The following is a 230686-nucleotide window of genomic DNA, read 5'->3' as shown; positions in this document are numbered from 1 at the left end:
GCGGACGCTGCCCGGTGCGGCCGGGTGCTGCTGACGGGGACGCGGCCCGGCGCCCAGCGGGCCGGCGCTCAGCGGGTCACCGGTTCGCCGCGGCCGACGCCTGGGCCTGGCCGCGGCGGCTGATCTGCTGGAACGCGAAGTCGGCGAGGCCGTCGCCGGTCGTGAAGACCTGCGCGTCCTTCTTCGTCACGTCCTTGCCGTTCGTGAAGCCGGTGATCGTGAAGTAGGCGTAGCGGCCGTAGGAGTTGGTCGTCGAGCGGCAGATGGCGCCGGCGCAGAAGGGCTTGACGCCGGAGCCGTCGAGGGCCTTGACGATGCTGCGCTTGTCGGCCTGGCTCTTGGCCTTGAGGGCCTGCGCCTCGGTGTCGAAGACGGCCACGCCGACGGTGGCGGCGATGCCGTCCTTCACGTAGGTGACGCGCATCATCCGGGTGCAGCCGTTGTCGGTGAGGACCTTGGGCAGGGTGCCCTGGACGGCGCCGGCGCAGGTGGTGGTGTCGGCCTTGCCGGCCTTCTTGTAGACCGTCGAGCCCATCGTCAGCTGGGTGCCGGGGAAGAGGATGTCCGGGCCGTTGGGCGCGGTGTCCTTGGCCTTGCTGGAGACGAACTCCTTCGGGTCCAGCGGCGGCGGCGCGCTGGTCGGGGCGAAGGAGGGGTTGCCGGAGGCGCTCGGCAGGCCGCCGCTCGCGGGGAGCGAGGAGGTCGGTCTGCTCGGTTTGTCGTCGTCGTTCGCCGACACCACTGCCATGGCGACGGCGGTGCCTATCGCGAGGGTCGCGACGGCACCCCCGCCTATGAGGAGCACGCGTCGGCGCCTGCTGCGGCTCTCGGACGCCTCGGCGAGCGCGGCCCAGTCCGGAGTCGGATCCGAGGCGCCGGCAGTCCACGGCTGTTCGGAGTTCGGTTTCCAGGGATCCCACTGGGACTGAGGTCCCCCCTGCCCATAGCTCATGGGGCGCATCTTAGACGGGGACGGGCGGTGCTCGGCCTCCGTGCAGGTCCGCGCAGGGCCCGCGAGGCGGGGCGGACTCGTTTTGACCTGGCTCGGGCGGCCCGGGTATCCTGCATCTTCGTTGTGTATTGGCTTGCTCATTCTCACGGGACGGGCCCTTACACCGGTCCACCGGGCCGATGACCAGCGACCAGCACGCGGTTTGCGTCACCGCTGTGCGGTCAGGGCTGTCGTGATCGTCTTCGGTGACCTGTCAGGACCACTCACTCGAAGCGAAGGCTACGAACCGTGCGTACGTACAGCCCCAAGCCCGGCGATGTGACGCGCCAGTGGCACGTCATCGACGCTCAGGACGTTGTCCTGGGCCGTCTCGCCACCACTGCCGCCTCTCTCCTGCGCGGCAAGCACAAGCCGATCTACGCCCCTCACGTCGACACCGGTGACTTCGTCATCATCATCAACGCCGACAAGGTGCACCTGTCCGGCAACAAGCGGACCCAGAAGATGGCGTACCGCCACTCCGGCTACCCGGGTGGTCTGCGCTCCGTGCGCTACGACGACCTGCTGGCCAACAACCCCGAGAAGGCCGTCGAGAAGGCCGTCAAGGGCATGCTCCCCAAGAACACGCTGGGCCGCCAGATGCTCTCGAAGCTGAAGGTCTACAAGGGTGACCAGCACCCGCACGGCGCGCAGCAGCCGCAGCCGTTCGAGATCACCCAGGTCGCGCAGTAAGTCCGGCCACACCACCCCAAGCACAGAGAATCTGAGGAGAACCGTGGCCGAGACCACTGCCGAGCAGCCGCTCGAAGAGCTTGACATCGACAGCTACACCACCGAGTCCGACGTCCCCGTCGAGGGCGAGTACACCTCGGAGTCGCTGGCCTCCCGCTTCGGTGAGCCGCAGCCGGCCGCCGGCCTGGGCCGTCGCAAGAACGCCATCGCCCGCGTCCGGATCGTCCCGGGCACCGGCAAGTGGAAGATCAACGGTCGCACCCTCGAGGACTACTTCCCGAACAAGGTGCACCAGCAGGAAGTCAACGAGCCGTTCAAGGTCCTGGAGCTCGAGGGCCGCTACGACGTCGTCGCCCGCATCTCCGGTGGCGGTGTCTCCGGCCAGGCCGGTGCGCTGCGTCTCGGTGTCGCCCGCGCGCTGAACGAGGCCGACGTCGACAACAACCGCGGCCCGCTGAAGAAGGCCGGCTTCCTCACGCGTGACGACCGTGCGGTCGAGCGCAAGAAGGCCGGTCTGAAGAAGGCCCGCAAGGCCCCGCAGTACAGCAAGCGCTAAATCTCAGCTGCCTGCACGTACGTCGAACGCCCCGGCGGCACGCCATTGTGCCGTCGGGGCGTTCGTCTTATCGCAGACCTGGGCGTATAACGGCACAAGATGCTCAAAGGGTTGTGTGATCGGATGCTAAGGGCATGAAATGCCTGGGTGCGGGGCCGGCGCCGATCGTCCGGGGCACCCGTGACGATTACGCAACTGATGTTTCCTCAGGAGGACACGTGGGACGACTCTTCGGCACGGACGGCGTGCGCGGTGTGGCCAACGCGGATCTCACGGCCGAGATGGCGCTCGGCCTGTCCGTGGCCGCCGCGCACGTACTGGCCGAGGCGGGCACGTTCGCGGGCCACAGGCCGACGGCCGTGGTGGGACGCGACCCCCGCGCGTCCGGGGAGTTTCTGGAGGCCGCGGTGGTGGCCGGCCTGGCGAGCGCCGGGGTGGACGTGCTCCGGGTGGGCGTGCTGCCCACGCCCGCGGTGGCGTACCTGACCGGCGTGCTCGGCGCCGACCTCGGCGTGATGCTGTCCGCCAGCCACAACGCCATGCCGGACAACGGCGTCAAGTTCTTCGCCCGCGGCGGGCACAAGCTCGCCGACGAGCTGGAGGACAAGATCGAGAGCGTCTACGAGGAGCACCGCACCGGCGCTCCCTGGGATCGTCCGACCGGTTCCGGCGTCGGCCGCGTGCGCTCCTACGACGAGGGGTTCGACCGGTACGTCGCCCACCTCGTCGCCGTTCTCCCGAACCGGCTCGACGGGCTGAAGATCGTCCTCGACGAGGCGCACGGCGCGGCCGCCCGGGTCTCGCCGGAGGCGTTCACGCGGTCCGGCGCGGAGATCGTCACGATCGGCGCCTCGCCGGACGGGCTCAACATCAACGACGGCTACGGCTCCACCCACCTGGACAAGCTGAAGGCGGTGGTCGTCGAGCAGGGCGCGGACTTCGGCATCGCGCACGACGGCGACGCCGACCGCTGCCTGGCCGTGGACCACACCGGCGAGGAGATCGACGGCGACCAGATCCTGGCCGTGCTCGCCCTCGCCATGCGGGAGCGGGGCGTGCTCCGCTCGGACACCGTCGTCGCCACCGTGATGTCCAACCTGGGCTTCAAGCTGGCCATGGAGCGCGAGGGCATCCGGCTCGTCCAGGCCGCCGTGGGCGACCGGTACGTGCTGGAGGAGATGAAGCAGCACGGGTACGCGCTCGGCGGCGAGCAGTCCGGGCATGTGATCATCCTGGACCACGCGACGACCGGTGACGGCACGCTGACCGGGCTGATGCTGGCCGCCCGGGTCGCGCAGACCGGGCGGTCGCTGCGGGAGCTGGCCTCCGTGATGGAGCGGCTGCCGCAGGTGCTGGTGAACGTGCCCGACGTCGACAAGTCGCGGGTGTCCTCCTCGGCGGAGCTGGCCACGGCCGTGGACGAGGCGGAGCGGGAGCTCGGGACCACCGGGCGGGTGCTGCTGCGGCCCTCCGGGACCGAGCCGCTGGTCCGGGTGATGGTCGAGGCCGCCGACATCGAGCAGGCCCGAGCCGTCGCCGGCCGCCTGGCCGACGCGGTGAAGTCCGCGCTCGGATAGTCAGCGGCGTTTGGCCCAGGCCCACTTCTGGATCAGCAGGGTGAGCGTTCCGGCGAGGATGATGCCCAGCAGGTTCAGCAGGAGCTGCTGGGTGGATCCCCAGGTCTGCCTGGTGTCGCCGTAGCTGAGGGCTACGGCGGCATTGGCCGCCGCGGGGACCGTCGTCACCGAGATGGCGACGCCGACCAGCGCGCCCGACTTCGCGGAGGTGAGGGAGAGCGTGCCGGCGGCTCCCGCCAGAACCGCCACGACGAAGGAGAACCAGTCGGGCGCGTAGATGAAGCCGGTGTTGGGCCGGTCGGCCTCCAGCTGCGCCTTGGTGAACAGGCCCACGGCGTCCATGAACAGGCTGAATCCGGCGGTCACCGCCATCGCCGCCGCGAAGCCGACCAGCAGGGCGATCAGGGAGCGCACGGCCAGCCGCGGAGTGCGCTGCACGATCGCCGTGGAGACCCCGGCCAGCGGGCCGAACTCGGGGCCCACCGCCATCGCGCCCACGATCAGGACCGCGTTGTCCAGCACCACACCGCAGGCCGCGATCATCGTCGCCAGGACGATGAAGGCCAGGTAGGTGGCGGAGAGCGTCGACTCCTCGTGGGTCGCGTCGGTCAGATGCTCCCAGAGCACCGCGTCGGCGGGCTCGCCCGGCGCCTCGGCCTCCGCCTTGTCGGCGCGCAGGGAGAGGGAGAGGTCGATGTTCTCGACGGCGATCGAGCCGCTCTTCTGCAGGCCCAACTCCTGCAGCGAGCTGAGCAGTTCGTCGCCCGCCTCGCGGGCCACGTCGCACAGGACGACGTCGCCCTCAGGGTTGCGGGCGGCCCCGGGCAGCACCACCAGGTGGGCGGTGCCGACGGTGTTCTCGATCAGGCGGACCACGTCGTCGGTCTGCCCGGCCGGCGAGATCAGGCGCAGATGCAGCATGACGTCTTTCTAGCGCATCACAGTTTGCGCAGGCTCAGCCGCTGCACCTTGTGGTCCGGGCCCTTGCGCACGACCAGCGTGGCGCGGCCGCGGGTGGGGGCGATGTTCTCCGTCAGGTTGGGCTTGTTGACGGTGCGCCACATCGTGCGGGCGTAGTCGAGGGCCTCCTCCTCGGACACCTGGGTGTACTTGCGGAAGTACGAGGACGGGTCCTGGAAGGCGGTGGCGCGCAGCTTGCGGAAGCGGTTGAGGTACCAGCGCTCGATGTCCTCGACGCGGGCGTCGACGTAGACGCTGAAGTCGAAGTAGTCGGCGAGGCCGACGCGGGTGCGGCCGTCCTTGCCGGGCAGCGCGGGCTGCAGGACGTTCAGTCCCTCGACGATCAGGATGTCCGGGCGGCGGACGGTGAGCCGCCGGTCGGGGACGATGTCGTAGATGAGGTGGGAGTACACGGGGGCCGTGACCTCGTCCTTGCCGGCCTTGATGTCGGCGACGAAGCGGGTGAGGGCGCGGCGGTCGTAGGACTCGGGGAAACCTTTCCGCGACATCAGGCCGCGGGACTGCAGTTCCCTGGTGGGGAGCAGGAAGCCGTCGGTGGTGACCAGTTCGACGCGGGGGTGCTCGGGCCAGCGGGACAGCAGGGCCTGCAGGAGCCGGGCAACGGTCGACTTGCCGACGGCGACCGAGCCGGCGACGCCTATGACGAAGGGGGTGCCGGCCTGGGAGCCCTGCTCGCCCAGGAAGGTGTTGAGCGCGCCGCGCAGACCGTCGGTGGCGCCCACGTAGAGGTTGAGGAGACGGGAGAGCGGGAGGTAGATGTCACGGACCTCGTCGAGGTCGATGACGTCGCCGAGGCCGCGCAGTCTCTCGACCTCGTCGGCGGTGAGCGGCAGCGGCGTCTTGTCGCGCAGCGCGCTCCACTCACAGCGGGTGAGGTCGACGTAGGGAGTCGCCTCCGGCCTGTGCCGGTGGGCGCTCCGGGGCATCGGGGAGACCGGAGAGATCACGCTCCATTGTTAACGGAGTTTGAACCCGATGGCGGGTGGGGTCCGTCACGCAGGCCCGGCCGGGCCGGTGAGGCTCCGCCGGGCGTGGCGGAGGGCGGCGCCGGCACCCGCGTCCCGGTGACGGGGACGCCGGCGTACGTCACGGTGCTGTCGCCTCGGCCGGCTCAGCGGTTCACTCGTTGAACCATTCGGAGAACACGCAGCCCCCGCCGCCGGCCAGGGCCAGACGGCTGAAGGTGGACTTGAACATGGTTCCTCTCTCCCGGGGCACGCCGAGGCGCCCCCTGTGTGCGGAAGGACATGACGTCCTGCTGGAGGAAGTGCTCTGAGGTGAACGCCGGATCGCTCCGGCGCGGGAAAGCCCGCCCGAAGAACTCAGGCGGTGCCGGGGAACGAGCGTCTGGGCCGCGTCGGTCGTCCGGCGGCCCGCACGGAGGCAGGCGTGAGACGGGCGGCTCGCAGGTGCTGCGACATGGATGGTCCTCCCCGTAGCGACGTGGGTCCCCCGGTCGCCGACCGGTGTGCACGAGGCGGATGTGGTCAAGATCCGCTGAGTGCCGGGCCGGTCTATGAACGGGTGTTCGGTGCGACAAGGGAGCGCCCGAGTGATGGCTGGGAACGATCTGTGAGTGCGTCAGGTGTGGGAAACGGGGCGGGGATTTCCGAAATCGGGCACGGTCAGCCTCTTTTCGGGCGGGGTTTCGCCGTACGCTGCGGCTCATGTGCGGAATCGTGGGATACGTGGGATCGCAGTCGGCCCTGGAGGTCGTGACGGCCGGGCTGAAGCGGCTGGAGTACCGGGGATACGACTCGGCGGGCGTCGCCGTGCTGGCGGACGGGGGGATCGCCGCCGCCAAGAAGGCGGGCAAGCTGGTCAATCTGGAGAAGGAGCTCGACGAGCGGCCGCTGCCGACCGGGACGACGGGGATCGGCCACACCCGGTGGGCCACGCACGGCGGGCCGACGGACGCTAACGCGCATCCGCACCTGGACAACGCCGGGCGGGTCGCCGTCGTGCACAACGGGATCATCGAGAACTTCGCCGCGCTGCGGACCGAGCTGGCCGAGCGGGGGCACGACCTGGTCTCCGAGACCGACACCGAGGTCGTGGCCCATCTGCTCGCCGAGGAGTTCTCCTCCTGCGCGGACCTCGCCGAGGCGATGCGGCTGGTGTGCCGGCGGCTGGAGGGGGCGTTCACGCTGGTCGCGGTGCACGCCGACGAACCGGACCTGGTCGTGGGCGCGCGGCGCAACTCACCGCTGGTGGTGGGCGTCGGGGAAGGCGAGGCCTTCCTCGCCTCGGACGTCGCCGCGTTCATCGCCCACACGCGCTCGGCGATCGAACTGGGCCAGGACCAGGTGGTGGAGCTGCGCCGGGACGCGGTGACGGTGACCGGCTTCGACGGCCGTCCGGCGGAGGTCAGGTCGTACCACGTCGACTGGGACGCGTCCGCCGCGGAGAAGGGCGGCTACGACTACTTCATGCTCAAGGAGATCGCCGAGCAGCCCAAGGCGGTCGCCGACACGCTGCTGGGGCGCGTCGACGCGTCCGGTTCGCTGACGCTCGACGAGGTGCGGATCCCCGCGGGGGTGCTGCGCGAGGTCGACAAGGTCGTCGTGGTCGCCTGCGGTACGGCCTTCCACGCCGGGCTGATCGCCAAGTACGCCATCGAGCACTGGACGCGGATCCCGTGCGAGGTGGAGCTGGCGAGCGAGTTCCGCTACCGCGACCCGATCCTGGACCGGCAGACGCTGGTGATCGCGATCTCGCAGTCCGGCGAGACCATGGACACGCTGATGGCGCTGCGGCACGCCCGTGAGCAGGGGGCCAGGGTGCTGGCCGTCTGCAACACCAACGGCTCGACGATCCCCCGCGAGTCGGACGCCGTGCTGTACACGCACGCAGGGCCCGAGGTGGCGGTCGCCTCGACGAAGGCGTTCCTGACGCAGCTGGTGGCCTGCTATCTGGTGGCTCTCTATCTCGGCCAGGTGCGGGGCACCCAGTGGGCCGACGAGATCCGGGCCGTGGTGCGCGACCTCGCGCGGATCTCCGGTGAGGTCGAGCGGGTGCTGGAGACCATGGAGCCGGTGCGGGAGCTGGCGCGGTCGCTCGCCGGCAAGGACACCGTGCTGTTCCTGGGGCGGCACGTCGGCTATCCGGTGGCCCTGGAGGGCGCGCTGAAGCTGAAGGAACTGGCCTACATGCACGCCGAGGGCTTCGCGGCCGGTGAGCTCAAGCACGGGCCGATCGCGCTGATCGAGGAGGACATGCCGGTCGTCGTGGTCGTGCCGTCGCCCCGGGGGCGGTCCGTGCTGCACGACAAGATCGTGTCCAACATCCAGGAGATCCGGGCACGGGGTGCGCGGACGATCGTGATCGCGGAGGAGGGGGACGAGGCGGTCGTGCCGTACGCCGACCACCTCGTGCGCATCCCCGCCACGCCGACGCTGCTGCAGCCGCTGGTGGCGACGGTGCCGCTGCAGGTGTTCGCCTGCGAACTGGCGACGGCCCGAGGCAACGAGGTGGACCAGCCCCGCAACCTGGCGAAGTCGGTGACGGTGGAGTAGGGCCGGGCGCCTGACGAAGTGGGGGTTCGGGGGCGTGCGCGGAGATCGCCGGAGGCGATCAGGGGCGCGGGGAACTGCGCGATCAGCCCAGATGGGCCCGCAGCCGCCGGATCACCCGCGCCCCCACCTCATTGGGCGCCCCCGGTCAGGACCTCCGCTGGTTTCGGGCCTTCCTCAGCTGCCAGGTGGTCAGAAGCAGCGGGACCGCCATGATCCAGACCATGGCGACGACGTCCCACTCCGGGGTCGCGTCGGCTCCCTCGACCACGGTGATCAGGGCGCACAGTAGCGACCAGATCCCGGCCAGCGATCCCACCGTCCACAGCGCGGCCGTCCACGGCCACGTCGCGCGCCCGCCGGCGCCGCCCCGCGCGCCACCCGCGCCGCCGGACCGCGCCGAGGGCTGGGGGATGCGGTCGGGAGTCCGCGGCGGCATGTGCACGACCGCCTGCGGCGGCACCCCCGCGTCCACCGTCGCGATGCGCTCCGGGGTGATCCCCCGGAAGAGGGTCGGCTCGACGGAGACCGAGAACCCGTCGTGCCCGGTGAGGGCGCGGGCGCCGTCGGGGCGGGTGGTCATCGCCGCGCAGGCGTCGTAGCGGACGGTCACCGGGCCGCGCGGGGTCGTGAGGCTGACGCCCTCGGTGCCGATGATCAGGGTGACCTGGTCGTCCTCCAGGGACTGGTGCCGGGTGCCGGTGACGGTGGTCGTGGAGTACTGGGGCGCGGGGCTGAAGCCGGCCCAGTCGACGCCGCGCCCGGGCGTCTGGAGCAACCCGTTGCCCCAGGCCTGGCGGGCGACGTCGTGCAGGTCGGCGAGGGTGACCGCGTGCAGCTCGGCCTTGTGCTGCTCGGGGGAGAGGATGCGGTGCCCGAGCAGCAGGCTCAGCGCGTACGACGGCAGCGAGACGGCGCCGAAGTCCGGGACGTCGTACAGCTTGAGGGTCTTGGCGCGCGCCGAGTCCAGCTCGGACTGCTCGATCCGGCCGGCCCGCAGCCGCGCGAGGGTGTCGATGAAACCGCCGATCACCGCGTCCTGCTTCTGCGGGAGGGCGTCGGCGTACGCCGTGAGGGTGGCGAAGTCGGCGTCGCGCGGGGAGTAGTCGGCTTCGGCGGAGTACGAGTAGCCGCCCTCCTGGCGCAGATCCTGGAAGAGGGCCCGGCCGAGGACGTCGGCGAAGACGGAGGCCGCCGTGGAGCGGGGCAGCACCGCGGAGAACGCGACGTGGCCGTCGTCCCCGCGGATGAACGCCGGGGTGACGGGCAGCGCGCTGGTGGGCGCCGGCGCGGGGAGGCGGACTCCGGCGGGCAGGGTGAGGTCCAGGCCGTCGGGCACGCGGTCGCTGGTGATCCACAGCACCGCGTTGTCCCGGGTGAAGCGGGTGTGCGCCCAGTGCCGCACCTGCTCGGGGGTCAGGCTCCAGGTGCCGAGCTCGTTGTAGCTGGACAGGCCGTAGCTCTGGGCGCCGTAACGCCACAGCGGGAGCTGGGAGCCGCCGCCGCGGCCCGCGGCCTCGGTGCGCAGGATCTCCTTCTCGGTCTCCAGCCGCTCCATCGGCAGCTCGCGCAGTCCCGCGCACACGCTGTTGAGGTAGGAGACGACCTCCGCCTCGCTGCCGGTGACGTGGAAGAGGGTGTACGCGTTCGCCGTCGCCCCGTTGTAGTGCAGGTCGGACAGGCCGAGCCGGTACAGGGCGAGGTGCTCGACGAGGTGGGTGATGCCGGCGGTGGCCAGGGTCTCGTCGGCGCGGCCCACACGGAAGAAGAGCCCGGCGGTGATCTCGTTGCCGCCGGGGGCCGGGGCGTAGAGGGTGGGGATGCCCTGGACGGAGGTGTGGGAGATCAGCCCGTCGAGGGCGGCCAGGCCGTCGGCGGCCTCGTGCAGGTCGGTGGTCACCGGTATCCGCCTCCTCGGGACTCCAGCGCGGACTTGCGGCACTTGCGGAAGGACGCCTTCGGGTCGTTCATGTAGTCCCACGGGTGCTTCGAGGCGCGGTTGCCGAGGAAGGCGAAGTGCGGGGCCGCGTCCTCGAAGTGGCCGCCGAGGGAGAAGGCGAACGCGAACGTGCTGTGCGCGCCGATGGAGTTCCAGTCGGCCCGGTGGTCGGGGTGCAGCACGGAGGCGTGGGCGGCGAAGCGCAGGTCGTCGTGGACCGGGACGCCCCGCAGGTACGCCGCGCCCTCCGAGCCGCCGAGCTCCAGCCAGTGCTCGATGTGGGCGTCGGCGACGAGGGCGGCGTTGGGGTGGCCGTCGGGTGCGGCCTTGGCGCACTCCTGGGCGAAGCCGTGCGCTGCCTCCCAGGAGCCGCCCCACTTGGGGCAGAGCTGCTGGAGCAGGCTCGTCTGGGCGTGGTAGTCGTGCGGGTGGTGCGCGGACAGCCGGTCGTAGCGCCGGCGGACCTCGGACTGCCCCAGTTCCAGGCCGCGCGCGGTGGTCAGGCGGGCGTTCCAGGCGGGGGAGTACGACGGCTGCTCCGCGCACACCTCGATCAGCAGCTGCTCGGCCCGGCGCAGCCAGGAGTGGAACTGGTCGAACTGGTCCCGCGAGACGTGCTCGGCGCGGGCGGCGCTGCGGATGTCCCAGCCGATGTACACATAGCGCTGGGCGAGCAGGGTGCGGGGCAGCGGGTCCCCGGGCTGCTCCCGGACAGCCCGCTCGAGCATGTTCTCGACGCCGGGGACGTCCGCGACCAGGCTGACGGCCGAGTTGACCCTGCTGATGGAGTCCAGGCGCGTGATGTAGGCGCGCACGGACGGCCAGTCGCCGGACTGCGCGGCGGTGCGCAGCGGGATCAGCTCGGGCAGGTTGTCGTACGGGTCGAAGGTCGGCCCGGACGGGTCCGCGGGTGCGCCGTGGGGGGTGCTGCTCATTCCTCCACCGTGTGGTTCGTGTGACTGATGTGATCAGTGCGAGAAGACGCGCAGGCTAGCAGCAGGGGGTGACAGCCGCGCGGCCGACCGGTGGTGGAGGGGCTCCGCCGTAGGGTGCTCGGCATGAGCATCATCGGGGTCGGCATCGACGTTGCCGAGATCGAGCGGTTCGCGGCGTCGCTGGAGCGGACGCCCGCGCTGGCCCAACGGCTTTTCGTGGAAAGCGAGTTGTTGTTGCCGAGCGGGGAGCGGCGGGGGATCGCCTCGCTGGCGGCGCGGTTCGCGGCGAAGGAGGCCCTCGCCAAGGCGCTGGGGGCGCCGGCGGGGCTGCTGTGGACCGACGCGGAGGTGTACGTCGAGGACAGCGGGCAGCCCCGGCTGCGGGTGCGGGGCAGCGTCGCCGCGCGGGCGGCGGAACTGGGCGTGCGGGGCTGGCATGTGTCGTTGAGTCATGACGCGGGCGTGGCTTCGGCGGTGGTGATCGCCGAGGGGTGAGGCGGTGCGCGCGCCTGCCACCGGTGGGCCGGTGGGTGGCTGAGGCCGCGTCGGGTGCCGCGGTGTGAGACTGGGGTGCATGCGTACTGCCTACTGTGTGGACACCGTCAGGGCCGCCGAGCGGGAGGCGATGGCACGGCTTCCGGAGGGCGCGCTGATGCAGCGGGCCGCCGCCGGTCTCGCCGCCGCCTGCGCCGACGTACTGGGGCGGGTGTACGGGAGCCGGGTCGTGCTGCTGGTCGGCAGCGGGGACAACGGAGGTGACGCCCTGTACGCCGGGGCCCGGCTGGCCCGGCGCGGGGCGGGGGTGACCGCCGTGCTGCTCGCGCCGGAGCGCACGCACCCCGGCGGGCTCGGCGCCCTGCGGCGCGCCGGGGGCCGCACGCTCACCTCGGGGGACGAGGCGGACGAGGCGGTCCGGCGGGCCGACCTCGTGCTCGACGGCATCGTCGGCATCGGTGGACGCGGCGGGCTGCGCGGCGACGCCGTGGACCTGGCCGCGCTCGCCGCGCGCTCCCGGGCCGTCGTCGTCGCCGTCGACCTGCCGAGCGGGGTCGACGCCGACACGGGCGAGGTGCGGGGCGCGGCGGTGCGGGCCGACCTCACGGTGACCTTCGGGACGCACAAGCCCGGGCTGCTGATCGATCCGGCGCGGGAGCACGCCGGGTCGGTGCGGCTGGTCGACATCGGCCTGGAGCTGCCCGACCGGCCCGAACTGGTGGCGTTGCAGCACGCCGACGTGGCCCGGCTGCTGCCGGCTCCGGCAGCCGAGAGCGACAAGTACCGGCGGGGCGTGGTCGGGATCGCGGCCGGGTCCGCGCGCTATCCCGGGGCCGCCGTGCTGGCGGTCGCCGGCGCGCTGCGGGGCGGCGCGGGAGCCGTCCGATACGTCGGTCCCGCGGGCGACGCCGTGCTCGCGCGGTTCCCGGAGACGCTCGTCTCCGACCAGGGGCCGCGCCGGGCCGGGCGGGTACAGGCGTGGGTCGTCGGCCCGGGCGCCGGGGACGACGCCGGCGTGGTGGCGGAGGTGCTGGCCGCCGAGGTGCCGGTGCTGGTGGACGCGGACGGGCTGCGGCTGGCCGACGCCGAGGCGGTGCGGGGCCGTGCCGCGCCCACGCTGATGACCCCGCACGCGGGCGAGGCGGCGGCTTTGCTCGGGGTGTCGCGCGAGGAGGTCGAGTCGGGGCGCCTCGCGGCGGCGCGGGAGCTGGCCGCGCGGTACGGGGCGACGGTGCTGCTGAAGGGTTCGACCACGCTGGTCGCGGCGGCGGACGGGGGAGCGGTCCGGGTGAACGCCACGGGCACCGGCTGGCTGGCCACGGCCGGGAGCGGTGACGTGCTGTCCGGGCTGGCGGGGTCGCTGCTGGCGGCGGGCCTGAGCACGGTGGACGCGGCCGGCGCGGGCGCGTACCTGCACGGCCTCGCGGGCCGGTTCGCGGCGGAGGGGGCGCCGGTGTCCGCGGGAGACGTGGCCGACGCGGTACGGCAGGCCTGGCGGGACGTGATGCGCGGCTGAGGCTCCTGAACGAGATCCCGGCCGGGGCCGTCAGGCCCGGTGGGCGGGTGTCGCGGGGCGGGGCGGGCGGCCTGGCGGGAAGAGACGTCCGGAAAGACCCGGGCCGCCGCCCCCTCCGGGCCGTTGACCGTGTCCGCTCCGGGGGCGTCCGGGGGCTCTGAGACACTGGGCGCGATGAGTGAGACTGCACTGCCGACCGCCAACCCGCAGCGCGCCCGCGCCGAGATCGATCTGGGCGCCGTGCGGGCCAACGTGCGGACCCTGCGCGCCAAGGCGCCCGGTGCGGCGTTCATGGCCGTCGTGAAGGCCGACGGGTACGGCCACGGCGCGGCCCCCTGCGCCCGCGCGGCCGTCGAGGCGGGCGCCACCTGGATAGGCACCGCCACGCCGGAGGAGGCGCTCGCGCTGCGCGCGGAGGGCGGGCTGCCGGACGACGTCCGGATCATGTGCTGGCTGTGGACGCCGGGCGGCCCCTGGCGGGCGGCCGTCGAGGCCGGCCTCGACGTCTCCGTGAGCGCGCTGTGGGCGCTGCGGGAGGCGGAGGAGGGCGCCCGCCTCGCCGGACGGACCGCGCGGGTGCAGCTCAAGGCCGACACCGGCCTCGGACGCAACGGCTGCCAGCCCGCCGACTGGCCCGGCCTGGTCGAGGAGGCGCTGCGCGCCGAGGCGGAGGGCCTGATCCGGGTCACCGGCCTGTGGTCGCACCTCGCCTGCGCCGACGAGCCAGGGCACCCCTCCATCGCCGCCCAACTCACGGTGTTCCGCGAGATGGTGACGTACGCCGAGACGCGCGGCCTGCGGCCCGAGGTGCGGCACATCGCCAACTCCCCGGCGACGCTCACCCTTCCGGAGAGCCACTACGACCTCGTCCGCCCCGGCATCGCGATGTACGGCGTCTCGCCCAGCCCCGAGCTGGGCTCCTCCGCCGACCTCGGGCTGCGCCCGGCGATGACGCTCATGGCGTCGCTGGCCCTGGTCAAGCACGTGCCGGGCGGGCACGGCGTGAGCTACGGCCACCACTACACGACCCCCGGCGAGACCACCCTCGGCCTGGTCCCCCTCGGCTACGCCGACGGCGTCCCGCGGCACGCCTCCGGTTCCGGCCCGGTGCTGATCGACGGCAAGTGGCGTACGGCGGCGGGGCGCATCGCGATGGACCAGTTCGTCGTGGACCTCGGGGGCGACGAGCCGGAGGCGGGCGCCGAGGCGGTCCTGTTCGGGCCCGGCGACCGCGGCGAGCCGACGGCGGAGGACTGGGCGCAGGCCGCCGGCACCATCGGATACGAGATCGTCACGCGCATCGGAGCGCGCGTTCCGCGCGTCTATGTGGGCGAGGGCCCCGGACCTGCGGGCGTACACGGGGACGGGTGAGCGCCGGTCGCGGCACTGCCCGCCGTGCCGCCGGGTATGAGGATCATCCGACCGGCGCTCGCACGACGGCCGCCCGCCGCACCACGGGCGTCAGCGGCACGGCACTGCACGACCGGTCATGTGGCACCACCCGGGATGAGGCGAAGAGGAGCGGTACGTGAGCGAGAGCAGTGCGGAGGCAGTGGCGGACGCCGCCTCGGCGGCCGTCGCCGCCGTCTCCGCCACGGGGGTGGGAGGCTGGCGCCGGGCGACCGGCGTCGCCGGCGCGGCGATAGGCGTGATCGCCGCCGGCGCGGCGGCCGGGGTCGCGCTGGAGCGGATGACCGTGGGGCGCGGGATGCGCGCCAAGGCCCGGCTGGCCCTCGACGCGGCAGGTCCCTACGGCGCGCTGCGCGGCACGCCGGGCAAGGCGTTCTCCGACGACGGCACCGAGCTGTACTACGAGGTCGACGACGTGGAGCCGGAGGGCGGCACGGCGCCCCGCCGCCGGCGGCTCTTCGGCCGCAAGGCGCCGCTGCCCGTCACCGTCGTCTTCAGCCACGGCTACTGCCTGACCCAGGACTCCTGGCACTTCCAGCGGGCGGCCCTGCGGGGCGTCATACGGACCGTGCACTGGGACCAGCGCAGCCACGGCCGGTCCGCGCGCGGCGCAGGCCAGGTCCGGGGGGAGGCGCCCGTCAGCATCGACCAGTTGGGGCGCGATCTGAAGGCCGTCATCGACGCGGCCGCGCCCGAGGGGCCGATAGTCCTGGTCGGGCACTCGATGGGCGGCATGACCGTCATGGCGCTCGCCGCGCAGTACCCCGAGCTGATCCGGGAGCGGGTCGTCGCCACCGCCTTCGTCGGCACGTCGTCGGGGCGGCTCGGCGAGGTCAACTTCGGGCTGCCGGTCGCCGGCGTCAACGCGGTGCGGCGGGTGCTGCCCGGTGTGCTGAAGGCGCTGGGACAGCAGGCGGCGCTGGTGGAGAAGGGGCGGCGGGCCACCGCCGATCTGTTCGCCGGGGTCATCAAGCGGTACTCCTTCGCCTCCCGGGACGTCGACCCGGCGATCGCCCGGTTCGCGGAGCGGATGATCGAGGGCACGCCGATCGACGTGGTCGCCGAGTTCTACCCGGCCTTCACCGATCACGACAAGACCGAGGCGCTGGCCTGCTTCACCGGTATGCCCGTGCTGGTGCTGGCCGGCATCGGGGACCTGGTCACGCCCAGCGAGCACAGCGAGGCGATCGCCGACCTGCTGCCCGACGCCGAGCTGGTCCTCGTGCCGGACGCCGGGCACCTGGTGATGCTGGAGCACCCGGAGGTGGTCACCGACCGCCTCGCCGACCTGCTGACCCGCGCGGGCGCCGTGCCGGCAGGGGCTACGGTGGGGGGCTATGGAAGCACCAGCAGCACCGTACGACCCGGCTGATCCGGTTTCTCTGGAGATCATCGTCAACTCCCCCGATCTGATGCGGGAGTTGGGCCGCCGCCTGGCCAAGCTGCTGCGCGCCGGCGATCTCGTGATGCTCAGCGGGGAGCTCGGCGCGGGCAAGACCACGCTGACCCGCGGGCTAGGCGAGGGGCTCGGCGTCCGGGGCGCGGTCACCTCGCCGACGTTCGTGATCGCCCGGGTCCACCCGTCCCTCGGGGACGGTCCGCCGCTCGTCCACGTCGACGCGTACCGCCTGGGCGGCGGGCTGGACGAGATGGAGGACCTGGACCTCGACGTGTCGCTGCCCGAGTCCGTCGTCGTCGTGGAGTGGGGCGAGGGCAAGGTCGAGGAACTGACCGAGGAGCGGCTGCAGGTGCGCATCCACCGGGCCGTCGGCGACACGACGGACGAGGTGCGCCACGTCACCGTCACGGGCCTCGGCGAACGATGGGCGTCGGCCGACCTCAGCGCCCTGGCGGCCTAGGAAGCGCCTGTAGGGCCGCCGGTCAGGCGGCCTCGCGGTGTTCGGCCCGCCGCTGCCTCGGGGCCGCCTCGGGCTCCGGGGCGCGCGGCGGGAGGGACACCGCCTCGGCGGCGGCGCAGGACGCGAGCAGCTCGCGCATGGACACCCCGGCGAGCGTGAACGGTCGCGGAGGCTGGGCCTGGGACTCGGTGGCGGGCACGGACGCCTCCTGCGGGCCGGGAGCGGACCTGGTTAGGTTCACCTAACCAAGGGCTGGCCACCATGTCACCACGTCCGGGACGCCGAACGCAACATCTTGCCGACGTCTTGTCGGAACCTTCATACGATCAGCCCGGGGGCTCTGCGGGCCCCGGCTAACGGACCACGACGATCCGCTGGCCGATCGTCGCGAACCGCCACATCGCCTCGCCGTCCGCCGGTGCCTCGCGGATCCCGCCCGTCCGGGTCTCCGGGTCGGGCACCGGCATCGAGCCGTCCGTCGTCGCGCTGAAGCCGACGACCACATCGCCGACGTCGGTGAAGCGCACGACGTGCTCGACCGGCACGCCGTCGGTCCCCGTGGCCGTGCTGGAGCGGGAGGTGACGGCGTACGAGCCGGGCACCGGGTCGACGGTGCCCGGGCTGACCGCGAACGTCCGCTCGACCCGGCCGTCGGGGCCCACCAGCCACACCCGGTCGTCGTCCAGCGCGTACACGACCCGCTCGCCCACGCCGGAGGAGGCCGGCAGCGCGAGGGAACGCGTTCGCCCGGGGGCCGCCTCCGCCGCCGCGGCCTGCGCACGCGGCTCGGCCGGCCCGGCCGGCGCGGTCGCCGACGCCCGCAGGGCGAGGAACCCGACGGTCGTCAGCGCCGCCGCGGTCAGCCCGGCCACGATCGTCGCGCTGCTCCCGGCCACCGGCATCCACCTCTTCGTCGCTTCGGTCGCATTGGACGCATTGGTTGCATTGGTCGTATTCACCCCGGAATGTGCCCGGCCGTGACGTTAGCAGCCATCGCGGTCGCGGCCCGTGTGCCCGTGCGCGGCACGCGCGCTCGCCGGGGAGCCGTAGGCTGTTTGTGTGCTCTTGCTCGCTCTGGATACCGCCACCCCCGCCGTCACCGTCGCGCTGCACGACGGCGCGGACGTCGTCGCCTCCTCCAGTCAGGTGGACGCGCGCCGGCACGGTGAGCTGCTGCTGCCGGCCGTCGACCGTCTGCTCACCGAGGCGGGGCTCCGGCTCGACGCCGTCACCGGGATCGTCGTAGGCGTCGGACCCGGCCCCTACACCGGGCTGCGCGTCGGTCTGATGACCGCCGACACCTTCGGTCTCGCGCTCGGCGTCCCCGTGCACGGGCTGTGCACGCTCGACGGCCTCGCCTACGCCGCCGACCTGTCCGTCCCCTTCGTCGTGGCGACCGACGCCCGGCGCAAGGAGGTCTACTGGGCCCGCTACACCGACTCCCGCACCCGCGTCGGCGACCCGGCCGTGGACCGGCCCGCCGACATCGCCGACCAGGTGGCCGGGCTGCCCGCCGTCGGCGCGGGCGCGCTGCTCTACCCCGACACCTTCCCCGACGTCCACGCGCCGGAGCACGTCACGGCCGCGGCGCTCGCGAGCCTGGCCGCCGAGCGGCTCGCCGCCGGCGAGGAACTCCCCGAGCCCCGCCCGCTGTACCTGCGCCGGCCCGACGCCCAGGTGCCCAAGAACTACAAGGTGGTCACCCCGAAGTGACCGAGCCCGCCGCCTCCGAGACCGCCCTGCCCGCGCTGCGTGAGATGCGCTGGTGGGACATCGAACCCGTGCTGGAACTGGAGAAGGACCTCTTCCCCGAGGACGCCTGGTCGCGGGGCATGTTCTGGTCCGACCTGGCCCACGCCCGCGGCCCCGGCGCGACCCGGCGCTACGTCGTGGCCACCGAAGGCGACCGCATCGTCGGGTACGCCGGTCTGGCCGTCGCCGGCACCGCGTCCGAGGGCGGGGGCGAGGACGGCTCCGCCACGGGCGCCGACATCCAGACCATCGCCGTCGCCCGCGAGCGCTGGGGCACCGGGCTCGGCGCCCGCCTGCTCACCGAACTGCTGCGCGCGGCGACCGAGTTCGACTGCACCGAGGTCATGCTGGAGTGCCGGGTCGACAACGTCCGCGCGCAGAAGCTGTACGAGCGTTTCGGCTTCGAGGCCATCGGCTTCCGGCGCGGCTACTACCAGCCGGGCAACGTGGACGCCCTGGTGATGCGCCTGACCGACCCCTCCACCTCCCTGAACGGCGTACAAGGAACCGAGATCAATGGCTGACGAACCGCTCGTCCTGGGCATCGAGACCTCCTGCGACGAGACCGGCGTCGGCGTCGTGCGCGGCACCACGCTGCTGGCGGACGCCATCGCCTCCAGCGTCGACGAGCACGCCCGCTTCGGCGGGGTGGTCCCCGAGGTCGCCTCCCGGGCCCATCTGGAGGCGATGATCCCCACCGTCGACCGCGCGCTGAAGGAGGCGGGCGTCTCGGCGAAGGACCTGGACGGCATCGCCGTCACCGCCGGCCCCGGCCTCGCGGGCGCGCTGCTGGTCGGCGTCTCGGCGGCGAAGGCGTACGCCTACGCGCTCGGCAAGCCGCTGTACGGCGTGAACCACCTCGCCTCGCACATCTGCGTGGACCAGCTGGAGCACGGCCCGCTGCCCGAGCCGACGATGGCGCTGCTGGTGTCCGGCGGCCACTCCTCGCTGCTCCTGTCCTCCGACATCACCTCGGACGTCCGTCCGATGGGCGCGACGATCGACGACGCGGCCGGCGAGGCCTTCGACAAGATCGCCCGGGTGCTGGACCTCGGCTTCCCCGGTGGCCCGGTCATCGACCGCTACGCACGCGAGGGCGACCCGCGGGCGATCGCCTTCCCGCGCGGCCTGACCGGCCCCCGCGACCCCGCCTACGACTTCTCCTTCTCCGGTCTGAAGACCGCGGTGGCCCGCTGGATCGAGGCCAAGCGGGCGGCCGGCGAGGAGGTTCCGGTGCGTGACGTGGCGGCCTCCTTCCAGGAGGCGGTCGTCGACGTCCTCACCCGCAAGGCCGTGCGGGCCTGCAAGGACGAGGGCGTCGACCACCTGATGATCGGCGGCGGCGTCGCGGCCAACTCCCGGCTGCGCGCCCTCGCCCAGGAGCGCTGCGAGGCCGCCGGCATCCGGCTGCGGGTCCCGCGTCCCAAGCTGTGCACGGACAACGGGGCGATGGTGGCCGCGCTCGGCGCGGAGATGGTCGCCCGGGGGCGGGCCGCGTCCGGCTGGGACCTGTCCGCGGACTCCTCCCTCCCGGTGACCGACCCGCACGTTCCGGGCCACACGCACGACGACGGCCACGGGCACAGCCACGGCCACGATCATGTGCACGAGGTCAGCAAGGAGAACCTGTACTCATGAGGGCTGTGGCATGACGGTCGCGCTGATGTGGGAGGCCCGGGCGGCGGCGGGACGCGGCGAGGAACTGCTGGCCTGGGCCCGCGCCCAGCGGCTCGACGGCGTCCCCCTGCGCCGCGAGACCTTCCGCGCCCCCCAGGACCGGGTCCTCGTCATCACCTGGTGGGACGCCGGCTTTGACGCCGAACTTCCCGAACTCCCCGAGCCGGAAGACGGGTTGACCACCCGGTCGGTGCACCGCTGGCGCTTCGAGTCGGTGACCGACCAGGCGTGAGCCCGTGCGGGGCGCATCGCCCGTGCGGCGTCCCTCAGCCCGCCGACACCTCCGTCTCGCAGCGCAGCCGGCGGTCCGTCCCCACCTCGCGCACCGGGCCCGTCAGCCGCAGCGACGCCGTGTGGCGGTGGTCGGCGCTGGAGGAGGACAGCCGGAGTTCCAGCGCGCCGGGCTCCACCACGCGCCGGCCCTCGCGGTCGGTGAACGCCGACAGGTCGGTGTGGAAGCGGAAGGTGACCCGGCCGGCCTCACCCGGGCCCAGTTCCAGGCGCTGGTAGCCGACCAGGCGCACGTCGGGACGGGTCACGCTCGCCACCGGGTCGTGCAGATACAGCTGGACGACCTCCGCGCCGGCGCGGTCGCCGGTGTTGCGGACGGTGACGGAGAGGTCGTAGGAGCCGTCGGTGGAGATCTCGGCGTCGGTGCCGCCCGCGACGTCCTCCCAGGCGAACGTCGTGTACGAGCGGCCGTGCCCGAAGGCGTACAGCGGGGTCGGGTCCAGGTTGCTGACCTCACCGGCCAGGCCCAGCGGCGGCTGGAGGTACGTCCACGGCTGGCCGCCGGGGACGCGCGGCACGCTCACCGGGAGACGGCCCGAGGGGTTCACCCGGCCCGACAGGGCTCCCGCGACCGCCGGGCCGCCCTCCTCGCCGGGGAAGAAGGCCTGGACCACCGCTCCCAGCCGGCCGTGCCAGCGTCCGAGCGCGTAGGGGCGGCCGGTCAGCAGGACCAGCACCACCGGAACGCCCGTCGCCGTCAGCGCGTCGAGCAACTCGCCCTGCACGCCCGGCAGTCGAAGGTCCGTCACATCGCAGCCCTCGCCCGAGGTGCCCCGCCCGAACAGGCCCGCCCGGTCGCCGAGGACCGCCACGCAGACGTCGGCCTCCGCCGCCCGGGCCACCGCCTCGTCGAACCCGGACCGGTCCGGCTCCGACACCGGGCACCCCTCCGCGAACGTGACCTTGGCGTCGGGCAGTTCGGCGCGCAGCGACTCCAGCAGCGTCGGGATCCCGATGCCGGTCTCCACGCCGGGGTGGTGGGTGAGGACATGGGAGGGGAAGGAGTAGCAGCCGAGCATGGCGAGCGGGTCCGCCGCTCTCGGGCCCACCACCGCGATCCGGGTGCCGGGGGCCAGGGGGAGCAGCCCGTCGGGGTTGTCGAGCAGCACCACGGACTCCTCGGCCAGCCGGCGGGCGAGCGCGCGGTTGGCCCCCGAGTCGAGCCGGATACGGGGCCGGTCGGCCCCGGCCGCTTCCCCGGCCGTCTCCTCGACCGTTTCCCCGGCCGTCCCCTGCTCCGCCGCCCCCTCCGGCCGCCAGTCCTCGTCGAGAAGCCCGAGTTCGCACTTCTGCGCCAGCACCCGGCGGGCCGCCCGGTCGACCAGGTCCTCCGGGACCAGCCCCTCCCGCACCGCCGCCACCAGCGCGTCGCCGTAGTACTTCACCGTGGGCAGCTCGACGTCGACCCCGGCCTCCAGCGCCAGCCGGGCCGCCTCCGCCGGCGTGCCCGCCACCCGGTGCAGGGTCTGGAGGAAGCCGATGCCGAAGTAGTCGGCGACCACCGTCCCGGTGAAGCCCCACTCCTCGCGCAGCAGCCCGGTCAGCAGCTCCGGGTCTGCGGAGGCGGGGACGCCGTCCCGTTCCGTGTACGCGGCCATCACCGAACGCGCCCCGCCCTCGCGCAGCGCCATCTCGAACGGCGGCAGCGTCACGTCGGCGAACTCGCGCGCGCCCGCCCGCACGGGGGCGAGGTTGCGCGCGCCCGCCGAGGAGGCGTACCCGGCGAAGTGCTTGAGCGTGGCGACGATCCCCGCCGACTCGAGGCCCCGAACGTACGCCGTGCCGACCGTGCCGACCAGGTACGGGTCCTCGCCGATCGTCTCCTCGACCCGCCCCCACCGCGGGTCGCGGACGACGTCGAGCACGGGCGCCAGCCCCTGGTGCACGCCGACCGAGCGCATGTCCCGCCCGATGCGCCGGGCCATCTCCTCCACCAGCGGCGGGTCGAAGGAGGCCCCCCAGGCCAGCGGGACCGGGTAGGCCGTGGCCCGCCAGGCGGTGAACCCGGCGAGGCACTCCTCGTGCGCCACCGCCGGGATGCCGAAGCGGCTCGCCCCGGCGATCTGCCGCTGCGCTCCGGCCAGGGCGCGGGCGCCGACCGCCGGGTCCACGGGGGCGGTGCCGAAGGAGCGGGTCAGCTGGCCGAGCCCCCGGGTGATCAGCTCGGCCCAGTCCCGCTCGGCGGCCTCGGCGGTCATCTCGTGCTGGTGCGGGGCGACTCCCTCGCCGTCCGTCGCGGCGCCGACCCACACCCCGTACAGCTGGGCGGTCTTCTCCTCCAGGGTCATCCGGGCGAGGAGGTCGTCGACTCGGGCGGCGGCGGGCAGAGCGCTGTCACGCCAGGGGGCGGTGGTCATGAAACTCCTGTCCCGGAGGTGTCCCGGAGGAAACCGGTCCCGAAGGATTCGAATGTTTCGTAACACACTTCGAATGTTCCGGGAACCTATGGTGCCGCACGAGGTTCGTCAAGAGGGGGTGCGGGGATACGATCGCCGCCATGACTTCCCCGGATCCCGCTGGAACGCGGACAGGAGCGCGGGCGACGCAGACCGCCACGCTCGCGGAGATCGCCCGCGAGGCCGGCGTCTCCGCCCCGACTGTTTCGAAGGTCCTCAACGGCCGCGCCGACGTCGCCCCGGCGACCCGCACCCGTGTCGAGGAGTTGCTGCGCGCCCACGGCTACCGGCGCCGGCGTGCGGAGGCGACCCGCTCGCCCCTGATCGACCTGGTCTTCCACGAGCTGGAGAGCGCCTGGGCGATGGAGGTCATCCGGGGTGTCGAGAACGTCGCGCGGGACGCCGGGCTGAGCGTGGTGCTGAGCGAGAGCGCCGGGCGGCTCACCCCCGGGCGGACCTGGGCCGACCAGGTCGCCGCCCGCCGTCCGCACGGCGTGATCCTCGTTCTGTCCGGGCTCGACGAATCCCAGCGCGCGCTGCTGACCAGCCGTTCCATCCCGTTCGTGGTGATGGACCCGGCGGGCGACCCGGGCGCGGACGTGCCGTCGATCGGCGCCACCAACTGGCAGGGCGGGCTGGCCGCGACCCGGCATCTGGTGGAGCTGGGGCACCGGCGGATCGGCGCGATCAGCGGGCCGCCGCAGATGATGTGCAGCCGGGCCCGCATCGACGGCTACCGGGCCGCCCTGGAGACGGCCGGCCTGCCGGTCGACCCGGCGCTGATCAGGACCGGCGACTTCCACCACGAGGCGGGCTACCGGATCGGCCGTGAGCTTCTCGAACGCCCCGACCGGCCCACCGCCGTCTTCGCCGGCAACGACCTCCAGGCGCTCGGCGTGTACGAGGCGGCGCGCGAGCTGGGGCTGAGGATCCCGGAGGACCTGAGCGTCGTCGGCTTCGACGACCTGCCGGTGGCACCCTTGGTGGGGCCGCCGCTGACGACCGTACGGCAGCCGCTGATGGAGATGGCGGAGGCGGCGGCCCGGCTGGTGCTGGAGCTGGGACGGTCCTCGGCGCAAGAAGGGCCGGCGGCGACGCGGGTGGAGCTGGCGACGAGTCTGGTCGTGCGCACGAGCACGGCGGCGCCGGGCGGATCGACGGGACCGAAGCAAATCGGCTGACCGGTCGAAACTTTCGCCGCGCCTGCCTTCCCGTGGAACGGGTCCAGAACCTGGTCGGGGCGGACGTCCTAACAACCCCTTAATAATTCGGACTTACGTTCATCGCGTGACGGAAATCGACGCGAGCGAGCACGGATCGGGCCGGCGCAGACGGCCGGGAACGCTGAAGACCGTCGGCCTCATCCTCGCCGCCGCGCTGGTCCTGGGCGCGGCCGCGGCGGGCTGGGCGGCCTACCGGCACCTCGACGGCAACATCACGAGCGTCGACATCGACACCGCGCTCGGCGACGACCGCCCGGCGCGGACGGTGAACGCCCCCGTGCCGTACGGCGCCGCGTCCCCCGCCCCGTTACCGGCGGGGTCCCTCAACATCCTCGTCCTGGGCTCAGACTCGCGCGGCGGCACGGAGAACCGGGAACTCGGCGGCGGCGACAGCACCGGCGCCCGCTCCGACACCGCGATGGTCGTGCACGTCGACGCGGGCCGCCGCAGCGCCACGATCGTCAGCATCCCGCGCGACACCCTGGTGACCCGGCCGTCCTGCCCGCTGCCCTCCGGCGGCTCCACGTCGAAGGCGCACGGCGTCATGTTCAACACCGCGTACTCCGTGGGTGGTCCGGTGTGCGCGGTGAAGACCGTCGAGTCGATCACCGGTGTGCGCATGGACCACTACGTCGAGGTCGACTTCTCGGGCTTCGCGAAGCTGGTGAACGCGCTCGGCGGGGTCACGGTGACCACGACCGAGGACATCGACGACGAGGACAGCCACCTCACCCTCGCGGCGGGCGTCCACCACCTCGACGGCGTCCAGGCCCTCGCCCTGGCCCGCACCCGGCACGGCATAGGCGACGGCAGCGACCTCGGCCGCATCGGCCTCCAGCAGACGCTGGTGAAGGCCCTCCTCGAGCAGATCGCCTCCACCGACCTGTTCACCAGCCCCACCCGCCTGTACGAGGTTGCCGACGCGGCCACCCGGAGCCTCACCACCGACACCCGCCTGGACTCCCTCTCCGAGCTGACGGAACTCGCCCGGAGCCTGAAGGGCCTGTCCGCCGCGCAGGTCACGACCGTGATGATGCCGGTGCGCCCGGCCCCCTCGGATCCCAACCGGGTGGTCGCCCGCAACCCCGAGGCGGGCGACCTCTGGAAGTCCCTGCGCCGCCCCTGAAGCGCCTGCCCCGCCCCGTGCCCAACGGGGCTACGCGCGGGGGCCGTCGGCCGTGGGGGCTTCGGCCGGCCGGCCGACGAGCATCGTCGGGGCTCCCGCCACGCGGGTCAGGAACACCGTCGCCGCGTTCGGTCCCTGGGGCCTGACCTTCTTGCGGAGTTCCTCCGGCTCCACGGCCGACCCGCGCTTCTTCACCGTCAGGATCCCCACCTCCCGCTCCCGCAGCAGCGCCTTCAGCTTCTTGACGTTGAAGGGCAGCCGGTCGGTGATCTCGTACGCGGTGGCGTACGGCGTCGGGCGCAGGGTGTCCGCGGTGACGTAGGCGATGGTCTCGTCGACCAGGCCGCCGTCGAGGTCCCGGGCGACGTCAGCGACCAGGTGCGCGCGGATGACGGCCCCGTCGGGCTCGTAGAGGTAGCGGCCGACGGGGCGCACGGGCGGGTTCGGCAGACCGGCGCCGCGCAGGGTGCGCGGGCCGGGCAGCAGCGTGGCGCGGACGGCGCCCGGGTCCGTCCCGAACCACAGCACCGCCTCCTTCACGTCTCCGCCGTCCGAGATCCACTCGGCCTCGGCCTCGGCGGGCACGGCCTCGTGGGGGATGCCCGGGGCCACCTTCAGCGCGGCGTGCGGCGCCTTGAGCGCCGCCGCCACGGCCCAGGACAGGGGCGGCGAGTACGCCTCCGGGTCGAAGATCCGCCCCCGGCCGCCCCGCCGGGCGGGGTCGACGAACACGGCGTCGTACCCGGCCGTGTCCACCTCCGTCACGTCCGCCTCCCGTACGTCGATCAGGCCGGCGAGGCCGAGCGCGTCCGCGTTCGCCCGGGCCGCCGCCGCCGTCACCGGGTCCCGGTCCACGGCCAGCACCCTGATCCCCGCGCGCGCCAGCGCGATCGCGTCGCCGCCGATCCCGCTGCACAGGTCGGCGACGCGGGACACGCCCAGCTCCCTCAGCCGCGCCGCCCGGTACGCCGCCACGCTCGCCCGCGTCGACTGCTCGACCCCGTTGGGCGTGAAGAACATCCGCGCCGCGTCCTCGGCCCCGAACTTCACCGCCGCCCGCTGCCGCAGCCGTTCCTGCCCCAGGGCGGCGGAGACGAGCGCGGCGGGATGCGTGCGCCGAAGCCGGGTGGCGACGGCGAGTTCGTCGGCGGGGGCGGTACCGCGCACGGCGTCGAGCAGGGCGCGGCCTTCGGGGGTGAGGAGGGGGGCGAGGTCGTTCACCGGGTCATTGTGGGCCAGTCGGTGGACCGTGCGCCTCCGGCCGCGGTGTCGGACGGGGGTTTCGGGACCGGACTGCGAGGATCCGGCGCCATGGGATCAGTCGTACGAAATGATAAATGCCGGACGAGGTGGACGGCGTACCAGAGCGGTCTCACGGCCCTCGCCCTGGCCGCGATCGTCTCGGGCTGCGCGGAGAGCGGCGGCGGCGCGGTCGGTCCCGCCCCCGGTCAGCAGCCCGACGAGAGCCCGAAGGCCGGCCCCCTCCACTCGTACGCGGCCAGACTGCGCGCCGACCACGCGGCGCGGGTCGCGGCGGCCGAGCGCTGGGACCTGGACAAGGTGCCGCTCACACCCCCCGCGCCGCCCGCGAGGAAGCCGAGGATCGGCACCCGCGAGGGCTTCGAGGTGGACGACCACGAGGAGCTCGGCCTCCCGCCGGTCTTCACCACCGTCCCCACCGACGACAAGGTCGTCTTCCTCACCGTCGACGACGGAGCGGAGAAGGACCCGGCGTTCCTGCGCATGATGACCGAGCTGCGGATCCCGTACACCGCGTTCCTCAGCGACTACCTCGTCAAGGACGACTACGGCTACTTCAAGAAGATGCAGGACGACGGGGTGACCCTCAACAACCACACCCTCCACCACCCCTACCTGCCGGGCCTGTCCTACCAGCGCCAGAAGCGCGAGATCTGCGGCATGCAGGACGTCGTCGAGAAGCAGTACGGCCGCCGCCCGGCCCTCTTCCGCCCGCCCTACGGCAACTACAACAAGGCCACCCTGCGAGCCGCGAAGTCCTGCGGCGTCACCCATGTGCCCCTGTGGAACGAGGAGGTGTTCGTCGACCACTGGGAGTACCGCGAGTGGGACCGAGAGCTCCACCCGGGCGACATCGTCCTGAGTCACTTCCGCGGGCCGGACGACTGGAAGGGCACAATGCCCGACATGATCCGCACCTTCCTGAACAAGGCGACCGGAGAGGGATACGCGGTGGCCCGCCTGGAGGACTACCTGTGAGACACCGGGGGCGGCCCTCGGCCCCAGCGCCGGCACGCGCGGCGGCCCTCATCGCGGCGGCGGTCCTCAGCGCCTGCGCCCTCACGGCCTGCGCCCCCGCGGGCGAACCGGTGGCGGGCCCGGCGGCGACCCGAGCGCGCTCCGCGCACGCCCCCGCGACGGACGAGCCGCCGTACCGCCGCTGGGGCCTCCCGTCCCCCCTGGCCCCCGCACCGGCCCCCGCCCGCCCGAAGCCCCCGCCCCGGCGGGCCCTCCCCCCGGTCCTCGACCGCGTCACCACCTCCGACAGGGTCGTCTTCCTCACCTACGACGACGGCGCCGAACGCGACCCCCGGTTCGTCGACATGGTCCGCGAACTGCGCCTCCCCGTGAGCGTGTTCGTCACCGACAGCGTCGCCGGCCCGGCCTACGCCCACTTCGCCCGCCTGCGGGAGGTCGGCGCGGACCTCCAGAACCACACCCTCGACCACGCCGCCCTGCGCGGTCTGCCCTACGCCGGCCAGCGCGCAGAGATCTGCGGCCAGCAGAACAAGCTCAACGCCCGCTTCGGCGTGCGCCCCCGCCTCTTCCGCCCGCCCTACGGCGCGTACGACACCACCACCCGCCGAGCCGCCGCCGACTGCGGCATCACCGCGATCGTCCTGTGGCGCACCCCCACCGACCCCCACCGCCTGCACCCGGGCGACATCCTCGCCACGACCCCCGACCGAACCCCGGACCTGCTGCGCCAGATCCAGCAACAACACCTGACGGTGGGCAAGCTGGAGGACTACCTGTAGGTGACTAGCCCGTCTGGGGGTGCCCCCTCTGGGGGAGTTCGAGGACGAGGCCCGTCCAGGGCCGAAGCGGGGGCTTGGGGGCGGCAGCCCCCAGCCGACGCCCACCCCGGCACCGGGCACCAAACACACTCGCCCGAGCGGAATTTTCGGCCGACGCGCCGCAGGCATTGGCACTCCGCTTGACCGAGTGCTAACCCCGGTCATAGTCTCGGCTCTGGCACTCCCCACTGGAGAGTGCCAACAACGCGACGGGCAGGTCCGGCACCCGCGACGACGGATCCACCTGGTCGCCACCTCAGACAGTTAACCCCGTGAGATCTCCGAAGGGGGAGGTCGGATCGTGACGACCACCAGCTCCAAGGTTGCCATCAAGCCGCTCGAGGACCGCATCGTGGTCCAGCCGCTCGACGCCGAGCAGACCACGGCCTCGGGCCTGGTCATCCCGGACACCGCGAAGGAGAAGCCCCAGGAGGGCGCCGTCCTCGCCGTGGGCCCGGGCCGCTTCGAGAACGGCGAGCGCCTGCCGCTCGACGTCAAGGTCGGCGACGTCGTCCTGTACAGCAAGTACGGCGGCACCGAGGTGAAGTACAACGGCGAGGAGTACCTCGTCCTCTCGGCTCGCGACGTTCTCGCGATCATCGAGAAGTAGTTCACCCCGGATCGTTCCGGAAGCACATTGATGCTTGACGCTGCGCCCCTGGCCCCCGCGACCACATAAAAAGCCGGGCGCCCGGGGCGCAGTGCGTTTTTTCAAAAGCTTCATCCACAGATCTCCGAGAGGGCTCCCGCTGTCATGGCGAAGATCCTGAAGTTCGACGAGGACGCCCGTCGCGCCCTCGAGCGCGGCGTCAACAAGCTGGCCGACACGGTCAAGGTGACGATCGGCCCCAAGGGCCGCAACGTCGTCATCGACAAGAAGTTCGGCGCCCCCACCATCACCAACGACGGTGTCACGATCGCCCGCGAGGTGGAGATCGACGACCCGTACGAGAACCTCGGCGCGCAGCTGGTGAAGGAGGTGGCGACCAAGACCAACGACATCGCTGGTGACGGCACGACCACCGCCACCGTGCTCGCCCAGGCGCTGGTGCGCGAGGGCCTGAAGAACGTGGCCGCCGGCGCGTCCCCCGCCCTCCTCAAGAAGGGCATCGACGCCGCCGTCAAGGCCGTCTCCGAGGACCTGCTCGCGTCGGCCCGCCCGATCGACGAGAAGTCCGACATCGCCGCCGTGGCCGCGCTGTCCGCCCAGGACCAGCAGGTCGGCGAGCTCATCGCCGAGGCCATGGACAAGGTCGGCAAGGACGGTGTCATCACCGTCGAGGAGTCCAACACCTTCGGTCTGGAGCTGGACTTCACCGAGGGCATGGCCTTCGACAAGGGCTACCTGTCGCCGTACTTCGTGACGGACCAGGAGCGCATGGAGGCCGTCCTGGAGGACCCCTACATCCTCATCAACCAGGGCAAGATCTCCTCGATCGCCGACCTGCTGCCGCTGCTGGAGAAGGTCATCCAGGCCAACGCCTCCAAGCCGCTGCTGATCATCGCCGAGGACCTCGAGGGCGAGGCGCTCTCCACCCTCGTCGTCAACAAGATCCGCGGCACCTTCAACGCGGTCGCGGTCAAGGCCCCCGGCTTCGGCGACCGCCGCAAGGCGATGCTGCAGGACATGGCCACCCTCACCGGCGCCACCGTCATCTCCGAGGAGGTCGGCCTCAAGCTCGACCAGGTCGGCATCGACGTCCTCGGCTCCGCCCGCCGCGTCACCGTCACCAAGGACGACACCACGATCGTCGACGGCGCCGGCAACTCCGCCGACGTGCAGGGCCGCGTCGCGCAGATCAAGGCCGAGATCGAGAACACGGACTCCGACTGGGACCGCGAGAAGCTCCAGGAGCGCCTCGCGAAGCTGGCCGGCGGCGTGTGCGTGATCAAGGTCGGCGCCGCCACCGAGGTGGAGCTGAAGGAGAAGAAGCACCGCCTGGAGGACGCCATCTCCGCGACCCGCGCCGCGGTCGAGGAGGGCATCGTCTCCGGTGGCGGTTCCGCGCTCGTCCACGCCGTCAAGGTCCTCGAGGGCAACCTCGACAAGACCGGCGACGAGGCGACCGGCGTCGCCGTGGTCCGCAAGGCCGCCGTCGAGCCGCTGCGCTGGATCGCCGAGAACGCCGGCCTGGAGGGCTACGTCATCACCTCCAAGGTCGCCGAGCTCGACAAGGGCCAGGGCTTCAACGCCGCGACCGGCGAGTACGGCGACCTGGTCAAGGCCGGCGTCATCGACCCGGTCAAGGTCACCCGCTCCGCCCTGGAGAACGCCGCTTCCATCGCCTCCCTCCTCCTGACGACCGAGACCCTGGTCGTCGAGAAGAAGGAAGAGGAAGAGCCCGCCGCAGCCGGCCACGGCCACGGCCACGCCCACTGAGGCACCCCGCCACTGACGGGCACTGACCGACATCGGCAGTGAGGCCCGGCGCCCCTGAACGGTGAGACCGCTGCATCGACCAGCAGCCTCCCCGGACGGAGCGCCGGGCCTTCGTGCTGCCGAGGCGCAGGTGCCGGCTTTATGAGCCTCGCAGCCCTTGGAGGAGTAGTTCGATCAGCCTGCGGGGGTCGTAGCGGGGGTCGCTGTCGTGCCCGATGCAGAGGTTGCCGATGCCGCGCATCAGTTCGTAGGGCTGTGTGCCGGGCCTGATCTCGCCGGCGTCGACGGCGGCGTCGAGCAGCTGGGCGCAGACGGGCATCAGCCGGTCGAGGAAGAGGGTGTGCAGCGTGGCGAAGCGGTCGCTGTCGGACTGAAGCGCGTCGGCGAGTCCGTGCTTGGTGACCAGGAAGTCGGCGAAGAGGTCGACCCACCGGCGCAGCGCGTCGAACGGGGAGGCGGCGTCGGCCAGCAGCTTCGGGCCGGCTTCGGCGCACGCCTCGATCTGATGCTGATAGACGGCGGTGACCAGGTCCGCCCGGGTGGGGAAGTGGCGGTAGACCGTCCCCAGCCCGACACCCGCCCGGGCCGCGATCTGACGGATCGGCGCGTCGATCCCCGAGGTCACGAACACCTCCGCCGCGGCGTCGAGCAGCGTCTGCTGGTTGCGTACCGCGTCTGCTCGCTTGCTGCGGGCGGACGCTCCTTCGGCCGGGCCTGCTGCGGGCACCACGCTCTCCTTCCGGCGGCCGTTGACGAAACGGATCAGTGTTCCGTATCTTAAATGGAACAACGATCCGCTTTCAGGTTAGCTGACTGCGGGCACTCCGCCATACCCGCCGCCGCCGTACGCGGCCAGGCGACGGATGTCATCGAAGGGCATGCTCCTCATGAGTGCACCTGCTTACCCGGCCCGCACCCTCCACTCGCCCACCCCCGTCCTTTCCGTCAGCCCGGTCGTGCTGCCGGCCCCCGGCCGCGCCGTGGACCTCCAGGTGCGCGTCTCCGCGCCGGTGACCGGGAGCGAGCTGCCGGTCGTTCTCCTCTCGCACGGCCTCGGCTTCTCCCACCACCTCTCCTCGCTGAAGGGCTACGCCCCGCTCGCCGACTTCTGGGCCCGACGGGGCTTCGTCGTGATCCAGCCCACCCACCTGGACTCCAGGACGCTGAACCCCGACCCCGCCACCCCCGGGGCCGCCGCGCACTGGCGTACCCGGGCCGAGGACATGACGCGCGTCATCGACCGGCTCGACGCGATCGAGGAAGCCGTTCCGCAGCTCGCCGGACGTGTCGACCGGAGCCGGATCGCCGTCGCCGGGCACTCCATGGGCGGGCACACCGCGAGCCTGCTGCTCGGCGCCCGCCTCACCGATCCCCACGACGGAACCGAAGTGGACCTGGCCGACCCGCGGATCAAGGCGGGCGTGCTGCTCGCCGCGCCCGGCCGGGGCGGCGACGCCCTCACCGAGTTCACCGCCGAGAACTACTCCTTCCTCCTGACCACCGACTTCTCCACGATGACCACCCCCGCACTCGTGGTCGCCGGCGACAAGGACGACTCCGCCTTCCTGACGGTCAGCGGCCCGGACTGGCACACCGATCCCTACACCCTCGCCCCCGGCCCCAAGTCCCTGCTCACCCTGTTCGGCGCGGAGCACGGGCTCGGCGGGGTCTCCGGATACGACGTCGCTGAGACCACCGACGAGAACCCCGAGCGGGTCGCCGCCCTCGCCCACCTCGCCTGGGCCTACCTGCGCAGCGCGTTCCACCCCGAGGACCCCGCCTGGCGGACGGCGTGCGACGCGCTGGCGGCCGACTCCGACCCCGCCGGACGCGTCGAATCCAAGTAGGCCAGGAAGCCTGAGCTCACGCATGTGTCGCAGCAGTGGGGGTGTTTGTCCGGTCGGCGGGAAAACGAGTCTCCAACTCAAGAGGAGGCTGGTGTGTTGCGTGAGCGGGTGGAATTGGCGGACGTGCTGACGGCGGCGGAGGAAGCCGCGCCGGTCGGCTCGCTGGATGTCGTGGCGCACAACCTGCGCCTGCGTTTCGGAGCGCGGTACGTGTCGTTCCTGTTCGTCGACGTCGTCGGCCGTCGTCTGCTGCGCGTCAGCGACAACACCGCCACGCCGCAGCGGCACCGCGCCGAACACATCCCCCTGGCCGGCAGCAGCGTCTACGACGAGGTCCTGCGCACCCAGAAGCCGGTGCGGACGCCGCACGACGGACACGAGCAAGGACAGCGGGTGCTGGCCCCCGTCACCAACCGCGGCGACACCATCGGCGTCCTCGAACTCTTCCTCGACGACGCCACCGAGGACGTGCTCGCACAGGTGGCGGAGGCCGCGCACGCGCTGGCGTACATCATCGTCACCGACCGCCGCTTCACCGACCTCTACCACTGGGGCAACCGCACCACGACGGTCAGTCTGGCCGCGGAGATCCAGCGCCAGTTGCTGCCCTCGGCCGCCTCCTGCGAGGCCGCCGAGTTCGACCTCGCCGGCGCCCTGGTCCCGGCCTCCGACATCGCCGGCGACACCTACGACTACTCCCTCGACCACGACACCCTGCACCTGTCCGTCACCGACGCCATGGGCCACGACGTCGACGCCTCGCTCATGGCCACCCTCCTGGTCAACGCCTCCCGCGGCGCCCGCCGCGCCGGAAAGGACCTCGCCGAACAGGCCCGCCAGACCCACCAGGCACTCATCGACCACGGCCGGAAGACCTTCGCCACGGGACAGCTCGTGCGCATCGCCCTGGACGGCAGCGGTGCCCAGCTCGTCAACGCCGGCCACCCCTGGCCGCTGCGACTGCGCGACGGCACCGTCCAGGAGCTGCGCCTGGCCGTGAACCTGCCCTTCGGCGTCGCCTGGCAGGGCGCCTACCGGGTGCAGGACCTCGACCTGCGCCCCGGCGACCGCCTCATCCTGTACACCGACGGCATGCAGGAACGCGAGGCGGAGACCGTCGACCTGCCCGCCCTGATCCGCGACACCGCCGCCGAGCACCCCCGCGAGGTCGTGCGCACGCTGGTCGGCGCGGTGGCCGACGCCTACGGCGGTCGCCAGCCGAGAGACGACGCCACCGTCCTGTGCCTGGACTGGCACGGCCCTCAGCCTCGCACAGAGGAAGCCTCGCCCCGGTACGGCCGGACTGACCAAGAACTCAAGAGACGCCTCGGGTGATGATCGCAGCGCTCCCGGCCCGGCGAGCGCTGCCCACCACGTCGGCGAGGTGGCCACCGGTGGCACAGGTGGACAGAGGGCTCCGGCGGTCGGGCATCCGCCCAGCGCCGCCCGCGTCCACATCCCGCGGGACCTGCCCGACGACACCACCCCCGTCCACCTGTGCCGCCGGTGGCCACCTCCTCCGCGACGTCACTGGGGTACCGACCTCTCGCGGCGAAGCCCAACAGCCTTCAGTTCCGCGAACTCGCGGAGGCGAGGGTCAGCGGGTGGGTGGGGCGAACTCGGGCTGGTCGAGCAGGCGCAGCCAGCTTCCGTCAGGCTGGCGCCGGACGACCTGCGCCCGGGCGCCGGCCCCGTCCATCGGAGGAGTCGAGGTGAGGGCGATGTCGCCACTGATCAGCGTGGGCAGCGGTTGTTCCTGCTCGAAACGGGGACGGTTGGCCAGCACCTTCTCCCACAGCGCACGAATCGCCTCCCGGCCCACCGTCTGGTCGCCGGGCGGGTAGGCCATCACCGCACCCTCTTCGTAAAGTGCGGCGACTCCGGCCGCGTCACCGGCGTTGGATCGTTCCACGAACAAGCGGGTGATGTCCTCGGGTCGCATGGCCTTCTCGTGCTCCGGCATGAATTCCTCCTGACGTCGGGCTTCGACGCTTCCAAGCGTGGCTGTCGACTGGCCAGAACTCCAACAGATGAATCTTCTGGAAACTAGAATCTGCAGTCATGGAGCTGAGGCAGCTGGAATACTTCGTCGCGGTCGCCGAGGAGCAGAACTTCACCCGGGCAGCCGAGCGGGTGCACATCAGCCAGTCCGGCGTCAGCGCCCAGATCCGCCAGCTGGAACGGGAACTCGGAGCTGAGCTGTTCGACCGGTCGGCCCGCACCGTCACCCTCACCGTCGCGGGAAAGGCCGCACTCGAACACGCCCGCGCCGCACTCGCCGCCGCTGGGGCAGTCGGCCAGGCGGTGGGCGAGGTGACCGACCTGATCCGGGGGCACCTCACCGTCGGGATGGTCATCGGCTGCAGCCTGACCCCGCTGTTCGACGCCCTCGCCGCGTTCCACCAGGCACATCCCGGTGTGGAGATCTCGCTGCTGGAGGACAGCTCCGACCGGCTCATCGAGGGGGTGCGCACCGGCACCGTCGACCTGGCACTCATCGGGGCGGCAACCGCCACCCCCGACGGGCTGGACGCGCTGACCATCATCAGCGAGCGGCTCGTCGCGGCAGTCCCGGCCGGGCACCCCTTGGCGAAACAGCGGCGGGTCACCCTGCGCGACCTGGTCGCCCACCCGATCGTGTGCATGCCGCCCGGCACCGGCCTGCGCACGGTATTCGACCAGGCCTGCGCCGCACAGAGCCTCCAACCCGCGATCTCTCTGCAGGCCAGCGCCGCGGACGCCATTGCCGGCCTTGCCGCCCGCGGGCTCGCCGTCGCCGTCCTGACCGACTCCATGGCCGCGAGTCACCGCGACCGGCTCACCGCCCGCACCATCGATGATGTCGAGACACCCGCATTGCTCGCCCTGATCTGGAAGAACACGCACAGCCCGGGGATGCGTGAACTGCTCGTGCACAGCCGGCAAGCATTCACCAAGCCCGACCCCGCGACTTCACCGCGAACCCACGGGCCTACCCCTGACATCAGGGCGACAGAACCTTGAGCTCCCACCCAGGTGTTCAAATCGCCATCTACTGGGCGGAGTTCGTGTGATGTATAAATACGAACATGACGGCTTACAAGAAGGTGTTCCTTCTCGTCCTGTCGGCACTCTTCCTCGCGGCCCTCGTGGCTCTCACGGCCCTCGCCATCGGCGGAAACCTGAGCGAGGCCGATCAGATAGCCAGCATCGTGGGCGCGCTGGTCTCCCTCGCCGCCCTCGCGGTGTCGGTACGGCAGTTCATGCCGTCGGCGCCCACGAACGTCAGGGCCGTCAACGGCACGGCGGTCGGAGGGGACGCGACCCGCGTCTCCGGCGTGGAGAACGAGGTCAGAGGCAGGCGCGGCCGTGCGCCCGCCGGCGGATCGATCTCCGCGCGCGACGGCATGGCGGTCGGCGGGAACATGATCGAGATCCAGGGTGACAAGAACGTGGTGACATGAGCCGCGGCGGTTCCAGGGGGGAGAACCGTGGCAGGCGGGTCGACGCGAGAAACGGGCACGCGGCGGGAGGCGACTTCGTCTACGTCAGGGGCAGCCACATCCAGGTCAACCAGAAGCCCCGCGTGCGTCGCCTTCGCCTGGCGCTCATCGTCACCGGTGGGACGCTCTCCGTCGTGGCCGGGGCTCTCACACTGCTCTGGGTGCTCTCGCCGACGGCGGGCAGCGACGCGGATCGCGGCGGCGCGGCCCCGACCGTCCCGTCGACCACCCGTCCCGAACCGAGCCGGACCCCGCGCGCCGCCGTCCCCCCGGCTCTGACGGACCCGGAGCCCGACAAGCCGTCGCCGAGCCCCACCGTCTCGTCACGCACAGCCGCCCCGACTGCCGTGTCGCACAAGGACGAAGCGGCCCCGCTGCCCGAAGCGACCCCGCCTCCCGACTGCCGAACCGCCGGCACGAGCGGTGTGGAACTGACTCCGTCGAACCTGGAGGTGAGAAACCAGGGGTACCTGTCGGCACGCGTGAACTGTGAGACGAAAGCCGGGGAAAAGCTGTACTACATGGTGCGCGTGGACAACATCATGGACGCCGGGAAGCCGCCGAAGACCGGTTATTACCTGAAGGAGGAGATCTCCGCGCGGCACGCGTCCCAACAGATAACGGTGGATCTGCAAAGGGCGAACGCGAAGCCGGGCTCCGTCCGCCACGGGTTCGTCCAGCTTCTCCGTGACGACCAACTCGCCGCCCTCAAGAGGGAGGAGACGGCGGACGGCAACGACGGAACCATCTCGGCACTGCCGGAGGGCAGCGTGACTGTTTCCGGCGAGGCGCGCGTCGTCCGGAGCGGCTGACTCGGACCGCGCGTGCGCGGGGCCCCGTCCCGCCCGGCCCGGGCGGAACAGGGCCCCCGCGAGCGCGGCCTACCGGCCCAGCGCCCCCAGCTGTTCCAGCAGCCCCGCCCGGTCGTACTGCCACCAGGCCTCGCAGATCATGCCGTCGCGGAAGCGGTGCCAGGTCATGCCGGTCATGGTGACGTCCTGGCCGGTCGCCGGGATGCCGACGAAGTCGCCGTGGTGGCGGCCCGTGAAGGTCCAGCGGGTGCACACCCGGTCCTCCTCGGACAGCTGGTCGTCGACCCGCATCGAGAAGTTGAAGGCCCGCCGCCAGCCCGCGACCTCCTCACGGGCGGCCCGCAAGCCCGTGTCCCGCGCGTTGGCCGGGTCGTGGTCGACGTAGTCGTCCGAGACGCGCTCGAACAGCCGGTCGATGTCGCCCCGTCCGAGTCCCTCGAAGAACTCGCGGGCCACCACGCGGTTGAGCTGCTCGTCGCGCACCACGTCCAGGTCGGTGAAGGTCGGCGTCTCCTCGCACAGGGCGACCATGTCCTGGAAGATCCGCCCGGTCTCCGGCAGGTTCGAGTTCCGCATCGCCTCCTCGTACGACGGGAACTCCACGATCTCGATGAAGTGCGAATCGTCGGAGCGGTCCTTGCCGACCAGCGCGTGCGTGGCGGTCCGCTTCCCCTTGGTCTGTTCGACCCATGTGTCCAGCAGCCGGTTCATCTCGTCGAACCGGCTGGTCCTGCAGTCGATGAGCTGTACGAACGTCATGGCGCAGCCTCCGGCCCCCCTGGGTCCGGTTCCGTCACGCCCATTTTCCCACCGGAGCGCCGACGCCACCCACCGCTCACCGCCCCCTACTGCGGCCCGTACTTGCGTCCCGTCCGCGAGCTGACCCCGCCCAGCAGGCCCCTCGGCGTCACCTTCACCAGGCCCATCAGCGCCTTGTAGCGGGCGTCGGGGATCGACACGGACTTCCCGCGCGCCAGGTCGTGCAGCGCCGCCGCGACCAGCTTGTCCGCGTCGAGCCACATCCAGCCCGGGATGTTGTCCGTGCCCATCCCGGCCCGCTCGTGGAACTCGGTGCGCACGAAGCCCGGGCACAGCGCCATCAGCCGCACCCCAGTGCCCGCCAGGTCCTTCGCGGCCCCCTGCGTGAACTGCACGACCCACGCCTTCGACGCCCCGTACGTCCCGCGCGGCAGGAACGCCGCCACCGAGGCCACGTTGACGACACCGCCGCGCCCCCGCTCCCGCATCGCCGCCGTGGCCGCCGAGGTCAGCCGCAGCACCGCCTCGCAGTGCACCTTGAGCATCTTCAGCTCGTCGGCCATCGGCACGTCGAGGTAACGCCCCTTGTTCCCGAAGCCCGCGTTGTTGACCAGCAGGTCGACGGGGTTCTTGCGGTCGCCGAGCCGGGCGGCCACCGCCTCGATGCCCGCGTCCTCGGCGAGGTCGGCGGTCAGCACCTCCGCCTCGATGCCGTGCCGGTCGTGCAACTCGGTGGCCTGCTCGCGCAGACGCTTGGTGTCCCGGGCGACGAGGACGAGGTCGTGCCCGTCCGCCGCCAGCCGCCGCGCGAACGCGGCACCGATGCCCGCGGTCGAACCTGTGATCAGAGCCGTAGTCATGCCGCAAGATTAGTGACCGGAAACGCGCGCGACCGTTCCCCTCACCCACTCGGAACCGACAGTCGCCGTCAAAGCCCCGGCGCATGATCGACCGATGATCCCAAGGGCCGCTTATGCTCGAAGGGTGATCGAGGCCCGTCATCTCCGTGTGCTGCGCGCCGTCGCCGCCACCGGCTCATTCTCGGCGGCCGGGCGCGAGCTCGGCTGCACCCAGCCGGCCGTCAGCCAGCAGATGAAGGCGCTGGAGGCGTCCGTCGGCACGCCTCTGCTCGTGCGCAGCGGACGCGAGATGCGGCTGACCCAGGCGGGCGAGGCCCTCGTACGGCACGCGGCCGGGATCCTCTCCGGGCTGACCGCCGCCGAGGAGGAGGTCGCCGCGATCGCCGGACTGCGCGCCGGGCGGGTGCGGCTCGTCTCCTTCCCCAGCGGCAGCTCCGCCCTCGTGCCCACCGCCCTCGCCGCGCTGCGCGCCGCCCACCCCGGCACCCGCGTCTCCCTGGAGGAGGCGGAACCGCCCGCCTCGGTGGACAAGCTGCGCGCCGGCGACTGCGACATCGCGCTCGCCTTCCGCTACGAGAGCGCGCCGGGCTGCGCGCAGGAGTGGGCCGACCTCGTCGTACGTCCCCTGCTGACCGACCGGCTCGTCGCCCTCGTCCCGGAGCGGCATCCCCTCGCACGCGCGGAGTCCGTCGCCATAGGCGAACTGGCCCGGGAGTCCTGGATCGCGGGCTGCCCGCGCTGTCGCGGCCAGCTGGTGGAGGTGTGCGCGGAGGCGGGTTTCACGCCCCGGATCGACTTCGCCACCGACGACTACCCGGCGGTCGCCGGTCTGGTGGGCGCGGGGCTCGGCGTCGCCGTCCTGCCCCAGCTCGCGATCGAGTCCGTACGGCCCCGTGGGGCGCGGGCGGTGACGCTGGAGCCGGCGGTGCGGCGGGAGATCGTCGCGCTGACCCTGCCCGACCTGGCGCCGGTGCCGGCGGTGGCGGCGACCCTGGACCAGCTGGAGCGGGCGGCGGCGCGCTGAGAGGGGCGCGCACGGGAACGGGGGGCGCGCTGAGAAGGGCGCGCACAAGAACCGGGGGCGCGCCGAGAGGGCGCGCACATGACACAAGGGCACACGTGTGCGTGCCCCATCCCTTTGCAGACCTTTGTGCAGAACCTCTGTGCCGACCTCTGTGCAGAAACGTTCCTTCAGTTGTCCTGATCCGCGTTCCTTCAGTCGTCCGGCGGTGTCTCCCCACCGGTCGACGCTGAAACCAGGCGGTGGCGCGCCCGGCCCATGAGCTCCTCGCGTTCGTCCTCGGTCAACCCGCCCCACACGCCGTACGGCTCTCGCACCGCCAGCGCGTGCGCCGCGCACTGCGCGCGGACCGGGCACCTCATGCAGACCTCCTTGGCCGAGTTCTCGCGAGCGCTCCGCGCCGCCCCGCGCTCACCCTCCGGATGGAAGAAGAGCGAACTGTCCACCCCGCGGCAGGCGGCCAGGAGCTGCCAGTCCCACAGGTCCGCGTTCGGTCCGGGAAGGCGGGAGAAATCTGCCATTGCGTGACCCCTTGTAGCCGTTTCGAGCGGATACGGTGCCAACGACCGTACAACTACGATCTAAGGAGATGAAAATATGACTCATTGCGAATCTAGCCTCAGACACCAGTAAATGGGAAGAAATGGGGCTAATCGGGGCATCGCTCGTGATGAAAGACCGAGGGCCCGCGCGGCTGCCTCCCGCGTGTCCGTCCCCTCACGTAGAGTGCCGAAGACTGCACGCAGCCCCGTAACTCTTTCGAGTGACCATCGTTGAGAGTGCGGAGGCGGTTGAAAACACAAACGCTCGGGCAGGCGTCCGAGACGGTCGACCGCACAGGTGACGATTCGTACCAGCCTGGAGGCACAAGGTGACGCGCATCAGCTGCGGAGGGCGGCCATGACTTCCGTCCTCGTCTGCGACGACTCCCCGCTTGCCCGAGAGGCGCTCCGCCGCGCGGTCGCGACCGTGCCCGGCGTCGAGCGCGTGACGACGGCGGCCAACGGCGAGGAAGTGCTCCGCCGCTGGGGCGCCGACCGCTCGGACCTGATTCTGATGGACGTGCGCATGCCCGGGCTGGGCGGCGTCGAGACCGTCCGGCGGCTGCTGTCGGCCGACCCCGGCGCGCGCATCATCATGCTGACCGTCGCGGAGGACCTCGACGGAGTCGCCCTCGCGGTGGCCGCCGGCGCCCGCGGCTACCTGCACAAGGACGCCTCGCGCGCCGAACTGCGGGCGACCGTGACCCAGGCCCTCGCCGACCCGACCTGGCGGCTCGCCCCGCGCCGGCTGCGCTCGGCCGAGATGGGCGCGGCTCCCACGCTCACCGCCCGCGAGATCCAGGTGCTGGAGGGCATGAGCCACGGCCGCTCCAACGCGGAGATCGGCCGGGAGCTGTTCCTCTCCGAGGACACCGTCAAGACCCACGCCCGCCGGCTGTTCAAGAAGCTCGGCGCCTCGGACCGCGCGCACGCCGTGGCGCTCGGATTCCGCTGGGGACTGGTCCGCTGAGGACCGGTCCGCCGAGTCGAACATTCGAGCCGAACACCGGGGCGAACATGCGTTCCGGTGGGGGAGGGCTTCGGCCCTCTCGGCACCCCGTTCCGACCACTCTCCGTGACGGGTGGGCAGCGAGACGCGAGTGACGGGAGTCGCCGCGTGCGCCGTGCGTGTGGAAAACGTCACGGGTGAGGCGAGCGCCACGGCGCGGGCGACAGCGGCCCGGGGACACCCTCGTACGACCTCGGCGCACGACTCGTCGTATGAGTGGAATCCGTCGCGTGCGCGTACTTCGTCACAGACGCGGTCTGCCGGACGGGGACGGAGTGAGCCGACGTCGGCGGAGGGGAGCGGGGTATGCGGGACGGGCCCTGCTCGCGCGGGTTCGCGAGCGCGCGGAGAGTACCCCTACGCCGGGCGCAGCCCGGTGGCGGTGCCGGGTCCCGCCGGACCGCCCGCTGCTCGTTTCCCGGCGGATGCCGCATCCTTGAGGTGTGGAGTTCCTCGGGGACGAGTCGGTCGAGCGGAAGGGGAGGGCGCAGGGGATGAGTTCCGGCGCACCTGCTCATAACGCTTCGGTGCACAACGACGGGCACGGCGCGGCGGCCGGCCCGGCCGCAGGGCACCATGGACCGATGCGCGATGACGAGGCGGTCCGTGCCCACGCCCAGGGGGCGATCGGCGGCCTCGTGCACCGCGCCGTCGACGGCGACGAACAGGCCACCCACGACCTGCTCGCCCACGTCCACCCCCTCGCCCTGCGCTACTGCCGCACCCGGCTGTCCCGGCTCCCCGGGGACGCGCGGCACTTCGTGGAGGACCTCGCGCAGGAGGTCTGCGTCGCCGTCCTGCTCGCCCTGCCGCGCTACAAGGACACCGGCCGTCCCTTCGAGGCCTTCGTCTTCGCCATCGCCGCCCACAAGGTCGCCGACCTCCAGCGCGCGGCGATGCGCCACCCCGGCTCGACGGCGGTCCCGTCGGACGAGATGCCGGAACGCCCCGACGACTCCCTGGGGCCCGAGGAGCGGGCCCTGCTGAGCAGTGACGCCGAATGGGCGAAGAAACTGCTGGCCAACCTGCCCGAGAACCAGCGGGAGCTGCTCCTGCTGCGCATCGCGGTGGGCCTCACGGCGGAGGAGACCGGTCAGATGTTGGGAATGTCACCCGGCGCGGTCCGCGTCGCCCAGCACCGGGCGCTCAGCAGGCTGCGCGCCCTCGCCGAGCAGTAGTCCGGACCAGCGGCCCCTTGCGGCGGCCCCCGTTGAACGGGTCCGGGGCCGGTGCCGTACGAACATACGAAGCCGGGAGTCCTTCCGAACCGTGGAATGAGTGAAGCGCGCTTCCCGTTAGCATGGACATCCGCACCGATCAAGGCCATTTGGGGAAGGTGTCATGACTGCCAACGTCGACGGAGTGCCCGACAAATTCGCGACCCTCGGGCTGACCTACGACGACGTGCTGCTGCTGCCGGGAGCGTCCGAGGTGCTCCCCAACGCGGTCGACACCTCGTCCCGCATCTCCCGCAACGTCCGGGTGAACATCCCGCTGCTCTCCGCGGCGATGGACAAGGTCACCGAGTCCCGCATGGCGATCGCCATGGCCCGTCAGGGCGGCGTCGGCGTGCTGCACCGCAACCTGTCCGTGGAGGACCAGGTCAACCAGGTCGACCTGGTCAAGCGGTCCGAGTCCGGCATGGTCACCGACCCGATCACGGTGCACCCCGAGGCCACGCTCGCCGAGGCCGACGCGCTGTGCGCCAAGTTCCGCATCAGCGGCGTCCCGGTCACCGACCCGGCCGGCAAGCTGCTCGGCATCGTCACCAACCGCGACATGGCCTTCGAGTCGGACCGCACGCGCCAGGTGCGCGAGGTCATGACGCCGATGCCGCTGGTCACCGGCAAGGTCGGCATCTCCGGCGGCGACGCCATGGAGCTGCTGCGCCGCCACAAGATCGAGAAGCTTCCGCTGGTCGACGACGCGGGCGTCCTCAAGGGCCTGATCACGGTCAAGGACTTCGTCAAGGCCGAGCAGTACCCCAACGCCGCCAAGGACGCCGAGGGCCGGCTGCTCGTCGGCGCGGCCGTCGGCGCGAGCCCCGAGGCGCTGGAGCGCGCCCAGGCGCTGGCCGAGGCCGGTGTGGACTTCCTGGTCGTCGACACCTCGCACGGCCACAACAGCAACGCCCTCAGCTGGATGTCCAAGATCAAGTCGAGCGTCGGCGTCGACGTGATCGGCGGCAACGTCGCCACCCGTGACGGCGCGCAGGCCCTCATCGACGCCGGTGTCGACGGCATCAAGGTCGGCGTCGGCCCCGGCTCGATCTGCACCACGCGTGTCGTCGCCGGCATCGGCGTCCCGCAGGTCACGGCCATCTACGAGGCCTCCCTCGCGGCCCGCCCGGCCGGCATCCCGCTGATCGGCGACGGCGGCCTGCAGTACTCCGGTGACATCGGCAAGGCGCTCGCCGCCGGCGCCGACACGGTGATGCTGGGCAGCCTCCTCGCCGGCTGTGAGGAGTCGCCGGGTGAGCTGCAGTTCATCAACGGCAAGCAGTTCAAGTCGTACCGCGGCATGGGCTCGCTCGGCGCGATGCAGTCCCGCGGCCAGGCCAGGTCCTACTCCAAGGACCGCTACTTCCAGGCCGAGGTCGGCTCCGACGACAAGCTCGTGCCCGAGGGCATCGAGGGCCAGGTGCCCTACCGCGGCCCGCTCGGCAACGTGCTGCACCAGCTCGTCGGCGGTCTCCGCCAGACGATGGGGTACGTGGGCGCGGCCACCATCGGGGAGATGGAGAGCAAGGGCCGCTTCGTCCGGATCACCTCGGCGGGCCTGAAGGAGAGCCACCCGCACGACATCCAGATGACGGTCGAGGCGCCGAACTACAGCACCAAGTAGACGCAGGGCTTCCGCCAGGGCGGCCCCGGATCCCCCGGGGCCGCCCTCGCTCGTTCCGGGGCCGCCCTCGGTGTGCCCGCCGGGTCCGTCGGCGATACTGGAAGACGCTGAAACGCATCAGGGAAAGGCCACAGACGTGACTGAGATCGAGATCGGGCGCGGCAAGCGCGGCCGCCGGGCGTACGCCTTCGACGACATCGCCGTCGTCCCCAGCCGCCGTACGCGGGACCCGAAGGAGGTCTCGATCGCCTGGCAGATCGACGCCTACCGCTTCGAGCTGCCGTTCCTGGCCGCCCCCATGGACTCGGTCGTCTCCCCGGCCACCGCGATCCGCATCGGTGAGCTCGGCGGGCTCGGCGTGCTCAACCTCGAAGGCCTGTGGACGCGGCACGAGGACCCGCAGCCGCTGCTGGACGAGATCGTCGGGCTGCCCGTCGAGGCGGCCACCCGGCGTCTGCAGGAGATCTACGCGGCCCCCATCAAGGAGGAGCTGATCGGGCAGCGCATCAAGGAGGTGCGCGACTCGGGCGTGGTCACCGCCGCGGCGCTCTCCCCGCAGCGCACCGCCCAGTTCTCCAAGGCCGTCGTGGACGCGGGCGTGGACATCTTCGTCATCCGCGGTACGACGGTCTCGGCGGAGCACGTCTCCGGCTCGCACGAGCCGCTGAACCTGAAGCAGTTCATCTACGAGCTCGACGTCCCGGTGATCGTCGGCGGCTGCGCCACCTACACCGCGGCCCTGCACCTGATGCGCACCGGGGCGGCCGGCGTGCTGGTCGGCTTCGGCGGCGGCGCGGCGCACACCACGCGCAACGTGCTCGGCATCCAGGTCCCGATGGCCACGGCGGTGGCCGATGTCGCCGCGGCGCGCCGCGACTACATGGACGAGTCCGGCGGCCGGTACGTGCACGTGATCGCCGACGGCGGCGTCGGCTGGTCCGGCGACCTGCCCAAGGCGATCGCCTGCGGCGCGGACTCGGTGATGATGGGCTCCCCGCTGGCCCGCGCGACCGACGCGCCGGGCCGGGGCCACCACTGGGGCATGGAGGCCGTCAACGAGGAGCTGCCGCGCGGCAAGAAGGTCGACCTCGGCACGGTCGGCACCCTCGAGGAGGTCCTCACCGGCCCGTCGCACACCCCGGACGGCTCGATGAACTTCTTCGGCGCCCTCCGCCGCGCCATGGCCACCACCGGCTACAGCGAACTGAAGGAGTTCCAGCGCGTGGAGGTCACGGTCGCGGACTCGGTCCACCGCCGCTGACCCGGAATCCCCGAAGGGGCCGGCAGCTCACCCGGGTGAGCTGCCGGCCCCTTTCGCATGCCCGCTCGCGGGGACGGAGTGCGGGGCGAACCGGGGGCGCGCCGGGCGCCCCCCTTCACAACCGGTGCGCCGCCCCCGTCGGGGTGGCTCCTCTGGTGTCCAGGAGCAGCTGCGCCTTCACCGAGAGGCCCTGGAGGTCGTACACGCGGTGCTGCTGGAGCAGGATCGTGAGGTCGGCGTCGGCGGCCGCTTCGTAGAGGGACTCGGCGCGGGGGACCGGGCGGTCGAGGACGCTCCAGGACGGGACGTGCGGGTCGTGGTAGCTGACCGCGGCGCCGAGCTCCGTCAGGCGGATCGCGATCTCGCGCGCGGGGGTGTTCTGCCGGTCGGCGAGGTCGGGCTTGTAGGTGACGCCGAGGAGCAGGACGCGCGCGCCGCGGGCGGACTTGCCGTGCTCGTTGAGGAGGGCGGCGGCGCGCTGGACGACGTAGCGGGGCATGCGGCTGTTGACCTGCTCGGCCAGCTCCACCATCCGCAGGGGGCTGCCGAGGTGTCCGGTGCGGTTCAGCGGCACGGAGTGGCCGCCGACGCCGGGGCCGGGGCGGAAGGCGTGGAAGCCGAAGGGCTTGGTCTCGGCGCAGCGGACGACGTCCCAGAGGTCGACGCCGAGGTCGTGGCAGAGGACGGCCATCTCGTTGACGAGGGCCATGTTGACGTGCCGGAAGTTGGTCTCCAGCAGATGCACGGTCTCCGCCTCGCGCAGCCCACGCGCGCGTACCACCTTGTCGGTGAGGCGGCCGTAGAACGCGGCGGCCGACTCGGTGCAGGCCGGGGTGAGGCCGCCGATGACCTTGGGGGTGTTGACGGGGGTGAAGTCCCGGCGGCCGGGGTCGACGCGGCTCGGGGAGTACGCGAGGTGGAAGTCGCGGCCCGCGCGCAGACCGGACGTCTCCTCCAGCAGCGGCCGCAGGAACTCCTCCGTCGTCCCCGGGTAGACGGGTGACTCCAGGATCACGGTGGTGTGCGGGCGCAGATGCCCGGCGAGGGTGCGGGCGGCCGCCTCGACCTGGCTCAGGTCGAGCCCGCCGTCCGCGTCGCGCGGGGTGGGGGCGCAGATGACGGCGGTGCGCACCCGGCCGAGCAGCGCGGGGTCGGTCGCGGGCCGGAAGCCCCCCGAGAGCATCCGGCGCAGTTCGGCGGGGCTGAGGGAGCCCGCCTCGGGACCGGTGCGGTAGCCGAGCGTGGGGATGCCGGCGGCCACGGCGGCCTGGGCCAGGGGCAGGCCGAGCGGTCCGAGTCCGATCACGGCGAGATCTGCGGGCATGGCGTGAGCCGTCCTTCCCAATAACCGAAGCGGGACAGGTGCGCAAGCCCTGTGGACAGGACGAGCGAACTCAATGTCACACTAGGAGTAAATATGACCGATATGCGGGATTGGTCGGCTGTGTTCGGTGGTGTTTCCCGAGTTTTCGGGCACTCGGCGACGGTCACGTGAGGGTTGTCCACAGACTGGGGGTGCGTGGTGGCCGAAGTCGGACGATCCAGCCAGAATCTGGGCATGGGGACAAGCGACGCGGCCTCGCCCTGACGGCGCGGCCCACGCGAGGCGACAGCGGGAGGCAGCGGTGAGGACAGCGACACTGGGACCGGCGCAGCGAGCGCGGTCACTGGCGGCCATGGCCGAGGGCGAGCTGGACGTGCTGGTCGTGGGAGGCGGAGTGGTCGGCGCGGGCACCGCGCTCGACGCCGTCACCCGCGGACTGTCGACCGGCCTGGTCGAGGCGCGGGACTGGGCGTCGGGCACCTCCAGCCGGTCCAGCAAGCTGATCCACGGCGGCCTGCGCTACCTGGAGATGCTCGACTTCGCCCTCGTCCGCGAGGCGCTCAAGGAGCGGGGCCTGCTGCTGGAGCGGCTCGCGCCCCACCTGGTCAAGCCCGTGCCGTTCCTCTACCCGCTCCAGCACAAGGGCTGGGAGCGGCTCTACGCCGGTTCGGGCGTGGCCCTCTACGACGCCATGTCCATGGCCCGCGGCCACGGCCGGGGCCTGCCCATGCACCGGCACCTGAGCCGCCGTCACGCCCTGCGCGTCGCCCCCGCCCTGAAGAAGGACGCCCTGGTCGGCGCGCTCCAGTACTACGACGCCCAGATGGACGACGCCCGCTTCGTGGCCACCCTGGTGCGCACCGCGGCGGCGTACGGCGCGCAGACGGCCAACCGGGCTCGGGTGACCGGCTTCCTGCGCGAGGGCGAACGGGTCGTCGGCGCGCGCGTGCAGGACGTCGAGGGCGGCGGCGAGTACGAGGTGCGCGCCCGGCAGGTCGTCAACGCCACCGGCGTGTGGACCGACGACACCCAGGCGATGGTGGGCGAGCGCGGACAGTTCCACGTCCGCGCCTCCAAGGGCATCCACCTCGTCGTCCCCCGGGACCGCATCCACTCCACCACCGGGCTGATCCTGCGCACCGAGAAGTCGGTGCTGTTCGTCATCCCCTGGGGCCGGCACTGGATCGTCGGCACCACCGACACCGGCTGGGACCTCGACAAGGCCCACCCGGCCGCCTCCAGCGCCGACATCGACTACCTGCTGGAACACGTCAACGCCGTCCTCTCGGTCCCCCTCACCCGCGACGACGTCGAGGGCGTCTACGCCGGTCTGCGCCCCCTCCTCGCGGGCGAGTCCGACGCCACCAGCAAGCTGTCGCGCGAGCACACCGTCGCCCACCCCGTGCCCGGCCTGGTCGTGGTGGCCGGCGGCAAGTACACGACGTACCGGGTGATGGCCAAGGACGCCGTCGACGCCGCCGTGCACGGGCTGGACCTGCGGGTCGCCGACTGCGTCACCGAGGAGGTGCCCCTGCTCGGCGCGGAGGGCTACCAGGCGCTGTGGAACGCGCGGGCGCGCACGGCCGCCCGGACCGGGCTGCACGTGGTGCGGGTCGAACACCTCCTCAACCGGTACGGCTCGATGGCCGGGGAACTCCTCGACCTCATCGCGGACGACCCGTCGCTGGGCGAACCGCTCCAGTTCGCGGACGACTACCTGCGCGCCGAGATCGTCTACGCCGCCTCCCACGAGGGCGCGCGGCACCTCGACGACGTGCTGACCCGGCGCACCCGCATCTCCATAGAGACCTTCGACCGGGGCACGCGCAGCGCGCGGGAGGCGGCCGAACTGATGGCGCCCGTCCTCGGCTGGGACAAGGACCAGATCGATCGCGAGGTCCAGCACTACGAGAAGCGGGTGGAGGCCGAGCGGGAGTCCCAGCGCCAGCCCGACGACCTGACGGCGGACGCGGCACGGCTCGGGGCGCCGGACATCGTCCCGCTCTGACCGCCGCTTGTCGCGCAGTTCCCCGCGCCCCTGAGGTACGTGCGGTGCACCTGCCTCAAGGGGCGCGGGGAACTGCGCGATCGGCCACAACCGGCCGGCACCCGGCGACAACGCGCGCCCCCTGCGGAGTGCTGCCGCCGTCCGGAACTCGGCTGCGGGCGGGGCCGGTTCGGGGAGGCGCGGATCCGCACCGCGCCTTCTGGCCGGAACACGCCGGCGCTCATGAGCCGTCAGGGGCCCCCTGGGCGTCGGGCACTTGTCGGGTAGGGGACAATGGAGGCTCTGTCAGGGCGGGTTGCATGAGGGGACGCATGTCGGAGGCGGAGCGGGCGGGGACATCCCGTCAGGACAAGAGTGCACGTCTCCTCGCCGGGCGCTACCGGCTGGGAGACGTACTCGGCCGCGGCGGCATGGGGACGGTGTGGCGCGCGGAGGACGAGACCCTCGGGCGCACGGTCGCCGTCAAGGAGCTGCGGTTCCCGTCGAACATCGACGAGGAGGAGAAGCGCCGGCTCATCACGCGGACGCTGCGCGAGGCCAAGGCCATCGCGCGTATCCGCAACAACAGCGCGGTGACCGTCTTCGACGTCGTCGACGAGGACGACCGGCCGTGGATCGTGATGGAGCTCGTCGAGGGCAAGTCGCTCGCCGAGGTCATCCGTGAGGACGGCGTGCTGCGGCCGAAGCGCGCCGCGGAGGTCGGGCTCGCGATCCTCGACGTGCTGCGCTCGGCGCACCGCGAGGGCATCCTGCACCGCGACGTGAAGCCGTCGAACGTGCTGATCGCGGAGGACGGCCGGGTCGTCCTCACCGACTTCGGCATCGCGCAGGTCGAGGGCGACCCGTCCATCACCTCCACCGGCATGCTCGTCGGCGCGCCCTCCTACATCTCCCCCGAGCGCGCCCGCGGCCACAAGCCCGGACCGGCCGCCGACCTGTGGTCGCTCGGCGGTCTGCTGTACGCGTCGGTCGAGGGCAGCCCCCCGTACGACAAGGGCTCCGCGATCGCGACGCTCACCGCGGTGATGACCGAGCAGCTGGAGGAGCCGAAGAACGCGGGCCCGCTGAAGGACGTCATCTACGGTCTGCTCACCAAGGACCCCGAGCGCCGGCTCGACGACGCCGGGGCGCGGGCGATGCTCAACGCGGTGATCCACGGGCCCGACCCGGACGACGCCGAACCGGCCGACGCGACCAAGCTCGTGCCGCTGCCGATCCAGCCGGACGGCCCGGACGGCAGGGGCGGTTCGGGCGGCTCCGGGGGCGCGGAGGCGGCCGAGAAGCTGCGCGGGGCGTTCCGCTCCGTGCGCAAGGCCGCCGTCGCGGCCGGGGCGGCCACCTCGGCGGCCGCGGCGCGCGCCAAGTCGGCCAACGGGTCGGGCGGTTCGGCGGGCTCGTCGGGCGCGACCGGTTCAGCCGGTTCGTCCGGTGCGGCCGGCTCGGGAGCCGGACGGGCCGGTGACTCCGTCAAGGGCGGTGAAGGGGCCGGTTCCGGTTCCCGTTTCGACTCCGGTTCCGGTTCGGGTTCCGGTTCTCGTTCGGGGTCGGGCTCGGGGTCCCGAGCCGGGGCCGCCAAGTCCGCGCCCCCCGCCGCGGCCGCCTCGTCGCCGGCTGCCGCGCCCAGGTCCGAGGCCGGTGCGCGGACCGGCGCGGCCACGGCCACGGCGGCGTCCGGATCCGCGTCCGCCCCGGTGTCCGGATCCTCCGGGACGGCCGCCGGCGGTACGGGCAACGGTGGCACGGGCGGCCGCAGTTCCGGGTGGCCCGTGATGACTCCGCCGGACCTTCCGCCGCGGCCCGTGCCCCGGGCGCCGATCACCGACGTGGTGCCCAAGCGGACGCTGGTCATCATCGCCGTGGTGGTCGTCCTCGCGGTGCTCGGCACCGTGCTGGCCGTCGTCCTCAGCGGGGACGGCAAGAAGACGAACGGCGCGAAGCCCGGCGGCTCCCCGGCCGGCGTGAGCACCGGCTCGGCGCCGGGCAAGAGCCCGAGCCCCGACACCAAGGGCGACGAGGCGGACGGCACCCGCACCGACGGCGCGACCGGCCAGTCCGCGTCCACCGGCACGGGGTCCGCGGCCGCCCCGAGCGGCACCGCCGGGACCGGCGCCTCCGCCGGCGGCGCGGGCCGGGCGGTGACGACCCACAAGGGCTCCCAGGGTTACTCCATAGGCCTGCCCGCCGGGTGGAAGTACCAGGAGGCGAGCGACGCCGGCGACCGGTTCACCGGGCCCGACGGACAGAAGCTGCTCGTCGCCTGGACGTCCACGCCCAAGGACGACCCGGTCGCGGACTGGAAGAACCAGGAGCGCTCCATGAGGCGCTCGCAGTACCAGAAGATCCGCATAGAGAAGGTGGCCTACCGCGGCTGGAACGCGGCCGACTGGGAGTGGACCTACACGGCGGACGGCACCGGCTACCGCACGATCGACCGCGGGTTCGTCGTCAGCCCGAGCCAGGGATACGCGCTGATGTACACGGCGAAGTCGGCCACCTGGGACGGCGAGCTGCGCCGGAGCACCTGGACGACGCTGACGGAGACCTTCCAGCCGAAGAAGTAGGACGCGGGTCCGCCGTGTGCGGTGCGTGAGATCTGGGCATCCCTCCTTGCGAGTTGCCTCCGGCACGTATCGTGAGTGGCCGCGGACCGTACGCATCCGGCTGTTCGGCCGGATCCGGCCGGAACGGACCGCGGGACGAACGGAATTGATCGACCGGGCGGCCGGGGGAGGCATCGTGGACGACTATGCGGGACGGGTGCTCGCCGACCGCTACCGCCTGCCGCTGCCGCCCTCCGACGAGTACGAACTCGCCGAGACCCGCGCCTTCGACACCTACAGCGGACAGGAAGTCCTGGTCAGGCAGGTGCCGTTGCCCGAGGTCGTCGAGGCGGAGGTGCTCGACGCGGAAGGGCTGCCCGACGGGTTCACGGCGCGTACGCCCGGCGCGCGGCGGCCCGCGGGACGCGCGGGGGCCGGCACGCGCCGGCCCGCCGATCCGGTCGTACGGCGCGCGGTGGACGCGGCGCAGGCCGCGGCCGGCATCCCCGACCATCCCCGGCTCGACCAGGTCTTCGACGTGTTCGCCGAGGGCGGCTCGCTGTGGGTGGTGAGCGAGCTGGTGGCGGCGCGACCGCTCGCGGCGCTGCTCGCCGAGAGGCCGCTGACGCCGTACCGGGCCGCCGAGGTCGCCTCCGACGTGCTGATGGCGCTGCGAGTGCTGCACGCGCACGGCTGGGTGCACCGCAACATCACCGCACGCACCGTCCTCGTCTGCGACGACGGCCGGGTCATGCTGACCGGCCTGGCGGTCGGCGCGGCGGAGGAGGCGCTGTGCGGGTACGACCCGGTGCCGCAGGAGGAGACCGAGGACATCGGCACGGACTTTGACGCTCTGTCGGGTGCGGGGCCGGGCCAGGGGCCGGGTGCCGGACCGGTCGGCCTCGGAGGACCGCCCGGCTTCGGAGGTCCGCGCGGCTTCGGAGGTCCGCCTGGTTTCGGCGGTCCGGCCGGCCCGGCGGGCGGCACGGCAGGGCACGCGCGGCCGCTTCCGGGCGGGCATCGGGCGGGGCAGCTCGCGGGCGGAGCCGACGGGGGCGACCCCGAGGCCGCGCGCCGGGCGGCGATCGAGGCGCGGGCGGCCGGAGGGCTGCCGCCGGCCGGCCCGGAGCGCGCCGACGCCGACGGGGCGTCCGGCGGACCGGCCCCCGGAGCACTGGAGACCGGCGGGGACATCCGTGCCGCGCGCGCCGGGGCGATCGCCGCCTACCGGGCGGGCGCGCGGGCGGCGGCCCGGGTCCAGGAGGCCCAGCAGAGCGGGCGGGCGGCGCTGCCGGGAGCGCGCACGTCGTCCGAGGGCGACGCCCGGGCCACCGGTGCGCCGTACGCCCTGGGAACCGGCCGGGAGCAGCCGCCCGGGAGCCCGGGCGGCGGTGCGCGGCCGGGGCAGATCGCCGACCCCTACGGGACGCGCGGGGCGCACGCTCCGGGCGCGGCTGCGATCGGGCCGGTGCCCGTACCGCCGCAGGGCGTCGCGGCCGGCGGCGAGACCCTGGCCGGCGCGCGATGGGACGAGCCGGCGGCCGGGGCCGGGGTGCGCCGGGGGCCCGCCACCGCGCTGGCCGCCGAACGGGCACGGCAGGCGCGGATGGCCGTCGTCGGCCCCGTCACCGAACGCTGGGCGCCGGAACAGGCCGGGCCCGTGCACGAGAACTGGCAGCTGGCAGCGCCCATCGGACCCGCGACCGACCTGTGGGCGCTCGGCGCGCTCCTGTTCAGGTCCGTCCAGGGACACGCCCCGTACCCGGAGGACTCGACGGCGGAACTGGTGCAGCTGGTCTGCGCCGAACCGCCCGCCTTCGCCGAGGAGTGCGGCCCGCTCCGCCCGGTCGTGGAGTCGCTGCTGCGTCAGGACCCCACCGAGCGGCCCGAGGTCGAGGAACTGAGCGGCTGGCTGCGGTCGCTGGTGCGCTCGGCCCCCGAGCCCGAGGCGGGCACGTACGTCGTCGCCGCGCCGCCCACCGATCCGCGCCGGCTGCCGATCGTCCGCCGCCGGGGCGAGCTGGTGCGCAGGCGGCGCGCCGGTCTGCCCGCGACCAGCGGACGGCACAAGCGGGCCCGCGAGGAGACCGGCCGCTCGCCCCGCAGCCTGGGCCGCACACTGCTGGTGCTGATACTGCTGGCGATGGCCGCGGCGATCGCGTACGCCGTGCTGTTCATGCCGAAGGCCGGCGAGGAGGACTCGGGCGGCACGCCCGGAGCCGACCGCACCGGGGCCGCCGGCCAGGCCGAACAGGCGCCCGACGCGAGCAGCGCGCCCCGGCCCGACCAGAACTCGCCGTCGGCCGACGAGAGCGCCTCCGCCCCGGCCTCCGGTGGCTCGGGCGAATCCGGAGGGACGGCGACGCAGTCCGGCTCGGCCGGGTCCGCGGCGGGCGCCGCGCCGGGTTTCACCGTGCGCAAGGACGCGGAGGGGTTCCAGGTCGCCGTCGCCAACGGCTGGGACCGCGCGCCCAGGAACGGGCGCGGTCAAGTGGTGTACTCCCATGGCAGTTTCGAGCTGATCCTCGTCCCCGGCCGGGACACCGCCGCCCGGTTCGGCGGCGACCCGATGGTCTACCAGCGGGAGAAGGAGAGCGAACTCCAGCCGTACCGCGACTCCAGCTGGGCCACCGCGTCGGGACTGCGGACCATCCAGGTGGGCGGACGGACCATGGCCGAGGGCCAGTTCACATGGACGGGCGCCGGCGGGCGCGAGCTGTTCGTTCGCAACCTCGCACTGCTCCTCGACGGGCGCTACCACGTCGTCCAGGTGCGCGGCCCGGCGGCCGAGCGCGACGAGGTGACACGGCTGTTCGAGCAGGCGTCGGCGACGTACCGGTACACCGGCTGAGCCGGACGGGACTTCGCGACAGGCCCGAAGCCCGATCGGTTCCCGTTCCGGCCAGGAAGCGACAACCGTCACAGTGCGGTTTCCTTGCCACCCCGCTTGTTCCCCGAAAGGGTGACGGTCTTTACGCTGACCCTGTCAAGAACATTGCGGGGCAACGTGAATCAGATGCAGGGCTCGCTCATCGCGGGCCGCTACCGGCTCGCCGACGCGATCGGCAGCGGCGGCATGGGCCGTGTGTGGCGTGCGCACGACGAGCTGCTGCACAGGGCCGTCGCCATCAAGGAACTGACCGCCGCGCTGTACGTCTCCGAGAGCGACCAGGCCGTCCTGCTGGCACGCACCCGGGCGGAGGCCCGCGCCGCCGCGCGGATCAACCACTCGGCCGTCGTCACCGTGCACGACGTGCTCGAACACGACGGCCGTCCCTGGATCGTGATGGAGCTGGTCGAGGGCCGCTCGCTGGCCGACGCGGTCAAGGAGGACGGGCGCGTCGAGCCCACCGAGGCCGCGCGGATCGGCCTGTGGGTGCTGCGCGCGCTGCGTGCCGCGCACACCGCCGGCGTCCTGCACCGTGACGTCAAGCCCGGCAACGTGCTTCTCGCCCACGACCGGCGGGTCCTGCTCACCGACTTCGGCATCGCCCAGATCGAGGGCGACACGACCATCACCCGCACGGGAGAGGTCGTCGGATCCGTCGACTACCTCGCCCCCGAGCGGGTCCGCGGCCAGGACCCCGGCCCGTCCTCCGACCTGTGGGCGCTCGCCGCGACCCTCTACACGGCGGTCGAGGGCCGTTCGCCGTTCCGCCGCACCTCGCCGCTGACCACCCTCCAGGCGGTCGTCGAGGAGGAGGCCGAGGAGCCGCGCCACGCCGGCCCGCTCGAACCCGTGATCACCGCCCTGCTGCGCAAGGACCCGGCCGACCGGCCCACCATGGCCGAGGCCGAACAACTGCTCGCCGAAGCGGCGGAGGGCCGCCGTCCGAGCGGCGCCCAGGCGTTCGTACCGACGCGGTTCACCGGCGACGGCACGGGCGGCTACCGGACGGGCGGCACGGGCGCGGATGCGGGCACGGGCGGTCATCAGTGGCCCGGGACGGCAGGCTCGTACGGCACTGCGGCGTCGGAAGCGGTGACCGCGGCTCCGGGCTCCGCCGAGGCGGCAGGCCGGCACCGGCACGACACGCAGCCCCACGCCCAGCCCGGTCACCAGCCGTACGGGACGGTCCCGACCGCTGTCGGCCGGCCCCCTGCCGGCCAGACTCCCGTCGGCCCGGCGGCCCCGGCCGGTCCGGGCCCGGTGCCGCCGGTGGCGGTCCACTCCTCGCAGGCCCCCGCCGAGCCGACGCGCTCCTCGCGCCGCCGGAAACTGCGCAACCTCACGCTCGTGGTCGTCGTCGCCGCGCTGGTCGGCGGCGGTACGGCGCTGACGTTGCAGAAGTGGGACGAGGGCCGGCGCTCGACCGCCGGCACCGCCACGCCCGGCACCTCGCCGACGCCCACCGACAAGCGCGCCGAGCAGGGCGCGGTGCCCGACTCCTGGGAGAAGGTCACCGACCCCCTCGGCTTCGGGCTCTCCCTGCCCCCGGGCTGGAAGCGCCAGGTGTTCCAGGACGCAGGCGACCTCAAGCAGATCGACTACACGCCCGACGGGGGCGAGCACTTCGTCCGCATCGCCATCGACGCCTCCCCGGACTTCGCCGACCCCCTCGCTCACCAGCTCGACCTGGAACAGCAGTTGCAGCGGCTGGTCGACTACAAGCGGGTCACGCTGGAGCGGAACCTCTACCGCGACCGCGACGGCGCCGAGTGGGAGTACTCCTGGACCGCGCAGGCCAAGGACACGCCGTTCCCCGGCCCGCGGCGCGCGATCGAGGAGACGTACATCGCCCGCGACGGCACCGAATACGTGATCTACATGTCTTCGCCGGCCGAGGACTGGGACACCGCCGCCCAGCAGTTCAAGTCCGTGCTGCGGAGCTGGCGCGAACCGTCGGGCGCTTCCTGAGCCGGAGCGTGCGCCGCCCTCCGCTCCGCGCCCTCCGGCCGTGTGTGTGACTTGGCCGGTCGCCGCCCCGGAGGCGTGCCGTCCGGTGCGGCATGATGGGGCGCATGGGGACCGAGGGGGACGACGGCCGGGTGATCGCCGGCCGCTACCGGCTGGAGACGAGGCTCGGGCGCGGTGGCATGGGCGTCGTCTGGCGGGCCACCGACCGGCTGCTGGGGCGGCGCGTCGCCGTCAAGGAACTGGTCCAGGACGACGCGCTCTCCGCGGCGGAGGCCCGTGGCCGGCGCGACCGGACGCTGCGTGAGGCCCGCGCGGTCGCCCAGCTGAGCCACCCGCACATCATCGTGGTGCACGACGTCGTCGAGGAGGACGAACGTCCCTACATCGTGATGGAGTTGGTCGACGGCGGCTCGCTCGCCGACCGGATCGCCGAAGGCGGCCCCGTGGAGCCGCGCGAGGCGGCCCGGATCGGCGCCGACCTGCTCGGCGCCCTGAGCGCCGCGCACGCCGCCGGAGTGCTGCACCGGGACATCAAGCCCGCCAACGTCCTGATCGAGGCCGGCACCGGCCGCGCCGTCCTCACCGACTTCGGGATCGCCCAGGTCGCGGGGGCCACCACGCTCACCGAGACCGGGTCGTTCGTCGGCTCGCCCGAGTACACCGCGCCCGAGCGGATGTCCGGCGAGCGGACCGGCCCGGCGTCCGACCTGTGGTCCCTGGGCGCGCTGCTGTGCACCGCGCTCAGCGGTGAATCGCCGTTCCGCCGCGACTCGTTGGGCGGCATCCTGCACGCCGTCGTCTTCGCCGAGATCCGTACGCCCCCACAGGCCGCGCCGCTGCTGCCCGTCGTGCGGGGGCTGCTGGAGCGCGACCCCGACCGGCGGATGGGCGCGGCGGAGGCGGAGCGCCTGCTGCGCGCCTTCCTGGACACCGGGCGCACGCCGGAGACGGCCCGGGACACCGGACGTACGCTGTCGGGGTGGCGCAACACCGGGCGCACGGCGTCGGCGCGGTCGGCGGTCGGGTACACGCCCACGCAGGCCGACGTGCCGCTGGGGCAGCCCCCGCTCTCCGAGGAGGCGGGCTCCGGCCGGGAGCGCTCCCCGAGGGGCGTGCTGGTGGCGGCGCTGCTGGTCGCCGCGATGGCGGGGGCCGGGGTGTCCGCGGCGGCGCTGCTGGTGGACCAGGGCGGCAACGACGGCGGCCCGGCGGCGAGTTCCGCGCCGGGAGTGCCCACGAGCGCCTCGCCGACGGGGGCGTCACAGGCGGGATCGCCGCCCGCAGCGTCGTCGCCTTCGGGAACATCCTCAACGGGATCGTCGTCCACGGGGTCGTCGTCCACGGGATCGTCCAAGGGGGCGGAGGCCACCGGTGCGGGCCCTTCGCGGACGAGCGGGACGTCCGGCAGGGAGCGGCCCTCCGCGCCCTCCGGGTACCGCGTCGCCGACGACCCGGCGGGGTTCGCGCTCGCCGTGCCGGACGGGTTCACCCGCGTCCCGCAGGGCGAGCGCGTCTTCTACATGTCGCAGGGCGACAGGTTCCGCCTGGGCATCAAGATCTCCGCACCCCAACAGGGCGGCCCGCTCGGCGTGATGCGGCGCTCGGCCGCCAAGGGGGGCCGGGACTACCCCGGTTACCGCGACGGCCGTGTCACCGAGACCACACGCGACGGACGTCCCGCCGCGCTATGGGAGTTCAGCTGGGACGGCTTCAGCGCGGCGGAGGGACGCCGGCACACCTACGACCTGTGCTGGGAGGAGGACGGCCGGATGTACGACGTGTGGGTGTCGGCGCCGGTCGGCGAAGTCCGGCAGGCGCGGGAGTACTTCGACGTGGCGGTCGACACGCTGGTCCCCGCCTGACGCGCAGGAGTCCGTCCCGCCGCCCTGCGACGCCCGCCACACGTCGTGCCGGTCTACGCCGGGCCCTCCGTGGTAGTCATGGGACATGACTGACGACGGGGAGCCCGAAGACGACAAGGGCCGGATAGTCGGCGGGCGTTACCGGTTGCTGGAACGCATCGGTTCCGGCGTCACGGGCACCGTCTGGCGGGCGCACGACGAGGTCGGCGAACGCGAAGTCGCCGTCAAGCGGCCCCACTCGCCCGACGATCCCGATGACGAGGAGCAGCGCAGAGCCGCTCACCGTCTGTACCGGGAGGCGCGCGCCGCCGCCCGCGTCGACCACCCCTCCGCGGTCGCCATCCACGACGTGGTGATGGAGGAGGACCAGGGCCGACAGGACGCGTTGCCCTGGATCGTCATGGAGTCGGTCCGCGGCGAGTCCCTGGACGAGGTCCTGCGGCGCGGCCCGCTGCCGCCGTCCGAGGCCGCCCGCATCGGCCACGCCGTCCTGGGGGCCCTGCGCGCCGCGCACGCCGTGGGCATCGTCCACCGGGACGTGAAACCCACGAACGTCCTGCTCGCCCCGCCCGACCGGGTCGTCCTCACGGACTTCGGCATCGCCGACACCCAGGGCGAGGACGCGCCCGTGCAGGGTGAGGGCCAACTCCTCCTGGATCACGGCGAGTTCGTGGCGCCTGAGCGTACCTGCGGGCTGGGGGCCGCCGGGCCCGCCGCCGATCTGTGGTCGCTCGGCGTCCTGCTGTACGCCGCCGTGGAAGGGCGTGCCCCCGGTCACGCCGGCTCCGCGGACGGGCGACCCGAACCGAAGGAGGCCGGCCCGCTGCGCCCGCTCCTCGTACGGCTGCTGGAGCGGGACCCCGAGCGCAGGCCGTCCGCGACGGAGGTCGCCGCGGTGCTGGAGGCGGTGGCGGAGGGGCGGACGCCGCCCGCGGTCCAGGAGCCTGAGGAATCGTTCCGTGAAGCCGAGCGGGTGTGAGCCCCCTCAGCCGCACGCCCCGAACGGTCTTGGGCGTCCTCGCCGACACCACCCGCGGTCCGGCCGGCCGCGCGGCCCGCGTCCTCGAACTGTTCGTCCGCACCGACGACGTCGGTGAGCACTGACGCACCCCGCCTGATCAGCGGCTTCGCTGCCAGTGACCACTGGCGTCGTGTGCGCACCCGGTGAACGACTATTACCGACGGGTACCAAAAGGCCTTCGCGCGTCATACTCTGCGCCTCATGACGGACTCGCAGGCCACGGACAGCACCGGCACCAAGACCCCGGCCGGTACCAATCCCCTCGCCCCCGCCCCCACCGGCGTCCGCACCGCCGCGGACGTGGTCACCCCCCAGCTCGTCGCCCACCTCACCAAGGGCGTCGTGGGCTCCGGGCGCACGGCCAACCACACGCCCTTCACCGGCGAGAAGCTCGCCGACCTGCCCGAGTCCACCCCTCAGGACGTGGAGAAGGCGTACGAGGCGGCCCGCGCCGCCCAGCGGGTCTGGGAGCGGGTCCCGGTGCGCGAGCGTGCCGCGGTCCTGCTCCGCTTCCACGACCTGATCCTGGAGCGCCAGGGCGAGGTCCTCGACCTGATCCAGCTGGAGACCGGCAAGGCGCGGCTGCACGCCCACGAGGAGGTGCAGGCGGTCGCCGTCGCCGCCCGGCACTACGGCCGCAAGGCCCCCGCCTACCTCAGGCCCAAGGGTCACGCCGGCGCCATCCCGACCCTGACGAAGGTCACCGAGCTGCGCCACGCGCGCGGGGTCGTCGGGCAGATCGCCCCCTGGAACTACCCGCTGGAGCTGTCCGTCGGCGACGCGCTCCCGGCGTTCGCCGCGGGCAACGCCGTCGTCATGAAGCCGGACACCGAGACCTGCCTGACCGCTCTGTGGGCCCGGGACCTGCTCGTCGAGGCGGGCCTGCCCGAGGGCGTCTTCCAGGTCGTCCTCGGCGAGGGCCCGGTCGTGGGCCCCGAGGTCGTCCGGCACGCCGACTACGTCTCCTTCACCGGCTCCACCCGCACCGGCCGCGAAGTCGCGCAAGGCGCTGCCGCCCGCCTGATCGGCGTCTCGCTGGAACTCGGCGGCAAGAACGCCATGCTGGTCCTCGAGGACGCCGACATCGAGAAGGCGGCCGCGGGCGCGGTCCGCGCGTGCTTCTCCTCCGCCGGCCAACTCTGCATATCCATCGAGCGGTTGTACGTCCACGAGTCGATCGCCGACGCCTTCCTTGAGCGCTTCGCCGCCCGCACCCGGGCCATGCGGCTCGGCAGCTCCCTCGCCTACGGCGCCGACATGGGCTCGCTCGCCGGGGAGCGCCAGTTGAAGGCGGTCGAGCAGCACGTGGAGGACGCCCTCGCCAAGGGCGCGAAGGCGATCGCGGGCGGTGTGGCGCGCCCCGACATCGGCCCGTACTTCTTCGAGCCGACCATCCTCGACGGCGTCGAGGACTCCATGAGCGTGTGCACGGAGGAGACGTTCGGGCCGGTCGTCTCCGTCTACCGCTTCAAGAGCGACGACGAGGCGGTCGAGCGCGCCAACTCCACCCCGTACGGGCTCAACGCCTCCGTGTGGACGACGAGCGCGCGCCGCGGCCGCGATGTCGCCGCCAGGCTGCGCACCGGCACGGTCAACGTCAACGAGGGCTACGCGCCCGCCTACGGCAGCGTCCAGTCCCCGATGGGCGGCATGAAGGACTCCGGCCTCGGCCGCCGCCACGGCTCCGAGGGCATCCTCAAGTACACCGAGGCGCAGACGGTGGCCCACCAGCGCCTGCTGCCGATGGCGCCCTCGCTCGGCATGGACGACGAGAAGTACGCGCAGTTCATGAGCCGCAGCCTGAAGCTGATGAAGACCCTCCGGTTCAAGTAGTCCCCGGGGGCCGCAGGGGCGCCCGGGCCCGCGAGCCGTTCGGCAGGAACACCCGTTCTCGACGAGGAGAGCACGTGCCACAGGACACCTACGACTACGACGTGGTCGTCGTCGGATCGGGCTTCGGCGGCTCGGTGACGGCCCTCCGCCTCACCGAGAAGGGCTACCGCGTGGGCGTCCTGGAGGCGGGCCGCCGCTTCACCCGCGCCACGCTGCCGAAGAACTCCTGGGACCTCAGGAACTACCTGTGGGCGCCCCGGCTCGGCCTGTACGGCATCCAGCGCATCCATCTGCTGGGCAACGTCATGGTCCTGGCCGGCGCGGGTGTGGGCGGCGGCTCCCTCAACTACGCCAACACCCTCTACGTCCCGCCGAAGCCGTTCTTCGAGGACCCGCAGTGGCGTGACATCACCGACTGGCAGGACGAGCTCCGGCCGTACTACGACCAGGCCCGCCGGATGCTCGGCGTCCGCCTCAACCCGACGACCACCCCTTCCGACGTGCACCTGAAGGCGGCCGCCGAGCGGATGGGCGTCGGGGACACCTTCCACATGGCGCCGGTGGGCGTGTTCTTCGGCGACGGTCAGGACGCCGACGGGTCGGCGCGGGCGAAGCCGGGGGAGGAGGTGCCGGACCCCTACTTCGGCGGGGCGGGTCCGGCCCGCAAGGCCTGCACGGAGTGCGGCGAGTGCATGACCGGCTGCCGGCACGGCGCGAAGAACACCCTCAACGAGAACTACCTCTACCTCGCGGAGAAGGCGGGTGCGGTCGTGCACCCGCTGACGACGGTCGTCTCGGTCACGGACGACTCGCGCGGCGGTTACGCGATCGCCACCCTGCCCACCGACGACCGCCGCAAGGGCGGGGGGCGGACGTTCACGGCCCGCAGGGTCGTCCTCGCCGCCGGCACCTACGGCACCCAGACCCTCCTGCACCGCATGAAGGAGAGCGGCCGGCTCCCCTACCTCTCCGACCGGCTCGGCGAGCTGACCCGCACCAACTCCGAGGCCCTGGTGGGCGCCCAGACCGACGACCGCCGCTACCGCAGGGCCACGGGCCACGAGAAGGTCGACTTCACCCGCGGCGTCGCCATCACCTCCTCCATCCACCCGGACGACGACACCCACATCGAGCCGGTCCGCTACGGCAAGGGCTCCAACTCGATGGGCGGCCTGTCCATCCTCCAAGTGCCCTACGCCGAGGGCTCGTCGAGGGTGGCCGGCTGGCTGGCGCACGCCGCCCGTCACCCCCTGCTCGTCCTGCGCTCCCTGTCCAACCGGCGCTGGTCGGAGCGGACCATCATCGGCCTGGTGATGCAGTCCCTGGACAACTCGCTCACGACGTACCTGAAGCAGTCCGGCCCCGGCAAGGGATTGCTGACCGCACGGCAGGGGCACGGCAGTCCCAACCCCAAGCAGATCAGGGCGGCTTCGGAGGCGGCCTCCGCGATCGCCGCCGACATCAACGGCTTCGCCGGCTCCAACGTGGGCGAACTGATGGGCACCCCGCTCACCGCGCACTTCCTCGGCGGCTGCCCCATCGGGGACTCGCGTGAGAGCGGCGTCATCGACCCCTACCACCGTCTCTACGGCCACCCCGGGATCTCCGTCGTCGACGGCGCCGCGGTCTCGGCGAACCTGGGCGTCAACCCGTCACTGACGATCACCGCCCAGGCGGAGCGCGCGATGTCCTACTGGCCCAACAAGGGCGAGGAGGACCCGCGCCCGGCGCAGGGCGCGGCGTACGAGCGTCTGAAGCCCGTCGAGCCGAGGACGCCGGCGGTCCCGGCGGACGCCTTCGGTGCGCTGCGGCTGCCGTTCCTGGGGATGCCGGCGGTGCCGCCTAAGAAGTAGCCGGGGTGCGTGGGGCGTGCGGGGCGCCCGGCGTGGGGTGCGCGGTGAGCTCGGGCGGGGTGCGTGGTGCTCCTGGAGCGGGGGTGCGCGGTGCTCTTGGCGCGGGCGCATGTGAAAGAGGGACCTGCGCCCCCCTCCGAGTGCAGGTCCCTCTTCGTCCGTGGCCGGCCTCAGCGCCGGCTCGGGGTCACGCCGTCTTGCGGCGGCGCACCGCGAACACCACGCCCACGCCCGCGAGGACGGTGACGCCGCCGGCCAGGGCGATCACCGGCAGAGCGGAGCCGGAGCCGGTCTGGGCGAGGCTGCCGCTGATCGGCTTGGCGCCGCCCTGGACCTTGGTGCCGTCGGTGCCGGTGGGCTTGTCCCCGTTGGGCTTCGCGTCGTCGACGTCGCCCGGCTTGCCGCCGGCGGCGAGGATCTCGACGTCGTAGAAGTCACCGTTGCCGTAGCACGCGGAGTCCTTGCCGGCGTAGACGGCCCCGCTCAGCGCGAACGCCGTGCCGGCCGGCGCCGACGCCTTGACCTGGATGCGCAGGTCGAGGGAGGCGGAGCTGTCCTTCTCCAGCACGTCCAGCAGGCCGGTGAAGGTGCCCGTGAGGTTGACCTGCTTGCCGTTCTCGTCCTCGTAGGAGTCCTGGTACGCGTCGGTCCACTTGCCGTCCTCCTTGACCTGGATGACGGCGAGGTTCTCGACCAGGGACGCGTCCGTGTCGTCGCCGTACTCGAGCATGACCTCCATGTACAGGTCCTTGAGGTCCTTGGCGGAGTCGTTGCTCACCGTGTACTCGAAGTCGTGCCAGCCGGAACCGGCGACGATCTTGTTCGGCAGCCCGGTGACCTCGGCCGAGAGGTCCTCGTCGAGCTCCATGTCCTCGCAGTCGATCTCCGGGTCGAAGGCGCCCTCGTCGCCGGCCGGGGTGCTCGCGGACGGTGACGGCTTGGTGCTCGACGAGTTCGACACCGAAGCGGACGGCGAGCTCGCGGTGCTCCCGCTCTGCGACGCCGAGACGGAGCCGGAAGGGCTGGGGGACGTGGACGAGGAGGCGTCGGCGCTCGACCCCTCGGAGGGGGAGGCGGAGGCGGAGCTGCTCTCGGACGAGGAGACGCTCGGGGACGGCGCGCTGTCGTCGGCGAAGGCGACGGGCCCGGACAGAAGAGCGAGCGGTGCGATGGCAGCGGTCGCCGCCATGGTGACCATGGCGCGGCGGAGCTTCATGAAGACCTCGTGTAGAGCAGGAGTGACCCGTGTGCAGTAGGTGTGACCCGTTGAAGCTGTGAACAGTTGTGCTGTTCTCACACGATCTTTATGTGGCCCGCGTCACATGACAGGTCTTCCGGGCACGGCGAAGGGCCCCGCGGGACGGATCCGCGGGGCCCTTCTTCCGTCAGCACCGGCGTCAGGGCAGCGCCGGTGCCTGGGAGCGGCGCCGGGGGGTTGCGCCGCTGGTATGGGTGTCGCCCCTGGTGCGGGGTGACGATCTGGGGGAGTTTCGGCTGTTCGGGGCCTTCTGTGCATCGTGCTGGATGAGGGCGGCACCCGCAACCGTTCGACCCGCTCCTTGTGCGTTTTCACGGTTTCCGCCGGTCGGCCCCGGGCGTCCCCGGGGCCGACCGTTCTCTTGGGTGACCGGGCTGCTGTCCCCTGCCGTCCGGTCACATCCCTGGAGCGAGGTCCCACGACGCACGACAGCGATCCGTGCGTCTCATCGCTCCAGCGAGCCACGCGTGGTTTCTTCCGGGCCCGCACCTGGCTGGAACGGACACCGGGACCAACGAACCCGCCCCCGGCCGGTCACGCGCCGTACGGGTGAGAGCGGTCCCGAACTCAGATGCGACCGCGGCACAGTTCGAGGAGCGTCATCGCGAGCGACGTGCCCGGCTTGCCGAGGGCCTCGCTGTAGTGGCCGAGGACCTCCATCTCGCGGGAGAGGTTCACGCGCCGGCCGCCGGAGGCGAGCCGGGCGTCCTGGATCACCGCGGAAACGGCCATCCGCTCCTGGATCAGACCGATGATCCGGTCGTCGAGCGCGTCGATGCGCTCACGGGCGCCGCTGATCACGTCGGCGGCCTCGGGGGTACGGGCGCCGGTCACGTCGAGGACGGTCATGGAGGGCTCCTTGGGGTGGAAGGCGGCCCGGCCCGGCAAGCCCCGGAGAACGCCAGACGCCCCGGGCCTTGTCGGCCCGGGGCGCCTGGGGAAGTCGCTCGTCAGTTGCTTCGAGCAGCACGACCATGGCAGCCGGCGGGCCGGGTGCCATAGGTAAAGACGAAGGTCGTGTGCGCGAGCATGCGGCCAGTATGCACGGCGCGGGGGCGGCGGCCAAAGGCGCTCGAATCCTGAGACGCCCGCCCGGACGACCAGCCCGTCCGGCGGCTGAGGACGAGGCCCGTCCAGCGCCGAAGCGGGGGTCCGGGGGCGGCAGCCCCCAGCGGCGGGACTGTCCCCACGCCACCTCGGTAGAATCGGCTAGCACAGAGACCAGCCCAAACCGCCGGAAGGCTCCCGTGTCATCAGCGACTCCCGCTGCCGCCGCCCCCGACACCGTCCTGGTCGTCGACTTCGGCGCGCAGTACGCCCAGCTCATCGCCCGTCGAGTCCGCGAGGCGCGGGTCTACAGCGAGATCGTGCCGAGCACCATGCCGGTGTCGGAGATGCTCGCCAAGAACCCGGCGGCGATCATCCTCTCCGGCGGCCCCTCGTCCGTGTACGAGGAGGGCGCCCCCCGCCTCGACGGCGCGCTCTTCGAGGCCGGCGTCCCCGTCTTCGGCATGTGCTACGGCTTCCAGCTGATGGCGCAGTCCCTCGGCGGCACCGTCGACAACACCGGCGCCCGCGAGTACGGCCGCACGGACCTGCACGTCTCCAAGTCGTCGTCCACCCTCTTCGAGGGCACCCCGGCCGAGCAGGCCGTGTGGATGTCGCACGGCGACGCCTGCTCCGCCGCCCCCGAGGGCTTCTCCGTCACGGCGTCCACCGACGTCGTCCCCGTAGCCGCCTTCGAGAACGACGAGAAGAAGCTCTACGGCGTCCAGTACCACCCCGAGGTCATGCATTCCACGCACGGCCAGCAGGTCCTGGAGCACTTCCTCTACCGGGGCGCGGGCCTCAAGCCGGACTGGACCACCGGCAACGTCATCGAGGAGCAGGTCGCCGCGATCCGCGAGCTGGTCGGCGACCGGCGCGCGATCTGCGGTCTGTCCGGCGGCGTCGACTCCGCCGTGGCCGCAGCCCTCGTCCAGAAGGCCATCGGCTCCCAGCTGACCTGCGTCTACGTCGACCACGGTCTGATGCGCAAGGGCGAGACCGAGCAGGTCGAGAAGGACTTCGTGGCCGCGACCGGCGTGCAGCTGAAGGTCGTGGACGCGGAGGCCCGCTTCCTCGACGCCCTCGCCGGGGTCTCCGACCCCGAGGAGAAGCGGAAGATCATCGGCCGCGAGTTCATCCGCGTCTTCGAGCAGGCGCAGGCCGAGATCATCGCGGACGAGGGCCCGGCCGTGGAGTTCCTGGTCCAGGGCACCCTGTACCCGGACGTCGTCGAGTCCGGCGGCGGCTCCGGCACCGCGAACATCAAGTCGCACCACAACGTGGGCGGTCTGCCCGAGGACCTCGAGTTCAAGCTGATCGAGCCGCTGCGCAAGCTGTTCAAGGACGAGGTCCGCATGGTCGGCCAGGAGCTCGGCCTGCCGGAGGAGATCGTCCAGCGCCAGCCGTTCCCGGGCCCCGGCCTCGGCATCCGGATCGTCGGCGAGGTCACCAAGGACCGCCTGGACCTGCTGCGCGACGCCGACGCCATCGCCCGCGAGGAGCTGACCGCCGCCGGCCTCGACCGTGAGATCTGGCAGTGCCCGGTGGTCCTCCTCGCGGACGTCCGCAGCGTCGGCGTCCAGGGCGACGGCCGCACCTACGGCCACCCGATCGTGCTGCGCCCGGTCTCCTCCGAGGACGCGATGACCGCCGACTGGTCCCGCATCCCGTACGACGTGCTGGCGAAGATCTCCACCCGGATCACCAACGAGGTGCGGGACGTCAACCGAGTCGTCGTCGACGTCACCTCGAAGCCGCCGGGCACCATCGAGTGGGAGTGACCCCTCCGCCGGTTCAGGTCCGTTTGAGAGTGCGCACCGGCTCTCCGGGCTTCCAGACCTGGACGACGAGATACGTGTCGTCCTCGACGTAGGTCCGCACGACCTCCGTCACTTCGGTGCGGAAGAGGTGGAACGGCTCCGGCGGTTCCACCTCTTCCACGTATCCGGCCTTCGCCGGCTCCTCGTCGCCGACCTCGAAGGCCCGCCCGCTGATCCGGACGTCTCCGCCGCCCATGCCGGTGCCTTCCCCGGGGTTGGCCTGGAGCGAGAACCGCGGATCACGGCGCAGATCGAGCGCCTTGAGCGAGCCGGTCATCATGCCGAGCCACAACTGTCCGCCGACGAAGCGGACTTCGAGCCCGCTGGTGCGAGGCGAACCGTCCTTGCGCAACGTCGCCAGCACATGATGGACGAAGCCCCCGAACCGCTCCTCCACCACCGCCGCCAACTCGGGCGCCTCGGCGGCGAACCCCGCCCAGCTCACCGCCTCGCCCTCAGGCGTCCCACCATTCGATGTCATACGAGGAGTCTGCCGCCGCCACCCGGCATCTCCCACCCGTTATACGGATCGTTCAGACCGCGTACCGCTCCGGGCGTACGAGCCGTTCCTGCCCTTCCGCGTCCCGCACGGTCGTGCAGCCCGCCGCCGTGAGTCGCTCGGCGAGCTTCGCGCGCCGGGCCGTGTTGAAGCGCAGCACTCCCAGCGCGCCGAGCGGGAGCAGCACGGCGATCGTGAGGCAGACGGCGTACTTGCCGGTCAGAGCCGCCATCAACGCGAAGAAGACGGCGGAGCCCCAGGCGATCGCCTTCAGCTGCGCCTGGTTGGCGGCATGGCCCAGACCCTCGTAGCGGATGAGGTCGGTGAGCAGGTCGACGTCCGCCTGGGCTTCCGGCAGCGGCGTGAGCGTTCCCGGGCGCATGCCCGGTACCGGCCGGCCGGGGCCCAGGTCGGGGAAGGCCGCCGAGTTGACCGCGGCCCGCTGCCGCGCCGCGGGGCTGGGATCGCGGACCAGATGGACGTGCACCATCCGCTGCCGGCCGACCAGTTCGACGCGCTCGTACCGAAAGCCGTAGCACTCCGCCACGTAGACCTGGGCGGCGAAGGTTTTCAACTCCGCGAAAGGGTGCATGAGCACGAAGGCGTTGCGCGTGGCGATCTGGCGCATGAGATACGTGAGGTGCCGGTCGGCGAGGGACAAGACGTGCTCCACGAATGACGGAAATCATCATCTTTACATAACGACTCTGCCCTTTTGCTCTGACCGGCGGTAACTTCCGCAACGTAAGGCAACCCAGTCTGGAGGACCGATGCACGGGCCCACGCCGCCTGCCCCGCTGCCCACCGACCGGTTGCGGTTCGCAATGCCGCCGATGCACGAATCGGTCGAGGACGAGCGCCGGCACCGCAAGGAAAGGCTGGCCGGCGCGGTGCGGATCTTCGGACGGCTCGGCTTCGAGGACGGGGTCTCCGGGCACATCACCGCACGCGACCCCGAGTACAGCGACTGCTTCTGGGTGAACCCGTTCGGCATGCCGTTCAAGCACGTCACGGTGAGCGACCTGGTGCTCGCCAACGCCGACGGTCAGGTCGTCGAAGGCGGCTACCACGTCAACCAGGCCGCCTTCACCGTGCACGCCCAGGTGCACGCCGCACGGCCCGACGTCGTCGCCGTCGCCCACTGCCACTCCGTGCACGGACGCGCTCTGGCCGCCCTCGGTGAACTGCTCGACCCGATCACCCAGGAGAGCTGCGCCTTCTACGAGGACCACGCCCTCTACGACGCCTACACCGGCGTGGCCGTCGACACCGAGGAGGGCCGGCGCATCGCGTCCGCGCTCGGCAGCCGCAAGGCGCTCGTGCTGCGCAACCACGGCCTGCTCACCGTCGGCGACTCGGTGGACGCGGCCGCCTGGTGGTTCCTGTCGATGGAACGGTCCTGCCAGGTCCAGCTCACCGCCCGCGCAGCGGGCCGCCCGGTGCTGATCGACCACCGGGCCGCCGTCGCCACCCGGGAGCAGCTCGGCGGCGACCTGGTCGCATGGATCAACTACCAGCCGCTGTGGCAGGACATCAGCCGCAGCGAACCGGACCTGCTGTCCTGACCCCCGGCCCGCACCCGGCCCCCGGCCCGCCGGGCTCACTCGCGACCCGGTCAACACGGCGAAGCACCCTTCACCCGCGCTGACCAGACCCGCCGAAACCGGACGGTGTGCCGTAGGGCACAATTCGCTCTCGTCGCAGGTGAGTTGTTCAGCAGGACCGTGGCCGAAATTCTCGAGGGCCGCCGGTCGTGAAGGTCGCGGGGAAGGCAGGCATCGGACATGGCGGTCCAGGAGGCGCGACAGAGCCCGGACACGGGCGCGCACGCCGGCGGCTGCACCTGCGGGGACTGCCCGCACGGGGCACGGGAGGGCCACCGGCGTGCGGTGGCCGCGTTCCTGTCCCGGCGCGACGAGTTCGCCGCCGGGCAGGGCCTGCCCGCCGCCGTCGCCCACTCGGTCTCCGCCTCGCGCCAGTGGGTCTCCGAGGAACTGGCCCAGTCGGCCGAGCTCGTCGCCGAACGCGGCCGCGCCGAGGGCCAGGCCTGGCTCGCCCGCCTCTGGCTGCGCACGACGTACACGGTGTGGGCGGCGGTCCTCGCGCTGCTGCTGACGCAGTCCCTCACCGCGGTCGGCGCGGGCTGGAGCGACGCCCGCACCGCCGGACTGCTCGCCGCGCTCGCCGTCGCCGGAGCGCTGACCGCGGCCTCCTGGTTCCACCGCGCGCGCGGCGGAGCACTGGCCCCCGTCATCGGCGAGGACAACCGCCTCTCCACCTCCCGCGCGGTCGCGGCCGCCTGGGTCCTCCTCGTGGCGTACGCGGTGCTCGTCCTCGCCGGACGGCTCGCCGCCGCCTCCGGCCCGCACGAGCGCGACGCGCTGATCTCCGGTCTCGCCCTCGAACGCGGCGCCGGTGTGGTGACCGTCCTCGCCGTGGTCTGCGGGATCGCCGTGCTGGTGCGTCGGGTGGTCGGCCTGCGCGTCCTCGGGCAGCGTCTGCAGAAGGTCCGCGCCCACCGGCCGCGCGCCGCCGACCTGCTGACCGACGACTCCGGCCGCGGCGCCTTCGCCGACATCCAGTACGTCGTGATCAGCGCCGTCGCCGTCGTCTTCGCCGCCGTGCGCCTCGCCCGCCGCCCCGACCAACTGCCCGACCTGCCCTGGGGACTCGCCGTGGTGGTGCTGGTGTCCGCCGCGACCTACCTCGCCGGCAAGTACGCGGAGGGCGGCCGTCCCGTCATCCTCTCCGTCGTCCGCTCCCGCGAGGCCGGCGACCTGGACGCCCCGATCCGCACCGGCGACGACATCGAGATCCGCGGCGCGGGCTTCGTCCCGCCCGGCGCGCAGACCGCCGACCGTCTCTCCCGCATGGTCGTGCGCATCGGCACGGTCCACGTCCATGTGCCCCTCGTCCCCGTCACGGGCGGCTTCAGCAACCCCGCCGACGCGCTGCTCACCGTCCCGGTCCCGGCGGACGTCGAACCGGGCCGCGTGGAGGTCCAGGTGGTCACCGCCGCCGGCGTGGAGACGAACCGCTACACGATCGACGTGACGGACTGACCGGCGCTCACCCTCACCGCGCGCGGGACGGAGCGCCCGCCGGCGTCGCAACGCGCCCAGAAACCACTGCCACATTGTGAGCGCACCTCCTATTTCGTACGTAAGGTCTTTCGAGGGGTCCACCACGTCGGGCGAGAGGCGGCTACGGGCGATGACGCACAGCATGCGGACGGACACACACCCTCCCTACCTCGACGGGGGAAGCGACTGGCGGGACACCGCCACCCGGTACGCCCTCCTCCCGCTGCGGGTCTTCCTCGGGATCACGTTCATCTACGCCGGTCTCGACAAGCTCACCGACAGCGCCTTCGTGCAGAGCAGCGGCGCCGGCTCCATCGGCGACACGATGCGCGCGGTCCGCGACTCCTCGGCCATCCCGGCCCTCGTCGACCTGGCCCTGAAGAGCCCGGCCGGCTTCGGCTACGCCATGGCCTTCGGTGAACTCGCCGTCGGCATCGGCACCCTCCTGGGCGTCCTGTCCCGACTGGCGGCCCTCGGCGGAGCCCTGATCTCCCTCAGCCTCTGGCTGACGGTGAGCTGGGCGTCGGACCCCTACTACTACGGCAACGACCTCGCCTACCTGATGGCCTGGCTGCCCCTGGTGCTCGCCGGCGCTCCCGTCCTCTCCGTGGACGCCGTCTGGCGCACGAGGAAGCGACAGCGAACGGGCGGCTACTGATCATCCCGTCTCTGTCAGAGCCTCCTGCTCAGCTCGCCGTTTCCGAACCGGCTCCGGGCGTCGCCCGGGCCGGTTCGCGCCGTCTGCGCAGGGACCGGCTCACCGCTCCCGTCGCCCCCGCGAGGACCAGACCGCCCACCACGACCGGGACGACCACGAACCACGGGGTCTCCCACCGGCCGCCCGCGTCCCCCGCGTAGAGGACGCCCACCACGGTGAAGACCACGCCGGCGACCAGCCGGCCCGGCCGGAACTCATGACGCAGCACGGGCCACCTCCGCCTGTCCCACCGCGACCTGGAGGTCGAGGTCGATCGTCCCGGCGTCCTGACCGCCCGACGCCGGCGACAGGGTCATCTGCTTGTGCCGCCCCGGTTGCACGTCCACGTCCTTCTCGTCCTCGCCCGGCAGTTGGATGTCGCCCAGGCCCACCTCGATGCTCAGCCTCACCGTCACCTCCGGCGGCACGATCACCTTCAGCCGCCCGGCCCCCAGCTCGGCTCCCGTACGAAGGGTCTGCCCCTTCGCCAGGTCCAGCCGGGACAGGTCCAGGACGGCGTCCCCGGTGTCGACGTCGTAGTCCGCCCGGACCTCCGTCACCGCGGCGGGCCGCCATGTCGTGTGCGTCCACCGGGTGCCGATGTCCTTGGGCAGGACGGCCGCCCCGGCCAGCAGGCCCGCCACGATGACCGCCAGGAACACCGACCCGGCGCCGGTGCCCCCGAGGTACGAGCTGACCGCGATGCCCACGCCAAGGATCACGAGCCCGGTGGCCAGACCCGCCTGGAGGCTGGTGCCCAGCGGGTGCTCGTCCCAGGTGAGCCGCGTGACGAGGCCGCCGGCCAGCGCGGCGAGCAGGAACAGCCAGCCGCCGATCCGGCGGGGGCCGCGGGGCCGCGGCGCCGGGGCGGGCGGGCGTATCGACGTGTAGGGGATCTTGTGCCCGGCGAGTTCGACGTCGAAGACCGAGGTGGCGTCCGGGGTGTGCGTGTCCCGCGGGCCCCACAGATAGCCTGTGCCGCCTTCGTGGGTGCCGTCCTTGACGATCGGGTCGCGCCACCAGGACGAGTAGGCGGCCGGAGCCGGCGGCGCCTTGGCCTCCGGCGGGGCGTCGGCGACGGCCTGGGCGGCGAGCGGGTCGGTATCGGAGGCGTCCCGGTGCTGCGACCAGTACGCGGCGCCGGCGAGCAGCAGGGAGAGGAGGGCGGCGAAGCTCAGCACGCCGCCGTTGTTCAGCATGGACAGGAACACCCCGCAGCCGACCAGCGCGAACAGCAGCGCCGCCAGCGCCTGTCCGTCGACCCGGCCGGTGAGGAGCTTGCGCACCTCGTTCTGGTCGTCGCCGGCGTACGGGACGAACAGCCAGGCGAAGCCGTAGAAGATGAGGCCGATGCCGCCGGTCGCGGAGAGCACGGCGAGCGTGATCCGGAAGATCACCGGGTCCATGTCGCACTGCCGCCCGAGTCCCGCGCACACACCGGCGAGCAGCTTGTGCTCGCGGTCGCGGCGGAACCGGTGCGGGAGGCGGCCGACGGGGTCCGGGTCGTCGGTCGGCCCGTGGACGCCGGAGGGCCTGCCCCGGTCGCCTGGGCCGCCTCCCGGGTCGCCGGGTCCTCCTCGGTCACCGGAGGTGCGGGGCCCGGTGCCTTCACCGGTGCCCGCACGGGCGTCCGGCTGCTCGGGCGCGGCTGCCTGCTCGTGTGCGCGCGGTTCCTCACCTGCGGCGCCGGGTGCGCCGGTGGACGGGGTGGCCGCGTCGGGCGCGGCGCCCCTGTCGGGCCCGGCGTCCGCGGCGTGCTGGTGCTCTGTCATGGCTCCATGGTGGCGGGCGAGCCGCCTCCGCGGCAGTCGGAACGACCCTGGTCGGACCCTGATATCGGCCCTGAGAACCGGCCCGGGAGGCGTTCGAGCCGCCACGGCGCCGAAGATCAGGGGCGTCTCGGGGGCGAACCCTGATGCCCCTGTCCGACCGCCGTGTGAACATCGTTGGCATGCCGGAAGCCGCAGCAGCGCCACTCGTCGAACCGCGGCCGCCGCGCAAGCTCTACCGCAGCAGCGACGGACGCTGGCTGGGTGGTGTGGCGCGGGGGCTCGCCGGGCATCTCGGGCTGCCCGTGATCTGGGTGCGGCTCGTCTTCGTGGGCCTGTTCATGGCCGACGGCCTCGGCGCCCTGCTCTACGCGGCCTTCTGGTTCTTCGTGCCCCTCGGGGTCGGCGGAGTAGGCGACCAGAGGTCCCCCTCGCTCGTCGCCACCGAGACCGCTCCCGACGGCCGCCGCAGGCTCGTCGCCCGCAAGCCGGACAGGGGCCAGATCGTCGCCCTGCTCCTCATGGTCGTCGTCGCCATGGTCTTCGTCGGCAATGTGAACCTGGGCAGCGGCGCCAAGGCGTACCTGGTGCCCGCGGTGCTCGTCGGCGCGGGCGTCGCCCTCGTCTGGCGGCAGGCGGACAACGCCCGCCGGGCCCGCTGGGTCGAGGTCGGCCGCAGACGCCGTACGCTCACGCTCCTGCGCGCGGGCGCCGGCGTCCTGCTGGTCGCGGCCGGCGTGTCCGGGGTCTTCGTGCTGCAGGGCTCCGCCGCCCACCTCGGCTCGGTCCTGCAGGCGGCCCTCGCCGTCCTCGTCGGCATCACCCTGCTCGCCGGGCCGTACCTGGTGCGGATGACGCAGGACCTGTCCGAGGAGCGGCTGATGCGCATCCGTGCCCAGGAGCGCGCGGAGGTCGCCGCCCACGTCCACGACTCGGTGCTGCACACGCTCACCCTGATCCAGCGCAACGCGGAGAACGCCGGCGAGGTGCGCCGCCTCGCCCGCGCCCAGGAACGCGACCTGCGCACCTGGCTCTACAAACCCGAGGGCACCGGCAAGGACGAGGCGGACGAGCCCGACACGGTGGCCGAAGCGGTCCGGCGCAACGCCGCTGAGGTGGAGGACAACCACGGTGTGCCCATCGAGGTCGTGATAGTGGGCGACTGCCCGCTCGACGAGGGGGTGGCCGCGCAGATGCAGGCCGCGCGCGAGGCGATGGTGAACGCCGCCAAGTACGGTGGCGAGGGCGGCGCCGTGCAGGTGTACGCGGAAGTGGAGGGAAGGACGGTCTTCGTGTCCGTCCGGGACCGCGGTCCCGGATTCGACCTCGATTCCATACCCGCCGACCGCATGGGCGTCAGAGAATCGATCATCGGCCGTATGGAGCGCAACGGCGGCACCGCGCGGCTGCGCGCGGTGCCGGGGGGCGGCACGGAGGTCGAACTGGAGATGGAGAGGGCGGAGAAGACGTCATGAGCGACCCCACCGAGGCCACCGAGGCGAACGGAACGGCGGGCGCGGCCGAGCCGGCGCAGTCCATCGGCGACGGCGACCGCGACGGCGCGGGAGGGCGCCGGGTGCGGGTGGTCCTCGTCGACGACCACCGCATGTTCCGCACCGGCGTCCAGGCCGAGATCGGCCGGACCGAGGAGACCGGCGTCGAGGTCGTCGGCGAGGCCGCTGACGTCGACCAGGCCGTCACGGTGATCACCGCGACCCGGCCGGAGGTCGTCCTCCTCGACGTGCACCTGCCGGGCGGCGGCGGGGTCGAAGTGCTGCGCCGCTGCGCCCCGTTGATGGCGGACGCCGAGCAGCCGGTGCGGTTCCTCGCCCTGTCCGTGTCGGACGCGGCGGAGGACGTGATCGGGGTGATCCGCGGCGGCGCCCGAGGCTATGTCACCAAGACGATCACCGGCGCCGACCTGATCGGCTCCGTGTTCCGGGTGCAGGAGGGCGACGCCGTCTTCTCGCCCCGCCTCGCCGGGTTCGTCCTCGACGCCTTCGCCTCCACCGACGCCCCGCCGGTCGACGAGGACCTCGACCGTCTCACGCAGCGCGAGCGGGAGGTGCTGCGCCTGATCGCCCGCGGCTACGCGTACAAGGAGATCGCCAAGCAGCTGTTCATCTCCGTGAAGACGGTCGAGTCCCATGTGTCGGCGGTCCTGAGAAAGCTCCAGCTGTCGAACCGGCACGAGCTGACGCGGTGGGCGACGGCACGGCGGCTGGTGTGAGGTCGGCGGCGGCCGCCGGAGCCAGCATCCGCAGCGCCCACCGGTAGTGCCGGACGGCTTTCACCACGCCGATCAGGCCCGCCAGCCACAGGATGGTGCCCGCGCCGACGCGCAGGGCGACGTCGGCGTGCGCCGACCGGCCGGCGCTCGCACCGGTGGCGGACGTGAAGGATGCCCACAGGCCGATCGCGCCGACGGTGAGGGAGGACAGCAGCCAGAACAGACTGAGGCCCGGGGAGCGCAGACGGGCGTCGGACAGCGGGTGGCTGTCCAGGGCGAGCCAGGCGTCGAGGAGCCGGCGCAGCTGCTGGTCGCGGCGCACGGCGAGCGCGACGGCGACGACGGAGGGGGTCAGCGCGGCGAGTCCGAGAAGGGCGAAGACCGGGCCGAGCAGGAAGCCCGTGGGGTCATGCTCCTCGAACTGCTTCAGCGGCAGGACCAGCAGCGCCCAGCCGATGATCGCCGCGAGCGCCACCAGCCACAGCAGCAGGACGCGGTGCACGCCGAGGCTGTGCCCGTGCAGCTCCGCCAGCGCCCGCTCCCGGTCGGCCAACAGCGCCGACCGGTCGGGCCAGGACCGGATGTGCGGCGGGGGAGGCGGCAGCGCGGCTGGAGACATCGGGCCTCTTTCGAGCGGGCCAGGGGCGTGAGCGGCTGGGTCGAGACGGCGGTCTGCCCGACGCCGACGTACAGGCGCGGGGCCGTTCGCTTCGCGCGCTGAACCTACCGCGTCGCATGCCCATGCCACGCAGACCCGACGGTCGGTCCGCATCGGGTCGCACCCCGGCCACCCCGCCCCGGCCGCCCAGGTGCTCTCACACCACCCGTGTCGCCCCAGCGAAAGGCATCTCGTCGAGGGGGGCCACGCGTACCGGGGCCGAGGGGTTGGGGGCGTGGATCATCTTGCCGTCGCCGACGTAGATGCCGACGTGGGTGATACCGGAGTAGAAGAACACCAGGTCACCGGGGCGCAGTTCGGAACGCGAGACACGCCGGCCGGCGTCGATCTGCGCGTACGTCGTGCGGGGCAGGGCGACGCCCGCGGAGCGGTAGGAGGCCAGGACGAGCCCCGAGCAGTCGAAGGCGTTCGGGCCGGTCGCGCCCCACACATAGGGGCTGCCGAGCTTGGAGTAGGCGTAGGAGACGGCTTCCGCAGCACGGGAGTTGGGCGCCTTGGCGGTGGCGGAGCCGGCGGCCGGGAGAGCGTCGCGGGCGCCCGTGGAGCCGCGTGAGGCACGCGGGCCCGTGCCGCCGCCTGTCCCCTCGTCGTCGAACTCGGCCCGGTCCTGCGCCGTGAGCCGGGACAGCAGGTCGCGCGCGGCGTCCAGCTTGCCGGTGATCGTCTTCTTGTGCCGCCGCAGTTCGGCCTGGCGCTTCTTGAGCGAGGTCAGCTCCACGCGCGCGGCGCCGCGCAGTTGCTCGACCTCGCGCACCTGCTCGCGGACCCGGGCGACGGCCCCGGACTGCCGGTCGCCGGCCCGCTCGGCGAAGGCGGCGCCGTCGAGGTAGGCGTCGGGGTCGTCGGAGAGGAAGAGCTGCATCGCGGGATCGAGGCCGCCGCCGCGGTACTGGGCGGCCGCCATGTTGCCGAGCGCCTCGCGCGCCGTGTTCAGCCGCAGTTCCCTGCGGGCGGCCTCGTCCTGTAAGCCCTTCAGCCGCCGCTCGGTCGCCGTCGCTTTCTCCTGCGCCCCGTTGTACTTCTCGGTGGCGGCCTCCGCCTCCTGGTACAGCTTGTCGACCTTGGCCTTCACCTGCGCCGGAGTGGCCTCGGGGGCGGCGACGCCGGCCCCTTCGAAAGCCGTCGCGCCCGCCGCGCCGGCGAGGGCGAGGGTGGCCGCCGTTCGGACCGTATGGCCGCCGAGCGAGCGCTGTCTCGGCTTGCGGTGCGCTGCCACGTGGGACTGCACGTCCTTTCGTACGACCGCCTCGTCGGTACGGCCGTCGGGTGGGGCCGGGCGGGGCCCGTGCCCGCCGTGGGGAGCGGACGGACGTACGGCCGCGGGGAGCGGCTGACGCGTCCGGCGGCGGCCCGCTCAGGGAAGCGGACGCGCCGCCGGACTTTCGGCGGTGGTGGCCGACTGCCGTCCCTGGTCCGGACGGCGGTGGGGAGCCGGTCACCTGGGGGAGGACGCTAGGCCCGGTGATGTCGGGTCGGTAACGAGATGTGCGGAAGTGACACCAGTGGACTGAAGGGTGACCGGACATGATCGCCGGGCCGCTCCGAAGCCGTCGGTTCCGCGCACTTCACTGACCGATGCGGCGCTTTCGGGGCGGATTCCGACGGCGGGCTGCTATGCGGCGCATATATGCGACACGCGCCCGAGGGGCGGGCCGGGTGTGCGCGAGGGTGGGCCGGTGTCGGGCGGCGACCGCACCGCTGACTAGCATCCGGCTCCATGGACGTACTCATCCATCTCTTCGTCGGCCTGCACATCATCGGCATCGCCGCGCTCCTCGGCGGCTTCCTCACCCAGATGAAGGCGATGGGCCGGGGCACGGCCCGATTCGTCCCCGCGATGCTGCACGGCGCGGCGACGATGCTGGTCACCGGTGTCGTCCTGGTCGGCCTCAACCAGGCGGACGACCAGGCCGTCAACAACATCAAGATCGGTGTGAAGCTCGCCCTGCTGGTCGTGATCCTCGGTCTCGTCTATGTGAAGCGGGACGAGGAGAGCGTGGAGAAGCCCTTGTTCGGGCTGGTCGGCGCGCTGACCGTGGCCAACGTCTTCATCGCGGTCCTCTGGACCTGACGCGGCGCGCAGGGCAGGGCCCGGCACACCCGACCGGTGCCCCCGTGCCCCCGTGCCCCGGCTCAGGCCGGCCTGACCACGCTGTGGATCGCGGACTCCCCGTCGTAGAACACCGACTCCTCGCGCACGTACGTCCCGGGCTTGGGCGCGTGGATCATCATGCCGTTGCCGATGTAGAGGCCCACGTGGGTGACGTCGTCGTAGAAGAAGATCAGGTCGCCGGGCCGGGCGTCGGCCACGGAGACCGTCGTGCCGGCGTTGACCTGGTCGTAGGTGGTGCGCGGGAGGGAGACCCCGGCGGCCTTCCAGGCGGCCTTGGTGAACCCGGAGCAGTCGTAGGAATCGGGCCCCGTGGCGCCCCAGACGTACGGCGTGCCGATCTGAGCGCGGGCGTAGGCGAGCGCCTTCGCCGCCTTGGTGCCGTAGGAGGCGTCGGGGGCCGGGGACGAGGATGACGAAGAGGGCGACGAGGACGCGGACGGCGCGTCCGAGCCGGAGGAGCCGGCGCTCCTCTCCTGTTCCGCCGCCCGTTCCGCCGCCCGCTCGGCCGCTTGCTGCCGCGCCAGCTCCGCCGCCTTGCGCGCGGCCTCCTGCTGCTTGCGCTTCTCGATCTCGGCGAGCCGCGCCTTCTCCTGTGCCGTGAGCCTCGACAGCAGCACGCGCGCGTCGCTGAGCTTCTTCTGGACGGTGGCTTTGGCGGTCTTCAGGTCGTTCTGCGAGGCGGTGAACGTCTGAAGGCTCTGGGACGCCTCCTGCCGCTTCTTCATCGTCGCCGACTGCTCGGTGACGTAGGCGTCGACCGACTCCTTCTGGCGGCTGGTCAGCCGGTCCATCAGCTGCGTCCGGTCGAAGTAGTCCTGCGGGGTGTCCGCGAGCAGGAAGGTCGCGGTGTCCGGCGCGGAGGCGCCGGTGCGGTACTGGGCGGCGGCGAAGGAACCCAGCTCCTCGCGCGCCTCGTTGAGCTTCTCGGTGCGCCGGGCGACGTCGTCGAGGAGGCCGTCCACGCGCGTGCGTTGCCGGGCCGTCCTCTCCTTGGCGGCGTTGTACTTCTCGGTCGCCGACTCCGCCTGCCGGTAGAGGTCGCCGACCTTCTTCTCGACCTCCTCCAGACTCGGCTTGCCGTCGGCGGAGGGCGCGGCCTGGGCCGTCTGTGAGAGCAGCGCCACGGAGGCGAGGGCGGCGGTGGCGAGGGCGGGGGTGCGGATGCCCGCTGCGCGCGTGCCTTGGGAGCGTGGCTTGCGGTGCTGCGACGCCAAGGGAGGCGACTCCTTCCGTGCTCCGCCTACCGGGTCAGCTGTCGGGTTCGGGCGGGTGCTTCGGAAGGGTTGCCCTACGGCCGCGCCCTTGCGGGGCGGGCGGCCGATTCACCCCGAGTTCTCGGTGGGTCCCCGGCTCCGGCGGCCGCGAGGGCGTGCGCCGGACTCGGCGGAGGCCGCGCGGTCCGGCGGGGTTCGCCGGTGGGGGGCGTACGGCCTGCCGGGCACGGTAGCCAACTGCTGTGGCCCCTGTGAAGGTTGATGGGTGATATGCCCCGATACATTTCCGTGACTCTCGGTCAGGTCTTTGGCGTTCCGTGATCGATGCGGAGGGATCGATGTCCTTTTTCATGTTCTGGGTCGATTGATCCCGCATGTCCATGCCCGTCAGGTGGTGATGTTCCCGGGACGGCGGCGGGTTGTCGGTGCGGCACCCTAGACTCGGAGAGCGATGAGCAGCCTCTTTGACGACAGCTTCCTGGCGGACCTCCAGGCCCCGCGCGGCCACGAGGAGGAGCCCCCGCCTCCGCCCGAGGACGATCACACTCCGGAGTCGGTTCCGGACGATCTGTTCGGTGGGAAGTTCGACGTGCCCCCGGACCGGGACGCCCACTACCGCGACGGCGCCCCCCGTCCGGTCATCGACGCCGCCGCGCTCCTGGAGGGGCTCAACGACAACCAGCGCGCCGCCGTCGTCCACGCCGGTTCGCCGCTGCTCATCGTCGCCGGCGCGGGCTCGGGCAAGACGCGTGTGCTGACCCACCGCATCGCCCACCTCCTCGCCGAGCGGGATGTCCACCCCGGGCAGATCCTTGCGATCACCTTCACCAACAAGGCCGCGGGCGAGATGAAGGAGCGCGTCGAGCAGCTCGTCGGCCCGCGCGCGAACGCGATGTGGGTGATGACGTTCCACAGCGCGTGCGTGCGCATCCTGCGCCGCGAGAGCAAGAGGCTCGGCTTCACCTCGTCGTTCTCGATCTACGACGCCGCCGACTCCAAGCGTCTGATGGCCCTGGTCTGCCGCGACCTGGACCTCGACCCCAAGCGCTACCCGCCGAAGTCCTTCAGCGCCAAGGTCAGCAACCTGAAGAACGAGCTGGTCGACGAGGAGGACTTCGCCGCCCAGGCCGCCGACGGCTTCGAGAAGACGCTCGCCCAGGCCTACGCGATGTACCAGTCGCGGCTGCGCGAGGCGAACGCCCTCGACTTCGACGACCTGATCATGACGACGGTGAATCTGCTGCGCGCGTTCCCCGACGTCGCCGAGCACTACCGCCGCCGCTTCCGGCACGTCCTGGTCGACGAGTACCAGGACACCAACCACGCCCAGTACGCCCTGGTCCGCGAGTTGGTCGGCACCTCCGAGCACCCTGTCGACGTGCCGCCGAGCACGTACGACGTGCCGCCGGCGGAGCTGTGCGTCGTGGGCGACGCCGACCAGTCGATCTACGCCTTCCGTGGCGCGACCATCCGCAACATCCTCCAGTTCGAGGAGGACTACCCGGACGCGACGACGATCCTGCTGGAGCAGAACTACCGCTCCACCCAGACGATCCTGTCCGCCGCCAACGCGGTCATCGAGCGCAACGAGTCCCGCCGCCCCAAGAACCTGTGGACCAACGCGGGCGAGGGCGCGCGCATCACCGGCTACGTCGCCGACACCGAGCACGACGAGGCGCAGTTCGTCGCCGACGAGATAGACCGCCTCACGGACGCGGGCGACGCGAAGGCCAAGGACGTCGCCGTCTTCTACCGCACCAACGCGCAGTCCCGTGTCTTCGAAGAGGTCTTCATCCGCGTCGGCCTGCCCTACAAGGTCGTCGGCGGCGTCCGCTTCTACGAGCGCAAGGAGGTCCGGGACGTCCTGGCCTACCTGCGGGTCCTCGCCAACCCGGAGGACTCGGTGCCGCTGCGCCGCATCCTCAACGTGCCCAAGCGCGGCATCGGCGAGCGCGCCGAGGCCATGGTCGACGCACTGTCCCAGCGCGAGAAGATCAGTTTCCCGCAGGCCCTGAAGCGCGTCGACGAGGCCTACGGGATGGCCGCGCGGTCGACCAACGCCGTGAAGCGGTTCAACGTGCTGATGGACGAACTGCGCACCATCGTCGAGTCGGGCGCGGGGCCGGCCACCGTGCTGGAGGCGGTCCTCGAGCGCACCGGCTACCTGGCCGAGTTGCAGGCCTCCACCGACCCGCAGGACGAGACCCGCATCGAGAACCTCCAGGAACTCGCGGCCGTGGCCCTGGAGTTCGAGCAGGAGTCGGGGGAGAGCGAGACGCCCGCCTCGCTCGCCGACTTCCTGGAGCGGGTCGCGCTCGTCGCCGACTCCGACCAGATCCCCGACGAGGACGAGGACGGCTCGGGCGTCATCACACTGATGACCCTGCACACCGCCAAGGGCCTGGAGTTCCCGGTCGTCTTCCTCACCGGCATGGAGGACGGCGTCTTCCCGCACATGCGCGCCCTCGGCCAGACCAAGGAACTGGAGGAGGAGCGCCGCCTCGCCTACGTCGGCATCACGCGCGCGCGTGAGCGGCTGTACCTCACGCGGTCCGCGATGCGCAGCGCCTGGGGGCAGCCCTCGTACAACCCGCCCTCCCGGTTCCTGGAGGAGATCCCGGCCACGCACGTCGACTGGAAGCGCACCGGCGCGACCTCGCCTCTGTCCTCCGGAGGCCCGGCGTCCTCGGTGGCGGCCTCGCTGTCGTCGTCCCGCTCCCGCTCCTCGGCGGCCGGCGCGTCCGGCTTCGCCACGCGGCGCACGGCGGAGAAGCCGGTCGTCTCCCTGGCCGTCGGCGACCGCGTCACCCACGACCAGTTCGGGCTCGGCACGGTCGTCGCCGTGAAGGGCACAGGCGCGAACGCCGAGGCCACGATCGACTTCGGCGACGTCAAGCCCAAGCGGCTGCTGCTGCGGTACGCGCCGGTGGAGAAGCTCTGACATGACGGAAAGCCCCCGCCGCGACGGAGTCCGTCACGGCGGGGGCTCACCGAAAGGTGGTGCCGACAGGCGCCTACGTCGGGTCCAGACCGTGGCTGCGCAGCCACGGAAGCGGGTCGACCGAGCTGCCTCCGCCCGGCCGCACCTCGAAGTGCAGGTGGGGTCCGGTCGAGTTGCCGGAGTTCCCGGAGTACGCGATCGGCTCGCCGGCCTTCACCTTGGTGCCGGAGGAGACGCGGTAGCTGGAGAGGTGGCAGTACCAGGTCTCCGTGCCGTCCTTCGCCGTCAGGATCAGCATGTTGCCGTAGGCGACGTTGTACTGCGTGCGCACGGTTCCGTCGGTCGCGGCCATCACGGTCGTGCCGTAGGAGACCGGGAAGTCGATGCCGGTGTGCTGGGACATCCAGTTGATGCCGGACTGGCCGTACAGGGCGCTGAGCCCGTGCGCGGCGACCGGAAGGGCGTACTTGGGGCGCAGCCGCTCCTTGCGGGCCGCCTCCGCGATCGCCTTCTTGCGGTCGGCCTCCTGCTGCGCCTTGAGGTCGATGCGCTCCTGGGTGCGGCTGACCCGGTCGCCGAAGTCGTCGGCCTCGGCGCTCAGCGTCTGGAGCTGGGCGTCCAGCTTGTTGTTGGCGGCGGACGGCTTCACCGGCTGCGCCTCGGCGGCGGACGCCGTGGTCTCCGTGTCGTCACCGCCGGTCAGCGTGCCGACGGAGGCGGCGGCGATGCCGGCGACGCCCATCACACAGGCCGAGGGCACGGCCACGGTGAGGAGCGCGGAGCGCTTCACGGGCGAGCGGCGGCGGGAGCGGTTGGCGGCGCGGGCGGCGACCCGGGAGACGGGGGCCGGAGCGGTCTCCTCCTGGTCGTCGAGGAGCGGGGCGTCGGGGACGGCGGCCAGCTCGCCGGTGGCGGCGGGGTCGCCGTCGTCGTAGGCGAGAGCGTCGTCGTACGCGCCGTTCTCGTCGTACGCGCCCTGCTCGTCGTAGTCGTGTGCGCCCGGCTCGTCGTAGGCGACGGCTTCGAAGGCGGCGGTGGCCTGCTGGTGCTCGTACTCCTCGGCACCTGTGGCGGGGACGCCGCCGTCGGCGTTCCACTGCGTGGCGTCGTAGGCGCCGGTGTCGAAGGCCTGCGTGCCCCATTCCCACTGCTGGGTCTGGTCGGCCGGGCCGCTCGCTCCGTCGGGCTGCTGCCAGGCGCTCGCGTCCCACTGGCCGCTGGTGTCGGGGGCCGGGGACTGCTGCGGGATGGCGGACAGCTGCTGGTCCGTGGACCAGGCGGAGGTGTCGTAGGCGCCCGTGTCGTAGGCGGCGTGGTGCTGGGCCGCGTACGGGTCGTAGTTCAGGGTGTGGTGGCTGCCTGTCGCCCAGTGCGTGGCGTCGTACGCGCCGGTCGCGGAGCCGTCGTCCGGCAGGACGCCGTAGAGGGGGTCGGCCGCGTAGTGGGAGGACTGGGCGTCCTGGTCGACGGTGCCGGCGTCGAAGCCCTGATACGGGGTGAAGCCGTCGTACGGAGCCTCCTGGGTGCCGTAGGACGCGTAATGCGCGGAGTCGGCGTCGGAAGCCGGAGCCGGGGTGGTCATGGTCCCCGACGGATGACGGTCGTTCACCAACTTCTCTCTCGCCTCGACAACAGGGGCTGCCAGAGCAGTGCGGCGACTGTACCCGGCGGTATGCGGGCGCGACAATCTTCCGCAGGTTTCGTGCCCGAGTGAAAGGGGCATTCGGCCCTGTTTCGGGGGAGGGCGGGCGCGGGTTTGGCCCTATGTTCGAGAACTGTTCGATGTTGTACGACCGTCAGGGCGGTCGCAGGGAGGTGCCAGGGCGGTCCCAGGGCGGTCTGATTCGGTCGTCAGGCGACCGTCAGGCCGTCCGTGTGCGGGGCTGCCGCCGCTGCGGCCGCACGGTCGAGGTCGAGGGCCTGCCGTATCCCGGTCGCCACGGCCGGATGGACGGGCAGCGCGAGATGGCCGATGCCGCTCACCTGGACGTTCTGCGCGCGCAGGTCGGGGTGGTCGAGACGGGCGCTCTCCAGCGGGACCATCAGGTGGTCCAGGTCGCTCCAGAAGCTGACGAAGTTCGTCCGGCACCCGGGGGCGGGGCGGGACAGCTCCTCCATGACCTCGGACTCGGGGCGCATCTGGCGCACTATGGGGTGCGCGTTCGCCAGCGGCGCCACCCTTGTGCCGGCGTGCGGGGTGCCGAGCGTGACCAGAGTGCGCACCCGGCTGTCGCCGCCGAGGCACTGCACGTAGTAGCGGGCGATCAGACCGCCCAGGCTGTGCCCCACGACGTCCACACGGCTGCTGCCCGTGCGCTCGCAGATCTCCTCGATGTGCCGCCCCAGCAGCTCGGCAGCCGTACGGATGTCGCAGGTCAGCGGGGAGTAGTTGAGGGACTCCACGCGATGCCTGCCGTGCTGGGCGAGGCTGCGGCGCAACAGCACGAACACCGAACGGTTGTCGATGAAGCCGTGCAGCAGGACGACAGGGGGCGCGGCCTGGGTCGGCAGCCGGGCCGGATCGCTCGCGTCGTCCGCGGTGGGCAGCGGCGGGACGACCTGTCCGCGGCGCTCCTGGACGATGCCCGAGGGGTACAGCAGGAGGTGCCCGGCGAGGATCGCGAGCTCCAAGGCCGTCGCCTTGAGAAGCGTCACGGAGAGCCCCGCCAGTCTGCTCGGCAGCAGACGCTGACACAGCGGAAACAGGGGCTCCAACGCCCGGGTGACCTGCATGGCCGACCTCCTGTCGGCACGCTGGGGACGCCTCTGTCCCCCGTGTGCCCTCGTGGAAGTCGCGGTGCGGGCCTCTCGGCCCGCCGGGCGCGCGCCGCCACGGCGCGCCTTGCGCCTCGGCGGTGCGGCGACCTCGTGTGCGGCTCCCGGTGCGCGAGTACCCCCCTGATGCGGAAGGGAACCCTGCGCGGCGAACGTCTACGTGTCCCAACGTGTGATTTCCCCCTCGCCGCATCCCAGAAACTGCCGGGTGCGGGATGCTGGAGATAACGTTCGTTCACTTCGAAATGGCTTCATGGAGGCAGTGATGGGTGTGGCAGCCGGTCCGATCCGCGTGGTGGTGGCGAAGCCGGGGCTCGACGGCCACGATCGTGGAGCCAAGGTGATCGCGCGCGCTCTGCGCGACGCCGGCATGGAGGTCATCTACACCGGCCTCCACCAGACCCCCGAGCAGATCGTCGACACCGCGATCCAGGAGGACGCCGACGCGATCGGCCTGTCGATCCTCTCCGGGGCGCACAACACGCTCTTCGCCGCGGTGATCGAGCTGCTCCGGGAGCGGGACGCGGCGGACATCCTCGTCTTCGGCGGGGGGATCATCCCGGAGGCGGACATCGCGCCGCTGAAGGAGAAGGGCGTCGCGGAGATCTTCACGCCCGGGGCGACGACGACGTCCATCGTGGAGTGGGTGCGGGAGAACGTGCGGCAGCCGGCGGGGGCGTAGGGCTGCCGTGCTGGGGCGTGGGGGCGTCTCTTGGGGCGTTCGTGTGCGGGGGCCGGAGGCGGCGCGGCTTCCCCCGGACGGGTGCGGGCGTCGTGACCAGTGCTGTCATGCCGGGCCGGGCTCCTGTGCCGTCGTCGGCTCCGCCGTCCGCAGTTCCGCCGCCATCACCGCCCGCAGCCGCAGCGTCGTGCCCAGGCGCTGGAACGCCTCCGTCCAGTAGCCGCCGGCTCCGGGCGACGCGTCCTCCGGTTCGTCCGGGGCCGTGAGCAGGCTGTCCAGGCGGGACGCCTCCGCCGGGTCGAGGCAGCGCTCCGCCAGGCCCATCACCCCGCTGAAGCTCCACGGGTAGCTGCCCGCGTCACGCGCGATGTTCAGCGCGTCGACCACCGCCCGCCCCAGGGGCGCGGCCCACGGCACCGCGCACACGCCGAGCAACTGGAACGCCTCCGACAGGCCGTGCGCCGCGATGAAGCCGGCCACCCACCCGGCCCGCTCGTCCACCGGCAGCGTCTCCAGCAGCTTGGCCCGCTCGGCCAGCGAGACCGCGCCCGGGCCGCCCGCGCCGGGCGCCGACGGGGGCCCCAGCAGCGCCCGCGACCAGGCGGCGTCCCGCTGCCGTACGGCCGCCCGGCACCACGCGGCGTGCAGCTCGCTCGTCCAGTCGTCGGCGACCGGCAGCGCCACGATCTCCTCGGGCGTACGGCCGCCCAGGCGTGCGGGCCAGGCGGCCAGCGGGGCCGCCTCCACCAGCTGGCCCAGCCACCAGGACCGTTCGCCCCGGCCCGACGGCGCCTTGGCGGCCACGCCGTCGCGTTCCATGGCCGCGTCGCACTCCTGCGGCGCCTCCACGACGAGCGTCGGTGCGTCACGGGTGCGGTCGAGGGCCACACACGCGCCGGCCCGGACCGCCATCCGTGCGGCGAGCGCCGAGCCGGGCAGGGCGGACAGCAGCTCCGCCGCCGTCGCCCGGACGTTGCGGCTGCGGTCGGCCAGGGCCTGCTCCAGGAACGGCTCATCCCGCGGGCCCAGGCCGGTGCGCAGTGAGTCGAGGAACATCAGCCGGTCCTCGGCGCGCTCCGTCGGCCAGGTGGCCGCGAGCAGGGTGCGGGCCGCGTCGGCGTCGCGGGCGCGCAGCGCCGCGAGGACGGCTACCCGCTCGGCGAACAGCCCCTCCCGCCAGAGCTCTGTCACCCGGTCCGGTTCCTCCGGCCCCGGCAGGGACGCGCCTGCGCCGGGCGTGGCGCGCAGGGCGAACCGCCAGTCCGGGTTGAGCCGGGCCAGCCACAGGGCGCGTGAGCCCGCGAACTCCAGGACCGCCGGACGCAGGTCCGTGCGGGCCCTCGCCGCGTCGAGCAGGGCGGGCAGCGTCTCGGGGGGCGGGGCGAAGCCGTGGGCGTTCGCCGCCGCGAGCCATTGGGGGAGCAGCTCCATGAGGTCGGGTGCGCTGCCTCTGCGGCCGCCTCCGCCCGCTGTGGGGCGGTCCGCCAGGAGGAGGGCGAGTCGGCGGGCGGCGGGGGTGGGCAGTCGGGGGCGGGGGTCGGTGGGGGCCGGCTCGAGGCGGGGGGCCGCCCGGCCCGGCTTGAGGCCGGCTCTCCGGCGCACGGTCTCGGCGGCTGCGGCGTCCAGCAGGGCTTTCGGGTGCGCTGTGGGGTGGGATTGGCCGGGGGTGGGCTTACGCCGGTCTGTGCCGAGGAGGGCTGCGGTGAGGAGGTCTTGCCAGGTGGGTGGGGTGTGCGGGGCGTTGGTCATGGGCGGGGTGTGCTTTCCGTCGGGGCCGGAGGTGGGGCGGGTGGCCGGTGTGGTGGTGCTGCTGGGTTGGTGGTGCTGCCGGGGTGGGGGCGGGCCGGCGTTGCCGGGTGCCGCTGCGCCCACCCGTGCCGCCCCCGCGGCACGACTGCCCGCAGCTGAGTGGGGCTGGGTTGCCGGCTGAGTGGGGTTGTCCTGGCGGGGTGGGGGTGGGCCGGTGTTGGCGGTGCCGGTGCGGCCACCGTGCCGCGCCGGCGGCACGACTGCCCGCAGTTGAGTGAGGCTGCCGACTGCCCGCAGCTTGCTGTGTTTGTCAGCACAGGGGGGTTGGGGGGTGTGGGGGTGGGGGCCAGGCCGTCAGGGGGGTGAAGCCCTGGTGGCCGCAGGTGCCGAAGATTTTCAAGGGGGTGCCGGAGGAGAGGGCGATCAGGCGCCACAGGGCGGGGCGGGCGACGGCGGCCGGGGTGAGGGGGAGGGCCGTGTCGCCCTCGGCGTCCGCCAACTGCCAGGAGTCTCCGGTGGGGGTCGGTATGACGTCGTCGAGGGTGACCGGGACGGAGTCCAGCCAGGGGTCGTCGCGGAGGGCGTCGCCGTAGCGAGCGGTCGCCTCGGACGTCGTCATGCCGGGTGGCCGTACGCCGGCCGGGGCGGGCGGGGCGAACCGCTCGCCGAGGGAGGCCCGGAGCCGTCCGGCGCCGGGGTGGCCGGGATGGAAGGCCAGTTCCGCGTCCAGGGTCGTCCCGACCGGCAGGGACAGCTCGGGGGCACGGCCGGCGGCGCCGTAGGAGACGAGGAGCGCCGTGCGGGACGAAGCGGCGCCGTGCAGCCAGATGCGGCGGGTGGTCAGCTTGGCGTCACCGGTGTCGTACTGGGCGAGGACCAGCCAGTCGTCCCGCAGCGGGGGGCTGCCCGGCGTGGAGGGCAGGCCGACGCGGGTGCGGACGGTGGCGGCCAGGGCGTCCGGCAGCTGCGCGCGCCGCAGCCAGCCCTGGTCGAGGAGGTGGAGCAGCGCGCACTCCTCCAGCAGCCGCGCAGGCCAGCCGGGCCCCGAGGAGGGGAGCGCCCCCAGCTCCCGGACCCGCGAGGCCAGCCCGGGCGCCTGGGCGTCGACCATGCGGGCCGCCGTCTCCTCCCACAGTCCGTATCCCGACTGCTCGGCCGTGGCGAGGCCTGAGCGCAGGAGGTCGGCGAGCCGCTGCTCCAGCTCCGTCACCCCCGCCGTGATCCGCTCGGCGCGCCGCTCCGGCCGCCGCCGCGCCCCCTCCGGATCGGCGGGCCCGGTCCCGGAACCAGGCGGGTCCGCCGCCCGTTTCTCCGGCGGGTGGTCGCGCCGCGCCGCAGTCCACCGCTCGGCCCAGTCCGGCGCCCGCCCCGGGGAAGCCGTCACCTCCCCGCCGGACCAGAGCAGCAGCAGCCCCAGCGCGTGCTTGCACGGGGCCTTCCGGCTCGGACAACTGCACGAATACGCCGGACTCGACGCCTCCCTGACGTCGACCACCGTCCGGTACGGCGAGCTGCCGCTCCCCTTGCACACCCCCCACACCGCCCCCTCCTCCGCACTCCCCGTCTCCGACCACGGACCTGACGTGCCGAGTTCGCTTCCCGCTGCGCGTGACGTGGCGTCAGGCGCCAGGGCCAGCACCTGTTCCGCAGTCCAGCGCACCCCCTGCTGAGTCATGCCATCGAAGGTAGATCCCGCCACTGACAATCGGCCCGGCCGCGACCTCGGCGAGCGCGTTTGCGCAGGTCACATCGCGTTGTCAGTGCCGTGGTGCACGGTGGACACCAGATCCGGACCGGTCGAACCGAAGGGGGGCCCGGACATGTTCGTGGGACTGAGTGAGCGGCACCCGGCCGACGTGCTGCGGCCGCACGCCGAGGCGGCCTTCGCCGACGAGCTCGCCGCGCTCGCGGCACAGGACGACCGCCCCCGCCCGGCCCGCTGGAAGCTGTCGCCGTGGGCGGTCGCCACCTACCTCCTCGGCGGGACGCTGCCCGACGGCACGGTGATCACACCGAAGTACGTGGGGCCGCGCCGCATCGTCGAGGTCGCCGTCTCCACGCTGGCCACCGACCGCGCCCTCCTCCTGCTCGGCGTGCCCGGCACGGCGAAGACGTGGGTGTCCGAGCACCTGGCGGCCGCGGTCAGCGGCGACTCGACGCTGCTCGTGCAGGGCACGGCGGGGACGCCTGAGGAGGCCATCCGCTACGGCTGGAACTACGCGCGGCTCCTCGCGCACGGCCCGAGCCGGGACGCTCTCGTCCCCAGCCCCGTCATGCGGGCGATGGCCGAGGGGAGGACGGCGCGCGTCGAGGAGCTGACCCGCGTCCCGGCCGACGTGCAGGACACGCTGATCACGATCCTGTCGGAGAAGACGCTGCCGATACCGGAGCTGGGACAGGAGGTGCAGGCGGTCCCCGGCTTCAACCTGATCGCCACCGCCAACGACCGCGACCGCGGGGTCAACGAGCTCTCCAGCGCCCTGCGCCGCCGCTTCAACACGGTGGTGCTGCCGCTGCCCGCGAGCGTCGAGGCCGAGGTCGACATCGTCGCGCGGCGCGTCGACCAGATCGGCCGCTCCCTCGACCTGCCGGCCGGGACCGACGGCATCGACGAGATCCGCAGGGTCGTCACCGTCTTCCGTGAACTGCGCGACGGGATCACCGCCGACGGCCGGACGAAGGTCAAGTCGCCGAGCGGCACGCTGTCGACGGCGGAGGCCATCTCCGTCGTCACCGGCGGGCTCGCCCTGGCCGCCCACTTCGGCGACGGCGTCCTGCGCCCGGCCGACGTCGCCGCGGGCGTCCTCGGGGCCGTCGTCCGCGACCCGGCCGCCGACCGGGTGGTGTGGCGGGAGTACCTGGAGGCGGTGGTCCGCGAGCGGGACGGCTGGACCGACTTCTACCGCGCCTGCCGGGAGGTGAGCGCATGAGCGCGAGCCGCCGCGCCCACGGCGTCCGAGGCCCGCACACGCCCGCGTGGGACCGACGGCGGCGTGCGTCCGAGGGCGGTGGCCCGGGATGGACGCGCAGGCGGGGGAGGCCGGGATGACGGACGTCGCGGAGCGGCCGCTGCTGCTCGGTGTGCGGCACCACGGGCCCGGTTCGGCCAGGGGGGTGCGTGCCGCCCTGGAGGCGGCCCGGCCCCGGACGGTGCTGATCGAGGGCCCGCCGGAGGCCGACGCGCTGATCGAGCTGGCCGCCCACGAGGACATGCGCCCACCGGTCGCGCTCCTCGGGCACGCCGTGGACGAACCCGGACGGTCGGCGTTCTGGCCGATGGCCGAGTTCTCCCCGGAGTGGGTCGCCCTGCGCTGGGCCCTGGAGCACGGGGTGCCGGCCCGGTTCATCGACCTGCCCGCCGCCCACTCGCTGGCCTGGGACAAGGAGGAGGAGACGGAGGACGGGGGAGCCGGGGACCTGCGCGTCGACCCTCTCGCGGCGCTCGCCGGCGCCGCCGGTCACGACGATCCCGAGCGCTGGTGGGAGGACGTCGTCGAGCACCGCTCGGCGGGGGAGGGGGACCCCTTCGCGCCCTTCGCCGCGCTGGAGGAGGCCATGACGGCGCTGCGGGACACGTACGACGGCACCGGCGTCGACGACGACAGGGACGGCCTGCGCGAGGCGTACATGCGGCTCCGGCTGCGGGCGGCGCTGCGGGAGCACGGGGCCGGCGGGGTGGCCGTGGTGTGCGGGGCCTGGCATGTGCCCGCGCTGCGGCGGCGGACCACCGCCGCGGCCGACCGGGCGCTGCTGAAGGGGCTGCCCAGGGTGAAGGCCGACCTGACCTGGGTGCCCTGGACGCACCGCAGACTGGCGCGGGCCGGCGGGTACGGCGCGGGCGTCGACTCGCCGGGCTGGTACGGGCACCTGTTCGCCGCGCCGGACCGGCCGGTGGAGCGCTGGCTCACGAAGGTCGCGGGCCTGCTGAGGGAGGAGGACCGGATCGTGTCCCCGGCGCACGTCATCGAGGCGGTCCGGCTCGCCGAGACGCTGGCCGCGCTGCGCGGCCGTCCGCTGCCCGGCCTCGGCGAGACGACGGACGCCGTGCGGGCGGTGCTGTGCGAGGGCTCCGACGTGCCGCTGGCGCTGGTGCACGACCGGCTGGTCGTCGGGGACGCCCTGGGGGAGGTGCCCGCCGGGGCGCCGGCCGTGCCGTTGCAACGCGACCTGGAGAGGACGCAGCGGCGGCTGCGGCTGAAACCGGAGGCGCGTGAGCGGGAGGCGGAGCTCGACCTGCGCAAGGAGAACGACGCCGAGCGCAGCAGACTGCTGCACCGGCTCAGGCTGCTGCACGTCCCCTGGGGCCGGCCGGCCGCCTCCCGGGGGAGCACGGGCACGTTCCGGGAGACGTGGCGGCTGCGCTGGGAGCCGGAGCTGTCGGTGCGGGTCGCCGAAGCCGGCGTGTGGGGGACGACCGTCCTCGCCGCCGCGACCGCCAAGGCGCAGGCCGACGCCGTCGCCGCGCGGAGCCTCGCCGACGTGACCGCCCTCGCCGAGCGCTGCCTCCTGGCCGGCCTGCCGGACGCGCTGCCGACCGTGATCCGGGTCCTCGCCGACCGCGCCGCACTCGACGCCGACGTCGGCCACCTCGCCCAGGCACTGCCCGCCCTGGTCCGTGCCCAGCGCTACGGCGATGTGCGCGGCACCGACACCGGTGCGCTGGCCGGCGTCGCCGCCGGGCTCGCCGAGCGGGTCTTCGTCGGCCTGCCCCCCGCGTGCGCCGCGCTGGACGCCGAGGCGGCCGAGGAGATGCGGCGCCACGTCGACGCGGTGCACGGGGCGGTCGGGCTGCTGGCGGAGACGGCCGGGCCGGGAGAGAGCCCGGACGACGCCGCCGACGCCCGTCGGGGCGGGCTGCGCCCACGGTGGCTGCGGGTGCTGCGCACACTGGCCGCGCGGGACGCCGTCGCCGGGGTCGTCCGGGGGCGGGCCGTCCGGCTGCTGCTGGACGAGGGGGAGGTGGCCGGCGGGGAGGCGGCCCGGCTGATGGGGCTCGCGCTGTCGCCGGGCACGCCGCCTGCGGACGCGGCCGCCTGGATCGAGGGCTTCGTGGGAGGCGGCGCGGGCGGCGGGCTGCTCCTCGTGCACGACGAACGGCTGCTCGCGCTGGTCGACGCGTGGCTGACGGGAGTCTCCGCCGAGACGTTCACGGATGTGCTGCCGCTGCTGCGGCGGACGTTCGCGGCGTACGGGACGGGAGTGCGCAGAACGCTCGGGGAGCTGGTGCGGCGCGGGCCCGAGCAGCGGGCGGACGTGGTGGGGGCGGCGTCGGGGACACCCGGCTTCGCCGCCGAAGCCGACAGGGAACGGGCGGACGCCGTGCTGCCGGTGGTCCGGCTGCTGCTGGGCGACGACGACCTGGTGGAGGTGGGCGTATGACGAGCGGACCGGCACGGACGCCAGAACCGGCGGAGGCCGATCGGGAGAGGGAGGCGGGGGACGCCACGGCGGAGCGGGACGGCCCGGCGGAGCGGCTGCGGCGCTGGCGGCTCGTGCTGGGCGGCGACGAGGCGGACGGCACCGGTCACGCGCTGTCCGGGCGGGACGCGGCCATGGACGGCGCGCTCGACGCGCTCTACGGGGACCAGGGAAGGAAGGTGAGGAAGGGGGAGGCACAGCGGTCGGGGCGGGACCGTTCGGCGGGGCTCGGGGCGTCGGCGCCGGCCGTGGCGCGCTGGCTCGGGGACATCCGCGCATACTTCCCCTCCTCCGTCGTCCAGGTGATGCAGCGGGACGCCGTCGACCGGCTCGGACTGTCCGCGCTGCTGCTGGAGCCGGAGATGCTGGAGGCGGTGGAGCCGGACGTGCACCTCGTCGGCACGCTGCTCTCGCTGAACAAGGCGATGCCGGAGACGACGAGGGAGACGGCGCGGGCCGTCGTCCGCAAGGTGGTCGACGAACTGGAGAAGCGGCTCGCCACCCGCACCCGGGCCACGATCACCGGCGCACTCGACCGCAGCGCGCGGGTCGCCCGGCCCCGCCACCGCGACATCGACTGGAACCGCACGATCGCCGCCAACCTCAAGCACTACCTGCCCGAGCGGCGCACGCTCGTGCCGGAGCGGCTCATCGGGTACGGGCGGGCGTCGCGGTCGGTGAAGAAGGAGGTGATCCTCTGCGTCGACCAGTCGGGGTCCATGGCGGCCTCGGTGGTGTACGCCTCGGTGTTCGGGGCGGTGCTGGCGTCGATGCGGTCGATCAGCACCCGGCTCGTCGTCTTCGACACGACGGTCGTCGACCTCACCGACCAGCTCGCCGACCCCGTCGACGTCCTGTTCGGCACCCGGCTCGGCGGGGGCACGGACATCAACCGGGCGCTCGCCCACTGCCAGACCCGGATCACCCGTCCGGCGGACACGGTGGTGGTGCTCGTCAGCGACCTGTACGAGGGCGGCATACGGGACGAGATGCTGAAGCGGGTCGCGGCGATGAAGGCGTCGGGCGTGCAGTTCGTCGCGCTGCTCGCGCTGTCGGACGAGGGGGCGCCGGCCTACGACCGGGAGCACGCGGCCGCGCTCGCGGCACTGGGCGCGCCGGCGTTCGCCTGCACGCCCGACCTGTTCCCCGAGGTGATGGCGGCGGCGATCGAGAGACGCCCACTGCCGGTGCCGGATCCGGAGGGCACGGCGGCGCCGCGCGGCTGACCTGCCCCGGAGGCCTCGCGGGGCCCTCACGGGGTCTCACCGGGGCCGCCCCGGCCCGGTGAGGCCCCTCCCTTCCGGCACGGCGTGCCAGTGAGCCCGGCATCATGTGACAGGTATCACCGCTCAGGTGTGACCCGCGATTTAGAGGCCCCCCGGAAGCAGAGATAACCTGCGAGACGGACATGCCGCGCGCTCGGACACCGTGTGCGCTTCCCTTGTGACACAGCGGACGTCGTCACGTTGCCCTTCGCGGCACGCCCACGCATCCAACGAACCGCGATCACTGATAGGGACGGAAGCGCGTGGACCTGTTCGAGTACCAGGCGAGGGACCTCTTCGCCAAGCACGATGTACCGGTGCTGGCCGGTGAAGTCATCGACACGCCTGAGGCGGCGCGCGAGATCACGGAGCGTCTGGGCGGCAAGTCCGTCGTCAAGGCGCAGGTGAAGGTCGGTGGTCGCGGCAAGGCCGGCGGCGTCAAGCTGGCTGCATCCCCGGACGAGGCCGTCGCCCGCGCGACGGACATCCTCGGCATGGACATCAAGGGCCACACGGTCCACAAGGTGATGATCGCCGAGACGGCTCCGGAGATCGTGGAGGAGTACTACGTCTCCTTCCTCCTCGACCGTGCCAACCGCACCTTCCTCTCCATCGCGTCCGTCGAGGGCGGCATGGAGATCGAGGAGGTGGCGGCCACCCGTCCGGAGGCCGTCGCCAAGACGCCGATCGACGCCAACGAGGGCGTGACCGAGGCGAAGGCCCGCGAGATCGTCGAGGCGGCGAACTTCCCGGCCGAGGTCGCCGACAAGGTCGCCGACGTCCTGGTCACCCTGTGGAAGACCTTCGTCGCCGAGGACGCGCTCCTCGTCGAGGTCAACCCGCTGGCCAAGGTCGCCTCCGGTGACGTCATCGCCCTCGACGGCAAGGTGACGCTGGACGAGAACGCCGAGTTCCGTCACCCCGACTTCGAGGAGCTCCACGACAAGGCGTCGGCGAACCCGCTCGAGGCCGCGGCCAAGGAGAAGAACCTCAACTACGTCAAGCTCGACGGCGAGGTCGGCATCATCGGCAACGGCGCGGGTCTCGTCATGAGCACCCTGGACGTCGTCGCGTACGCCGGTGAGAAGCACGGCGGCGTGAAGCCGGCCAACTTCCTCGACATCGGTGGCGGCGCCTCCGCCGCCGTCATGGCGAACGGCCTGGAGATCATCCTGGGCGACCCGGACGTGAAGTCGGTCTTCGTCAACGTCTTCGGCGGCATCACCGCCTGCGACGAGGTCGCCAACGGCATCGTCCAGGCGCTGCAGCTGCTCAAGGACAAGGGCGAGGACGTCACCAAGCCGCTCGTCGTCCGTCTCGACGGCAACAACGCCGAGCTGGGTCGCAAGATCCTCTCCGACGCCAACCACCCGCTGGTGCAGCGCGTGGACACCATGGACGGCGCGGCCGACAAGGCCGCCGAGCTCGCGGCTGCGAAGTAAGGGACGAGGACACACAGCCATGGCTATCTTCCTCAACAAGGACAGCAAGGTCATCGTCCAGGGCATGACCGGTGCCACGGGCATGAAGCACACCAAGCTCATGCTGGCCGACGGCACCAACATCGTCGGCGGCGTGAACCCGCGCAAGGCGGGCCAGTCGGTCGACATCGACGGCACCGAGATCCCGGTCTTCGGCACGGTCGCCGAGGCGATCGAGAAGACGGGCGCGAACGTGTCCGTGCTCTTCGTCCCGCCGGCCTTCGCCAAGGCCGCCGTCGTCGAGGCGATCGACGCGGAGATCCCCCTCGCGGTCGTCATCACCGAGGGCATCGCGGTGCACGACTCCGCCGCGTTCTACGCCTACGCGGTCGAGAAGGGCAACAAGACCCGCATCATCGGTCCGAACTGCCCCGGTCTGATCACCCCCGGTCAGTCGAACGCCGGCATCATCCCGGGCGACATCACCAAGCCGGGCCGTATCGGCCTGGTGTCGAAGTCCGGCACGCTGACGTACCAGATGATGTACGAGCTGCGGGACATCGGCTTCTCGTCGGCGGTCGGCATCGGTGGCGACCCGGTCATCGGCACGACCCACATCGACGCGCTCGCCGCGTTCGAGGCCGACCCCGACACCGACCTGATCGTGATGATCGGCGAGATCGGCGGCGACGCCGAGGAGCGTGCCGCGGCCTACATCGCGGAGAACGTGAAGAAGCCGGTCGTCGGCTACGTCGCGGGCTTCACCGCGCCCGAGGGCAAGACGATGGGCCACGCCGGCGCCATCGTCTCCGGCTCCTCCGGCACCGCCCAGGCGAAGAAGGAGGCCCTCGAGGCCGCCGGCGTCAAGGTGGGCAAGACGCCCACCGAGACGGCGAAGCTGGCGCGGGAGATCCTCGCCGGCTGAGTCCGGCTGAGTCCGGCTGAGTCCGGCTGAGTCCGGCTGAGTCCGGCTGATCCGGTTGCCGAGCTGAACCGCGAGAGTTCAGCGTGAGCGGGCCCGTTCCCCTGTGGGGGGCGGGCCCGTCGGCGTTTTCGGAGACGGAGACGGAGACGGAGACGGAGACGGAGACGGAGACGGCGGCGGCTCGCTCGGAGGGCGCCCGGCGCCGGGGAAGCTACCGCAGTTCCGGGGCCAGTCTCTGGGGGCCGTGGGGCAGCGCTCTGAGTCTGGCCCTCAGGGCCAGCTCCGTGGCGGACAGCGGGCCGGGCGCCGCTCTCGGGGGGACTCCGGGGACCGTCCGGCCTGGGGGAACCGGTGGCTGGTAGCGGGTCGGGGCCGTGTACAGGGCCAGGACGGTCACGCTGATCAGGGCGACCGTGAAGGTGATAGCCGCCCTCGTCCACAGCCGGGCCCGGCGTTCGCCGCCCATGCGGACGATGGCGGGTCTGGCGGCGCGCAGGCGCTCCGCGGACGCCACCTCCGCCAGCCGCCGGTGCAGCAGCCCGGGGGCCGCCAGATCGGGCAGGCGCGCGACGACTGCCTGGCGGGCGTGCAGCAGACGGCTCGCGGTGGCGGGCGTGCTGGCCTCCGTCTCCGCCGCGGTCTCCGGCAGCCCGAGGCCGAGCCCGTCGTACAGCAGCAGGGTGCGGCGGTAGGACGGCGGGAGGGACAGCAGTACGTCCATCAGCGCTCGGTCGGCGGGGATGGCGGGCGGGGGCTCGGGGTTGCGGAACCGGGGGCGGAACTGGTGCCAGGGGGACAGGGCGTACTCGTGGGTCATCGCCCGCACCCAGCCCGCGGGGTCGGGGTCGACGGCCACCTCGGGCCAGCGGTGCCAGGCGATCTGGAAAGCCTGTTCGACCGACTCGCGGGCGAGCTCGCGGCGGCCGGTGAGGAGGTAGACCTGCCGGACCAGGGAGGGGGCGCAGTGGGCGTAGAGGGCGTCGAAGGCCTGAGCGGGGGTCTCGGCGGCGGGGGAGTCCACGGCGGACGAGTCGGCGGAGGAGCCGACGGCGGGGGAGCGGGCTGCGGTGGAGTTCGCGGGCGTCCGGTCTTCCGGGCGCGGTCTCGTTGTCCGTGCGTTCGGCCGTGGTCTGCGGGCGGGCTCCGGGGTGGGAGTCGGCGCGTCGGCGAGCGTGGTGAGCAGTTTCGCGTACGCCTCTCCGTCGCGGCCTTGGGGAGTCGTGCGGCCGGCCTCCCACGCGCGCACCGTCTCCCGGCTGACGCCCAGTCGGGCGGCGAGCTGAGCCTGTGTCAGCGAGGCCTGCTCACGCAGGCGTCGGCGTTCCTTGGGCGGGGGGAGCGGGGTGCCAGGGCTCTGTGTCGTCACCGGTCGCCCCTCCGTCCAAAAAAGTACATAAACGTATATTGAGCGACACAACGGCAGTTCGCCTATTACGACGGGAAGGCGCGTGTCGTTGGGACCATGACGGGCGTGATCCGAAAGCTCCTTCGCCGACCGTTGCCGTCGCTGTCGCCGTCGCTTCTGCGCGCTTGGCTGCTCGACCGTTCGCCCGCGGGCCTGGGCGCCGGGCTGCTGGGCGGAGCTCTGGCCGCCGGGCTGGGGCTCGGCGCGCTGGCCGTGCTCGTGACGATGCTGTGGATCAGTTCGCCGTATCCCGACAGCGGGCCGGGGAGCGCGCTGCGCGTCGCTGCCTCGCTGTGGGTGCTGGCCCACGGGGCCGAGCTGGTGCGCACCGAGACGTTGTCCGGGGTGCCGGCGCCGATGGGGGTCACGCCGCTGCTGCTGCTGGCGCTGCCGGTGTGGCTGGTGCACCGGGCGGCACGGGACGCGGTGGACGGCGGCGGTGGGGGCGGAGGCGGGGCGGGGCTGACCGGGAGCGTGCCGCTGGTGAGTCCGCGGACGGCGTGGGCGGGGGTCGTCGCCGGGTATCTCGTGGTGGGCGTGTGCGCCGCGGCGTATGCGGCGGGCGGGGTGCTGCGGCCGTCGTGGGTGTGGACGGCGGTATGCCTGCCCGCGCTGGTGGCGGGGGCGGCGGGGGTGGGGGTATGGACCGGGTACGGCCGGCCGTGGGGGCCGGTGGAGCGGGTGCTGCGGGGGGTCGTGGGGGTGCGGTGGCTCTTCCGCGCGGACCAGGGCGGGGCGGCCGGGGTCGGTGGGGGGCGCGTCGCCCTGCGGGCGGCGGGGCTCGGGGCGGCCGTGCTGGTGGGGGGTGGGGCCCTGTTGGTGGTGGTGTCGTCGCTGTGGCATCTCGGGGCTGCGCGGGGGGCGTTCGTGCAGCTCACGGAGGGGTGGTCCGGGCGGTTCGCGGTGTTGTTGCTGTGCCTGGCGCTGGTGCCCAACGCGGCGGTGTGGGGGGCGGGGTATGCGCTGGGGCCCGGGTTCGTGTTGGGGGCGGGGCACGTGGTGGGGCCGCTGGGGTCGGCGCCGGCGCCCTTGCTGCCGCCGTTTCCGCTGCTGGCGGCGGTGCCCTCGGCGGGGGCGGGGAGTTGGGTGAACTGGGTTGCCGGGGTGGTGCCGGGGGTGGCTGCGGGGTTGGTGGGGTGGGTTGTGGGGCGGGCCGCTCGGGGGGAGGTCGGCGACGGTGGTGGTGGGCGTTGGGGTTTCGGGAGGACTGTGGGGGTGGTGGTGTGGTCCGGGGGCGTGTGTGGGGTGGGGTTCGCCTTGCTGGCGGGGTTGGCCGGGGGGCCGTTGGGGGTGGGGGTGTTGGCTCGGTTCGGGCCGGTTTGGTGGGAGGTGGGTGGTGCGGTGGTTCTTTGGGTTGTGGGGGTGGGGGTGCCTGTGGGGGTGTTGGTGCGGGGGGTGCGGCGGGGGGCGGAGGCTGTGGTGGAGGAGGTGGGGGAGGGCGTCGCGGATGACGAGCTCTATGACTTCGTGGAGGAGGAGGGTGGGGTGGGGTTGTGACCGTCTAAGGGGTTTCGCCCCCGCCGCCCCTTCCCGTCCCGACCCCGGGGGCTGCCGCCCCCCGGACCCCCGCTTCGGCCCTGGACGGGCCTCGTCCTCAAACTCCCCCAGAGCGGGGACCCCCAGACGGGCTGCATAGAGCCCCCAGACGGGCTGCATAGAGCCCCCGGACGGGGCTGGAGGTACCGCTACGCGTTCGCCCCCAGTACCTCTCGCAACTGTTCCGGCAGCAGCTTGCTGCATGTCTGCTTCGCCTCGTTCGTCAAGGCGTCGTTCGTGCAGGTGTAGTAGTCGCGGTAGACCAGTTGCGCGGTGAAGGTGACGGCCACCAGGGACAGGGCCAGGCCCGCTGTGACCAGGCCGCTGATCGCGGCGGTCCGCTGGGGGCGGCCGGTGGGCTCGGGGGGCTGGGGGGCCGTCGGGTCGGGGGTGCGGGGCTTGGCGCGCAGGGCGCTGATGCCCCAGTGCAGGGCGAGCGCGCCGAGCAGCAGGGCGACGTACGGCCAGCCGAAGAGGGCGAAGAAGAAGGCCCACATCCCGCACAGCAGCGCGTACCGCGCGCGGCGCTGGGTGGGGTCCGCCGGGTCCCAGCGCGGGCCGGGCTGCTGCTGGCCGCCGGGGCCGCCCTCGCCGCCGCCGGGGCGCTCGCCGAAGCCGCCGGGGGCGCGGCCGGGCTGGCGGTCGCTCCACTGGCTGCCCCAAGGGGAGCCCGACGAACCGCGCGAGCCGTCGGAGTCGTCGCCCGGGGCGGGGTGACGGGGCTGCCAGGGGCGGTCGGGGGCGCCCTCGGGCGGCGGGGCGAAGGGGTTGTCGTCCTGGGGCGCGCCGCCGTTGCCGGACGGCGCGTCGGGCGGGGTCGTGGGGCGCTCTCGCAGCAGCACGGCGCCGCGCTCCCCTCTCTGCGGTGACTGCGGGGGGAGCGTGAGGAGTCGCAGACTGCGGTCCGGCATCAAGTGAGCGTCTTCCCCTAGGTGATCACGACCGAGATCGAGGCGGTCTCGCATTCGGTCTCGGATTCGACTGTGTTTCGACTGTGTGCGGACGCGTACGGATGTCTGTGGAATCGACCGCCGCTGTCCGCGGTCACTTCGAGAACGTGCCGCACGGCGGTCGCGTTCCCGAGCCCGCTCGCCCCTGACGCTACCTGCCGGCCCCGCCCCCGTCCCGAGGGGGCCGTGCGGTGTGCCGGTATCGTTGCTGGCGGTCGGCCGCTTCGTAGACTTCCCCGTATCCCGGGGCGCGAAGCATTCGTACGACCCTACAAACGCTCTCCCGAGAAAGGGCCCCGCCGTGGCCGCCAAGCCCGTGGCCGAGCCGGCCAAGCGCCTCGTCGTGCTGGTCTCCGGATCCGGAACGAACCTCCAGGCGCTGCTCGACGAGATCGCCGCCGCCGGCGCGGAGGCCTACGGGGCCGAGATCGTGGCCGTCGGCGCCGACCGCGAGGGCGTCGAAGGGCTCGCGCGGGCCGAGCGGGCCGGGATCCCCACCTTCGTGCGGAAGGTGAAGGACTACGGCACGCGCGAGGAGTGGGACGCCGCCCTCGCCGAGGCCGTCGCCGCGCACGAGCCCGACCTCGTCGTATCGGCCGGGTTCATGAAGATCGTGGGCAAGGAGTTCCTGGCGCGGTTCGGGGGGCGGTTCGTCAACACCCACCCGGCGCTCCTGCCCAGTTTTCCCGGCGCCCACGGCGTCCGTGACGCGCTCGCGTACGGCGCCAGGGTCACCGGCTGCACCGTCCACTTCGTCGACGACGGCGTCGACACCGGTCCGATCATCGCCCAGGGCGTGGTCGAGGTCCGGGACGAGGACGACGAGAGCGCGCTGCACGAGCGCATCAAGGAAGTCGAGCGAAGGCTGCTCGTCGAGGTCGTGGGGCGGCTCGCCCGCAACGGCTATCGCATTGAGGGACGAAAGGTAGTTATCCAGTGACCGCCGACAGCACTGTCACGGCCGAGAGCGGCAAGCGGGGCATCCGTCGCGCGCTCGTCAGCGTCTACGACAAGACCGGGCTCGAAGAGCTCGCCCTCGGGCTGCACGAGGCCGGCGTCGCGCTCGTCTCCACCGGCTCCACCGCCGCCCGTATCGCCGCCGCCGGCGTCCCCGTCACCAAGGTCGAGGAGCTCACCGGCTTCCCCGAGTGCCTCGACGGCCGCGTCAAGACCCTCCACCCGAAGGTCCACGCCGGCATCCTCGCCGACCTGCGGCTCCCCGAGCACCGGGCGCAGCTGGAGGAGCTCGGCGTCGAGCCGTTCGACCTCGTCGTCGTGAACCTCTACCCGTTCCGCGAGACCGTCGCCTCCGGCGCCTCGCCCGACGAGTGCGTGGAGCAGATCGACATCGGCGGGCCGTCCATGGTGCGCGCCGCCGCGAAGAACCACCCCTCCGTGGCCGTCGTCACCAGCCCGGAGCGCTACGGCGACGTCCTCGCCGCGGTCGGCTCCGGCGGCTTCGACCTCGCCACCCGCAAGCGGCTCGCCGCCGAGGCCTTCCAGCACACCGCCGCCTACGACGTGGCGGTCGCCTCCTGGTTCGCGTCGTCGTACGCGCCCGTGGACGAGTCGCGCTTCCCCGACTTCCTCGGCGCGACCTGGGAGCGCAAGAACACCCTGCGCTACGGCGAGAACCCGCACCAGCCCGCCGCCCTCTACGTCGACACCGCATCCATCGGCGGCTCCGCCGCGGGCGGCGGCGGCCTCGCCGAGGCCGAGCAGCTGCACGGCAAGGAGATGTCGTACAACAACTACACGGACACGGACGCCGCGCGCCGTGCCGCGTACGACCACGACGAGCCCGCCGTCGCGATCATCAAGCACGCCAACCCGTGCGGCATCGCGGTCGGCGCGGACGTCGCCGAGGCGCACCGCAAGGCGCACGCGTGCGACCCGCTGTCGGCCTTCGGCGGGGTCATCGCCGTCAACCGGCCCGTCAGCAAGGAGATGGCGGAGCAGGTCGCCGAGATCTTCACCGAGGTCATCGTCGCGCCGGACTACGAGGACGGCGCGCTGGAGGCTCTCGCGAAGAAGAAGAACATCCGGGTGCTGAAGGCTCCCGGCGCGCCCTCCGCCCCCGTCGAGGTCAAGCCCGTCGACGGCGGCGCGCTGCTCCAGGTGACGGACCGGCTCCAGGCCGACGGCGACGACCCGGCCCGGTGGACGCTGGCGACCGGCGAGGCGCTCGGCGAGCGGGAGCTCCAGGAGCTCGCCTTCGCCTGGCGGGCCTGCCGGGCCGTGAAGTCCAACGCCATCCTGCTCGCCAAGGACGGCGCCTCCGTCGGCGTCGGCATGGGCCAGGTCAACCGGGTCGACTCCGCGAAGCTCGCGGTCGAGCGGGCCGGCGCGGAGCGCGCGCGGGGGGCGTACGCCGCCTCCGACGCGTTCTTCCCCTTCCCGGACGGGCTGGAGATCCTCACCGAGGCCGGGGTGAAGGCCGTGGTGCAGCCCGGCGGTTCGGTCCGCGACGAGCAGGTCGTCGAGGCCGCGCGCAAGGCCGGCGTGACGATGTACTTCACCGGGACGCGGCACTTCTTCCACTGAGACGCCGCTGACGCGATGACGCGATGAGAGGGCCCGCCGACCGGAGTGACGGTCGGCGGGCCCTCTCACAGGCGTCTCGGCAGGAGTGCCGGCAGCGACTACCGGGCGCGGACCACCAGGGTCGAGCACACCTTGTCGGCGAACGTCTGCTTCTTGGCGTCCCACAGCGGCCACAGGTAGCCGAGGTAGCAGGGCAGGCCGTCGAGGATGTGCGCCAGGCGGCGGACGAAGGCCATGCCGAAGCCGACCGTGTTGCCGTCCGCCTCGCGCAGCAGGCGCGTGCCGACGGCCTTCTTGCCGATGGTCTGGCCGGTCGTGCCCTCCTGGTGGATCTGGTAGATGCCCATGCCCAGGGCGTACAGAGCACCGACCAGGGACAGGATGCCCGCCGCCGCCGAGTCGGAGCCCATGGCGCTCCCGATGCCGATCAGCAGGTACATCGGCCCCATGATGATCAGGCCGTCGAGCAGCGTCGCCCCGAGCCGCAGGCCCCAGTGGGCGAGTTGGGGGCCGGTGCCGTAACCGTAGCCCGGCTGCTGCGGGTAGCCGTAACCCTGCTGCGGATAACCCGGCTGCTGGGGGTAGCCGTAGCCCTGCTGCGGCGGGACGCCCTGAGGGGCCTGCGGGTAGGCCGGGTAGCCGGGCTGCTGGGGGTTCTGCGGCTGCTCCCCGTAGGGGTTGCCGCCGGGCTGACCGTAGCCCTGCGGCTGGTCCCCGTAGGGATTGCTCCCGGGCTGACCGAAGCTCATGACCGTGTTCCTCCGTTGCGTTTGCGGGGACGTGGCGATGCCGCGGAGGAACGTGTGAGCTTGAGCGGTTCGTCCCCCTGCCGGACCGCGGTGATGCGCCGTTCATCGTCATGTGCCGGACGAGTGATTGTCCAGTCGGATATACGGCTGTTGTGCAAGTGCAACCTCAGTGGTCAGGACGGGGCCGAGGGGGCGGCCCGGGCGACCCTGATTGGAACCGGGGTCCGGTCATCCGGGAGGATGGGCGTATGACCGCCCAGCTTCTCGATGGCAAGGCCACCGCAGCCGAGATCAAGTCGGATCTGACCGCCCGCGTGGCGGCGCTGAAGGGCAAGGGCGTCACGCCCGGCCTCGGCACGATCCTCGTCGGGGACGACCCCGGCAGCCAGAAGTACGTCGCCGGCAAGCACCGCGACTGCGCCGAGGTCGGCATCGCCTCCATCCAGCGTGAGCTGCCCGGCACGGCCACGCAGGAGGAGATCGAGGCGGTCGTCCGCGAGCTGAACGAGGACCCCGCCTGCACCGGTTACATCGTGCAGCTTCCGCTGCCCCGGGGCATCGACGAGAACCGCATCCTCGAACTCATGGACCCGGCCAAGGACGCCGACGGCCTGCACCCGATGAACCTCGGCCGTCTCGTCCTCAACGAGCCCGCCCCGCTGCCCTGTACGCCCAACGGCATCCTCACGCTGCTGCGCCGGCACGGCGTCGAGATCAAGGGCGCCGAGGTCGTGATCGTCGGCCGCGGGGTCACCATCGGCCGCCCCATGCCGCTGCTGCTGACCCGGCGCAGCGAGAACGCCACGGTCACGCAGTGCCACACGGGCACGCGGGACCTGTCGGCGCACCTCAAGCGCGCGGACATCATCGTCGCCGCCGCCGGTTCCGCCCACCTGGTCCGGCCCGAGGACGTCAAGCCGGGCGCGGCCGTCCTCGACGTCGGCGTCTCCCGCAACGCCGAGGGGCGGATCGTGGGCGACGTCCACCCGGACGTCCGCGAGGTCGCCGGCTGGATCTCCCCCAACCCGGGCGGAGTGGGCCCGATGACCCGCGCGCAACTGCTCGTCAACGTGGTCGAGGCGGCCGAGCGCAGTGCCGGCTGACAGCACGCGGAAGCCCGAGACCCCCGACCCCGCCGAGAACGCCGAGGAGCACACGGCGGACACGGCGAACGCCCGGAGCGCCCGCAACGAGGCGTTCGAGGAACCCGTCGCCCGCGACCCGGTCAGCGCGCCCGACGCCGAGGGCGTCCCGCGCCGCAGCACGCGCCGCTTCCCGCTGTTCACCCGGGACACCGCGCGTCCCGAGGGCGGCGGCCGGGCCGCGCCCCGTGACGCCCCGGCGCCGGCGCGGCAGTGGCCGATGCTCGTGGTCCTGGGCCTGGTCGCGCTCGGCCTGCTGCTCACCGCGTTCGACGTGTTCAGGATCGGCACCATCCTGATCGGCGCGGGGCTGCTCACCGGCGCGGTGCTGCGCTGGCTGAGGCTCAACGTCGGCATGCTGGCCGTCCGTTCGCGCTTCACCGACGTCGCGACGTACGGCGTACTGGGCGTGACGATCGTCCTGCTGGCGCTGATGGCGCAGCCGCGCCCTTGGCTCCAGATCCCGTTCCTGGGTGACACCTTGCACTTCACCGTGAGCAACTAGCCCGTCCGAGCGCTACCGTGGTCGGACGGCCGACGGTCGAAACGGTCATAAGCGGATAAGGGTTCACGGCGGAGGGAGGGGGCCGATGCCTCGCTGGAGGGACCTCCCGGACGAACTCGACCCGCGGATCGAGGAGTTGGCCCGTCGGCTGCGACGGCTCGTGGACCACGCCGGCCTCGGCGTCGCCACCCTCGCCGACCGCACCGGCTACGGCGTGGCGGCGTGGGAGCGGTATCTGGACGGGCGGCTCCTCGCGCCGAAGGGCGCGGTCATCGCCCTGGCCGAGGTCACCGGCGTGGACCCGGCCGCTCTGATACCGCTGTGGGAGTCGGCCGAGCGGGCCTGGAGCCGGGCGGAACTGCGGGACGACGCCGCCTCGGAGGCCGTCCGCCTGTCCCGGGCGCGGACCCCCACGATCACCCACCACCCCGTCCCGGAACCCCCGCCCCCCGCTCCCGCCCCGCCCCCGAGGCGGCCCGGCACGGCCGTGTTCCTCGCCGGCGCGGTCGGCGTCGTGGGCGTCGCGGTGGGAGCGTTCCTCCTCACCCACGCCGACGCGGACTCCCCGGCGAAGGGCCGTACCGTCGCCGCCGCCCCTTCGCCGTCCCCCACGCCCGGCGCGCCCCTCCCGCCCGGCGTGCTGTGCTTCGGGGCCGGCTGCACGGGCAGGGATGCGGAGAAGGCGGGCTGCGGCGGAGAGTTGGCGGCCACGGCGAGGAGCGTCACCGTGGGCGCCGTGCTGCTGGAGGTCCGCTACAGCCGGACCTGCGGTGCGGCCTGGGGGAGGATCACCCCGGCGGCCGCGGGCGACGAGGTGCGGGTGACCGCCGGCGCGATCCGGTACACCGGGCGCGTCTCGGCCGCCGGCGAGACCGTCGCGTACACCCCGATGGTCGCCGTGAAGAACCCGGCCGGGATCCGTGCGTGTGCCGTACTCGCCTCGGGCCACGAGGGCTGCACGCCGCAGTAACCGCGCCCCCCGTACTCCACCCGAGTGAAGCCGGCGAAAAACCCGCCCGCCTGAGGAATATCCGGCCCGCCGCTGGGCACGCGAACCGTACCCCCACGGGAGTCCGGCCCCCCGGCACCCCCTCCGGCGGCCGCCCGTTCCCTCTCCCGAACAGGCGGCCGCCGTTTCGCACCCCCGCACCGCACCGGCCAAGCCCTTGAGCGACCTCGGGTGAATCGCGCCCCGATCTCCGAGCGAACCTGGGCGGCTCCAGGCCCGATCTTCCAAGGGCCCTGGAAGGGGCCCGGTCCGGTCTCCAAGCGGCTCCGGGCGGGTCCCGCCCAGTCCCCGAGCGGCTATGGGCAACCCCGCCCGGTCCCCCGAGCGGCCCTGGGCGGCGGCCCCCACCCGGCGGCCCCCAGCAGCGCTGGGCGGATCCCGCCCCGGTCCCCGAGCAGCCCTTGTGGACCCCTGCCCGGTCCCCACAGCCCCCGACATGGACAGGCCCTGTTCCGCGGCGCCCCCCGCCAACACCTCGCGCGGACCCCCGCGTTCGCGCCCTGTTCGGTCGCGGTCAGCGCCGTCATGGTGCCGGCGGTGCAGGCCCCCGGCCCAGTCCCCCTAGGCCCCGGCCCGTCCACCAGAGGCCCCTGGCCCGGTCCCGGCCAAGTGCCATGCGGCCCCGGGCAGATCCGCCCGCCCCGCCACCGGCCTGTGGCCTGGGCCACACCGCCCCGGGGACCTGGGATCCTGGAGGCGCGATAGCCTGACCGCTGGTCGATCTCTTGGTATCAAGAGATCGATCATCTGTACGTCCCACCCGGGGCAGGGACGCCCCACCGCCAGCTGTCATACGGAGAACGCCATGACCCGCACTCCCGTGAACGTCACCGTCACCGGCGCGGCCGGCCAGATCGGTTACGCCCTGCTCTTCCGCATCGCCTCCGGCCAGCTGCTCGGCGCGGACGTGCCGGTCAAGCTGCGCCTGCTGGAGATCACCCCGGCGCTCAAGGCCGCCGAGGGCACGGCCATGGAGCTGGACGACTGCGCGTTCCCGCTGCTCCAGGGCATCGAGATCACGGACGACCCGAACGTCGCCTTCGACGGCGCCAACGTCGCCCTCCTCGTCGGCGCCCGCCCCCGCACCAAGGGCATGGAGCGCGGCGACCTGCTCGAGGCCAACGGCGGCATCTTCAAGCCGCAGGGCAAGGCCATCAACGACCACGCCGCGGACGACGTCAAGGTCCTCGTCGTCGGCAACCCGGCGAACACCAACGCGCTGATCGCCCAGGCCGCCGCGCCGGACGTACCGGCCGAGCGCTTCACCGCGATGACCCGCCTCGACCACAACCGCGCGCTGACCCAGCTCGCGAAGAAGACGGGCTCCACGGTCGCCGACATCAAGCGCCTGACCATCTGGGGCAACCACTCCGCCACGCAGTACCCGGACATCTTCCACGCCACGGTCGCCGGCAAGAACGCCGCCGAGGTCGTGAACGACGAGAAGTGGCTGGCCGAGGACTTCATCCCGACCGTCGCCAAGCGCGGCGCCGCCATCATCGAGGCCCGTGGCGCCTCGTCGGCCGCCTCCGCCGCCAACGCCGCCATCGACCACGTGTACACGTGGGTCAACGGCACCGCGGACGGCGACTGGGCCTCCATGGGCATCCCGTCGGACGGCTCCTACGGCGTCCCGCAGGGCCTGATCTCCTCCTTCCCGGTCACCGTCAAGGACGGCAAGTACGAGATCGTCCAGGGCCTGGAGATCAACGAGTTCTCCCGCGCCCGCATCGACGCCTCCGTGAAGGAGCTGGAGGAGGAGCGCGAGGCGGTCCGCGCCCTCGGCCTCATCTGACCTTTCTGAGCCTCGACTGTCCTGACGATCCCCGGGTGGAGTCCTTCCACCCGGGGATCGTCGCGTTCATGTGTGCGGTTTGTCCCGTTTCCTGTGGATCTTCAGTGACACGGCCCACTTTCGGCCATGGATTGCGCATGCAATCGCAGGGCCGGGGCATGCGGTCACGGTCCCAGTGAGTGACACGTGTGTGACGCACGGGCAGTGAACAGGAACGGAAGGCTATCCCGATCATGGCGGACAACACAGAACTCCAGGCGCGGAAGACCATCCACGTGGGCGGGGAGTGGCGTGAAGCCGTCTCCGGCGCCACGCGCGAGATCCTCGACCCCGCGGACGCCCTGCCCTTCGCCGTGATCGCGGAGGGTGACGAGAAGGACACCGATCTCGCGGTCGCCGCCGCCCGCAAAGCCTTCGACCACGGCCCCTGGCCGCACACCCCGGCCGCCGAGCGCGCGGCCCTGCTGCGTCGCGTCGCCGACCTCCTCACCCGCGACCGCGAGCGGCTCGGCCTCATGGAGAGCCGGGACGCGGGCAAGACCGTCGAGGAAGGCCGTGTCGACATCGACTGCGTCGCCGACGCCTTCCGCTACTTCGCCGACCTCGTCGCCGCCGAGGCCCCCGGCCGGGTCGTCGACGCGGGCTCGCCCGACATTCACAGCGTCGTCGTCCACGAGCCGATAGGCGTCTGCGCGCTGATCACTCCCTGGAACTACCCCTTGCTCCAGGCCAGTTGGAAGATCGCGCCGGCTCTGGCCGCCGGCGACACCTTCGTGGTCAAGCCGAGCGAGATCACGCCGCTGACGACCGTCGCGCTCATCGAGCTGCTCGCCGAGGCCGGACTGCCCGCCGGCGTCGCCAACATCGTCACCGGCCCCGGCCACACCGTCGGCGCGCGGCTCTCCGAACACCCCGACGTCGACCTGGTCTCCTTCACCGGTGGTCTGGTCAGCGGCACCAAGGTCGCGCAGGCCGCCGCCCCCACCGTCAAGAAGGTCGCCCTCGAACTCGGCGGCAAGAACCCCAACGTCGTCTTCGCCGACGCCTGCGCCACGGAGGAGGGCTTCGACACGGCCGTCGACCAGGCCCTCAACGCGGCCTTCATCCACAGCGGCCAGGTCTGCTCGGCTGGCGCCCGGCTCATCGTCGAGGAGTCCGCCCGCGACCGCTTCGTCGACGAACTCGCCCGCCGCGCCGGGAAGATCCGCCTCGGCCGCGGCACCGAGGACGGCGTCGAATGCGGCCCCCTCGTCTCCGAGCAGCAGCGCGCCAAGGTCGAGGACTACGTCGAGTCGGCACTCAAGGAGGGCGCGGTGCTGCGCTCCGGCGGCCGGCGCCCCGACCCCTCGCCCGAGCGGCCCGAGAACGGCTACTTCTACGAGCCGACCGTCCTCGACCACTGCCACCGCGAGATGAGGGTCGTCCGCGAGGAGGTCTTCGGACCCGTCGTCACCGTGGAGACCTTCCGCACCGAGGACGAGGCCGTCGCCCTCGCCAACGACACCGAGTACGGCCTCGCGGGCGGCGTGTGGACCGCCGACCCCGGCCGCGCCCGCCGCGTCGCCGCCCGGCTGCGCCACGGCACCGTCTGGATCAACGACTTCCACCCCTACCTGCCGCAGGCGGAATGGGGCGGCTTCGGCAAGAGCGGCGTCGGCCGCGAACTCGGCCCCGCCGGACTCGCCGAGTACCGCGAGACCAAGCACGTCTACCAGAACCTCGCGCCCAAGCCCGTCCGCTGGTTCGCCGGCTGAGCCGGCGCATCCCTCCGACACGCCCGCCACGGGCGTCCTCCGGTCTTCCCTCACCCCTCCCATCCCACCCCTCCTCTCCCTCAGGACCCCGTCAGATCTCCAGTTCCTCCCCCATCGACCCCTGGAGTACCACTCTCATGTCCGATCACACCCACGCGTTCGATGAATACGACTATGTCGTCATAGGCGGCGGCACGGCCGGGTCGGTCATCGCCTCCCGTCTCACCGAGGACCCCGACGTGACCGTCGCCGTCATCGAGGGCGGCCCCAGCGACGTCGGCCGTGACGACGTGCTGACCCTGCGCCGCTGGATGGGTCTGCTCGGCGGCGAGCTGGACTACGACTACCCGACCACCGAGCAGCCGCGCGGCAACTCCCACATCCGGCACAGCCGGGCCCGCGTCCTCGGCGGTTGCTCCTCCCACAACACCCTCATCGCCTTCAAGCCGCTGCCCTCCGACTGGGACGAGTGGGAGCAGGCCGGCGCCGAGGGCTGGGGCGCGGTGCCGATGGAGGCCTACTACGCCCGCCTGAAGAACAACATCGTCCCGGTGGACGAGAAGGACCGCAACGCGATCGCCCGCGACTTCGTCGACGCGGCGCAGTCCGCGCTCGGCGTGCCCCGCGTCGAGGGCTTCAACAAGAAGCCGTTCGACGACGGTGTCGGCTTCTTCGACCTCGCCTACCACCCCGAGAACAACAAGCGCTCCAGCGCCTCGGTGGCCTACCTGCACCCGGTGATGGACGAGCGCCCCAACCTGACGATCCTGCTGGAGACCTGGGCCTACCGGCTGGACCTGGACGGCACCCGCGTGCGGGGCGTCCACGTACGCGCCAAGGACGGCGAGGAGTTCGTCGTACGGGCCCGGGGCGAGGTACTGCTGTGCGCCGGCGCCGTCGACTCCCCGCGCCTGCTCATGCACTCCGGCATCGGCCCCAAGGCCGACCTCGACGCGCTCGGCATCCCCGTCGTCCACGACCTGCCCGGCGTCGGCGAGAACCTCCTCGACCACCCCGAGTCGGTGATCGTCTGGGAGACCAATGGCCCGATCCCCGAGAACTCCGCGATGGACTCCGACGCCGGCCTGTTCGTGCGCCGCGACGCCGGACACGCGGGCCCGGACCTGATGTTCCACTTCTACCAGATCCCCTTCACCGACAACCCGGAGCGACTGGGCTACGAGCGGCCGGAGTTCGGCGTCTCCATGACCCCGAACATCCCCAAGCCCAAGAGCCGCGGCAGGCTCTACCTGACCAGCGCCGACCCGTCGGTCAAGCCGGCCCTGGACTTCCGCTACTTCACCGACGAGGACGACTACGACGCCCGCACCCTCGTCGACGGCATCCGCATCGCCCGCGAGATCGCCGCGACCGAGCCGCTGGCCCCCTGGCTCAAGCGCGAGGTGGCCCCCGGCCCCCACGTCACGAGCGACGAGGAGCTCAGCGAGTACGCCCGCAAGGTCGCCCACACCGTGTACCACCCGGCGGGCACCTGCCGCATGGGCGCCGCCGACGACGAACTCGCGGTCGTCGACCCGAAGTTGCGCGTACGCGGCCTTGAGGGGCTGCGTATCGCCGACGCGTCGGTCTTCCCGACGATGACCGCTGTGAACCCGATGATCGGAGTACTGATGGTGGGGGAGAAGGCCGCTGAACTGATCGGCGAGGACGCCGGTGGCCAGGTCGGAGCGCGTACCGCCGAGCGGATCGGCGGTGGTGCGCGATGACCGAGGTCTCCAACTCCCCGGTGTTCAGCGTCGAGGGCCTGTGGAAGGTCTTCGGCCCCAAGCCCGAACGCGTCCCGGTGGACCCCGAGCTCGCCGCCCTCCCGGCCGCCGAGCTGCGCTCCCGCACCGGCTGCACGGCCGCCGTCCGCGACGTCTCCTTCGACGTGCGCAAGGGCGAGGTCTTCGTCGTCATGGGCCTGTCCGGCTCCGGCAAGTCCACCCTGGTGCGCTGCCTGACCCGGCTGATCGAGCCGACCGCCGGCAGCATCGTCGTCGACGGCGAGGACGTCCGCGCCATGGACCGCGCCCGGCTGCGCGAACTGCGCCGCCACCGGGCCGCCATGGTCTTCCAGCACTTCGGTCTCCTCCCGCACCGCACGGTCCTCGACAACGTGGCCTACGGTCTGGAGATCCAGGGCGTCGGCAAGGCCGAGCGCCGCGACCGGGCCCGCGAGATCGTCGCCAAGGTCGGCCTGGACGGCATGGAACTGCGCCGGCCCGGCCAGCTCTCCGGCGGCCAGCAGCAGCGCGTCGGACTGGCCCGCGCGCTCGCGGTCGACCCCGAGGTCCTGCTGTTCGACGAGCCGTTCAGCGCGCTCGACCCGCTCATCCGGCGGGACATGCAGGAGGAGGTGGTCCGCCTCCACCGCGAGGAGGGCCGCACGATGGTCTTCATCACCCACGACCTCAACGAGGCGCTCAAGCTCGGCGACCGCATCGCCCTGATGCGCGACGGCCGCGTCGTCCAGCTCGGCACCCCCGAGGAGATCGTCGGCTCGCCCGCCGACGAATACGTCCGCGAGTTCGTCCGCGACGTGCCCCGCGAACAGGTCCTCACCGTCCGCTCCGCCATGCGCCGGGCCTCCGCCGACGAGGCCGGCAGCGGCCCCGCCGTCGCCCCCGACGCCACCGTGTCCGAGGCGATCGAGGCGGTCGCCCGCGCCAAGGCCCCGGCCCGGGTCGTCGACCACGGGCGCTGCGTCGGCGTGGTCGACTCCGAGGCGCTGCTCGGTGTCGTCGCCGGCACGACAGCCCCGACCGGCGCTACCGGCACCGACGGCACGGGGCGGCACGCCGCCGCGCCGGAGCCTCGTAAGGAGGCCGCCCCCGAGCCTCGTAAGGAGGCCGCCCCCGAGCCTCGTAAGGAGGCCGTGTGATGGCGACGGTCACCGCACCCGCCTTCCGCCCCGGCGTACCCGCCTTCCTCAAGCACCGGGCCGTGCACAAGCTGCTCGCCCTCGCGGTCGCCGCCGCGATCCTCGTGCCGCTCGCCGACGCCCGCTGGGCGAGCGGCAGCTGGCCGCAGGCCCTGACCGTCGACCTCACCAAACCGCTGACCGGCGTCAGCGACTGGATCATCGACAACCGGGACAGCCACCCGCTGTTCCTGTACTTCTTCGGCCACATCAGCAACGCCGTCGTGCTGTCCGTGCGCGCCGTCTACCTGGTGCTGCTGGGCGTCGGCTGGGCCGGCGTCACCGCGCTGGGCGCGCTCGTCGCCTGGCGGGTCGCCGGAGCCCGGCTGGCGCTGGGCACCGCCGCCGCGTTCCTGGCCTGCGGGGTCCTCGGCATGTGGGTCCCCACCATGCAGACGCTCGCGCTCATGGTGGTCGCCGTCCTGGCCTCCGTCGTCGTCGGCGCCCTGCTCGGCCTCGCCGCGGGGCTCTCCGACCGCATGGAACGGATCCTGCGGCCGGTCCTGGACACCATGCAGGTGCTCCCCGCCTTCGCCTACCTGCTGCCCGTGGTCCTCATCTTCGGCATCGGCGTCCCGGCGGCCGTCCTGGCCACCGTGGTCTACGCCGCCCCGCCCATGGCCCGGCTCACCGCGCTCGGCCTGCGCTGCGCCGACAAGGGCGTCCTGGAGGCGGTGGAGTCGCTCGGCGCGACCGCCCGCCAGCGGCTGCTGACCGCGCGGATCCCGCTCGCCCGCAAGGAACTCCTCCTCGGCCTCAACCAGACGATCATGATGGCGCTGTCCATGGCCGTCATCGCCTCCGTGATCGGCGGCGGCGGTCTCGGTGACCGCGTCTACCAGGCCCTCGCCTCGGTCGACGTGGGCGCGGCCCTCGCGGCCGGCATCCCGATCGTGCTGCTCGCCGTCGTCCTGGACCGGGTGACGGCTGCCGCCGGGCAGGGCACCGGCGACAACCACCGCACCCGGGGCGTCCACGCACTGCTCGCCGTCGCCGTCGCCGCGGCGGTCGCGGTCGGCGGCCGGCTGATCGGCCGCCTCGACTGGCCCGACGCCTGGACGATCTCCATCGCCGAGCCGGTCAACCGCGTCGTGGACTGGATGACGGCGCACCTCTACTCCGGCGTCCCCGTCGTCGGCGGCACCGCCGACTGGGCGGGCCACTTCACCACCTGGGTCCTCGACCCGCTCCGGGACGGCCTGCAGGCGCTGCCCTGGTGGTCGGTGCTGCTCCTGGTCGCCGCGCTGGCCTGGGTGATCGGCACCTGGCGCACCGCGCTCACCGCCGTCCTCGCCATGGCCGCGATCGGCGTGCTCGGCGTGTGGGAACCCTCCCTGGACACGCTGTCCCAGGTCCTCGCCGCGGTCGCCGTCACCCTCGTCCTCGGCTTCGGGACCGCGATCGCCGCCGCCCGCAGCGACCGCGTGGAGCGGCTGCTGCGGCCCGTCATGGACGTCTTCCAGACGATGCCGCAGTTCGTGTACCTCATCCCGGTCGTCGCACTGTTCGGCGTGGGCCGCGCCCCGGCGGTCGCCGCGGCCGTCGTCTACGCCCTGCCGGCCGTCGTCCGCATCACCACCCAGGGGCTGCGCCAGGTCGACCCGGCCGCCATGGAGTCCGCCCGCTCCCTCGGCGCCACGGGCAGCCAGCAGCTGCGGGGGGTGCAGCTGCCGCTGGCCCGCCCGGCGCTGCTGCTCGCCGTGAACCAGGGCGTCGTCCTGGTCCTCGCCGTCGTCATCATCGGCGGCCTGGTCGGCGGCGGCGCGCTCGGATACGACGTCGTCTTCGGCCTCGCCCAGGGCGACCTGGCGACCGGTCTGGTGGCCGGCGCCGCGATCGTCTGCCTCGGCCTGATGCTCGACCGGGTGACCCAGCCGGCCGACCGGCGCGCCCAGAAGGGAGCGTGACATGCGACTCCGTACGACCACCGCCGCGGTGAGCGGCGCCTGCGCGCTCGCTCTCCTGACCGGGTGCGGCGCCGCCGACATGACCAAGCAGGCCTCGCCGTTCGCCAACGCCCAGGGCTCCAAGTCCGTCACCCTGTCGGTGCAGTCCTGGGTGGGCGCGCAGGCCAACGTCGCCGTCGCCCAGTACATCCTGGAGCACGAGCTCGGCTACCGCGTCGACACCGTGCAGGTCGACGAGGTCCCCGCCTGGGACGCGCTCAGCCAGGGCCGCGTCGACGCGATCCTGGAGGACTGGGGCCACCCCGACCAGGAGAAGCGCTACGTCGACGACAAGAAGACCATCGCGCGCGGCGGCGAACTCGGCGTCACCGGCCACATCGGCTGGTTCGTGCCGACGTACTTCGCCAAGCAGCACCCCGACGTCACGAACTGGAAGAACCTCGACAAGTACGCCGAGCAGTTCCGCACGCCCGAGAGCGGCGGCAAGGGCCAGCTGATGGACGGCTCCCCGTCCTACGTCACCAACGACAAGGCGCTGGTGAAGAACCTGAACCTGGACTACCAGGTGGTCTTCGCCGGCTCCGAGGCAGCCCAGATCACCCAGATGCGGCAGTTCGCCAAGGAGAAGAAGCCCTTCCTGACCTACTGGTACGCCCCCCAGTGGCTGTTCGAGAAGGTGCCCATGACGGAGGTCAAGCTGCCCCCGTACAAGGAGGGCTGCGACGCGGTGCCCGACAAGGTGGCCTGCGGCTACCCGCACACCCCGCTGGAGAAGTACCTCAACGCGGACTTCGCGAGGAAGGGCGGCAAGGCGGCGGCCTTCCTCAAGAAGTTCAAGTGGACCACCGAGGACCAGAACGCGGTCTCCCTGATGATCGCCGACCAGAAGCTCACCCCCGAGGACGCGGCGAAGAAGTGGGTGGAGACCCACGAGTCGACCTGGCGCTCCTGGCTGAGCTGACCCGGACGGGGCCGCCCATCACGGGCGGCCCCCGGCCGGGTCCTCCTGCGCCCGGTAATGCCGAATGAAAAAAGCGGGTGTCGAAGTTCTTCTCACCGGAAGTGAGAACGTCGGTTAGAGTCGGCGCATGAGCACCAGTGACCCCATATCGCGCGTGGCCCTCAAGAAAACAACCCCCGATGTGTCCGCCGCAATGGGCGCCCTGCACGGCGCCGCCGTTTCCGCCGCCCGGGACGCGAAGGTCGAACCGGAGATCCTGGAACTGGTCAGGATCCGCGCCTCGCAGATCAACGGGTGCGCCTTCTGCCTCGACATGCACACCAAGGACGCCCGCTCCCAGGGGGAGAGCGAGCAGCGGATCTACGCCCTGAACGCCTGGCGGGAGACCCCGTTCTTCAACGGACGGGAGCGTGCCGCGCTGGCGTTGACCGAGGCGGTGACGCTTGTGCACGACGGCCATGTGCCGGACGACGTGTACGCCGAGGCCGCCGAGGTCTTCGACGAGGAACAGATCGCGGCGCTGATCTGGGCGGCCACCGTCATCAACGCCTACAACCGGATCGCCGTCGCGACCCGGATGGTTCCCGGGGGGTATCAGCCCGCCGCCAAGTAACGCAATGACGAATTCGGGCATCGGCTTTTCCGTCGATGCCCGTCGGCATTTCGTCGATTCTTTTCCCGCGATCAGTTCGGCAGCGGCTCCGTGAGGTTTTCCAGCCAGTGCCGCCATTCCTCCGCCTTTTCCGCGGGGCCCGCCCTCATGGTGTCGTCCGTCCAGCTCGTCACCGGGCGGATGCCGTGCAGCGCGTTCACGAGCCACACCTCCCGGCCCGCCAGCTCGGCCACCGTGCGCCTGCGGTGGGCGACGGGAACCGCGGAGCGGGCGGCCCGCTCCCGGATCAGGCCGGCCGTCACCCCGGGCAGCACGGGCGCCCCGTCCGGGGGCAGGCAGAGGGTGTCGCCCTCCCACCACAGCACGCTCGCGGTCGCCGACTCCAGCACCGTCCCCGACGCGTCCACCAGAAGCGCCTCCTGGGCCCCCTCGGCGACGGCCCGCGCCCGCACCCCGGCCAGGGCGTCCAGGTCCGGGCCCTTGTGCCGGGGCACGCTCCGCGGGTCGGGCTGCCCGGCCGACCAGAGCCGCACCCGCGTGCCGAGCGGCGGCGCCTTGCGCAACCGCAGCCGCAACTCCAGCGAGCCGGCGGCCAGCTCCACCCGGGGGAACCACTCACCCGTGCGCGGCAGCGCGGCCGTCATGTCGTGCCAGAACCCCACCAGCCGGCGCGGCCCCGGCCCGCCGGGCTCCCCGCACGCCCCGGACTCCGCGCACGCCCGCAGGAACCGTTCCCGGTGCCGCCCGTACCCGCGCACCCGGCCCTCGGCCAGCAGCCACGAGTCCGCGACCAGCAGAGGCTCCCCTGCTGCCCGGCCCGACGTCTCCTCGGCCGCCGCCTCCGTCCACGGCGTCAGGCTCGCGCCCGGCGTCCAGGTCAGCAGCCCCTCTCGCGCGGCCAGTCGTGCAGTCACCCTTGCCTCCCGCTCAGTACTTGCGGCCCGCCACCGCCGGCGCCCCGTGCCGGGGACCGTACGGCGCGTGCTCCAGCCACGACCCGCACGACGGCAGCACCGGCGCGAGAGCCGCCGCCGCCCGCTGACGGAGCCGTACGCTCCGCCGCGGCCGCAGATGGTCCAGGGCGATCCCCGCGGCCTCGCTGTTGAACAGGCCCGCCGCACGCCGTACGGCCGCGAACTCCTCCACGGCGTCGGCCGTGCCGGCCGCGACCGCCCCGGCCGCCGCCGCCGCGTCCGCGATCCCGCTGTTCATGCCCCGCGCGCCGAACGGCGGGAACAGGTGCGCCGCCTCCCCGGCCAGCAGCACCCGCCGGTGCGGATCGGTGAAGGAGGCCGCCACCTTGCGCAGAAAACGGTACGTCGACACCCACAGGATCCGCTCGGCGTACCCGTCGCCCACCACACCCGGCAGCCAGCGCCGTACCGCCTCCTCGCCGCCCCAGTCCTCCTCCGCGTCGTCGTCGTGGCACTGCAGGTCCACCTGGAAGCCGCCGGTGAACGGCACCCGCATCACACTGCGGCCGCCGACGCCCGGATGCTCGTAGTGGAACACCCGCTCCAGCGGCAGCTCGCCGCCCGGCACGTCCGCCACGTCCGCCACCACGTGGAAGCCCTCGCCCCGCGTCCCCTCCAGCGCGACGCCCAGCGCCTCACGGACCGCCGAGCGCGCCCCGTCCGCCGCGACCACGTACCCGGCGCTCCACTCCCGGCCGTCCTCGGCGGTCAGCGAGACACCGGCCGCGCCGGCCTCCACGCCCGCGACCCGCGCGCCCCAGACGAACTCCACGCCCTCCCGCTCGCACGCGGCGCGCAGGAAGCGCTCGGTGTCCACCTGGCGCAGGCTCGTGAACGGCGGCAGCCCCGACGGCGGCGGGAACGTGCGCGCGTACACCTCGCGGCCCCGGTACAGGGTGCGCCGGGTGTGCCAGGTCCGGCCGTACCCGGTGATCTCGGCGGCCAGCCCCGGACACATGCCGTCCAGCAGCCGCAGCGTCTCCCGGTGCACGAACAGGGCCCGGCTGCCCGGCCGTTCACGGTCCTTCGGATCGGCCTCCAGCAGCACCACGGGCAGTCCGCGCCCGCGCAGCGCGAGCGCCGCCGACAGCCCGACCGGGCCGGCGCCGACCACCACGACCGGCGTCATGCGCGCGCGCCCTCGGCCAGCATGCGGGTGATCTCCACCCGCTTCACCTTCCACGTCGCGGTCATCGGCAGCTCCTCGAACCGCCACTGCCGGGGCTCCGCCATCGCGGGCAGGTCCGCCGTCGCCTCCCGCCAGCGCTCCGCGTCCAGCGGCCGTTCGCCGCGCACGCACACCACCGGCACCGGCTCCCGGTCCACACCGGGCACGATGACCACCTCACGCAGCTCCTCCAGACGCGACATCAGGACGTCCTCGACCTCCAGGTTGCTGTGCACCGAGTCGATCCGGTCCACCTCACGGTCGATCAGGTGCAGCACCCCGAACCGGCTCCGGTAGCCCATGTCGCCCATCTGCCACCAGTCACCGTCCAGTTGGCGTTCGTAGGTCTCCCGGGCGCCCAGGTAGGTGAGGATGCGGCCCCGCGTGCGCGCCTCGATCCGGCCCGCCACACCCGGCGCGACCGGCCTGCCGTGGTCGTCGGTCACACGGACCCGGGTGAAGCCCGGGATGCCGCTGCCCACCCGGCGGCCGTCCGCGCGGGCGGCGCTGCGCCGGGTGAACCACTGGAACGCCACCGGGCCCGTCTCGCTCTGCCCGTACAGCTGGATCAGCCAGGGCGCACGCCGCTTCGACGCCCCCAGCAGCCGCCGCACCGTGCGCGGATGGATCGCGTCGAACGTCGAGCCGTACGACCGGACCCGGGACAGCGGGGCCCCGGGCGCGTCGGCCAACTCCTCCCACAGCACGAAGGTGTTGGGGTGGGTCTCGACGATCCCGGGGCGGTGCCGCGACAGCAGCGGCCCCACGCTCGCCGGCTCCGGGTCGGTGATCAGCACCAGCGGGCTGCCGAAGCGCAGCAGGACGCCGAGCAGGTGGTAGAAGCGCGAGTGCACGAACGACATGTGCAGGGCCGCGGTCTCCCCGCGGGTGGGCCAGCCCATCGCCTGCTGCGGCACCAGCCGGTTCCACATGGTGTTCGCGCAGTGCACGGCCAGCTTGGGGATGCCGGTGGTGCCCGAGCTGTGGGTGATCAGCGCGGGCTCCCGCGGGTGGAGCCGGACCGGCGGGGGCGGCTCGGCCGCCGCGTACTTCCCGAGGGGCTCGGCGTACGTCGCGGAGGGCGCCGCGGGCCGCCCCGAGGGCGCGCCGGACAGGTCCGGCCCCCCGGCGGCCGGCGCATCGTCCACGGTCAGCGTCCGCCGCACCAGGGAGGGCACGTCGACGTCGGCGAGCGGACCCGCCAGCTTCGCCCGGTCGGTGATCAGCCACGGCCGGCGCAGCCGCGCCAGCAACTTCCCCACGACCGGCCCGGACAGTCCGGGCGACAGCAGCGCGGGGACCGCGCCGATACGGGAGATCGCGCAGGTCAGCAGCACGATGTCCACGTTGTCGGTCTTGTGGACGGCCACCTGCTCCGAGGGACGCACCCCCGCCTCCCACAGCCGGGCCGACAACTCCTCGACGACATCGGCCAGCACCGCGTAGCTCAGGTCCACCCCGCGGGCGGGGTCGACGTCCAGCGGCCGGTCCAGGGTGACGAAGACGGCCCCGTGCCGGTCGGCCGCCCGACGGAACAGCGGGCCGAGATAGAACCCGCGGTCGGCGAGCAGGGACTGCTGGGACATGCGGCTGGTCCTTTCACTTCGGTCGTGCGGCTGCCAGGGGGTGCGCGTCCGGCCGCGCCGGGTCACCACGCGCCCTTGCGGACCAGGTGGCGGCGGAGCTTGCCGGTGGGGGTGCGGGGCAGCGACGGGACGAAGCTGACGCTGCGCGGCACCTTGAAAGCGGCCAGCCGCCGGCGCGCCAGCGCGATCAGGTCGTCCTCCAGACCGGCCGGCGCCGCGGTGCGCGGGACGACGAACGCCCGCAGCCGGCTGGTGCCGCCGCCGTCGCGCACGGCCACGACCGCGACCTCCCGCACCGACGGATGACCGCGCAGTACCTCCTCGACCTCCAACGGCGAGACGGTGATCCCGCCGACCATCTCCATGTCGTCGACGCGGCCCAGGTGCCGGTACGTCCCGTCCGGTTCACGGCGCGCCCGGTCACGGGTGGCCAACCAGCCGCCGACCAGGGTTCGTTCGCTCTCCTCGGGACGGTTCAGATAGCCGGACGTCACCGTCGGCCCGCGCACCCACAGCTCGCCCTCCGCGCCGTCCGGCAGCGGACGCCCGTCACGGTCGCGGACCTCCACCTCGAAGCCGGGCACGGGACGGCCCACGGTGCCGGGGCGGTTGTGGGCCACGCTGTTGGCGCAGAAGGCGTGCCCGGCCTCGGTCGAGCCGATCTGCTCCAGCACCGGCGCGCCGAGCAGAGCGGCGACCTGTCTCTCCAGTACGGCCGGCATGCCCTCCCCGGCCGACACCGCGGCCCGTACGGAGGCGAAGCAGGCCTCGTGCCCGTTGCCGAGGTCGGCGGCCAGCGCGGCGTACGCGGACGGCACGGAGTAGAGCAGCGTCACCCGGTGCCGGGCGACCAGCTCGTCCACGGCCGCCGCAGTGGGGCGCCGGTCGCTGAGCACCGCGGAGGAACCGGAGAAGAGCGGGAAGACGAAGGCGTTGCCGAAGCCGTAGGCGAAGTACAGCCGGGACACCGACAGGGTGACGTCGTCCTCGGTGATTCTCAGCAGCCGTCTGCCCACCAGCTCGTGGTAGAGGCGCGGGTCGCCGTGCCGGTGCACGACCCCCTTCGGGCTGCCCGTCGTGCCCGATGTGTACTGGACGTACAGCGCGGTGCGCTCGTCGACGGGGTGGGCGGCGGCCGGCTCGGCGAAGGGCGCGAGTGCGAGGAGCCGGTCGGCGCCGAGCTGGGCCCGGCCGGCGAACCGGCTCTCCAGGCCCGGGCCGGTGACGCACAGCACGGCGTCGGTGTCCTCGGCCATGAACGCATGCTCACGGGCCGGGAGTTCGGGGTTCACCAGGACCGCGGTGGCGCCCGCTCGGGCGGCGCCGAGGAAGGCGACGATCCAGGCGATGCCGTCGGGCAGGGCGAGCAGCACCCGGTCGCCGGGGCGTACGCCGTGCTCGGCGAGCACGGTGGCCGCGCCGGCCGCGAGTGTGTGCACCTCGCCGTGGGTCCAGGTCCGGTGCCCGTGGTGGAAGGCGGCCCGCTCGTGCCAGCCGCGCTGCCCGGCGAGCACGGCGAGGTGCGCCGCGAGGTTGCCGGGGACGTGGAGGTCGGCCGGGGACAGCGTGGACTGCGGTGACGTCATGGGGCCGGCTCCGGGGTGACGATCTGGGAGGTCTGCGCGGCCCGGGCGTCGGCGCGCACCGTGGACGGGCGCTGCTGGGGACCGCGGGAGGAGGCGGCGACCGGCTCCCGGCGCTGCCGGGCCGGCGGACGCTCGGCGGACGGCCGTACGGGAGGCAGGGCGGCCGGCAGCGCCGACGGCGGGGCCGCCGACCGGGCGGCCGCTCTCGGGGACGGCCGGCCGGCGGGCCGGGGAGCCCGGGCCAGGGCGGCGGCGTGCGCCCGCATCTGCCCGGCCGTCTTCAGCAGCATCTCGTCGTACTCCGCGACCGGATCCGAGTCGAGGACGATCGCCCCGCCGGCCCCGACGCGCATCAGCCCGTCGGCGATCACGGCCGTGCGGATGACGATGCTCAGATCGGCGTCGCCGCCGCAGCCCAGGTAGCCGAGGGCGCCGGAGTAGACCCCGCGGGCCTCGGTCTCCAGGCCGTCGATGATCTCCATCGTGCGGAGCTTGGGCGCGCCGGTCATCGAGCCGCCCGGGAAGCAGGCGCGGACGCAGTCCACCGCGTCCCTGTCCTCGCGCAGCCGGCCCTCGACGGTGGACACGAGCTGGTGCACCGTCGTGTACGTCTCGGTCTCCATGAGCCCGGTCACCCGGACCGTCCCGGTCCGGCAGAGCCGGCCGAGGTCGTTGCGCAGCAGGTCGACGATCATCAGGTTCTCGGCGCGGGTCTTGGCGTCCGCGCCGAGCCCGTCCCGGAGCCGGGCGTCCGCCACGGGGTCCTCGGCGCGCCGCGCGGTGCCCTTGATGGGCCTGGCCTCGGCCACGCCGTCCCGGGTGACGCGCAGGAACCGCTCGGGGGAGGAACCGGCCACGTCGAGGTCGCCGAACCGCAGGAAGGCCCCGTAGGGCGCCGGGTCGCTGCGGCGCAGCACGCGGTAGAAGTCGAAGGCGTCGGGCGGCGCGGGCAGCCGGGCGGCGTCCGTCAGGCACACCTCGTAGCTGGTGCCGGCCAGCAGCTCCCGGCGGCAGGCGGCGATGTCGGCGAGGTACGTCTCCCGGTCGCGGACCAGCCAGGGTTCGGCCGCGGCGGGGTCCGGCTCCGCCGCCGGCACGGGCGGCGCGGGCAGGGCGGGGCCGGGGTCCGCGAGGAGGCGGGTCAGCCGGGCCTGCGCCGAGTCCAGCCAGTCGGCGGCCTCCCGCGCGCCCTGCGCGGTGTCCTCCGCGAGGCACACGGCGTACGTGGCGCCCTCCTCGTGGTCCACGGCGATCAGCCGGTCGGCGAAGAGCCAGCAGGCGTCGGGGACGTCGGAGCTGTGCCGGTTCGGGGAGCCGCAGTCGGCCTTGGTCTCGTAGCCGAAGTAGCCGACATAACCGCCGGTGAAGCCGAACGGCAGCCCGGCGGGGTCGACCTTGCGGCTCGCCAACTGCCGCTTCAGGTAGTCGAAGACGCTCGCGCGGACCTTGCGCGGGGGCCGCCCCGGCCGTTCGATCTCACATCGCCCGGCGTCGACGTCGTAGCGCACGAACTCCGCGAGGGGGCCGCTGCCGTCCCCGAAGAACGAGAACCTCGACCGCCCCGGCTCGACGAGTGAACTGTCCAGCCAGAACGCCCGCTCGGCGCCCGCGTACATCCGCCCGAACGCCGTCTCGGCGTCGACGGCCCCCTCGACCCGCCGCCACTGCACCCGGTACCCGACCCCTTCGGCACGCCGGGGGCGGGGGATGAGGGGAACGGCCGGGGTGCCGGCGCCGGTCGCCGCGGGGGCGGCGGGATCCGCCGCCGTGGCCGTGGTGCTCTCCGCGGGGGTCTGCGTGGGCGCGGGGTTCGGCGGGTGGGCCAGGGTGGCCAGCGGGAGCACCGTCGCCGTCGAGGTCACCGGCGCCGGTCCGGGCGGGGCGGGGGTGCGCAGGACTCCCGCCGTCCGGGAGGCGCCCGCGGGGCGGGCGGTCGCGTTCAGTGGGACCGCCGTGTTCTTCGCGCGTAGCTTGCGCGCCCGCTCGGCCGTGAGATTGCGGAAGTTCACCAGCATGCGGTGGCCGTACTCGGTGAGCACCGACTCCGGGTGGAACTGCACGCCCCACAACGGCCGCGTACGGTGCCGCAGGCCCATCAGCACGCCGTCCTCCGCCCAGGCGGTGGCCTCCAGGGAGTCCGGCAACGGCTCGCGCACGGCCAGCGAGTGGTAGCGGACCGCGGTGAAGTCCTGCGGCAGGCCCTGGAACAGGTCACCGCCGTCGTGCCGCACGGTCGTCAGGAAGCCGTGCCGGGGCTCCGGCGCGGCCGCCACCTCGCCGCGCTCCCCGAGTGCGATCCCCTGGTGCCCCAGGCAGACGCCGAGCAGGGGCAGCGTGGAGCCGGCGATCACGCGGGCCGAGATGCCGAAGTCACGCGCGTTCGCCGGGTGCCCGGGTCCGGGCGACACCACCACGTTGTCGAACTCGGCGAGGTCGGGAACCGCTTCCGCCGGGGTGTCGTTCAGGACCACCACCGGCTCCTCGCCGTTGACCTCGGCGATCAGCTGGAACAGGTTGTACGTGTACGAGTCGTAATTGTCGATGAGCAGGGTCTTCACCCGCCCACCTCCCTCTGGTCGTTCCCGTCCTACGCGGTGCGTTTGTGCCGTCCGCGCAGCGCCTGAAGCGGTGGATACAGCCATTTCTTGAAGAATCGCTGGAGGCGCGGCATGAGAATCCAGGTGACGAGTGCCGTCACGCAGAGGCACAGCAACAGCGTACGAATGAGCGGATTGAGCGCGCCGAGATAGGGAAGCACGGCCACATTGAATATGAGCACCGGTGGAAAAACGGCGCTCATATTCACGAACCAGAGCTTCCATTTCGACGGCGGAGCCGGTGGGGCGGGCTGTGGGGCCTGGGAGTCGAACCAGGCCTTGCCGCCGCGAACACTCTTGCGGCCCGCCTGCCGGGAGAACCCGACGGCCTCGACGTCCCATTGCCGGCGAGCGCTCGACTCCTCCCAGACGGCAAGGTCGCGCTCGCCGGCGAAGCGGTAGACCACATGCCATTCCGCCTCTCCGTCGACAAGAACGCCACCTCCCAGAAAGCCCGGTTGCCGCGCGCTCGCGGCCAGCATGGCCCAGCCCCAGGAGTGGAAGTCCGACTCGTGGCCCGGCACCACGTGGTAGGCCACGGTGACGGTGACGGGATTACTGGTCACGCTTTCGAGTACGGCCTGAAGAACCGCCGTGTTCAAGCTTCAATGAACTTTTTTCGGCCGCCGTGAATGTCGATCTTGTAACGTTTTGGGGCGAGCTTCTTGAGTATGTCTGCCGATACTCGGGGTAACTTCCGACGGAATTACGGAAAGCGCTTGCGGGAGTGGATGGAATAGCGCATCATTCCCGCGCGCCCACGAAAAGGGCCCGGAAAAACGCCCCGGCAGGCGTCGCTCGCATGGTGGACGCGCACCCTTGCCGTCGAGGCCCGGCCGGTAGGCTGACCGACGGGCCGTGACTGGCGCGCTGGGATGGGACGGACCATCGGGGAGCGGCCCGGAGTGAGACGAGTGCCGTGCGCCTGGGCCGAGCCGTGAACCCGTGACCGCTTCTCAGCACCCACGCCACCCGGAGGCCGACGAGATGTCAGAGCAGCAGCCCCTCTCCACCCAGTCCACCGCCTTCCGCGCCGCCCTCGACGTCGTCCGTGCCGTGGAGCCGCGCGTCGCCGACGCCATCGGCCAGGAGGTCGCCGACCAGCGCGAGATGCTCAAGCTGATCGCCTCGGAGAACTACGCCTCTCCGGCCACGCTCCTCGCGATGGGCAACTGGTTCAGCGACAAGTACGCCGAGGGCACCGTGGGCCGCCGCTTCTACGCCGGCTGCCGCAACGTCGACACCGTCGAGTCCCTCGCCGCCGAGCACGCCCGCGAACTCTTCGGCGCCCGCCACGCCTACGTCCAGCCGCACTCCGGCATCGACGCCAACCTCGTCGCCTTCTGGGCCGTCCTCGCCGACCGCGTCGAGGCGCCGTTCCTCGAGAAGACCGGCGCCCGCCAGGTCAACGACCTCTCCGAGGCCGACTGGGCCGAACTGCGCCAGGCCTTCGGCAACCAGCGCATGCTCGGCATGTCGCTCGACGCCGGCGGCCACCTCACCCACGGCTTCCGCCCCAACATCTCCGGCAAGATGTTCGACCAGCGCTCCTACGGCACCGACCCGGCCACCGGCCTGATCGACTACGACGCCCTGCGCGCCTCCGCCCGCGAGTTCGAGCCGCTGATCATCGTCGCCGGCTACTCGGCCTACCCCCGCCTGGTGAACTTCCGGATCATGCGCGAGATCGCCGACGAGGTCGGCGCGACGCTGATGGTCGACATGGCCCACTTCGCGGGCCTCGTCGCCGGCAAGGTCCTCACCGGCGACTTCGACCCGGTGCCGCACGCCCAGATCGTCACCACCACCACCCACAAGTCGCTGCGCGGCCCGCGCGGCGGCATGGTCCTGTGCGACGACTCCCTCAAGGACCAGGTGGACCGCGGCTGCCCGATGGTCCTCGGCGGCCCCCTCCCGCATGTGATGGCCGCCAAGGCCGTCGCCCTCGCCGAGGCCCGGCAGCCGTCCTTCCAGGACTACGCCCAGCGCATCGTCGACAACTCCCGTGCTCTCGCCGAGGGCCTCAAGCGCCGGGGCGCGACCCTCGTCACCGGCGGCACCGACAACCACCTCAACCTGATCGACGTCGCCACCTCCTACGGCCTCACCGGCCGCCAGGCCGAGGCCGCCCTGCTGGACTCCGGCATCGTCACCAACCGCAACGCCATCCCGGCCGACCCCAACGGCGCCTGGTACACCTCCGGCATCCGCATCGGCACCCCGGCGCTCACCACCCGCGGCCTGGGCACCGCGGAGATGGACGAGGTCGCGGGCCTGATCGACCGCGTCCTCACCACGACGCAGCCCGGCACGACGAAGTCGGGCGCCCCCAGCAAGGCCTCCCACGTCCTCGACCAGAAGATCGCGGACGAGATCTCCCACCGGGCCACCGACCTCGTCGCCGGCTTCCCCCTGTACCCGGACATCGACCTCGGCTGACCGAAGCCTGAGAGCTCCGTCTCCCGTCAGAGATCGATGAGCTTCTGACGCGGCTCGTGCGGCGGCCCGGACCCCTCCGGCGCTGCCGCACGGCGGGCCAGAAGGGTGCGGCCGAAGCCCAGGGCCAGACCCAGTGCGAGCCCGGGTATCGCCCACCACCAGCCGGTGCCGAGGGCCGGGCTCCCGGTGGCGGCCGACCTCGTGACCGGCTCGCCCGCGGCGGCGGACGGCTCCGAGGAGGCCTTCGCCGCCCCGGCCGCGGGTCCCTCCGCCGCGTCGGACCGGCCGCCGGACCCCGTGCCCGCCGACCCGCCCATGAGCCCCAGCTCGGTGAACAGCGTCCGCAACCGAGCGGGATCCTTCGGCTGGTGCCATGCCCCCGCCGACGAGGCCTCCCCGGACGTCGATATCCAGATCCCCCGGTCGTCGGGCGTCAGCCAGTACACCCGGTCCACCCGCCAGGGGTGCACGTCATGCGCGAGCCACGTGATGTTGATCATGCGGCCCGTCATCTCGTCCGTCTTCGAAGGCCCCGCCCCGCCCGCCCGCGCCCCGCCCGAGTCGTGCAGCAGCGTGTCCAACCGGCTGTAGTCGTCGTCGGTGCTGTACAGCGAGGCCGTCTCCCGGCTCGTGGGCGAGGCCAGCAGCACACTCGTCGGCCCGCCCGCCACCGAGGCCGTGGCGCCGAGCACCACCGCCGCGAAGGCCATCGCCAACGCCCCCGCAAGAGCGACCAGTTCACGCAACCAGCGCATCCGACACCCCCATGTCCGAACCGGTGCGGCCCGCCCGCACTCGCTGTGTCACTTCTGGTACACCGCTCGGCCCGTCGGGGTTCCCACCTTTCCGGGCCGTTCCAGGCCGGCTCCGAGACCGAGCGTCAGGTCACCGACCGGGCGATCTCCAGAGCCCGTTCCCTGGAATCGACGCCCTCCAGACGGAACGTCAACTCGACCCCGCCGGCGCCCCGACGGGTCCACAGCAGCGTCGGTCCGGCCGTGCGCTCCGACCGGGTGAAACGCCCGCCGTCCGCGCCCACCAGCCAGAACGTCAGCACATGCGGTTTCGGGAACCACAGGGCCTGCTCCGGCACGACCTGGCCGCTCTCCGCACCCTCCCCGCCCTCGCCCAGGGGCAGGTACTCGGGCTGCTCCTCGACGGTCTTGACGAACGCGAAGTCCAGACCCGCCCGGAACTCGTCGACCCGGATCATGCGCCCGCCCTCCCGTCGGCACAGGCCGACCAGGGACCGGCCCCCCGGCAAGGGCACCACCGTCACCGCGTCCGGCTCCCCGAACGCGCGCGGCACCACGGGCCGGAATCCCGCCTCCCGCGCGGCTTCCCCGAGCGTGACGGACCCCTCGCAGCCCGGCGCCGAATCCCGCGCCGACGGCACCGCGGACGGATCCACCCGCACCTCGACCCCGCCGAAGCCGAACCAGTCCGCCACCGACGCGCGCACAGGAGGAGTGAGCACGAGGACGGCGACCAGCCCGCACAGCCCGGCAGTCACCGCCCGCCACCGCGCCCTCGCCCGGCGGCGCGCCGATCTCAGCCACTCGGCGGGCCCCCGCGGCTCGGCCACCGGAACGGGCACCTGCTCGGCGAGTATCCGCCGGAGCACCTGCTCGACCACGGTCTCGCCCCCGTCGTCCCCCGGCCGGTCCAGCGCACGCCCGAGCGCCCGCAGTTCCTCGGGCAGCCCGGCGTTCCGGTCCCGCGCCCGCAGTTCCTCCGGCAGCCCCGCGTCCCGGTCCTCACCCATCGTCGTCACCTCCTCCCCGCACCCCGCCCTCCGGCAGCAGCCGCCCCAGTTTGCGCAGGGCCCGATTCAGCCGGGACTTCACCGTCCCCCTCGGCCAGCCCAGCGCCTGGGCCGTCTCGGGCTCGTCCATCTCCAGCAGGTAGCGATACGTGACGACCAGCCGGTGCTCCTCACTGAGCCGTTCCAGCGCGGACAGCAGTGCGAGGCGTCGCTCGCCCGCCACGGCCGCGACCGCCGGATCGGCCGATTCCGGTATCAGCGGCTCCGCCCCCGCCATCGCCGCCTCCCGGCCCGCCAGCGTCAGCCGCCGACCCGCCGCCCGCACGGTGTTCCGCGTCTCGTTGGCGACGATCGACAGCAGCCACGGCCGGAAGGACTCGCCGTCCCGGAAGCGCCCCAGCGAGCAGTACGCCTTGAAGAAGGCCTGCTGCACCACGTCCTCCGCGTCCGCGCCCGCACCGAGCGCGCGGGCCGCCCTCAGCGCGATCCCCGTATGGGCGCGCACCAGGTCCGCGTACGCCTCCGGCTCCCCGGCGCGTACGCGTGCGATCACCGCGGCCTCATCGGCGATGCGGCCCCCCTCCCGCGCTTTCACACTCTTGCTACACCGCCCATCGCCGATCGGTTCCCACCCGCGGCGCAGCTGTTCTCCGGCGGATTCGGGAGCGGTCCCCGACACCTGAGACAATGGTGGACATGGCCAATGACCGACCCCGCGTGCTCTCCGGCATCCAGCCCACCGCCGGCTCGTTCCACCTCGGCAACTACCTCGGCGCCGTGCGCCAGTGGGTGGCTCTGCAGGAGTCCCACGACGCCTTCTACATGGTCGTCGACCTGCACGCGATCACGGTCCCGCAGGACCCGAAGGAACTGGTCGCCAACACGCGGCTGGCCGCCGCCCAGCTCCTCGCGGCGGGCCTCGACCCGGACCGCTGCACGCTGTTCGTGCAGAGCCACGTCCCCGAGCACGCGCAGCTCGCCTGGGTGATGAACTGCCTCACCGGCTTCGGCGAGGCCTCCCGGATGACGCAGTTCAAGGACAAGTCCGCCAAGCAGGGCGCCGACCGCGCCTCCGTCGGCCTGTTCACGTACCCGATCCTCCAGGTCGCCGACATCCTGCTCTACCAGGCCGACGAGGTCCCCGTCGGCGAGGACCAGCGCCAGCACATCGAGCTCACCCGTGACCTCGCCGACCGCTTCAACGGCCGCTTCGGGGAGACCTTCACGATCCCGAAGCCGTACATCCTGCGGGAGACGGCGAAGATCTACGACCTCCAGGAGCCGTCGATCAAGATGAGCAAGTCGGCGTCCACGCCGAAGGGCCTCATCAACCTGCTCGACGAGCCCAAGGCCACCGCGAAGAAGGTCAAGAGCGCGGTCACCGACACCGACACGGTCGTGCGCTACGACGCCGAGAACAAGCCGGGCGTCAGCAACCTGCTCAGCATCTACTCGACGCTGACCGGCGTGAGCATCCCGGAGCTGGAGCAGCGCTACGAGGGCAAGCTGTACGGCGCGCTCAAGACCGACCTCGCCGAGGTCGTCGTCGACTTCGTGACCCCGTTCAGGGAGCGCACCCAGCAGTACCTCGACGACCCCGAGACCCTCGACTCGCTCCTGGCCAAGGGCGCGGAGAAGGCACGGGCCGTCGCCGCGGAGACGCTGTCCCAGGCGTACGAGAGGGTGGGCTTCCTGCCCGCGAAGCACTGAACGCGGCCGCGCCGAGGGCGCACCACCGCACACACCGTCCGCCGGGCAGAGCGCTGCACATCACTTCGGCTGCGCCTGCCCAGCGCACAGCGGTGGCCGTACAGTCGATAGACGTACGACTGAGCACGCGTGCGACAGCACGTTTGACACGACGACAGGAGACGACGTGGGGACCGTAACGATCGGCGTGTCGATCGCGGTCCCGGAGCCTCACGGCAGCCTGCTCCAGGAGCGGCGCGCGGGCTTCGGCGACGCCGCCGCGCACGGCATCCCCACGCACGTCACCCTGCTTCCGCCGACCGAGGTCGACTCCGCGAGCCTGCCGGCCGTCGAGGCGCATCTGCTGCGGGTCGCCTCGGCGGGCCGGCCGTTCCCGATGCGCCTGTCCGGCACGGGCACCTTCCGGCCCCTGTCGCCGGTGGTGTACGTGCGGATCGCCGAGGGCCGGACCGAGTGCACCCGGCTCCAGCAGCAGGTCCGCGACCCCGCGGGCCCCATCGCACGCGAACTGCAGTTCCCGTACCACCCGCATGTCACCGTGGCGCACGGCATCGACGAGGCGGCCATGGACCGCGCCTTCGAGGAGCTCGCCGACTACGAGGCGCGGTGGTCCTGCACCGGCTTCGCGCTCTACGAACAGGGCGCCGACGCCGTCTGGCGCAAGCTGCGCGAGTACCCCTTCGGCGGCCCGACCGTGCCCCCGCAGACCCCCCACGTCGACCGCGACACCCTGCCCACCCGGTAGCTAAAGCGGCAGTCTGCGGAAGAGCCCCCGCGGCAGATGCCGCAGCGCCGACATCCGCACGCGCAGCAGGCCCGGCGCCCACACCGTCTCCGAGCGGCGGCGCAGGCCCAGCTCGATCGCCGTGGCGACCGCCTCCGCAGTGGTGGCCAGGGGCCCTTCGGGAAGGCCGGCGGTGCTCCTCGTCCGCACGAAACCCGGGCGTACGACCATGACGTGCACGCCCGTGCCGTACAGCGCGTCGCCCAGCCCCTGGGTGAAGGCGTCCAGGCCCGCCTTGCTGGAGCCGTAGATGAAGTCGGCGCGGCGGGCGCGCTCGCCGGCGACGGAGGACAGCACGACCAGCGAGCCGTGGCCCTGCGACTGCAGCGCGCACGCGGCGACCAGGCCCGCCGACACCGCGCCCGTGTAGTTGGTCTGCGCGACGCGCACGGCCGCCGCCGGATCGCGCTCGTCGTGCGCCTGGTCGCCGAGCACGCCGAAGGCGAGCAGCACCATGTCGACGTCGCCTTCCGCGAACACCTTGCCGAGGACGCTCTCGTGGGACCCCGGGTCGAGCGCGTCGAAGGCGACCGTGTGCACCAGCGCGCCCAGGGTGCGCAGCCCGGCGGCGGCCGACTCCAGGGCCGGCGAGGGACGCCCCGCCAGCCACACCGTGCGGGTGCGGCGGGCGATGAGACGGCGCGCGGTGGCCAGCGCGATCTCCGACGTCCCGCCGAGGACGAGGAGGGACCGGGGGAGGCCGGAGGCGTCCTTCACGACAGCTCCAGGAGGTCGAGGGCGGCGGACATGTCGGCGACCGTACCGCCCTCCCGCGAGGCGGTTCATGGAGAAACATCCCGTGATACCCGAAACGGGTGATTAGTGGGATGTCGTTCCGTGTGCGGCGCGTTCTGACCCCGCGGGCCACTCCAGGCGTATCGCCGCCGATCGGGGAGCATCGGCCGCATCCGCGAGGGCAGAGTCGGAGTATGGACTGGCTGAAAAAGCTCCCCGGGATCGGGCCGCTCGTCGCGCGCGCGATGCTCACGCACGCGTGGCGGTCCTACGAACGGCTCGACCGGGTGAAGTGGACCCGGCTGGCCGCCGCGATGACGTTCACCAGCTTCGTCGCGCTCTTCCCGCTGCTGACCCTGGCCGCCACCATCGCCGCCGCCACACTGGGCGCCGAGCGGCAGGGCGAGCTCCAGGACAAGCTCGCCGAGCAGGTGCCCGGCATCTCCGACCAGCTGGACATCGACGGCCTGGTGCAGAACGCCGGCACCGTCGGCCTCATCGCCGCCGCCGCGCTGCTGTTCACCGGCGTCGGCTGGGCCGGCTCGACGCGCGAATGCCTGCGCGCCGTCTGGGAGCTGCCGGACGAGGAGGAGAACCCCGTCCTGCGCAAGGCCAAGGACCTCGGCATCCTCCTCGGCCTCGGCGGCGCGGTCCTCCTCACCCTCGCCGCCTCCACCGTCGCCTCCGCGATGGTCGGCTGGATCACCCGGCAGCTCGGCATCGACGAGGGCGGCTGGGGCGGCGTGCTGCTGCACGTCGTCGCGTTCCTCGTCGCCGTCCTCGCGGACTTCCTGCTGCTCCTGTACGTCCTCACCCTGCTGCCCGGCGTCGAACCGAGCCGCCACCGCCTGTTCGTGGCCGCGCTGACCGGCGCGGTCGGCTTCGAACTGCTGAAGCTGCTGCTCAGCGGCTATATGCAGGGCGTCGCCACGAAGAGCATGTACGGCGCGTTCGGCGTGCCCATCGCCCTGCTGCTGTGGATCAACTTCACCGCGAAACTCGTCCTGTTCAGCGCCTCGTGGACGGCGACGCCCGCCAAGGAGGCGGACGCGGAGCGCCACGAGGCCGCGCACGACGATGCAGGCGCCGGCACCGGCGAGGTCAGCGGCGGCGGCGCACCAGGTCCGGCAGCGGCCACCGGCGGTTGACCAGGTACGCGGCGCCCGCGAGCAGCACCAGCACCCCGCCGGTGATCGCCATCGCGACGCCGACGCCGCCGGCGCCCTTCCCGGTCACCGCGCCGGCCACCGGCTTCGCGGACCCGTCGCCCGGGCCGCCGGCCCCTCCGGTCGCCGCGGAGTCCTCACCGGTCCCCTTCGAGGGCTGGGCGCTGGACTGCGCGGCGCCCTTCGGCGGGACCAGCTCGCCGACCGGCCGCACCTTGCCGGCCGCCTGGAAACCCCAGTCGAACAGGGCGGCGGTCTCCTTGTAGACCTCGTTGTGGGCGCTCTTCTCCGGGTTCATGACGGTGACCAGCAGCACCCGCCCGCCCCGCTCGGCGACTCCGGTGAAGGTGGCGCCCGCGTTGGTGGTGTTGCCGTTCTTGACGCCGGCGATGCCCGGGTACTGGGAGATGTCGTAGTCGCCGCGCAGCAGCCGGTTGGTGTTCTGGATCTCGAAGGTGCCGCGGGTGGTCTTGCCCTTCTTGTCCTTCTTCGTCTCGCCCGGGAACGCGGCCCGCACGGTCGAGCAGTACTCCCGGAAGTCCTTCTTCTGCAGCCCGGAGCGGGCGATCAGCGTCAGGTCGTACGCCGAGGACACCTGGCCCGAGGCGTCGTAGCCGTCGGGGGAGACCACGTGGGTGTCGAGGGCCTGGAGCTCCTCGGCGTGCTCGTTCATGGCCGCCACCGTCGGGCCGATGCCGCCGTTCATCGCGGACAGGACGCGCACGGCGTCGTTGCCGGACTTCAGGAACACGCCCAGCCAGAGGTCGTGGACCGAGTAGGTCTCGTTCTCCTTTATCCCGACCAGGCTGGAGCCGGGGCCGAGGCCTTCCAGGTCCTTGGGGGTGACCTTGTGCCGCGCGGTCCCGGGGAAGCGCGGCAGCACGGTGTCCGCGAACAGCATCTTCAGCGTGCTCGCCGGGGCCAGCCGCCAGTGCGCGTTGTGCGCGGCGAGCACCTCGCCGGACTCGGCGTCCGCGACGATCCACGACCGTGCGGTCACGTCCTTCGGCAGCACCGGGGCGCCGCCCGCCAGGTCGACCTGCGTCCCGGCCTGCCCGAGCCGTACGCCGCCCACGGTCGACATGCCCGCCGGGGGAGTGGCGGTCGCACCCTTCGACGGCGAGGCCCCCGCTGACGGGGAGACTCCCGCGGACGGCGAAGCCCCCGCGGACGGGGAGACTCCCGCGGACGGGGAGGCGGGCGCGGACGGCGACGGGATCGGCGGGGCCGCCAGGGACACGGGCGCGGTCAGCGCGAGGGACGCGAGGGTCGCTGAGGTGACCAGCAGGGATCGCCTGACGGTCTGCATCAAGGGTGCGGGCACGACGCAGAACGTACCTGCCCGACGGGGCGAAGTCCCGCCGCCCTCCCCACCCCGGGCACGGAACCGGACACCGGGCGGCGATACTGAAGGCATGAAGCTCAGCCGCCCCGTGTCCTGGTTCCTGCTCGCCTTCGGGGTGTGGAGTTGGGTCATCTGGATCACTTTCGTCAAAAACCTGATCAAGGACGGCAGCGGGCTGGCGTTCGAGGACGGCGACCCGACGGCGTACTTCTGGGTGCATCTGCTGCTGGCCGTCGTCTCCTTCGTATTGGGGACGGTCATCGGCGTCATCGGGTTGCGCGGACTGCGCGCACTGCGTCGAACGTCATAGTCACCACCGACCACAGCAGACAGCGGGGACCAAGACACCGTGGCCATCCTTTTCGTGCTGCTCGCCCTGGCCGTCCTGGCCGTCGTCGTGACGGCCAACTGGTACGTGTGGCGGCGGCTGTTCCGGGACACCACCCGTGCTCCCGGCTGGGTCCGCCGCGGCGGCGCGGCCCTCATCGCGGGCGGCTGGGCCATGGCCGTCGGCGCCCTCGTCGCCGAGCGCACCGGCGCCCCCTTCCCGCTCCAGCAGGCCCTGGCCTGGCCGGGCTTCCTGTGGCTGGCGCTGTCGGTGTATCTGCTGCTGGGGGTCCTCGCCGGCGAGGCGGTACGCCCCCTGCTGCGCCGTTACCTGGAACGACGCGACCGCACGTCCGAGCGGCCGGCCCCCGCCGCAACCCCCGCCGTCGTGACGGCGCCCGCACTCGCGCCCGCCGAGGACCCGGCTCCTTGCGCCCCGCCCGCGCCGTCCGCGTCCCCTGAGCCTCCCGCGCCCTCGAGGCGTCTGTTCGTCTCCCGGGTCGTCGGCGGGGCCGCGGCGGCAGCCGCCGTCGGGACCGTCGGCTACGGCACGTACGGCGTGCTGCGGGGGCCGAGGGTGAAGCGGGTCACCGTCCCGCTGGCCAAGCTGCCGCGCGCGGCGCACGGTTACCGGATCGCCGTCGTCAGCGACATCCACCTGGGGCCGGTCCTCGGCCGGGACTTCGCCCGGAAGGTCGTCGACACGATCAACGGCACCCAGCCGGACCTGATCGCCGTGGTCGGCGACCTGGTCGACGGCAGCGTCAAGGACCTCGGCCCGGCCGCCGCGCCGCTCGCCGGGCTGAAGGCCCGGCACGGCAGCTTCTTCGTCACCGGCAACCACGAGTACTTCTCCGGCGCCGAACAGTGGGTGGAGGAGGTGCGCCGCCTCGGCCTGCTGCCGCTGGAGAACGCGCGCACGGAACTGCCGTGGTTCGACCTGGCCGGCGTCAACGACGTGGCGGGCGAGAGCGAGGGCCACGGCCCCGACTTCGGCAAGGCCCTCGGCGACCGGGACACCGCACGCGCGTGCGTGCTCCTCGCCCACCAGCCCGTGCAGATCCACGACGCCGTCGAGCACGGCGTCGACCTCCAGCTCTCCGGCCACACCCACGGCGGCCAGCTCTGGCCCGGCAGCGTCATCGCCGCCGCCGCGAACCCCACGGTGGCGGGCCTGGAACGCTACGGCGACACCCAGCTCTACGTCTCCCGAGGCGCCGGCGCCTGGGGCCCGCCCACCCGGGTGGGCGCCCCCTCGGACATCACCCTCCTCCAACTGGCGTCCCCAGACGCCTGACCGCCCGCCGCATCGGTCTTCCGGAGGACTTGTGAAACCCGGTTGAAACAACCGGGCGGTAAGTACTTTCCCATCTCCGCCCGATCCCCTTCCCCCGGCCGAAACCCGTGTGGTTAGGTGAGCCCGCCGCCAAGGGGAGCGGCACTTTTCGTGTGCCGGGCGTACGGGCCCGGGGAGGGCAGGGCACACCCATGCGCTCGGTTCGCATGCGCATCCTGGTCACGTCGTCGGTGCTCGCGGTGGTCGCGGTGGGCGGCTGGCAGTTACTGCCCGCCCGGGGCGGCCCGGGCAAGGCGATCAGGGTCGGCACGACGGACACCGTCACCTCGCTCGACCCGGCCGGCGCCTACGACGCCGCATCCTGGGCCCTGTTCAGCAACGTCTTCCAGTCGCTGCTGACGTACGAGCCGGGCGGCACGACACCGGTCCCCGACGCGGCGAAGAGCTGCGCGTTCACCGCCGGCGGCCTCACCACCTACCGGTGCCGCCTCCGCGACGACCTCACCTTCCCCAGCGGCCGCGAGCTGACCGCCGAGGACGTGAAGTACTCCTTCGACCGGGTGAAGAAGATCGACGCCGAGGTCGGCCCCGCAAGCCTGCTGTCCACCCTGAAGTCGGTGGACGCCCAGGGCGACACCGTCACCTTCCACCTCTCCGCCCCGGACGCCACGTTCCCGTTCAAGGTGGCCACCGGCGCCGGCTCGATCGTCGACCGCGAGCGCTACCCGGCGGACGCCCTGCGCACCGGCGACCAGGTCGACGGCACCGGGCCGTACACACTCACCGGCTACACCAAGGGCAAGCGCGCCGAGCTCACCCCCAACTCCCGCTACCACGGCGCCGTCAGCACCGGACGACCCGTGCAACTGCGGTACTACGCCGACCCCGAGGCCCTCCACCAGGCGTGGAAGGCCAAGGAGGTCGACGCCGCCACCCGCCAGCTGCCGCCGAACGTCCTGGCCGCCCTGAACAGCAGCGACCCGGACCAGCGCGTCACCGAGGCCGGCAGCTCCGAGACCCGCAACCTGTACTTCAACACCCGCGCCGGCTCCCCCCTGCACCAGGCGGCCGTCCGCAAGGCGGCGGCCTGGCTGATCGACCGCGAGCAACTGGCGAACTCCGTGTACCACGGCACCGTCGACCCGCTGTTCTCACTGATCCCGACCGGCATCACCGGCCACACCACCTCCTTCTTCGACGCCTACCCGGACCAGAACCCCCAGAAGGCGCGCGAGCTGCTGGAGCAGGCCGGTGTCAGCGTCCCCGTCGCCTTCACCTACGGCTACGGACTCGGCAGCGGCGCGGCCGAGCAGGAGGCCGGGGAGATCAAACGGCAGCTGGAGGCCTCCGGCCTGTTCAAGGTGACCGTCAAGGGTTACGAGTGGACCGACTTCCAGAAGCGGTGGGCGACCGGCAAGCTCGACGCGTACGCCGTCGGCTGGGTCGCCGACTATCCCGACCCGGACACCTTCGCCGCCCCGCTCGTCGGCACCGGCTCCACCATGAACACGGGCTACAGCAGCAAGCCGGTCGACGGCTTCATCAAGGACAGCCGCCGCTACGCCGACCGGAGCCGTGTCTTCGACGACTTCCGGGAACTGCAGAAGTTCATCGCCGAGGACGTGCCGGTCGTCCCGCTGTGGCAGCGCAAGGCGTACGTCCTGACCAGCGCGGACGTCGGCGGCGGCCAGTATCTGGCGGACGGCGACGGCGTGTTCCGGCTGTGGAAGCTGAACTGGATCTGACTCCGGCAGCCGTGCGTCCGCATGCGTCCGCCGCACACCGGGCAGTCACCCGACGCGGGTCATGGTGGCGGAGGTGTGTGAGGAGCAGACGTGCTGAGACGCAACTCCTTCCGGCTGCCCCGGCACCCGGCGTCCGTCGGCCTCGCCCGGCGCCGGGTGCGGGACCATCTGGCCCAGTGGGGCCACGGCCCGGACGACCCTGCCCTCGGTGACGCCCTGCTGCTCGTGTCCGAGCTGGCGACCAACGTCGTACGCCACGGGCTGCTGCGGGAGCGGGAGTTCGAGGTCGCCGTGACGGCCCTCGCGGACGGCTCCTGCCTCATCGAGGTCTCGGACGAGGGCCGTCACGAGCCGCGCCCCCGCACGGTCTCCGAGTGGGACGAGCACGGCCGCGGGCTGCACCTGGTGGAGCACGTCGCGGCGGCCTGGGGGGTGTGGAGCCGGGGCCGGCACGGCAAGACGGTGTGGGCGCTGGTGCTCACCGCAGGCGAGGCCTGACGGAGAGCCCGCGGCGACGCCGGCGGACCCGGGCCGCCTACGACTCGCCCCGCTTCTTCGCCGGGTCCGGCAGGGCCCTCGTCATCCCCGGCAGGAAGTCTGTGAACAGCTCGTGCACCTCGTGGACGAGCGGCCGCAGCACCCGGAACCGGGACAGCGTCACCCCGCGGGCGGTGAGGCGCGCGCCCCGCTCCGCGAGCCGGTAGCTGCGCTCACGCCCCTCGGTGCGGTCGAAGATCCAGTACAGGACGAGCCCCATCTGGGAGAGCCACATCAACTCGGGCAGCACCTCCCGCAGTTCCTCAGGCACCTTCGCCTTGGACCCGGCGAGCACCTGCCGGTGGACGGAGATCGCCTCCAGGCGCGCGTGCTCGGACTCCGGGGAGAAGGGGCTGAGCGGGCTGTCCGGGTCGGCGGCGTTCTTGAAGAACTGCACGGCGAACTCGTGGTACGGCGTGGCCACGTCCAGCCAGACCCGCAGCACGCCCGCGAGCCGCGCCTCCAGGCTCGTCTCCCGGGCCAGCACGTCCTGGATCGCCACCCGGTGCTCGGCGGCGAGCCGGTCGTAGAAGCCCTGGATCAGGTGCTCCTTGCCCGCGAAGTAGTAGTAGGCGTTCCCCACGGAGACACCGGCCTCCTGGGCGATGGCCCGCATCGTCGTCTTGTCGTAGCCGCGCTCCTGGAACAGCCGCATCGCGGTCTCCAGGATCAGCGCGCGGGTCTGCTCGGACTTGGACCGTGCGGCGCCCTCGGCCCCCTCCGCCCCCTCGGCGGGCTCGGAGGGCTCGGCGGGCTCGGACGGGGCGGCGCCCTCAGCGGGGCCTTCGTTCTTCGCGGACACGGAAGGAAAGCCTAGTCAGTGGCGCACGCGCCGTCGGCACAGGAGGGCGGGGTGTAGGACCAGCCGTCGCGCGGGTCGAAGGACCAGCCGTCGGCCGAGTAGTACACGCCGCCGCCCCAGCCGGTGTCCGTCCGCCGCGCCCCGCGCCACTTGGCGGCGGCCAGGACCGCGCCCTTGGCGAGCTTCGCCCCGGCGGGGGTGCTCAGCCGGTGGGCGAGCGGACGGTGCTCGCGCAGCGCCCACAGGGTGACGATCCAGGCGGCGGAACCCCGGTAGACCTGGCCGCCGTCGCCCACGACGGTGATCTCCTCCAGGGTGGCCCGGTGGTCGAGCCAGGGGAAGCGGGCGCCGGCCTCGGGGGAGGCGGCCGGGACCAGGTCCAGCGGGACCAGTTGCGGCTGCCGGGCCAGCCAGTCGCGCACGAAGGAGCACAGGGCGCAGTGGGCGTCGTAGAGCACGGTGAGCCGGCGGACCGGGACGCGGGCGGCGTCCCGGTCGTCGGCGGCGCGGTGGGCCGTCACAGCGCTCACGCCCCGGCCGAGGGGGCCCAGCCCTGCGGGGCGACCGGCGGGACCTGCTCGCGCTCCATGACCCCGCGCCGCCGGATCCGGTTGAGCACGTACACGTTGCCCAGGTGCATCACGCCGAGTACCAGCAGCACCACGCCGAGCTTGGTCGACAGGGCCTCGAAGATGCCGCGGGTGTCCTCGATGGTCTCGTCCCCGCTCAGGTAGAGGGCGACGAAGCCGAGGTTGACGAGGTAGAAGCCGACCACCAGGAGGTGGTTGACGGCGTCGGCGAGCTTCTCGTTCCCGTGCAGCACGTCGGCGAGGAAGATCCGTCCGTTGCGGCTGAGGGTCCGGGCCACCCAGATGGTCAGACCGATGCTGACCACCAGGTAGATGACGTACGCGATGACTGTGCGATCCATGTTCCCCACCTTTTCTGAACGCGTTCAAAACGCTGTCGCAAGGTGACTGTAGACCTCTTTCTGAACACGTTCAACCGCAGGGGCGAGTGGCGCCGGACGCACCGCCCCGCGAGCAGTCGGACGCGCTGCCCCAGAGCTCAAGCCCGGCCCAGCTCGGGGCGCTTGGAGTAGTCCGTGAAGCCCAGGACGTTGCCCCACGGGTCGGCGATCTCCACGGTCCAGCCGGTGGCCGCGGAGGCCGGCCCCTCCAGCGGGGTGATGCCGGCGGACGCCAGCCGCAGGGCCGCCGCGCGGGCGTCCGGCACCTCCAGCCACAGGCGCGGGCAGGCCCACGGCGGCGGGCGGTGCCCCAGGGCGTCCTCCTGGCGCAGCAGGACGCCGGGCGTCTCGCCGCCGACCCTCAGCAGGGCGATGCCGGCCTCGTCGAACCGGTATGCCACCGCGAACCCGGCCCGCCCGTAGAAGTCCACGGCCTCACCGAGATCCCCTACGGGCAGCAGCACGTTGTCGAACCCGAGCAGCTCGTACGACTCATCATCTGACATACCGTCACCATAGGGTCGCAGCGGTAACGAACCGGTCATTGCCCGAGGGCGCTCCGGGCCCGGCTTCTCACCGTCGCCCTTTCTGCTGCAAGATGACCTGCACTCACCTGTTGCGCCGTACATCCGATCATCTGGTCCTGGGAGACATCACCTTGTCCGAACAGCCGCAGTACCCCCAGCAGCCGCCCCAGCAGCCCGGGTACGGCTATCCGCAGGGCGGCGGCCCCTACGGGTACCCGCAGCAGGGCCAGCAGCCGCCCGGCTACCCCCCGCCCGGCGGATACCCCGGCGCGGGCGGCTACCCGCCCCCCGGCGGCGGCTACCCCGGCGACCCCAACGCCCCCTACGGCTACGACCCCTACGGGCGGCCCTACTCCGACAAGTCGAAGATCGTCGCCGGCATCCTCCAGCTGTTCCTGGGCAGCTTCGGCGTCGGCCGGTTCTACATCGGCCACGTCGGCCTCGGCCTCGCCCAGCTCTTCACCTGCGGCGGGCTCGGCATCTGGGCGCTGGTCGACGGCATCATCCTGCTGACCAGCAACGACAAGACAGACTCCGACGGCCGGATCCTGCGTGGCTGACCCAGTGCCGCCGCGACAGACGACGTCCGCCCCGTCGCGAACGTCGCCTGCCGCGGCACCGGCGGGCCGGGAGCGCGGCTCCCTCCTGCGGCACCCGGCGGCGGCGCCCCTCGCGGTGCTCGCCGCCGGGGCGGCCGGTTCCGCCTATCTGTACGTCACCGACCCGCACGAAGGCGGGCACCTGCTGCCCCGGTGTCCGTTCCGGTTCGTCACCGGGCTGCTCTGCCCGGCCTGCGGCGGCACCCGCATGGTCTACGACCTGATGCACGGCGACCTCGCCCGGGCCTGGCTCGACAACCGGGCCCTGCTGCTCGCCTCGCCGCTCGCCCTCGCGCTGCTGGTGCGGTGGATGTGGGAAGGCCTGCACGGCCGGCGCCGGCAGCTCCGGCTCGGCCGCCCCGCCCAGGCCGTCGTGCTCGGCCTGGCCGTGACCTGGACCGTCGTACGCAACGCTTTCTGACCGGTTCTGCTCGCGCGTGGCCGATTTTGATCACGGAACAGGAACGATCAGTCCCCACCACTCCCGTCGGCCTCATAGGCCTCTCTAGGCTCAGGTTTCACCGGGGGGCGTTCTCGCATGTCATGCGCGGCCGACGCGACCGCACGTCGCGTCGCATTCCTCCTGGCGTCCCCGTTCACAGTGAATCCAGGAGCAGCTTCTCCATGACCGTCCCCACCCCTGACGCCCCCTACGGTGTCGACCCGCTGGGCCGTCCGTACTCCGACAAGTCGAAGATCGTCGCGGGCATCCTCCAGATCTTCCTGGGCGGTTTCGGCATCGGCCGCTTCTACGTCGGCTCCGTCGGCGTGGGCGTCGCCCAGCTCCTCACCTGCGGTGGCCTCGGCCTCTGGTCGCTGATCGACGGCATCCTGTTCCTCACCAGCAACGACCGCACCGACAAGCAGGGCCGCGTCCTGCGCGGCTGAGCACCCGCCGCCGTACACGCCGACGGCCCCGCTCCGTTCCGGGAGCGGGGCCGTCGGCGTTGCCAGGGGCGAGGAGGCCTCAGAAGCGGCGCGTGATCAGCGCCCGCTTCACCTCCTGGATCGCCTTGGTGACCTCGATGCCACGCGGGCAGGCGTCCGTGCAGTTGAAGGTCGTGCGGCAACGCCACACGCCGTCACGGTCGTTGAGGATCTCCAGGCGCTGCTCGCCGGCCTCGTCACGCGAGTCGAAGATGAACCGGTGCGCGTTGACGATGGCCGCCGGGCCGAAGTACTGCCCGTCGTTCCAGAACACCGGGCACGACGACGTGCAGGCCGCGCAGAGGATGCACTTCGTCGTGTCGTCGAAGCGCTCGCGGTCCTCCGCCGTCTGCAGGCGTTCGCGCGTCGGCTCGTTGGTGTCCTTCGTGATGAGGAAGGGCATCACGTCGCGGTACGCCTGGAAGAACGGCTCCATGTCGACCACGAGGTCCTTCAGGACCGTCAGGCCCTTGATGGGCTCGACCGTGATCGGCTTCTCCGGGTTGATGTCCTTGATCAGCGTCTTGCACGCCAGACGGTTCTTGCCGTTGATCCGCATCGCGTCCGAGCCGCAGATGCCGTGGGCGCAGGAGCGGCGGAAGGTCAGCGTGCCGTCGACGTCCCACTTGATCTTGTGCAGACCGTCGAGGACGCGCTCCTTGGGGTCGATCTCCAGCTGGAAGTCTTCCCAGGTCGCCTCCGCCGAGACCTCCGGGTTGAACCGGCGGATCCGGAAGGTGACGGTGATGTACGGGGAGGCCGCGGACGCCGAATCGGGGGTCTCGGCCTTGTCCAGAACGGGAGTTGCCATCAGTACTTACGCTCCATCGGCTGGTAGCGGGTCTGGACGACCGGCTTGTAGTCGAGGCGGACGGTCTCGGTGCCGTCGTCGCCGACCTCGCGGTACGCCATGGTGTGACGCATGAAGTTGACGTCGTCGCGGTTGGGGTAGTCCTCGCGGTAGTGACCGCCGCGGGACTCCTTGCGGGCCAGCGCCGACACCGCCATGACCTCGGCCAGGTCCAGCAGGTTGCCCAGCTCGACGGCCTCCAGCAGGTCCGTGTTGAACCGCTTGCCCTTGTCCTGGATCGCCACGTTCCGGTAGCGCTCGCGCAGCTCGCCGATCTTCTCGACGGCCGTCTTGATCGTCTGCTCGGTGCGGAACACCATGACGTTGGCGTCCATGGTCTCCTGGAGCTCGCGGCGCAGCTCCGCCACCCGCTCGGTGCCGGTCGAGTTGCGCAGCCGCTCGATCTGCTCGACGACCAGGGACTCCGGGTTCTCCGGCAGCTCGACGAACTCCGCCTTCTGGGAGTACTCCGCGGCGGCGATGCCGGCGCGGCGCCCGAAGACGTTGATGTCCAGCAGCGAGTTGGTGCCCAGACGGTTGGCGCCGTGCACGGACACGCAGGCGACCTCGCCGGCGGCGTACAGGCCGGGCACGACGGTGGTGTTGTCCGCCAGCACCTCGCCCTCGACGTTCGTCGGGATGCCGCCCATCGCGTAGTGCGCGGTCGGCTGGATCGGGATCGGGTCGGTGTACGGCTCGATGCCCAGGTAGGTCCGCGCGAACTCGGTGATGTCGGGCAGCTTGGCGTCCAGCTGCTCCGGCGGGAGGTGGGTGAGGTCCAGGTAGACGTGGTCGCCCTCGGGACCGCAGCCGCGGCCCTCACGGATCTCGGTGTAGATCGAGCGGGAGACGACGTCACGGGACGCGAGGTCCTTCATGACCGGCGCGTACTTCTCCATGAAGCGCTCGCCGTCCTTGTTGCGCAGGATGCCGCCCTCACCGCGGGCGCCCTCCGTCAGCAGGATGCCCATGCGCCAGATGCCGGTCGGGTGGAACTGGAAGAACTCCATGTCCTCCAGCGGCAGCCCGCGCCGGTACACGGCCGCCTGACCGTCACCGGTCAGGGTGTGCGCGTTCGACGTCACCTTGAAGAACTTGCCGGTGCCGCCGGAGGCGTAGATCACGGCCTTCGCCTGGAAGACGTGGATCTCGCCGGTCGCCAGCTCGTACGCCACGACGCCGGCCGACTTCTTGACGCCGTCGACCTCGGTGATCAGCTGGTCCAGGACGTAGAACTCGTTGAAGAACTCCACGCCCTCCTTGACGCAGTTCTGGTACAGCGTCTGGAGGATCATGTGACCGGTGCGGTCGGCCGCGTAGCAGGAGCGGCGGACCGGGGCCTCGCCGTGGTTGCGGCTGTGGCCGCCGAAGCGGCGCTGGTCGATGGTGCCGTTCGGGGTCCGGTTGAACGGCAGGCCCATCTTCTCCAGGTCGAGGACGGAGTCGATGGCCTCCTTCGCCAGGATCTCGGCGGCGTCCTGGTCGACCAGGTAGTCACCGCCCTTGACCGTGTCGAAGGTGTGCCACTCCCAGTTGTCCTCCTCCACGTTGGCCAGCGCGGCGGCCATGCCGCCCTGCGCGGCGCCCGTGTGGGAGCGGGTGGGGTAGAGCTTCGTCAGGACCGCGGTGCGGCTGCGCTTCGTCGACTCGATGGCCGCGCGCATGCCCGCGCCGCCGGCGCCGACGATGACGGTGTCGTACTTGTGGATCTTCATGATTCTCGCAGCCCCGTGCCTAGCGGATGTTCGGGTCGAAGGTGAAGATCACCAGCGTGCCCAGCAGGATGGTGAACACCGTGGCGGTGTAGAGCAGGCCCTTGAGCCACAGCCGGGTGTTCGCGCGCTCCGCGTAGTCGTTGATGACCGTGCGCAGACCGTTCGCCCCGTGCAGCATGGCCAGCCACAGCATCAGCAGGTCCCAGACCTGCCAGAACGGGGACGCCCAGCGGCCGGCCACGAAGGCGAAGCCGATCTTCGAGACGCCGCCGTCCAGCACCAGCTGGATGAGCAGGTGGCCGATGACCAGCACGACGAGCACCACGCCGGACAGGCGCATGAACAGCCACGCGGCCATCTCGAAGTTGCCCCGGGTCGACTTCGGGGACTTCTTGGTGCGCTTGCGCGGGGCCTCGATCAGCGGGGCCGGGTTGTCGACGCTGTAGCCGGAACCGCCCTCGACGGGGCCGATGCCGGAAGCGGTGGTTTCAGTGGTCGCCATCTGTCTCAGCTCCCGAGGACTTCACGAGCGGCGTGGCCGAGGACGGGGTAGATCGCCCCGAGCATCAGCACGACCCAGATGCCCACGACGGTCCAGAGCATCTGCTTCTGGTAGCGCGGGCCCTTCGACCAGAAGTCGACGGCGATGACACGCAGGCCGTTCAGCGCGTGGAAGAGGATGGCGGCGACGAGGCCGTACTCCAGCACGGCCACGATCGGCGTCTTGTACGTGGCTACGACCTTGTCGTAGTCCTCGGGGGAGACACGCACGAGTGCGGTGTCCAGCACGTGTACGAACAGGAAGAAGAAGATGAGGACGCCGGTGACTCGGTGAGCCACCCAGGACCACATTCCTTCCCGGCCGCGGTACAGCGTTCCAGCCGGCACGGAAGTCCCTCCGGGAGCGGGGTATCGGGGCCTGCCGGCTTGTGCTGTCGGTCGGGCCCGGCCGGGTACGGTCCACCGGCCCCCAGCATCGTAGCGACGTGTGCCTGCGGCGCTGAGCGGGGGTCTCGCGGTGTGATCAAAGTGGCACGCGTTCGGGTGAACCCTCGGCGGTGGCGGGGGTGGTTTGTTCGGTTATCCGCCGACTTCGGATGCGCCGTGGCTGCTGGTCGCGCGCACGCGGCGGTAGCCGCACATCGATTACAGCCCCGCGCCCCTCAAGTGGGTCATCAACCGCCTTCTTGCCAGGCGGCGGAGTTCTTCGGCCGCCACCTCCCGCTCCGTCTCCGGATCGTTCGTCAATCGTGACCGGAATGCTTCGAGGGTGCGGTCCAGGGATTCCTCGGGAGGCGTGTCGCCGAGGTACAGGACGAAGGCGTGGCCGAAGCGGGACTCGTAGGCGGCGTGGGCCGCGCTGAGGGCGGTGTGGGCGGCTCCGTAGGCGTCGGCCGGGAGGGCGGGGAGGGACTCCGCGGCCAGGGCTTCCGCCAGGTCGGCCGGGGTCAGGTCGTACGCCGCCTCGTCGGACGCGGCCAGCAGGGCGTCCGACGTGGGGTAGGGGCGGTGGTCCGCGACGTTGCGGGCCCAGCGCGGGCTGTGCAGGCAGGTCAGGAGGGCGCGGCGGGCCTCGTCGTCCGGTGCGCCGTTGAACCTGTCCAGGGCGGGCGAGGGCATACGGGTCTGCTCGGGGAGCGCCGGTATGGCGACGCCGCCCGGGAGGCGGGAGATACGGTGCGCAGACAGCGTGGGTCCTCGCGTCACGTGTGAGATGTCAGGGGATCTTGTGAATGGTGTGACCACGTTATCGAGAGTGGTCATGACCTGTCCGAGAGATGCCCGAATTTCACCCGCACGGGAGAGTTTCGGAATCGGGAGTAGACCCCTTCGGCGCGCTTGACTCGCCCTCGGGTCGTAGGTTGGCGGAGTGAGCAGGCACAGGCACCGGCGCAGGGCGCCGGAGAAGAACCCGCAGAAAGTGACGAGGCGGGCCCTGCTGGCGGGCGGTCTCGTCGTCGTCCTGGGAGCCGGGGTGGGCGTGTGGGCCTCCGGCGACGGGGACGACGGAGCACCGGCCGGAGCGGCGGCGCGGCAGACCGGCGCCGGCAGCCCGGCCCCGGGCGGCGGCAAGGCGGCCGGCGGCAGGTCCGCGGACGGCCCCGCAGCGGCCGCGAGCCCCTCGCCCAGTCGCTCGTACCCGCTCTCGCAGCCGCCGCGGACGATACCCGCGGTCCGCTCGCACACCGCCGAGCGCGGCCCCGGCTGGCGTCCGGCCGCCGGACACCGGGTGGTGGTGGGCGACGCGGGCCTCGCCGACGAGGGGAAGCTGATAGCCGGCGAGCTGAAGATGACGTACGCGGGCGTACGGGGCGACAGCCGGGCGGGGGACCTGCGGCTGACGCGGAACAAGGGCGCGGGCGCGAACCCGGAGTCGTACACCATGACCGTGCGGGGCGGGCAGGTGACCGTCAGCGGGCCGTCCGACGCCGGGGTGTTCTACGGCACGCGCACGCTGAAGCAGGAGGTGCTCGGCGGCGGCACGGCCCCCGAGGGCGTCGTCCGCGACGAGCCGGCCAAGCCGCGGCGCGGGTTCATGCTCGACATCGCCCGCAAGAACTTCACGCCGGACTGGATCGAGGACCGCGTACGCGAGCTGGGCGACCTGAAGTACAACGAGATCGGGCTGCACTTCTCCGACGACCAGGCCTTCCGGATCCAGTCCGACACCCACCCCGAGATCGTCTCGGCCAAGCACCTCACCAAGGCGCAGGTCAAGCGGATCGTCGACCTCGCGGCGAGCCGCCACATCACCGTCGTGCCCGAGATCGACTCGCCCGGCCATCTGGGCGCGGTCCTCGCCGCCCACCCCGAGCTGCAACTGCGCAACGTGCGGGGCACGGCCACCCGCGGGGCGATCGACATCTCCAAGCCCGCCTCCGCCGCCCTCCTGGACGACCTGCTGAACGAGTTCGCCGGGCTGTTCCCGGGAGCGCAGTGGCACCTCGGCGGCGACGAGTACCAGGCGCTGACCGTCTCCGACCCCGAGGCGTCCTACCCGCAGCTCGCGGCCGCCGCCCGCAAGGCCTACGGCCCCGGCGCGGGGGTCGCCGACCTCGCCACCGGCTGGCTGAACGCCCGCGCCGACACCGTCCGCGCCCACGACCGGACCATGCGGGTGTGGAACGACGGCTTCTTCCGGCAGACGACGGTGAAGGCCGCCGGCGACCTGGAGGCCGCCTACTGGACCGGCAAGGAGATCGGCGCCCGGCAGCCCCTCGCCTACCTGAGCACCGGCCGCAAGGTGATCAACTACAACGACGAGTACCTGTACTACGTCCTCGGCGAGCCCCAGACCTTCGTCTACCCGACGGGGCAGCGGATCTACGAGCAGTGGACCCCGCGGGTGCTGCGCGGCAGCACTGCGGTGCCCGCGAAGTACGACGGCCAGATACTCGGCGGGACCTTCGCCGTCTGGTGCGACCTCGCGAACTCCCAGACGCAGGACCAGGTCGCGGCCGGCATCCGGATGCCGCTGCGGGCGACCGTCCAGAAGCTGTGGGACCCGGGCGCGCCGAAGCAGTCCTGGACCCAGTTCAAGGCCCTGGCCGACCGGCTGGGCTGACGGGGCCTCAGCGGATCGGCGCGGGGTGATCGTGGCTGAATCCTTGCGTTGATCCGTTTTGCCGTGCACCCTTTGACACTCCCTGACTGTCGCACGCAGTGAGGGGAACTGCGGGCTCCGTAAGGATGAGCCCGGGGGAGGGAGGCGTGCATGAGCGTGGTGGACCTCATCGCCACGGCGGACGATCGCGGCCTGGCGGCGAGCGGACTGGCTTGTTTGGATCGGTGCGTGCCGCTGCTGGGCGGCGACGACGAGATCCTGCGCCCGCTGTGGGCGAACCTCACCGACGACTCCGACCCGGCGGGCTGGGGCGCGCTGGTCGAGCAGGTGCGGGCGAAACTGGACTCCGGCTCCGACGCGGACGCCGGCGACGAGTCCGTGCGGCTGGCGCGGCGCATGCTCGACACGGCTCCCGCCGGGCGCTCCGCCGCCGAGCTGCGGGAGTGGGCCGAGGCCTGCTCGGTCGCCTCCCTCGGCATCCACCGGCTCCTCGACCCGGCCGACGACCCGGCCCCGCTCGACGCGCGCCGCGCCGGCGACACCGAGGGCATGCCCCCGCTCGCCGCCGCCGAGCTGCGCCGCCAGCTCACCGTCCTGGAGGTCCTCGCCGCCCACGGCGCGGGCGGCCTGCGGCAGGCCCTGGGCCTCACCACGGAGGGCCGCCGCGTCCTGCGCGCCGCGGTCTCCCGCCGGGCCCGCGCCGCGGGCTGAGGTCTCCCGAGGCAGGGCGCGGCCTATGGGGGTCGTGTGGGCGTGCTGCGGGGGAGGCGGGGTGGTCCTGCACCGGTCCGGGAAAACACCCGGGTCCGGGCGCTCGACCCGGTGACGAACGCGGTCCCTTCCGCACATGATCGCTGGTATGACCAGCGCGACGACAGCCTTCCCGCAGACCCCGCAAGCCCCCGAGGGACGCCCCCACGCCGCCGCGAAACCCGCGCGGTGGGCGTCCGACGCCGTGGCCACCCTGCGCGAGGGCGCGCGGCTGCGGCTCGACTACTCGGCGCGGAGCCTGTGGCGTGTCGACCGGCTCATCGAGGACCTGCGGCGCGAGGGCACGCCGTACGCCGCCGTGGACGGCGTGCTGCGCGGGCTCGGCTCGTACGCGGGCGAGGTGCTCGCCCGTGAGACGGGCGGGGAGTGGTGGGCGACGGGCGGCGACCACTGGGTCCGCACGCCCGACGGCCGCCTCTGGGACCCGATCGACGAGGCCCACCGCTGCTTCGCAGGACACGGCTCGCTGCGCCTGCTGTGCCGGGACGCGACCACCGGCGGCCCCGCCTCGACGAGGTGACGTCACCTGGGGGCTGCCCTGGGATCACCCGCCCCTGTGCCCGCCGTGGACGCCGGTCCGCGCCACTCAGCCCGCGGACCGGGCGCAGGTGACGTCGGTGGACGGCAGGCGGCCGGTGGCCAGGTAGGTGTTGACCGTCGTGTCGACGCAGCCGCTGCCGAACACGCCGTACACGGCGTGCTGGTCCGCGTCGCGGAGGGTCACCAGGCGCGAGGAGGGCCACATGCGGCGCACGGCCTGCGCGTTCCGGTGGACGGTGCGCGGGTCGCCCGTGGCGCTGACCAGCAGGGCCGGCAGGTCGCCGCGGATCGCGGTCGGGCGCTCGCGCGGTCGGTCCCAGAAGGCGCACGGCCCGATGGACTGGGTGACGGGGCCGAACAACGGGTCCTGGGCGCGGGCCCGTTCGACGTCACGCCAGTACAGCTCCGGTGAACGCGGCGCCGGCACGTCCCCGCACAGGACGGCCGTCTGGACGCTGCCGTACGCGGACGCCGATCCGTCCAGCAGGAAGGAGAGCGTCGCGGCGAATCCCGGTGAGGGGGTGACCGGACGGCCTTCGGCGGCGCGCCGCATGTCCCGTACGGCCCCGGCGAGATCGGCGTAGGCGTCGTCGTTGTCCTGGGAGAGGCCGCTGAAGACGACGACGGGCAGCACGTGCTCGTCCACCCGGTGGTGGCCGATCACCAGCGGGGCCCGCCCGGCCGCCTCCCGCACGCCGTCCACGACCGCCAGCACCTCGTCCCGGGTGCGGCCAAGACCGTACGCCGAGTCACGGGCGGCCGCCCAAGCGGCCCAGCCCTCCAGGGCGCGCCTGTTGGCCGACTCCGTGCCGCGCAGCAACCGCGGGCTGTAGCGGTCGGGGTCGACGACGCCGTCCAGGACGACCCGGTCGGTGCGGCCGGGGAACATCGTCGCGTACACCTGACCGAGGTAGGTGCCGTACGAGTAGCCGAGGTAGGAGATGCGGCGTTCGCCGAGCGCGGCGCGGACGACGTCCAGGTCGCGGGCGGTGTTCCGGGTGGTGGCGTACGGCAGGACGTCGCCCTGGGACGCCCGGCAGCGATCGGCGAGGTCCTTGGCCAGCGCCACCGTGCGGTCGAACCCGGCACGGTCCTTCCCCGCGCCGCGGATGAAGGAGCCGGTGGGCCACCGGCAGTCCAGCGGCGTGCTGCGCCCGACGAAACGGGGGTCGACGCCCACCACGTCGTAGCGCTCACCGACCTGCTTCATCGAGGCGCGCACCCACGGCGGGTCCCCGATCGTCTGACCGCCCGGGCCCCCGCCGTTGAGCAGCAGCGCGCCCACCCGCCGGTCCGTGTCGGTGGCCCGGATGCGCGAGACGGCGACGGTGATCGTACGGCCGTTCGGCTCGTCGTAGTTCAACGGGACCGTGACGTCGGCGCACCGGGCGCCGGCCTTCGCCAACTCCCTGCCGGTCTCGTCTTCGGGCCCGAGGACACAGCTCCTCCAGTCGAGGTGCTGGCGGTGGTAGCGGGCGAGGGGGTCGCCGGTCGCGCGGGCGGGTTCCGCCGCGGCGGGCGAGGCGACGGCGGGCGACGCGGCGACGGGCGAGGCGACGACCGTGAGGGTCCCGGCCAGCAGGAGCGCGGCCCCCGCCGCGGCGCGCGACACGAGCCGGCGCGGGCCGCTGCTCGTGAGCCCGCGTCCGCGGCCGGTGGTCGACGAGAGGCCGGTGGTGGATGCGGCCGCTCCCGGTCGGCCGCCGGGCAGGGGAGAGGGGGAGCCGGTCATGCGTAGGTCCTTTCGGAAGGGGTGCCCTCGCAGAGGGACTGGTCGACGAGGTCGAGGAAGTCGGACTCGGCGCGGAGCGAGGCGGGCACCTCGTTGAGGGCGACGGCGACGCTGCGGCCGCCCGGACCGACGGCGACCAGTGCCCGGTGACCGCCGGGCACCGTCCCCGCGTGCCCCCACCACGTCCCGCCGCAGGACAGCGGCGTCGAGATCAGGCCCAGCCCGTAGCGGGCACCCGGCCAGAGCCGGTCGGCGTCGACCTCCACCGTCCGCCGCATCTCCGCGAGTTGGGCCGCGGGCAGCAGGCGGCCGTCGAACAGGGCGGTGGCGAACCGTGTCAGGTCGCCCGGTGACGAGACGAGGGCGCCGCCGACTCCGCCGAACGTCATGTTCCAGGCGGTGCCGTCGACGCGCCGGCCGTCGCCGTCGGTGAAGTAGCTGCGGGAGTGCGGTCCTCGCAGGTGGACGTCGTCACCGGGCCAACCGGTGTCGCGGAGCCCGAGCGGCTCGATGACCCGGCGAGTGATCTCCGACTCGGCGGAACGGCCGGTGACCTCGCGGACGATCATGCCGAGGACCAGGTAGTTGGTGGTGGCGTAGTGCCACGTGCCCTGGGGGCGGGGCAGTTCGAGCGCACGGGCGACGAGGTCGCGCGGCTCGAAGTGCCGGTACCGCCGCTGTTCGGGACGCTCCCACTCGGGGGCGTCGAGGAAGTCGGGCAACCCGCTGGTGTGCCTGAGGAGTTGCCGCACGGTGATCGGCCGGCCGTCGGGTCCGCCGCCCGGGAGCAGGCCGGGCAGATAGCGGTCGACGGGGGCGTCCAGGGCGAGGCGGCGTTCGGCGACGAGTTGCAGGACGACGGTAGCGGTGAACGTCTTGGTCACACTGCCGGCCCGCAGCCGGTCGGTGGCGTTCATCGGGCGTCCGGTGCGCACATCGGCGGTTCCGGCGGCCTCGCTCCAACGCCCGCAGGATCCAGGGGCGTCGGGGTCGGTCACCAGGACCGCTGCCCCGGTGATGCCGTCGTGGTCGGTGAGGGCACGCAGTGCCTGCCGGGTCCCGTCGTGCGTGCCGCAGTTCCGGGCGGCGCGTGAGTCCGGCGCCTGCGCGGTCGCCGCCGGGCCGGTGGCCAGGACGACGGCGGCCACGAGGGCCGCGAGACCGGCGCGCCGGCCGGTCTCCGTGATCGGTAAGAAGGTCGGCATGCCACCTCACGGTAGGCATGGGCCGCCCCGTGATCACTCCGGCAGGCAGGTGCTTGCGCGGTGCAGCCGGCCCGAGCGGCGAGCCGGGAGCCGGCCCCCTGGACGGGGTGGGCCGACCGCTGCTATGGGCGGGGGGGGGGTCCGGCGGTCGTACGTGTCGTCCGCTGGAGCGTCGAGGAGTGCTTCCAGGCCGCCCGAGGCCAGGCCGGGCTCGACGAGGCTACTTTCGGGACACGCCCTGGCCCTGTGGCGGCGCCGTCGAGCCGCGGGGGGTGAGCGAAGGGGTGGCGACCTGGTGGGATCGGGCTTCCTCGTCGTCGATGACCGCGAACAGGGTCCGGGCGACGTCCGCGCCGAACCCGTGCACGTCGTGGCTCATCGCGGACAGCGGCGGGTGGGTCAGCCGGCACAGCTGGGAGTCGTCCCAGGCGAGCAGGGAGAGGTCACGCGGCACCGACAGGCCCAGTTCGGCGGCGACGGCCGTCCCGGCGACGGCCATGATGTCGTTGTCGTAGAGGACGGCCGTGGGCCGCTCGGCCATGAGCAGCAGGGAACGGGTGGCGCGGGCCCCCTCCTCGCCCTCGTAACCGGTGGCGATCTGAAGGTCGTCGGCCAGGCCCAGTTCGCGCGTGGCCTCGGTGAACGCCTTCGCGCGGATGGCGCTGTGCCCGAGTCCGGCGGGCCCGCCGACGCGGGCGATACGGCGATGGCCGAGCGCCGCGAGATAGCGCACGGCCTCCGTGGCGGCGGTGGCGTCGTCCGTCCACACCGAGGTGAAGCCGCCCGTCAGCGACGGGTGGCCGACCGCCACCGCGGGGAGCCCGATGGCCCGCAGCGCGGGCACGCGGGGATCGTTCTCCCGGAAGTCGACCAGGATCGACCCGCCGACCTGCCGGCCCTGCCACCACCGCTGCTGGAGCGCGATCTCCTCTTCCACGTCCCGCACCAGGTGCAGCAGGAGCGAGCAGGACCGCTCGGCCAGCACGCTCTCCACCCCGGAGATGAACTCCATGTAGAACGGCTCCAGACCGAGCAGCCGGGCCGGCCGGCAGATGGCGAGGCCGATGGTGTCGACCCTGGCCCCGGACGACAGGCCGCGGGCCCGGACGTTGGGGGCCCAGCCCAGGTCCCGGGCCGCCTGGAAGATGCGGTCACGGGTGGCGTCGGACACGCCGGGCCTGTCGTTGAAGGCGAGCGACACCGCTCCCTTCGACACGCCGGCCCGGGCCGCCACGTCCTTGATGGTGACGCGCCGGGGAGGTGCTGCGCTCACGTCGGTTCCACGCAGAAGACGGCCGCCCGGGCCGCCGAGGCGTCGGGCTCGGGCCAGCCGCCCACCCGGATCCTGGTCCGCTCGCCGGGAAGCAGGGTGACGAGACCTGTGTCGGCCGTCGCGTCGGGGGCGAGGCGGTCGGGTTGCAGGAGGAGGTCCCGTACGAGGGTGTGCGCTGTGACCACGACGTCGACTGTATCCGCAGCACCGGCGACCGGTTCCACGCGCACGTCGAACCGGGGGCGCGGGTAGGGGAACGCGCGGTCCGGCACGGGGAAGTGCACGGCGCGCAGCCCGTCCACGTCCGCGACCAGGAACTCTCCCTCCCCGGTGACGCCGAGCGCGTCCACGGGCAGCGGTGTCCGGACGGCGTCGCGCGCGGCCACCTCCACGGTGACCGGCACCCGGGCCGACACGCTCCCGCCGGCGGTGATCCGGCGGACGGTGACCTCCGCCCGCCAGGGCGCGGCCGACTGGTTGACCAGCCCGAGCACGACCCCCTCCGGGGCGGGCTGGAGGGTGAGCAGCCGGTCGGCGTACAGGCGCCGCAGCTCGTGGTGGAGTGGCTTGAGCCGGCCGTCCCCGTCGACGGCTGACCAGGAACTGACCGGCCAGCAGTCGTTGAGCTGCCACACGATCGTGCCCGCGCAGCGGGGCCAGTGGGAGCGCCAGTGCTCGACGCCCGCGGCGACCGCCCGTGCCTGGACCACCTGGGTCAGGTAGTGCCAGCGGTCGAAGTCGCCCTCGGGGAGCGTGAAGTGGCGTGCCACCCCGCGGTTCAGCTTGCCGTTGCCGTCCTCGGCCTTCTGGTGGTGCAGCATGCCGGGCGAGTCGGGCGCCAGGTCCTCGCCCGGCAGGGCGCGGCGCAGGGTGGCCAGGGCGGGCGGCGCCTGCCAGCCGAACTCGGCGACGAACCGGGGCACGCTGTCGCGGTACTCGGCGAAGTCGCGGCGGTTCCACACCTCCCAGGAGTGGTGGGTGCCGTGCGCCGGGTCGTTGGGGTGGTGGTCCCAGGAGCCGGACCAGGGGCTGCCCGCCGTGTACGGCCGGGTCGGGTCCAGCTCGGCCACGACCCGCGGCAGCAGGCCCAGGTAGTACCCCTCGCCCCAGGAGTCCCCGGCGAGTCGGGGCTCCCACCCCCAGTCCCGGAAGCCCCACAGGTTCTCGTTGTTGCCGTTCCACACCACCAGCGAGGGGTGCGGCATGAGACGGACGACGTTCTCCCGCGCCTCGGCCTCCACCTCGCCGCGCAGCGGCTGCTCCTCGGGGTAGGCGGAGCAGGCGAACAGGAAGTCCTGCCACACCAGCAGGCCGAGTTCGTCGCAGGCGTCGTAGAAGGCCTCGTCCTCGTAGATGCCGCCGCCCCAGACGCGGACGAGGTCGGCGTTCGCGTCAGCGGCCTGGGTGAGGCGGTGGCGGTAGCGCTCGGGGGTGACGCGGGAGGGCAGGACGTCGTCGGGGATCCAGTTCACGCCGCGGGTGAAGAGGCGCACGCCGTTGACGACGAGGGTGAAGCCGGTGCCGTGCTCGTCGGCGGTGCGGTCGAGTTCGATGGTGCGGAAGCCGATCCGGCGCCGCCAGGTGTCCAGCGTGCCGTCGCCGTCGGCGAGGGTGACCGCCAGGTCGTGGAGCGGCTGTTCGCCCAGCCCGCGCGGCCACCACAGTTCCGGCTCGGGAACGTCCAGGACGAGGGTCGCCTCCGTGCCCTCGACGGCGGCTTCGGTGCCGACGCCGGCCACCGAGGCCCGCGCGGTCAGTGGGCGCCCGGCGATGGTGGCGGTGCGCTCCACGGTGAGGTGGACCTCCACCCGTCCGCTTGTCCCGGCGACCGTGACCGCGGGCCGGACCTGGGAGATCCGGGCGGCCGACCAGTGCTCCAGGCGGACCGGCCGCCACATTCCGGCGGTGACGACGGTGGGGCCCCAGTCCCAGCCGAAGGCGCAGGCCATCTTGCGGATGTACTGGGACGGTTCGGGATAGACGTTGGGCCGGTCGCCGACCGCCTTGCGCACCGCCTCCGCCTCCTCGCGGGCCGGGGCGAAGAGCACCCGGAGCTCGCCGCCGCGGCCGGTGACGTCGAACCGGTAGGAGCGGTGCATGTTGCGGGTCCGGCCGAGCACCTCGCCGTCCAGGGTGATCTCGGCCGCGGTGTCGAGGCCGTCGAAGACCAGGTCCGTCCGCTCGTGGGCGCTCTCGGCGGTGAGCCGGGCGGTGTACGTCCAGGCGCGGTCGCCGACCCAGGCCACCTCGTGCTCGTCGGCGCCGATGAAGGGGTCCGGGATGAGCCCCGCGTCCAGGAGATCGGCGTGCACGCAGCCCGGCACCCGGGCGGGCAGCACCTCGTCCCCGTGGCACAGCCCCCACCCGTCGCTGAGCAGGATGACGTCCTTCATGTGCGGCTCCCCTCACGGAGGTCGGTCTTGCTCGCGGCGCAGGCCAACCTAACCGTCCGGGCAAGCGATGTCCATAAACCGGTATAGCTCCGCCCTGTGTGCGGCTTATGGCGAGTTTTACCTTGATATGGCCACGGTGTGATCGTCGACCGCCAGGGGTCGGGGTAACGATTTTGTCTCTTGAGCTTTACCGGTTCAATTCAGCGGTGCCATAGTGCCGACAGCCCGAAGGAGGGTCAGAGCCGCGCACTGGAGGGAGCTGGGCGTATGGGGAGGAAAGCGTTGACCGCCGCCGCGCTGATCGCCGTCACGGCGGTCACCGCGACGGGATGCACGGGAGCGGCGGCACCGAAGGGCGAGTCGGCCGCCGCGGCGTCGGACCCGGGCAGCGTGTCCGGCACCATCACCGTCCTGACGCACCGTACGGACCTGGTGCAGAACGGGACCCTGAAGAAGTACGCCGCCGAGTTCAACAAGGTCTATCCCGAGGTGACGGTGAAGTTCGACGCCCTCACCGACTACGAGGGCGAAGTCAAGATCCGCATGAACACCGCCGACTACGGTGACGTGCTGATGATCCCCAACGCGATAGCGAAGAAGGACTACCCCTCGTTCTTCGCCTCCCTCGGCAGCGCCGCCGAGCTGAGCAGGAAGTACCGCTTCACCGACAAGGCGAACGTCGGCGGCAAGGTCTACGGCCTCGCCACCGTGGGCAACGCCGACGGCTTCGTCTACAACAAGGCCGTCTGGAAGAAGGCCGGCATCACCTCCTGGCCCACCAGCCCGGAGCAGTTCCTGGCCGGCCTCAGGGCCGTCAAGGCCAGGACCGGCGCGGTGCCGTACTACACGAACTTCAAGGACCAGTGGCCGGTGACCGCCGGCACCGCGAGCATCGGCTCGGTCACCTGCGACGCGCAGGCCAACGACAAGCTGGCGACCTCCACCGCCCCCTGGGCCGCGGGCAGCGACCTCAACGTCATCGACACCCTGCTCTACGACGTCGTCCACGAGAAGCTCATCGAGAAGGACCCCACCACCACCAACTGGGAGAACTCCAAGGGCATGATCGCCCGCGGTGAGATCGCCACCATGCAGCTGGGCTCCTGGGCCATCAGCCAGATGCAGAACGCGGCGAGGACGGCGGGGACGAACCCCGACGACATCGGCTTCATGCCGTTCCCCGCGCAGACGAACGGCAAGTTCTGCAGCATGCTCTCCTCCGACTACCAGGACGCGGTGAGCATCCACTCCAAGAACAAGCCCGCCGCCCGGGCGTGGGTCGACTGGTTCACCGACAAGTCCGGCTTCGCGCAGAACGAGGGCTCGATCCCGACGCTCAAGTCCGGCGCCCTGCCCGCCACCCTGAAGCCGTTCCAGGACAACGGTGTCAGCATGCTGGAGCGCTCCGAGGCCAGGAGCAGCCAGGTCAGCGCCATCGACAACGCGGCCGAGATCGGTCTGGCCAAGCCCGACTACCGGCAGAAGCTCGTCGACATGGCGCGAGGCGTCCAGGGCGGAAGCCTGCAGGACTACTTCGCCGGCCTCGACAAGAAGTGGAGCCGGGCAGCGAAGTCCGCGGGCAGCTGACGGGGAGCGACACCCGGGTCCGGGGCCGTGCGCCTTCCGGCCGGCCCCGGCCGCCGACCGCGTCAAGTGGACGACCGAAAGGCCGACATGACCCACACCGTTCACACGTCCACCGCGCGCGTGGACAAGGAGGGCGCCGGCGCCCCTGCGGCGGCGAGCGGTTCCCCCTCCGGCCGGGGAGTGCTGCGCGGGGCGACCCCGTGGCTGTTCCTGCTGGCGCCGCTGGCCCTGCTGATCACGTTCACCTACGTGCCCGTGGCGAACATGGTCTACTACAGCTTCACCGACTGGGACGGCGTCAGCCCCGAGATCCACCTCACCGGGACCGACAACTACGTCGAACTGTTCACCCGGCCCGAGCTGTTCCGGGTGTTCCTCGTCAGCCTGTACTACCTGGCCGCGTCCGCCGTGCAGATCGTCGTCGCCCTGTACTTCGCGACCGTCCTCAGCTTCGACGTGCGCCTGCGCAACCTCTTCAAGGGCATCCTGTTCTTCCCGTACCTCATCAACGGCGTCGCCATCGGGTTCGTCTTCCTGTACTTCTTCCAGGACGGCGGCACCCTCGACTCGGTGCTGTCCTGGTTCGGCGTGGGCGCCGACCGCGCCTGGCTCGGCACACCGACGTCCGCGAACGTCTCCCTGGCGGGCGTGTCCGTCTGGCGTTTCACCGGCCTGAACTTCGTGCTCTTCCTGGGGGCGATCCAGTCCGTCCCGGGTGAGCTGTACGAGGCGGCTCAGCTCGACGGCGCCACCCGGTGGCACCAGTTCAGGTACCTGATCCTGCCGAGCATCCGGCCCGTGGTCAGCCTGAGCGTGATCCTCGCCGTGTCCGGCTCGCTGTCGGTGTTCGAGATCCCCTACATCATGACCGGCGGCGCCACCGGCACCATGACCTTCGTCATGCAGACGGTGAAGCTCGCGTTCCAGTTCAACAAGACGGGCCTGGCCTCCGCCGCCGCCGTCGTCCTGCTCCTGATCGTCCTGCTGATCACCTGGATCCAGCGCCGCCTCGTGCCCGACGAGAGGGTCGACCTCGTATGACCACCGACGCCGTGGGCGGCCGCCGTCCCCGGGGCATCGCCTCGGTCCTCATCCATCTGTCCCTGGTCCTGGCCTCACTGGTGGTCCTGGTCCCCCTGGCCGTCGTCTTCCTCACCTCGCTGAAGACGGAGAAGGAGGCGACGGACGGCGGCGGCGCCTTCCAGCCGCCAGGAGACTGGCTGAACTTCTCCAACTACGCCACGGCCTTCCGGGACGGCCAGATGCTGTCGGCGTTCGGGAACACCGCCTTCATCCTGCTGTTCTCCATCACCGGCACCGTGATCATCGGCTCGATGACCGCGTACGCCGTCGACCGCTTCCGCTTCCGGGGCAGGAAGCCGGTCATGGGGCTGTTCCTGGTCGCCACCCTGGTACCGGGCGTGACCACGCAGGTGGCCACCTTCCAGGTGGTCAACAGCTTCGGTCTCTTCGACACCCGGTGGGCGCCGATCCTGCTGTACATGGGCACCGACATCGTGTCCATCTACATCTTCCTGCAGTTCATCCGCTCCATCCCCGTCTCCCTCGACGAGGCCGCCCGGCTCGACGGCGCCAATGCGCTCACCGTCTACTGGCGGATCATCTTCCCGCTGCTCAAGCCGGCGATCGCCACCGTCGTCATCATCAAGGGCATCACGGTCTACAACGACTTCTACATCCCGTTCCTCTACATGCCCTCCGAGGACCTCGGCACGATGTCCACCGCCCTGTTCCGCTTCAAGGGCCCCTTCGGCGCCCACTGGGAGGCCATCTCGGCCGGCGCGATCCTCGTCATCGTGCCGACGCTCGTCGTCTTCCTCTTCCTCCAGCGCTACATCTACAACGGGTTCGCACGCGGCGCCGGCAAGTGAGGCCGGGCACCGGCCACTTGCCCGCGTGACCCGCTCGGCCGGTCCACGGCTCGAAGCGAGCCGCCCCTCCCGCACGCCGCCCTTCCCGCACGAGGAATCGCCACGTCAAAGGAGACGTACATGACCGACTCGCCGCTGAACCGCCGCACGTTCCTCGTCATCGGCACCGCGGTCGCCATGACGGCCGGCAGCCTGTCGTCGGCGGCCGCCGCCCCCTCGGCGGCGCCCGCCGGCACCGCGACGCCGGTCCGGATCGTCGACGACAAGGCGACCCCCGCCACCCGGTCGCTCTTCGCGTATCTGAAGAGGCAGCAGGGCAGGGGCATCCTGTTCGGTCACCAGCACGACCTCACCTACGGCTTCACCTTCACCGCCCCCGACGGCAAGGCGTCCGACACCCTGGCGGCGGTGGGCGACCACCCCGCGGTCTTCGGCTGGGACACCCTCATCCTCGACGGCCGCGAACGCCCCGGCAGCGAGGACGCGACCGAGGCCGAGAACATCGCCGCGCTCAGCCGGTGCATCCGGCAGGGCGACGCACGGGGCGGGATCAACACCCTCAGCGCCCACATGCCGAACTTCGTCACCGGCGGGGACTTCTACGACACCTCGGGCCGGGTGGTCGCCCAGATCCTCCCCGGCGGTGCGAAGCACGCCGAGTTCAACGCCTTCCTCGACCGCGTCGCGGCGGCGGTCAAGGGCGCGCGGCGGCCGGACGGCACCCTGATCCCGGTGATCTTCCGCCCCTTCCACGAGAACAACGGCGGCTGGTTCTGGTGGGGCGCGGGCCACACCTCGTCCGCCGAGTTCATCGAGGTGTACCGCTACACCGTCGAGTACCTGCGCGACACCCGGTGCGTCCGCAACCTGCTCTACGCCTACTCGCCCAACTCCGGCTTCGGAGGCGACCCGGCGGGCTACCTCAAGACCTACCCGGGCGACGAGTTCGTCGACGTCCTCGGCTACGACGCCTACGACGAATCAGCGGGCTCGACGGCCTGGCTCGACGGTCTGGTGAGGGACCTGGCGACGGTGGTCCGGCTGGCGAACGAACGCGGCAAGGTGCCCGCCTACTCCGAGTTCGGGGAGAGCGGCGCCGAGAACCGCGACCCGCACTGGTTCACCCGGCTCCTGGCGGCCGTCAAGGCGGACCCGCAGGCCCGGCAGGCGACCTTCATGCTCACCTGGGCCAACTTCGGCGGCGCCAACCGCGCTTACGTCCCCTACCCGGGCCGGCCCCTGCTGCCCGATTTCCTCAAGTACCACCAGGACCCGTACACGGTGTTCGCCGCCGACCTGGGCGCTGTGTTCTCCCTGCGGACCACGGCCACCAGGAACGCGCCGGTCCTGCACCTCGTGACCCCCACGGACCGGCAGCGCGTGACGGCCCCCCGGACGACCGTCCGGGTGCGGGTCACCTCCGGGAAGGCGAGCAGGGTCACCTACTCCGTGAACGACGGGCCCGCCCGGCCGCTGCGCCTCGACGCCGACGGCTTCTGGTCGGGCGTCTGGCCGATCTCCCCGGCGTGGCTGGACAACCGCTCGGTGACCGTGAAGGTGAGCGCGCGGGTGGGAGGCAGGACGTTCACCGACTCGTCCCTCGTCTTCCTCGGCGAGGCCGTGCCCCTGCCGGCCGGATGGGTCGACGACTTCGAGGGGTACGCCGGTGACGACGTCAGCCTGAGCGAGGCGTACAGCCATGTCAACGCCAACACCACCACCCTGACGGCCGACCACAAGTCCTCGGGCTCCCACGGGCTGGCCTACGCCTACGACTTCACCGGCGCCGAGTACACCGGCATCGGCAAGCCGGTCGACGCCGACTGGTCGGCCTTCACCACCATGGCCCTCTGGCTGCAGGGCGACGGTTCCGGGAACGGGGCCGCGCTCCAGATCGTCGCCGGCGGCGCCTACTTCGAGTACAGGGTCTCGCTGAGCGACACGAGCGGGAAGCAGGTCAGGGTGCCGTTCAGCGCGTTCGAGCCCGCCCCCTGGGACACCGAACACGCCGGCGCCGTGCTCGACGCGGACCGTCTCGCAAAGGTGACCGCGTTCAACCTGTACCTCGGCCACGGAGAGGACGCGGCGACCAAAGGAGTCGTCTACGTGGACGACATCAGAGCCGAATGAGCTCAAGAGGCGACGACGGCCGGAGCCGCCACCCCCCACAGGAGAGGCCCCGACCGTCGCGCGGCACGGGCCGCGCGGCGGCCCGTACTCTCCTCAGCGCCGGGAGTGCGTTTTTTGTCACACCGGAGGCGAGCCCCCGCGTCACGACTCGGTTGCATTTTGTACGGACATGGACGACGGGCGGTTTCAGGTCGTAACGTGCCTTTCGCGCCGGACGGCGGAGCGGCCGGAACACCGCGATCACCCGTGGACCAGTCGCGGACCATCCGTGGATCGGTGAGACCGCCATCATCAATCGAGGAACCACGACGTGGGGGACGACGCGGAGCTGACCGCCGCGGTGCTCGCGGCACAGCGCGGGGACGAGACCGGGTTCCGTGCTGTGTACCGCGCGGTGCACCCTCGGCTCCTCGGCTATGTCCGCACACTCGTCGGCGACCTCGAAGCGGAGGACGTCACCTCCGAGGCCTGGCTCCAGATCGCCCGCGACCTCGAACGCTTCAGCGGGGACGCCGACCGGTTCCGCGGCTGGGCCGCCCGGATAGCCCGCAACCGCGCCCTCGACCACATCCGCATGCGCGGCCGGCGTCCCGCCGTCGGCGGCGACGAGGCGGAGCTGACCGGCCGGCCCGCCGAGTCCGACACCGCCGGCGAGGCCATCGAGGCCCTCGCGACCGGCCGCACGCTCGACCTCATCGCCCGGCTGCCGCAGGACCAGGCCGAGGCCGTCGTCCTGCGGGTCGTCGTGGGCCTCGACGCCAAGACCGCCGCCGAGACCCTCGGCAAACGGCCCGGCGCGGTACGCACCGCCGCCCACCGGGGGCTGAAGAAGCTCGCCGAGCTGCTCGGCGACGACCCCGAGACGGCCGGCGTCCTCGACGCGCTGCCGCCCCAGCGCGCGACGCGCTCCCGCGCCGTGACGACGTCCGCCGGTGTGACGCATGCGTACGCACGGACGCAGAAGGACATGTGATGGCCGACGAGCGCTGTGCCCACCCGGAGGACGACGAGCCCTCCGGCGACCCCGCCGCACGCCGGCGGCCCGGCCGGTGGCTGGACGGCCGTACGGCGGAGCGGCTGCTGGACGGGGACGCGCCGGACAACGCTGTCGCCCCCGCCCACCGTGACGAGGCCGAACGCCTCGCCCGCACCCTGAACGCCCTGGCCGCCCTCGCCGACCCGCCGGTCCCGCCGGACGAGGAACTCCCCGGCGAGGCGTCGGCCCTGGCGGCCTTCCGCAAGATCCACGCGGACCGCACGACACCCACCACCGCCTACGTCGACTCCCGCGACCCCGCCGCCGACCCGGCGGTGCTCGCGTTCCGCGCGGCCCGGGCCGACGCCTCCGTGGCGCAGGGCGCGCCCGCGCCTGACGACGGGGCGGACGCCCAGGTGGTGCGGATCGGCGCGGGGCGGCCCGAGCGGACGCCGTCGCGCCGGGGCCGGTCCGTTCGCCTGGGCGCGGCGGCCGCCCTGGCCGTCGGCATGGCAGGCGGGGTGGCCGCCGCGACCGGTGTCGGCGGGTTCCCCGCCCCCTTCGACGCCGCCGAGCCCGCCCCCGTCACCTCCGTCTCCGCCGCCGCCACCCCCGGACCTCCCAGCGCGCAGGACTCCCCGTCGCCTCCGCCGTCCTCCTCACCCGCGCCGGGCGCGGGCCACGGCGGCCAGGCCGGCCCGGGCGCCCCGGGCGGCACGGCGAGCGGCGGCCCGGCCTCCCCGAGCGCCGGCGACAAGGGCAAGGGAAAGGGCAAGGGCGACGGCGGCGGCCCCGGCGTCGGGAACCGCCGCGCCTGGCCGAGCGGCGTGCCCGCGGCCTGCCGGGACCTGCGGGACGGCAAGACCCTGAACCAGCAGCGCCGCCGCTCCCTGGAGAGCGCCGCGGGCGGCGTCTGGCGCGTGCCGGTGTACTGCGCGCACGTCCTCGCCACCCCGGACGGCCCGTCCGGCACGGGAACCGGCACCGGCGCCACGGGGAAGCCCGGCGGCCAGGGCTGGCCGGGCGGCCACGGTCAGAACGGCTGGGGCGGGCAGTACGGCGGCCCCGGCGGCGGCGAGGGCACAGGCCGGGGCGGCGGCAAGCCCGGCCTGGGGGACGGCCACGGCCACGGCCCTGATCACGGCCACGACCGGGGCAGGGGCCAGAAGGGCGACAAGGGCGCGGACGGCGGCCACGGCGACGAGGACGGCGACGGCGGCGCGAGCGGTGCCGACGACTAGGCCCCTGTGACCTGGGGTTTCTCCCGTCGTCGAAATTTTTCCGGCTCAGGTGTGACGTTTTTGCCGGGCCCGGCGCAGTGAGAAGTGAGCCGACTGGTCATCGGCCCTCGCATGGAGCCGGGGTTCCCCCCGTACCTACGGCTTCGTGCACCCGGCGCGGGCGGGGCACGTTCCCCCGGTCCCGCCCGCGCCCCCATACGTCCCCCGTTCGTCCCCCGGGCGTCTCACCGTCGCCTCACCAGGAGACGACGACCTTGTCGCCGTTCCTCACCTGCGCGAACAGCTTCGCGATCGCCCCCTCGTCCCGGACGTTCACACAGCCGTGCGACGCGCCCGCGTACCCCCGCATCGCGAAGTCGGACGAGTAGTGCACCGCCTGGCCGCCGCTGAAGAACATCGCGTACGGCATCGGCGAGTCGTAGAGCGTGGACACATGGTGGCGGGACTTCCAGTAGACCTGGAACACACCTTCACGGGTGGGCGTGTACTGCGAGCCGAACCGCACCGACATCGTCGACACGGTCCGCCCGTCGATCATCCAGCGCAGCGTCCGGCTGGTCTTGTCCACGCAGATCACCCGCCCGGTCAGGCACCGGGGGTCGGGCGCGGCGGCGGGCTGGCCGCCCAGCAGATACAGCTCCCAGCGGCCCGGCTCGTGGGTCATGGCCAGCAGCCGCTGCCAGGTCACGGTGTCCGTCTGCCCCGTGCGCGGCAGCCCGCGCTTGCCCTGGAACCCCTTCACGGCCTCCGTGGTCGCGCCGTCGTACGTCCCCGTCGGCCCGTCGTGCAGCCAGTCGACCTGCCGCAGCCGCGCCTGGAGTTCGCGCACGTCCCGCCCGTAGGCCCCGCGCGACCACAGGACGGCGGGGGGCGTGGCCGCCGCCGAGGCCGAGGGCGTGGGGCTCTGCGTGGGCGACGACGTCCCGGGGTCCTCGTCGGCCGGGGAAGCCGTCGGACCGGGAGTGCCCGAGACGTCGCCCGCCCCCGGGCTGACGCGCACGTGGACCGGCGCCCGACCCTTGGGGTCGGCGGGGGCGGGCTGCACCGTGCAGCCGCACACCGTCACCAGAGCCGCCGCACCCACCGCGGCGGCGACCGCTCTCACCTTGCCGCGCCTGCCGGTGAAGCCCCGGAGGCCGGTGAAGCCCCGGAGGCCGGTGAAGCCCTTGGAGCCCGCGGCGTCCGTCATTGCCGTCATGCCCGTACTACGCACTCGCGACCCCCGTCGTCTCACCGTCGTACGTCCTCGGTCCCTGAATGGTCCACGGAGTTGTTCCCCGCGGATGACGACGCGCGAACGGCCCGGCATTGTTGGGACCGAAGGCGTGACAGTGCGGCGGAAGGTGTCACCCCATGGCACGCGAGTCGGAATCAGGGCTTCCCATCGAGCCGGTGTACGGGCCGGACAGCCTCACGAGCGGCTGGGACCCGGCGGAGAGACTGGGCGAGCCGGGCTCGTACCCCTACACGCGGGGCGTGTACCCGACGATGTACACCGGGCGGCCCTGGACGATGCGCCAGTACGCCGGCTTCGGCACGGCCGCCGAGTCCAACGCCCGCTACAAGCAGCTCATCGCGCACGGCACGACCGGCCTGTCCGTCGCCTTCGACCTGCCCACCCAGATGGGCCACGACTCCGACGCCCCGCTCGCGCACGGCGAGGTCGGCAAGGTCGGCGTCGCCGTCGACTCCCTCGACGACATGCGGGTGCTGTTCGACGGGATCCCGCTGGACCGGGTCTCCACGTCGATGACGATCAACGCCCCGGCCGCCCTGCTGCTCCTGCTCTACCAACTGGTCGCCGAGGAACAGGGCGTGGGCGGCGACCGGCTCACCGGCACGATCCAGAACGACGTGCTCAAGGAGTACATCGCGCGCGGGACGTACATCTTCCCGCCGGGGCCCTCGCTGCGCCTGGTCGCCGACACGTTCAGGTACTGCCGGGCCGAGATCCCCCGGTGGAACACCATCTCCATCTCCGGCTACCACATGGCCGAGGCGGGAGCCTCGCCCGCGCAGGAGATCGCCTTCACCCTCGCCGACGGCGTCGAGTACGTCCGCACGGCGGTCGCGGCCGGCATGGACGTCGACGACTTCGCGCCCAGGCTCTCCTTCTTCTTCGTGGCCCGTACGACGCTGCTGGAGGAGGTCGCCAAGTTCCGTGCCGCGCGCCGCATGTGGGCGCGGCTGATGCGGGACGAGTTCGGCGCGCGCGACCCCAGGTCGCTGATGCTGCGTTTCCACACGCAGACGGCCGGCGTGCAGCTGACGGCCCAGCAGCCCGAGGTGAACCTCGTCCGGGTGGCCGTCCAGGCGCTCGGGGCGGTCCTCGGCGGCACCCAGTCCCTGCACACCAACTCCTTCGACGAGGCGATCGCGCTGCCCACCGACAAGAGCGCGCGCCTGGCCCTGCGTACGCAGCAGGTGCTCGCGTACGAGACGGACGTGACCGCGACGGTCGACCCCTTCGCCGGGTCGTACGCGGTGGAGCGGATGACCGACGACGTGGAGGCGGCGGCGCTGGAGCTGATGCGGAAGGTCGAGGACCTGGGCGGGGCGGTCGCGGCCATCGAGCGCGGCTTCCAGAAGCGGGAGATCGAACGCAACGCCTACCGCATCGCCCAGGAGACCGACTCGGGGGAGCGGGTCGTCGTCGGCGTCAACCGCTTCCGCCTCGACGAGGAGGAGCCGTACGAGCCGCTCCGCGTGGACCCGGCCATCGAGGCCCGGCAGAAGGAGCGGCTGGCCCGGCTGCGCGCGGAGCGCGACCGGTCCGCGGTGGACGTGGCGCTGGCGGCCCTGCGCAAGGCCGCCGAGGGTGAGGACAACGTCCTGTACCCGATGAAGGAGGCGCTCAGGGCGCGGGCGACGGTGGGCGAGGTGTGCGGCGCCCTCCGGGGGGTCTGGGGGAGCCATGTGCCGGCGGAGGCGTTCTGAACCGGGGATTCCACTGGGCGCGCACAGCCTCGACCTCACCCTCCTCGACGGCGACGGCTAGCGCTGCCCGAACCGGATGAGGTAGTCCACGACCCCGGCCGCCCGGTCCCCGGCCCAGCCGACATGGCCGTCCGGCCGGACGAGGAACAGTCCGGAGCCGTACGTCCCCCGCACGCCCTCGCCCTGGATCACCCGCACGGCGGCCGGAACCGCGTCCGGCGTCTGCGCGCCCACCGCGACCAGGGTCCAGTGCGTTCCCCGGAAGGCGTCGAAGAGACGGACGCCGCCGACCGTGCCGTCCGGCGCGCGGTCCCCGGCCCGTACCGCTCCCGGCGTCTCGCGCGTCTCCTCCGTCAGACTCGACTCCCGGTAGCCAATGCCCAGTTGACGGGTCGCCGCTCCTCGCCTGGCCTCCCCGCGGTGCACGCGCGTCGACAGGCAGCCGTTGCCCGGCGAACGGCGCGAGGGCTTCGACGTCGACGAACGCGCCCGGCTGATGGCCGGTTTCCCGCTGTCGGCCGCGGCCGGCGCGGAGATCTTCGACCACTACGACCGGGGATTCGCGGAAGGACTCGAACTCCTCCTGGCGGGCATCGAGGCGCGGTACGCGCGCCCGCACGACGCGGACGACTGAACCCGAGGGGCCCCGCGCGGCCGGTTCACCGGCTCTTCATCCGAGCTTCCCCTCGCCCAGGCGCGCAGTTACCCGCCGCTCAAGCCTGCCCTTCCTACGATCGTGCGACCTCCCGCTCAGAATTCAGGTGCGCACACGTGGCCAACAGAATCACCCTGTCCGTCGTCGTCCCCTGCTACAACATCGAGCCGTACGTCGCCGAGACCGTGACCAGCCTGGTCAACAACGCCCGGGACGACTTCGAGTTCCTCTTCGTCGAGGACCGCTCCACCAAGGACAGGACCTACGAGGCCCTCCTCCACCTGACCGGGAAGCTCCCCCGCAGCAGGGTGATCCGGCACGAGCGCAACGGAGGACTGGCGACCGCGCGCAACACCGGCATCGACGCCGCCGAAGGCCGCTACCTCACCTTCCTCGACGGCGACGACTGGCTGGCCCCGGGCCACCTCGCCCGGGTCGTCGACGTCGCCGAACGGTTCGACGTCGACTTCGTCCGCACCGACCACGTGCAGGTCACCGGCGTCGAACGGGCCGTCCACCGCGCGCCCGAGGGCCGCCGCCACACCCCGCTCGACCCACGCGACTCCATCCTCCCCGTCGACGACACCACCATGGTCGACTACCCCTACGCCTGGGCCGGCGTCTACCACCGCCGCCTCCTCGACAGGGGCCTGCTCCGCTTCCACGACGGGCTGCGCACCGCCGAGGACCGGCCGTGGATCTGGGACCTGCACCGCAGGGCGGACTCCTACGTCGTCGCCAGCCTGCACGGCGTCTTCTACCGCCGGGGGCTCACCGGTTCGCTCACCCAGATCGGCGATGTGCGCCAGCTGGACTTCTTCCGCGCCTTCGACCTCGTCCTCGCCGAACTCGCCGACGACCCCGAGGCCGGCCGGCTGCGCCGCAAGGCGCTGCGCGACTACTGCGTCGTCATCGCCCACCAGCTCCTCGACCGGCGACGCTTCGAACGCGGCGTGGCCGCGCGGCTGAGGCAGCTGGCCGCCGAGGCGCTCGGCGCGATGAGCGAGGAGGAACTGGGGGAGGCCGTGGTGGGGATGGGCGAGGAACGCGTCCGGGTGCTGCGCCGGGTGCGCGGCGGCATGAAGGGAGTGGCCGCGTGATCCAGATCTTCTGCTCCGCCACCCAGTACGCGGCCGCGACGGTCACCGCCGCGATCCGCGCCGGCCTGTTCGGCCCGCGCGAGGGCGTGCGCCGCGTCCTCGTCGTCAGCGACACCTCCGCCGTGCCGGAGGTCGGCACCCCGCTGGACCGGATGCCCGGCTTCGACGCGCTGCGCGGCGAGTTCGACGAGGTGCGCTCCTGGAACGCGTTCATCTCCCCGCACCACCCGGCCGGCTGGTCGCCGCGCGCCCAGGACGCCCGGCTCTGGGAGAAGGCCGTACGCCTCGCCTGGGACCTCGGCGACGAACCCGTCGAGATCGCCTGCGAGTCCCTCCAGGCCAACCCCTCCCGCGCGATCGTCGACATCTTCGCGGACAGCGCCCTCCACGTGTACGCGGACGGCCTGATGAGCTACGGCCCCACCCGCAACCGCATCCCGCACGGCGTGAGCAGCCGCATCGCGCGCGTGCTCCACCTCGACCTCGTCCCCGGGCTGCGGCCGATGCTGCTGTCCGAGTACGGCGTCCCCTCCGTGGCCGTGCCGGACGCGGCGATCGTCGACGTCCTCGCCCGGCTCGGGGAGTCGAACGCCCGCCTCCTCGCCGAGCGGCTCCCCGCAGGCCGCCCGCCCACCGCCGTGCTCCTCGGCCAGTACCTCTCCGCGATCGACCTGATCAGCCAGGACGAGGAGGAGGAGCTGCACGTCCGCATGCTGCGGGCCGCCGCCCGCGCGGGCCACGAGGACGTGCTGTTCAAGCCGCACCCGAGCGCGCCCGCCGGCTACGGCGATGCCCTTCGGACGGCCGCCGCGGAACTCGGCGTACGGCTCACCGTCCTGACCGAACCCGTCCTCGCCGAGACCGTCTTCGCGTACCTGAAGCCGAAGCTCGTCATCGGCTGCTTCTCCACGGCGCTGACGACCGCCGCCGCGTTCTACGGCATCCCCGTCGCCCGCGTCGGCACCGAACTGCTCCTGGAGCGCATCACGCCGTACGAGAACAGCAACCGGATCCCGCTCACGATCATCGACGCGGCCCTGCCCGACGCGGAACGCGCCCCGCTGGGCGAGCCGGTCGAACTGGCGAGCCTCGCCGACGAGTTGACGCCCCTGGTGCGGGCGGTGGCCTACTGCATGCAGTCCCGCAGGCATCACGCCCTGCGGCCCGAGGTGGTCGCCTGGCTCGCCGTCCATCTCGCCGACCGCGAGCGGTACTTCAAGCGGCGGCGGTTGACCAACCTGCGGTTGCCCGGTGGGGCGCCGGTGCTGGGCGCCGCGCTGCGGCGGCATCCCGCCGTGCGGCGGGCGGTACGCAGGCTGCGGGCCACAGCGGCGCAATAGGCGGTGCCGCGTGATGTCGTTCCGCGGCTGCGGCTGCGGCTGCGTTGTGGCTGGTCGCGCAGTTCCCCGCGCCCCTGGCAGGGGCGAGGGGAACTGCGCGCCTCCGCCCCTGCCGCCCTAGCCCCGGCGGACCTTCAGTGACTTCTTCAGGCGGGGGCCGAACGGTTTCTCCACGAAGCGGTGCAGCAGCCAGGCGATGGCCAGCATCGACAGGACCGTCGCGGCGAGCGTGGCGTACGGGTCCAGGTGCAGGCCGCGGTACAGCACGCGGATGAAGAACCAGCCCAGGTGCTCGTGGACCAGGTAGAACGGGTACGTCAGCGCGCCCGCCACGGTCAGCCAGCGCCAGTTCGCCCGGCTGGTCCAGCCCACCGCCACCGCGGCGACGGCGGCGAAGGCGAGGAAGGCGATCGCCTGGACGACGTAGGGGTTGCGGTGGAAGTCGCCGTGCATGCCCGGGTGCCACAGGGCGGTCACCGAGTAGCGCTGGCCGAGCAGGAAGCTCACGCCGACGATCCCCCACAGCAGCAGGTCGCCGCCGAAACGGTGGATCAGGTACAGGGCGAGACCGCCGATGAAGTAGGGCGCGTGGTCGCGCATCACCAGCTCGTCGGTCAGCGGATGGTCGGCGACCCGGGCGAACACGCCGGCCAGCGTCCACAGGACGCAGAACACCACCACCCGCCGGTAGGTGACGCCCCGCCAGACCACGCACAGCGCGAACAGGGCGTAGAAGCGGACCTCCACCCAGAGCGTCCAGTCCACGCCCAGCACCCGGTGGGCGCCCATCGGCTGCTGCAGCATGGTGAGGTTGACGAGGAGCTCGTCCGAGCGCAGCGGCGCGGACACCACCGGAAGGATCAGTCCCGCGGCGGTCACCAGCACGATCGCCGCCCAGTACGCGGGGTACAGCCGGGCGACCCGGGAGCGGAAGAAGTCGCCCGGGGTCCGGCCCCAGCTGCTCATGCAGATCACGAAGCCGCTGATCACGAAGAAGAACTGCACGCCCAGGCTGCCGTACGTGGCGAACTGCGACAGCGCCGGGAACTTCACGCCGGGGGACTGGCGCCAGGACTGCGCGACCTCGCCGTTCTTGCCGGCGTAGTGGTAGAAGCACACCATCAGGGCCGCCAGCAGGCGCAGGCCGTCCAGGGCGCGCAGCCGGCCTTCCGCCCTGGGCCGCACGGTCGAGCGGTCGGGGAGGGAGAGGGTCAGCCGGGGAGCCGGTCTCGTCGCCGGCCCCGGGGCCTGGTCGGTCGCGCTCATCCTGGAGGCCTTCCTTGGAGGGGCAGTCGGGTTCGTATGCGGGTGCGGGAGACGGGTCGGCCGCGCAGCGCCCTGGCCCGGCGCGCCAGCCTGCGCACGGTCGGGTTGCGGGGGAGGAACGCCAGTCCCGTCGGGAGGCCCCCGGGCAGGGCCAGTGACGCCAGCCGGCGGCGGGTGAAGTAGCGCGAGGTGTGCCGGCCGGGGTGCGCGGACAGGTACCGCTCCGCCTCGCCCCGCAGCTCCGGACGGATCCGGGGCCGCATGGCGAAGCCCACCGCCCGCAGGAGCGCGGCCAGTTCCCGCACCCGCTCCCGCGACGGCGGTGTCCACCCGGTCACCTCCGCGGGGTTCTCCAGCTCCGGCAGCAGCGCGTCGACGACGGTGAGCGGCACCCGCTCGGCGTTCCCGTACGGCGTGAGCCCGGCCAGCGTGTCACCCGTCCCGGCCCGCGCGACCGGCAGGCCGTACAGCACGGCGGCGGTCAGCAGCGCGGGGGAGGAGCAGCCGACGACCAGGGCGGGCCGCAGCCGCTGGATGGCGACCTCCGCGAGCACGGGCCGTTCCAGGACGGTGAGTTCGGCGCCCAGCCGGCTCGCCTCGTCCTCCAGGGACCCGAACCGGTGTGCGGACGCGGCCGGGTGCGGTGCGAAGACGAGCGTCCGGTGCCCGAGCGCCACCGCGCCGCGCACCATGCGCAGATGCGGCTCGTGTTCCGCGTCGGAGCCGCACTGCCCGAGCAGCAGCACGGGCCGCTCGGACGGTTCCGGCAACTCCTGCTCCACGTCGGCGAGTTCGCCGGTCACCTTGAGGAACGCCCCGGACGGCACCGGCACCGCCGGCACCCCGAACTCGGTCAGCAGCAGCGGGGTGAGTCCCGGCACCAGGTCGAGGTGCAGCAGCCGGCCGACACGGGTGCCGATCAGCGGGTCGAGCTTGTCGGGGCTGGGGCCGTAGCTCAGCAGACCGTCGGCGTAGACGTCCACGGGGGCCCCGGTGAACACCTGGCACAGCGCCGACGCCGGGTCGGTGTGGACGGACTCCACGACGAGGTGGACCTCGTCGTCGCCGAGCCCCCACAGCAGCCGCAGGTGCCGCTCCCACAGCGGGACGTCGTCCGGGCGCGGCGTCCAGCCGGCCGGGTGGAAGGGGGAGACGGTCTCGTTCCAGGAGCGCACCTCGTCGAAGCGTTCCCGGACGCGGGCGAAACCCGGCGCGGCGGCGACGGACGGGGCGGTCTCGGGGTTGGCCGCGGTGTCGGCGATCAGCAGCAGCCGGCGGTCGGACGGCTCGAACAGGCCGGCGTCGAGAGCGGCGGCCAGCATCGCCGCGCCGCGCGTGGTGGAGACGCAGAAGATCCGGGCGGTGCGCGGCATCAGAGGGCCACCGCCCCCGCAGTCACCGGCCGGCGTCGTACTCTGCGCAGCGTGCCCGCCCGCCGGGCGTCCATCGACTCCATGACCTCCGCGAGCACGTCCTGCGGCATCCTGCGCAGCGCGGCGGCGCACAGCGAGCGCAGCCTGCGGGCCACGGCCGGCTCGAACCGCTCGATCGAGCCGAGATGGTGGGCCATCACCGCGCAGTACGTGCGCACCGCCTTCGGCAGCAGCGCCCCGGCCTCGGGGTCGCGCGCCGTCTCCTCGACGACCTGGTCGAAGGCGCGCACGAAGTCCAGTTGCCGCACATCTCCGATCTGGGTGAGCGAAGAGGCCACCCCGCGCCGGTAGAAGACGCCCAGCAGCCCCACGACCGCGAAGGTCTCCGCCTCCCGGTGCAGCTTCCAGATCCACGGCCGGTCCTCGGCGGTGCGCAGCCCGTCGGTGAAGTGCAGCAGCCCGCGGTCGACCAGCCGGCGGTGGTAGACGCCCGCCCACGCGTAGGCGTAGTCCACGGGGGTGGACCGGTCGGCGGGCAGGATCGCCGCCCGCGGGTCCAGCACCGTCGAACGGCGTCCGTGCGGGACGCGGTGGACGGCGCGGGCCCGCCCGGTGCACTGCACATGGTCGGTGCGCACGAAGTCGCAACCCAGCTCCTCGATCGCGTCGAGGAGTCGGGGGAGGTACCCGGGTGCGAGCCAGTCGTCGCCGTCCAGGAAGGTCAGATACTCGCCGCGCGCCCTGTCGATGCCGGAGTTCCTCGCGCTCGCCAGCCCCGCGTTCCGCTCGTGCGAGACCAGGACCGCGCCCGGCAGTTCGCGCATCCCGCGGGCGAGGATGTCAGGAGTCGCGTCGGTCGAGCAGTCGTCGACCAGAATGAACTCGAAGTCAGCGCGCGCATTCGCACGCAAACTCTTCAGAGTGTCGGACGCAAATTGTTGCACGTTGTAGAACGGCACGATCACCGAGAGCTTGGGCACGCCGAAACCCTAAGAGGCCTTATTGCGGCTCCTCTTGACGCCCGGAATATGACTGGTGAACTCGATGTGTCGGAACGGTGCACCGAGGATACGAAATGGCCGTCGGCCTGCCGGTTATTACTTCGGCCTTACTCCGTTAACCATTCGTTGAGTCACGGTTCGGCCCGTCCTGGATTTCGCTTCCTAGGTTCGAGCCGTGCCACTTCGTACTCCGAAGCCCCTGCGGGTCGCCGTCCTCGCCGACTCCGACACCCGCTGGAAATGGGGCGCCCTGACCGCGGGACGCGTCCTGCCCGCCGGCCCCGCCGCGCCGGTGCTGGACGGTTTCCTCCTGCGCGGCCGGGCCACCCCCACCGCCCGCCAGCTGCGCGAGGTCGGCGTCCGCGCCGACTCGCTGCGCGAGGTGACGGTCGTGGAGTTCCTGCGCGTCATGGCGCGTGAGTCGTACGACGTGCTGGTCCTCGCCCTCGTGGGGGGCGGCGTCCAGGCCCTGCTGCACGGCCTCGGGCGGGCCTGGGAAGGGCGGAGCGAGCGGCCCGTCGTCGTCACCGGCTACGTCGGCGTCGTCTACGAGAAGCTCGCCGACGGTCTGCTGCTGCGGCACGGCGCGGACCTCGTCCTCGCCAACTCCCGTCAGGACGCGGAGCGTTTCCGCGCGGTGTACGAAGGGGTGGGCGCCGACGCCTCGGCGGTGACGGAGGTGGCGCTGCCTTTCCTCGGCGGCGACCCCTACCAGGGCGAACACAGCCCCTACACCGTGGTGTTCGCGGCGCAGCCTTCCGTGCCGGACAACCGGGCGGACCGCACCTATCTGCTGGAGAGGCTGGTGAGGCACGCGCGGCTGCACCCCGACCGCGAGGTGCTGCTCAAGCTCCGCTCCCGCCCCGGCGAACACACCACCCACGTCGAGGAGTTGCCCTACCAGAAACTGGTGCGCGACCTCGACGCGCCGCCCAACCTCCGCCTGGTCTACGGCAACATGGGCGAGGTACTCGACCGCGCCGACCTCATGGTCACGGTCAGCTCCACGGCCGCCCTGGAGTCCCTGCACCGCCGCGTCCCCACCGTCGTCCTCACCGACCTCGGCGTCCGCGAGACCCTCGGCAACCACCACTTCATCGGCTCCGGCTGCCTCGCCTCCTGGGACCAGCTCGACGCCGGACACCGGCCCGAGCCCGACCCGCAGTGGGTCGCCCGGCAGGGCGTCGCCGCCGGCGCCTCCGGTGGAGCCGCGCCGGCGGGAGGCTCCTACGCCACCGCCTTCGACGCGGCGCGCGAGCGGATCGGCGCGCTGCTCGACCGGCCCGGCGGCCTGCCGCCGCTGACCCCGTACTACACACCCGCGACCGCGCCCGGCTACCTGCCCGGCATCCTCGCCCGCCACCACCTCGGCCCGGACGGCAGCCCGCTGCCCGGCGCGCCCGCCGCCGACGAGGTGCCCGGAGCCGTCCGGAGGATCGTCCGCCGGGCGGCGCGCGGCGCCTACCGGCACGGAGTGCAGCGGGTGGCGCCCGTCATCCGGCGGATGGGAGAGCTGTGACCCGTCAAGGAGAGACACCCATGACCGACCCCCGGCCCGGCGCGCACCGCGTCCTCGCCGTCATCCCCGCGCGCGGCGGCTCCAAGGGAGTGCCCGCGAAGAACCTCGCACCGGTCGGCGGAGTGCCGCTGGTGGCGCGGGCGGTCCGCGAGTGCCGCGCCACCCGCCTGGTGACGGACGTCGTCGTCTCCACCGACGACGAGGCCATCGCCGCCGCGGCCCGGCAGGCCGGCGCGCAGGTCGTGCCGCGGCCCGCCGCCATCGCCGGAGACACCGCGACCTCGGAGGCCGCCGTCCTGCACGCCATGGACGCACACGCGGCCCTGAGCGGCACATCCGCCGACGTGGTGCTCCTGGTCCAGTGCACCAGCCCGTTCCTCGTCCGGCAGGACATCGACGCGGTGGCGGCCGCGGTGGTGGAGGGCGGCGCGGACACCGCCCTGACCGTCGCGCCGTTCCACGGGTTCGTCTGGCGCGACGGAGCCGACGACCCCGCCGCGCACACCGGGACCGGCGACGCCCGGACCGCCGGCGGCCACGGCGTCAACCACGACAAGTCCTTCCGCCCCCGCCGCCAGGACCGCCCCCAGGACCTGCTGGAGACCGGCGCCGCCTACGCCATGGACGCGGCCGGCTTCCGCGAGCACCGCCACCGCTTCTTCGGGCACACCGAACTCGTACGGACCGACCCCGCCCGCGTCCTGGAGATCGACGACCCGCACGACCTCGCCCGCGCCCGGGCACTGGCACCCCTCCTCGACGCGAACGGCCCCGGCGCCCTGCCGACCGCCGGCGACGTCGACGCCGTAGTCCTCGACTTCGACGGCACCCAGACCGACGACCGGGTGCTGATCGACTCCGAAGGCCGGGAGTTCGTCTCCGTGCACCGCGGCGACGGACTCGGCATCGCCGCCCTGCGCCGCAGCGGGCTGAAGATGCTGATCCTGTCCACGGAACGCAACCCGGTCGTCGCCGCCCGCGCCCGCAAGCTGCAACTGCCGGTGCTGCACGGCGTCGACCGCAAGGACCTCGCCCTCAAGCAGTGGTGCGACGAACAGGGCGTCGCGCCGGAGCGCGTGCTCTACGTCGGCAACGACGTCAACGACCTCCCCTGCTTCGCCCTCGTCGGCTGGCCCGTGGCGGTCGCGAGCGCCCACGACGTCGTACGCGGCGCCGCGCGCGCGGTCACCGCCCTCCCCGGCGGCGACGGCGCGATCCGCGAGATCGCCGGCTGGCTCCTCGGCCCCTCCCTCGACACCGTCTACCCCCTCACCTCCCTCACCCCCCTCGACTCCCTCCCTCCCCTCACCCCCCTCTCCCGGTAAGGAACCCACAGATGAGCACCAACTCCCGCCTCCGCCGCTTCGGTTCGCGCACCGCCGGGCCCGGCCGTCCCGTCTACGTCTGCGGCGAGATCGGCATCAACCACAACGGCGAGCTGGAGAACGCCCTCAAGCTGATCGACGTGGCCGCCGAAGCCGGCTGCGACGCCGTGAAGTTCCAGAAGCGCACCCCGGAGATCTGCACCCCCCGCGACCAGTGGGACATCGAGCGCGACACGCCCTGGGGCCGCATGACCTACATCGACTACCGGCACCGCGTCGAGTTCGGCGAGGACGAGTACCGCGCCATCGACGACTACTGCAAGACCAAGGGCATCGCCTGGTTCGCCTCCCCGTGGGACACCGAGGCCGTCGCCTTCCTGGAGAAGTTCGACGTCCCCGCCCACAAGGTCGCCTCGGCCTCCCTCACCGACGACGAGCTGCTGCGCGCCCTGCGCGCCACCGGCCGCACCGTCATCCTCTCCACCGGCATGTCCACCCCGAAGCAGATCCGGCACGCGGTCGAGGTCCTCGGCAGCGAGAACATCCTGCTCTGCCACGCGACCTCGACCTACCCGGCGAAGGCCGAGGAGCTCAACCTCCGCGTCATCAACAGCCTCCAGGCCGAGTACCCGAACGTCCCGATCGGCTACTCCGGCCACGAGACCGGCCTGCAGACCACCCTGGCCGCCGTCGCCCTCGGCGCCGCGTTCGTCGAGCGCCACATCACCCTCGACCGTGCGATGTGGGGCTCCGACCAGGCCGCCTCCGTCGAACCGCAGGGCCTTCAGCGTCTCGTCCGCGACATCCGCACCATCGAGGCGTCCCTCGGCGACGGCGTCAAGAAGGTCTACGACTCCGAACTCGGCCCGATGAGGAAGCTGCGCCGCGTCACCGGCGTCGTCGCCGAGGCGGAGATCGCCGCGGCGGCGGGCGAGCCCCTCGCGGTCTGACGACACCGATGAGCCCTCGCGCCGGTACCGCCGGCACCACCCCCCACACCCTCGCCTTCGTCGAGAGCCCCGTGCAGCTGCTGAACGTCCTGGAATGGGCGCACGCCCGAGGCCTCGGCGGCGAGGAGCGCTCCGGCGCGGGGCTCACCGTCGTCGTCCTGTCCCCGGTCGACCCCATGACCCGCGGCCAGCTGCGCCGCATGGCCGAACTGGCCCGCGACGAAGGCCACACGGTCCGCTGGGAGGACGCCCGCGACGGCGCGGGCGCGCCCCTGCACACCGTCCGCGGTCTGACCCCGCTGCTGCGCGCGGCGAACCGGATCGTCGTCGGCGACCCGTTCTCCCGCTACGTCCAGCTCCTGCTGACGATCGCCCGCCCCGCCGACCTCGTCGTCGTCGACGACGGCACGGCCACCATGGAGTTCGTCGGCCAACTGGCGCGCGGTGAAAGGCTCGTGCGCTGGCACCGCACGGGCGGGCGGCCCGGCCCCCGCGATCTGCTCCTCGCACCGGTGTCGGCCGCCGCCCGCCGCCGTCTGACTCCCGGCCCGGACCGGCGGGTGGAGGTCTTCTCCTCCATGCCGGTACCGCAGGCCCCGGCCGGCGTCACGGTCATCGGCAACGCCTTCGCCTGGACCCGGGCCCGCTTCGGCCCGCCCCGCGTGACGAAGGGCGCCGATCTGGTCGGCACGTCCCTCGTCGAGACGGGCGTCGTCGACGGCGACCGCTACCTCCACGCCGTCGGCCTCCTCGCCCGGACCCACGGCGCGGCCCGCTACTTCGCGCACCGCCGGGAGAGCGCCGACAAACTCCGCCGCCTCGCCGCCGAGACCGGCCTGGAGATCGTCCGCCCCGACCTGCCCCTCGAACTGATCGCCCGCCGCGGCCCCGTCGGCCGCACCGTCCTCAGCTTCCCCTCCACCGTCGTCCACACCCTGCCCCTGGCCCTGACCGGCACCGGGGTCCGCGTGGCCGTCTGCGACATCGACCCCGACTGGCTGACCGGCCACGCCTCCCCCCGCGCCCAGGGCTTCCTCACCACGGTGACCGCCACGGCGCGCGCCGCCCACGACCTCACCGAGGTGACACCGCGAGATCCCTCAGCTGTCCCGCTTGTGGGCCAGCAGGAAGGACACCGGGCGACTGGTCTCGGCCTCGGGCTCCAGGACGGTGCTGGCCAGCAGGGAGAGTCCGGCCTGTTCGAGGTGGGCGGTGACCGCTGACGGCGAGCGCCAGTGGTACGAGAGGGCGACCTCCCGCCCGAACCGCTCGGTGAGCTGCTGCTCCTCCCCGCCGCCGGTCTGGAAGCAGAGCAGGACGTAACCGCCCGGGGCGAGGACCCGCCGGAACTCCGCGAGCACGCCCGGCAGATGGGCGTCCGGCACATGGATGAGCGAGAACAGGGCGAGCACTCCGCCCAGCGTCCCGTCGGGCAGGTCCAGGGACTCCATCGACCCCACGTGGAAACGCACCCCGGGATGGGTCCGCCGGGCCAGCGCCGTCATCCTCGGTGAGACGTCGACGCCGAACACCGGGACGCCGAGCCGGGCGAGCCGCGCCGTGACGTGCCCCGGCCCGCTGCCCACGTCCGCCACCGGCTCGGGCCCCCTGGATCTGACCAGCTCCGCGAAGGCGCACAGCAGCGCCCGGTCCAGGGGCCGGCGCTCCAGCCAGTCGGGGATCTGCCGGGCGTACTCCTCGGCGATCGCGTCGTACGAGGTCCGTGCGTCCCGCACGAAACCGGGCTCCGCGATCACCGGACAGGAGCGTGTGTTCGGTGCGCTCACGGGCCGGACTCTACCGACGCGGCCCCCGCCGGGAGGCCGAACCGGCGGATCCGCCCGCCGGCCCCGGGCGTGCGGGCCCGGATCGGCTCCCTCGGACGTTCCGGTACGTGGACAGACCCGGCGTGATCCGCTCGGGGCGTGGTATGCGTGGAACTGAGTGCAAGATGAGAGAGCAAAAATTGGGATGGATCAGGATTCATGATCCACTCGGCGGGAAGTCGGCCGAGTGTACCCATCCCGAAAGACAGCCATGCGCCGTGCGACCGGCTTTTCTGCCTCTACGGGCTGAATTTTTGTTGATCGTGGGTCAGTCGACCGCCCCGGCGTCCTACCCTTCAGAGGGTGAAGCAACTGATGTCCCGAGAGTCCGAGGCCGATCCTTCAGGGGACGCGCTGCTCCCCGGCGCCCTGCCGGAGTCCCTGCGCGCAGAGCTCGTCGCCTTCCGCCGCGACATGCACATGCACCCAGAGCTCGGCAACCAGGAGTTCCGCACGACCGCCGCGATCAAGGAGCGCCTGGAGCGGGCCGGCCTCAAGCCGCGCGTCCTCGCCGCCGGGACCGGCCTCGTGTGTGACATCGGCGACGCGAGCGACGGCACGCCGATCCTCGCCATGCGCGCCGACATCGACGCGCTGCCCATCCCGGACACCAAGAGCGAGTGCTCCTACCGCTCGAAGGTGCCCGACCGCGCCCACGCCTGCGGCCACGACGTGCACACCACCGTCGTCCTCGGCACCGGCCTCGTCCTCGCCGACCTGCACCGGCAGGGCCTGCTGCCGCGTCCGGTGCGGCTGGTGTTCCAGCCCGCCGAGGAGGTGCTGCCCGGCGGCGCCGCCGACGCCATCCAGGACGGCGTGCTGGAGGGCGTCGGCCGGATCATCGCCGTGCACTGCGACCCCCGCGTGGACGCGGGGCTGATCGGACTGCGCACCGGCCCCATCACCTCCGCCTGCGACCGCCTGGAGATCGCCCTCGAAGGCCCCGGCGGCCACACCGCCCGCCCGCACCTGACCACAGACCTCGTCACCGCCGCCGCCCGCGTGGTCACCGACGTGCCCGCGCTCGTCGGCCGCCGCGTCGACACCCGCGCCGGCCTCGCGGTGACCTGGGGCCGGATCGACTGCGGTCACGCGCCGAACGTCATCCCGCAGCACGCCGAGCTCTCCGGCACCGTGCGCTGCCTCGACATCGACGCCTGGCGGCAGGCCCCCGACCTGGTGGTCGCCGCGATCGACGAGGTCGCCAACCTGCACCGCGCCAAGTCGGAGATCAACTACGTCCGGGGCGTCCCGCCGGTCGTCAACGACGCCGACGTCACCGCCCTGCTCAACGACGCGATGATCGCCCGCCATGGCGAGGGCACCGTGGAGAGCACCGAGCAGAGCCTCGGCGGCGAGGACTTCTCCTGGTACCTGGAGCGCGTCCCCGGCGCCATGGCCCGCCTGGGAGTCCGCCACCCCGGCGAGCGCACCGTCCGAGACCTCCACCAGGGCGACTTCGACGCCGACGAGTCCGCGATCAAGGTAGGAGTGGAACTCTTCACAGCAGCAGCCCTCCTGGACGCGGAAACCCGAACAGCGTGACCTGACGCGAGCCGGCACCACGACCCGACGGACCCGACGGCCCGCACAACAGCGCCGCGCACTGCCTGCGCCTGCGCAAGACGGCCCGGGCCGGAGTGGCCAGGACGTCTTGCGCAGGCGCAGGAGGAACCCGGGCACCCCGCCCGGGAGCGCCTCGCACCGCCGTCGCGGCAGCGGCCGGCACCGCCCGCCCGGGAGCGCCCCGCACCGCCCGCGTGGCAGAAACCGCACTGCCCCCGCGCAGTGGCCCGCGACAGAAACCGCGCCCTCCCCGCGGCAGCGGCCCGCGCCCCCCGCCGCAGTGGCCGGTGTGGTGGAGTGCCCGGAATGGGGAGATCCGTCCGGTGGGGTCATGTGGGTGTAACCGGGCGGGGGCGCCTGGGGCGTGGTGGCGGCACGAATCGGTAACGGCCGGGGGGAATCCCGTTCCGCTCGCCTTCTACGCGCGTTACTGTGCGCCGAAATCGCCAGCCGGATCGGACAGTTGGGGGAGCCGCGCCGGAGGCGCCACATGGGGACACGCGGGCCGTTCGGCGGCGCCGTGGGGATGAAGGGTGCTTGCTGTGCGTTCGATCTCTCGGAAGACCAGAATCTCCCAGGCCGCGGTGGCCGTCGCGGTCGTCGCGCTCGCGGCCTCCGGCTGCGGCGAGTCCAGCACCGGCGCGAAGAGCGACGGTGACAAGCAGTCGTCCGGCAAGTACTCGGGCAAGGGCGTCGGCCTCGCGTACGACATCGGCGGCAAGGGCGACCAGTCGTTCAACGACGCCGCCTTCGCCGGCTTCCAGAAGGCCGACAAGGAGTTCGGCATCGGCGGCCGGGACGTCGAGCCCCAGGACGGCGAGTCCGAGGCGGACAAGGTCCAGCGTCTGACCCAGCTGGCCAAGGAGGGCTACAACCCGGTCATCGGCGTCGGCTACATCTACGCGCCGGCCGTCAAGGAGGTCTCCGCGAAGTTCCCGAACACCACCTTCGGGATCATCGACGACGAGACCGTGCAGGCCAAGAACGTCGCCGACCTGGTCTTCCACGAGGAGCAGGCCTCCTACCTCGCCGGCGTCGCCGCCGCCAAGGCCACCAAGAAGGCCCACATCGGCTTCATCGGCGGCGTCGACATCCCGCTGATCCACAAGTTCGAGGCCGGTTACGTCCAGGGCGCCAAGTCGGTCAACCCCAACATCAAGATCGAGTCGCAGTACCTGACGGAGACCCCCCAGGAGGGCGGCTTCTCCAGCCCCGACAAGGGCAAGGCGGGCGCGAGCGGCCAGATCGAGGCCGGCGCCGACGTCATCTACCACGCGGCCGGCCTCTCGGGCCAGGGCGTGATCTCCGAGGCCGCCGCCAAGAAGGTGTGGGCCATCGGCGTCGACTCCGACCAGTACAACCAGAGCTCGCTGGCCGCCTACAAGGACTTCATCCTCGGCTCCGCCCTGAAGAACGTCGGCGGCGCGGTCTACGACCTGGCCAAGTCGGTGTACGAGGGCAAGCCCCTGTCCGGCGTGGTCCGCGGCAGCCTCTCCAACGACGGCGTGGGCTTCGCCGACACCAACCCCAAGTACAAGGCGCTGACCGACGTGGTCGCCGCGGTCGACAAGGCCAAGAAGGACATCGTCGACGGCAAGGTCAAGGTCGCCACGAAGTAACGCTTCGGCACACCCGGGAACGGCCGCGGCCCGGCCCGCCCCCGAACCGAAGCCGAACCCGCACCGGCATCCCCGCAGACCACAGCGCTCCTCGCCTTGCGCGAGGGGCGCTGTGCTGTCAGTAGCCCTCGAACCGAATGCGGCCACAGCTCGATAACGGACCGGACAGAAGCCTTTTTCCGCCAGGTCTACGCGCGTTACGCTGCGGCGGAACCAGCGCCTGGTTTGGGCGCTTGCACAAAGGAGTCACGTTCCATGCGCCGGGTGTCCCGTATCGCGGTTGCGGGTGTTGCGACCGCTGCCCTCGCCGTCACCGTTTCCGCTTGCGGAAGCTCGTCCAAGTCGTCGTCCTCCTCTGCCGGCGAAGACAAGAACCTGGGCCTCGCGCTCGCGTACGACATCGGCGGCAAGGGCGACCAGTCCTTCAATGATGCCGCCACCGCGGGCATGGAGAAGGCCAACACGGAGTTCGGCTACAAGTCCTCCGCCGTGGAGCCGCAGGACGGCGAGTCCGAGGCCGACAAGGTGCAGCGCCTGGAGAGCCTTGCCAAGCAGGGCTACAACCCGGTGATCGGCGTCGGCTTCGCCTACGCGCCGGCCGTCAAGGAGGTCTCGGCCAAGTTCCCGAAGACCACCTTCGGCATAGTCGACGACGAGACCATCAAGGCCGCGAACGTCGCCGACCTGGTCTTCCACGAGGAGCAGGCCTCCTACCTGGCCGGCGTCGCCGCCGCCAAGGCCACCAAGACCAACGTGGTCGGCTTCATCGGCGGTGTCGACATCCCGCTGATCCACAAGTTCGGCGCCGGCTTCAAGCAGGGCGTCCAGGACACCAAGAAGGGCGTCACGGTCAAGGAGCAGTACCTGACCGAGACCCCCGCCGAGGGTGGCTTCTCCAGCCCCGACAAGGGTGAGAGCGCCGCCGAGGGCCAGATCGACGCGAAGGCCGACGTGGTCTACGCCGCCGCCGGTCTGTCCGGCCAGGGCGTCATCAAGGCCGCCGCGGCCGCCAAGGTCTGGGCGATCGGCGTCGACTCCGACCAGTACAAGCAGGACGCGCTGAAGGCGTACAAGGCCTCGATCCTGACCTCGGCCATGAAGAACGTCGAGGGCGCGGTCTACGAGCTGGCCAAGTCCGTCAAGGACGGCAAGCCGCAGACCGGCGTCATCCGCGGCAGCCTCTCCAACGGCGGCGTGAGCCTGTCGGCCTCCAACCCGGCCTTCGCGTCGAACAAGGAGATCCAGGACGCAGTCAACAAGGCCGCCGAGGCGATCAAGGCCGGCACCATCAAGGTGAAGACCTCCTGACCGCAGTGTCGAGGCCTGTCGAAGGTCTCTCATAGGCCGGTCGAGGACCTGGCCGGACGGGCGCTGTGATGACAGCGTTACGCCCACGCGACGGGGCACGGGACGCGAGTTCGGCCCGCGCCCCGTTCGCGCGGCAGAATGCTCGGAACGGATCGGGACTCGATCGGAAACGTCGATCAAGTCGATCAAGCCGGTCAAGTCCGAGCACTATTTAAAGCAGGGGCGCTACGCGCGTAGAGTGGCCCCTTTCCCGAGGAGAGTGCGCCATCGACGCGTCCAGCAGCCCTCCGCTCACCGCCCGGTCGACAGTCGCGGTAGAGCTCGCGGGCATCACCAAGCGATTCCCCGGTGTCGTCGCCAACCACGACATCCACCTGACCGTCCGCAAGGGCACCGTGCACGCCCTGGTCGGCGAGAACGGCGCCGGCAAGTCGACCCTGATGAAGATCCTCTACGGCATGCAGAAGCCGGACGAGGGCACCATCGAGATCGACGGCGTCCAGGTGAGCTTCTCCAGCCCCGCCGACGCCATCGCCCGCGGTATCGGCATGGTCCACCAGCACTTCATGCTCGCGGACAACCTGACCGTCCTGGAGAACGTCGTCCTCGGCAGCGAGAAGCTGTACGGAATCGGCGGCGGGGCCCGCAAGAAGATCAAAGAGATCTCCGACCGCTACGGCCTCGGGGTGCGCCCCGACGCCCTGGTCGAGGACCTCGGCGTCGCCGAACGGCAGCGCGTGGAGATCCTCAAGGTCCTCTTCCGCGGCGCCCGCACCCTCATCCTCGACGAGCCGACCGCCGTCCTCGTCCCGCAGGAGGTCGACGCGCTCTTCGACAACCTGCGCGAGCTGAAGTCCGAGGGCCTCTCCGTCATCTTCATCTCCCACAAGCTGGGCGAGGTGCTGTCCGTCGCCGACGACATCACCGTCATCCGGCGCGGCACCACCGTCGGCACGGCCGTCCCCGCCGAGACGACCCCGCGCCAGCTCGCCGAGATGATGGTCGGCAGCGAGCTGCCCACGCCGGAGACCGCGGAGTCCACGGTCACCGACAAGCCCGTCATCGAGGTCAGCGCCCTCACCGTCTACGCCAGCGGCGGCACCTCCCTCGGCATCGAGGCGGAGCCCAGCGGCGGCACGACCCTCGCCCCGGAGGGCGGCGAGGTCAAGAAGGTCCTCGACGACGTCACCTTCACCATCCACGCCGGCGAGGTCATGGGCATCGCCGGTGTCGAGGGCAACGGCCAGACCGAGCTGATCGACGCGCTGATCGGCACCAAGCACGCCCACTCCGGCGTCATCCGCTTCCTCGGCGAGGACATCACCCCCTGGCCGACCCGCAAGCGCCGCGAGTCCGGCGTCGGCTACATCCCCGAGGACCGTCACCGCCAGGGCCTGCTCCTGGAGGCGCCCCTCTGGGAGAACCGCATCCTCGGCCATGTCACCGAGGCCCCCAACGCCAAGGGCTTCTGGCTGAACCCCAAGGGCGCCCAGGCCGACACCCGCCGGATCGTCGAGGAGTACGACGTCCGCACCCCCGGCATCGACGTCACCGCCGCCTCCCTCTCGGGCGGCAACCAGCAGAAGCTGATCGTCGGCCGTGAGATGAGCCACAACCCCAAGTTCCTGATCGCCGCCCACCCCACCCGGGGTGTGGACGTCGGCGCGCAGGCCCAGATCTGGGACCGCATCCGCGAGGCCCGCCGAGAGGGCCTGGCCGTGCTGCTGATCTCCGCCGACCTGGACGAGCTGATCGGCCTGTCGGACACCCTGCGGGTGATCTACGACGGCAGGCTGGTCGCCGACGCCGATCCCGCCACCATCACCCCCGAGGAGCTGGGCTCGGCCATGACGGGCGCCGCGTCCGGTCATCTGGAACACGTTGAGACGCCCATGGCAGACGACGAAGCTGCCGGCCCGGAGGACGAGGCCCGATGAAGAAGTTCGACAAGGAGCGCCTGCTCCTCGCGGTGGCCGGCCCGGTCATGGCGCTCGTCGCGGCGATCCTGCTGACCTCGGTCGTGCTGATCGCCTCCGGCAAGAACCCGTTCGAGCCGTACGGGCTGATGCTGGAGCAGATCCCGTTCTCCGACGTCCAGGTCCTGATCCTCAACCAGGCGTCGCTGTACTACATCGCCGCCCTCGCGGTCGCCCTCGGCTTCCGCATGAACCTGTTCAACATCGGCGTCGACGGCCAGTACCGCCTCGCCGCCATGATGGTCGCGGTGGTCGGCGCGCACGTGGCGCTGCCGTCCTTCCTCCAGATCCCGCTGCTGCTGCTGGTCGGCTCGCTCACCGGCGCGTTCTGGGCGGGCATCGCGGGCGTCCTCAAGGTCACCCGGGGCGTCAGCGAGGTCGTCGCGACGATCATGCTGAACGCGATCGCCACCAGCGTCATCGGCTACCTCACCCTCCGCGAGAACTTCGGCGTCCTGGTCGGCGACAACGTCACCACGGGTGAGATGAAGGAGTCCGGCTGGGTCCCCGGCATCAACCTCGGCGCGGACGTCGGCGAGATCTACGGCCTGGTCTTCCTCGCCGTCGCGCTCGGCATCGGCTACTGGGTGGTGCTCAACCGCACCCGCTTCGGTTTCGACCTGCGGTCCACCGGCGAGTCGGAGACCGCCGCCGCGGCCTCCGGCGTCAACGCCAAGCGCATGGTCCTCACCGCCATGCTGCTCTCCGGCGCGGTCGCCGGCCTGTCCGGCCTGCCGCTGCTCCTCGGCGACGCCCACACCTACAGCCTGAGCTTCCCGACCGGCCTCGGCTTCACCGCCATCGGCATCGCCCTCCTCGGCCGCAACAACCCCGGCGGCATCGCGCTCGCCGCGCTGCTGTGGGCCTTCCTGGAGAAGACCTCTCCCGCTCTCGACTACGCCACCCCGGTCGCGTACGAGAAGGAGATCGCCACGATCATGCAGGGCCTGATCGTCTTCGCGGTCGTCATCTCCTACGAGTTCGTCCGCCAGTGGGGTCTGCGCCGCCAGCAGAAGCGGGTCGGCGCCGAGCTCGCCGCCCAGGCCGCCAACAACAACGCCAAGAAGGAGGTGGCGGCCTGATGTCCACCGCGACCATCGCCGAGCCGCAGGCGAAGAAGCCCGGCAAGGGCGGCCGCCGCATGTCTCTCCCGGTACTCCTGCTGGTCATCGCGGGCGTGCTGGTCCTCACCTCGATCGTCCGCCTGATCAGCGGCGCGGACGGCATCACCTCGACCGGGCAGATGTCCACCGCGCTGCGGCTGGCCGTCCCGATCGGCCTGGCCGGTCTCGGCGGCCTGTGGGCCGAGCGCGCGGGCGTCGTCAACATCGGCCTCGAGGGCATGATGATCCTCGGCACCTGGTTCGGCGCCTGGGCCGGCTACCAGTGGGGTCCGTGGACCGGCGTGGCCTTCGGCATCATCGGCGGCGCGCTCGGCGCCGTGCTGCACGCCGTCGCCACTGTCACCTTCAACGTCAACCACATCGTCTCCGGTGTGGCGCTGAACATCCTGGCCCTCGGCACCACCCGCTACCTGTCGAAGTTCACCTTCGAGGAGGCCCCGCAGGGCTCCTCGAAGCAGTCCCCGCCGATCGACTCGCTCGGCACCTTCGACATCCCGGGCCTGTCGGACTGGCTGCAGACGCTGAACGGCAAGCACTGGTTCCTGGTCTCCGACCTCGCCGGTCTGATCGGCGGCCTGGTCACCAACCTCTCGCCGCTCACCGTCGTCGCCGTCGCGCTCGTCCCCGCCACCTGGTGGGTGCTGTGGCGCACCGCCTTCGGCCTGCGCCTGCGCTCCTGCGGCGAGAACCCGGTCGCCGCCGAGTCCCTCGGCGTCAACGTCTACAAGTACAAGTACATCGCCGTGATCATCTCGGGCGGTTTCGCGGGCCTCGGCGGCGCGTTCCTGTCCATCGTGGCCTCGAACGTCTACCTGGACGGCCAGACCGCGGGCCGCGGCTACATCGGCCTCGCCGCGATGATCTTCGGCAACTGGATGCCGGGCGGCCTCGCCCTCGGCGCGGGCCTGTTCGGCTACACCGACAGCCTCAACCTGCGCGGCGGCACGACCAACGTGCACGCGCTGATCCTGCTGCTGGCCATCCTGCTGGTGATCGGAGCGGCCTACCTGGCCTGGCAGAAGAAGTACGTCAGCGCGCTGAGCACCCTGCTGGTCTCGGCCCTGATGTTCGTCTGGTACGTCAGCGTGGACGAGGTCCCGCGCCAGGTCGTCTCCGCCGCCCCGTACATCGTCACCCTGCTGGTGCTGTCGCTGTCCGCCCAACGGCTGCGCATGCCCAAGGCGGACGGTCTGCCGTACCGGAAGGGACAGGGCAAGTGACCCCGGCCGCCGTCGACTGGGACGCCCTGCGGGAGCTGGCCCGGAAGGCCATGAGCCACGCGTACGCCCCCTACTCGGGCTACCCGGTCGGGGTCGCGGCCCTCGTCGACGACGGCCGCACGGTCACCGGCTGCAACGTGGAGAACGCCTCCTACGGGCTCGGCCTGTGCGCCGAGTGCGGGCTCGTCTCCGAGCTCCAGCGGACCGGCGGCGGCCGGCTCACCCACTTCACCTGCGTGGACGGGCGGGGCGAGATCCTCGTCCCGTGCGGCCGCTGCCGCCAGCTGCTGTTCGAGTTCGGCGGTCCGGAGCTGCTGCTGGAGACCCCGGCCGGCGTCCTCCCGCTTGCCGACATGCTCCCGCAGGCCTTCGGCCCCGACCACCTCAGGCAGCCGGGCCACACCGAGTAACCCCCGTGCGGCCCCTGAGCCCGCTCGCCTCGGGCACAGGGGCCGCACGGTCTTGATTTCCCGAAAGGAACGCCATGGCCATGGACGCCATCTCCGTCATCCGCACCAAGCGGGACCGCGGTGAGCTCAGCGACGAGCAGATCGACTGGGTCATCGACGCGTACACCCGCGGCGAGGTCGCCGACGAGCAGATGTCGTCGCTCGCCATGGCGATTCTGCTCAACGGCATGAACCGCCGTGAGATCGCCCGCTGGACGGCCGCGATGATCGCCTCCGGCGAGCGCATGGACTTCTCGTCCCTGTCCCGCCCGACCGCCGACAAGCACTCCACCGGCGGCGTCGGCGACAAGATCACGCTTCCCCTCGCCCCCCTCGTCGCGGCCTGCGGGGCGGCGGTTCCCCAGCTCTCCGGCCGGGGCCTCGGCCACACCGGCGGCACCCTCGACAAGCTGGAGTCGATCCCCGGCTGGCGCGCGCTGCTCTCCAACGAGGAGATGCTGTCGGTCCTTGACGGCACGGGCGCGGTGATCTGCGCGGCCGGCGACGGCCTCGCCCCCGCCGACAAGAAGCTCTACGCCCTGCGGGACGTCACCGGCACCGTCGAGGCGATCCCGCTGATCGCCTCCTCGATCATGTCCAAGAAGATCGCCGAGGGCACCGGCTCGCTGGTCCTGGACGTCAAGGTCGGCACCGGTGCCTTCATGAAGACCATCGAGGACGCCCGCGAACTCGCCTCCACGATGGTGGGCCTCGGCACCGACCACGGCGTGAAGACCGTCGCCCTCCTCACCGACATGTCCACCCCGCTCGGCCTCACCGCCGGCAACGCCCTGGAGGTCCGCGAGTCCGTCGAGGTCCTCGCCGGCGGCGGCCCCTCCGACGTCGTGGAACTCACCATCGCCCTGGCCCGCGAGATGCTCGACGCGGCCGGCGTGAAGGACGCCGACCCGGCGAAGGCCCTGGCCGACGGCTCGGCGATGGACGTCTGGCGCCGCATGATCGCGGCCCAGGGCGGCGACCCCGACGCGAAGCTGCCGGTGGCCCGCGAGCAGCACGTGATCAAGGCCCCCTCCTCCGGTGTCCTCACCCGCCTGGACGCCTACGACATCGGCGTCGCCGCCTGGCGCCTCGGCGCGGGCCGCGCCCGCAAGGAGGACCCGGTGCAGGCGGGCGCCGGCGTGGAACTCCACGCCAAGCCCGGCGACACCGTGACCGAGGGCCAGCCCCTCCTCACCCTCCACACGGACACCCCGGAACGCTTCGACTACGCACTCCAGTCGATCGAGGGCTCCTACGACATCGCCACCCCGGGAACCCGGCACGAGGCGACCCCGGTGGTGTTGGAGCGCATCGCCTAAAAGCAGCCCGTCCGGGGGAAACATGGGCGAGCACAACCAGCCTGTCCGGCGCTTGAGGACGAGGCCCTTTCAGGGCCGAAGGGGGGGTCCGGGGGCGGCAGCCCCCGGGGACGGGAAGGGCAGGGGCGGCGGGGGCGAGAATCGCCGTCAGGCGAACACGCCCCCCTCCCCGAAGACCACCGCACCGAACCGCTCCCCGATCCGCCGATGCGTGGCGGCATCAGGATGAAGCTGATCCGGCAACGGCAGCTCCTCGGAATCCCGCTCCCCATAGAGCTCGCGCCCGTCGAGATACCACAGCGACGGATCCTCCCCCGCCCGCTCGGAAACGATCCGCGCCAACTCCTCCCGAATCACCCGCAACGTCAGCTTTCCTCCCGCCGCCTCCGCCGCCTCCCCCATCGGCACGAACGTCAACCGCCCTTCCCCCAGCCCCCCGAAGTCCGGCGCGGTGGGCCCGGGCGTCTCCTCGTGCATCGGGCACAGAATCGGCGACACGACCAGCAGCGGCGTCCGCGGATGCCCCTCCCGCACGGTGTCGAGGAACCCGTGCACCGCGGGCCCGAAAGCCCGCAGCCGCATCAGATCCATGTTGACCAGGTTGATCCCGATCTTGAGGCTGATCAGATCGGCCTCCGCGTCCCGTATCGCCCGCGCGGTGAACGGATCGAGCAGCGCGCTCCCGCCCAGCCCGAGATTGACCAGCTCCACCCCGCCGAGCGACGCGGCGACCGCGGGCCAGATACCGGTGGGCCCCGCCCCGTCGGAACCGTGGCTGATCGAACTGCCGTGATGCAGCCACACCCTCCGCCCCGAGGGGCGCGCCGGCTCGACCGCCGCGTCCGTGCGCAGGGCGACGAGCTCGGTGGTCTCGTTGTGCGGCAGCCAGATCTCGACGTCCTTGTCGCCCTCGGGCAGACCGGAGAAGCGGACGGTCCCGGGCCGCCCGGCCCGCCGCTCGACACTTCCGTCCCGCATGTCCATGGTCACCGTGTTGCCGTCGGAGATGCTGCCCCGGCCTGCGGGGCGACCGTCGACGAGCAGCTCGTAGACGCCGTCGGGGCGGGGCGGCGCGCCGATGTAGAGACGCTTGGTGGGCAGCGCGTCGAGTTCGACGACGGTGGCCCGGGTGCGGAACGCCAGCCGCACGCCCGACGGCTGGGACTCGGCCATGGCGAGCTGCTCGTCGGCGCACTGGGCGCGGGCCCGGGCGGGCAGCCGGTGCGGCAGCACACCGTGCTCGGTCCGCTCGATGTCCAGGGCGCCCCGCAGCAGCGCGGCGGTGACGGGCGTGGTGATCCAGCGGTCGCTGGAGCGGTCGTCGGTGGGCATGACCTCATCCTTGTCGTTCGGGAGGCGCCGGCCAGTCCCGCAGCAGCGCGTCGAGGGCGTCCACGATCCGGTTCCAGCTCTCCTGACTGTCGGGGGCGCTGTGGTCGAAGCCGCCGCCCAGCTCCAGGCCCACGTACCCGTTGAAGACGCTGCCCAGCAGCCGCACGGCGTGGGTCTGCTCCGGCTCGGCCAGGTCGTAGCCGCGCAGGATCGCCCGGGTCATCCCGGCGTGCCGGACGCCGGCGCTCGCGGCGGCCGTGGCCGCGTCGAGCCGAAGCTGGGCGGCGGCCCACCGGCCGGGGTGTTCGCGGGCGTAGTCGCGGTACACGCCTCCCAGGGCGGCCAGCGCGTCCTTGCCGGCCCGCCCGGCCAGCGCGGCCGCGCCCCGGTCGGCCAGCTCCTCCAGGGCGACCAGGGCGATCCGCGTCCGGAGGTCCTGGGAGTTGCGCACATGTGAGTAGAGGCTCGCGACCTTGACGTCGAAGCGCCTGGCCAGCGCCGAGACGGTCACCTGGTCGAAGCCGACCTCGTCGGCCAGTTCCGCGCCGGCTCGGGCGAGGCGTTCCGGGGTGAGACCTGCACGCACCATGAGGCCGATTATGCAATTGCCTAAAGGTGTTAGGCAAACGGGACGCCCCCTGCCGGAGACTCGGCATCTCTTAGGAGCGAGCTGACGATGAGTTACGAGCCCGCGCCCGGTCTACCGCACGTGGACGCGACGACACCGCCCGTACTCACCCTGCCCGGACCCATACCCCGCGCCCGGGTGCCCGAACTCTGCGACGACGTGGGCAGACTGCTGGAACGCACCGGCGCCCGTGCCGTCGTCTGCGACGTCACTCGCCTCGGACCGCCGGGACTCTGGACCGTGGACCTGCTGGCCCGGCTGGAACTGGCCGCCCGCCGGGCCGGCGGGCGCGTCCGGCTGCGCGACCCCGATCCCTCGCTACGCGCCCTGCTGGACCTGGTCGGGCTCCGCTTCGAGGTGGAGGGGGAGACCGAAGAGGGGGAACCAGCGCTCGGTGTCGAGGAAGAAGTGGAACCCGGTGAGGCGGCCTTCTGAGATCTCCAGCACCTGGATCGCCCACGGCGTGAACCCGCCCGCCTCGGGGTCGGGCTTGTACTGCGCGAACCCCGGCAGACCGTTGACCTCGACGGGCAGCAGCCGTGAGCCCGCGCAGGCCGCGCCGAACGTCGTCATGAAGCCCGCGATGTCGTCGTGACCGGTCAGCCACAGGTCGAACGGCGGCATCGACATCACGGCGTCCTCGTGCAGCAGGGCCGTCAGCGCCGTCATGTCGTACCCCTCGAACGCGGCCACGTAGCGCTCCAGGAGTTCGCGCTGCCCCTCGTCCAGAGGGTCGGAGACCGCCGCGTCCGCGCCGGAGTCCGCCCGCTCGGCGAGCGTGGCGCGGGCCCGCTGCAGGGCGCTGTTCACCGAGGCCACCGACGTGCCGAGCAGCTCGGCGACCTCGCTCGCCCGCCACGCCAGCACCTCGCGCAGGATCAGCACCGCCCGCTGCTTGGGCGGCAGTTGCTGCAACGCCGCCATGAACGCCAGCCGCACCGACTCCTTGGCCACGGCCGCCTCCGCCGGGTCCTGGACCGCAGGCAGCACCCGTCCGTCGGGCATCGGCTCCAGCCAGGTGTTGTCGGGGCTGGGCGACAGGGCCGCCTGGGCGAGCGGCGTCGACTCGGTGAGGTCCATCGGGCGGGCCCGCTTGTTGCCGGCCGAGAGCATGTCGAGGCAGACGTTCGTCGCGATCCGGTACAGCCACGACCGCAGGCTGGAGCGGCCCTCGAATCTGTCGTAGCTCCGCCATGCCCGCACCAGGGTGTCCTGCACCGCGTCCTCGGCCTCGAAGGAGGAGCCGAGCATGCGGTAGCAGTAGCCGGTCAGCTCGACCCGGTGTTTCTCCAGCCTCGCGTCGAGATCGTCGGCCGTCGCCGTGCCCGCCGTACCGTCACTCATCGTCGTCCACCCACCCCTGTGGCCCGTCTGTCACGCGCCAGTGCGCCCAGTACTCCGGAAGCTATCGCACGCCACTGACAACGGCCCCCCGAGCAGCGGAAACCGCAGGTGGGGGGCCGTTCGTCAGAAGCCGGTGGTGGGTGCCCGGCGGTCTCTCAGCCGGCGGCGAGCAGGGTCTGGCGGCGAGCCGCCCGGGTGCCGAACGCGGTGATCGTCACCACGCCGAGCACCGCGAGGACGCCCACGCCGACCGTGCCGGCCCAGCCGCCCGCGTGGAAGGCGATCGCGCCGACCGTGCTGCCCGCGCTGGAGCCGATGTAGTACGCCGACTGGTAGAGCGCCGAGGCCTGGGCGCGGCCCGTCGTCGCCGTCTTGCTGACCGCCGAGGACGCCACCGCGTGGCCCGCGAAGAAGCCCGCCGTGATCAGCACCAGGCCCAGCAGCACCAGCGGCAGCGTGTCCGCCAGGGAGAACAGCAGGCCCGTCGCCGTGGTGCCGCCCGCCAGGTACAGCGCCCCGCGCCGGCCGAGCGTGCCGACCAGCCGGCCCGCCGTCGACGCCGACACCGTGCCCACCAGGTACACCAGGAAGATCGAGCCGACGATGCCCTGCGGCAGCGAGAACGGCGCCTCGGTGAGGCGGTAGCCGATGACCGTGTACACGCCGCCGAAGACGGTCATGAACAGCGCGCCGATCGCGTACAGCCGGCACAGCAGCGGGTTCGACAGGTGGTCGCGAACAGTACGGGCCAGGACACGCGGGCGCAGCGAGCCCGGGGTGAAGTGCCGCGGCGCCGGCAGCAGCAGCCGGAAGGCGACGGCGCAGGCCACCGCGAGCACGCCGATCGCGCCGACGGCGACCCGCCAGCCCCACTCCTGGGCGACCCAGCCGGTGATGACCCGGCCGCTCATCCCGCCGACGCTGTTGCCCGCGACGAACAGGCCGATCGCGGTGACCAGAGCACGCGGTCGGACCTCCTCCGCGAGGTAGGCGGTGGCCGAGGCGGGCAGTCCGGCCAGGGCCGCGCCCTGCACGCCTCGCAGCACGACCAGCCAGCCCAGCGAGGGGGCGAAGGGCACCAGCAGTGCGACGCCCACGGCGACGGCCAGCGAGGCCGTCATCACCGCGCGGCGGCCGTAGCGCTCCGACAGGGCGCTCATCGGCAGGACGAACAGCGCCAGACCGCCGGTCGCCGCCGCCACCGTCCAGCTCGCCTCGCTCGCCGCGACCCCGAACTCGCCGGAGATCAGCGGCAGCAGCGCCTGCGTGGAGTACAGCAGGGCGAAGGTCGCCACACCGGCGAGGAAGAGGGCGAAGCTCATCCGGCGGTAGCCGGGGCCGCCCGGGGCCATACGGGAGTCGGAATCCGCCCGGGACACACCGGGGACGGCGGAGGCGGAGGAGGGAACGGTCACGACGGCGCCCACAGCGGTGGACGCCCCGGTACTGGCGGGAGACATACCTCGAAACTACGGACGGCCCCGCTCATCCGTCCAATGCATGGAATCCCCATAATCGTTCCTATGGTGCATCAGCAGAGGTCACAGAGCCGCCTGTCACCGTACAGTGACACAACAGACATGAATGACGACATCGTCACGCTCCTCGCCCCGCGGCTCGCGTACTTCGCGGGCGTCGCGCGCACCGAGCACGTCACCCGGGCCGCGCACGAGATGCAGGTCCCGCAGTCCACCCTGTCCCGTGCCATGGCCCGCCTGGAGCAGGACCTCGGCGTCGACCTGTTCGCCCGCCACGGCCGCACGGTCTCCCTCACCCCCGCCGGACGCACCTTCCTCAGCTCCGTCGAACGGGCCCTCGCCGAGATCGAGCGGGCCGCCGACGAGGTGCGGGCGGACGCCGACGCCGCCACCGGCAAGGTCGCCTTCGGCTTCCTGCACACCATGGGCGCCGAGACCGTCCCCGCCCTGATCCACGACTTCCGCGCGGACCACCCCCGCGTCCGCTTCAGCCTCGTCCAGAACTACGGCGAGGCGATGCTCGAAGGCCTGCGGGCCGGCGAACTCGACCTCTGTCTGACCTCGCCGATCCCCGACGCCCCCGACCTGGTCGCCCGCCGGCTGGACGAGCAGAAGCTCCGCCTGGTCGTCCCCGCCGACCACCGCCTCGCCGCCCGCCGGCGCGTCCGCCTGGCGGAGGCCGCCGACGAGAGCTTCGTGACGCTGGAACCCGGCTACGGTCTGCGCCGCATCACCGACGCCCTCTGCTCGGAGGCCGGCTTCCGCCCGAGGGTCGCCTTCGAGGGCGAGGAGGCGGAAACCCTGAGGGGGCTGGTGGCGGCGGGCCTGGGCGTCGCCCTCCTCCCGCCCCCGGCCGTCCCCCGCCCCGGCGTGGTGGAACTGACGGTCACGGCGCCGAGAGCGGTCCGGGAGATCGGCGTCGCCTGGCTGGACGGCCACCCGGACACACCCCCGGTGGCCGCCTTCAAGAAGTTCCTGCTGTCGAGAAGGGGGCATCTGCTGCCCTGACGAGGCGAGCCCGCTACCGTCGCAGCGACTTGCCGAACCCCGCGGCCAACGGCATCCGCAACCCCAGCGGCGGCGGAGCGAGCATCGCGTCCTCGACCGGCCGGGAGAAGCCCCGCCCGAACAGCACGCCCATCACGAAGTCCTCACCCAGGGCCAGCACTTCGCTGCGGTACTGGTGCAACCCGTGCCCGTCGGCGTGCACTTCGAACCGGCACACCTCCCGGTTCACCTTCTTCGCCCGGGCCGCCAGCCGGAACGACAGCTCGGGGTCGGTGCGTTCGTCGTGCGTTCCGTGCACGATGAGCACCCGCCGGCCCACGAGCTGCTTCACCGGTTCGGGCGCGGCCGCCACGTCCTCCTCCGGCAGCCAGGGAGCGATCGCCAGCACCGAGTTGACGGCGTCGTGCCCGCCCGCGTGCAGGGCGGCCCGCCCGCCCATCCCGACGCCGGCCAGACACACGGGGACGTCCCCGTAGCGTCGTACGGCCTCGTCGGCGGCCCACGAGGCGTCGGCGACGAGCCGGGCCTCGCTGCCGTTCCAGCCGCGGTAGCGGTACTGCACCGGGTGCACGGCCAGCCCGTCGCGCCGCCCCGCGCGGGCGAGCCCGCGGCCGAGGGCACGGACCGGCGAGGTCGCCCGGGCCGCCCAGGACAGCGCCGAGGGTCTGCGCTCGGAGACCTCCGTCCCGTCGGGGAGCAGCAGCACCACGCCGCTCACCGCCTCCGGCTCCGGCCCGATCGCCTTCCCCAGCCCGGCCGTTCGCACCGGCGTCGCTTGCTGTCCCATGGCAGAACAGTGTCAGAAGCGCGGGCGTACGCGACCTGTCCTCGCGGTCACCGTTGCATATCGGCCGGAGCGCGCACCGCGCCGTCTACGCGCGTAGGAGTTAGAGTTCACAGATGACGAGCCAGAGCATCCAGAGGGGCGCCGCACCGAGTTCGGACCAGATCCGCCGCGCGCCCAAGGTTCTGCTGCACGACCACCTCGACGGCGGGCTGCGCCCCGGCACCGTCGTCGACCTGGCCCGCGAGGCGGCCTACGACCGTCTCCCCGAGAGCGATCCCGACAAGCTCGGCGTCTGGTTCCGTGAGGCCGCCGACTCCGGTTCCCTCGAACGGTATCTGGAGACCTTCTCGCACACCGTCGGCGTGATGCAGACCCGGGACGCGCTCGTGCGGGTCGCCCGCGAGTGCGCCGAGGACCTCGCCGAGGACGGCGTCGTCTACGCCGAGGTGCGCTACGCCCCCGAACAGCACCTCGAAGGCGGACTGAGCCTGGAGCAGGTCGTCGAAGCCGTCAACGAGGGCTTCCGGCAGGGCGAACGGCTCGCCCGCGACAACGGCCGCCGCATCCGCGTTGGCGCCCTCCTCACCGCGATGCGACACGCGGCCCGCGCCCTGGAGATCGCCGAACTCGCCAACCGCCACCGGGACCTGGGCGTCGTCGGCTTCGACATCGCCGGCGCCGAGGCGGGCTACCCGCCCACCCGGCACCTCGACGCCTTCGAGTACCTCAAGCGCGAGAACAACCACTTCACCATCCACGCCGGCGAGGCCTTCGGGCTGCCGTCCATCTGGCAGGCCCTCCAGTGGTGCGGCGCCGACCGGCTCGGGCACGGGGTGCGCATCATCGACGACATCGAGGTCGCCGACGACGGCTCGGTGAAGCTCGGCCGGCTCGCCTCCTACGTGCGCGACAAGCGGATCCCGCTCGAACTGTGCCCCAGCTCCAACCTCCAGACCGGGGCCGCCGACTCCTACGCCGAGCACCCGATCGGGCTGTTGCGCCGGCTCCACTTCCGCGCCACCGTCAACACGGACAACCGTCTGATGTCCGGTACCAGCATGAGCCGGGAATTCGAGCACCTTGTCGACGCATTCGGTTATACGCTCGACGACCTCGCATGGTTCTCTGTCAATGCTATGAAGTCAGCTTTCATTCCTTTCGATGAACGGCTGGCCATGATCAATGACGTGATCAAGCCCGGATATGCCGAGCTGAAGTCCGAATGGCTGTTCCAGCAGACCGCTTCCACCAGCGGTTCCGTGGTCGCGGAGAGCTGAACCCCGAAAATCCGGGGCGCGGAATGCGGGCGGGCCTTCACGGTCCGTCCGCATTTCGGTGTTTGCGGTGGGCGCCTTTCCGTGTTTACGGTCTTGGACCGCTCAGTTCCCCTGTCTTCGAGGACGCATTCATCATGAAGCAGTCTGCTGCCAAGACCCTCGGCGTCGCCGCCCTCGGCGCCGCCTTCGCCGCCGTCGGCGCGGGCGCCGCCAACGCCGCCCCGGCCGTCCCGGACGCCGCCCAGGCGCTGGACGGCGTCACCAGGACGCTGCCGGCGGAGAACGTCGCCCAGGCGCTGCCGGGCGCCGACGGGGCGCTGGAGCAGGCCCAGCCGTCCCTCGGCGCGGGACTGGCCGCCGTGCAGCCGGTCGCGGAGAACGTGCTCGCGCAGGGCCCCACCGCGCCCGTCGCGGGTCTCCTCGGCGGGCTGCCGGTGCAAGGTCTGCCGACCCACGGCGTCCCGGTGAACGGCATCCCCCTGGGCTGACCGGACTCACCCGCCGTCGGGGCGCACCCGGAACCCCGGGCGCGCCCCGACGGCGTACCGGCGACCGGCGCCGCCGGGGGATTCCGCGGCCTCACCAGGCCGGCCGGCCCTTGCCCTCCGCGGGCAGGAAGATCCACAGGGCGATGTAGAGCAGGAACTGCGGGCCCGGCAGCAGACAGGACAGCAGGAACAGCACGCGCATCGTGGTCGAGGAGGTGCCGAACCGGCGGGCCAGCGCGGCGCACACTCCGGCGATCACGCGGTCGTTCGTGGGGCGGGCGAGGCTGGACATCTGCGGCTCCTTGGCGAGCGTCGGTCCGGGGCCGCCCTGTGCGGCTGCCCCGACTGCCTTCCACGCTAAGGAGACGAACGGGACGAAGCGTCGCTCTACGGGGCGATCCCGACCCTGGGAATCGTCGGGGTCCGCCCCTGAGCCGCCTCGTCCGCCCAGGCCGCCCGCCGCCGCCGGAGCTCACTGTGACGCCGCAGCCGGCCACGGGCCGCCGGCACCACCGCGACGTGCGCCAGCGCCACACCCGTCGTGTTCAGCAGCAGCGAGTCGACGTCCACCACGCGACCGGGCACCCCCGTCTGCAACAGCTCGACGGCCAGCGACATCAGGGCGCCGGCGGCGACCGTACGGACGAAGGAGGCGACCGGGGAGACCCGCAGCCGGCCGTGGGCCAGCGGCAGCAGCACGCCCAGCGGGGCGAACAGCGCGAGGCCCTCGCCGATGCGATGCGCCGCCTCCGGCCAGCCCAGCCGCAGATCGGCGCGGATCCCGGCGAAGGGACGCAGGTTGGTGGGCATCACCCACGGGACGTCGAGCGGGCGCAGCGTGCACCAGGCGACGAACAGAAGATGTGCGGCCAGGAGGACGATCCCGGTCGCACGGATGCGGATCACGGCGCTGCCGCCGATGGAGCCTTGACGCTGCACGAACCCCTAGACGCGCCCCCCGGCACGATCGGTTCCGGCCCGGGACAGGTGTGCCCCCTGTCACTCCCCGGCCCGCCCGGGACGGCCCCCGACGCGCACCCGCCGGGCATCACGGCAGACCCTTAGGGGACGCGCGAAGGGTCTTGAGGGTCCTCAGCGGGTCCTGAGGGTCCTCAGGCGATCGCCGTGGACGGCGGCTTCTTGGCGCCCGGGCGTGAACGCACCTCGTCCGTGCACGCGTACCGGCGCGGCCGCTCGGCGCCCGGACCGCCCAGCACCACCGAACCGTCCCCCTCGGCCGCCGCCGAGTCGGAGAAGGTGCACACCAGTTGGGCGAGGGCGTACGAGGTCAGGTCGCCGGGGGAGACGCTCAGCCGCAGCGCGTCGTCGGGATCCCCGGGGCGCGGCCCCGCCACCCTCATGCCGCCGGTCACGTCCGTGGTGTAGCCGGCCCCCTTCTCGGCCGACGACGGCGACCCGGCCAACTCGTCCAGGAGGCCCTGGGCGACCAGGACGCGCCGCGCGGAGTCCACGGCGCCGTCCGGCACCGGCAGGCTCCGGTCCACCGCGACCAGCGACGAGCCGCACAGCAGGAACACCCGCACCGGCACGCCCCGCACGCTCTGCGACGCCGCATCCGGCCCGGTGAGGGAGCAGCGCACCCTGGAGGGCGCGGGCCCGAAGTCGGTCGGCACCTCGGTCGCCCGGATCCCGCAGCCGGCGAGCAGCACGCCCGACAGCCCCGCGAGCAGCGGCAGGGCGAGCAGCCGGCGAGCGTTCCCGCGTACGTTCATCCTGCGTCCCCCCGCAACTCCCGCTGTGCCTCCACGCGCGCGTCGCCCCGCACGTCCTTCTGCCGGTCCTCGCCGTCCGCGTCCGGCTCCTCCGCCGGCTCCGAGACGCCCCTCGGCAGCCGCAGCGTGAACACCGCGCCTCCGTCGGGGGAGTTGGCGGCCGTGATCCCGCCGCCGTGGATATGGGCGTTCTCCAGGGCGATGGACAGCCCCAGACCGCTGCCCTCGGAGCGCGGCCGGGAGGCGCTGGCCTTGTAGAACCGGTCGAACACGTGCGGCAGGACGTCCTCGGGGATGCCGGGGCCGTGGTCGCGCACCGCGATGACCATCTCGTCGTCCGCCGCCGTCACCGACACCCGCACCGGCGAACCGCCGTGCTTGAGCGCGTTGCCGATGAGGTTGGCGAGGATCACGTCCAGGCGGCGCGGATCGATCCGCGCGTGGAGGCCGCGCTCGGCGTCCAGTTCGACCGCGTCCAGCCAGGCCCGCGCGTCGATGCAGTGGGTGATCTGGTCGGCGACGTCCACGTCGTCCAGCACGAGCCGTGCCGTGCCGGCGTCGAAGCGGGTCACCTCCATCAGGTTCTCCACCAGGTCGTTGAGCCGTCGCGTCTCGGACACCACGAGCCGCACCGCCGGCTCGATCATCGGGTCGATGCCGCCGGACTCGGCGTCCAGCTCCTCCTCCAGCACCTCCGTGACGGCGGTGATCGCGGTGAGCGGCGTGCGCAGCTCATGGCTCATGTCCGCCACGAAGCGGCGCGAGGCCTCGTCCCGGGCGGCCATGTCGGCGACCCGCTTCTCCAGCGCCTCCGCCGTCCGGTTGAACGTCCGTGACAGATCGGCCAGTTCGTCCGTCCCGGAGACCCGCAGCCGGGTGTCCAGCTGGCCCTCGCCGAGCCGGCGCGCGGCGACCCCCAGCCGGTGCACCGGCTTCAGCACGGTCGTCGCGGCCGCCTGCGCCAGCAGCGCGGCGCCGACCAGCGCCAGCCCGGTGGCGATCCCCAGCGACCAGGCCAGCGAGTTGAGGTCCTTGGCCTCCGGTTCGAGGGACTTGCGCATGTAGCCCGTCGGCCCCCCGCCGAGCACCTTCGTCCCCGCCACCAGATACGGCGTCCCGTGGTCGACGACCCGCTGCCAGTACAGGTGGTACGGCGACTTGTTGCCCGCGCCGGTGTCCTGCCGGCGGTTCACCGCGGCACGCAGTGACTCGGGCACGTCCTGCAGCGAGAAGCCGTTCAGGCCCCCGGAGCTGCCGTACATCGCCCTGCCGTCCGCGTCCTCGGCGACGAGCAGCACGCTGAAACGCTGGCTGCTGTTGGCCATCTGCCCGGCCGTCTGCTGCAGTTCGTCCCGCGAGGGATCGGCGGGCAGCGCGCCCGCCCGGTTCTGCATCTCCTGCTCGAAGTCGCGCAGCACCGCGCCCTGCGTACGCGTCAGCACCGCCTCGCGGTTGAGCCAGTACGCGATGCCGGACGCGGACACGGCCGCGGTCAGCGCCACCAGACCGAAGACCACCACCAGCCGCAGCCGCAGGCTCGTGAAACGCAGCCGTGCGATGTGTCCCTTGCGCGCCGCGGACCAGCCGCGGATCCCCCCTTGCCGTCGGATCACTGAGGGTTGTCCAGGCGGTAGCCGACTCCGCGCACGGTACGGATCAGGGTCGGGGAGGACGGCACGTCCTCGACCTTGGCGCGCAGCCGCTGGACGCAGGCGTCCACCAGCCGGGAGTCGCCGAGGTAGTCGTGCTCCCACACCAGCCGCAGCAACTGCTGCCTCGACAGCGCCTGGCCGGGCCGCCGGCTCAGTTCGAGGAGCAGCCGCAGTTCGGTGGGGGTCAGCTGGAGGTCCTCGCCGTTCTTCGTCACCGTCATCGCCGCGCGGTCGATGACGAGGCTGCCGAAGGCCGCCGAGTCGTTCGACTCCCGCTCCCCGCGGCGCAGCACGGCCCGGATCCGGGCGTCGAGCACCCGCCCCTGGACGGGCTTGACCACGTAGTCGTCGGCGCCGGACTCCAGCCCGACCACCACGTCGATGTCGTCGCTGCGCGCGGTCAGCAGGATGATCGGCAGCTGGTCGGTGCGCCGGATGCGCCGGCACACCTCGAAACCGTCGATGCCGGGCAGCATGACGTCCAGCACGATCAGATCCGGCCGCTGCTCGCGCAGCAGCTTCAGACCGTCCTCACCGCTCGCAGCGGTCGCCACCCGGTGTCCCTGGCGCGTCAGAGAGAGCTCCAGGGCCGTACGGATGGCGTCGTCGTCCTCGATCAGCAACAGGGAAGGCACGGGCTCATTCTGGCCCATGGCGGCCCGTCGTTCGACCTGTGGGGCACGACGGTTGTGGCACCGACTCGTGTGAACGATCTGTGGTGTCGCCGTGAGGGACCCCTGTGACAGGTCTGTGACAGTCGGCGGACACGGCGATGAAGTGACCCCGGCAAGCTTTTCGGCACAGGCAAGGAAGCAGGACCGGAAGCGAGCCGGAAGGCGAGAGACCGGGAGCGGAACGCCGGCGGTGAACCGCACGGAACAAGAGACCGAAACACCGGAAGTCCACGACGGGGGGCGCGAGATGAACACGCTGCACGGGCTGAGCAACAGCGCAGTGGTCACGCGTCTGCACGACGTGCACCGGGGTTTTGAGAAGTCCGGTGTCACGAGCGGGCGGGGGTGCGCTCGCAGCACCGGACGTCAGCACACGACCTTCATGTCCGTGGTCGACGGGCGCTCGGGGGAGAGCGCCGGGGCGACCGACGGGGGAGTCGCGTACGGGGAGGACCAGGGGGAGCGCCGCTCCCTGGCGGAGGCAGCGGACGCCGAAGCGGCGTTCACCGCCTACGTCCAGGAGCGCCGCGCCTCCCTGTACGCGACCGCGTTCCACCTCACCGGGGACCGGTTCGAGGCCGAGGACCTGCTGCAGAGCGCGCTGTTCTCGACCTACCGGGCGTGGGACCGGATCAGCGACAAGGCCGCGGTCGGCGGCTACCTCCGCCGGACCATGACCAACCTGCACATCAGCGCGTGGCGCCGCCGCAAGCTGAACGAGTACCCGACCGAGGAGCTGCCGGAGACGGCCGGCGACACGGACGCGATGCGCGGCACCGAACTGCGCGCCGTCCTGTGGCAGGCGCTGGCCCGGCTGCCCGAACTCCAGCGCACGATGCTGGTCCTGCGGTACTACGAGGGCCGCACCGACCCGGAGATCGCGGAGATACTCGGCATCAGTGTCGGCACGGTGAAGTCCAGCATCTGGCGGTCGCTCCGCCGGCTGCGCGAGGACGAGGTCCTCAGCTTCGGCCGTGACGAGGAGGACGCCTTCGGCGAGCTCGTCGCCTGAGGTGAACGGGGGAGCCGGCTCCGTTCAGGGAAGCCGGTGCACGGGGGAATCACGGGGGAGCGGTACCGGGGGGACCCGACGGGGGAAGCTCGGGAGAGCGGTACCGCGCACCACGCCGTCAGCGCCTGCGGGGGGACACGCGGGCGCAAGGACGGGGGAAACACGGGGGAACAGGGGGAACACGGGGGAGCACGAAGAAGCGGGGCTGGAGGGCCGGGGGGTCCGTCCAGCCCCGCTTCCGTGCTGTCGCGAGCGGGCCGCCGTACGCCCGCTACACCGCCGTACGCGTCGTCGGCGCGCGCCGGCCCGCCGCCGCCGAGGCCAGGCGGCCCATGGCCTCGTCACGGTCGCAGGCGTACGCGCCGAGCGCCGACTGCCGGGCCACGATGGAGCGTTCGGTCCGCATCAGACGCCAGCCGCGCCGCAGCAGGAAGGGGACCGATTTGCGGCCCTCCTTCAAGTCCCGCAGGAAGCGCCGCCTGAAGGTCGTCACCGGACCGCGGCTCAGGCACAACGCGTCGGCCAGGACGCCCAGTTCACGGCAGCGGCCGATGATCTCGGCGGCGAAGATGCCCTCCGCGATGAACAGCGGGGTCCGCCCGATGTCGACCGACTCCACACCGGTGCGGGCGCTGAGGGAGATGTCGTAGACGGGGACGCCGGTACGGCCCGTGCGGCACAGCTCGGTGATCGCGGCGATCGCGGTGTCCGCGTCCCAGGAGCCGGGATGGTCCCAGTCGATGTCGGAGCTCCCCGCCACCAGCGGCAGGGTCGGGTCGTCGCCCTCCTTGTAGAAGTCGTCGAGCCGCAGCACCGGAAGGCCGGAGCGGGCCGCGAGAAGGGACTTGCCGGAGCCGGAAGGGCCGCAGAGCAGCACGACGCGCGCGGGTATGGGCGGATGGGAACTCACGGGACACCAGTGTGAGGCATCGACCGGCCCGGTCACGACCCCGCGGGTCGGCTTTGCAGCGCGCGTCACACCCCAACTACCCTTCGTGTCGACCCGATCACCGAACGCACCAGAAAGCGGGCGCCCCGATGGCACGACACGCTTCCCCCAAGAACCCCGCCGGCCGGCGCGCCCTGGTCGCCCTCGCCACGGCGGGGGCGGCACTGGGCGTGGGCGCGGGAACCGCCGCCGCCGACACCGCACCGGGCCTGGACCTCGCGCAGACCCGCCCCACCTCCCTGGGCGAGGTGGACCCGCAGGCGGCCCTGGCGGCCATGACCGGCGCGGTCGGCTACGCCACCGGCCCCGTCACGGACCTCAAGCCCAACCCCCTCGCCGGCACCGGGGTGGACCCCCTCGACAACGGCGTGGGCACCCAGGTCGCCGACTTCCAGCCCCTGACGTCCCAGATGCTGACGGGCCCGGTGGCCCAGGCGGAGTCCTTCGGGAGCATGCCGGTGGTCGGCCAGGCGGCGGGCCTGCTGCGCGCCTGACCGCCTCCCGCGGGGCCAACAGCCCGAACAGGCCGGGTCTCTCCGTCCGAGAGACCCGGCCTGCGCTGTACGGCGTGCGACGCGGGTGTCAGTACGACGAGCCCGACGCGCCCAGCGATCCCGTCGGGTGCCAGACCGTCTTCGTCTCCAGGAACGCCGTCATGCGGTCGATGCCCGGGGTGGCGGACCAGTCGTCCACAGGCTGTGGACGCAGGACGCGCTTCAGGTTGTCCGCGGCGGCGATCTCCAGCTCCTTCGCCAGCGCCTCGTCCGCGCCCGCGAGGTCGATCGCGTTGACGTCCTGGTGTGCGGCGAGGGGCGCCGCGAGCTCCGCCGTACGGCCGGAGAGGACGTTGACCACTCCGCCGGGGACGTCGGAGGTGGCCAGGACCTCGCCGAGGGAGAGGGCGGGCAGCGGGGCCTTCTCGGAGGCGACCACGACCGCCGTGCTGCCCGTCGCGATCACCGGGGCCAGCACGCTCACCAGGCCCAGGAACGACGACTGCTGCGGGGCCACGACGGCCACCACGCCCGTCGGCTCGGGGGAGGACAGGTTGAAGTACGGCCCCGCGACCGGGTTGCCGCCGCCCAGCACCTGGGCGATCTTGTCGGTCCAGCCCGCGTACCAGACCCAGCGGTCGATCGTCGCCTCCACCTGCTCGGCGGCCTTCGACTTCGACAGGCCCTCCGCGTCGGCGACCTCGTGCGTGAACTGGCCCTTGCGGCCCTCGAGCATCTCGGCGACCCGGTACAGGACCTGGCCCCGGTTGTACGCCGTCGCGCCCGCCCAGCCGCCGAACGCCTTGCGCGCGGCCACGACCGCGTCCCGGGCGTCCTTGCGGGAGGACAGGGGCGCGTTCGCCAGCCACTTGCCCTTCGAGTCGCTCACCTCGTACACCCGGCCGCTCTCGGAACGCGGGAACTTCCCGCCGACGTACAGCTTGTAGGTCTTGAAGACGCTGAGACGCTGCTGCTCGGACTTATCGACTGTGCTCATTTATCGCTCGCCCTCCGGGCTCGACGGGGCGAGGTACGCCTCCAGGCCGTGCCGGCCGCCCTCGCGGCCGAAGCCCGACTCCTTGTAACCGCCGAACGGCGAGGTGGGGTCGAACTTGTTGAACGTGTTGGACCAGACGACGCCGGCCCGCAGCTTGCCCGCCACCGCGAGGATGCGCGAGCCCTTCTCCGTCCAGATGCCCGCCGACAGGCCGTACGGCGTGTTGTTGGCCTTGGCGACGGCCTCGTCCGGCGTGCGGAAGGTGAGGACGGACAGGACCGGGCCGAAGATCTCGTCGCGGGCGACGGTGTGCGCCTGGGTGACGTTGGTGAACAGCGTCGGCGCGAACCAGAAGCCGGACGTGGGCAGTTCACAGGCCGGCGACCAGCGCTCGGCGCCCTCGGCCTCGCCCTGGTCGGCGAGCGCGGTGATCCGGGCCAGCTGCTCGGCGGAGTTGATCGCGCCGATGTCGGTGTTCTTGTCCAGCGGGTCGCCGAGGCGCAGGGTGGACAGCCGCCGCTTCAGCGACTCCAGCAGCTCGTCGTGGATCGACTCCTGGACGAGCAGCCGCGAGCCGGCGCAGCAGACCTGGCCCTGGTTGAAGAAGATGCCGCTGACGATGCCCTCGACGGCCTGGTCGATCGGCGCGTCGTCGAAGACGATGTTGGCGCCCTTGCCGCCCAGTTCCAGCGTGAGCTTCTTGTGGCTGCCGGCGACCGTGCGGGCGATCTCCTTGCCGACGGCGGTGGAGCCGGTGAAGGCGACCTTGTCCACGTCCGGGTGGGCGACGAGCGCGGCGCCCGCGTCGCCGTAGCCGGGCAGGATGTTGACGACGCCCCGGGGCAGGCCCGCCTGGCGGCAGATGTCCGCGAAGAACAGCGCGGACAGGGGAGTGGTCTCGGCCGGCTTGAGGACGACCGTGTTGCCGGTGGCGAGCGCCGGGGCGATCTTCCAGGCCAGCATCAGCAGCGGGAAGTTCCAGGGGATGACCTGGCCGGCGACGCCCAGCGGCCGGGGCGAGGGCCCGAATCCGGCGTGGTCGAGCTTGTCGGCCCAGCCGGCGTAGTAGAAGAAGTGCGCGGCGACCAGCGGCAGGTCGGCGTCGCGGGTCTCCTTGATCGGCTTGCCGTTGTCCAGCGTCTCCAGGACGGCGAGCTCACGGCTGCGCTCCTGGATGATGCGGGCGATGCGGAACAGGTACTTCGCGCGCTCGGAGCCCGGCAGCGCCGACCACTTCCCGAACGCCTTGCGGGCGGCCCGTACGGCCCGGTCCACGTCCTCGGCGCCGGCCTGGGCCACCTCGGAGAGGACCTCCTCGGTGGACGGGGAGACCGTCTTGAAGACCTTGCCGTCCGCCGCGTCGGCGAACTCGCCGTCGATGAACAGGCCGTAGGACGGCGCGATGTCGACGACCGAGCGGGACTCGGGAGCCGGGGCGTACTCGAATGCGGATGCCATGGTGATCAGTCCACCGTCACGTAGTCGGGGCCGGAGTAGCGGCCGGTGGCCAGCTTCTGACGCTGCATCAGCAGGTCGTTCAGCAGCGAGGAGGCGCCGAAGCGGAACCAGTGGTTGTCCAGCCAGTCCTCGCCCACGGTCTCGTTGACCAGGACGAGGAACTTGACCGCGTCCTTGGTGGTGCGGATGCCGCCGGCGGGCTTCACGCCGACCTGGACGCCGGTCCGGTCGCGGAAGTCGCGGACGGCCTCCAGCATGAGGAGGGTGTTCGCGGGCGTCGCGTTGACGGCCACCTTGCCGGTGGACGTCTTGATGAAGTCGGCGCCGGCGAGCATGCCGATCCAGCTGGCGCGGCGGATGTTGTCGTACGTCGACAGCTCGCCCGTCTCGAAGATGACCTTGAGCCGGGCGGAGTCGCCGCAGGCCTCCTTGACGGCGACGATCTCGTCGTACACCTTGCCGAACTTACCCGCGAGGAACGCGCCGCGGTCGATGACCATGTCGATCTCGTCGGCGCCCGCGGCGACGGCGTCACGGACGTCGGCCAGCTTGACGTCGAGCGCGGCGCGGCCGGCCGGGAAGGCGGTGGCGACGGAGGCCACCTTCACACCGGAGCCGGCGACGGCGGCCTTGGCGGCGGCCACCATGTCCGGATACACGCAGACCGCGGCCGTGGCGGGCGTGGTGCGGTCGGTGGGGTCGGGGTGGACCGCCTTCGCGCCGAGCGCCCGGACCTTGCCCGGGGTGTCCGCGCCTTCCAGCGTCGTCAGGTCGACCATGGAGATGGCCAGGTCGATGGCGTACGCCTTCGCGGTCGTCTTGATGGATCGGGTGCCGAGGGATGCGGCGCGCGCCTCCAGGCCGACCGCGTCGACGCCGGGCAGCCCGTGGAGGAAGCGGCGCAGCGAGCTGTCGGACGTCGTGACGTCCGCGAGTGCGTGAGCTGCGGTGGGTGCATTGGTGGGCATGGTCACCAGACGAGCATATCTACGCGCGTAGCGGGTGTACACCCCGGCGGGGGATCCGGGGCGGTTCCCGGAGTGGCGTGCGGTGGCTCCGGCGGTGGGTGGGTGTCGCGACGGCTTCCGTTGGAACCGACGCCGCGGTGACCTCCCGTCGGGAACGGGTGCCGCGGTGACCTCCGTCGGGACGGATGCCTCGGCGGGCTCCCGCTGAGAACCGCCGCCGCGGTGGCCTCTCGTGGGGAACCGGCGTGGCGGTGGCCGCCACGGAGAACCGGCGGTGCGGTGGTCTCTCGTCGGGAACATGCGCTGCGGTGGCCGCCACCGAGAACCGGCGCCGCGGTGGCCTCCCGTCAAGAAGCGGCGGTGCGGTGGTCTCTCGTCGGGAATCGGCGCTGCGGTGGCCGCCCCCAAGATCCGGCGCCGCGGTGGCCTCCCGTCAAGAAGCGGCGGCGCGGTGGCCTCCCGACGGGAACCGGCGGCGCGGTGGCCTCCTGGCGGGAACCGGCGCGGCGGCGGCCGCCCCCAAGAACGGGCGCGCGGTGGCCTCTCGGCGGGAACCGCCGCCGCGGTGGCCTCTCGGCGGGAACCGGCGCGGCGGCGGCCGCCCCCAATGAACGGGCGCGCGGTGGCCTCTCGGCGGGAACCGCCGCCGCGGTGGCCTCCCGTCGAGAACCGGCGCTGTGGCGGCCGCCACGGAGAACCGACGCCGCGGTGGCCTCCCGCAAGAACCGGCGGCGCGGTTGCCTCCCGGCGGGAACCGGCGCTGCGGTGGCCTTCCGCCGAGAACCGGCACTGCGGTGGCCTCCCGGCGGGAATCGGCGCTGCGGTGGCCTTCCGCCGAGAACCGGCACTGCGGTGGCCTCCCGGCGGGAATCGGCGCTGCGGTGGCCGCCCCCAAGAACCGGCGCGCGGTGGCCTTCCGTCGAGAACCGGCCGGAATGGCGAAAAAAGGGGGGAGCGCCACCAGGGGTGAGGTCATCGCCGGAGTGTCGAACACCGGCGGATATCTGAATTACCGCGCCTTGACCGGGGGAATTACCCTCACCGCCCGTCAGGGCCGTTTCGCGGACTTTCGCGGGGTAGATGACCAACCGCCCAGCCGGCGCCAAGGAAATGACGCCGGCTGGGGGATCCATTCCTCTCGGGGGGTGCCCATCGCGGCGTCGAGCCCGATGCTGGGCTGCCCTACGCGCAAGGCAGACAGCGGCCGGACCGGACACCGCGCCCCCCGGAGAGGTTGGGCTGCCCACCGGTTGGATGCCTCCAGTGACGCAGAATGCGGAATATGCCGCAAGGGATATGTGTCCCCGTCACCCGATCGGAGGGGCGTATTCAGGAGCGCATTCCATGAGCGGGCATGGTTCACTATTCCATTACCGACAATATTGTCCGGTGTATGCGTCATCGACCACTAATGGAGAAGGTGGCCCCGCCGGCCTTGAGACTCCCGGGAAGGATCGATTTTGCAGCCCCACGCACGCACGCGTGCGGGCCGGACGTCGATCGCCGTCCGGCCCGCACGCGCGTCTGTCACACGTAGGTGAACCCGCCGGAGACGGTCACACTGCCGGCCGGGGTCGTCACGACGACCGCCGCGTTACCGGCCACGCCGGCGGGCGTGAGGGCCGCCAGCACCGTGCCGGTGGCGTCGACGACCACGTTGGTCGCCGGGACGCCGCCGATGGTCACGGTGGCCCCGGCGAGGTTGGTGCCGACGATGGCGATCGGCGTGCCGCCGACGGTGGCGCCCACCGACGGGGTGATGGAGACCGCCGTGGGCAGCGGCGGACCGACGTAGGTGAACCCGCCGGCGACGGTGGTGCTGCCCGCGGGCGTGGTCACGACGACGGGGACGTTCCCGGCGGCGTGCGGCGGGGTGACGCCGGTGAGCAGGACGCCCCCGACGACGGTCACGCCGACGGCGGGAACGCCGCCGAAGGTGACGCTCGCACCGGTGAGGTTCGTCCCCACGATCGTGAACGGCGTGCCGCCGGTCGTCGGGCCGGTCGGCGGGGTGAAGACGAGGACCGTCGGGGGCGACGGCACGACCGGTCCCACGTAGGTGTAGTTCGCGGGCGTGCTGGCGCCGGCCGGGGTGGTCACGACGACGGGCACGTTGCCGGCGGCGTGCGGCGGCGCGACCACGGTGATCAGGAAGCCGAAGAGGTCCTGGGAGACGATGGTCGCGGGCGTGCCCCCGAAGGTGACCGAGGTGGCGCCGCCGAGGTTGGTGCCGATGAGCAGGACGCTGTTGCCGCCGGCGGTCGGCCCGAAGCCGGGCACGGCGGCGATCAGCGTCGGCGACGACACGATGGGGAGCAGGGATGCAGACATGGCTGTCCTCCTGGACGAGGTTGTGGTGTGTGCGAGGTACGTCGCTCGCGCCGCGCGGGTGCCGGCGTGGTTCCGGGCCGGGGTCGGCACGGCTGCACGGGCAGGGGGACGGCCCGAGTCGGGACGTCGGACGATCAGGGTGCCGGGATCAGAGGCCACGATCTGGGCGCTGTGACGGCCTTCGAAAAGCCGCCGAAGACCTGTCGTCCAGCTCTCGGGCATGGGCTGCGGCGCAGATGCATGTGCGACGGACGCACATGAGACAGGTCGCGGGCATCAGCGATACGCGCTACCCCGAATGGGATGGGCCGCCCACCGGTATGTCCATTGATCCATGCGGGTGAGGGAGTGACAAGAGAGCTGACGGAACATCACCCGTATGGCGGGGCGTGAGACCTGCGCCGACGCCGTACGGCCCGTAACGGCCTTCCGATGCGCCCGTGTGCGCCCTTGTTCACGGCGGGGCGGGAGTTTCATCCCCGCGCGGGTGTGGAAGAGGGGGCCAGGCGGTGAGTGGGACGAGCCGGGGGGTGCGAGGGAGTCGGGCCGCGGGCGCGAGGGGGCCGGCGTTCCCGCTCACGGACGGTTTCGGCCGCTCAGCCGCCGCTCGGGCGCCCGGCGTCCGGGCGGGTCGGCCCGCCGAGGGGCCCTGCGGCAGAATCGGGAGCATGACGACCCCGGAAGACCAGTCACCCGCACCGCGGCCCCCGGCGCCCGAGTCCAAGGACCGCATCTACCGGTCCCCCGCCGGCATCGCGGCGGGAGTGCTGCTGCTCGGGCTCGTCGGCTGGCTCGGCCTCGACGCGATCCTCGTCGGCAAGGGCCGCACGCCGTGGCTGGCGCTGGCGACGCTGCTCCTTCTGGTGCCGCTGATCGTCGCGTTCACGGTCCGCCCCGCGGTGTACGCCAACGACGACCGGCTGCGCGTGCGCAACCCGTTCCGGGTGATCGCACTGCCCTGGGGCGAGGTCGACTCCCTCCGGTCCGGCTACTCCAACGAGGTCGTCACCCACGCCGGGGCGAAGTTCCAGCTGTGGGCGATCCCCGTCTCCCTGCGCGGCCGCAAGAAGGCGCACCGGCAGGAGGCCAAGACGGCGGCGGACCGCGAGGGACGCGGCGGCGGCCGTCGAACCGGCGGCCTGGGCGGGTTCGGCGGCCCCGGCGGCGGCGAACCCACCGCGCGCGGCGCGAACGCGCGCACCGGTACGGGCGTTCCCGAGGGCCCGGTGAGAGCCGAGGGCGACAAGATCATCCACGAGCTGCGGCTCCTGCGCGAGGCACGCGGGAAGGCGGCCGGCGCCCAGGGCGAGGTGACGATCCGCTGGGCTTGGGAGATCATGGGCCCCGCGGCGGCGGGCGCGGTGCTCCTGGGCATCCTGCTCGGCCTGGGCTAACCACGACGCGACCCGCCTCCCACCGCCGAGGGCCCGCGACGTGACGCCCCCGCGCCCGGCGAGGGCCCTGGGGCGACGCCCCGGCGCGACCGGCTGACGTCTGCCGCGCCCGGCCCCGCGGTCGGCGTGCCGCGTGACCCGTACGCGTCGCGCGTCGCGTGGGCTGTACGCGGCAGCGTGCCGCGTGGGATGTACGCCCGCGAACGTTCCCGTCCGGGGCGCTCCTGCCGCGGGCGTCGCCGTTGCGGGTGCTACCGCCGGCGCGCACCCCGCGCCGCCCGACCGGGCCCGCGACGCCTACCGTCCAGTCAGTCACCGGTGCCCAGGCGCACCGTTCCGAGAATCGAGGGGGCCTTCCGATGAAGACCCGGCGCAATTGGCGCAGCAACAGCAAGCAGAACCCCGGGCGCGGGGCGTGGGCCCCGGCCCTGGTGAACCGGGTGGCCGGCCTGGTGCGGGGCCGCCGCGGCCGGCTGGCGGGCGGAGTGGCCGTCGCGCTGCTCGCCCTGGCGGGTGGCCTGTGGCTGCTCTTCGGCGGGGACGACGACGCGAACCGGCCCCCCGATCCGAGGGCCCGGCAGTACCGGGACGTCGACGCCTGCCTGTTGACCGGTGCGGACGGCATAGCCCAGGGGACGGTCGCCGCCTCGGTGTGGGAGGGGATGCAGCAGGCGTCCGAGGAGACCCGGGCCAGGGTGAGCTATGTGCCGGTCACGGGGGAGCAGTCGGCGGCCAACGCCCGGCCGTTCCTCAACGGGCTCGTGCAGCGGCAGTGCGAGATCGTCCTGACGGTCGGCGCACCGCAGGCGCAGGCCGTCCGGGCCGTCGCCGGACAGCATCCTTCGCTGCCGTTCGTCGTGGTCGGCGAGGCAGTGGCGACGGCGAAGAGCAACGTCACCGCCGTACCGCCGGGTGACGGGCTCAAGGCCGCGGTGGTGCGGGAGATCCGGGACGCCGCCTCGGACAACAGGCCGTGAACAGCCGCAAACTGATCACCAGTCAGTAAAGATCACATAAACATGGGGATCCCGTGTAGAAATTTTGTTCGTGAATAGGCAAACCTTGCGAGGTTCTGTAAGGACCACGTAAAGGCTGTCCATGCGCAAGCAACGGGGGCGTGGTGCTCGCCTGTTTCCGCCGGGTCGTACCGGCAGGGGCAGGATGAGGACCACGGCGCTATCTGTTCTCGTCTTCTTCTCCTTCACGCTCACCACCGAGACGGCGGCGGCGACCGGCGCCACGATGCCCGCGCTGAGCATGCCGAAGCTGTCGCTGTCCGGCCTGTGGGAGTGGGCCGGCGAGTCGCCGCTCGACACGCCCGACCAGCAGGGCGGCACCGCCGAGGGCAAGAGCCACACCGCCTCCACCGCCGCCACCAGCGCCGACGACGGGGTGGGCCGCGCGCCCGGCGAGGGCAAGGGGGAACTCGACGCGTACGAACGGCCCGTGGACGAGACCGACAAGGTCACGACCGGCTCCGCGACCGCCACGGCGAAGAGCTTCGACCCCGCCACCAGCGAGCGCGACGCGGCCAAGTCCACCGCCACGTCGGACTACTTCGTCAACGCCGACGGCTCCACCACGGTCCGCCACTACACCGGCCGGGCCAACTTCAAGGACACCGACGGCACCTGGCAGCCGATCGACACCGGCCTGGTCAAGGACACGGACGGGCGGTTCACACAGGAAGCCAACTCCCTCGACGTCGAGTTCGCCCCGGACTCCGGCGACGAACAGCTGGCCTCCGTCGAACTCGGCGACGGCCGCGCGCTGTCGTACACCCTCCAGGGCGCCCGCGAGGTCACGGCGGCCGAGAAGCGCGACGGCACCCTCGTCTACGCCGGCGTCCTGCCCGGCACCGACGTGGAACTCGTCCCCACCGCCGACGGGTTCAAGGAGAACGTAGTCCTGCACTCCAAGGACGCGGCCGACTCCTGGGTGTTCCGGCTGGACGCCAAGGGACTGACCCCGCGCCTCGCCGCCAACGGCGACGTCGAGTTCACCGGCGCCGACGGCAAGGTGACCGCGAGCATCCCGCACGCCTTCATGGTCGACTCCCGTATCGACCCCCGCTCGGGCGAGGGCACGCGTTCGCAGCAGGTCTCCTACGAACTCACCACCGTGGACGGCGAGCCGGCGCTGCGGATGACCGCCGACCGGGCCTGGCTGGACGACCCCGAGCGGGTCTACCCCGTCACCGTCGACCCCACGACGGTCGTCGCCTCCAGCGAGGCGACGTACGTGCAGTCCGACGCGAGCATCAACCGCTCCAACGAGGCCCAGATCAAGGTCGGTTCGTACGACTCGGGCACCAACAAGGCCAACTCCTTCCTTCAGTTCTCCACGCTGAGCTCCAAGATCGCCGGTCAGAAGGTCTCCGCCGCGACCCTCAACGTGTACGCGCTGTGGTCCTCGTCGTGCACCGCGAAGCCGTTCTCGGTGTACCCGGTGACGCAGTCCTGGTCGCCCTCGACGACCACCGCCTACCCCGGCCCCGCCTACGGCGCCGCCATCGGCACGGCCACCGTCGCCCCCGGCGCCTCGTGCAGCAACAGCGACGGCAGCGCCGACGTCGGTGTGAAGATGCCCGTCACGCTGTCGACGCCCTGGTTCACGCAGGTCGCCACCGGCGGCGCCAACTACGGCCTGGCGATGGCCGCGCCGACGTCCGACGGACTGCACTGGAAGCGGTTCCACTCCGACGACTCGGCGAACGCCGCCATGCGCCCCTCGCTCGACCTGACCTACGCGGCCAACACCCAGCCGCAGGTCAACGCCCAGTATCCGCCGGAGAACTTCCAGGCCAACACCCTCCAGCCGGAGCTGCTGGTCTACGCCAGCGACGCCGACAAGTGGCCCAACCCCACGCTGACCTACACCTTCGAGGTGTACGACGCCGACTCCGGCAGCACCACCCCCGTCGTCACGTCCGGCGCCCTGGCCAAGGGCAGCTGGAAGATCCCCGCGGGCAAGCTCAAGTGGTCCAAGAACTACGCCTGGTACGTCGGCGTGACCGACGGCTACCAGGAAGTGACCTACTCCAGCCGCTTCACCACCGCCGTACCGCAGCCGCCGGTCACCTCGGGCCTCGCCCAGAACACCGACGGGCACGACTTCGACCCCTCGGACGGCAACTACACCACCGACGACACCGACGCGGACGTCGAGGTCGTCGGCCCCTCGCTCCAGATCGACCGCTCCTACAACAGCCTCGACCCGCGCACCGACCAGGCCTTCGGCGCCGGCTGGTCGACGGTCGCCGACATGAAGGCCGCCGAGGTCAAGGACCCCTCCGGCACCGTCACCAGCGTGATCGTCACCTACCCCGGCGGTGAGCAGGTCGCCTTCGGCCGCAACACCGACGGCACGTTCCAGCCCCCGCTCGGCCGCTACGCGCGGCTGCTCGCGGTGACCGGCGGATACACGCTGACGGACAAGGAGTTCACCGAGTACGCCTTCAAGCAGGCCACGGCCAAGGCGGGCACGTACGCCATCTCCGGCATCAAGGACTACGCCGGCCGCGCCGAGACGTTCACCTACAACGCCTCCAAGCAGCTGACGAAGATAACCAACAGCACGGCCAAGCGGTCCCTGACGCTGACCTGGACGACCCCCGCCGGCGCGAGCGCCGCGCACGTCGACTCGGTCGCCACCGACCCCTCGGTCAAGGGCGACACGACCACCGTCCAGACCTGGAAGTACGGCTACTCCGGCGACCAGCTCACCTCGGTCTGCCCGCCCGCGAGCCCCGCCAAGTGCACCACGTACGGCTACGCCACCGGCAACCACTACCGCACCACCGTCCTCGACGCCGACCCCTACGCCTACTGGCGGCTCGGCGAGACGAGCGGCACCACCGTCGCCAAGGACACGGTGGACACCAACCAGGGCCGCTACAACGGTACTTACCACGACGTGACCCTGGGCGGCTCCTCCCTGCTGGCGGGCTCGACCCAGAAGACGGCCACCTTCAACGGCACCACGTCCTACGTCGAGATGCCGTCCGCGCCCGGCGCGACGCCGTCGTACATGACGGTCTCCCTGTGGTTCAGGACCACCACGCCCGGAGGCGTCCTCTTCTACTACGGCGACAAGCCGCTCAGCGACTCGGACCCGGTCGCCAACACGACCAAGAACACCCCGGCGGTCTACGTCGGCACCGACGGCAAGCTGCGCGGCTGCCTCGCCATGTCGCCGAGCTGCAGCCCCACCGCCGTCTCCACCGCCACGGTCACCGACGGCCAGTGGCACAACGCCGTCCTCACCGGGCAGGCCAGCAGCCAGACCCTGTACCTGGACGGCGTCGCCCAGGGCTCGCTGACCGGCACGATCAACGACTGGGAGCAGCCCTGGATCTCGCTCGGCGCCGGCGTGAACACCGACGGCTGGCCGGCGATGAACGCCGGTGACAAGCTCGGGCACTACACCGGCCAGATGGCCGAGGTGGCGATCTACTCGGAGCCCCTCGACCTGTCGGCGATCACCGCGCAGTACCAGGCCGCCAAGCGGTCCACCGGACTGCTCGACAAGATCACCACGCCCGGCGGCAAGGTCCAGGCGAAGGTCGCGTACGGCACGACCGACGACCTCGTCCAGCAGGTCACGGACGGCGACGGCGGCGTCTGGAAGCTCAACCCGTCCACCGTCACCGGCTCCTCGCAGGTGTACCGCTCCGCGGTCATGGGCTCCGCCCCGACCGGGTACTGGCGCCTCGCCGACACCCTCGGCGCGCCGCAGGCCGCGAACGAGGTGCACACCGGCTTCGGCACCAACAGCACCGTCACACAGGGCGTGGCCGGCCCGTTCGGCGCCGGTGACGTGACCGCGGCCTCCTTCAACGGCACCTCCTCCTACGCCGAGATCCCGTACACCCCCTGGCACGGCTCCTCGGCCCGCGCCGTCGAGCTCTGGTTCAAGACCGCCAAGCCCGGCGCGCTCCTGTCCGACCAGTCGCAGCCGCCGACCCTGTCGGCCCCGTCCGGCACCTGGACCCCCACGCTGTACGTCGGCGCGGACGGCAAGCTGCGCGGCCACTGGTGGAGTTCAGGCAACGCGAACGCTGACTTCGGGTCCACGAAGGCCGTCAACGACAACGTCTGGCACCACGCGGTCCTGTCCGCCGACGGCGCCAAGCAGACCCTGTACGTCGACGGCGTCAAGCAGGGCGACCTCGCGAGCGGGGTCAACGACCAGTCCAACACCCGCACGTTCGTCGGCGCGGGCTTCAACAAGTGGTTCAGCTCGCCCGGCGACGTGAGCTTCTTCAACGGCTCCATCGCCGAGGTCGCGGCCTACGACCACGCCCTCACCGAGGACCAGGTCGAGCAGCACTGGTCCGCCTACAAGGCGTCGTCCGGCGTCGCACCGGTGCGCACGGTCACGCTCACCGACCCGACCGACAAGACCCTGACCTACGTGTACGACGCGGAGATGGGCAACCGTCCGCTGGCCGCGATCGACACCAACGGCAAGCGGACGACGTACGGTTACGACACCTCCGGCTTCCTGCACACGGTGACCGACGCCAACGGCAACCGGAGCATCACCGGTCACGACGTCCGCGGCAACACGGTCTCGCAGACCGACTGCCAGGACACGGCCGCCGACAAGTGCGCCACCGAGTACTACACGTACTACCCCGACGCCACCACCGCCTTCCCGGCGATGGACCCGCGCAACGACCTGCTCCTCACCGAGCGGGACGCGCGCTCCGCGTCCGCCACCGACAACACGTACCTGACCAGCTACACCTACGACGCAGGCGGCAACCTGCTCACCGTCACCGGCCCGCCCGTGGCCGGTCACCCGGGCGGCCGTACGGCGTCCACGACCTACACCACGGCGTCGACGCCGGCCGCCGAGGGCGGCACAGCCCTCGCGCCGGCCGGCCTGATGGACACGGTGACCACTCCCGGCGGCAAGCGGACCAAGTACGTCTACTTCGCCAGCGGAGACCTCGCCGAGGCCGTCGACGCCAACGGCGCGAAGGTCAGGTACACCTACGACGACATCGGCAGGCAGAGCAGCAAGACGGAGATCTCCGACGCCCAGCCGAGCGGCCTCACCACCTCCTGGACGTACGACAAGAACGACCAGGTCGTCACCGAGACCAGCCCCCAGGTCACCAACCGCGTCACCGGCGCCAGGCACCAGGCGAAGTCGACCACGGTCTTCGACGACGACGGCAACATCCTGTCGCAGACCGTCGCCGACCTGACCGGCGGAGACGCCTCGCGCACCACGTCCATGACGTACGACGCCTACAACCGGCTCGCCTCGCGGACCGACCCGGGCGGCGACACCACGTCCTTCGAGTACGACGTCTACGGCAACAAGGTGAAGGAGACCGACCCCGAGGGGAACGTCAACGTCTACGCCTTCGACGCCGAGGGCCGGCCGCTCACCACCAGCCTGCTGAACCACACCGGCGACCCGAACGACCCGAAGTCGCCGAGCACCCTGGTCCAGGAGTCCCGGGCCTACGACCCGGCGGGACGCCTCGCCTCCCTCACCGACGCCATGGGCTGGGTGACGGCGTACACCTACACCGACGACGGCCTCACGGCGTCCGTCGTGCGCAAGGACCCGGCGACCGGCAAGCAGTTCGTCGAGCAGGACAACACCTACGACCTGGCTGGCAACCTGATCAAGCAGGTCACCAACGACGGCCGCACCACCACCACGTTCGCGGTGGACGCTGCCGACCGCGTCACCTCGTCGGTGCTCGACCCGACCGGCGTCAACCGCACCACCAAGGTCTCCTACGACCCGGACGACAACGTCGTGACCGAGTCCGAGACCGACCCGGCGACCGGTGACACCGACCGGGTGGACACCCGCTACGACAACCTCGGCAACATCACCGGTACCACCGTCCACGACGGCACCACCGCCCCGGCGGCCCGCTGGAAGCTGTCCGAGACCAGCGGCCCCACCGCCCAGGACTCCTCGGGCGGCAACAACAAGCTGACGCTGAGCAGCGCCGTGACCCGCTCCACCGAGAAGGGCGGAGCGGTCGTCATCAAGGGCGCGGGCTCCTACGCCCAGTCGAGCGGCCCGGCCGTCAACACCGGTGGCAGCTTCACCGTGTCGGCGTGGGTCAAGCTCAACTCGACCAGCGCCAACAGCGACGTCGTCGCCCAGGACGGCAAGACCGCCAGCGGCTTCCAGCTGTACTACTCCACGGCGTACGGCTGGACCTTCAACCGGCACGCCGCCGACGCGACCGACGCGGCGACCATTCGCGCCGCCTCGGGCACCTCGGCGGTGACGTCGGGCGTCTGGACCCACCTCACCGGTGTGTACGACCAGGCCTCCGCGTCGCTGAAGCTGTACGTCAACGGCGCCCAGTCCGGGACGACGACCGCCTTCACCACCCCCTGGGAGGCCACCGGACCGCTCCAGCTCGGACGGCGTCTGTACAACGGCGCCTACGCCGAGAACACGCAGGCCGCCATCGCCGACGTCCAGGTCTACGGCGAGGCGCTGACCGCCTCCCAGGTGTCCGCGGTGTACGGCGGCACGCTTCCCGCGGCGGGCAGTTCGGTCCGCACCACGACGTGGAAGCTGGACCAGCGCGGCCTGCCCACGTCCATGACCGACGCGGCCGGCAACACCACCGACTACGGCTACGACGAGGCGGCCCAGCAGACCACGGTCACCGAGCCCGCCGTCGACGCGGAGACCGGAGGCGGCGCTGCCACCTCCGTCCGCCCGATCTCGATGACGGGCTACAACACCTTCGGCGAGGCGACGGAGACCTCCGACCCGCTCGGCAACGTCACGACCGTCGCCTACGACGCGGAGGGGCAGGAGACCTCGACCACGTCCCCGGGCTACACCGCGCCGGGGGCCGGCACCCCGGTCACCGCGACCTCCTGGAACGAGTACAACAAGCTCGGCCAGGTCACCGCGGAGGTCGACCCGCTGGGCAACCGCACGACGTACACCTACACCCAGCTCGGCGACGTGGCCTCGGTCACCGAACCCGGCGGCGGCAAGTCCACTTTCGTCTACTCCACCAACGGCGACCTGCTGTCGGCCACCCGGCCCGGCGGGGCGCGCGAGGAGTCGACGTGGGACTACCTCGGGCGCGAGCTGACCAGCACGGACGTCGTGCGGCAGCCGACACAGCGGGCGTACACGTCGATCAACGAGTACGACGCGCCGGGCGGCGACCTGTCCCGGACCGTGAGCGCGGCGGGGGTTGCCGAGTCCTACAAGTACAACGCGCTCGGCGAGGTCACGGAGGTGACCGACGGCGCCGGCAACACCTCCAAGTTCACGTACACCATGGACGGCGACGTCCTCACCGCGACGAACCCCGACGGCACCAGCACCCGCAACACCTTTGACGGCTACGGCCAGTTGACGCAGACCAGCGAACTGGACACGGCGGGCGCGGTGCTGCGCACCAGCCGCACGGCGTACGACCGGGCGGGCAACGCGGTGTCGGCGACCGACCCCCGCGGGCACAGCACGACGTACACGTACGACCCGACGGGCCTGGTCACCAAGGCGGTCGAACCCGTCTCGGCCACCGAGTCCATCACCACGACCTACGGCTACGACGTGGCGGGCAACCCCACGCGCTTCACCGACGGCCGCGGCAACCCGTTCATCACGACCTACAACACGTGGGGGCTGCCCGAGTCGGTGATCGAACCGTCCACCCCGGCCCACCCCGACCTCGCCGACCGCACCTTCACCACGGTGTACGACGCGGCCGGCCGGGCCAGGGAGCAGCGCTCCCCGGGCGGAGTGGTCGTCACCCAGGAGTACGACGCCAAGAGCCGGCTGGTGAAGCAGTCGGGCACGGGTGCGGAGGCCGAGACGGTCGACCACACCTACGCCTACGACTCCGACGACCGCGTCACCTCGGTGACGGGCACGGACTCCGACACCGGCAGGGACACGTTCACGTACGACGACCGGGGCCTGCTCCTGTCGACGTCGGGGCCGTCCGGCTCCTCGTCCTTCGCCTACGACGGCGACGGCGCGATGACGTCCCGGACGGACGCCTCGGGCACCTCGACGTACGGCTACGACACGGCCGGCCGCCTCAGGACGCAGGTCGACGGCGCCACCGGCTCGACGATGACGTACGTCTACGACGTCGACAACAAGGTCAAGCAGATCGACCTGGGCGACGGAAAGGCCAAGCGGGAGTTCTCCTACGACGCGCTGCAACGGCCGACGTCGGAGAAGCTGACCTCGCCCACCGGCAAGACGGTGGCGTCCCTCGCGTACGGCTGGGACGAGAACGACAACCTGACGTCGAAGACGACGACGGGAGTCGCCGGCGCGTCGACGAACACCTACACCTACGACTGGGCGAACCGCCTGACGTCGTGGAACAACGGGACGTCCACGGAGGTCTACGGCTACGACGCCTCGGGCAACCGCACCCGCGTCGGCGGCGACACCTACACCTACGACGCCCGCAACCGCCTCACCTCGGACGGGCACTCCACGTACGCGTACACCGCGCGCGGCACGATGAAGACCACGACGGACGAGAGCGGCGTGCAGACGTCGGTCAAGGCGGACGCCTTCAACCGCGTGATCAGCGAGGGCGACCGCACGTACGCCTACGACGGCCTCGACCGGGTGCTCAGCGCCAAGGACGGGACCGGCGCCGAGGCCTTCTCCTTCCGGTACAGCGGTCTCGGCAACGACGTGGCCTCCGACGGTCACGCCGTCTACAGCCGCGGGGCGGACGGTTCGCTCGCCGGCGTGAAGACGGCGCTGTCGTCGGTGCTGGTGTGGACCGACCTCCACGACGACGTGGTGGCCCAGTTCACCGACGCCGCCGAGACGCTGTCCGGCTCGACGACGTACGCGCCGTTCGGCAAGGTCACCGCCACCACCGGCATGCTGGGCAACCTCGGCTATCAGTCGGGCTGGACCGACCCGGAGACGGCCAAGGTCAACATGGCCGCGCGCTGGTACTCGCCGGAGACCGGGCAGTTCAACAGCCGGGACACGGCGTCCAACAGCCCGCTGCCGGCGTCGGTGAACGCCAACCGCTACTCCTTCGCCAACCAGAACCCGATGACGGAGATGGACCCGACGGGCCACTGGTCCATCGGCGGGCTGGCGAAGAGCTTCAAGAAGACCGTCAAGAAGGTCACCAAGAAGGCCAAGTCGGCCGTCAAGTCGACCTGGAAGAAGGGCAAGGCCGCGGTCAAGAAGGCCGCGAAGACGGTCCGCAAGGTCGCGAAGACCGTCAAGCGCACGGTCAAGAAAGCCGTACGCAAGGCGCACCGCGCGGTGCGCAAGGCGGTGCGGTACGTCCAGGACAGCGTCAAGAAGGTCAAGAGATACGCCAAGCGGACCTACAAGTACGCCAAACGCCAGGTCCACCGCGTGGTCCAGAAGGCCAAGCGGACAGTACGAGCGGTCGCCAAAACCGTCAAACACGTCGCCAAGAAGGCGGTGGCGGCCGGAAAGAAGGCGGCCAAGAAGATAGGCAGAGGCCTGAAGAAGGCAGCCAAGGCCTCAGCGAACTACGTCAAGCAGCACGCGGCGACCATCGTCTCCGTCGCTGTGGGTGTGGTGGTCTTCGCCGGCTGCACGGGAGCCACTCTCGGCGGTGGCGCCCTGGCCTGCGCGGCCCTGGCGGGCGCGGCGGCCAACGGCGTCGGCTACATGATGAGCGACGGCCCCAAGTCGGTCGGTGGCCTTCTCGGTTCGATGGCGGTCGGCGCCCTGACCGGAGCCGTCGGCGGCGCCGTGGGCGGCGCGGCCTCCGGCGCGGTGGGTCGCCTCCTGGCGGGCGTCGGCGGCAAGGTGGCGCAGGGCGCGGCCATGGGCGCCGCGGGCGGCGGTGCCGAAGGCGCGGTCGGCTACGGCATCAGCTGCGCGGCGAGCGAGGAAGGCTGCAGCGCGAGCGGCGCGGCCAAGGCGACGGCGACGGGCGCGGTCGTCGGCGGCATCTTCGGAGCGGCGGCGAGCAAGTACGGCGGCAAGGGCAAGTCGTCCAAGTCGGACGAGGAGACGCCTGGGGCGAGCTGCCGCGTGCCTCACAGCTTCACCGGTCTGACCGGTGTGCTGATGGCCGACGGCACGGTCAAGCAGATCTCGCAGGTCAAGGTCGGCGACTACGTTCTGACGGCCGAACCCGGCAAGAAGAAGAAGGAGAAGCACCGCGTCACAGCGGTCATCGTCACCAAGACCGACCGTGACTACGTCGACGTCGTCGTAGCCACCAAGGCCGGCAAGAAGACGATCCAGACCACCAAGCACCACCAGTTCTACGAGGTCAGCCGCAACAGCTGGACCCAGGCAGCAGACCTCAAGCCGGGCCAGACCCTCCAGAACGCCGACGGCGCGCCGACCCGAATCGTCGAGGTGAAGTCGTACACGGCGCAGCGGGTCACATATGACCTCAGTGTCGACGGACTGCACACTTATCATGTACTCGCGGGCACCCTTGCCGTGCTCGTTCACAACACTAACGCGGGTGCACCGGAGCACTGCCAGCTTCCGCTGTTCGTCCTGCGAGACGGAGAAGTCGCTTCGCCGAGCCAGATGGCTGGTAGCAGGGGCGGACCGACGGCGAAGAAGAATGTCCCCAGTTCGATTCGAGATGCGATGGTTGCCAAAGCGCAGGCAGAGGGCGACGGTGTCCTGCAGTGCTGGCGCTGCGGCATGAAAACCACCAATCCGGACAACGTTCAGATAGGTCACGTAAACGTGCCCAGGAGTAAGGGAGGAAACCTGGAGTCGGTAAATCTTTGTATTGAGGGTGCAGCGTGCAACAGCAGCGCCCAGAACCGAGGTGCTCCCACAAGAGGGAAGTCGTGTGCTGAGAGGGGAGGCTGTGGTGCTGGCTTCGGAAGATGGGACTAACTGCGGCGACTGTGCTGGGATTCGACTCAAGGTGGAGTCCGAGCATGGGGCTACTGCCGATGAGGTGGTAGCTGTTTCGTCGGTAGGTAACGGCCACTACCTTGTCCGCCTGTCACCCGGCTTCGTCAGGGGCATCGCGGCTGGTGATGTGATCGAATACGACGAGCGCAGCAAGAGCGCGAAGGTGCTCAAGCGGGGTGGAAACGTCGCCGTCCAAGTGTTTTACGTCGGGATAAATGGCGATGCCATAGAATCCCTTAAGGGGAAAGCGGTGCAAGTCGGCGGACGGGTTGATGGCGAGCTTGAGTCGCTCGTGGTCCTCACATTCCCGATCAGTGTGGGATTTCCAGCGATCGAGTCACTCTTGGCTGAGCTTCCCGAAGATGGGGTGGAATGGGAATATGGGAATGTGTTTGACGAGGAGGGAGAGCCTCTTGCGTGGTGGGAGGGTGAAGTGTGACATTTGGCATGCGAAATAGAATGTCGGAGATTGCGGTAGTTCCTGTCAGCTGCCGTGGAGACTAGAGTCGGATACCCAAGGACGTGGCCGCGGCATCGGCCACGTCCGTTCGGGGACCTTTCGCACAGACCTCCAAGAACATGCGGACTCTGTCACCGGACCACTCTCTTGCTGCGACTGCGGCCCAGTAGCGTAGTCCGTCATAGGGATCCAGCAGATCAAGGAAATCCAGTACGCGCTCAATGGTTCTGGCGTCCAGGGTTGCGTGCATGGTGGCGACGGCGCGAAGAGCGCCATCGACCAGTGATGGATGCCCAATATTCAGGCACCATTCTAATGGGGCTGAGAAACCTTCCTCAGGGCTTCGGAGTCGTACGATTGAATCACCCAAAGCAAATTTCAGCGCTTCGGCGTCGGTGGATTGCTGGGCCAGATCGGCCATGAATTTAACGGCGGGCCGGTAATTGCACACTCCGAGAGCCATAATCATTTCATACTGAGTTTCCCAGGTGCGGCGATCGTTAATTTCGCATTGCAGTGCAGCGAGCAGTTGTGGACCCGCCGTTTCGTCCGCCAGTCTGCGCAGTCGCTTCGCGGCCGATCGGCGTTTCGTCGATGCTCTGTCGCTCAGCTGAATGATCGCCTCTTCCAACGTCAGTGCCACGTGGTCCTCCTGAAGTTCTTCGCTGGCGCGGCATACGCTAGACGAAGTGGAAAACGCAGACCAGTCAGCCGCGCCCCGGCGAGGGCTTTGCGAGCTGTGCCCGATCAGTGACCTCGAAGCGGCGTTAGTCCGGGAGAAGGGGGGACGTGTTCGAGGGCGAGCTGGTGCGTCAGGGTCCTGATCTACTCGATCTGGAGCGGCTGAGATGCAGCTCTGAAGGTCGAATGCCAAATGACAGGCGCCCTGCGGAAACGCAGGGCGCCTGTCATTTGTTGGGTGCCGGACTGCCTAGGGGCAGCTCAGATGCCGGCCGCCGTCGACAGGTCGTGCTTGATCGCTGTCAGGAGGGCCTTCGCCTTCGCGTGTGCCGTCGGGAGGTCCGCGTGGGTCGCGGCCGGGACCACTACCTCCAGGTAGCACTTCAGCTTCGGTTCCGTGCCGCTCGGGCGGACGATGACTCGGGCGCCGTCGAGGGTGTAGCGCAGGCCGTCGGTCGGGGGGAGGGTGTCCGTGCCCCGGGTGAGGTCCTCGGCTCGGGTGACCCGGAGACCGGCGAGCGTGGTCGGCGGGTGCTCGCGCAGGCGGGTCATCGCGTTCGCGATGACCGACAGGTCCTCCACCCGGACCGACAGCTGGTCGGTCGCGTGCAGGCCGTGCTCGACGGCCAGGTCGTCCAGGAGGTCAAGGAGCGTGCGGTTCTCCGACTTGAGCTGCGAGGCCAGCTCCGTGATGAGCAGGGCCGCCGTGATGCCGTCCTTGTCGCGGACGCCCTCGGGGTCGACGCAGTAGCCGAGCGCCTCTTCGTAGCCGTAGCGCAGACCGTCGACGCGGGCGATCCACTTGAAGCCGGTGAGGGTCTCCTCGTAGGGCAGACCCGCCTTCCCGGCGATACGGCCCAGCAGCGACGAGGAGACGATCGACTCGGCGAACGTGCCCCGCGCGCCGCGCGAGACCAGGTGGGCCGCGAGCAGCGCGCCGACCTCGTCGCCGCGCAGCATGCGCCAGTCGCCGCCGTCCTTGACCGCCACCGCGCAACGGTCGGCGTCGGGGTCGTTGGCGATGACCAGGTCCGGGGCGCTCTCGCGGGCCTTCGCGAAGGCGAGGTCCATCGCGCCGGGCTCTTCCGGGTTGGGGAAGGCGACCGTCGGGAAGTCCGGGTCGGGTTCGGCCTGTTCGGCGACGAGGACCGGCTCGGGGAAGCCGGCGCGGGCGAACGCGGCGAGGAGGACGTCCTTGCCGACGCCGTGCATCGCCGTGTAGACCGTGCGGGCCGTACGCGGGGAGGCGGGGTCGAGGACCGCGTCCGTACGGGCCAGGTACGCGTCCAGGACGGAGTCGTCCAGGATCTCCCAGCCGGACTCCGGACGCGGTACGTCGTCCAGCGAGCGGACGGCGGCGATCTCGGCGGCGATCTCCGCGTCGGCGGGCGGGACGATCTGGGAGCCGTCGCCCAGGTAGACCTTGTAGCCGTTGTCGCGCGGCGGGTTGTGACTGGCCGTGACCTCGACGCCGGCGACCGCGCCCAGGTGCCTGATGGCGTACGCCAGGACGGGGGTGGGGAGCGGCCGGGGGAGGACGGCCGCGCGCAGGCCGGCGCCGGTCATCACGGCGGCGGTGTCCTGCGCGAACGCCGCCGACTTGTGGCGGGCGTCGTAGCCGATGACGACCAGGCCGTCGCCCTGGCCCTTGGCCTTGAGGTACGCGGCCAGGCCGGCGGCGGCGCGGATGACGACGGCGCGGTTCATGCGCATCGGGCCGGCGCCGAGTTCGCCCCGCAGGCCGGCGGTGCCGAACTGGAGGGTGCCGGAGAAGCGGGCGGCCAGCTCGGTGGCGTCTCCCGCGTCGAGGAGCTTCGCGAGTTCCTCGCGGGTCTCCGGGTCGGGGTCCTCGGCGAGCCACGTCCGGGCGCGGGCGGTCAGGTCGTCGTGCACGGTGGGTCAACCTCTCGTTCGTGCGCGTGCGGGTGTGTACGGCGGGCGGCCCTGGGGGCTCCGCCCCCAGGCCCCCGGCTTGTGCCCGCCCACCACCCGTTCACCGTCGGCCGAGAGGTGAACCACTCGACCCACTGAGTCGGGTGGTGGGCCGGCCCTGCTTGCAGACGGCCCTGCTTACAGCCGGCCCAGCACCTGCGCCAGCAGCGCGCCCATCCGCGTCGCGCTGTCCCGCCCCGCCTGCAGGACCTCCTCGTGGTTCAGCGGCTCGCCCGTCATGCCGGCGGCGAGGTTGGTGACGAGGGAGATGCCCAGCACCTCCGCGCCCGCCTCCCGCGCGGCGATGGCCTCGAGGACCGTGGACATGCCCACCAGGTCGGCGCCGATCGTGCGGGCCATCCGGATCTCCGCCGGCGTCTCGTAGTGCGGGCCGGGGAACTGGGCGTAGACGCCCTCCTCCAGCGAGGAGTCGATCTCCTTGCACAGCGTCCGCAGCCGCGGCGAGTACAGGTCCGTGAGGTCGACGAAGTTCGCGCCGACGATCGGGGAGGTCGCCGTCAGGTTCAGGTGGTCGCTGATCAGGACCGGCTGGCCGGGGCGCATGCCCTCGCGCAGGCCGCCGCAGCCGTTGGTCAGGACGATCGTCTTGCTGCCGGCCGCCACCGCGGTGCGCACACCGTGGGCGACGGCGGCCACGCCGCGGCCCTCGTAGTAGTGGGTGCGGCCCAGGAAGACCAGGGCGCGCTTCTCGCCGATCCGGTACGAGCGGATCTTGCCGCCGTGGCCCTCGACCGCCGGCGGCGGGAAGCCGGGCAGCTCGGTGACCGGGAACTCGGCGTCCGGCGCGCCCAGGGCGTCCACGGCCGGCGCCCAGCCGGAGCCCATCACGAGGGCGACGTCGTGGGTGTCGGCGCCGGTGAGTTCGCGCAGCCGCGCCGCGGCGGCGTCGGCGGCCCCGTAGGGGTCGCCCTGGATGTCGTCCGGGAGAAGAGATGCGTTCACGCGATGAGGGTAGCCCGGATCGGCCTACGCGCGTAGATGAGGAACCCGACGGGATGCCGATCGTTGCCTTGTCGTTTCCAACCAGCGGCCCGGACAACCGTTCACCGGCCGTCGGCGCCCGCCTCAGCAGGGCCGCTTCCGCAGCTCCATCACGTAATCGTGCGGCGCCCCCGCGGACTCGGCCGCGTCGGCGATCTCGCCGAGGTAGCGGGCCGACGGCAGGCCGCCCTCGTAGCCGTTGAGGACGTACGTCCAGCCCTGCTCCTCGCCGTCGAGGGTGTGGACGCGGATCCGGGTGCGCCGGTAGACGTCGAGGCTGCCGACGCCCTCCCAGCGGTCCAGGGACTCCTCGTCCATGGGGGCGATGTCGTACAGCGCGACGAAGACCTGTGAGAAGGGGTCCTCGACGATCGTCGCGAGCGCGCCCTCCCAGCCCATGTGCTCGCCGCCGAAGGTCAGCCGCCAGCCGTTCAGCCAGCCCGTCGCGCGCAGTGGGGAGTGCGGGGCGCGGCGGGTCATCAGCCGCGCGTCGAGGTTGCCGGCGTACGCGGCGTAGAGCGACATGGGTCGAGAGTACGGCAGCCAGGGCGAGGTCACCGAGGTGTCCGCCGCCACTCGGGCACCGCCCGCCCCCCGGGGAAGTGCCCCGTCGACGGGTGCGGGACAATGGGGTACGTGACTCGGATCGTGATCATCGGTGGCGGACCCGGCGGCTACGAAGCGGCCCTGGTGGCCGCGCAGCTCGGCGCGGAGGTGACCGTCGTCGACGCCGACGGTCTGGGCGGGGCGTCGGTGCTGACCGACTGCGTGCCGTCGAAGACGCTCATCGCCACGGCGGAGGTGATGACCACCTTCGACTCCTCCTACGAGGAGCTGGGCATCATCGTCGCCGACGACACCCCGCCGCTGGAGCAGGCGGCCCGGGTGGTCGGGGTGGACCTGCACAAGGTCAACCGGCGTGTGAAGCGGCTCGCGCTCGCGCAGTCGCACGACATCACCGCCTCCGTGACCCGCGCCGGCGCGCGGGTGCTGCGCGGGCGCGGCCGGCTGGAGGGGATGCAGTCCCTCGACGGCTCCCGCAAGGTCGTGGTCACCGCCGCCGACGGCACCGAGGAGACCCTCACCGCCGACGCCGTCCTCATCGCCACCGGCGGTCACCCGCGCGAGCTGCCCGACGCCCAGCCCGACGGCGAGCGCATCCTCAACTGGACCCAGGTCTACGACCTGCGGGAGCTGCCCGAGGAGCTCATCGTGGTCGGCTCCGGCGTGACCGGCGCCGAGTTCGCCGGCGCCTACCAGGCCCTGGGCTCCAAGGTGACGCTGGTGTCGTCCCGGGACCGGGTGCTGCCGGGTGAGGACCCGGACGCCGCCGCCGTCCTGGAGGACGTCTTCCGCCGCCGCGGCATGAACGTGATGGCCCGCTCCCGCGCGCAGTCCGCCAAGCGCGTCGGCGACCGGGTCGAGGTGACGCTCGCCGACGGCCGGGTCATCACCGGCTCGCACTGTCTGATGGCCGTCGGCGCGATCCCCAACAGCGAGGGGCTGGGCCTCGAGGAGGCGGGCGTCAGGGTCCGCGACTCCGGGCACATCTGGACCGACAAGGTCTCCCGTACGACCGCCCCCGGCGTGTACGCCGCCGGCGACGTGACCGGCGTCTTCGCGCTCGCCTCCGTCGCCGCCATGCAGGGCCGCATCGCGATGTACCACTTCCTCGGCGACGCGGTGGCCCCGCTCAACCTCAAGACGGTCTCCTCCAACGTCTTCACCGACCCCGAGATCGCCACCGTCGGCTACACGCAGGCCGACGTGGACTCGGGCAAGATCGACGCCCGGGTCGTCAAGCTGCCGCTGCTGCGCAACCCGCGCGCGAAGATGCAGGGCATCCGGGACGGCTTCGTCAAGATCTTCTGCCGGCCGGGCACGGGGATCGTCGTCGGCGGTGTGGTCGTGGCGCCGCGCGCCTCGGAGCTGATCCACCCCATCTCGATCGCCGTCGACAACAATCTGACGGTCGAACAGATCGCGAACGCCTTCACGGTGTACCCGTCGCTGTCGGGGTCGATCGCCGAGGTGGCGCGGCAGTTGCAGACGAGCAAGGCGGGCGGCGAGGGCTGACCGGGCGCACGACGGCGCCCGCCGGGGCACGAGGGGCGCGGCCGGAATCGACTCCCCGCTGGTCACGGGGAGTTGTGGCCCGTGCGGATGGCATAGGCGAGGCAACTAGACCCCTATACCACCTCTGTCCCTACTGTGCGAACAACTTCTATTATTCGGCGCAAAGAGCTGAAAGCAGACGGTCGCCCGCGTTACTGTCAGTTTCGTGTTCGCTGCAGAACGTCGCCAATTGATCCTCGAAATGGTGCGAGCCAACGGAGCCGTGTCGCTCCGTGAGCTCGCCCGCGTCGTCCAGACCTCCGAAGTGACCGTACGGCGGGACGTGCGCGCACTGGAGGCAGAAGGACTCCTCGACCGCCGGCACGGCGGTGCGGTATTGCCGGGCGGTTTCACGCGGGAGTCCGGCTTTCCGCAGAAATCCCATCTCGCGACCGCCGAGAAGACCGCCATCGCCGACCTCGCCGCCAACTTCGTGGAAGAGGGCGAGGCCATCGTGGTCGGGGCGGGTACCACCACCCAGGAGCTCGCGCGCCGCCTCGCCCGGGTGCCAGGCCTGACCGTCGTCACCAACTCCCTGCTGGTGGCACAGGCGTTGGCTCACGCGAACCGGGTGGAGGTCGTGATGACCGGCGGCACGCTCAGAGGGTCCAACTACGCCCTCGTCGGCAGCGGGGCCGAGCAGTCCCTCCAGGGGCTGCGGGTCTCGCGGGCCTTCCTCTCCGGTAGCGGCCTCACCGCCGAGCGCGGACTGTCCACGTCCAACATGCTGTCGGCGTCCGTGGACCGTGCGCTGGTGCAGGCCGCCGCCGAGGTCGTCGTCCTCGCCGACCACACCAAGCTCGGCACCGACACCATGTTCCAGACCGTGCCGACGGACGTCATCACCCGTCTGGTGACCGACGAACCGCCCGCCCACGACGACCGCGCCGCCACCGAACTCCAGGCCCTCGCCGACCAGGGGGTGCAGATCGCCGTGGCCGGGGCGTCGGGAAGCCCGGGGGGTGACGCGGTCCCGGCGCGCCGCCAGCAGCAGCGCCGGGACGTCCCCCTGCCGGCCCCGCGCCGGGGCCAGGTCCCCGGCGCGGCCGGCGCGAACGGTCTGCGTACGGCCGCGGTGCTGGGCGGGGAGCAGTCCCCGGGGGGTGAGCGGGCGGCCCGCGTCGCGGATCTCCGCCGCCGCTGAGCCGTCCCCGCGAGGACCCCTCGAAGGGGGGCCGGGTCGGGAGTCCGCTCCCGATGTACGGCGAGGCGCCCGCCGGATCCCTCGGATCCCGCGAGCGCCTCGGCGCGTGTTCCCTCTGCGTCAGTCCTTGATCTCGCAGATCGCGGCGCCCGAGGTGATCGACGCGCCCACCTCCGCGGTCAGGCCCTTGACCGTGCCGGAGCGGTGCGCGTTCAGCGGCTGCTCCATCTTCATGGCCTCCAGGACGACGATGAGGTCGCCTTCCTGGACTTCCTGGCCTTCCTCGACGGCGATCTTGACGATGGTGCCCTGCATCGGGGAGGCGAGGGTGTCGCCGGAGGCGACGGGGCCGGACTTCTTCGCCGCGCGCCGCTTGGGCTTGGCGCCGGCGGCCAGGCCGGTGCGGGCCAGGGACATGCCCAGCGAGGAGGGCAGCGAGACCTCCAGACGCTTGCCGCCGACCTCGACGACGACCGTCTCCCGGCCGGGCTCCTCGTCGGTCTCCGCGTCCGCGGGCGCGGTGAACGGCTTGATCTCGTTGACGAACTCCGTCTCGATCCACCGGGTGTGGACCGTGAACGGGTCGGTGGAGCCGGTCAGCTCCGGGGCGAACGCCGGGTCCTGGACCACCGCGCGGTGGAAGGGGATCGCCGTCGCCATGCCCTC

Annotated in this window: 193 protein-coding genes, 3 pseudogenes and 1 riboswitch (2 of these 197 running past the window's edge); of the genes and pseudogenes, 115 read left to right on the top strand and 81 right to left on the bottom strand. The window is 72.3% G+C overall.

From position 1 onward, the window contains the following. Positions 1-34, top strand: the 3' portion of a protein-coding gene (truA, locus tag ACFYXA_RS20300; RefSeq protein ID WP_351333118.1) for a tRNA pseudouridine(38-40) synthase TruA. The gene continues 824 nt to the left of window position 1, outside the view; 34 of the gene's 858 nt are visible here — the last part of the coding sequence; its start codon lies off the left edge, out of view; its stop codon occupies positions 32-34. Between the two features lie 42 nt (positions 35-76). On the opposite strand, the gene ACFYXA_RS20295 is transcribed toward truA, so the two are convergent. After that, positions 77-952, bottom strand: a complete 876-nt coding sequence (locus tag ACFYXA_RS20295) for a hypothetical protein (protein ID WP_352245304.1) — start codon at positions 950-952, stop codon at positions 77-79. Between the two features lie 288 nt (positions 953-1240). Between ACFYXA_RS20295 and rplM the strand changes: the two genes are divergently transcribed. The 3 genes from rplM to glmM all read left to right on the top strand — a co-directional run bounded on the left by rplM (position 1241) and on the right by glmM (position 3817). Next, positions 1241-1684 (top strand): 50S ribosomal protein L13, encoded by a 444-nt coding sequence (gene rplM / locus ACFYXA_RS20290; RefSeq protein WP_351094506.1) that lies wholly within the window; start codon positions 1241-1243, stop codon positions 1682-1684. Positions 1685-1727: 43 nt separating this feature from the next. Beyond that, entirely contained in the window at positions 1728-2240 is a 513-nt protein-coding gene (gene rpsI, locus ACFYXA_RS20285) for a 30S ribosomal protein S9 (protein ID WP_351094504.1), read from the top strand. Positions 2241-2458: 218 nt separating this feature from the next. Beyond that, entirely contained in the window at positions 2459-3817 is a 1359-nt protein-coding gene (gene glmM, locus ACFYXA_RS20280) for a phosphoglucosamine mutase (protein WP_389034606.1), read from the top strand. Here the strand turns inward: glmM and ACFYXA_RS20275 are convergent, their stop codons facing one another. Next, positions 3818-4738, bottom strand: a complete 921-nt coding sequence (locus ACFYXA_RS20275; protein WP_352245306.1) for a DUF389 domain-containing protein — start codon at positions 4736-4738, stop codon at positions 3818-3820. Positions 4739-4755: 17 nt separating this feature from the next. Next, positions 4756-5724: a type I pantothenate kinase gene (gene coaA / locus ACFYXA_RS20270; RefSeq protein WP_165430423.1), complete on the bottom strand. Its 969-nt coding sequence runs from the start codon at positions 5722-5724 to the stop codon at positions 4756-4758. A gap of 741 nt (positions 5725-6465) precedes the next feature. Between coaA and glmS the strand changes: the two genes are divergently transcribed. Continuing rightward, positions 6466-8313: a glutamine--fructose-6-phosphate transaminase (isomerizing) gene (glmS, locus tag ACFYXA_RS20265; RefSeq protein WP_352245307.1), complete on the top strand. Its 1848-nt coding sequence runs from the start codon at positions 6466-6468 to the stop codon at positions 8311-8313. A 145-nt stretch (positions 8314-8458) separates the two neighbouring features. Here glmS and ACFYXA_RS20260 read toward each other — a convergent pair whose 3' ends face one another. Both ACFYXA_RS20260 and ACFYXA_RS20255 read right to left on the bottom strand, forming a co-directional pair. Then, positions 8459-10210, bottom strand: coding sequence for a M16 family metallopeptidase (locus ACFYXA_RS20260; protein ID WP_389034602.1), 1752 nt, complete (start codon positions 10208-10210; stop codon positions 8459-8461). Continuing rightward, entirely contained in the window at positions 10207-11184 is a 978-nt protein-coding gene (locus ACFYXA_RS20255; protein WP_389034599.1) for a hypothetical protein, read from the bottom strand. Before ACFYXA_RS20255 ends, ACFYXA_RS20260 begins: the two co-directional genes overlap by 4 nt. A 123-nt stretch (positions 11185-11307) precedes the next feature. Between ACFYXA_RS20255 and ACFYXA_RS20250 the strand changes: the two genes are divergently transcribed. The 5 genes from ACFYXA_RS20250 (at position 11308) to tsaE (ending at position 16464) form a co-directional block, all read left to right on the top strand. After that, on the top strand, positions 11308-11679 hold the full coding sequence (locus ACFYXA_RS20250; RefSeq protein ID WP_389034594.1) for a holo-ACP synthase: 372 nt from the start codon (positions 11308-11310) through the stop codon (positions 11677-11679). A gap of 79 nt (positions 11680-11758) precedes the next feature. Beyond that, positions 11759-13195 (top strand): NAD(P)H-hydrate dehydratase, encoded by a 1437-nt coding sequence (locus ACFYXA_RS20245; RefSeq protein WP_389034591.1) that lies wholly within the window; start codon positions 11759-11761, stop codon positions 13193-13195. Positions 13196-13369: 174 nt separating this feature from the next. Further along, positions 13370-14566, top strand: a complete 1197-nt coding sequence (gene alr / locus ACFYXA_RS20240; protein ID WP_389034589.1) for an alanine racemase — start codon at positions 13370-13372, stop codon at positions 14564-14566. Between the two features lie 157 nt (positions 14567-14723). After that, positions 14724-15977 (top strand): alpha/beta fold hydrolase, encoded by a 1254-nt coding sequence (locus tag ACFYXA_RS20235; RefSeq protein WP_389034586.1) that lies wholly within the window; start codon positions 14724-14726, stop codon positions 15975-15977. Further along, a complete protein-coding gene (gene tsaE, locus ACFYXA_RS20230; protein ID WP_351095420.1) occupies positions 15943-16464 on the top strand; it encodes a tRNA (adenosine(37)-N6)-threonylcarbamoyltransferase complex ATPase subunit type 1 TsaE in 522 nt (173 codons plus the stop codon). The genes ACFYXA_RS20235 and tsaE overlap by 35 nt, the downstream gene beginning before the upstream one ends. A 22-nt stretch (positions 16465-16486) precedes the next feature. On the opposite strand, the gene ACFYXA_RS20225 is transcribed toward tsaE, so the two are convergent. Together ACFYXA_RS20225 and ACFYXA_RS20220 are read right to left on the bottom strand one after the other, a co-directional pair. Further along, positions 16487-16663 carry a hypothetical protein gene (locus ACFYXA_RS20225; protein ID WP_352245314.1) on the bottom strand — a complete coding sequence of 59 codons (177 nt, stop codon included), beginning with the start codon at positions 16661-16663 and terminating at the stop codon, positions 16487-16489. Between the two features lie 154 nt (positions 16664-16817). Beyond that, a complete protein-coding gene (locus ACFYXA_RS20220; protein ID WP_389034581.1) occupies positions 16818-17360 on the bottom strand; it encodes a hypothetical protein in 543 nt (180 codons plus the stop codon). A gap of 163 nt (positions 17361-17523) precedes the next feature. Between ACFYXA_RS20220 and tsaB the strand changes: the two genes are divergently transcribed. Genes tsaB through ACFYXA_RS20200 form a run of 4 tightly spaced genes read left to right on the top strand, consistent with a single transcriptional unit; the run spans position 17524 to position 20125 of the window. After that, the gene (tsaB, locus tag ACFYXA_RS20215) at positions 17524-18177 is read left to right on the top strand and encodes a tRNA (adenosine(37)-N6)-threonylcarbamoyltransferase complex dimerization subunit type 1 TsaB (RefSeq protein WP_389034578.1); all 654 of its coding nucleotides are present in this window, start codon (positions 17524-17526) and stop codon (positions 18175-18177) included. A 44-nt stretch (positions 18178-18221) separates the two neighbouring features. After that, on the top strand, positions 18222-18740 hold the full coding sequence (rimI, locus tag ACFYXA_RS20210; protein ID WP_351095457.1) for a ribosomal protein S18-alanine N-acetyltransferase: 519 nt from the start codon (positions 18222-18224) through the stop codon (positions 18738-18740). Next, positions 18733-19854 (top strand): tRNA (adenosine(37)-N6)-threonylcarbamoyltransferase complex transferase subunit TsaD, encoded by a 1122-nt coding sequence (gene tsaD / locus ACFYXA_RS20205; RefSeq protein ID WP_352245317.1) that lies wholly within the window; start codon positions 18733-18735, stop codon positions 19852-19854. Before rimI ends, tsaD begins: the two co-directional genes overlap by 8 nt. 10 nt (positions 19855-19864) lie before the next feature. Further along, on the top strand, positions 19865-20125 hold the full coding sequence (locus ACFYXA_RS20200) for a hypothetical protein (RefSeq protein WP_389034574.1): 261 nt from the start codon (positions 19865-19867) through the stop codon (positions 20123-20125). Between the two features lie 34 nt (positions 20126-20159). Here ACFYXA_RS20200 and ACFYXA_RS20195 read toward each other — a convergent pair whose 3' ends face one another. Continuing rightward, complete coding sequence (locus tag ACFYXA_RS20195) at positions 20160-22541, bottom strand: glycoside hydrolase family 3 N-terminal domain-containing protein (RefSeq protein ID WP_389034571.1); 2382 nt, start codon at positions 22539-22541, stop codon at positions 20160-20162. A 140-nt stretch (positions 22542-22681) separates the two neighbouring features. On the opposite strand from ACFYXA_RS20195, the gene ACFYXA_RS20190 reads away from it, so the two are divergent. Together ACFYXA_RS20190 and ACFYXA_RS20185 are read left to right on the top strand one after the other, a co-directional pair. Beyond that, a complete protein-coding gene (locus ACFYXA_RS20190; protein WP_352245320.1) occupies positions 22682-23761 on the top strand; it encodes a LacI family DNA-binding transcriptional regulator in 1080 nt (359 codons plus the stop codon). A 106-nt stretch (positions 23762-23867) separates the two neighbouring features. Beyond that, positions 23868-24929 (top strand): LCP family protein, encoded by a 1062-nt coding sequence (locus ACFYXA_RS20185; protein ID WP_389034566.1) that lies wholly within the window; start codon positions 23868-23870, stop codon positions 24927-24929. Between the two features lie 30 nt (positions 24930-24959). Here the strand turns inward: ACFYXA_RS20185 and ACFYXA_RS20180 are convergent, their stop codons facing one another. Then, a complete protein-coding gene (locus ACFYXA_RS20180; RefSeq protein ID WP_389034564.1) occupies positions 24960-26150 on the bottom strand; it encodes an SAM-dependent methyltransferase in 1191 nt (396 codons plus the stop codon). Positions 26151-26240: 90 nt separating this feature from the next. Between ACFYXA_RS20180 and ACFYXA_RS20175 the strand changes: the two genes are divergently transcribed. The 4 genes from ACFYXA_RS20175 to groL all read left to right on the top strand — a co-directional run bounded on the left by ACFYXA_RS20175 (position 26241) and on the right by groL (position 30365). After that, positions 26241-27167 (top strand): polysaccharide deacetylase family protein, encoded by a 927-nt coding sequence (locus ACFYXA_RS20175; protein WP_352245322.1) that lies wholly within the window; start codon positions 26241-26243, stop codon positions 27165-27167. Further along, a complete protein-coding gene (locus ACFYXA_RS20170) occupies positions 27164-27946 on the top strand; it encodes a polysaccharide deacetylase family protein (RefSeq protein WP_389034561.1) in 783 nt (260 codons plus the stop codon). Before ACFYXA_RS20175 ends, ACFYXA_RS20170 begins: the two co-directional genes overlap by 4 nt. A 340-nt stretch (positions 27947-28286) precedes the next feature. Further along, positions 28287-28595, top strand: coding sequence for a co-chaperone GroES (groES, locus tag ACFYXA_RS20165; protein WP_020132158.1), 309 nt, complete (start codon positions 28287-28289; stop codon positions 28593-28595). A gap of 144 nt (positions 28596-28739) precedes the next feature. Further along, a complete protein-coding gene (groL, locus tag ACFYXA_RS20160) occupies positions 28740-30365 on the top strand; it encodes a chaperonin GroEL (RefSeq protein WP_130441133.1) in 1626 nt (541 codons plus the stop codon). A 139-nt stretch (positions 30366-30504) separates the two neighbouring features. On the opposite strand, the gene ACFYXA_RS20155 is transcribed toward groL, so the two are convergent. Beyond that, the gene (locus ACFYXA_RS20155; RefSeq protein ID WP_352245324.1) at positions 30505-31092 is read right to left on the bottom strand and encodes a TetR/AcrR family transcriptional regulator; all 588 of its coding nucleotides are present in this window, start codon (positions 31090-31092) and stop codon (positions 30505-30507) included. Between the two features lie 160 nt (positions 31093-31252). Here ACFYXA_RS20155 and ACFYXA_RS20150 point away from each other — a divergent pair, with 160 nt between their 5' ends. Further along, complete coding sequence (locus tag ACFYXA_RS20150; RefSeq protein ID WP_389034557.1) at positions 31253-32212, top strand: alpha/beta hydrolase family protein; 960 nt, start codon at positions 31253-31255, stop codon at positions 32210-32212. Between the two features lie 93 nt (positions 32213-32305). Then, positions 32306-33547, top strand: a complete 1242-nt coding sequence (locus ACFYXA_RS20145; RefSeq protein WP_352245326.1) for a PP2C family protein-serine/threonine phosphatase — start codon at positions 32306-32308, stop codon at positions 33545-33547. A 262-nt stretch (positions 33548-33809) separates the two neighbouring features. On the opposite strand, the gene ACFYXA_RS20140 is transcribed toward ACFYXA_RS20145, so the two are convergent. Beyond that, positions 33810-34175, bottom strand: coding sequence for a nuclear transport factor 2 family protein (locus ACFYXA_RS20140; RefSeq protein ID WP_352245327.1), 366 nt, complete (start codon positions 34173-34175; stop codon positions 33810-33812). 98 nt (positions 34176-34273) lie between these two features. Between ACFYXA_RS20140 and ACFYXA_RS20135 the strand changes: the two genes are divergently transcribed. The 3 genes from ACFYXA_RS20135 to ACFYXA_RS20125 all read left to right on the top strand — a co-directional run bounded on the left by ACFYXA_RS20135 (position 34274) and on the right by ACFYXA_RS20125 (position 36506). Beyond that, positions 34274-35215, top strand: a complete 942-nt coding sequence (locus ACFYXA_RS20135; RefSeq protein WP_389034552.1) for a LysR family transcriptional regulator — start codon at positions 34274-34276, stop codon at positions 35213-35215. A gap of 65 nt (positions 35216-35280) precedes the next feature. Continuing rightward, positions 35281-35655, top strand: coding sequence for a hypothetical protein (locus ACFYXA_RS20130; protein WP_389034549.1), 375 nt, complete (start codon positions 35281-35283; stop codon positions 35653-35655). Beyond that, positions 35652-36506 (top strand): hypothetical protein, encoded by an 855-nt coding sequence (locus ACFYXA_RS20125; protein WP_352245330.1) that lies wholly within the window; start codon positions 35652-35654, stop codon positions 36504-36506. The genes ACFYXA_RS20130 and ACFYXA_RS20125 overlap by 4 nt, the downstream gene beginning before the upstream one ends. A gap of 69 nt (positions 36507-36575) precedes the next feature. On the opposite strand, the gene ACFYXA_RS20120 is transcribed toward ACFYXA_RS20125, so the two are convergent. Both ACFYXA_RS20120 and ACFYXA_RS20115 read right to left on the bottom strand, forming a co-directional pair. After that, positions 36576-37265, bottom strand: a complete 690-nt coding sequence (locus tag ACFYXA_RS20120) for an ester cyclase (RefSeq protein WP_389034545.1) — start codon at positions 37263-37265, stop codon at positions 36576-36578. Between the two features lie 86 nt (positions 37266-37351). After that, on the bottom strand, positions 37352-38125 hold the full coding sequence (locus tag ACFYXA_RS20115) for an SDR family NAD(P)-dependent oxidoreductase (RefSeq protein WP_389034542.1): 774 nt from the start codon (positions 38123-38125) through the stop codon (positions 37352-37354). Between the two features lie 124 nt (positions 38126-38249). Between ACFYXA_RS20115 and ACFYXA_RS20110 the strand changes: the two genes are divergently transcribed. Beyond that, a complete protein-coding gene (locus ACFYXA_RS20110; RefSeq protein WP_351095386.1) occupies positions 38250-39149 on the top strand; it encodes a LysR family transcriptional regulator in 900 nt (299 codons plus the stop codon). A 191-nt stretch (positions 39150-39340) separates the two neighbouring features. Here ACFYXA_RS20110 and ACFYXA_RS20105 read toward each other — a convergent pair whose 3' ends face one another. Continuing rightward, positions 39341-39667, bottom strand: coding sequence for a WhiB family transcriptional regulator (locus tag ACFYXA_RS20105; protein WP_130441147.1), 327 nt, complete (start codon positions 39665-39667; stop codon positions 39341-39343). Between the two features lie 379 nt (positions 39668-40046). On the opposite strand from ACFYXA_RS20105, the gene ACFYXA_RS20100 reads away from it, so the two are divergent. The 4 genes from ACFYXA_RS20100 to ACFYXA_RS20085 all read left to right on the top strand — a co-directional run bounded on the left by ACFYXA_RS20100 (position 40047) and on the right by ACFYXA_RS20085 (position 44802). Beyond that, positions 40047-40658, top strand: coding sequence for a response regulator transcription factor (locus tag ACFYXA_RS20100; RefSeq protein WP_003948568.1), 612 nt, complete (start codon positions 40047-40049; stop codon positions 40656-40658). A 623-nt stretch (positions 40659-41281) separates the two neighbouring features. Beyond that, a complete protein-coding gene (locus ACFYXA_RS20095; RefSeq protein ID WP_130441149.1) occupies positions 41282-41875 on the top strand; it encodes a sigma-70 family RNA polymerase sigma factor in 594 nt (197 codons plus the stop codon). A gap of 163 nt (positions 41876-42038) precedes the next feature. Beyond that, positions 42039-43541, top strand: a complete 1503-nt coding sequence (gene guaB / locus ACFYXA_RS20090) for an IMP dehydrogenase (protein ID WP_130441151.1) — start codon at positions 42039-42041, stop codon at positions 43539-43541. A 136-nt stretch (positions 43542-43677) separates the two neighbouring features. Continuing rightward, positions 43678-44802 (top strand): GuaB3 family IMP dehydrogenase-related protein, encoded by a 1125-nt coding sequence (locus tag ACFYXA_RS20085; RefSeq protein ID WP_130441153.1) that lies wholly within the window; start codon positions 43678-43680, stop codon positions 44800-44802. A gap of 115 nt (positions 44803-44917) precedes the next feature. Here the strand turns inward: ACFYXA_RS20085 and ACFYXA_RS20080 are convergent, their stop codons facing one another. Further along, complete coding sequence (locus tag ACFYXA_RS20080) at positions 44918-46126, bottom strand: nucleotide sugar dehydrogenase (RefSeq protein WP_351095381.1); 1209 nt, start codon at positions 46124-46126, stop codon at positions 44918-44920. A gap of 301 nt (positions 46127-46427) precedes the next feature. Between ACFYXA_RS20080 and ACFYXA_RS20075 the strand changes: the two genes are divergently transcribed. From ACFYXA_RS20075 to ACFYXA_RS20035, 9 genes are all read left to right on the top strand, one after another. Further along, positions 46428-48134, top strand: a complete 1707-nt coding sequence (locus ACFYXA_RS20075; RefSeq protein WP_389034533.1) for a glycerol-3-phosphate dehydrogenase/oxidase — start codon at positions 46428-46430, stop codon at positions 48132-48134. A 311-nt stretch (positions 48135-48445) separates the two neighbouring features. Continuing rightward, on the top strand, positions 48446-50695 hold the full coding sequence (locus ACFYXA_RS20070) for a serine/threonine-protein kinase (RefSeq protein ID WP_389035093.1): 2250 nt from the start codon (positions 48446-48448) through the stop codon (positions 50693-50695). Between the two features lie 175 nt (positions 50696-50870). Beyond that, positions 50871-53525, top strand: a complete 2655-nt coding sequence (locus ACFYXA_RS20065; protein WP_389034530.1) for a protein kinase — start codon at positions 50871-50873, stop codon at positions 53523-53525. 165 nt (positions 53526-53690) lie between these two features. Next, on the top strand, positions 53691-55532 hold the full coding sequence (locus ACFYXA_RS20060; RefSeq protein WP_389034527.1) for a serine/threonine-protein kinase: 1842 nt from the start codon (positions 53691-53693) through the stop codon (positions 55530-55532). A gap of 104 nt (positions 55533-55636) precedes the next feature. Beyond that, on the top strand, positions 55637-57394 hold the full coding sequence (locus ACFYXA_RS20055) for a serine/threonine-protein kinase (RefSeq protein WP_389034524.1): 1758 nt from the start codon (positions 55637-55639) through the stop codon (positions 57392-57394). Between the two features lie 85 nt (positions 57395-57479). Then, positions 57480-58373, top strand: a complete 894-nt coding sequence (locus tag ACFYXA_RS20050; protein ID WP_389034521.1) for a serine/threonine-protein kinase — start codon at positions 57480-57482, stop codon at positions 58371-58373. Then, positions 58370-58498, top strand: a complete 129-nt coding sequence (locus ACFYXA_RS20045) for a hypothetical protein (protein WP_352248657.1) — start codon at positions 58370-58372, stop codon at positions 58496-58498. Before ACFYXA_RS20050 ends, ACFYXA_RS20045 begins: the two co-directional genes overlap by 4 nt. Positions 58499-58616: 118 nt before the next feature. Then, positions 58617-60248 (top strand): succinic semialdehyde dehydrogenase, encoded by a 1632-nt coding sequence (locus ACFYXA_RS20040; RefSeq protein WP_352248655.1) that lies wholly within the window; start codon positions 58617-58619, stop codon positions 60246-60248. Between the two features lie 74 nt (positions 60249-60322). Beyond that, complete coding sequence (locus ACFYXA_RS20035; RefSeq protein ID WP_389034516.1) at positions 60323-62101, top strand: GMC oxidoreductase; 1779 nt, start codon at positions 60323-60325, stop codon at positions 62099-62101. Positions 62102-62288: 187 nt separating this feature from the next. On the opposite strand, the gene ACFYXA_RS20030 is transcribed toward ACFYXA_RS20035, so the two are convergent. After that, the gene (locus ACFYXA_RS20030; RefSeq protein WP_389034513.1) at positions 62289-63062 is read right to left on the bottom strand and encodes an LPXTG cell wall anchor domain-containing protein; all 774 of its coding nucleotides are present in this window, start codon (positions 63060-63062) and stop codon (positions 62289-62291) included. Between ACFYXA_RS20030 and ACFYXA_RS20025 the strand changes: the two genes are divergently transcribed. Next, entirely contained in the window at positions 63040-63357 is a 318-nt protein-coding gene (locus ACFYXA_RS20025; protein WP_389034510.1) for a hypothetical protein, read from the top strand. The two genes, ACFYXA_RS20030 and ACFYXA_RS20025, sit on opposite strands and share 23 nt — an antisense overlap. A 569-nt stretch (positions 63358-63926) precedes the next feature. Here the strand turns inward: ACFYXA_RS20025 and ACFYXA_RS20020 are convergent. Then, positions 63927-64208 (bottom strand): chorismate mutase, encoded by a 282-nt coding sequence (locus ACFYXA_RS20020; RefSeq protein ID WP_130441173.1) that lies wholly within the window; start codon positions 64206-64208, stop codon positions 63927-63929. A 398-nt stretch (positions 64209-64606) separates the two neighbouring features. On the opposite strand from ACFYXA_RS20020, the gene guaA reads away from it, so the two are divergent. Then, positions 64607-66187 (top strand): glutamine-hydrolyzing GMP synthase, encoded by a 1581-nt coding sequence (gene guaA, locus ACFYXA_RS20015; RefSeq protein ID WP_389034506.1) that lies wholly within the window; start codon positions 64607-64609, stop codon positions 66185-66187. 13 nt (positions 66188-66200) lie between these two features. Here guaA and ACFYXA_RS20010 read toward each other — a convergent pair whose 3' ends face one another. Then, complete coding sequence (locus ACFYXA_RS20010) at positions 66201-66707, bottom strand: pyridoxamine 5'-phosphate oxidase family protein (RefSeq protein ID WP_389034504.1); 507 nt, start codon at positions 66705-66707, stop codon at positions 66201-66203. Between the two features lie 52 nt (positions 66708-66759). Further along, positions 66760-67398: a hypothetical protein gene (locus ACFYXA_RS20005; RefSeq protein ID WP_389034502.1), complete on the bottom strand. Its 639-nt coding sequence runs from the start codon at positions 67396-67398 to the stop codon at positions 66760-66762. Positions 67399-67495: 97 nt separating this feature from the next. Here ACFYXA_RS20005 and ACFYXA_RS20000 point away from each other — a divergent pair, with 97 nt between their 5' ends. The 3 genes from ACFYXA_RS20000 (at position 67496) to ACFYXA_RS19990 (ending at position 70466) form a co-directional block, all read left to right on the top strand. Further along, a complete protein-coding gene (locus ACFYXA_RS20000; RefSeq protein ID WP_352248641.1) occupies positions 67496-68290 on the top strand; it encodes a class II aldolase/adducin family protein in 795 nt (264 codons plus the stop codon). Positions 68291-68509: 219 nt separating this feature from the next. Then, entirely contained in the window at positions 68510-69787 is a 1278-nt protein-coding gene (locus ACFYXA_RS19995) for a hypothetical protein (protein WP_352248639.1), read from the top strand. 151 nt (positions 69788-69938) lie between these two features. After that, complete coding sequence (locus tag ACFYXA_RS19990) at positions 69939-70466, top strand: DoxX family protein (protein ID WP_351095362.1); 528 nt, start codon at positions 69939-69941, stop codon at positions 70464-70466. 28 nt (positions 70467-70494) lie between these two features. Here ACFYXA_RS19990 and ACFYXA_RS19985 read toward each other — a convergent pair whose 3' ends face one another. Continuing rightward, positions 70495-70734 (bottom strand): hypothetical protein, encoded by a 240-nt coding sequence (locus ACFYXA_RS19985; RefSeq protein ID WP_351333203.1) that lies wholly within the window; start codon positions 70732-70734, stop codon positions 70495-70497. Continuing rightward, positions 70721-72277 carry a PspC domain-containing protein gene (locus ACFYXA_RS19980; RefSeq protein WP_389034495.1) on the bottom strand — a complete coding sequence of 519 codons (1557 nt, stop codon included), beginning with the start codon at positions 72275-72277 and terminating at the stop codon, positions 70721-70723. The genes ACFYXA_RS19985 and ACFYXA_RS19980 overlap by 14 nt, the downstream gene beginning before the upstream one ends. Positions 72278-72456: 179 nt before the next feature. Here ACFYXA_RS19980 and ACFYXA_RS19975 point away from each other — a divergent pair, with 179 nt between their 5' ends. Both ACFYXA_RS19975 and ACFYXA_RS19970 read left to right on the top strand, forming a co-directional pair. Next, positions 72457-73749 (top strand): PspC domain-containing protein, encoded by a 1293-nt coding sequence (locus ACFYXA_RS19975; protein WP_356683772.1) that lies wholly within the window; start codon positions 72457-72459, stop codon positions 73747-73749. After that, complete coding sequence (locus ACFYXA_RS19970; RefSeq protein WP_389034491.1) at positions 73746-74504, top strand: LuxR C-terminal-related transcriptional regulator; 759 nt, start codon at positions 73746-73748, stop codon at positions 74502-74504. The genes ACFYXA_RS19975 and ACFYXA_RS19970 overlap by 4 nt, the downstream gene beginning before the upstream one ends. On the opposite strand, the gene ACFYXA_RS19965 is transcribed toward ACFYXA_RS19970, so the two are convergent. After that, complete coding sequence (locus ACFYXA_RS19965) at positions 74395-75123, bottom strand: hypothetical protein (RefSeq protein WP_352248630.1); 729 nt, start codon at positions 75121-75123, stop codon at positions 74395-74397. The two genes, ACFYXA_RS19970 and ACFYXA_RS19965, sit on opposite strands and share 110 nt — an antisense overlap. A 196-nt stretch (positions 75124-75319) precedes the next feature. Beyond that, the gene (locus ACFYXA_RS19960; protein ID WP_352248628.1) at positions 75320-76399 is read right to left on the bottom strand and encodes a C40 family peptidase; all 1080 of its coding nucleotides are present in this window, start codon (positions 76397-76399) and stop codon (positions 75320-75322) included. Positions 76400-76900: 501 nt separating this feature from the next. On the opposite strand from ACFYXA_RS19960, the gene ACFYXA_RS19955 reads away from it, so the two are divergent. Further along, complete coding sequence (locus ACFYXA_RS19955; protein ID WP_351095349.1) at positions 76901-77254, top strand: hypothetical protein; 354 nt, start codon at positions 76901-76903, stop codon at positions 77252-77254. A 62-nt stretch (positions 77255-77316) separates the two neighbouring features. On the opposite strand, the gene ACFYXA_RS19950 is transcribed toward ACFYXA_RS19955, so the two are convergent. Beyond that, a complete protein-coding gene (locus tag ACFYXA_RS19950) occupies positions 77317-78510 on the bottom strand; it encodes an NlpC/P60 family protein (RefSeq protein WP_389034486.1) in 1194 nt (397 codons plus the stop codon). 8 nt (positions 78511-78518) lie between these two features. Then, positions 78519-78664, bottom strand: a riboswitch (cyclic di-AMP (ydaO/yuaA leader). Between the two features lie 297 nt (positions 78665-78961). Here ACFYXA_RS19950 and pcrA point away from each other — a divergent pair. Then, positions 78962-81451 (top strand): DNA helicase PcrA, encoded by a 2490-nt coding sequence (gene pcrA / locus ACFYXA_RS19945; RefSeq protein WP_389034483.1) that lies wholly within the window; start codon positions 78962-78964, stop codon positions 81449-81451. Positions 81452-81524: 73 nt separating this feature from the next. Here pcrA and ACFYXA_RS19940 read toward each other — a convergent pair whose 3' ends face one another. Both ACFYXA_RS19940 and ACFYXA_RS19935 read right to left on the bottom strand, forming a co-directional pair. Further along, positions 81525-83033 (bottom strand): M23 family metallopeptidase, encoded by a 1509-nt coding sequence (locus ACFYXA_RS19940; RefSeq protein ID WP_389034480.1) that lies wholly within the window; start codon positions 83031-83033, stop codon positions 81525-81527. A 269-nt stretch (positions 83034-83302) separates the two neighbouring features. After that, positions 83303-84184, bottom strand: a complete 882-nt coding sequence (locus ACFYXA_RS19935) for a triacylglycerol lipase (protein WP_130441205.1) — start codon at positions 84182-84184, stop codon at positions 83303-83305. Positions 84185-84491: 307 nt separating this feature from the next. Here ACFYXA_RS19935 and ACFYXA_RS19930 point away from each other — a divergent pair, with 307 nt between their 5' ends. Beyond that, the gene (locus ACFYXA_RS19930) at positions 84492-84908 is read left to right on the top strand and encodes a cobalamin B12-binding domain-containing protein (RefSeq protein ID WP_130441207.1); all 417 of its coding nucleotides are present in this window, start codon (positions 84492-84494) and stop codon (positions 84906-84908) included. A gap of 105 nt (positions 84909-85013) precedes the next feature. On the opposite strand, the gene ACFYXA_RS19925 is transcribed toward ACFYXA_RS19930, so the two are convergent. Both ACFYXA_RS19925 and ACFYXA_RS19920 read right to left on the bottom strand, forming a co-directional pair. Then, positions 85014-86657 carry a DUF5691 domain-containing protein gene (locus ACFYXA_RS19925; RefSeq protein ID WP_389034475.1) on the bottom strand — a complete coding sequence of 548 codons (1644 nt, stop codon included), beginning with the start codon at positions 86655-86657 and terminating at the stop codon, positions 85014-85016. 310 nt (positions 86658-86967) lie between these two features. After that, the gene (locus ACFYXA_RS19920; protein WP_389034471.1) at positions 86968-88332 is read right to left on the bottom strand and encodes an SWIM zinc finger family protein; all 1365 of its coding nucleotides are present in this window, start codon (positions 88330-88332) and stop codon (positions 86968-86970) included. 145 nt (positions 88333-88477) lie between these two features. On the opposite strand from ACFYXA_RS19920, the gene ACFYXA_RS19915 reads away from it, so the two are divergent. The 5 genes from ACFYXA_RS19915 (at position 88478) to sucD (ending at position 95686) form a co-directional block, all read left to right on the top strand. Then, positions 88478-89587: an AAA family ATPase gene (locus tag ACFYXA_RS19915; RefSeq protein ID WP_389034468.1), complete on the top strand. Its 1110-nt coding sequence runs from the start codon at positions 88478-88480 to the stop codon at positions 89585-89587. A gap of 115 nt (positions 89588-89702) precedes the next feature. Then, positions 89703-92036 carry a DUF5682 family protein gene (locus tag ACFYXA_RS19910; protein ID WP_389034463.1) on the top strand — a complete coding sequence of 778 codons (2334 nt, stop codon included), beginning with the start codon at positions 89703-89705 and terminating at the stop codon, positions 92034-92036. Continuing rightward, positions 92033-93301 (top strand): VWA domain-containing protein, encoded by a 1269-nt coding sequence (locus ACFYXA_RS19905; protein WP_389034460.1) that lies wholly within the window; start codon positions 92033-92035, stop codon positions 93299-93301. The genes ACFYXA_RS19910 and ACFYXA_RS19905 overlap by 4 nt, the downstream gene beginning before the upstream one ends. A 302-nt stretch (positions 93302-93603) precedes the next feature. Then, the gene (gene sucC, locus ACFYXA_RS19900; RefSeq protein ID WP_130441217.1) at positions 93604-94782 is read left to right on the top strand and encodes an ADP-forming succinate--CoA ligase subunit beta; all 1179 of its coding nucleotides are present in this window, start codon (positions 93604-93606) and stop codon (positions 94780-94782) included. A 19-nt stretch (positions 94783-94801) separates the two neighbouring features. Beyond that, positions 94802-95686, top strand: a complete 885-nt coding sequence (sucD, locus tag ACFYXA_RS19895; RefSeq protein WP_130441219.1) for a succinate--CoA ligase subunit alpha — start codon at positions 94802-94804, stop codon at positions 95684-95686. Between the two features lie 211 nt (positions 95687-95897). Here sucD and ACFYXA_RS19890 read toward each other — a convergent pair whose 3' ends face one another. Next, positions 95898-97052: a helix-turn-helix domain-containing protein gene (locus tag ACFYXA_RS19890; RefSeq protein ID WP_389034455.1), complete on the bottom strand. Its 1155-nt coding sequence runs from the start codon at positions 97050-97052 to the stop codon at positions 95898-95900. 96 nt (positions 97053-97148) lie between these two features. On the opposite strand from ACFYXA_RS19890, the gene ACFYXA_RS19885 reads away from it, so the two are divergent. Continuing rightward, complete coding sequence (locus tag ACFYXA_RS19885; RefSeq protein ID WP_389034452.1) at positions 97149-98588, top strand: DUF6350 family protein; 1440 nt, start codon at positions 97149-97151, stop codon at positions 98586-98588. 188 nt (positions 98589-98776) lie between these two features. On the opposite strand, the gene ACFYXA_RS19880 is transcribed toward ACFYXA_RS19885, so the two are convergent. Next, positions 98777-99538 carry a hypothetical protein gene (locus tag ACFYXA_RS19880; protein WP_352248605.1) on the bottom strand — a complete coding sequence of 254 codons (762 nt, stop codon included), beginning with the start codon at positions 99536-99538 and terminating at the stop codon, positions 98777-98779. A gap of 340 nt (positions 99539-99878) precedes the next feature. Between ACFYXA_RS19880 and purN the strand changes: the two genes are divergently transcribed. Together purN and purH are read left to right on the top strand one after the other, a co-directional pair. Further along, the gene (gene purN, locus ACFYXA_RS19875) at positions 99879-100517 is read left to right on the top strand and encodes a phosphoribosylglycinamide formyltransferase (protein ID WP_130441225.1); all 639 of its coding nucleotides are present in this window, start codon (positions 99879-99881) and stop codon (positions 100515-100517) included. Continuing rightward, a complete protein-coding gene (gene purH / locus ACFYXA_RS19870; RefSeq protein WP_351095323.1) occupies positions 100514-102121 on the top strand; it encodes a bifunctional phosphoribosylaminoimidazolecarboxamide formyltransferase/IMP cyclohydrolase in 1608 nt (535 codons plus the stop codon). The genes purN and purH overlap by 4 nt, the downstream gene beginning before the upstream one ends. 98 nt (positions 102122-102219) lie before the next feature. Here purH and ACFYXA_RS19865 read toward each other — a convergent pair whose 3' ends face one another. Beyond that, the gene (locus tag ACFYXA_RS19865) at positions 102220-102870 is read right to left on the bottom strand and encodes an RDD family protein (RefSeq protein WP_389034446.1); all 651 of its coding nucleotides are present in this window, start codon (positions 102868-102870) and stop codon (positions 102220-102222) included. Between the two features lie 248 nt (positions 102871-103118). Here ACFYXA_RS19865 and ACFYXA_RS19860 point away from each other — a divergent pair, with 248 nt between their 5' ends. The 10 genes from ACFYXA_RS19860 to ACFYXA_RS19815 all read left to right on the top strand — a co-directional run bounded on the left by ACFYXA_RS19860 (position 103119) and on the right by ACFYXA_RS19815 (position 115479). Then, on the top strand, positions 103119-103973 hold the full coding sequence (locus tag ACFYXA_RS19860) for a bifunctional methylenetetrahydrofolate dehydrogenase/methenyltetrahydrofolate cyclohydrolase (RefSeq protein WP_130441231.1): 855 nt from the start codon (positions 103119-103121) through the stop codon (positions 103971-103973). Continuing rightward, on the top strand, positions 103963-104517 hold the full coding sequence (locus ACFYXA_RS19855; protein WP_389034441.1) for a DUF3017 domain-containing protein: 555 nt from the start codon (positions 103963-103965) through the stop codon (positions 104515-104517). Before ACFYXA_RS19860 ends, ACFYXA_RS19855 begins: the two co-directional genes overlap by 11 nt. Before the next feature lie 85 nt (positions 104518-104602). After that, complete coding sequence (locus ACFYXA_RS19850) at positions 104603-105487, top strand: helix-turn-helix domain-containing protein (RefSeq protein WP_389034438.1); 885 nt, start codon at positions 104603-104605, stop codon at positions 105485-105487. A gap of 844 nt (positions 105488-106331) precedes the next feature. Beyond that, a complete protein-coding gene (locus ACFYXA_RS19845; protein ID WP_351095315.1) occupies positions 106332-107321 on the top strand; it encodes a malate dehydrogenase in 990 nt (329 codons plus the stop codon). Positions 107322-107554: 233 nt separating this feature from the next. Next, positions 107555-109075 (top strand): aldehyde dehydrogenase family protein, encoded by a 1521-nt coding sequence (locus tag ACFYXA_RS19840; RefSeq protein WP_352248594.1) that lies wholly within the window; start codon positions 107555-107557, stop codon positions 109073-109075. 137 nt (positions 109076-109212) lie between these two features. After that, on the top strand, positions 109213-110802 hold the full coding sequence (locus ACFYXA_RS19835) for a GMC oxidoreductase (protein WP_352248592.1): 1590 nt from the start codon (positions 109213-109215) through the stop codon (positions 110800-110802). Beyond that, entirely contained in the window at positions 110799-111959 is a 1161-nt protein-coding gene (locus tag ACFYXA_RS19830; protein ID WP_389034433.1) for a glycine betaine/L-proline ABC transporter ATP-binding protein, read from the top strand. Before ACFYXA_RS19835 ends, ACFYXA_RS19830 begins: the two co-directional genes overlap by 4 nt. Further along, entirely contained in the window at positions 111959-113905 is a 1947-nt protein-coding gene (locus tag ACFYXA_RS19825) for an ABC transporter permease (protein WP_389034430.1), read from the top strand. Before ACFYXA_RS19830 ends, ACFYXA_RS19825 begins: the two co-directional genes overlap by 1 nt. A gap of 1 nt (position 113906) precedes the next feature. Then, positions 113907-114866 (top strand): ABC transporter substrate-binding protein, encoded by a 960-nt coding sequence (locus tag ACFYXA_RS19820; protein WP_389034427.1) that lies wholly within the window; start codon positions 113907-113909, stop codon positions 114864-114866. Between the two features lie 127 nt (positions 114867-114993). After that, positions 114994-115479, top strand: coding sequence for a carboxymuconolactone decarboxylase family protein (locus ACFYXA_RS19815; RefSeq protein WP_389034424.1), 486 nt, complete (start codon positions 114994-114996; stop codon positions 115477-115479). Positions 115480-115550: 71 nt separating this feature from the next. On the opposite strand, the gene ACFYXA_RS19810 is transcribed toward ACFYXA_RS19815, so the two are convergent. The 6 genes from ACFYXA_RS19810 to ACFYXA_RS19785 form a co-directional block, all read right to left on the bottom strand. Then, positions 115551-116393 (bottom strand): aminotransferase class IV, encoded by an 843-nt coding sequence (locus tag ACFYXA_RS19810; protein ID WP_389034421.1) that lies wholly within the window; start codon positions 116391-116393, stop codon positions 115551-115553. Positions 116394-116406: 13 nt separating this feature from the next. After that, entirely contained in the window at positions 116407-117582 is a 1176-nt protein-coding gene (locus ACFYXA_RS19805) for an FAD-dependent monooxygenase (RefSeq protein WP_389034417.1), read from the bottom strand. Beyond that, positions 117579-119207, bottom strand: a complete 1629-nt coding sequence (locus tag ACFYXA_RS19800; protein WP_389034414.1) for a class I adenylate-forming enzyme family protein — start codon at positions 119205-119207, stop codon at positions 117579-117581. The genes ACFYXA_RS19805 and ACFYXA_RS19800 overlap by 4 nt, the downstream gene beginning before the upstream one ends. 62 nt (positions 119208-119269) lie before the next feature. Continuing rightward, positions 119270-120793, bottom strand: a complete 1524-nt coding sequence (locus tag ACFYXA_RS19795) for an AMP-binding protein (protein WP_352248578.1) — start codon at positions 120791-120793, stop codon at positions 119270-119272. Next, positions 120790-123351, bottom strand: a complete 2562-nt coding sequence (locus ACFYXA_RS19790; protein ID WP_389034411.1) for a chorismate-binding protein — start codon at positions 123349-123351, stop codon at positions 120790-120792. The genes ACFYXA_RS19795 and ACFYXA_RS19790 overlap by 4 nt, the downstream gene beginning before the upstream one ends. Before the next feature lie 29 nt (positions 123352-123380). Then, a complete protein-coding gene (locus ACFYXA_RS19785) occupies positions 123381-123956 on the bottom strand; it encodes a hypothetical protein (RefSeq protein WP_352248574.1) in 576 nt (191 codons plus the stop codon). A gap of 421 nt (positions 123957-124377) precedes the next feature. Between ACFYXA_RS19785 and ACFYXA_RS19780 the strand changes: the two genes are divergently transcribed. Then, positions 124378-125829, top strand: coding sequence for a glycine hydroxymethyltransferase (locus ACFYXA_RS19780; RefSeq protein ID WP_352248572.1), 1452 nt, complete (start codon positions 124378-124380; stop codon positions 125827-125829). Between the two features lie 26 nt (positions 125830-125855). Here the strand turns inward: ACFYXA_RS19780 and ACFYXA_RS19775 are convergent, their stop codons facing one another. The 3 genes from ACFYXA_RS19775 to ACFYXA_RS19765 all read right to left on the bottom strand — a co-directional run bounded on the left by ACFYXA_RS19775 (position 125856) and on the right by ACFYXA_RS19765 (position 128147). Beyond that, positions 125856-126584, bottom strand: coding sequence for a hypothetical protein (locus ACFYXA_RS19775; protein ID WP_389034406.1), 729 nt, complete (start codon positions 126582-126584; stop codon positions 125856-125858). Positions 126585-126709: 125 nt separating this feature from the next. Continuing rightward, positions 126710-127594, bottom strand: a complete 885-nt coding sequence (locus tag ACFYXA_RS19770; protein WP_389034403.1) for a hypothetical protein — start codon at positions 127592-127594, stop codon at positions 126710-126712. Next, complete coding sequence (locus tag ACFYXA_RS19765; protein ID WP_352248566.1) at positions 127587-128147, bottom strand: RNA polymerase sigma factor; 561 nt, start codon at positions 128145-128147, stop codon at positions 127587-127589. The genes ACFYXA_RS19770 and ACFYXA_RS19765 overlap by 8 nt, the downstream gene beginning before the upstream one ends. 143 nt (positions 128148-128290) lie before the next feature. On the opposite strand from ACFYXA_RS19765, the gene trpS reads away from it, so the two are divergent. Continuing rightward, positions 128291-129304 (top strand): tryptophan--tRNA ligase, encoded by a 1014-nt coding sequence (trpS, locus tag ACFYXA_RS19760; RefSeq protein WP_389034398.1) that lies wholly within the window; start codon positions 128291-128293, stop codon positions 129302-129304. Between the two features lie 166 nt (positions 129305-129470). Further along, on the top strand, positions 129471-130049 hold the full coding sequence (locus ACFYXA_RS19755; RefSeq protein WP_351095292.1) for a 2'-5' RNA ligase family protein: 579 nt from the start codon (positions 129471-129473) through the stop codon (positions 130047-130049). Here the strand turns inward: ACFYXA_RS19755 and ACFYXA_RS19750 are convergent, their stop codons facing one another. Beyond that, entirely contained in the window at positions 130050-130805 is a 756-nt protein-coding gene (locus ACFYXA_RS19750; RefSeq protein ID WP_352248564.1) for a decaprenylphospho-beta-D-erythro-pentofuranosid-2-ulose 2-reductase, read from the bottom strand. Between the two features lie 212 nt (positions 130806-131017). Between ACFYXA_RS19750 and ACFYXA_RS19745 the strand changes: the two genes are divergently transcribed. Further along, the gene (locus tag ACFYXA_RS19745) at positions 131018-131971 is read left to right on the top strand and encodes a YihY/virulence factor BrkB family protein (protein WP_389034392.1); all 954 of its coding nucleotides are present in this window, start codon (positions 131018-131020) and stop codon (positions 131969-131971) included. Here the strand turns inward: ACFYXA_RS19745 and ACFYXA_RS19740 are convergent. Beyond that, on the bottom strand, positions 131925-133313 hold the full coding sequence (locus ACFYXA_RS19740) for a D-alanyl-D-alanine carboxypeptidase family protein (RefSeq protein WP_389034389.1): 1389 nt from the start codon (positions 133311-133313) through the stop codon (positions 131925-131927). The two genes, ACFYXA_RS19745 and ACFYXA_RS19740, sit on opposite strands and share 47 nt — an antisense overlap. A gap of 91 nt (positions 133314-133404) precedes the next feature. Here ACFYXA_RS19740 and ACFYXA_RS19735 point away from each other — a divergent pair, with 91 nt between their 5' ends. From ACFYXA_RS19735 to ACFYXA_RS19720, 4 genes are all read left to right on the top strand, one after another. Then, complete coding sequence (locus ACFYXA_RS19735) at positions 133405-133644, top strand: SCO4848 family membrane protein (RefSeq protein WP_130441271.1); 240 nt, start codon at positions 133405-133407, stop codon at positions 133642-133644. A gap of 39 nt (positions 133645-133683) precedes the next feature. Further along, positions 133684-134958 (top strand): metallophosphoesterase, encoded by a 1275-nt coding sequence (locus ACFYXA_RS19730; RefSeq protein ID WP_389034384.1) that lies wholly within the window; start codon positions 133684-133686, stop codon positions 134956-134958. A 191-nt stretch (positions 134959-135149) separates the two neighbouring features. Then, positions 135150-136703, top strand: a complete 1554-nt coding sequence (locus tag ACFYXA_RS19725) for an ABC transporter substrate-binding protein (protein WP_389034381.1) — start codon at positions 135150-135152, stop codon at positions 136701-136703. Positions 136704-136793: 90 nt separating this feature from the next. Next, complete coding sequence (locus ACFYXA_RS19720) at positions 136794-137201, top strand: ATP-binding protein (RefSeq protein ID WP_351095279.1); 408 nt, start codon at positions 136794-136796, stop codon at positions 137199-137201. Positions 137202-137238: 37 nt separating this feature from the next. Here the strand turns inward: ACFYXA_RS19720 and ACFYXA_RS19715 are convergent, their stop codons facing one another. The 4 genes from ACFYXA_RS19715 to ACFYXA_RS19700 form a co-directional block, all read right to left on the bottom strand. After that, the gene (locus tag ACFYXA_RS19715) at positions 137239-138042 is read right to left on the bottom strand and encodes a TetR family transcriptional regulator (RefSeq protein WP_352248552.1); all 804 of its coding nucleotides are present in this window, start codon (positions 138040-138042) and stop codon (positions 137239-137241) included. A gap of 11 nt (positions 138043-138053) precedes the next feature. Continuing rightward, a complete protein-coding gene (locus tag ACFYXA_RS19710) occupies positions 138054-138572 on the bottom strand; it encodes a thiol-disulfide oxidoreductase DCC family protein (RefSeq protein WP_389034376.1) in 519 nt (172 codons plus the stop codon). Further along, positions 138569-138973 (bottom strand): hypothetical protein, encoded by a 405-nt coding sequence (locus ACFYXA_RS19705; protein WP_130441281.1) that lies wholly within the window; start codon positions 138971-138973, stop codon positions 138569-138571. The genes ACFYXA_RS19710 and ACFYXA_RS19705 overlap by 4 nt, the downstream gene beginning before the upstream one ends. 137 nt (positions 138974-139110) lie before the next feature. Continuing rightward, entirely contained in the window at positions 139111-139518 is a 408-nt protein-coding gene (locus ACFYXA_RS19700) for a VOC family protein (protein WP_389034373.1), read from the bottom strand. Between the two features lie 152 nt (positions 139519-139670). Between ACFYXA_RS19700 and ACFYXA_RS19695 the strand changes: the two genes are divergently transcribed. The 3 genes from ACFYXA_RS19695 to ACFYXA_RS19685 all read left to right on the top strand — a co-directional run bounded on the left by ACFYXA_RS19695 (position 139671) and on the right by ACFYXA_RS19685 (position 141026). Then, positions 139671-140099 (top strand): TM2 domain-containing protein, encoded by a 429-nt coding sequence (locus ACFYXA_RS19695; RefSeq protein ID WP_352248546.1) that lies wholly within the window; start codon positions 139671-139673, stop codon positions 140097-140099. Between the two features lie 85 nt (positions 140100-140184). Beyond that, on the top strand, positions 140185-140559 hold the full coding sequence (locus ACFYXA_RS19690) for a DUF2752 domain-containing protein (protein ID WP_389035090.1): 375 nt from the start codon (positions 140185-140187) through the stop codon (positions 140557-140559). 203 nt (positions 140560-140762) lie between these two features. Next, positions 140763-141026 carry a TM2 domain-containing protein gene (locus tag ACFYXA_RS19685; RefSeq protein WP_351095269.1) on the top strand — a complete coding sequence of 88 codons (264 nt, stop codon included), beginning with the start codon at positions 140763-140765 and terminating at the stop codon, positions 141024-141026. Between the two features lie 79 nt (positions 141027-141105). Here the strand turns inward: ACFYXA_RS19685 and ACFYXA_RS19680 are convergent, their stop codons facing one another. From ACFYXA_RS19680 to ACFYXA_RS19660, 5 genes are all read right to left on the bottom strand, one after another. Further along, positions 141106-141876, bottom strand: coding sequence for a succinate dehydrogenase iron-sulfur subunit (locus ACFYXA_RS19680; protein ID WP_351095267.1), 771 nt, complete (start codon positions 141874-141876; stop codon positions 141106-141108). After that, a complete protein-coding gene (gene sdhA, locus ACFYXA_RS19675) occupies positions 141876-143630 on the bottom strand; it encodes a succinate dehydrogenase flavoprotein subunit (RefSeq protein WP_130441291.1) in 1755 nt (584 codons plus the stop codon). The genes ACFYXA_RS19680 and sdhA overlap by 1 nt, the downstream gene beginning before the upstream one ends. A gap of 19 nt (positions 143631-143649) precedes the next feature. Then, positions 143650-144132, bottom strand: a complete 483-nt coding sequence (locus ACFYXA_RS19670; protein WP_130441293.1) for a succinate dehydrogenase hydrophobic membrane anchor subunit — start codon at positions 144130-144132, stop codon at positions 143650-143652. A gap of 5 nt (positions 144133-144137) precedes the next feature. Continuing rightward, complete coding sequence (gene sdhC, locus ACFYXA_RS19665) at positions 144138-144518, bottom strand: succinate dehydrogenase, cytochrome b556 subunit (RefSeq protein ID WP_130441295.1); 381 nt, start codon at positions 144516-144518, stop codon at positions 144138-144140. Positions 144519-144776: 258 nt separating this feature from the next. Further along, positions 144777-145337, bottom strand: a complete 561-nt coding sequence (locus ACFYXA_RS19660; RefSeq protein WP_389034364.1) for a 2-oxo-4-hydroxy-4-carboxy-5-ureidoimidazoline decarboxylase — start codon at positions 145335-145337, stop codon at positions 144777-144779. A 214-nt stretch (positions 145338-145551) separates the two neighbouring features. Here ACFYXA_RS19660 and ACFYXA_RS19655 point away from each other — a divergent pair, with 214 nt between their 5' ends. The 3 genes from ACFYXA_RS19655 to ACFYXA_RS19645 all read left to right on the top strand — a co-directional run bounded on the left by ACFYXA_RS19655 (position 145552) and on the right by ACFYXA_RS19645 (position 148486). Continuing rightward, the gene (locus ACFYXA_RS19655) at positions 145552-147195 is read left to right on the top strand and encodes a glycoside hydrolase family 20 protein (RefSeq protein ID WP_389035088.1); all 1644 of its coding nucleotides are present in this window, start codon (positions 145552-145554) and stop codon (positions 147193-147195) included. Positions 147196-147345: 150 nt separating this feature from the next. Continuing rightward, complete coding sequence (locus ACFYXA_RS19650; RefSeq protein ID WP_352248537.1) at positions 147346-147906, top strand: hypothetical protein; 561 nt, start codon at positions 147346-147348, stop codon at positions 147904-147906. 148 nt (positions 147907-148054) lie between these two features. Beyond that, positions 148055-148486, top strand: a complete 432-nt coding sequence (locus ACFYXA_RS19645; protein WP_352248535.1) for a hypothetical protein — start codon at positions 148055-148057, stop codon at positions 148484-148486. Between the two features lie 66 nt (positions 148487-148552). Here ACFYXA_RS19645 and ACFYXA_RS19640 read toward each other — a convergent pair whose 3' ends face one another. From ACFYXA_RS19640 to ACFYXA_RS19625, 4 genes are all read right to left on the bottom strand, one after another. Next, positions 148553-150238 carry an alpha/beta fold hydrolase gene (locus tag ACFYXA_RS19640; protein WP_389034358.1) on the bottom strand — a complete coding sequence of 562 codons (1686 nt, stop codon included), beginning with the start codon at positions 150236-150238 and terminating at the stop codon, positions 148553-148555. Next, positions 150235-151443 (bottom strand): serine hydrolase domain-containing protein, encoded by a 1209-nt coding sequence (locus ACFYXA_RS19635; protein WP_389034355.1) that lies wholly within the window; start codon positions 151441-151443, stop codon positions 150235-150237. Before ACFYXA_RS19635 ends, ACFYXA_RS19640 begins: the two co-directional genes overlap by 4 nt. Before the next feature lie 220 nt (positions 151444-151663). Further along, positions 151664-152716, bottom strand: a complete 1053-nt coding sequence (locus tag ACFYXA_RS19630) for a LacI family DNA-binding transcriptional regulator (RefSeq protein ID WP_352248529.1) — start codon at positions 152714-152716, stop codon at positions 151664-151666. After that, entirely contained in the window at positions 152713-155109 is a 2397-nt protein-coding gene (locus ACFYXA_RS19625; protein ID WP_389034350.1) for a glycoside hydrolase family 2 protein, read from the bottom strand. The genes ACFYXA_RS19630 and ACFYXA_RS19625 overlap by 4 nt, the downstream gene beginning before the upstream one ends. 267 nt (positions 155110-155376) lie before the next feature. On the opposite strand from ACFYXA_RS19625, the gene ACFYXA_RS19620 reads away from it, so the two are divergent. The 6 genes from ACFYXA_RS19620 to ACFYXA_RS19595 all read left to right on the top strand — a co-directional run bounded on the left by ACFYXA_RS19620 (position 155377) and on the right by ACFYXA_RS19595 (position 162935). Then, complete coding sequence (locus ACFYXA_RS19620; protein WP_389034347.1) at positions 155377-156696, top strand: ABC transporter substrate-binding protein; 1320 nt, start codon at positions 155377-155379, stop codon at positions 156694-156696. A gap of 87 nt (positions 156697-156783) precedes the next feature. Continuing rightward, entirely contained in the window at positions 156784-157737 is a 954-nt protein-coding gene (locus ACFYXA_RS19615; protein WP_389034344.1) for a carbohydrate ABC transporter permease, read from the top strand. Beyond that, positions 157734-158588 carry a carbohydrate ABC transporter permease gene (locus ACFYXA_RS19610; protein ID WP_389034341.1) on the top strand — a complete coding sequence of 285 codons (855 nt, stop codon included), beginning with the start codon at positions 157734-157736 and terminating at the stop codon, positions 158586-158588. Before ACFYXA_RS19615 ends, ACFYXA_RS19610 begins: the two co-directional genes overlap by 4 nt. Before the next feature lie 120 nt (positions 158589-158708). After that, entirely contained in the window at positions 158709-160718 is a 2010-nt protein-coding gene (locus tag ACFYXA_RS19605; RefSeq protein WP_389034337.1) for a glycosyl hydrolase, read from the top strand. Positions 160719-161028: 310 nt separating this feature from the next. Beyond that, positions 161029-161691 (top strand): RNA polymerase sigma factor, encoded by a 663-nt coding sequence (locus tag ACFYXA_RS19600; RefSeq protein ID WP_351095246.1) that lies wholly within the window; start codon positions 161029-161031, stop codon positions 161689-161691. After that, on the top strand, positions 161691-162935 hold the full coding sequence (locus ACFYXA_RS19595; RefSeq protein ID WP_389034334.1) for a hypothetical protein: 1245 nt from the start codon (positions 161691-161693) through the stop codon (positions 162933-162935). Before ACFYXA_RS19600 ends, ACFYXA_RS19595 begins: the two co-directional genes overlap by 1 nt. Positions 162936-163170: 235 nt before the next feature. Here the strand turns inward: ACFYXA_RS19595 and ACFYXA_RS19590 are convergent, their stop codons facing one another. After that, complete coding sequence (locus ACFYXA_RS19590; RefSeq protein WP_389035085.1) at positions 163171-164040, bottom strand: L,D-transpeptidase family protein; 870 nt, start codon at positions 164038-164040, stop codon at positions 163171-163173. 248 nt (positions 164041-164288) lie between these two features. Here ACFYXA_RS19590 and ACFYXA_RS19585 point away from each other — a divergent pair, with 248 nt between their 5' ends. Next, positions 164289-165872: a methylmalonyl-CoA mutase family protein gene (locus tag ACFYXA_RS19585; RefSeq protein WP_352250565.1), complete on the top strand. Its 1584-nt coding sequence runs from the start codon at positions 164289-164291 to the stop codon at positions 165870-165872. Between the two features lie 57 nt (positions 165873-165929). On the opposite strand, the pseudogene ACFYXA_RS19580 reads toward ACFYXA_RS19585, so the two are convergent. Continuing rightward, positions 165930-166310, bottom strand: a pseudogene (locus ACFYXA_RS19580) (pentachlorophenol monooxygenase); the annotation flags it as partial. 1 nt (position 166311) lies between these two features. Between ACFYXA_RS19580 and ACFYXA_RS19575 the strand changes: the two are divergent. From ACFYXA_RS19575 to ACFYXA_RS19565, 3 genes and pseudogenes are all read left to right on the top strand, one after another. Beyond that, positions 166312-166506, top strand: a pseudogene (locus ACFYXA_RS19575) (TetR/AcrR family transcriptional regulator C-terminal domain-containing protein); the annotation flags it as partial. 137 nt (positions 166507-166643) lie between these two features. Continuing rightward, positions 166644-167627 (top strand): glycosyltransferase family 2 protein, encoded by a 984-nt coding sequence (locus ACFYXA_RS19570; RefSeq protein WP_389034330.1) that lies wholly within the window; start codon positions 166644-166646, stop codon positions 167625-167627. Further along, positions 167624-168967 carry a polysialyltransferase family glycosyltransferase gene (locus ACFYXA_RS19565; protein WP_389034327.1) on the top strand — a complete coding sequence of 448 codons (1344 nt, stop codon included), beginning with the start codon at positions 167624-167626 and terminating at the stop codon, positions 168965-168967. The genes ACFYXA_RS19570 and ACFYXA_RS19565 overlap by 4 nt, the downstream gene beginning before the upstream one ends. A 117-nt stretch (positions 168968-169084) precedes the next feature. Here ACFYXA_RS19565 and ACFYXA_RS19560 read toward each other — a convergent pair whose 3' ends face one another. From ACFYXA_RS19560 to ACFYXA_RS19550, 3 genes are read right to left on the bottom strand one after another with little or no spacing between them, the layout of a single operon-like run. Then, complete coding sequence (locus ACFYXA_RS19560; RefSeq protein WP_389034324.1) at positions 169085-170233, bottom strand: acyltransferase family protein; 1149 nt, start codon at positions 170231-170233, stop codon at positions 169085-169087. Further along, positions 170230-171606 (bottom strand): polysialyltransferase family glycosyltransferase, encoded by a 1377-nt coding sequence (locus tag ACFYXA_RS19555; protein WP_389034321.1) that lies wholly within the window; start codon positions 171604-171606, stop codon positions 170230-170232. Before ACFYXA_RS19555 ends, ACFYXA_RS19560 begins: the two co-directional genes overlap by 4 nt. Next, positions 171606-172586: a glycosyltransferase family 2 protein gene (locus tag ACFYXA_RS19550; protein WP_352250575.1), complete on the bottom strand. Its 981-nt coding sequence runs from the start codon at positions 172584-172586 to the stop codon at positions 171606-171608. Before ACFYXA_RS19550 ends, ACFYXA_RS19555 begins: the two co-directional genes overlap by 1 nt. A 196-nt stretch (positions 172587-172782) precedes the next feature. Between ACFYXA_RS19550 and ACFYXA_RS19545 the strand changes: the two genes are divergently transcribed. Genes ACFYXA_RS19545 through ACFYXA_RS19530 form a run of 4 tightly spaced genes read left to right on the top strand, consistent with a single transcriptional unit; the run spans position 172783 to position 177624 of the window. Next, complete coding sequence (locus ACFYXA_RS19545) at positions 172783-174126, top strand: DUF6716 putative glycosyltransferase (protein WP_389034317.1); 1344 nt, start codon at positions 172783-172785, stop codon at positions 174124-174126. 20 nt (positions 174127-174146) lie between these two features. After that, a complete protein-coding gene (locus ACFYXA_RS19540) occupies positions 174147-175451 on the top strand; it encodes a cytidylyltransferase domain-containing protein (protein WP_389034314.1) in 1305 nt (434 codons plus the stop codon). Positions 175452-175462: 11 nt separating this feature from the next. Further along, positions 175463-176401: an N-acetylneuraminate synthase family protein gene (locus ACFYXA_RS19535; RefSeq protein WP_352250581.1), complete on the top strand. Its 939-nt coding sequence runs from the start codon at positions 175463-175465 to the stop codon at positions 176399-176401. Between the two features lie 8 nt (positions 176402-176409). Next, positions 176410-177624 carry a hypothetical protein gene (locus ACFYXA_RS19530; protein WP_389034309.1) on the top strand — a complete coding sequence of 405 codons (1215 nt, stop codon included), beginning with the start codon at positions 176410-176412 and terminating at the stop codon, positions 177622-177624. A gap of 15 nt (positions 177625-177639) precedes the next feature. Here the strand turns inward: ACFYXA_RS19530 and ACFYXA_RS19525 are convergent. Then, positions 177640-178137: pseudogene (locus tag ACFYXA_RS19525) on the bottom strand (class I SAM-dependent methyltransferase); the annotation flags it as partial. A gap of 405 nt (positions 178138-178542) precedes the next feature. Here ACFYXA_RS19525 and ACFYXA_RS19520 point away from each other — a divergent pair. The 8 genes from ACFYXA_RS19520 (at position 178543) to ACFYXA_RS19485 (ending at position 188808) form a co-directional block, all read left to right on the top strand. Further along, a complete protein-coding gene (locus tag ACFYXA_RS19520) occupies positions 178543-179772 on the top strand; it encodes a M20 family metallopeptidase (protein ID WP_389035082.1) in 1230 nt (409 codons plus the stop codon). Between the two features lie 572 nt (positions 179773-180344). Next, on the top strand, positions 180345-181412 hold the full coding sequence (locus tag ACFYXA_RS19515; RefSeq protein WP_389035079.1) for a BMP family protein: 1068 nt from the start codon (positions 180345-180347) through the stop codon (positions 181410-181412). Positions 181413-181667: 255 nt separating this feature from the next. After that, entirely contained in the window at positions 181668-182720 is a 1053-nt protein-coding gene (locus tag ACFYXA_RS19510; protein WP_130441348.1) for a BMP family protein, read from the top strand. A gap of 266 nt (positions 182721-182986) precedes the next feature. Further along, positions 182987-184657 carry an ABC transporter ATP-binding protein gene (locus ACFYXA_RS19505; RefSeq protein ID WP_389035076.1) on the top strand — a complete coding sequence of 557 codons (1671 nt, stop codon included), beginning with the start codon at positions 182987-182989 and terminating at the stop codon, positions 184655-184657. Further along, complete coding sequence (locus ACFYXA_RS19500; RefSeq protein WP_389034305.1) at positions 184654-185778, top strand: ABC transporter permease; 1125 nt, start codon at positions 184654-184656, stop codon at positions 185776-185778. The genes ACFYXA_RS19505 and ACFYXA_RS19500 overlap by 4 nt, the downstream gene beginning before the upstream one ends. Continuing rightward, the gene (locus ACFYXA_RS19495) at positions 185778-187040 is read left to right on the top strand and encodes an ABC transporter permease (RefSeq protein ID WP_130441354.1); all 1263 of its coding nucleotides are present in this window, start codon (positions 185778-185780) and stop codon (positions 187038-187040) included. The genes ACFYXA_RS19500 and ACFYXA_RS19495 overlap by 1 nt, the downstream gene beginning before the upstream one ends. Further along, positions 187037-187450 carry a cytidine deaminase gene (locus ACFYXA_RS19490; protein WP_389034301.1) on the top strand — a complete coding sequence of 138 codons (414 nt, stop codon included), beginning with the start codon at positions 187037-187039 and terminating at the stop codon, positions 187448-187450. Before ACFYXA_RS19495 ends, ACFYXA_RS19490 begins: the two co-directional genes overlap by 4 nt. An 80-nt stretch (positions 187451-187530) precedes the next feature. Continuing rightward, positions 187531-188808 (top strand): thymidine phosphorylase, encoded by a 1278-nt coding sequence (locus ACFYXA_RS19485; RefSeq protein ID WP_352250589.1) that lies wholly within the window; start codon positions 187531-187533, stop codon positions 188806-188808. Positions 188809-188955: 147 nt separating this feature from the next. Here the strand turns inward: ACFYXA_RS19485 and ACFYXA_RS19480 are convergent, their stop codons facing one another. Further along, entirely contained in the window at positions 188956-190140 is a 1185-nt protein-coding gene (locus ACFYXA_RS19480) for a GDSL-type esterase/lipase family protein (protein WP_389034297.1), read from the bottom strand. A 4-nt stretch (positions 190141-190144) separates the two neighbouring features. Continuing rightward, complete coding sequence (locus tag ACFYXA_RS19475; protein WP_389034294.1) at positions 190145-190729, bottom strand: TetR/AcrR family transcriptional regulator; 585 nt, start codon at positions 190727-190729, stop codon at positions 190145-190147. An 87-nt stretch (positions 190730-190816) separates the two neighbouring features. Here ACFYXA_RS19475 and ACFYXA_RS19470 point away from each other — a divergent pair, with 87 nt between their 5' ends. Further along, on the top strand, positions 190817-191203 hold the full coding sequence (locus ACFYXA_RS19470; protein ID WP_389034291.1) for an STAS domain-containing protein: 387 nt from the start codon (positions 190817-190819) through the stop codon (positions 191201-191203). Here the strand turns inward: ACFYXA_RS19470 and ACFYXA_RS19465 are convergent. Together ACFYXA_RS19465 and ACFYXA_RS19460 are read right to left on the bottom strand one after the other, a co-directional pair. Beyond that, a complete protein-coding gene (locus ACFYXA_RS19465) occupies positions 191087-192112 on the bottom strand; it encodes a sigma-70 family RNA polymerase sigma factor (protein ID WP_351095211.1) in 1026 nt (341 codons plus the stop codon). The genes ACFYXA_RS19470 and ACFYXA_RS19465 overlap by 117 nt on opposite strands. A gap of 155 nt (positions 192113-192267) precedes the next feature. Beyond that, positions 192268-193572: an MFS transporter gene (locus tag ACFYXA_RS19460; RefSeq protein ID WP_389034287.1), complete on the bottom strand. Its 1305-nt coding sequence runs from the start codon at positions 193570-193572 to the stop codon at positions 192268-192270. 63 nt (positions 193573-193635) lie between these two features. On the opposite strand from ACFYXA_RS19460, the gene ACFYXA_RS19455 reads away from it, so the two are divergent. Next, complete coding sequence (locus ACFYXA_RS19455; RefSeq protein WP_389034284.1) at positions 193636-194598, top strand: LysR family transcriptional regulator; 963 nt, start codon at positions 193636-193638, stop codon at positions 194596-194598. A gap of 13 nt (positions 194599-194611) precedes the next feature. On the opposite strand, the gene ACFYXA_RS19450 is transcribed toward ACFYXA_RS19455, so the two are convergent. Beyond that, on the bottom strand, positions 194612-195385 hold the full coding sequence (locus ACFYXA_RS19450) for an alpha/beta hydrolase (RefSeq protein ID WP_352250601.1): 774 nt from the start codon (positions 195383-195385) through the stop codon (positions 194612-194614). Positions 195386-195498: 113 nt separating this feature from the next. Here ACFYXA_RS19450 and ACFYXA_RS19445 point away from each other — a divergent pair, with 113 nt between their 5' ends. Then, positions 195499-196662: an adenosine deaminase gene (locus tag ACFYXA_RS19445; RefSeq protein ID WP_389034281.1), complete on the top strand. Its 1164-nt coding sequence runs from the start codon at positions 195499-195501 to the stop codon at positions 196660-196662. A gap of 134 nt (positions 196663-196796) precedes the next feature. Further along, positions 196797-197150 (top strand): ATP-binding protein, encoded by a 354-nt coding sequence (locus ACFYXA_RS19440; protein ID WP_352250605.1) that lies wholly within the window; start codon positions 196797-196799, stop codon positions 197148-197150. A gap of 91 nt (positions 197151-197241) precedes the next feature. Here ACFYXA_RS19440 and ACFYXA_RS19435 read toward each other — a convergent pair whose 3' ends face one another. The 5 genes from ACFYXA_RS19435 to afsQ1 form a co-directional block, all read right to left on the bottom strand. Then, a complete protein-coding gene (locus tag ACFYXA_RS19435) occupies positions 197242-197442 on the bottom strand; it encodes a PspC domain-containing protein (RefSeq protein WP_130441378.1) in 201 nt (66 codons plus the stop codon). A gap of 95 nt (positions 197443-197537) precedes the next feature. Continuing rightward, entirely contained in the window at positions 197538-198089 is a 552-nt protein-coding gene (locus tag ACFYXA_RS19430) for a VanZ family protein (RefSeq protein ID WP_352250607.1), read from the bottom strand. 173 nt (positions 198090-198262) lie between these two features. After that, entirely contained in the window at positions 198263-198883 is a 621-nt protein-coding gene (locus tag ACFYXA_RS19425; protein WP_389034277.1) for a hypothetical protein, read from the bottom strand. Beyond that, entirely contained in the window at positions 198880-200496 is a 1617-nt protein-coding gene (locus ACFYXA_RS19420; RefSeq protein ID WP_389034274.1) for an ATP-binding protein, read from the bottom strand. Before ACFYXA_RS19420 ends, ACFYXA_RS19425 begins: the two co-directional genes overlap by 4 nt. Then, positions 200493-201170: a two-component system response regulator AfsQ1 gene (gene afsQ1, locus ACFYXA_RS19415; protein ID WP_207228799.1), complete on the bottom strand. Its 678-nt coding sequence runs from the start codon at positions 201168-201170 to the stop codon at positions 200493-200495. Before afsQ1 ends, ACFYXA_RS19420 begins: the two co-directional genes overlap by 4 nt. Positions 201171-201456: 286 nt before the next feature. On the opposite strand from afsQ1, the gene ACFYXA_RS19410 reads away from it, so the two are divergent. Next, a complete protein-coding gene (locus ACFYXA_RS19410) occupies positions 201457-202221 on the top strand; it encodes a SigE family RNA polymerase sigma factor (protein ID WP_389034270.1) in 765 nt (254 codons plus the stop codon). 271 nt (positions 202222-202492) lie between these two features. Here ACFYXA_RS19410 and ACFYXA_RS19405 read toward each other — a convergent pair whose 3' ends face one another. Next, positions 202493-203200 carry a uridine kinase gene (locus ACFYXA_RS19405; protein ID WP_351095189.1) on the bottom strand — a complete coding sequence of 236 codons (708 nt, stop codon included), beginning with the start codon at positions 203198-203200 and terminating at the stop codon, positions 202493-202495. A gap of 59 nt (positions 203201-203259) precedes the next feature. Here ACFYXA_RS19405 and ACFYXA_RS19400 point away from each other — a divergent pair, with 59 nt between their 5' ends. Then, complete coding sequence (locus ACFYXA_RS19400) at positions 203260-203664, top strand: hypothetical protein (protein ID WP_389034267.1); 405 nt, start codon at positions 203260-203262, stop codon at positions 203662-203664. Between the two features lie 88 nt (positions 203665-203752). On the opposite strand, the gene ACFYXA_RS19395 is transcribed toward ACFYXA_RS19400, so the two are convergent. The 4 genes from ACFYXA_RS19395 to ACFYXA_RS19380 form a co-directional block, all read right to left on the bottom strand. After that, positions 203753-204661 (bottom strand): aldehyde dehydrogenase family protein, encoded by a 909-nt coding sequence (locus ACFYXA_RS19395; protein ID WP_389034264.1) that lies wholly within the window; start codon positions 204659-204661, stop codon positions 203753-203755. Continuing rightward, a complete protein-coding gene (locus ACFYXA_RS19390) occupies positions 204662-206119 on the bottom strand; it encodes an aldehyde dehydrogenase family protein (RefSeq protein WP_130441396.1) in 1458 nt (485 codons plus the stop codon). Between the two features lie 5 nt (positions 206120-206124). After that, positions 206125-207087, bottom strand: coding sequence for a deoxyribose-phosphate aldolase (gene deoC / locus ACFYXA_RS19385; RefSeq protein ID WP_130441707.1), 963 nt, complete (start codon positions 207085-207087; stop codon positions 206125-206127). 1527 nt (positions 207088-208614) lie between these two features. Beyond that, positions 208615-209418 carry an IPT/TIG domain-containing protein gene (locus ACFYXA_RS19380; protein WP_351095181.1) on the bottom strand — a complete coding sequence of 268 codons (804 nt, stop codon included), beginning with the start codon at positions 209416-209418 and terminating at the stop codon, positions 208615-208617. A gap of 668 nt (positions 209419-210086) precedes the next feature. Between ACFYXA_RS19380 and ACFYXA_RS19375 the strand changes: the two genes are divergently transcribed. From ACFYXA_RS19375 to ACFYXA_RS19360, 4 genes are all read left to right on the top strand, one after another. Then, positions 210087-210812, top strand: a complete 726-nt coding sequence (locus tag ACFYXA_RS19375) for a PH domain-containing protein (protein ID WP_352250622.1) — start codon at positions 210087-210089, stop codon at positions 210810-210812. A gap of 359 nt (positions 210813-211171) precedes the next feature. After that, a complete protein-coding gene (locus ACFYXA_RS19370; RefSeq protein ID WP_389034258.1) occupies positions 211172-211789 on the top strand; it encodes a BMP family ABC transporter substrate-binding protein in 618 nt (205 codons plus the stop codon). Positions 211790-211973: 184 nt separating this feature from the next. Beyond that, a complete protein-coding gene (locus ACFYXA_RS19365) occupies positions 211974-222665 on the top strand; it encodes a LamG-like jellyroll fold domain-containing protein (protein ID WP_389034255.1) in 10692 nt (3563 codons plus the stop codon). Beyond that, a complete protein-coding gene (locus tag ACFYXA_RS19360) occupies positions 222619-223125 on the top strand; it encodes a DUF4265 domain-containing protein (RefSeq protein ID WP_389034252.1) in 507 nt (168 codons plus the stop codon). The genes ACFYXA_RS19365 and ACFYXA_RS19360 overlap by 47 nt, the downstream gene beginning before the upstream one ends. Before the next feature lie 61 nt (positions 223126-223186). Here the strand turns inward: ACFYXA_RS19360 and ACFYXA_RS19355 are convergent, their stop codons facing one another. The 4 genes from ACFYXA_RS19355 to ACFYXA_RS19340 all read right to left on the bottom strand — a co-directional run bounded on the left by ACFYXA_RS19355 (position 223187) and on the right by ACFYXA_RS19340 (position 227286). Then, positions 223187-223789: a HEAT repeat domain-containing protein gene (locus ACFYXA_RS19355; protein ID WP_389034249.1), complete on the bottom strand. Its 603-nt coding sequence runs from the start codon at positions 223787-223789 to the stop codon at positions 223187-223189. A gap of 299 nt (positions 223790-224088) precedes the next feature. Then, positions 224089-225720 carry a phospho-sugar mutase gene (locus tag ACFYXA_RS19350; RefSeq protein WP_389034246.1) on the bottom strand — a complete coding sequence of 544 codons (1632 nt, stop codon included), beginning with the start codon at positions 225718-225720 and terminating at the stop codon, positions 224089-224091. Between the two features lie 177 nt (positions 225721-225897). Next, complete coding sequence (locus ACFYXA_RS19345; protein WP_130441406.1) at positions 225898-226722, bottom strand: purine-nucleoside phosphorylase; 825 nt, start codon at positions 226720-226722, stop codon at positions 225898-225900. A gap of 123 nt (positions 226723-226845) precedes the next feature. After that, a complete protein-coding gene (locus ACFYXA_RS19340; RefSeq protein ID WP_130441408.1) occupies positions 226846-227286 on the bottom strand; it encodes a gamma-glutamylcyclotransferase in 441 nt (146 codons plus the stop codon). Between the two features lie 102 nt (positions 227287-227388). Here ACFYXA_RS19340 and ACFYXA_RS19335 point away from each other — a divergent pair, with 102 nt between their 5' ends. Further along, positions 227389-228837 (top strand): NAD(P)H-quinone dehydrogenase, encoded by a 1449-nt coding sequence (locus ACFYXA_RS19335; protein ID WP_130441410.1) that lies wholly within the window; start codon positions 227389-227391, stop codon positions 228835-228837. A 205-nt stretch (positions 228838-229042) separates the two neighbouring features. Continuing rightward, complete coding sequence (locus ACFYXA_RS19330) at positions 229043-230020, top strand: DeoR/GlpR family DNA-binding transcription regulator (RefSeq protein ID WP_352250637.1); 978 nt, start codon at positions 229043-229045, stop codon at positions 230018-230020. Positions 230021-230140: 120 nt separating this feature from the next. Here the strand turns inward: ACFYXA_RS19330 and ACFYXA_RS19325 are convergent, their stop codons facing one another. Then, on the bottom strand, positions 230141-230686 hold the end of the coding sequence (locus tag ACFYXA_RS19325; RefSeq protein WP_389034240.1) for an acetyl/propionyl/methylcrotonyl-CoA carboxylase subunit alpha. The gene runs 1227 nt beyond the window's last position; 546 of the gene's 1773 nt are visible here — the last part of the coding sequence; its start codon lies off the right edge, out of view; the stop codon is at positions 230141-230143.

The organism is Streptomyces sp. NPDC002566 (assembly GCF_042889585.1).
Lineage (GTDB): Bacteria > Actinomycetota > Actinomycetes > Streptomycetales > Streptomycetaceae > Streptomyces.
The sequence above is the reverse complement of the archived record's forward strand: the minus strand, read 5'-3'. Positions and strand labels throughout refer to the sequence as shown.

Bases quoted from the DNA above. Each gene is read 5' to 3' on its own strand.
- ACFYXA_RS20295 (WP_352245304.1), bottom strand. From the start codon at position 952: ATGAGCTATGGGCAGGGGGGACCTCAGTCCCAGTGGGATCCCTGGAAA.
- ACFYXA_RS20275 (WP_352245306.1), bottom strand. From the start codon at position 4,738: ATGCTGCATCTGCGCCTGATCTCGCCGGCCGGGCAGACCGACGACGTG.
- coaA (WP_165430423.1), bottom strand. From the start codon at position 5,724: ATGCCCCGGAGCGCCCACCGGCACAGGCCGGAGGCGACTCCCTACGTC.
- glmS (WP_352245307.1), top strand. From the start codon at position 6,466: ATGTGCGGAATCGTGGGATACGTGGGATCGCAGTCGGCCCTGGAGGTC.
- ACFYXA_RS20255 (WP_389034599.1), bottom strand. From the start codon at position 11,184: ATGAGCAGCACCCCCCACGGCGCACCCGCGGACCCGTCCGGGCCGACC.
- ACFYXA_RS20250 (WP_389034594.1), top strand. From the start codon at position 11,308: ATGAGCATCATCGGGGTCGGCATCGACGTTGCCGAGATCGAGCGGTTC.
- ACFYXA_RS20245 (WP_389034591.1), top strand. From the start codon at position 11,759: ATGCGTACTGCCTACTGTGTGGACACCGTCAGGGCCGCCGAGCGGGAG.
- alr (WP_389034589.1), top strand. From the start codon at position 13,370: ATGAGTGAGACTGCACTGCCGACCGCCAACCCGCAGCGCGCCCGCGCC.
- tsaE (WP_351095420.1), top strand. From the start codon at position 15,943: ATGGAAGCACCAGCAGCACCGTACGACCCGGCTGATCCGGTTTCTCTG.
- rimI (WP_351095457.1), top strand. From the start codon at position 18,222: ATGCGCTGGTGGGACATCGAACCCGTGCTGGAACTGGAGAAGGACCTC.
- tsaD (WP_352245317.1), top strand. From the start codon at position 18,733: ATGGCTGACGAACCGCTCGTCCTGGGCATCGAGACCTCCTGCGACGAG.
- ACFYXA_RS20200 (WP_389034574.1), top strand. From the start codon at position 19,865: ATGACGGTCGCGCTGATGTGGGAGGCCCGGGCGGCGGCGGGACGCGGC.
- ACFYXA_RS20195 (WP_389034571.1), bottom strand. From the start codon at position 22,541: ATGACCACCGCCCCCTGGCGTGACAGCGCTCTGCCCGCCGCCGCCCGA.
- ACFYXA_RS20190 (WP_352245320.1), top strand. From the start codon at position 22,682: ATGACTTCCCCGGATCCCGCTGGAACGCGGACAGGAGCGCGGGCGACG.
- ACFYXA_RS20175 (WP_352245322.1), top strand. From the start codon at position 26,241: ATGGGATCAGTCGTACGAAATGATAAATGCCGGACGAGGTGGACGGCG.
- groL (WP_130441133.1), top strand. From the start codon at position 28,740: ATGGCGAAGATCCTGAAGTTCGACGAGGACGCCCGTCGCGCCCTCGAG.
- ACFYXA_RS20150 (WP_389034557.1), top strand. From the start codon at position 31,253: ATGAGTGCACCTGCTTACCCGGCCCGCACCCTCCACTCGCCCACCCCC.
- ACFYXA_RS20140 (WP_352245327.1), bottom strand. From the start codon at position 34,175: ATGCCGGAGCACGAGAAGGCCATGCGACCCGAGGACATCACCCGCTTG.
- ACFYXA_RS20135 (WP_389034552.1), top strand. From the start codon at position 34,274: ATGGAGCTGAGGCAGCTGGAATACTTCGTCGCGGTCGCCGAGGAGCAG.
- ACFYXA_RS20130 (WP_389034549.1), top strand. From the start codon at position 35,281: ATGACGGCTTACAAGAAGGTGTTCCTTCTCGTCCTGTCGGCACTCTTC.
- ACFYXA_RS20125 (WP_352245330.1), top strand. From the start codon at position 35,652: ATGAGCCGCGGCGGTTCCAGGGGGGAGAACCGTGGCAGGCGGGTCGAC.
- ACFYXA_RS20120 (WP_389034545.1), bottom strand. From the start codon at position 37,265: ATGACGTTCGTACAGCTCATCGACTGCAGGACCAGCCGGTTCGACGAG.
- ACFYXA_RS20115 (WP_389034542.1), bottom strand. From the start codon at position 38,125: ATGACTACGGCTCTGATCACAGGTTCGACCGCGGGCATCGGTGCCGCG.
- ACFYXA_RS20105 (WP_130441147.1), bottom strand. From the start codon at position 39,667: ATGGCAGATTTCTCCCGCCTTCCCGGACCGAACGCGGACCTGTGGGAC.
- ACFYXA_RS20100 (WP_003948568.1), top strand. From the start codon at position 40,047: ATGACTTCCGTCCTCGTCTGCGACGACTCCCCGCTTGCCCGAGAGGCG.
- ACFYXA_RS20095 (WP_130441149.1), top strand. From the start codon at position 41,282: ATGCGCGATGACGAGGCGGTCCGTGCCCACGCCCAGGGGGCGATCGGC.
- guaB (WP_130441151.1), top strand. From the start codon at position 42,039: ATGACTGCCAACGTCGACGGAGTGCCCGACAAATTCGCGACCCTCGGG.
- ACFYXA_RS20080 (WP_351095381.1), bottom strand. From the start codon at position 46,126: ATGCCCGCAGATCTCGCCGTGATCGGACTCGGACCGCTCGGCCTGCCC.
- ACFYXA_RS20070 (WP_389035093.1), top strand. From the start codon at position 48,446: ATGTCGGAGGCGGAGCGGGCGGGGACATCCCGTCAGGACAAGAGTGCA.
- ACFYXA_RS20060 (WP_389034527.1), top strand. From the start codon at position 53,691: ATGCAGGGCTCGCTCATCGCGGGCCGCTACCGGCTCGCCGACGCGATC.
- ACFYXA_RS20055 (WP_389034524.1), top strand. From the start codon at position 55,637: ATGGGGACCGAGGGGGACGACGGCCGGGTGATCGCCGGCCGCTACCGG.
- ACFYXA_RS20050 (WP_389034521.1), top strand. From the start codon at position 57,480: ATGACTGACGACGGGGAGCCCGAAGACGACAAGGGCCGGATAGTCGGC.
- ACFYXA_RS20040 (WP_352248655.1), top strand. From the start codon at position 58,617: ATGACGGACTCGCAGGCCACGGACAGCACCGGCACCAAGACCCCGGCC.
- ACFYXA_RS20020 (WP_130441173.1), bottom strand. From the start codon at position 64,208: ATGACCGTCCTCGACGTGACCGGCGCCCGTACCCCCGAGGCCGCCGAC.
- ACFYXA_RS20010 (WP_389034504.1), bottom strand. From the start codon at position 66,707: ATGACATCGAATGGTGGGACGCCTGAGGGCGAGGCGGTGAGCTGGGCG.
- ACFYXA_RS20000 (WP_352248641.1), top strand. From the start codon at position 67,496: ATGCACGGGCCCACGCCGCCTGCCCCGCTGCCCACCGACCGGTTGCGG.
- ACFYXA_RS19995 (WP_352248639.1), top strand. From the start codon at position 68,510: ATGGCGGTCCAGGAGGCGCGACAGAGCCCGGACACGGGCGCGCACGCC.
- ACFYXA_RS19990 (WP_351095362.1), top strand. From the start codon at position 69,939: ATGACGCACAGCATGCGGACGGACACACACCCTCCCTACCTCGACGGG.
- ACFYXA_RS19980 (WP_389034495.1), bottom strand. From the start codon at position 72,277: ATGACAGAGCACCAGCACGCCGCGGACGCCGGGCCCGACAGGGGCGCC.
- ACFYXA_RS19975 (WP_356683772.1), top strand. From the start codon at position 72,457: ATGCCGGAAGCCGCAGCAGCGCCACTCGTCGAACCGCGGCCGCCGCGC.
- ACFYXA_RS19970 (WP_389034491.1), top strand. From the start codon at position 73,746: ATGAGCGACCCCACCGAGGCCACCGAGGCGAACGGAACGGCGGGCGCG.
- ACFYXA_RS19965 (WP_352248630.1), bottom strand. From the start codon at position 75,123: ATGTCTCCAGCCGCGCTGCCGCCTCCCCCGCCGCACATCCGGTCCTGG.
- ACFYXA_RS19955 (WP_351095349.1), top strand. From the start codon at position 76,901: ATGGACGTACTCATCCATCTCTTCGTCGGCCTGCACATCATCGGCATC.
- pcrA (WP_389034483.1), top strand. From the start codon at position 78,962: ATGAGCAGCCTCTTTGACGACAGCTTCCTGGCGGACCTCCAGGCCCCG.
- ACFYXA_RS19940 (WP_389034480.1), bottom strand. From the start codon at position 83,033: ATGACCACCCCGGCTCCGGCTTCCGACGCCGACTCCGCGCATTACGCG.
- ACFYXA_RS19935 (WP_130441205.1), bottom strand. From the start codon at position 84,184: ATGCAGGTCACCCGGGCGTTGGAGCCCCTGTTTCCGCTGTGTCAGCGT.
- ACFYXA_RS19930 (WP_130441207.1), top strand. From the start codon at position 84,492: ATGGGTGTGGCAGCCGGTCCGATCCGCGTGGTGGTGGCGAAGCCGGGG.
- ACFYXA_RS19925 (WP_389034475.1), bottom strand. From the start codon at position 86,657: ATGACCAACGCCCCGCACACCCCACCCACCTGGCAAGACCTCCTCACC.
- ACFYXA_RS19920 (WP_389034471.1), bottom strand. From the start codon at position 88,332: ATGACTCAGCAGGGGGTGCGCTGGACTGCGGAACAGGTGCTGGCCCTG.
- ACFYXA_RS19915 (WP_389034468.1), top strand. From the start codon at position 88,478: ATGTTCGTGGGACTGAGTGAGCGGCACCCGGCCGACGTGCTGCGGCCG.
- ACFYXA_RS19910 (WP_389034463.1), top strand. From the start codon at position 89,703: ATGACGGACGTCGCGGAGCGGCCGCTGCTGCTCGGTGTGCGGCACCAC.
- ACFYXA_RS19905 (WP_389034460.1), top strand. From the start codon at position 92,033: ATGACGAGCGGACCGGCACGGACGCCAGAACCGGCGGAGGCCGATCGG.
- sucD (WP_130441219.1), top strand. From the start codon at position 94,802: ATGGCTATCTTCCTCAACAAGGACAGCAAGGTCATCGTCCAGGGCATG.
- ACFYXA_RS19885 (WP_389034452.1), top strand. From the start codon at position 97,149: ATGACGGGCGTGATCCGAAAGCTCCTTCGCCGACCGTTGCCGTCGCTG.
- ACFYXA_RS19880 (WP_352248605.1), bottom strand. From the start codon at position 99,538: ATGCCGGACCGCAGTCTGCGACTCCTCACGCTCCCCCCGCAGTCACCG.
- ACFYXA_RS19865 (WP_389034446.1), bottom strand. From the start codon at position 102,870: ATGAGCTTCGGTCAGCCCGGGAGCAATCCCTACGGGGACCAGCCGCAG.
- ACFYXA_RS19860 (WP_130441231.1), top strand. From the start codon at position 103,119: ATGACCGCCCAGCTTCTCGATGGCAAGGCCACCGCAGCCGAGATCAAG.
- ACFYXA_RS19850 (WP_389034438.1), top strand. From the start codon at position 104,603: ATGCCTCGCTGGAGGGACCTCCCGGACGAACTCGACCCGCGGATCGAG.
- ACFYXA_RS19845 (WP_351095315.1), top strand. From the start codon at position 106,332: ATGACCCGCACTCCCGTGAACGTCACCGTCACCGGCGCGGCCGGCCAG.
- ACFYXA_RS19840 (WP_352248594.1), top strand. From the start codon at position 107,555: ATGGCGGACAACACAGAACTCCAGGCGCGGAAGACCATCCACGTGGGC.
- ACFYXA_RS19835 (WP_352248592.1), top strand. From the start codon at position 109,213: ATGTCCGATCACACCCACGCGTTCGATGAATACGACTATGTCGTCATA.
- ACFYXA_RS19830 (WP_389034433.1), top strand. From the start codon at position 110,799: ATGACCGAGGTCTCCAACTCCCCGGTGTTCAGCGTCGAGGGCCTGTGG.
- ACFYXA_RS19825 (WP_389034430.1), top strand. From the start codon at position 111,959: ATGGCGACGGTCACCGCACCCGCCTTCCGCCCCGGCGTACCCGCCTTC.
- ACFYXA_RS19820 (WP_389034427.1), top strand. From the start codon at position 113,907: ATGCGACTCCGTACGACCACCGCCGCGGTGAGCGGCGCCTGCGCGCTC.
- ACFYXA_RS19815 (WP_389034424.1), top strand. From the start codon at position 114,994: ATGAGCACCAGTGACCCCATATCGCGCGTGGCCCTCAAGAAAACAACC.
- ACFYXA_RS19805 (WP_389034417.1), bottom strand. From the start codon at position 117,582: ATGACGCCGGTCGTGGTGGTCGGCGCCGGCCCGGTCGGGCTGTCGGCG.
- ACFYXA_RS19800 (WP_389034414.1), bottom strand. From the start codon at position 119,207: ATGTCCCAGCAGTCCCTGCTCGCCGACCGCGGGTTCTATCTCGGCCCG.
- ACFYXA_RS19795 (WP_352248578.1), bottom strand. From the start codon at position 120,793: ATGACGTCACCGCAGTCCACGCTGTCCCCGGCCGACCTCCACGTCCCC.
- ACFYXA_RS19780 (WP_352248572.1), top strand. From the start codon at position 124,378: ATGTCAGAGCAGCAGCCCCTCTCCACCCAGTCCACCGCCTTCCGCGCC.
- ACFYXA_RS19775 (WP_389034406.1), bottom strand. From the start codon at position 126,584: ATGCGCTGGTTGCGTGAACTGGTCGCTCTTGCGGGGGCGTTGGCGATG.
- ACFYXA_RS19770 (WP_389034403.1), bottom strand. From the start codon at position 127,594: ATGGGTGAGGACCGGGACGCGGGGCTGCCGGAGGAACTGCGGGCGCGG.
- trpS (WP_389034398.1), top strand. From the start codon at position 128,291: ATGGCCAATGACCGACCCCGCGTGCTCTCCGGCATCCAGCCCACCGCC.
- ACFYXA_RS19745 (WP_389034392.1), top strand. From the start codon at position 131,018: ATGGACTGGCTGAAAAAGCTCCCCGGGATCGGGCCGCTCGTCGCGCGC.
- ACFYXA_RS19735 (WP_130441271.1), top strand. From the start codon at position 133,405: ATGAAGCTCAGCCGCCCCGTGTCCTGGTTCCTGCTCGCCTTCGGGGTG.
- ACFYXA_RS19725 (WP_389034381.1), top strand. From the start codon at position 135,150: ATGCGCTCGGTTCGCATGCGCATCCTGGTCACGTCGTCGGTGCTCGCG.
- ACFYXA_RS19705 (WP_130441281.1), bottom strand. From the start codon at position 138,973: ATGGATCGCACAGTCATCGCGTACGTCATCTACCTGGTGGTCAGCATC.
- ACFYXA_RS19700 (WP_389034373.1), bottom strand. From the start codon at position 139,518: ATGTCAGATGATGAGTCGTACGAGCTGCTCGGGTTCGACAACGTGCTG.
- ACFYXA_RS19685 (WP_351095269.1), top strand. From the start codon at position 140,763: ATGACCGTCCCCACCCCTGACGCCCCCTACGGTGTCGACCCGCTGGGC.
- ACFYXA_RS19680 (WP_351095267.1), bottom strand. From the start codon at position 141,876: ATGGCAACTCCCGTTCTGGACAAGGCCGAGACCCCCGATTCGGCGTCC.
- sdhA (WP_130441291.1), bottom strand. From the start codon at position 143,630: ATGAAGATCCACAAGTACGACACCGTCATCGTCGGCGCCGGCGGCGCG.
- ACFYXA_RS19670 (WP_130441293.1), bottom strand. From the start codon at position 144,132: ATGGCGACCACTGAAACCACCGCTTCCGGCATCGGCCCCGTCGAGGGC.
- ACFYXA_RS19650 (WP_352248537.1), top strand. From the start codon at position 147,346: ATGAGCGTGGTGGACCTCATCGCCACGGCGGACGATCGCGGCCTGGCG.
- ACFYXA_RS19645 (WP_352248535.1), top strand. From the start codon at position 148,055: ATGACCAGCGCGACGACAGCCTTCCCGCAGACCCCGCAAGCCCCCGAG.
- ACFYXA_RS19640 (WP_389034358.1), bottom strand. From the start codon at position 150,238: ATGACCGGCTCCCCCTCTCCCCTGCCCGGCGGCCGACCGGGAGCGGCC.
- ACFYXA_RS19635 (WP_389034355.1), bottom strand. From the start codon at position 151,443: ATGCCGACCTTCTTACCGATCACGGAGACCGGCCGGCGCGCCGGTCTC.
- ACFYXA_RS19625 (WP_389034350.1), bottom strand. From the start codon at position 155,109: ATGAAGGACGTCATCCTGCTCAGCGACGGGTGGGGGCTGTGCCACGGG.
- ACFYXA_RS19620 (WP_389034347.1), top strand. From the start codon at position 155,377: ATGGGGAGGAAAGCGTTGACCGCCGCCGCGCTGATCGCCGTCACGGCG.
- ACFYXA_RS19615 (WP_389034344.1), top strand. From the start codon at position 156,784: ATGACCCACACCGTTCACACGTCCACCGCGCGCGTGGACAAGGAGGGC.
- ACFYXA_RS19610 (WP_389034341.1), top strand. From the start codon at position 157,734: ATGACCACCGACGCCGTGGGCGGCCGCCGTCCCCGGGGCATCGCCTCG.
- ACFYXA_RS19605 (WP_389034337.1), top strand. From the start codon at position 158,709: ATGACCGACTCGCCGCTGAACCGCCGCACGTTCCTCGTCATCGGCACC.
- ACFYXA_RS19595 (WP_389034334.1), top strand. From the start codon at position 161,691: ATGGCCGACGAGCGCTGTGCCCACCCGGAGGACGACGAGCCCTCCGGC.
- ACFYXA_RS19585 (WP_352250565.1), top strand. From the start codon at position 164,289: ATGGCACGCGAGTCGGAATCAGGGCTTCCCATCGAGCCGGTGTACGGG.
- ACFYXA_RS19560 (WP_389034324.1), bottom strand. From the start codon at position 170,233: ATGAGCGCGACCGACCAGGCCCCGGGGCCGGCGACGAGACCGGCTCCC.
- ACFYXA_RS19555 (WP_389034321.1), bottom strand. From the start codon at position 171,606: ATGCCGCGCACCGCCCGGATCTTCTGCGTCTCCACCACGCGCGGCGCG.
- ACFYXA_RS19540 (WP_389034314.1), top strand. From the start codon at position 174,147: ATGACCGACCCCCGGCCCGGCGCGCACCGCGTCCTCGCCGTCATCCCC.
- ACFYXA_RS19535 (WP_352250581.1), top strand. From the start codon at position 175,463: ATGAGCACCAACTCCCGCCTCCGCCGCTTCGGTTCGCGCACCGCCGGG.
- ACFYXA_RS19530 (WP_389034309.1), top strand. From the start codon at position 176,410: ATGAGCCCTCGCGCCGGTACCGCCGGCACCACCCCCCACACCCTCGCC.
- ACFYXA_RS19520 (WP_389035082.1), top strand. From the start codon at position 178,543: ATGTCCCGAGAGTCCGAGGCCGATCCTTCAGGGGACGCGCTGCTCCCC.
- ACFYXA_RS19510 (WP_130441348.1), top strand. From the start codon at position 181,668: ATGCGCCGGGTGTCCCGTATCGCGGTTGCGGGTGTTGCGACCGCTGCC.
- ACFYXA_RS19500 (WP_389034305.1), top strand. From the start codon at position 184,654: ATGAAGAAGTTCGACAAGGAGCGCCTGCTCCTCGCGGTGGCCGGCCCG.
- ACFYXA_RS19495 (WP_130441354.1), top strand. From the start codon at position 185,778: ATGTCCACCGCGACCATCGCCGAGCCGCAGGCGAAGAAGCCCGGCAAG.
- ACFYXA_RS19485 (WP_352250589.1), top strand. From the start codon at position 187,531: ATGGACGCCATCTCCGTCATCCGCACCAAGCGGGACCGCGGTGAGCTC.
- ACFYXA_RS19480 (WP_389034297.1), bottom strand. From the start codon at position 190,140: ATGCCCACCGACGACCGCTCCAGCGACCGCTGGATCACCACGCCCGTC.
- ACFYXA_RS19475 (WP_389034294.1), bottom strand. From the start codon at position 190,729: ATGGTGCGTGCAGGTCTCACCCCGGAACGCCTCGCCCGAGCCGGCGCG.
- ACFYXA_RS19470 (WP_389034291.1), top strand. From the start codon at position 190,817: ATGAGTTACGAGCCCGCGCCCGGTCTACCGCACGTGGACGCGACGACA.
- ACFYXA_RS19465 (WP_351095211.1), bottom strand. From the start codon at position 192,112: ATGAGTGACGGTACGGCGGGCACGGCGACGGCCGACGATCTCGACGCG.
- ACFYXA_RS19460 (WP_389034287.1), bottom strand. From the start codon at position 193,572: ATGTCTCCCGCCAGTACCGGGGCGTCCACCGCTGTGGGCGCCGTCGTG.
- ACFYXA_RS19455 (WP_389034284.1), top strand. From the start codon at position 193,636: ATGGTGCATCAGCAGAGGTCACAGAGCCGCCTGTCACCGTACAGTGAC.
- ACFYXA_RS19450 (WP_352250601.1), bottom strand. From the start codon at position 195,385: ATGGGACAGCAAGCGACGCCGGTGCGAACGGCCGGGCTGGGGAAGGCG.
- ACFYXA_RS19445 (WP_389034281.1), top strand. From the start codon at position 195,499: ATGACGAGCCAGAGCATCCAGAGGGGCGCCGCACCGAGTTCGGACCAG.
- ACFYXA_RS19440 (WP_352250605.1), top strand. From the start codon at position 196,797: ATGAAGCAGTCTGCTGCCAAGACCCTCGGCGTCGCCGCCCTCGGCGCC.
- ACFYXA_RS19435 (WP_130441378.1), bottom strand. From the start codon at position 197,442: ATGTCCAGCCTCGCCCGCCCCACGAACGACCGCGTGATCGCCGGAGTG.
- ACFYXA_RS19425 (WP_389034277.1), bottom strand. From the start codon at position 198,883: ATGAACGTACGCGGGAACGCTCGCCGGCTGCTCGCCCTGCCGCTGCTC.
- ACFYXA_RS19410 (WP_389034270.1), top strand. From the start codon at position 201,457: ATGAACACGCTGCACGGGCTGAGCAACAGCGCAGTGGTCACGCGTCTG.
- ACFYXA_RS19400 (WP_389034267.1), top strand. From the start codon at position 203,260: ATGGCACGACACGCTTCCCCCAAGAACCCCGCCGGCCGGCGCGCCCTG.
- ACFYXA_RS19395 (WP_389034264.1), bottom strand. From the start codon at position 204,661: ATGAGCACAGTCGATAAGTCCGAGCAGCAGCGTCTCAGCGTCTTCAAG.
- ACFYXA_RS19390 (WP_130441396.1), bottom strand. From the start codon at position 206,119: ATGGCATCCGCATTCGAGTACGCCCCGGCTCCCGAGTCCCGCTCGGTC.
- deoC (WP_130441707.1), bottom strand. From the start codon at position 207,087: ATGCCCACCAATGCACCCACCGCAGCTCACGCACTCGCGGACGTCACG.
- ACFYXA_RS19380 (WP_351095181.1), bottom strand. From the start codon at position 209,418: ATGTCTGCATCCCTGCTCCCCATCGTGTCGTCGCCGACGCTGATCGCC.
- ACFYXA_RS19375 (WP_352250622.1), top strand. From the start codon at position 210,087: ATGACGACCCCGGAAGACCAGTCACCCGCACCGCGGCCCCCGGCGCCC.
- ACFYXA_RS19370 (WP_389034258.1), top strand. From the start codon at position 211,172: ATGAAGACCCGGCGCAATTGGCGCAGCAACAGCAAGCAGAACCCCGGG.
- ACFYXA_RS19365 (WP_389034255.1), top strand. From the start codon at position 211,974: ATGAGGACCACGGCGCTATCTGTTCTCGTCTTCTTCTCCTTCACGCTC.
- ACFYXA_RS19340 (WP_130441408.1), bottom strand. From the start codon at position 227,286: ATGTCGCTCTACGCCGCGTACGCCGGCAACCTCGACGCGCGGCTGATG.
- ACFYXA_RS19335 (WP_130441410.1), top strand. From the start codon at position 227,389: ATGGGGTACGTGACTCGGATCGTGATCATCGGTGGCGGACCCGGCGGC.